The 185,083-nt window shown below is 66.1% G+C and carries 174 protein-coding genes, 3 tRNA genes and 2 pseudogenes; 78 read left to right on the forward strand and 101 right to left on the reverse strand.

What is annotated here, in order from left to right; translation table 11 throughout:
• Positions 1-194 precede the first annotated feature (194 nt).
• Positions 195-989: a subclass B3 metallo-beta-lactamase gene (bla, locus tag ACPYOD_RS00005; RefSeq protein ID WP_481299669.1), complete on the forward strand. Its 795-nt coding sequence runs from the start codon at positions 195-197 to the stop codon at positions 987-989.
• A 91-nt stretch (positions 990-1,080) separates the two neighbouring features.
• On the opposite strand, the gene ACPYOD_RS00010 is transcribed toward bla, so the two are convergent.
• Both ACPYOD_RS00010 and ligD read right to left on the reverse strand, forming a co-directional pair.
• Entirely contained in the window at positions 1,081-1,977 is an 897-nt protein-coding gene (locus ACPYOD_RS00010) for an acyltransferase (RefSeq protein ID WP_481299670.1), read from the reverse strand.
• Positions 1,978-2,048: 71 nt separating this feature from the next.
• Entirely contained in the window at positions 2,049-4,613 is a 2,565-nt protein-coding gene (gene ligD, locus ACPYOD_RS00015) for a DNA ligase D (protein WP_481299671.1), read from the reverse strand.
• Between the two features lie 137 nt (positions 4,614-4,750).
• Here ligD and ACPYOD_RS00020 point away from each other — a divergent pair, with 137 nt between their 5' ends.
• Together ACPYOD_RS00020 and ACPYOD_RS00025 are read left to right on the forward strand one after the other, a co-directional pair.
• Positions 4,751-5,710, forward strand: a complete 960-nt coding sequence (locus tag ACPYOD_RS00020) for a fimbrial protein (RefSeq protein ID WP_481299672.1) — start codon at positions 4,751-4,753, stop codon at positions 5,708-5,710.
• 172 nt (positions 5,711-5,882) lie between these two features.
• Positions 5,883-7,811 (forward strand): S8 family serine peptidase, encoded by a 1,929-nt coding sequence (locus ACPYOD_RS00025; protein WP_481299673.1) that lies wholly within the window; start codon positions 5,883-5,885, stop codon positions 7,809-7,811.
• 139 nt (positions 7,812-7,950) lie between these two features.
• On the opposite strand, the gene ACPYOD_RS00030 is transcribed toward ACPYOD_RS00025, so the two are convergent.
• Complete coding sequence (locus ACPYOD_RS00030; RefSeq protein WP_481299674.1) at positions 7,951-9,495, reverse strand: DHA2 family efflux MFS transporter permease subunit; 1,545 nt, start codon at positions 9,493-9,495, stop codon at positions 7,951-7,953.
• 138 nt (positions 9,496-9,633) lie between these two features.
• Here ACPYOD_RS00030 and ACPYOD_RS00035 point away from each other — a divergent pair, with 138 nt between their 5' ends.
• On the forward strand, positions 9,634-11,094 hold the full coding sequence (locus ACPYOD_RS00035) for an alpha-L-fucosidase (protein WP_481299675.1): 1,461 nt from the start codon (positions 9,634-9,636) through the stop codon (positions 11,092-11,094).
• 85 nt (positions 11,095-11,179) lie between these two features.
• A complete protein-coding gene (locus ACPYOD_RS00040; protein WP_481299676.1) occupies positions 11,180-11,446 on the forward strand; it encodes a DksA/TraR family C4-type zinc finger protein in 267 nt (88 codons plus the stop codon).
• Between the two features lie 5 nt (positions 11,447-11,451).
• Here the strand turns inward: ACPYOD_RS00040 and ACPYOD_RS00045 are convergent, their stop codons facing one another.
• Both ACPYOD_RS00045 and ACPYOD_RS00050 read right to left on the reverse strand, forming a co-directional pair.
• The gene (locus ACPYOD_RS00045; RefSeq protein ID WP_481299677.1) at positions 11,452-12,162 is read right to left on the reverse strand and encodes a DUF899 family protein; all 711 of its coding nucleotides are present in this window, start codon (positions 12,160-12,162) and stop codon (positions 11,452-11,454) included.
• Between the two features lie 16 nt (positions 12,163-12,178).
• The gene (locus ACPYOD_RS00050; protein WP_481299678.1) at positions 12,179-12,838 is read right to left on the reverse strand and encodes a glutathione S-transferase family protein; all 660 of its coding nucleotides are present in this window, start codon (positions 12,836-12,838) and stop codon (positions 12,179-12,181) included.
• A gap of 145 nt (positions 12,839-12,983) precedes the next feature.
• Between ACPYOD_RS00050 and ACPYOD_RS00055 the strand changes: the two genes are divergently transcribed.
• Positions 12,984-14,015: a L,D-transpeptidase gene (locus ACPYOD_RS00055; RefSeq protein ID WP_481299679.1), complete on the forward strand. Its 1,032-nt coding sequence runs from the start codon at positions 12,984-12,986 to the stop codon at positions 14,013-14,015.
• Positions 14,016-14,048: 33 nt separating this feature from the next.
• Here ACPYOD_RS00055 and ACPYOD_RS00060 read toward each other — a convergent pair whose 3' ends face one another.
• The 3 genes from ACPYOD_RS00060 to ACPYOD_RS00070 are packed head-to-tail and all read right to left on the reverse strand — an operon-like array spanning position 14,049 to position 16,646.
• Positions 14,049-14,813, reverse strand: a complete 765-nt coding sequence (locus ACPYOD_RS00060; protein ID WP_481299680.1) for an SDR family oxidoreductase — start codon at positions 14,811-14,813, stop codon at positions 14,049-14,051.
• Positions 14,814-14,829: 16 nt separating this feature from the next.
• On the reverse strand, positions 14,830-15,699 hold the full coding sequence (locus ACPYOD_RS00065) for a hypothetical protein (RefSeq protein ID WP_481299681.1): 870 nt from the start codon (positions 15,697-15,699) through the stop codon (positions 14,830-14,832).
• Positions 15,700-15,749: 50 nt separating this feature from the next.
• A complete protein-coding gene (locus tag ACPYOD_RS00070; RefSeq protein ID WP_481299682.1) occupies positions 15,750-16,646 on the reverse strand; it encodes a sensor histidine kinase in 897 nt (298 codons plus the stop codon).
• A gap of 188 nt (positions 16,647-16,834) precedes the next feature.
• On the opposite strand from ACPYOD_RS00070, the gene ACPYOD_RS00075 reads away from it, so the two are divergent.
• Positions 16,835-17,347, forward strand: a complete 513-nt coding sequence (locus ACPYOD_RS00075; RefSeq protein WP_481299683.1) for an OsmC family protein — start codon at positions 16,835-16,837, stop codon at positions 17,345-17,347.
• A 16-nt stretch (positions 17,348-17,363) separates the two neighbouring features.
• On the opposite strand, the gene ACPYOD_RS00080 is transcribed toward ACPYOD_RS00075, so the two are convergent.
• From ACPYOD_RS00080 to ACPYOD_RS00125, 10 genes are all read right to left on the reverse strand, one after another.
• Positions 17,364-17,762 (reverse strand): tautomerase family protein, encoded by a 399-nt coding sequence (locus tag ACPYOD_RS00080; RefSeq protein WP_481299684.1) that lies wholly within the window; start codon positions 17,760-17,762, stop codon positions 17,364-17,366.
• Positions 17,763-17,859: 97 nt separating this feature from the next.
• A complete protein-coding gene (locus ACPYOD_RS00085; protein WP_481299685.1) occupies positions 17,860-18,825 on the reverse strand; it encodes a GlxA family transcriptional regulator in 966 nt (321 codons plus the stop codon).
• Between the two features lie 13 nt (positions 18,826-18,838).
• The gene (locus ACPYOD_RS00090) at positions 18,839-19,243 is read right to left on the reverse strand and encodes an MAPEG family protein (protein WP_481299686.1); all 405 of its coding nucleotides are present in this window, start codon (positions 19,241-19,243) and stop codon (positions 18,839-18,841) included.
• 174 nt (positions 19,244-19,417) lie between these two features.
• Complete coding sequence (locus ACPYOD_RS00095) at positions 19,418-19,831, reverse strand: hypothetical protein (RefSeq protein ID WP_481299687.1); 414 nt, start codon at positions 19,829-19,831, stop codon at positions 19,418-19,420.
• Between the two features lie 3 nt (positions 19,832-19,834).
• Complete coding sequence (locus tag ACPYOD_RS00100; protein ID WP_481299688.1) at positions 19,835-20,002, reverse strand: lipoprotein; 168 nt, start codon at positions 20,000-20,002, stop codon at positions 19,835-19,837.
• A 201-nt stretch (positions 20,003-20,203) separates the two neighbouring features.
• Positions 20,204-20,815: a thiol:disulfide interchange protein DsbG gene (dsbG, locus tag ACPYOD_RS00105; protein ID WP_481299689.1), complete on the reverse strand. Its 612-nt coding sequence runs from the start codon at positions 20,813-20,815 to the stop codon at positions 20,204-20,206.
• Positions 20,816-20,938: 123 nt separating this feature from the next.
• Entirely contained in the window at positions 20,939-21,679 is a 741-nt protein-coding gene (locus ACPYOD_RS00110) for an alpha/beta fold hydrolase (protein WP_481299690.1), read from the reverse strand.
• A 416-nt stretch (positions 21,680-22,095) separates the two neighbouring features.
• A complete protein-coding gene (locus ACPYOD_RS00115; RefSeq protein ID WP_481299691.1) occupies positions 22,096-23,418 on the reverse strand; it encodes an ATP-binding protein in 1,323 nt (440 codons plus the stop codon).
• A complete protein-coding gene (locus ACPYOD_RS00120; RefSeq protein ID WP_481299692.1) occupies positions 23,415-24,155 on the reverse strand; it encodes a response regulator in 741 nt (246 codons plus the stop codon). The genes ACPYOD_RS00115 and ACPYOD_RS00120 overlap by 4 nt, the downstream gene beginning before the upstream one ends.
• Before the next feature lie 5 nt (positions 24,156-24,160).
• On the reverse strand, positions 24,161-24,703 hold the full coding sequence (locus ACPYOD_RS00125; RefSeq protein WP_481299693.1) for a redoxin family protein: 543 nt from the start codon (positions 24,701-24,703) through the stop codon (positions 24,161-24,163).
• 247 nt (positions 24,704-24,950) lie between these two features.
• Between ACPYOD_RS00125 and ACPYOD_RS00130 the strand changes: the two genes are divergently transcribed.
• From ACPYOD_RS00130 to ACPYOD_RS00180, 11 genes are all read left to right on the forward strand, one after another.
• Positions 24,951-25,367, forward strand: coding sequence for an organic hydroperoxide resistance protein (locus ACPYOD_RS00130; RefSeq protein ID WP_481299694.1), 417 nt, complete (start codon positions 24,951-24,953; stop codon positions 25,365-25,367).
• Positions 25,368-25,408: 41 nt separating this feature from the next.
• Entirely contained in the window at positions 25,409-25,684 is a 276-nt protein-coding gene (locus ACPYOD_RS00135) for a BufA1 family periplasmic bufferin-type metallophore (protein WP_413624547.1), read from the forward strand.
• Positions 25,684-26,115 (forward strand): DoxX family protein, encoded by a 432-nt coding sequence (locus tag ACPYOD_RS00140; protein ID WP_481299695.1) that lies wholly within the window; start codon positions 25,684-25,686, stop codon positions 26,113-26,115. The genes ACPYOD_RS00135 and ACPYOD_RS00140 overlap by 1 nt, the downstream gene beginning before the upstream one ends.
• A gap of 39 nt (positions 26,116-26,154) precedes the next feature.
• Positions 26,155-26,916 (forward strand): alpha/beta fold hydrolase, encoded by a 762-nt coding sequence (locus tag ACPYOD_RS00145; RefSeq protein WP_481299696.1) that lies wholly within the window; start codon positions 26,155-26,157, stop codon positions 26,914-26,916.
• A 62-nt stretch (positions 26,917-26,978) separates the two neighbouring features.
• The gene (gene bufA2 / locus ACPYOD_RS00150) at positions 26,979-27,263 is read left to right on the forward strand and encodes a BufA2 family periplasmic bufferin-type metallophore (protein WP_481299697.1); all 285 of its coding nucleotides are present in this window, start codon (positions 26,979-26,981) and stop codon (positions 27,261-27,263) included.
• 151 nt (positions 27,264-27,414) lie between these two features.
• Positions 27,415-28,251 (forward strand): MNIO family bufferin maturase, encoded by an 837-nt coding sequence (gene bufB / locus ACPYOD_RS00155; protein WP_481299698.1) that lies wholly within the window; start codon positions 27,415-27,417, stop codon positions 28,249-28,251.
• Positions 28,248-29,000: an HvfC/BufC family peptide modification chaperone gene (locus ACPYOD_RS00160; RefSeq protein ID WP_481299699.1), complete on the forward strand. Its 753-nt coding sequence runs from the start codon at positions 28,248-28,250 to the stop codon at positions 28,998-29,000. Before bufB ends, ACPYOD_RS00160 begins: the two co-directional genes overlap by 4 nt.
• Positions 29,001-29,112: 112 nt before the next feature.
• On the forward strand, positions 29,113-30,198 hold the full coding sequence (locus ACPYOD_RS00165) for a sensor histidine kinase (RefSeq protein WP_481299700.1): 1,086 nt from the start codon (positions 29,113-29,115) through the stop codon (positions 30,196-30,198).
• Positions 30,195-30,953, forward strand: coding sequence for a LytR/AlgR family response regulator transcription factor (locus ACPYOD_RS00170; RefSeq protein ID WP_481299701.1), 759 nt, complete (start codon positions 30,195-30,197; stop codon positions 30,951-30,953). Before ACPYOD_RS00165 ends, ACPYOD_RS00170 begins: the two co-directional genes overlap by 4 nt.
• Before the next feature lie 97 nt (positions 30,954-31,050).
• Positions 31,051-32,172, forward strand: coding sequence for a TolB family protein (locus ACPYOD_RS00175; protein ID WP_481299702.1), 1,122 nt, complete (start codon positions 31,051-31,053; stop codon positions 32,170-32,172).
• Positions 32,173-32,566: 394 nt separating this feature from the next.
• Positions 32,567-33,208, forward strand: coding sequence for a response regulator (locus tag ACPYOD_RS00180; RefSeq protein WP_481299703.1), 642 nt, complete (start codon positions 32,567-32,569; stop codon positions 33,206-33,208).
• A gap of 14 nt (positions 33,209-33,222) precedes the next feature.
• Here the strand turns inward: ACPYOD_RS00180 and ACPYOD_RS00185 are convergent, their stop codons facing one another.
• The gene (locus ACPYOD_RS00185) at positions 33,223-36,222 is read right to left on the reverse strand and encodes a sensor histidine kinase (RefSeq protein ID WP_481299704.1); all 3,000 of its coding nucleotides are present in this window, start codon (positions 36,220-36,222) and stop codon (positions 33,223-33,225) included.
• A 174-nt stretch (positions 36,223-36,396) separates the two neighbouring features.
• Here ACPYOD_RS00185 and ACPYOD_RS00190 point away from each other — a divergent pair, with 174 nt between their 5' ends.
• Positions 36,397-37,941, forward strand: coding sequence for an SGNH/GDSL hydrolase family protein (locus ACPYOD_RS00190; RefSeq protein WP_481299705.1), 1,545 nt, complete (start codon positions 36,397-36,399; stop codon positions 37,939-37,941).
• 100 nt (positions 37,942-38,041) lie between these two features.
• Here ACPYOD_RS00190 and ACPYOD_RS00195 read toward each other — a convergent pair whose 3' ends face one another.
• The 6 genes from ACPYOD_RS00195 to ACPYOD_RS00220 form a co-directional block, all read right to left on the reverse strand.
• A complete protein-coding gene (locus ACPYOD_RS00195) occupies positions 38,042-38,413 on the reverse strand; it encodes a hypothetical protein (protein WP_481299706.1) in 372 nt (123 codons plus the stop codon).
• A 235-nt stretch (positions 38,414-38,648) separates the two neighbouring features.
• Positions 38,649-39,221: a hypothetical protein gene (locus ACPYOD_RS00200; protein WP_481299707.1), complete on the reverse strand. Its 573-nt coding sequence runs from the start codon at positions 39,219-39,221 to the stop codon at positions 38,649-38,651.
• A gap of 4 nt (positions 39,222-39,225) precedes the next feature.
• The gene (locus ACPYOD_RS00205; protein ID WP_481299708.1) at positions 39,226-43,302 is read right to left on the reverse strand and encodes an RHS repeat-associated core domain-containing protein; all 4,077 of its coding nucleotides are present in this window, start codon (positions 43,300-43,302) and stop codon (positions 39,226-39,228) included.
• Between the two features lie 872 nt (positions 43,303-44,174).
• A tRNA-Arg gene (locus ACPYOD_RS00210) sits at positions 44,175-44,251 on the reverse strand.
• Between the two features lie 56 nt (positions 44,252-44,307).
• Positions 44,308-45,213 (reverse strand): LytTR family DNA-binding domain-containing protein, encoded by a 906-nt coding sequence (locus ACPYOD_RS00215; protein ID WP_481299709.1) that lies wholly within the window; start codon positions 45,211-45,213, stop codon positions 44,308-44,310.
• A gap of 139 nt (positions 45,214-45,352) precedes the next feature.
• Positions 45,353-47,257: a M61 family metallopeptidase gene (locus ACPYOD_RS00220; RefSeq protein WP_481299710.1), complete on the reverse strand. Its 1,905-nt coding sequence runs from the start codon at positions 47,255-47,257 to the stop codon at positions 45,353-45,355.
• 316 nt (positions 47,258-47,573) lie between these two features.
• Between ACPYOD_RS00220 and ACPYOD_RS00225 the strand changes: the two genes are divergently transcribed.
• Complete coding sequence (locus ACPYOD_RS00225; protein WP_481299711.1) at positions 47,574-48,239, forward strand: outer membrane protein; 666 nt, start codon at positions 47,574-47,576, stop codon at positions 48,237-48,239.
• A gap of 48 nt (positions 48,240-48,287) precedes the next feature.
• On the opposite strand, the gene ACPYOD_RS00230 is transcribed toward ACPYOD_RS00225, so the two are convergent.
• Both ACPYOD_RS00230 and ACPYOD_RS00235 read right to left on the reverse strand, forming a co-directional pair.
• Positions 48,288-48,992 (reverse strand): glutathione S-transferase N-terminal domain-containing protein, encoded by a 705-nt coding sequence (locus tag ACPYOD_RS00230; protein ID WP_481299712.1) that lies wholly within the window; start codon positions 48,990-48,992, stop codon positions 48,288-48,290.
• A 122-nt stretch (positions 48,993-49,114) separates the two neighbouring features.
• Entirely contained in the window at positions 49,115-49,591 is a 477-nt protein-coding gene (locus tag ACPYOD_RS00235; RefSeq protein ID WP_481299713.1) for a hypothetical protein, read from the reverse strand.
• A gap of 231 nt (positions 49,592-49,822) precedes the next feature.
• Between ACPYOD_RS00235 and ACPYOD_RS00240 the strand changes: the two genes are divergently transcribed.
• Positions 49,823-50,461: an outer membrane protein gene (locus ACPYOD_RS00240; protein WP_481299714.1), complete on the forward strand. Its 639-nt coding sequence runs from the start codon at positions 49,823-49,825 to the stop codon at positions 50,459-50,461.
• A gap of 36 nt (positions 50,462-50,497) precedes the next feature.
• Here ACPYOD_RS00240 and ACPYOD_RS00245 read toward each other — a convergent pair whose 3' ends face one another.
• Positions 50,498-52,012, reverse strand: coding sequence for an amino acid permease (locus tag ACPYOD_RS00245; RefSeq protein WP_481299715.1), 1,515 nt, complete (start codon positions 52,010-52,012; stop codon positions 50,498-50,500).
• A 93-nt stretch (positions 52,013-52,105) separates the two neighbouring features.
• Entirely contained in the window at positions 52,106-53,146 is a 1,041-nt protein-coding gene (locus tag ACPYOD_RS00250) for a glycerophosphodiester phosphodiesterase (RefSeq protein ID WP_481299716.1), read from the reverse strand.
• 175 nt (positions 53,147-53,321) lie between these two features.
• Between ACPYOD_RS00250 and ACPYOD_RS00255 the strand changes: the two genes are divergently transcribed.
• The 7 genes from ACPYOD_RS00255 (at position 53,322) to thrC (ending at position 60,440) form a co-directional block, all read left to right on the forward strand.
• A complete protein-coding gene (locus ACPYOD_RS00255) occupies positions 53,322-53,684 on the forward strand; it encodes a hypothetical protein (RefSeq protein WP_481299717.1) in 363 nt (120 codons plus the stop codon).
• 65 nt (positions 53,685-53,749) lie between these two features.
• A complete protein-coding gene (locus ACPYOD_RS00260; protein WP_481299718.1) occupies positions 53,750-54,184 on the forward strand; it encodes a hypothetical protein in 435 nt (144 codons plus the stop codon).
• Entirely contained in the window at positions 54,184-54,627 is a 444-nt protein-coding gene (locus ACPYOD_RS00265) for an RES family NAD+ phosphorylase (protein ID WP_481299719.1), read from the forward strand. Before ACPYOD_RS00260 ends, ACPYOD_RS00265 begins: the two co-directional genes overlap by 1 nt.
• 113 nt (positions 54,628-54,740) lie before the next feature.
• The gene (locus tag ACPYOD_RS00270; protein ID WP_481299720.1) at positions 54,741-56,732 is read left to right on the forward strand and encodes a bifunctional 2',3'-cyclic-nucleotide 2'-phosphodiesterase/3'-nucleotidase; all 1,992 of its coding nucleotides are present in this window, start codon (positions 54,741-54,743) and stop codon (positions 56,730-56,732) included.
• A gap of 332 nt (positions 56,733-57,064) precedes the next feature.
• A complete protein-coding gene (locus ACPYOD_RS00275; RefSeq protein WP_481299721.1) occupies positions 57,065-58,213 on the forward strand; it encodes a homoserine dehydrogenase family protein in 1,149 nt (382 codons plus the stop codon).
• The gene (locus ACPYOD_RS00280) at positions 58,207-59,157 is read left to right on the forward strand and encodes a homoserine kinase (protein WP_481299836.1); all 951 of its coding nucleotides are present in this window, start codon (positions 58,207-58,209) and stop codon (positions 59,155-59,157) included. The genes ACPYOD_RS00275 and ACPYOD_RS00280 overlap by 7 nt, the downstream gene beginning before the upstream one ends.
• Positions 59,158-59,159: 2 nt before the next feature.
• Positions 59,160-60,440: a threonine synthase gene (gene thrC / locus ACPYOD_RS00285; protein WP_481299722.1), complete on the forward strand. Its 1,281-nt coding sequence runs from the start codon at positions 59,160-59,162 to the stop codon at positions 60,438-60,440.
• 163 nt (positions 60,441-60,603) lie between these two features.
• Here thrC and ACPYOD_RS00290 read toward each other — a convergent pair whose 3' ends face one another.
• From ACPYOD_RS00290 to queD, 11 genes are all read right to left on the reverse strand, one after another.
• The gene (locus ACPYOD_RS00290; protein WP_413624584.1) at positions 60,604-61,029 is read right to left on the reverse strand and encodes a F0F1 ATP synthase subunit epsilon; all 426 of its coding nucleotides are present in this window, start codon (positions 61,027-61,029) and stop codon (positions 60,604-60,606) included.
• 40 nt (positions 61,030-61,069) lie between these two features.
• A complete protein-coding gene (gene atpD, locus ACPYOD_RS00295) occupies positions 61,070-62,482 on the reverse strand; it encodes a F0F1 ATP synthase subunit beta (protein WP_481299723.1) in 1,413 nt (470 codons plus the stop codon).
• 68 nt (positions 62,483-62,550) lie between these two features.
• Complete coding sequence (gene atpG, locus ACPYOD_RS00300) at positions 62,551-63,459, reverse strand: F0F1 ATP synthase subunit gamma (RefSeq protein ID WP_481299724.1); 909 nt, start codon at positions 63,457-63,459, stop codon at positions 62,551-62,553.
• Positions 63,460-63,534: 75 nt separating this feature from the next.
• On the reverse strand, positions 63,535-65,085 hold the full coding sequence (gene atpA, locus ACPYOD_RS00305) for a F0F1 ATP synthase subunit alpha (RefSeq protein ID WP_481299725.1): 1,551 nt from the start codon (positions 65,083-65,085) through the stop codon (positions 63,535-63,537).
• Positions 65,086-65,104: 19 nt separating this feature from the next.
• Complete coding sequence (locus tag ACPYOD_RS00310) at positions 65,105-65,638, reverse strand: F0F1 ATP synthase subunit delta (RefSeq protein WP_481299726.1); 534 nt, start codon at positions 65,636-65,638, stop codon at positions 65,105-65,107.
• A 2-nt stretch (positions 65,639-65,640) separates the two neighbouring features.
• Positions 65,641-66,111, reverse strand: coding sequence for a F0F1 ATP synthase subunit B (locus ACPYOD_RS00315; protein ID WP_481299727.1), 471 nt, complete (start codon positions 66,109-66,111; stop codon positions 65,641-65,643).
• Between the two features lie 82 nt (positions 66,112-66,193).
• Positions 66,194-66,481 carry a F0F1 ATP synthase subunit C gene (gene atpE, locus ACPYOD_RS00320; RefSeq protein ID WP_481290860.1) on the reverse strand — a complete coding sequence of 96 codons (288 nt, stop codon included), beginning with the start codon at positions 66,479-66,481 and terminating at the stop codon, positions 66,194-66,196.
• An 81-nt stretch (positions 66,482-66,562) separates the two neighbouring features.
• The gene (gene atpB / locus ACPYOD_RS00325; RefSeq protein WP_481299728.1) at positions 66,563-67,402 is read right to left on the reverse strand and encodes a F0F1 ATP synthase subunit A; all 840 of its coding nucleotides are present in this window, start codon (positions 67,400-67,402) and stop codon (positions 66,563-66,565) included.
• Between the two features lie 3 nt (positions 67,403-67,405).
• Complete coding sequence (locus tag ACPYOD_RS00330) at positions 67,406-67,771, reverse strand: ATP synthase subunit I (RefSeq protein ID WP_481299729.1); 366 nt, start codon at positions 67,769-67,771, stop codon at positions 67,406-67,408.
• Between the two features lie 169 nt (positions 67,772-67,940).
• The gene (locus ACPYOD_RS00335) at positions 67,941-68,267 is read right to left on the reverse strand and encodes a phasin family protein (protein ID WP_481299730.1); all 327 of its coding nucleotides are present in this window, start codon (positions 68,265-68,267) and stop codon (positions 67,941-67,943) included.
• Positions 68,268-68,459: 192 nt separating this feature from the next.
• Entirely contained in the window at positions 68,460-68,816 is a 357-nt protein-coding gene (gene queD / locus ACPYOD_RS00340; protein WP_481299731.1) for a 6-carboxytetrahydropterin synthase QueD, read from the reverse strand.
• A gap of 178 nt (positions 68,817-68,994) precedes the next feature.
• On the opposite strand from queD, the gene ACPYOD_RS00345 reads away from it, so the two are divergent.
• Positions 68,995-69,594: a LuxR C-terminal-related transcriptional regulator gene (locus tag ACPYOD_RS00345; protein WP_481299732.1), complete on the forward strand. Its 600-nt coding sequence runs from the start codon at positions 68,995-68,997 to the stop codon at positions 69,592-69,594.
• Positions 69,595-69,635: 41 nt separating this feature from the next.
• Here the strand turns inward: ACPYOD_RS00345 and ACPYOD_RS00350 are convergent.
• Positions 69,636-69,712, reverse strand: a tRNA-Met gene (locus ACPYOD_RS00350).
• A 163-nt stretch (positions 69,713-69,875) separates the two neighbouring features.
• Here ACPYOD_RS00350 and ACPYOD_RS00355 point away from each other — a divergent pair.
• From ACPYOD_RS00355 to ACPYOD_RS00390, 8 genes are all read left to right on the forward strand, one after another.
• Positions 69,876-70,412, forward strand: coding sequence for an RNA pyrophosphohydrolase (locus ACPYOD_RS00355; protein WP_481299733.1), 537 nt, complete (start codon positions 69,876-69,878; stop codon positions 70,410-70,412).
• 70 nt (positions 70,413-70,482) lie between these two features.
• On the forward strand, positions 70,483-70,674 hold the full coding sequence (locus ACPYOD_RS00360; protein ID WP_481299734.1) for a (2Fe-2S)-binding protein: 192 nt from the start codon (positions 70,483-70,485) through the stop codon (positions 70,672-70,674).
• A 104-nt stretch (positions 70,675-70,778) separates the two neighbouring features.
• On the forward strand, positions 70,779-71,258 hold the full coding sequence (bfr, locus tag ACPYOD_RS00365; protein ID WP_481299735.1) for a bacterioferritin: 480 nt from the start codon (positions 70,779-70,781) through the stop codon (positions 71,256-71,258).
• A 162-nt stretch (positions 71,259-71,420) separates the two neighbouring features.
• The gene (locus ACPYOD_RS00370; protein WP_481299736.1) at positions 71,421-72,164 is read left to right on the forward strand and encodes a DUF6776 family protein; all 744 of its coding nucleotides are present in this window, start codon (positions 71,421-71,423) and stop codon (positions 72,162-72,164) included.
• A complete protein-coding gene (locus ACPYOD_RS00375) occupies positions 72,151-72,585 on the forward strand; it encodes a bactofilin family protein (protein WP_481299737.1) in 435 nt (144 codons plus the stop codon). Before ACPYOD_RS00370 ends, ACPYOD_RS00375 begins: the two co-directional genes overlap by 14 nt.
• A 48-nt stretch (positions 72,586-72,633) precedes the next feature.
• Positions 72,634-72,999: an iron-sulfur cluster insertion protein ErpA gene (gene erpA, locus ACPYOD_RS00380; protein WP_481299738.1), complete on the forward strand. Its 366-nt coding sequence runs from the start codon at positions 72,634-72,636 to the stop codon at positions 72,997-72,999.
• A 13-nt stretch (positions 73,000-73,012) separates the two neighbouring features.
• A complete protein-coding gene (gene nudC / locus ACPYOD_RS00385) occupies positions 73,013-74,002 on the forward strand; it encodes an NAD(+) diphosphatase (RefSeq protein WP_481299739.1) in 990 nt (329 codons plus the stop codon).
• 88 nt (positions 74,003-74,090) lie between these two features.
• The gene (locus ACPYOD_RS00390) at positions 74,091-74,957 is read left to right on the forward strand and encodes a beta-lactamase induction protein (protein WP_481299740.1); all 867 of its coding nucleotides are present in this window, start codon (positions 74,091-74,093) and stop codon (positions 74,955-74,957) included.
• 102 nt (positions 74,958-75,059) lie between these two features.
• Here the strand turns inward: ACPYOD_RS00390 and ACPYOD_RS00395 are convergent, their stop codons facing one another.
• Complete coding sequence (locus ACPYOD_RS00395) at positions 75,060-76,934, reverse strand: MFS transporter (RefSeq protein WP_481299741.1); 1,875 nt, start codon at positions 76,932-76,934, stop codon at positions 75,060-75,062.
• Between the two features lie 197 nt (positions 76,935-77,131).
• Here ACPYOD_RS00395 and ACPYOD_RS00400 point away from each other — a divergent pair, with 197 nt between their 5' ends.
• Entirely contained in the window at positions 77,132-79,057 is a 1,926-nt protein-coding gene (locus tag ACPYOD_RS00400; RefSeq protein ID WP_481299742.1) for a ricin-type beta-trefoil lectin domain protein, read from the forward strand.
• A gap of 42 nt (positions 79,058-79,099) precedes the next feature.
• Here the strand turns inward: ACPYOD_RS00400 and purD are convergent, their stop codons facing one another.
• From purD to ACPYOD_RS00435, 7 genes are all read right to left on the reverse strand, one after another.
• The gene (gene purD / locus ACPYOD_RS00405; RefSeq protein WP_481299743.1) at positions 79,100-80,383 is read right to left on the reverse strand and encodes a phosphoribosylamine--glycine ligase; all 1,284 of its coding nucleotides are present in this window, start codon (positions 80,381-80,383) and stop codon (positions 79,100-79,102) included.
• 165 nt (positions 80,384-80,548) lie between these two features.
• Positions 80,549-81,880, reverse strand: a complete 1,332-nt coding sequence (locus ACPYOD_RS00410; protein ID WP_481299837.1) for an AMP-binding protein — start codon at positions 81,878-81,880, stop codon at positions 80,549-80,551.
• A gap of 51 nt (positions 81,881-81,931) precedes the next feature.
• Entirely contained in the window at positions 81,932-82,501 is a 570-nt protein-coding gene (gene tsaC, locus ACPYOD_RS00415; RefSeq protein ID WP_481299744.1) for an L-threonylcarbamoyladenylate synthase type 1 TsaC, read from the reverse strand.
• A 1-nt stretch (position 82,502) separates the two neighbouring features.
• A complete protein-coding gene (locus ACPYOD_RS00420; RefSeq protein WP_481299745.1) occupies positions 82,503-85,037 on the reverse strand; it encodes a DNA topoisomerase I in 2,535 nt (844 codons plus the stop codon).
• Between the two features lie 96 nt (positions 85,038-85,133).
• Entirely contained in the window at positions 85,134-86,279 is a 1,146-nt protein-coding gene (dprA, locus tag ACPYOD_RS00425) for a DNA-processing protein DprA (protein ID WP_481299746.1), read from the reverse strand.
• Between the two features lie 97 nt (positions 86,280-86,376).
• Positions 86,377-86,724 (reverse strand): zinc ribbon domain-containing protein YjdM, encoded by a 348-nt coding sequence (locus ACPYOD_RS00430; RefSeq protein ID WP_481299747.1) that lies wholly within the window; start codon positions 86,722-86,724, stop codon positions 86,377-86,379.
• A gap of 47 nt (positions 86,725-86,771) precedes the next feature.
• Positions 86,772-87,926: a LysM peptidoglycan-binding domain-containing protein gene (locus tag ACPYOD_RS00435; protein ID WP_481299748.1), complete on the reverse strand. Its 1,155-nt coding sequence runs from the start codon at positions 87,924-87,926 to the stop codon at positions 86,772-86,774.
• Positions 87,927-88,110: 184 nt separating this feature from the next.
• Here ACPYOD_RS00435 and def point away from each other — a divergent pair, with 184 nt between their 5' ends.
• From def to rsmB, 3 genes are read left to right on the forward strand one after another with little or no spacing between them, the layout of a single operon-like run.
• A complete protein-coding gene (def, locus tag ACPYOD_RS00440) occupies positions 88,111-88,614 on the forward strand; it encodes a peptide deformylase (protein WP_481299749.1) in 504 nt (167 codons plus the stop codon).
• A gap of 3 nt (positions 88,615-88,617) precedes the next feature.
• Positions 88,618-89,562, forward strand: a complete 945-nt coding sequence (gene fmt, locus ACPYOD_RS00445) for a methionyl-tRNA formyltransferase (protein ID WP_481299750.1) — start codon at positions 88,618-88,620, stop codon at positions 89,560-89,562.
• Positions 89,559-90,878: a 16S rRNA (cytosine(967)-C(5))-methyltransferase RsmB gene (rsmB, locus tag ACPYOD_RS00450; protein ID WP_481299751.1), complete on the forward strand. Its 1,320-nt coding sequence runs from the start codon at positions 89,559-89,561 to the stop codon at positions 90,876-90,878. The genes fmt and rsmB overlap by 4 nt, the downstream gene beginning before the upstream one ends.
• Here rsmB and ACPYOD_RS00455 read toward each other — a convergent pair.
• A complete protein-coding gene (locus tag ACPYOD_RS00455) occupies positions 90,839-91,975 on the reverse strand; it encodes a glycosyltransferase (protein ID WP_481299752.1) in 1,137 nt (378 codons plus the stop codon). The genes rsmB and ACPYOD_RS00455 overlap by 40 nt on opposite strands.
• Positions 91,976-92,128: 153 nt before the next feature.
• On the opposite strand from ACPYOD_RS00455, the gene ACPYOD_RS00460 reads away from it, so the two are divergent.
• The 4 genes from ACPYOD_RS00460 to ACPYOD_RS00475 all read left to right on the forward strand — a co-directional run bounded on the left by ACPYOD_RS00460 (position 92,129) and on the right by ACPYOD_RS00475 (position 96,682).
• Complete coding sequence (locus ACPYOD_RS00460) at positions 92,129-93,379, forward strand: O-antigen ligase family protein (RefSeq protein WP_481299753.1); 1,251 nt, start codon at positions 92,129-92,131, stop codon at positions 93,377-93,379.
• A gap of 1 nt (position 93,380) precedes the next feature.
• The gene (locus ACPYOD_RS00465; protein WP_481299754.1) at positions 93,381-94,376 is read left to right on the forward strand and encodes a glycosyltransferase; all 996 of its coding nucleotides are present in this window, start codon (positions 93,381-93,383) and stop codon (positions 94,374-94,376) included.
• 117 nt (positions 94,377-94,493) lie between these two features.
• Positions 94,494-96,362, forward strand: coding sequence for an ArnT family glycosyltransferase (locus ACPYOD_RS00470; RefSeq protein ID WP_481299755.1), 1,869 nt, complete (start codon positions 94,494-94,496; stop codon positions 96,360-96,362).
• Positions 96,359-96,682 (forward strand): tetratricopeptide repeat protein, encoded by a 324-nt coding sequence (locus ACPYOD_RS00475; RefSeq protein ID WP_481299756.1) that lies wholly within the window; start codon positions 96,359-96,361, stop codon positions 96,680-96,682. The genes ACPYOD_RS00470 and ACPYOD_RS00475 overlap by 4 nt, the downstream gene beginning before the upstream one ends.
• Here the strand turns inward: ACPYOD_RS00475 and ACPYOD_RS00480 are convergent.
• Complete coding sequence (locus ACPYOD_RS00480; RefSeq protein ID WP_481299757.1) at positions 96,657-97,562, reverse strand: LpxL/LpxP family acyltransferase; 906 nt, start codon at positions 97,560-97,562, stop codon at positions 96,657-96,659. The two genes, ACPYOD_RS00475 and ACPYOD_RS00480, sit on opposite strands and share 26 nt — an antisense overlap.
• Before the next feature lie 55 nt (positions 97,563-97,617).
• Between ACPYOD_RS00480 and dtd the strand changes: the two genes are divergently transcribed.
• The 4 genes from dtd to ACPYOD_RS00500 all read left to right on the forward strand — a co-directional run bounded on the left by dtd (position 97,618) and on the right by ACPYOD_RS00500 (position 100,758).
• Positions 97,618-98,058 carry a D-aminoacyl-tRNA deacylase gene (dtd, locus tag ACPYOD_RS00485; protein ID WP_481299758.1) on the forward strand — a complete coding sequence of 147 codons (441 nt, stop codon included), beginning with the start codon at positions 97,618-97,620 and terminating at the stop codon, positions 98,056-98,058.
• A 23-nt stretch (positions 98,059-98,081) separates the two neighbouring features.
• Positions 98,082-98,204: a hypothetical protein gene (locus ACPYOD_RS00490; RefSeq protein ID WP_481299759.1), complete on the forward strand. Its 123-nt coding sequence runs from the start codon at positions 98,082-98,084 to the stop codon at positions 98,202-98,204.
• Between the two features lie 37 nt (positions 98,205-98,241).
• Positions 98,242-100,101: an RNA polymerase sigma factor RpoD gene (gene rpoD / locus ACPYOD_RS00495; protein ID WP_481299760.1), complete on the forward strand. Its 1,860-nt coding sequence runs from the start codon at positions 98,242-98,244 to the stop codon at positions 100,099-100,101.
• Positions 100,102-100,682: 581 nt separating this feature from the next.
• Positions 100,683-100,758, forward strand: a tRNA-Ile gene (locus tag ACPYOD_RS00500).
• 313 nt (positions 100,759-101,071) lie between these two features.
• Here ACPYOD_RS00500 and tcmP read toward each other — a convergent pair.
• From tcmP to ACPYOD_RS00520, 4 genes are all read right to left on the reverse strand, one after another.
• Positions 101,072-102,253 (reverse strand): three-Cys-motif partner protein TcmP, encoded by a 1,182-nt coding sequence (gene tcmP / locus ACPYOD_RS00505; RefSeq protein ID WP_481299761.1) that lies wholly within the window; start codon positions 102,251-102,253, stop codon positions 101,072-101,074.
• A gap of 47 nt (positions 102,254-102,300) precedes the next feature.
• Positions 102,301-103,053 carry a DUF5131 family protein gene (locus ACPYOD_RS00510; RefSeq protein WP_481299762.1) on the reverse strand — a complete coding sequence of 251 codons (753 nt, stop codon included), beginning with the start codon at positions 103,051-103,053 and terminating at the stop codon, positions 102,301-102,303.
• Positions 103,054-103,429: 376 nt separating this feature from the next.
• Positions 103,430-104,875, reverse strand: a complete 1,446-nt coding sequence (locus ACPYOD_RS00515) for an XVIPCD domain-containing protein (RefSeq protein WP_481299763.1) — start codon at positions 104,873-104,875, stop codon at positions 103,430-103,432.
• An 11-nt stretch (positions 104,876-104,886) separates the two neighbouring features.
• A complete protein-coding gene (locus ACPYOD_RS00520; RefSeq protein WP_481299764.1) occupies positions 104,887-105,363 on the reverse strand; it encodes a hypothetical protein in 477 nt (158 codons plus the stop codon).
• A gap of 443 nt (positions 105,364-105,806) precedes the next feature.
• Between ACPYOD_RS00520 and ACPYOD_RS00525 the strand changes: the two genes are divergently transcribed.
• The 3 genes and pseudogenes from ACPYOD_RS00525 to ACPYOD_RS00535 all read left to right on the forward strand — a co-directional run.
• Positions 105,807-106,709, forward strand: coding sequence for a LysR substrate-binding domain-containing protein (locus ACPYOD_RS00525; protein WP_481299765.1), 903 nt, complete (start codon positions 105,807-105,809; stop codon positions 106,707-106,709).
• Between the two features lie 143 nt (positions 106,710-106,852).
• Positions 106,853-107,086: pseudogene (locus tag ACPYOD_RS00530) on the forward strand (propionyl-CoA--succinate CoA transferase); the annotation flags it as partial.
• Positions 107,080-107,247, forward strand: a pseudogene (locus ACPYOD_RS00535) (propionyl-CoA--succinate CoA transferase); the annotation flags it as partial. The pseudogenes ACPYOD_RS00530 and ACPYOD_RS00535, both read left to right, overlap by 7 nt.
• 71 nt (positions 107,248-107,318) lie before the next feature.
• Here the strand turns inward: ACPYOD_RS00535 and ACPYOD_RS00540 are convergent.
• From ACPYOD_RS00540 to ACPYOD_RS00550, 3 genes are all read right to left on the reverse strand, one after another.
• On the reverse strand, positions 107,319-108,431 hold the full coding sequence (locus ACPYOD_RS00540) for a serine hydrolase domain-containing protein (protein ID WP_481299766.1): 1,113 nt from the start codon (positions 108,429-108,431) through the stop codon (positions 107,319-107,321).
• A gap of 316 nt (positions 108,432-108,747) precedes the next feature.
• Positions 108,748-110,466, reverse strand: coding sequence for a hypothetical protein (locus ACPYOD_RS00545; RefSeq protein WP_481299767.1), 1,719 nt, complete (start codon positions 110,464-110,466; stop codon positions 108,748-108,750).
• A gap of 81 nt (positions 110,467-110,547) precedes the next feature.
• The gene (locus ACPYOD_RS00550; protein WP_481299768.1) at positions 110,548-111,297 is read right to left on the reverse strand and encodes a COG4705 family protein; all 750 of its coding nucleotides are present in this window, start codon (positions 111,295-111,297) and stop codon (positions 110,548-110,550) included.
• A gap of 142 nt (positions 111,298-111,439) precedes the next feature.
• Between ACPYOD_RS00550 and ACPYOD_RS00555 the strand changes: the two genes are divergently transcribed.
• Genes ACPYOD_RS00555 through ACPYOD_RS00580 form a run of 6 tightly spaced genes read left to right on the forward strand, consistent with a single transcriptional unit; the run spans position 111,440 to position 117,043 of the window.
• Positions 111,440-112,147, forward strand: a complete 708-nt coding sequence (locus ACPYOD_RS00555; RefSeq protein WP_481299769.1) for an MtnX-like HAD-IB family phosphatase — start codon at positions 111,440-111,442, stop codon at positions 112,145-112,147.
• 13 nt (positions 112,148-112,160) lie between these two features.
• Positions 112,161-113,564, forward strand: coding sequence for an aspartate aminotransferase family protein (locus tag ACPYOD_RS00560; protein ID WP_481299770.1), 1,404 nt, complete (start codon positions 112,161-112,163; stop codon positions 113,562-113,564).
• 29 nt (positions 113,565-113,593) lie between these two features.
• Complete coding sequence (locus tag ACPYOD_RS00565; RefSeq protein WP_481299771.1) at positions 113,594-113,878, forward strand: acyl carrier protein; 285 nt, start codon at positions 113,594-113,596, stop codon at positions 113,876-113,878.
• Positions 113,875-115,101: a beta-ketoacyl-[acyl-carrier-protein] synthase family protein gene (locus ACPYOD_RS00570; protein WP_481299772.1), complete on the forward strand. Its 1,227-nt coding sequence runs from the start codon at positions 113,875-113,877 to the stop codon at positions 115,099-115,101. The genes ACPYOD_RS00565 and ACPYOD_RS00570 overlap by 4 nt, the downstream gene beginning before the upstream one ends.
• Positions 115,102-115,112: 11 nt before the next feature.
• Positions 115,113-116,180, forward strand: a complete 1,068-nt coding sequence (locus ACPYOD_RS00575) for a GNAT family N-acetyltransferase (protein ID WP_481299773.1) — start codon at positions 115,113-115,115, stop codon at positions 116,178-116,180.
• Complete coding sequence (locus tag ACPYOD_RS00580; RefSeq protein WP_481299774.1) at positions 116,177-117,043, forward strand: arginase family protein; 867 nt, start codon at positions 116,177-116,179, stop codon at positions 117,041-117,043. The genes ACPYOD_RS00575 and ACPYOD_RS00580 overlap by 4 nt, the downstream gene beginning before the upstream one ends.
• Here the strand turns inward: ACPYOD_RS00580 and ACPYOD_RS00585 are convergent.
• From ACPYOD_RS00585 to ACPYOD_RS00635, 11 genes are read right to left on the reverse strand one after another with little or no spacing between them, the layout of a single operon-like run.
• On the reverse strand, positions 117,018-118,265 hold the full coding sequence (locus tag ACPYOD_RS00585; RefSeq protein ID WP_481299775.1) for a DegT/DnrJ/EryC1/StrS family aminotransferase: 1,248 nt from the start codon (positions 118,263-118,265) through the stop codon (positions 117,018-117,020). The genes ACPYOD_RS00580 and ACPYOD_RS00585 overlap by 26 nt on opposite strands.
• 5 nt (positions 118,266-118,270) lie before the next feature.
• The gene (locus tag ACPYOD_RS00590; protein WP_481299776.1) at positions 118,271-118,669 is read right to left on the reverse strand and encodes a DMT family transporter; all 399 of its coding nucleotides are present in this window, start codon (positions 118,667-118,669) and stop codon (positions 118,271-118,273) included.
• Positions 118,666-119,025, reverse strand: coding sequence for an EamA family transporter (locus ACPYOD_RS00595; protein ID WP_481299777.1), 360 nt, complete (start codon positions 119,023-119,025; stop codon positions 118,666-118,668). Before ACPYOD_RS00595 ends, ACPYOD_RS00590 begins: the two co-directional genes overlap by 4 nt.
• 5 nt (positions 119,026-119,030) lie before the next feature.
• A complete protein-coding gene (locus tag ACPYOD_RS00600; RefSeq protein ID WP_481299778.1) occupies positions 119,031-119,867 on the reverse strand; it encodes an alpha/beta hydrolase in 837 nt (278 codons plus the stop codon).
• Between the two features lie 46 nt (positions 119,868-119,913).
• Positions 119,914-120,843 carry an efflux RND transporter periplasmic adaptor subunit gene (locus tag ACPYOD_RS00605; protein ID WP_481299779.1) on the reverse strand — a complete coding sequence of 310 codons (930 nt, stop codon included), beginning with the start codon at positions 120,841-120,843 and terminating at the stop codon, positions 119,914-119,916.
• Positions 120,840-121,583 carry an ABC transporter ATP-binding protein gene (locus ACPYOD_RS00610; RefSeq protein ID WP_481299780.1) on the reverse strand — a complete coding sequence of 248 codons (744 nt, stop codon included), beginning with the start codon at positions 121,581-121,583 and terminating at the stop codon, positions 120,840-120,842. The genes ACPYOD_RS00605 and ACPYOD_RS00610 overlap by 4 nt, the downstream gene beginning before the upstream one ends.
• The gene (locus tag ACPYOD_RS00615; RefSeq protein WP_481299781.1) at positions 121,580-122,713 is read right to left on the reverse strand and encodes an FtsX-like permease family protein; all 1,134 of its coding nucleotides are present in this window, start codon (positions 122,711-122,713) and stop codon (positions 121,580-121,582) included. The genes ACPYOD_RS00610 and ACPYOD_RS00615 overlap by 4 nt, the downstream gene beginning before the upstream one ends.
• Positions 122,713-124,134, reverse strand: a complete 1,422-nt coding sequence (locus ACPYOD_RS00620) for an efflux transporter outer membrane subunit (RefSeq protein WP_481299782.1) — start codon at positions 124,132-124,134, stop codon at positions 122,713-122,715. Before ACPYOD_RS00620 ends, ACPYOD_RS00615 begins: the two co-directional genes overlap by 1 nt.
• Positions 124,135-124,163: 29 nt before the next feature.
• Complete coding sequence (locus ACPYOD_RS00625; protein ID WP_481299783.1) at positions 124,164-125,450, reverse strand: amino acid permease; 1,287 nt, start codon at positions 125,448-125,450, stop codon at positions 124,164-124,166.
• The gene (locus ACPYOD_RS00630; RefSeq protein ID WP_481299784.1) at positions 125,447-126,571 is read right to left on the reverse strand and encodes an aromatic ring-hydroxylating oxygenase subunit alpha; all 1,125 of its coding nucleotides are present in this window, start codon (positions 126,569-126,571) and stop codon (positions 125,447-125,449) included. The genes ACPYOD_RS00625 and ACPYOD_RS00630 overlap by 4 nt, the downstream gene beginning before the upstream one ends.
• Before the next feature lie 37 nt (positions 126,572-126,608).
• Entirely contained in the window at positions 126,609-127,109 is a 501-nt protein-coding gene (locus ACPYOD_RS00635; RefSeq protein ID WP_481299785.1) for a hypothetical protein, read from the reverse strand.
• A 61-nt stretch (positions 127,110-127,170) separates the two neighbouring features.
• On the opposite strand from ACPYOD_RS00635, the gene ACPYOD_RS00640 reads away from it, so the two are divergent.
• A complete protein-coding gene (locus ACPYOD_RS00640) occupies positions 127,171-127,383 on the forward strand; it encodes a DUF3820 family protein (RefSeq protein WP_481299786.1) in 213 nt (70 codons plus the stop codon).
• Positions 127,384-127,565: 182 nt separating this feature from the next.
• Positions 127,566-127,991, forward strand: a complete 426-nt coding sequence (locus ACPYOD_RS00645; RefSeq protein ID WP_481299787.1) for a hypothetical protein — start codon at positions 127,566-127,568, stop codon at positions 127,989-127,991.
• Here the strand turns inward: ACPYOD_RS00645 and ACPYOD_RS00650 are convergent.
• From ACPYOD_RS00650 to ACPYOD_RS00675, 6 genes are all read right to left on the reverse strand, one after another.
• Positions 127,977-129,563: a glycoside hydrolase family 30 protein gene (locus tag ACPYOD_RS00650; protein WP_481299788.1), complete on the reverse strand. Its 1,587-nt coding sequence runs from the start codon at positions 129,561-129,563 to the stop codon at positions 127,977-127,979. The two genes, ACPYOD_RS00645 and ACPYOD_RS00650, sit on opposite strands and share 15 nt — an antisense overlap.
• Positions 129,564-129,660: 97 nt before the next feature.
• On the reverse strand, positions 129,661-130,797 hold the full coding sequence (locus ACPYOD_RS00655; protein WP_481299789.1) for a hybrid sensor histidine kinase/response regulator: 1,137 nt from the start codon (positions 130,795-130,797) through the stop codon (positions 129,661-129,663).
• Positions 130,794-131,369: a chemotaxis protein CheB gene (locus ACPYOD_RS00660; protein ID WP_481299838.1), complete on the reverse strand. Its 576-nt coding sequence runs from the start codon at positions 131,367-131,369 to the stop codon at positions 130,794-130,796. The genes ACPYOD_RS00655 and ACPYOD_RS00660 overlap by 4 nt, the downstream gene beginning before the upstream one ends.
• A gap of 8 nt (positions 131,370-131,377) precedes the next feature.
• Complete coding sequence (locus ACPYOD_RS00665; RefSeq protein WP_481299790.1) at positions 131,378-132,235, reverse strand: CheR family methyltransferase; 858 nt, start codon at positions 132,233-132,235, stop codon at positions 131,378-131,380.
• On the reverse strand, positions 132,208-135,306 hold the full coding sequence (locus ACPYOD_RS00670; RefSeq protein ID WP_481299791.1) for a response regulator: 3,099 nt from the start codon (positions 135,304-135,306) through the stop codon (positions 132,208-132,210). Before ACPYOD_RS00670 ends, ACPYOD_RS00665 begins: the two co-directional genes overlap by 28 nt.
• 98 nt (positions 135,307-135,404) lie before the next feature.
• Positions 135,405-136,265 carry an aldo/keto reductase family oxidoreductase gene (locus ACPYOD_RS00675; protein WP_481299792.1) on the reverse strand — a complete coding sequence of 287 codons (861 nt, stop codon included), beginning with the start codon at positions 136,263-136,265 and terminating at the stop codon, positions 135,405-135,407.
• 99 nt (positions 136,266-136,364) lie between these two features.
• On the opposite strand from ACPYOD_RS00675, the gene ACPYOD_RS00680 reads away from it, so the two are divergent.
• Positions 136,365-137,270: a LysR family transcriptional regulator gene (locus ACPYOD_RS00680; RefSeq protein WP_481299793.1), complete on the forward strand. Its 906-nt coding sequence runs from the start codon at positions 136,365-136,367 to the stop codon at positions 137,268-137,270.
• 10 nt (positions 137,271-137,280) lie between these two features.
• Here ACPYOD_RS00680 and ACPYOD_RS00685 read toward each other — a convergent pair whose 3' ends face one another.
• The 4 genes from ACPYOD_RS00685 to ACPYOD_RS00700 are packed head-to-tail and all read right to left on the reverse strand — an operon-like array spanning position 137,281 to position 140,911.
• A complete protein-coding gene (locus ACPYOD_RS00685) occupies positions 137,281-137,697 on the reverse strand; it encodes a DUF2894 domain-containing protein (RefSeq protein WP_481299794.1) in 417 nt (138 codons plus the stop codon).
• Complete coding sequence (locus ACPYOD_RS00690; protein WP_481299795.1) at positions 137,687-138,337, reverse strand: OmpA family protein; 651 nt, start codon at positions 138,335-138,337, stop codon at positions 137,687-137,689. The genes ACPYOD_RS00685 and ACPYOD_RS00690 overlap by 11 nt, the downstream gene beginning before the upstream one ends.
• On the reverse strand, positions 138,334-140,211 hold the full coding sequence (locus tag ACPYOD_RS00695; RefSeq protein WP_481299796.1) for a coiled-coil domain-containing protein: 1,878 nt from the start codon (positions 140,209-140,211) through the stop codon (positions 138,334-138,336). The genes ACPYOD_RS00690 and ACPYOD_RS00695 overlap by 4 nt, the downstream gene beginning before the upstream one ends.
• Before the next feature lie 10 nt (positions 140,212-140,221).
• Positions 140,222-140,911 carry a DUF3348 domain-containing protein gene (locus ACPYOD_RS00700; RefSeq protein ID WP_481299797.1) on the reverse strand — a complete coding sequence of 230 codons (690 nt, stop codon included), beginning with the start codon at positions 140,909-140,911 and terminating at the stop codon, positions 140,222-140,224.
• A 105-nt stretch (positions 140,912-141,016) separates the two neighbouring features.
• On the opposite strand from ACPYOD_RS00700, the gene ACPYOD_RS00705 reads away from it, so the two are divergent.
• On the forward strand, positions 141,017-141,502 hold the full coding sequence (locus ACPYOD_RS00705) for a nuclear transport factor 2 family protein (protein ID WP_481299798.1): 486 nt from the start codon (positions 141,017-141,019) through the stop codon (positions 141,500-141,502).
• On the opposite strand, the gene ACPYOD_RS00710 is transcribed toward ACPYOD_RS00705, so the two are convergent.
• Genes ACPYOD_RS00710 through ACPYOD_RS00720 form a run of 3 tightly spaced genes read right to left on the reverse strand, consistent with a single transcriptional unit; the run spans position 141,486 to position 143,079 of the window.
• Positions 141,486-141,896, reverse strand: coding sequence for a VOC family protein (locus tag ACPYOD_RS00710; RefSeq protein ID WP_481299799.1), 411 nt, complete (start codon positions 141,894-141,896; stop codon positions 141,486-141,488). The genes ACPYOD_RS00705 and ACPYOD_RS00710 overlap by 17 nt on opposite strands.
• A 36-nt stretch (positions 141,897-141,932) precedes the next feature.
• Positions 141,933-142,382: a helix-turn-helix transcriptional regulator gene (locus tag ACPYOD_RS00715; RefSeq protein WP_481299800.1), complete on the reverse strand. Its 450-nt coding sequence runs from the start codon at positions 142,380-142,382 to the stop codon at positions 141,933-141,935.
• A gap of 31 nt (positions 142,383-142,413) precedes the next feature.
• On the reverse strand, positions 142,414-143,079 hold the full coding sequence (locus tag ACPYOD_RS00720) for an O-methyltransferase (protein WP_481299801.1): 666 nt from the start codon (positions 143,077-143,079) through the stop codon (positions 142,414-142,416).
• Positions 143,080-143,172: 93 nt separating this feature from the next.
• On the opposite strand from ACPYOD_RS00720, the gene ACPYOD_RS00725 reads away from it, so the two are divergent.
• The 3 genes from ACPYOD_RS00725 to ACPYOD_RS00735 all read left to right on the forward strand — a co-directional run bounded on the left by ACPYOD_RS00725 (position 143,173) and on the right by ACPYOD_RS00735 (position 145,882).
• The gene (locus tag ACPYOD_RS00725) at positions 143,173-143,811 is read left to right on the forward strand and encodes a TetR/AcrR family transcriptional regulator (RefSeq protein WP_481299802.1); all 639 of its coding nucleotides are present in this window, start codon (positions 143,173-143,175) and stop codon (positions 143,809-143,811) included.
• 49 nt (positions 143,812-143,860) lie between these two features.
• Positions 143,861-144,712, forward strand: coding sequence for a helix-turn-helix transcriptional regulator (locus tag ACPYOD_RS00730; protein WP_481299803.1), 852 nt, complete (start codon positions 143,861-143,863; stop codon positions 144,710-144,712).
• Between the two features lie 177 nt (positions 144,713-144,889).
• Positions 144,890-145,882, forward strand: a complete 993-nt coding sequence (locus ACPYOD_RS00735; protein ID WP_481299804.1) for an alpha/beta fold hydrolase — start codon at positions 144,890-144,892, stop codon at positions 145,880-145,882.
• On the opposite strand, the gene ACPYOD_RS00740 is transcribed toward ACPYOD_RS00735, so the two are convergent.
• The 4 genes from ACPYOD_RS00740 to mgrA all read right to left on the reverse strand — a co-directional run bounded on the left by ACPYOD_RS00740 (position 145,877) and on the right by mgrA (position 149,869).
• Positions 145,877-146,686, reverse strand: coding sequence for a DUF4198 domain-containing protein (locus tag ACPYOD_RS00740; RefSeq protein ID WP_481299805.1), 810 nt, complete (start codon positions 146,684-146,686; stop codon positions 145,877-145,879). The two genes, ACPYOD_RS00735 and ACPYOD_RS00740, sit on opposite strands and share 6 nt — an antisense overlap.
• Positions 146,687-146,690: 4 nt before the next feature.
• A complete protein-coding gene (locus tag ACPYOD_RS00745; protein ID WP_481299806.1) occupies positions 146,691-147,512 on the reverse strand; it encodes a HupE/UreJ family protein in 822 nt (273 codons plus the stop codon).
• Position 147,513: 1 nt separating this feature from the next.
• The gene (locus ACPYOD_RS00750) at positions 147,514-148,764 is read right to left on the reverse strand and encodes a hypothetical protein (protein ID WP_481299807.1); all 1,251 of its coding nucleotides are present in this window, start codon (positions 148,762-148,764) and stop codon (positions 147,514-147,516) included.
• Between the two features lie 73 nt (positions 148,765-148,837).
• Positions 148,838-149,869: an L-glyceraldehyde 3-phosphate reductase gene (gene mgrA, locus ACPYOD_RS00755; RefSeq protein ID WP_481299808.1), complete on the reverse strand. Its 1,032-nt coding sequence runs from the start codon at positions 149,867-149,869 to the stop codon at positions 148,838-148,840.
• Between the two features lie 65 nt (positions 149,870-149,934).
• Between mgrA and ACPYOD_RS00760 the strand changes: the two genes are divergently transcribed.
• The 5 genes from ACPYOD_RS00760 to ACPYOD_RS00780 all read left to right on the forward strand — a co-directional run bounded on the left by ACPYOD_RS00760 (position 149,935) and on the right by ACPYOD_RS00780 (position 156,219).
• A complete protein-coding gene (locus ACPYOD_RS00760; protein WP_481299809.1) occupies positions 149,935-150,996 on the forward strand; it encodes a FecCD family ABC transporter permease in 1,062 nt (353 codons plus the stop codon).
• Positions 150,993-151,781 carry an ABC transporter ATP-binding protein gene (locus ACPYOD_RS00765; protein ID WP_481299810.1) on the forward strand — a complete coding sequence of 263 codons (789 nt, stop codon included), beginning with the start codon at positions 150,993-150,995 and terminating at the stop codon, positions 151,779-151,781. Before ACPYOD_RS00760 ends, ACPYOD_RS00765 begins: the two co-directional genes overlap by 4 nt.
• Positions 151,778-152,647, forward strand: a complete 870-nt coding sequence (locus ACPYOD_RS00770; protein ID WP_481299811.1) for a cobalamin-binding protein — start codon at positions 151,778-151,780, stop codon at positions 152,645-152,647. Before ACPYOD_RS00765 ends, ACPYOD_RS00770 begins: the two co-directional genes overlap by 4 nt.
• Positions 152,648-152,731: 84 nt before the next feature.
• Positions 152,732-154,471 carry a response regulator gene (locus ACPYOD_RS00775; protein WP_481299812.1) on the forward strand — a complete coding sequence of 580 codons (1,740 nt, stop codon included), beginning with the start codon at positions 152,732-152,734 and terminating at the stop codon, positions 154,469-154,471.
• A gap of 134 nt (positions 154,472-154,605) precedes the next feature.
• Positions 154,606-156,219, forward strand: a complete 1,614-nt coding sequence (locus ACPYOD_RS00780) for an ABC-F family ATP-binding cassette domain-containing protein (protein WP_481299813.1) — start codon at positions 154,606-154,608, stop codon at positions 156,217-156,219.
• On the opposite strand, the gene ACPYOD_RS00785 is transcribed toward ACPYOD_RS00780, so the two are convergent.
• Genes ACPYOD_RS00785 through ACPYOD_RS00800 form a run of 4 tightly spaced genes read right to left on the reverse strand, consistent with a single transcriptional unit; the run spans position 156,167 to position 161,459 of the window.
• Positions 156,167-158,242, reverse strand: coding sequence for a S9 family peptidase (locus ACPYOD_RS00785; RefSeq protein ID WP_481299814.1), 2,076 nt, complete (start codon positions 158,240-158,242; stop codon positions 156,167-156,169). The genes ACPYOD_RS00780 and ACPYOD_RS00785 overlap by 53 nt on opposite strands.
• A 21-nt stretch (positions 158,243-158,263) precedes the next feature.
• Positions 158,264-160,108 (reverse strand): hypothetical protein, encoded by a 1,845-nt coding sequence (locus ACPYOD_RS00790; protein ID WP_481299815.1) that lies wholly within the window; start codon positions 160,106-160,108, stop codon positions 158,264-158,266.
• A gap of 26 nt (positions 160,109-160,134) precedes the next feature.
• Positions 160,135-161,055, reverse strand: coding sequence for an ABC transporter ATP-binding protein (locus ACPYOD_RS00795; RefSeq protein WP_481299816.1), 921 nt, complete (start codon positions 161,053-161,055; stop codon positions 160,135-160,137).
• A complete protein-coding gene (locus ACPYOD_RS00800) occupies positions 161,052-161,459 on the reverse strand; it encodes a GntR family transcriptional regulator (RefSeq protein WP_481299817.1) in 408 nt (135 codons plus the stop codon). The genes ACPYOD_RS00795 and ACPYOD_RS00800 overlap by 4 nt, the downstream gene beginning before the upstream one ends.
• A gap of 253 nt (positions 161,460-161,712) precedes the next feature.
• On the opposite strand from ACPYOD_RS00800, the gene ACPYOD_RS00805 reads away from it, so the two are divergent.
• Positions 161,713-162,114 (forward strand): hypothetical protein, encoded by a 402-nt coding sequence (locus ACPYOD_RS00805; RefSeq protein ID WP_481299818.1) that lies wholly within the window; start codon positions 161,713-161,715, stop codon positions 162,112-162,114.
• Positions 162,115-162,130: 16 nt separating this feature from the next.
• Here ACPYOD_RS00805 and ACPYOD_RS00810 read toward each other — a convergent pair whose 3' ends face one another.
• Entirely contained in the window at positions 162,131-164,044 is a 1,914-nt protein-coding gene (locus ACPYOD_RS00810; RefSeq protein WP_481299819.1) for an LTA synthase family protein, read from the reverse strand.
• A gap of 128 nt (positions 164,045-164,172) precedes the next feature.
• On the opposite strand from ACPYOD_RS00810, the gene ACPYOD_RS00815 reads away from it, so the two are divergent.
• Entirely contained in the window at positions 164,173-164,796 is a 624-nt protein-coding gene (locus tag ACPYOD_RS00815; protein WP_481299820.1) for a YrbL family protein, read from the forward strand.
• Between the two features lie 111 nt (positions 164,797-164,907).
• Here the strand turns inward: ACPYOD_RS00815 and ACPYOD_RS00820 are convergent, their stop codons facing one another.
• A complete protein-coding gene (locus ACPYOD_RS00820) occupies positions 164,908-166,599 on the reverse strand; it encodes an ArnT family glycosyltransferase (protein ID WP_481299821.1) in 1,692 nt (563 codons plus the stop codon).
• A 213-nt stretch (positions 166,600-166,812) separates the two neighbouring features.
• Between ACPYOD_RS00820 and ACPYOD_RS00825 the strand changes: the two genes are divergently transcribed.
• Genes ACPYOD_RS00825 through ACPYOD_RS00835 form a run of 3 tightly spaced genes read left to right on the forward strand, consistent with a single transcriptional unit; the run spans position 166,813 to position 170,884 of the window.
• Positions 166,813-167,376, forward strand: coding sequence for an RNA polymerase sigma factor (locus ACPYOD_RS00825; protein WP_481299822.1), 564 nt, complete (start codon positions 166,813-166,815; stop codon positions 167,374-167,376).
• The gene (locus ACPYOD_RS00830; RefSeq protein WP_481299823.1) at positions 167,373-168,392 is read left to right on the forward strand and encodes a FecR family protein; all 1,020 of its coding nucleotides are present in this window, start codon (positions 167,373-167,375) and stop codon (positions 168,390-168,392) included. Before ACPYOD_RS00825 ends, ACPYOD_RS00830 begins: the two co-directional genes overlap by 4 nt.
• Positions 168,393-168,430: 38 nt before the next feature.
• Complete coding sequence (locus tag ACPYOD_RS00835) at positions 168,431-170,884, forward strand: TonB-dependent siderophore receptor (RefSeq protein ID WP_481299824.1); 2,454 nt, start codon at positions 168,431-168,433, stop codon at positions 170,882-170,884.
• Positions 170,885-170,895: 11 nt separating this feature from the next.
• Here the strand turns inward: ACPYOD_RS00835 and ACPYOD_RS00840 are convergent, their stop codons facing one another.
• From ACPYOD_RS00840 to cyoA, 6 genes are all read right to left on the reverse strand, one after another.
• Positions 170,896-171,819: a DUF535 family protein gene (locus ACPYOD_RS00840; RefSeq protein ID WP_481299825.1), complete on the reverse strand. Its 924-nt coding sequence runs from the start codon at positions 171,817-171,819 to the stop codon at positions 170,896-170,898.
• Positions 171,820-171,977: 158 nt separating this feature from the next.
• A complete protein-coding gene (locus tag ACPYOD_RS00845; RefSeq protein WP_481299826.1) occupies positions 171,978-172,751 on the reverse strand; it encodes an SURF1 family protein in 774 nt (257 codons plus the stop codon).
• Positions 172,752-172,759: 8 nt separating this feature from the next.
• Positions 172,760-173,173, reverse strand: a complete 414-nt coding sequence (cyoD, locus tag ACPYOD_RS00850) for a cytochrome o ubiquinol oxidase subunit IV (RefSeq protein ID WP_481299827.1) — start codon at positions 173,171-173,173, stop codon at positions 172,760-172,762.
• Complete coding sequence (cyoC, locus tag ACPYOD_RS00855; RefSeq protein WP_481299839.1) at positions 173,170-173,745, reverse strand: cytochrome o ubiquinol oxidase subunit III; 576 nt, start codon at positions 173,743-173,745, stop codon at positions 173,170-173,172. The genes cyoD and cyoC overlap by 4 nt, the downstream gene beginning before the upstream one ends.
• Before the next feature lie 52 nt (positions 173,746-173,797).
• A complete protein-coding gene (gene cyoB / locus ACPYOD_RS00860) occupies positions 173,798-175,792 on the reverse strand; it encodes a cytochrome o ubiquinol oxidase subunit I (protein ID WP_481299828.1) in 1,995 nt (664 codons plus the stop codon).
• Positions 175,793-175,841: 49 nt separating this feature from the next.
• Positions 175,842-176,903, reverse strand: coding sequence for a ubiquinol oxidase subunit II (cyoA, locus tag ACPYOD_RS00865; RefSeq protein ID WP_481299829.1), 1,062 nt, complete (start codon positions 176,901-176,903; stop codon positions 175,842-175,844).
• 156 nt (positions 176,904-177,059) lie between these two features.
• Here cyoA and ACPYOD_RS00870 point away from each other — a divergent pair, with 156 nt between their 5' ends.
• Both ACPYOD_RS00870 and ACPYOD_RS00875 read left to right on the forward strand, forming a co-directional pair.
• Positions 177,060-178,403, forward strand: a complete 1,344-nt coding sequence (locus ACPYOD_RS00870) for an MFS transporter (RefSeq protein WP_481299830.1) — start codon at positions 177,060-177,062, stop codon at positions 178,401-178,403.
• 185 nt (positions 178,404-178,588) lie between these two features.
• Positions 178,589-179,641, forward strand: coding sequence for a bifunctional transcriptional activator/DNA repair enzyme AdaA (locus ACPYOD_RS00875; RefSeq protein ID WP_481299831.1), 1,053 nt, complete (start codon positions 178,589-178,591; stop codon positions 179,639-179,641).
• 101 nt (positions 179,642-179,742) lie between these two features.
• Here ACPYOD_RS00875 and ACPYOD_RS00880 read toward each other — a convergent pair whose 3' ends face one another.
• Both ACPYOD_RS00880 and ACPYOD_RS00885 read right to left on the reverse strand, forming a co-directional pair.
• Entirely contained in the window at positions 179,743-180,726 is a 984-nt protein-coding gene (locus tag ACPYOD_RS00880; protein WP_481299832.1) for an NAD-dependent epimerase/dehydratase family protein, read from the reverse strand.
• 6 nt (positions 180,727-180,732) lie between these two features.
• A complete protein-coding gene (locus tag ACPYOD_RS00885; protein WP_481299833.1) occupies positions 180,733-181,278 on the reverse strand; it encodes a DUF2058 domain-containing protein in 546 nt (181 codons plus the stop codon).
• Positions 181,279-181,380: 102 nt separating this feature from the next.
• Here ACPYOD_RS00885 and ACPYOD_RS00890 point away from each other — a divergent pair, with 102 nt between their 5' ends.
• On the forward strand, positions 181,381-184,479 hold the full coding sequence (locus ACPYOD_RS00890) for a discoidin domain-containing protein (protein ID WP_481299834.1): 3,099 nt from the start codon (positions 181,381-181,383) through the stop codon (positions 184,477-184,479).
• Here the strand turns inward: ACPYOD_RS00890 and ACPYOD_RS00895 are convergent.
• The coding region (locus ACPYOD_RS00895; protein ID WP_481299835.1) for a hypothetical protein at positions 184,476-185,083 on the reverse strand (608 nt) is incomplete at its 5' end. The genes ACPYOD_RS00890 and ACPYOD_RS00895 overlap by 4 nt on opposite strands.

Consider the following 185,083-nt stretch of genomic DNA (forward strand, 5'->3'; position numbering starts at 1 on the left):
AGATGTGTATAAGAGACAGGAAGCGCGCTGGCGCGCGAAGGGTGCTTGCGGCAAGTCCCTTCGCGCGCCAGCGCGCTTCCCACACAGGTCAGGTGCAGTGCTCCGCGCGCTTGCCATGGAATGGCCATAAGCGAGACCTTGGGTCGGCCCGGAGTGCTGGTTATTCTCCGGCGGGACATCAAAGGAGAAACTCCATGCGCCGCACCTTGCTAGCGCTCGCCGCTTGCACCGCCCTGCCCGCCTTCGCCGTCGATACCGCCAGTTGGACGCAGGCGGTGGAACCACACCTCATCTACGGCAACACGTATTACGTGGGCACGAAGGGCGTTTCATCCGTGCTCGTGACGTCGCCGCAGGGCCACGTGCTGATCGATGTGCCGCTGGAGGAAAACGTGGCGCAGATCGAGGCCAACGTGCGCAAACTCGGCTTCAGGGTCGAGGACATCAAGGTCATTCTCAATTCCCACACCCATTTCGATCATGCCGGCGGCATCGCGGGCCTCGCGAAAGACAGTGGCGCCACGGTGCGCGCGACGGCCGCCGGTGCCAAGGCGTTGCGCATGGGTGGCGACGACCCCAGCGATCCGCAGTACGGCGACGTTCACCTGTTCCCGAAAGTCGCCGCCGTGGGCGATATTGCCGACGGAACCGTCGTGCGCGTGGGGCCGCTGGCGCTCACGGCGCACATCACGCCCGGGCATACGGTGGGTGGTACGGCGTGGACATGGACCGCGTGCGAAGGCAACGCGTGCAAGTCGATCGCTTACGTGGACAGCCTTAGCGCGCTTTCCGCCAAGGGCTACCGCTACCGCGACCACCCCGAATTCGTCGCGGCCTTCCGCAAGACTTTCGACCGCGTGGCGGCACTGCCCTGCGACATCCTGATCGCGCCGCATCCGGAGCAGGCCGAGGGCAAGACCTGCAAGACCTATGCGGAAGCGGGCCGGCAGCGCCTGGCCAAGGAACTGGCGGAAGAGGCCCGCAAGTAACGGGCTCTGCCGCGCCCCCTGTGGGAGCCGCCACGGCGGCGAGGCAACCTCGCCATGACGTCGCAATCTTGTCTCGCCGCCATGGCGGCTCCTACGGGTTACTTCCGAGCATCGCGTCGATCCGCGCGTCCTTCTCGGCCCAGAGTTCGTTTACCCAGGCCTGAAACCGTTCGCGGAAGACCGCATCGTTTTCATAATCGCCGCGCAACGACGGCGGGATGGGAAGCCGGCGCGCATGCAGGCGCACCTCGCGGATGCGGCCCGCCAGCATGTCCATGGCCGTGCCCGGGCCGTCCGGATACACGATGGTCACGTCCAGGATGTCGCGGATCGCGTCGCCCATGGCATCGAGCACGAAGGCCATGCCGCCGGCCTTGGGCCGCAGCAGGTGCCGGTAGGGCGATTTCTGCATGTCGTGCTTGGCCTGGGTGAAACGCGTGCCCTCGGTGAAGTTCATGATCGACACCGGAAGGTGGCGGAACTTCTCGCAAGCCCGTCGCGTGGCCTCGCGATCCTTGCCACGCAACTCCGGGCGCGCTTCCAGTTCCTGGCGCGAATGCCGCTTCATGAAAGGGAAGTCCAGCGCCCACCATGCCGGCCCCAGCAGGGGCACCCAGATCAGTTCGCTTTTCAGGAAGAAGCGCATGAAGGGAATGCGCCGGTTGAACACTTTCTGCAAGGCGGGAATGTCGACCCAGCTCTGGTGATTGCAGACGACAAGAAAATTCTCATGCAGCGCCAGGCCGTCCACGCCGTCGACCACCCAGCGGGTGCGGGTAAAGACACCGAAGAGCCAGCCGTTGATCCCCAGCCAGCTTTCCGCGATCCGGACCAGCACCGCGCCGATCGCGCGCTGCAAGGGAGCGAAGGGGAGCAGCAGCCGCAGCAGCGTCAATGCGAACAAGGGCAGCACGTGCAGCAGGGTGCTGACGAACAGCAGGACACAGACGAGGGGAACGCGCAGGAAGGTGGGAAGGGAGGCGAGCATGGGGGTCGGGCCGGTCGGCGAAGCGTGCAGTGTACAGGCGATGCCGTCGCATCTTCGGCAGCGGTTCGTGCCTAGGCGCCCAGCTTCTCGTTCACGGATGCCAGGTCCTGCTTCACCGTATCGATGCCTTCCCACGGGTCCTTCTTCAACCGGGCAAGGCGTTTCGGCACGCTGCGCAGGTCGAAGGCATTGCCGGATTTCACCTTGCCCAGCTCCTCCCAGCGCAAGGGGACGGCCACTGGCGCGCCCGGCCGCGAGCGCAGCGAGTACGAGGCCACCGCCGTGGCGCCGCGCCCGTTGCGCAGGTAATCCACGTAGATCTTGCCGCGGCGGAAGCGCTTCGTGGCGGTAGCGACGAACTCCAGCGGATGCAGTGCCGCCATCGCTTCGGCAAAGCCACGGGCGAAGGTCTTCACGGTGTCCCAGTCGGCGCCAGGATTGAGTGGCACGACCACGTGCAGCCCCTTGCCGCCGGTGGTGCGCACGAAGGAAACGAGGCCCAGTTCGTCCAGGAAGCCACGGACCATGCGCGCGGCCGCCACCACGCGCGGCCACGCCACGTCTTCGCCTGGATCGAGGTCGAACACCACACGATCGGCGATGTCCGGCGCATCCACGTGCGAGCCCCAGGGATGGAATTCCACCGCGCCGAACTGCACGAGTTCGATCAGGCCGGCTTCGTCGCGGGGGTAAAGATAGACGGCCTGGGCGCCGGTCTCTTCCTTCAGCTTGGCCGTGCCCACATGCTCGAGGCCGGCCATGACGTGCTTCTGGAAGAAGCACTGCGCGCCGATACCGCCGGGGCAACGGATGGTGGACGTGGGGCGGTCGGCGATGGGCGGGAGCATCCACGGCATCACGGCGCGGTAGTAATCCACGACCTCCTGCTTGGTGATGCCGTCGTCCGGGAAGACGACGCGATCCGGATGGGTGATGACGATCGAGTCGACGGCCGCACTTTTCGACGAACCTTTCCTGGCGCTCTTCCCCTGGCGTCGCGCGTCCTTCGCGGCGGGCACCGGCGGCGAGCGGTCGGAATCGCGCAGGTCGGCGGGAGACTTGTCGACGCGCAGGGTCTTCAGGCTGGGCTGGCGCAGCAGGTCCTTGTTGCCGATGCCGCGGTAATACACCTCGGCCACGACGGTCGGCGGCACCCACAATGCGCCGCGCAGCATGGGATCCACCGCATCGATGCGCACCGTCGGTTTCTTCGTGCCGCCCTTGGCGAGCGATTTTCCGAGGCTACGCAGCATCTCGTCAGTGAAACCGGTGCCCACGCGGCCGACGTATTTCCATCCGCCATCCGTGTCGGGTTTCGCAAGCAGGAGCGAGCCGAACGAAAGGCGCGAGCCCTTCGCCGGGGTATAGCCGACCACCGCGAACTCGTCGCTCTCCAGCCGCTTGATCTTCTGCCAGTCGTCGCCGCGGCCGCTGTGGTAAGCGCCGTTTGCGCGTTTGGAGATGATGCCTTCGAGCTTCTGTTCCATCGCCATGGCGAACACGTCGTCACCGTGGCCTACGTTGTGCGAGCTGTAGGAGAGGTGCGGCGGAGCGTGCGCGAGCAGGCGTTCAAGAAGCGCCTTCCGTTCCACCAGCGTCGTTCGCGAAAGGTCGTAACCCTGGAGGTAGGGAATGTCGAACAACATGTAGACGAGCGGCGCCTGCGCCTCGCCCGACAGTGTGCGTTGCAGGGCGTTGAAATCGCTGCGGCCCTCCGCGTCGAGGGCGATCAGTTCGCCGTCGAGGCGGGCGCTGTCCAGGCCAAGCGCCTCCACGGCCTGCGCGATCTCGGGTGCCCGTTCGTTCCACGGCAAGGCATTGCGCGACCACAGCAACACCTCGCCGCCGGCGACCCCGGTGAGAATCCGGTAGCCGTCCCACTTCACCTCGTGCACCCAGTCGTCGCCTTGCGGAGGTGTTTCGCGCAGGCGCGCGAGTTGCGGGGGAAAGAAGCCGTTGTCCGGTTTGGCCTTGCGCGCACCTTCGAGCGTGGCGGCGGCCTTGGTCAGCGTGGGCAGTGACACTCGCCGTGTTTTCGGCGGTGCCTTCTTGCGCGAGGTGGACTTCTTCGCGGCGGCACGGAGGTTCGGCGTGTTGGCGGCACGGCGTGTGCTTTCGCGCATCTTCGCGTCCAGGAGGTCGTCGGCCTCGACGTCGCCGGCGTAGGCATCTTCCGCCTTGATCAGAAACCACGTGGGCTGGCGCTCCTTCCGCGCGCCGCGGACCAGGTGCCAGCGGCCCTTGAGGCGCTTTCCGAACAGCTCGAACTCCAGGTGGCCCTTGCGGATCTGCGCTTCGGGGTCGCCCTTCGTGGCCCAGACCCCTCGATCGAAGAGGTCCACGTGGCCCTTGCCATAACCCTCTTCGATGTCGCCTTCGAAATCGGCGTACGACACGGGGTGGTCTTCCACTTCGACCGCCAGCCGCTTCACCTTGGGGTCGTAGCTGGGACCCTTGGGGACCGCCCAGCTTCGCAGCACGTCGCCCACCTGCAGCCGGAAGTCGAAGTGACGCCGCGACGCGTGGTGCAGCTGCACGACGAAGATGGCCCGGCTGCCCTCGCGCAGGGAATCGTCAGGCGCCGGTTCGCGCGTCTTGGCGAAATTCCTCTTGCGGCGGTAGTCCTGGAGGCTCATGCGGCGATGGTTGGCGACGGGGGGTGAACGCGCCGTGGAATGTTGGCGTCGGCTGTCATCGCACTTTCAGACGGGTCGTATGGGAGTGGCGCGGTCCACGCGGCAGACTGGAGTCCCGCGCGCAGGATGCGCCCACCATGTTCCCATACGCCCGTCCGCTGGCCTTGCTCCTTCTGCTCCTGGCCGTGCCCAAGCCATCCTCCGCCCTCGCGTCCTGCAAGCTTCCGCCCGCGCAGGGCGTGCCGCAGCACATAGCGTTCGGCGTCGTCCAGATCCCCGCCGATGCGCCGGTGGGCCAGGTGCTGGCCATGCGCCGAAGCGATCCCTGGTCGTCTTCGCAATACCACTTCTGCGCGAAGTACACACGCACCTTCACCCTGGGGGCTCTCGTCGGCCCCGCATTGGGCGATGGCGTGCATGCCAGCAACGTGCCGGGTATCGGCCTGCGCGTCCGTTTCCATTATCGCCTCGGCGAGTACGTGCTTCCCTTCACAGACACCTATGAGGCACCACCCCTTGGGGCCAAGCCCGACATCGCCATGGTCAATGCCGCGTTCTCGGTAGAGCTCGTCAAGATCGGGCCCATCGGCAACGGTGGAACACTGACGCCCGGTCGGCTCGCAAGTGCAGGCTACGACCATCGCGCCCTGGTTACGCTGGATCTCGGCGACACTCGCATCGAACCCCAACGGCCCACGTGCTCGTTCCAGACCCGCAACCTGCTGTTCGACCTGGGCCAGGTCGACGGCGGCACACTCGCGGCGGTAGGGCGCAGCCGTTGGGCCGCGCAGGAACTCGTCGTCACCGGGTGTACCAACGCCACGCACCTGCTCATGACATTCGCCGGAGCGCCCGACGAGGCCGACCCTGGCCTGTTCAAGCTCGACGGCACCGGCGCCGCGCACGGCGTGGCCGTCGAACTTCGTGCGGACTACCTCGACACGCACCTCGTACCCAACGACCCGCGGCCGTTGGAATTGCGCGTGTGGCCTTACTGCGACGTGTGCGGGTTCCGCGCGCGGTACCGCACTACGGGTCGCCCGCTGGCGCCGGGCTCCGCCAACGCGCACATCACGGTGAACGTCGCCTACCGCTGATGCGCACTATGCCGACGGCAGTGCCCGCGCCGTGTCGAAGGATCGGCGCGACGTGTTCCGTCGCGCATTCCGGCAGAGGCCGATGCTGCACCCGGCCGCGCATCGGCACAGTGGGTGTCCCACACCCCACACGGACACGATGATGCGATCCGCCCGCGCAAGACGTTCCACATTGGCTCTCCCCTTCCTTCTGTTGACCGGCCAGGCCTATGGCACCGGATGCCTGTCCCACCCGTACCAGGGCGCACCGCAGAAGGTGTCGTTCGGGCTGGTCACCGTGCCGCCCGATGCCAAGCCCGGCACGGTGCTCGCAGAGCGCACCGCGACGCCCCGCCAGTCGCACGACATCAAATGCCTCTACCCCACCCGCACTTCGACACTGAATCTGTTCAAGACGCCCAGCGTCGTCGGCAACGGCGTCTATGAGACCAATGTGCCAGGGATAGGCGTCCGCGTCTCATTCGACTACGGCGACTCGTACTACACCGCGCCCGAGTCGGCCTACATCAGGTGGATCTTCCAGTCGCGGCTGGGGAGCGCCAAGGTGGAACTCGTCGTCACCGGGCCGGTCACCACGGGCGGCAACCTGCGCACCGGCACGCTCGCCGGTGCGGGTTATGACGGCCGCGTCCAGGCGGTGGTCGATCTGGTAGACGCCCGTATCAAGCCGCAGGAAATGATGTGTCCGTTCTTTGCATCGGAAGTATCCAATGCACCACGCGTTGCGGCGCATGCGGGCGGCCCCCGGATCACCGCCGTGGCGGGTGGTTCCTATAGGGCAGTTGTATTCAAGGTCCGTGAAAGCGCGGCGGGGCGGCACGGGCGACAGCTACGCCTCGAAGACATGTCCGATCCCATGCTGCAACAGCTGGACGCCGCCCCGCTCTTCAGCGATGCCCTCGCCGACAACCGGCACGATCCGCATGGCCTCCGGCGCTATTTCCGCATTGCCATCCCCGAGGATCGGCAGGACGACTGGACGTATGTGAATCGTGTGGTGGCAAGCTTCGCGCAGCGGGACGATGTCGAACTCGCCTATCCCGAACTCGCGCCGGTAGTGCCTGGCGCACCGGATTCCGCCGTCGGCCGAAGGGGCAGGTCGCTCGAGCCCCTTCCCGCGGGAGCATGGCATGACTATTCGTTCCGGCAGTTCTATCTCTACCCGGCCGACGCCCGCAATGGTGTGTACATGCTCGGCGGCGTCGACGCCCACTATGCCGCACGCCAGCCAGGAGGCAAGGGCGAAGGCGTCAACATCGTCACCATGGAGCCCGGCGCGTGGGATCCGGCCCATTCCGACCTTCCGCAATCCGTTCGCAACTTCGGCGATTACCGCATCGACCACAACAACACGGCGACCGCCGGGATTCTCGCGGCGGTCGACAACGGCTTCGGCATCAAAGGCATCGCTAACAGGGCCACGCTCGCCCACGCATCGTCCGACGTGAGCCACTTCGCCGAGTTGAGGAATTACCTGAAACCCGGCGACGTGCTGGTGACGGCGTTCGCCGCCGCGTCGGGTCCGATCGCCGGCTGTGCCGTGAACTGCATGCTCCCTGTGGAATACATGCCTGCTTGGTTCGACGCGATCAGCGATCTCACCGATCGCGGCATCGTCGTCGTCGAAAGCGCGGGGGACAGCGGTATCGACCTCGATCATCCCGACCTGGGCGGCCGCTTCGACAGGGCGCACCGGGACTCCGGTGCCGTCCTGGTTGCAGGGCTCTGTGCGATGAATGCGAGACGCTCGCCGTCCAGCAACTTCGGTGCGCGCATCGACAGCGCAAGCTGGAGCTGCGGCGATGTATTCACGACGGCGGGCAAGTCGCGTTACGCCCCCAGGGAATTCGACATGGAAGGCTATACCGACGCCCACACCGGCACGACTGCGGCGGGCGCCATCGTCGCAGGAGCCGCGGCCAGTGTGCTGGGTTATGCGCGCAGCAAGGACCTGGCTCTCTCCTCCACGGGCGTACGTGCCTTGCTCACCGCCAGCGGCACACCGCTGGCCGGCGGCGACTCGAGCACCACGGGCACCCAGCCGGATCTCAAGAAGGCCTTCGTGGAAGTCGACGACTGCGCGGGAAGCCTCGGCCGCTGAGCACAAGGAGGCGGGTGGGGCGCCACCCGCCTTTGCGAAGCCTTGCATTCCCCTCGCCGCTATAGCGGCTCCTACAGTTATTGCCAGCCCGCGCTGCGGCATCTACGCCCGTGTCTCGACGCGCATCTGGCCCTGAACCTTACCGCTTGGCGTCGTTGCCGCCACCACGCAAGGCAAAGGCGGTAACGATCGCCGAAAGCGCGGCAAGCCCCGCCGACACCAGCATGACGGCGCGGAAACCGGCGACGAACGCATCGTCGATAGCCCTCCGCGCCGTGGCGTCGCCGACCTGGATACCGGCCATCTTGGCCTTCTGCGCCACGATCTGTGCCGTCACGTCATGCGGCAGGCCGAGCGTGGCGAGACGGGCGTCGAGGGTGCCGTTGAATACATGCGCGAGGATCGCACCGAAGACGGCGATCGCCAGCAAGCCCGCGGTGCGGGCGACGGCGTTGTTCACGCCGGAGGCCGTACCGGCCAGCGAGGGCGACAACGCGTTCATGACCGTGGTGGTGAGGGGCGCCACCACGATGCTCATGCCGAAACCGAGAACGCAACTCGCGGGGAAGAACGTCGTCCAGTAGCTGTCGCCGACGCCGGGGATCGCATAAAGGACGAAGCCGGCCGCGGCGATCGACGGTCCCACCACCAGCGGCAACCTGGCGCCCACGCGATCGACGAGCTGGCCCGTCCAGCGCGACAGCGAAAACATGATCACGATGAACGGCAACAGCGAGGCACCCGCGCCCGTCGCTCCATAACCCTGCACCTGGATGAAGTTGAGCGGGATGAAGAAGAGGCTGCCGCCGAGCGCGGCATAGAGCAGCAACGTAAGGGCGTTCGCTGCCGCGAAGTCGCGGTTGCGGAACAGCGACAGGGGAAGCATCGGCGCGGCCGCGCGGCGTTCCACGCGCAGGAACGCAACCAGCGAAGCGACACCGATAGCGGCAGCGGCCAGCACCGACCCGGATGTCCACCCCTTCGTCGGCGCCTCGATCAATGCGAACACGACGCCCGCAAGGCCTGCCGTCGCCAGCAGCGCGCCGCCGATATCAAGCTTTCCGGCATGCGCTCCGTGACTCTCAGGCACGCGCCAGAGGCATAGCGCGACCAATCCGACGCCGAGGGGCAGGTTGATGAGGAATGCCCAATGCCATGAGACGTATTCGACGAGGTAACCGCCGATCACGGGGCCGGCCGCCGCCGTGATACCGCTGAAGGCGGACCATGTGCCGATCGCGGCACCACGCCGTTCCTTCGGATAGGCGCTGCTGATCAGTGCAAGGCTGCCGGGCACGAGCAGCGCGGCGCCGAAACCCTGGATCGCCCGCGCGCCGATGAGCGCGCCGATGGCGGGCGATACGGCGCAGGCCAGCGACGCCAGCGTGAAGACCACCGTGCCGACGACGAACACGCGGCGACGGCCGAAGCGGTCGCCGAGAACACCTCCCACCAGGATCAAGGCCGACAGCAGCAACGCATAGGCTTCCATCACCCACTGCGCGTCGGCCGTCGTGGCGTCCAGCGCCTGTTGGATGGCGGGCAACGCCACGTTGACGATGGTGCCGTCGACGAATGCCATGCCCGATCCCACGATCGCAGCGATCAATGTCCAGCGACGCGCGGTCTCGCTGCACGTGATGGACTCGTCGTCGTCGGTTGCGTCGGGGGAAGGGGAGGTCATCGATGCCATATGACACGAGCCTACCGCGTTGCGACCCGGCGTGCCTTGCATGTCTGAACGGCGAATCCGGTCCCGCGCATTGACAGCGCGCGCCGTGGCGGGGACAGTCGAAGGTCGACGACATGGGAGGGTGGGGCATTGAATCGACGTGACTTCGCGAAGACGCTGGCCGTGGCGGGAACGTTCGCCGGCGGCATGGGCAGCGCCCTGCGCGCCGTGGCCGCGGCACCTTCGGCGCCGGCGGCAAAGCGGCATGTGCCCGTGGACCCGGCCAGGCTGCAAGCCCTGCAACAGGCGTTCCTCGATCTTCGCTTCGGCATGTTCATCCACTTGAACATGGCCACGTTCGAAGAACGCGAATGGGGCGATCCCACGTTGTCGCCGAAGCTCTTCGACCCGAAGCACCTCGACACGGACCAGTGGGCCAGGGCGGCGAAGTCCGCGAACATGGGCTATGCGTGCCTCACGACGAAGCACCACGACGGCTTCTGCCTGTGGCCCACGAAGACCGGCAGTGCGAATGTCATGCAGTCCTCGTTTCCGCACGACGTCGTGCGGCGCTACGTGGATTCATTCCGCAAGGCGGGGCTGAAGGTCTGCCTCTACTTTTCCATCCTCGACCTGCGCCAGGACATCCGCGCGCGCACGGTCACCCCGGAAAAGATTGCGCTCATCAAGGCGCAGATCACCGAGCTGCTCACCAACTACGGGCCGCTCACGGCGCTGATCCTGGACGGCTGGAATGCGTCGTGGTCGCGCATCTCCTACGCGGAGCTGCCGTATCGCGAGATCTACGACCTGGTGAAATCGTTGCAGCCGGACTGCCTGCTCACCGACCATAACGCAGGCAGCTATCCAGGCACGGCGCTCTACTACACCGACATCAAGCAATACGAGCAACACGCGGGCCAGAAGATTCCGCCGGACAGCCCTGTACCGTCGCAATCCGGCACCACGCTGCAAAGCGACTGGTTCTGGAAGAAGGCTTACCCCACTTCGGAACTGGCATCGGCGAAGACCATCGTCGAGGAGTGGTTGAAGCCGTTCAACGACAACCACTGCAACCTCATCCTCAACGTGGCGCCGAATCGGGATGGCCGCTTCGACGACAACGCGGTGGCGAGACTCGCCGAGATCGGCAGCCTGTGGAAGAACACCGGCCCGGCGCCCAGGATCGGCCGCTCCGTCACGATCACCACGCCCGACCTCGCCGCCGGCAAACCCGCATGGGCAAGCGCGAGCGACGAGGCCGTGGGTCCGGACCAGGCTTTCGACGACAACTTCCGCAGCTACTGGCTTGCCGACCGCGGCAAGGAGGAAGCGTGGATCGAAGTGCGTTTCGATGCGCCGGTTGCCTTCAACACGCTCTCGATCGTGGAGCCGCTGCACGCGGAGGGCTACGGCGATGCGAGCCGCATCGCGTCGTACAAGGTGGAAGTGGAGCGCGACGGCGCGTGGACCGAACTCGCCGCCGGCACGACGCCGGCGCCCTACCAGTTCCACGAGATTCCGCATACCACGGCCAGACGCGTCCGCCTCAGTGTGCAAGGCAAACAGCCGGGCATCACGGAATTCGGCATCTACGACGAGCCGCGCTAGGCTGAACCACGCGGTCGTCACGCCTTTAAAACCAAAGGCTTGCCACCATCTTTCCGTGTCAGACCCGAGCGCCGGAGGTAAAACCATGGCAACCGGATGGGCGGGCGATACCGCCGTACAGGACCAGATCGACGCCACCGTGGAAGACGCGGTGAAGCGTGCGCGCAGCCGCATGGCGAAAGGCCCCAGCCTGGAGCGCTGCGAGGAGTGCGACAAGCCGATCCCGGAGGCGCGGCGCAAGGCCGTTCCGGGCGTGCGCCTCTGCGTCGCCTGCCAGGAAGCGGCGGACAAGGAAGAAGCTGCCTTCAGCGGCTACAACCGCCGAGGCAGCAAGGACAGCCAGTTGCGCTGAGGCGTTCAGCCGGCGGGATAGTCCAGGCTCGGATACCACGAGGGCTTGCGTCCCTGCGGCAGGCAGTCGATCACCGTCCACAGAGGCATCAGGTCGGGCGCGCCGCGCGGGTCCTGCCCGGGGTCCATGGTGTTGCCGTCCATTTCGCCCGACCAGAAATGACGGACGGTTCCATCGCGCCGGGTGAATACGTTGAAGGCGGGCTCGTCGCCGCCGTTCTCACCGATGGCGAAGTAGTCGCGGCTGAAGTTGCCGTTCGCATCCGAATAAAGCTTCAGGTGCCGCCAGCCGCGCTCCCTGGCGAAGGCCACCATGCGTTCGATGGGCGAGCGGGAGATGACGGCCAGCGCCGTGTTCTGCTCGATGTCCCGCGCCTCGCCGTCCCATGCGCTGAGCAGGGAGGTGCACATGGGGCACGGACGTTCGCGCTGCGGCCCGAACATCCAGCTGTACGTGACGAGGCTTTCCTTGTCGCCGAACAGACCGGCGAAATCCACGGGGCCGTCCACGCCCACGAAGCGATAGTCGCCGCGCACTTCGCCGCCCGGGGGCAGGGTGCGGCGCAGTTCCGCCACGCGCTCGATGTGGCGGCGGAGTTCGATTTCCTCCGCCAGGAGGGCCGTGCGGGCCTTGCGATACTCGGCGCTCTCGTTCGGGATGCGGAACGTGCTGCGGGCCGCCAGTTCGGCGGCCGGTACGAGCGGTTGGCTGGTCATGTCGTATCTCCTGCGGTCAGTCGCGATCGGGGGCGCCGAGGGGGAAGAACGAACGGTATGGGCGGGCCTCGTCCACGGCGCGTGCGAACGAGGGCCGGGCAAGCAGTCGCCGGCGGTAAGCGTGCAGGTTCTGGAAGCGCGCATCGATCGGGTGGGTCCAGTCGGCGTAGAACAGGAACGGCGCCGCACCGCAGTCGGCCAGCGTGAAGCGCTCCAGCGCCGCCCATTCCCGGCCCGCCATGTGCCGGTCGAGCCAGGCATAGGCCAGCTCCAGCATTTCACGGGCCTCGCTTACGCCGTGCGCATCGCGCTGTCCTTCCGGACGCAACGCGTTGAAAACGATCTTCTGCTGCGGCGTGGAAATGTAGTTGTCGAAGAAGCGGTCCATGCCGCGGACCTCCAGGGCCTCCTTCGGATCCTTCGGAAGCATGGGCGCCGGACCCGGACGGTAGAGGTCAAGGTATTCGATGATGCAGGTCGCCTCCGTGACGGTCCGTTTGCCGTCCATGAGTACGGGGAAACGCTTCAATGGCCAAAGTTCGGCGAACTCCGCATAAATCTCCGGGTGCTCCGGCGAAAGCATCTTCCACTCGAACGGCGTGCCGTTCTCGTAGAGGGCGATCAGGGCCTTCTGGCAGTAGGACGAGAACGGGTGGGCATAGAGTTTCAGGGACATCGGTATCACCGGTTTGTGGGGGCTCTGACCATGCGTCGAACGGATGGCCCCGAAATCGACAGAACGGCCAAACCAGGGCCATCGCCTCCTGGCGAGGATGGATATCCAGCCGCTAACCTCCCCGCATCCGCGAATAGGAGCGCTCATGAAACGCCTGCTCATCGGCATCGCACTGTCCCTGGCGCTGGCCACCTCGGCCGCCGCGAGCGTGCCTGTCTGGGGTGCCAAGACCTCCAGCCCGGCGGACACGCCACCCGCGGAGCTGAAGCCCGGTGAGTGGATATGGGGCGGGCGTCCGGTCGGTGCCGGCCCGATGGCGGTGATCGTAAGCCTGACCGAGCAGCGTGCCTATGCGTACCGCAACGGCGTCCTTATCGGCGTCACCACGGTGAGCACAGGTAAGAAAGGGCACGAAACACCCACGGGCGTCTTCACGATCCTGCAGAAAGACAGGGACCACCACTCGAAGAAATACGACAACGCGCCGATGCCCTATCAGCAGCGGCTGACCTGGGACGGCGTCGCTCTGCACGCCGGCGGACTGCCCGGCTACCCGGAATCGCACGGTTGCGTGCACCTGCCCACCGAGTTCGCCCGCCTGTTGTTCGATGCCACCAACATGGGCATGACGGTGGTGGTGGCGGAGCAGGGCACCGCGCCCGTCACCGTGGTGCATCCTAGCGCGGTGATTCCCATCGACCCGCGCAACGGCGCGGATCTCGACCTGGCGCCGCTGCCCTCGGGCGAGCTTTATCGCTGGACGCCCGAGGCGTCCCCGGCCGGCCCCATTTCCATGGTGATGAGCGTGGCCGACGGCACGGTGTTCGTCTTCCGCAATGGCATCGAGATCGGCCGCAGCAAGGTGGAAGTGACCGATCCCCTCACCGGCACGCACGCCTTCATCGTCGCGGCGGGCTATATGCCCGATGCGCCGAATCGCGCGGGCCTGCGCATGCCGAACTGGATCACCATCGGCATCCCGGGACATGGCGACGAAGCCGGCAAGGTCGTGGACGAGGCGCTGGTGGACCGCGTGGCCGTGCCGAGGGAATTCATGGAAAAGGTATTGCCGTTGCTGTCGCCGGGCTCGGTGCTGCTGGCCACGGATGAAAGCATCCAGCCGTCGTCCACGGGCGGGAAGGTGAAAGTCATCGATTCGAACCCGCCCGGGGTGTAGTCGCGGTTCCACAAGAGGCGGTATAGCGCAGGCTCACCAGCCGACGCGCGAGAACTCCGATCTTTCCAGCCACTGCTGGAAGCCGATATCGCCTTGCAGCGAGCCATCTCCGGGCACGAGGCTGTGTTCGTCGAGCACGGCGCCGAAGTAGGGTGCGTGGATATCCGACTGCACGTCGCACGGAGACTCCAGGTCGAGCACGAAGCGCTGGATCAGTTCGGACATGCGTTCGCGCTCCGGCCCGGCGATCTCGATGGATCCGTTCAACGGCTCGCCGACCGCCAGCGCGGCCATCAACGCGGCAACGTCGTCGGATGCCACGGGTTGGATGAAGGCGGGCGACAGGCGTATCGTCTGTTCGCGCATGGCGTTGGTGATGATGGCGACGAGGAACTCGTAGAACTGCGTCGCGTGCACGATGGTGAAGGGGATGCCGGAGGCCCTGATCAGGCGATCCTGCAAGGCCTTGCCACGAAGATAATGGCTGTCTTCCAGCCGCTCGGTGCCTACGATCGACAGCGTGACGTGGTGCCGCACGCCCGCCCTGAGTTCGGCTTCCAGCAAGTTGACGATGGCCGTGCGGAAGAAGAGGAAGGCTGCCTCGTCGTCGAAGGTCGGTGAGTTGGTCACGTCGACCACGACCTCCGCGCCCACCATGCACTCGGCCAGGCCTTGGCCCGTGATCACGTCGACGCCCGTGGCGCGGGATACCGCGGACACGTCATGGCCCGCGGCGCGAAGCCGCTCGACGATGTTCCTCCCGACCAGCCCCCTGCCTCCGACGACGACGATCTTCATGGCCCGTACCTCATGGTTATGCCCGGCCGGCCAGCCAGTGGGCGACGTTCTGTACGTAGCGCTTCGTGGAGCGAAGTGCCTCGGGAAATTGCCGCAACCCATCGCCCGGCGCTTCCGAGACGAACGAAGGGCAGCCCATCGCCGGGTCCCAGTTGTAATCGGCGAAGTGGTGGAAGGTGGATTGCGCGATGGCGCGGCCACCCTGCCCGGACTGCTCGAACGCCACGGCGATGTTGAAGTCGCGCTGCGTGCTTTGGCTGCGACCCTTGAGGATGACGCGGCTCGTCGGGTCGTCGGGCGGCGCGCCCACGGCACCCTCGTGCGGATGCGCGGGGAGGAAGGCGACCACGCCGCCGGCCGCGTCCGGATCGTGCAGGACCGGGTGCACCTCGCCGACCGGTTCCACCCTCTGGTAATCGCCGTTGGCGCCCGAGTGATAGTTAGGCCAGGAGATGTCGGTGGTGACGTTATCGTCGATGCGGTGGCGGCTGGTGTCCGGATCCAGGTTGCGCGAATGGAAATGGTGCGCGGCGCCGACGCCGGCGAGACTGCAGATGGAGCTGCCCAGGTCCATGTGGTCGCGCGTGACGAGCATGCCGCCACCGTTGCGACGAAAACGGCTGATGCCCGCGCAGTCTTCACTGGTCAGACCGTCGCCCACGTCGACGGCGAACAGCCATAGCTGTTCGTAATCGGATTCGTCGAGTCGCGACAGCACCGAGTCGTCGCGTCCGACCGGATCGCGGTTGCGTGCGGTGACGCGGAACGCCCGCTCTCCGCGCTCGTCGCGAATCTCCTCGAGGAATGCCTTCAGGAGACTGAAACGGCCGATGTGCCAGTCGTCGCTGTCGCCTTCGATCGTGGTCTGCAAGAGGATGTTCTGCATCGGTGTGGCCCCTCGGCTGTCTGATCCCGCCATGTAAGCAGATCGCGGGCTCATATGCTTGTACGTACGGGCGGGGTGCCGCGCCGCGTCTTTCGGCGGCGCCCCTTCGGGGCGGCCGCGCGAACGGACGGCGTGGCCGCGAGGCCCTGCGTTCCCGGGGTTGTCGCGGCAACCGCCGTGTCGGCGAGGGGCAGCCACACGCTGAATTCCGCGCCGCGGTTCGCGCCGGCTGAATGTGCACGCACACGGCCGCCATGCGCGTTCACCAACTCGTTCACCACCGCCAGGCCGATACCCATGCCCGCGTCGTTTCCAACGGTGCCGCCCTCGTGCCGGGCGAACAGTTCGAAGAGTCCCTCCATGCTTGCGCCCGCGATGCCGCGGCCGGTGTCGGTCACGACGATCCGCGCATGCCCTTTTTCGACGGTCACCCGCACATGCACGGTGCCTCGTGTACCGGCGAACTTCAGTGCATTCTCGACGAGGTTGCTGACGATCTGTTCGACCCGGATCGGGTCCGCATGGCAGCGGAGGGTGCCGTCGGCGGGAATGTCCAGCCGCACGCACACCGACGGCATCGTGGCGGCCATGGCGGCGCTCACTCGCGATACGAGGGGCCCAAGGTCCACGCATGCCATCTCGAGGCGCAGCTTTCCCATGCGTATGCGATACACGTCGAGAAGGTCTTCGATGAGCCGGGCCTGCCGGCGCAGCGACAAGCGCATGTCCTCGCCAAGCTCCTGGAGCGGCGCATCGCCGCGCTGGAGGCCGAGCCGCCGCACCACGTCCGCTTGCATCATGAGTGCGGCCAGCGGTTGCCGCAGTTCGTGCGCGGCGATCGCGTTGAAGCGATCCCTGGCCGCGCAGGCGTCGAGCGCGGCCTCGCGTGCGGCGCGGAGTCTTCGAATGGTGCTGTCCTGCCCGGGACCCACAGGTTCGTTCCTCATCGTACATGCAGAGGGAAGGAAGGTTAGGCACGAGGGGCCTTCGCCGGAAGCCACCGCCGCGGCTCGCGATGTTGCCTCGTGGGCAACAATCGCGGACGGCAAGCCGCCCGCACGCGATGACCTCAGGCAGTCCTGTGTCCCGGCGTCCGGACGCGTTAACCTGCGTACCTATTTCCAGGAGCAGCGCCATGACGTCGAATCCGGTGATTGTCGAAGAAACGGGCGAGGGCCTGTTCCAGGTCAGGGCGCACGGGCAGGGCCCGTCGTTGCTGATCGACGAACCGCTGGACCTGGGCGGCATGGCGTCGGGACCTACGCCTTACGATCTGCTCAGTTCGGCACTCGGTGCATGCACGGTCATGACGATCCGCATGTACGCGCGCCGCAAGGGCCTGCCGCTCGATCGCGTACAGGCATCGGTGACCCACCGCCGCGACGAAGCCACGTCGCGCGATATTTTCGAGCGCAACGTCTTCATCGAGGGCGACCTCACGCAGGCGCAGCGCGAACGCCTGCTGGCGATCGCGGAAGCGTGCCCGGTCAGCAAGACATTGCACGCCGGTGCGGACATCGTCACCCGCATGGCGCCGCAGCCGGTACCGGTGGTCGACGGACGCCCTTGCGACCGGACCCATCCGAAAGCCATGGACGAGTCCTGCCGCCAGGTGGACCCGACCGCGGTGGCGCAACCGGCCCTATAAAGCGGCCGTGGCGCGGTCAGTCGTCGGGGGGTACGGGCGCCGCCCCCGACACGCCCGACGCGAACGACCAGTCCTCGAACTCGGAATTCGCGATGATCACCATGACATCTTCCGGGCGAATGCCGGGCGACTTGGCCAACCGTTCGACCAGGCCCTGGAAGAAGCGCTCCTTCGTCGCCGGCGTGCGCTGTTTACCGGTGGTGACGTGGAAGAGGACGAAGTCGTCGGAACGCGGCCCGCCACGATAGGTGCGGTCGAAAACGAATTCCCCTGGCTGGAGCTGATCGAACGCCATGAAGCGATCGGCTTCGGGTACGCCGAAGCACTCGACCAGAGCGCGGTCGAGGCTGTCCGAAATGGCGGCGAGGTAGGACGGCGGCTTTCCCGCCAGCAGCGATACGCGAGTGAATGGCATGGCGACGTCCGGGTGCGATGGATGCACGTACTATCGCGCGCGTCCAGCAGCGGGACAATTGAATTATTTTCGACACGGCTCCAGCGAACCGGCAGCCTCATCGCAGGTCCGAACGAAGCTCACGCACTCCCCGGCCGAGCCGCTTCCGCAATAGCGTCCGCAGCGTGGCGCCGTCTTCGTATCCAACTTCCGCCGCGATGGCATCCACGTCCATGCCGCCCCCGTGGATCAACGATCGCGCGCGTTCCACCCGCAGGTCCTGGAAATAGGCCAGTGGTGATTTGCCCAGTACCGCCTCGCACCTGCGTTGCAGCGTGCGCGAACTGGTTGCAAGGGCGGTGGCCGCCTCGCGCAGCGAGAAACCGTGCTTGAGGTTCCCTCGGGCCCACTGCTCGAAGCGCAGGATCAGCGGGTCGGCCATCGCCAGGTGGTTGGGAATGATGTAGGGCGCCTGGCGGGAGCGCATGTCGGCCAGCAGGTAACGCGACACCAGCGCAGCCAGTTCCGGACTCGCGCCCCGGATGAGCCACAGCGCGAGGTCCAGGTGACCCATGGCCGCGCCGGCGGTGACGCCGATGTCCGTCGGCACCAGCATGCGCGACTCGTCCAGCGTCACGCTGGGGTAGCGCTGGCGAAACAGCGGTGCCAGCGACCACGTGGTGGTGGCTTCCCGATGATCGAGAAGCCCCGCTTCCGCGAGCAGGAACGTGCCGATGCACGAAGCGGCTATCGGTACGCCGTTCGCATGCCAGCGCAATAGTTGGGACTGCGCCTCGACGACATCCGCCCTGGCAAGTGTGGGAATCAGTTGCTCGGGTGTCGTGGCATTCGGAGCGGGAACCACGACCCAATCCGGTGTCAGGTTGGGGTCGATAGCCTCGACGGGAACGATGAAGCCCTGACCAGAACGGACCTTTTTTCGCACGCCCACGATCGACACGTCGAAACGTACGGCGCCTCCGAGCGCGCGCGAGGCGATGTGATTCGCCGCGTCCAGGGCGTCCAGCGTAACGGAGAGCCCGGTGTCGAACAGGCCATCGAGTGCGAGTACCAGGATGCGCATGGCGTGTGGACCCTCAAAAACCCAGTATGGCCCCCGCAATCGCCAGGGTCGCGGCGAATCCGACGCAGAAGGCCAGGGTACGAACGACGGGAATGCCGGCCGCATAGACGATGTAGTGCGCGATGCGCGCCCACAAATAGACTTTGGCGGCGAGCACCGTCGCGGGCGTGCTCACACCGATCAGCGCCGCGACGATCACCAGTGGCGCGAACACCGCCAGGTTCTCCACGGCGTTGGCGTGCGCGCGGCGTGCCCTCTCCGCCCAGGCCGGATCCGGCTTGAACGAGGGATCGGGGTTGGCTAGGGTCTTCATCGGCCCGCGCGTGACGATGCGCGCGGTGATGTAAGGAATCCACATCAGCACCGTCACCACGCAGACGATGGCGAGGACATGGAGTTCCGGAGTGGGTGTCAGCATGTGGCGGCCTCGTCGGCATGAGGGGAAACGATGAGCCGGAGTCTGCCGCGAGCCCGCGCTGGCCGGTATGGCGACAAATGCCAACTTTGTGGTCATTTACGCCACGGACGCCCCACCAAACCCCGGATGCCACTGATTCCCTGACACCGTCCCGGCGTAGGACGCCAGATCCCATCAGGGCTTCGGCGAAGCCGCCTTGTAAGGTACGAAGGGCCCGAGGATCGCGAAGCCGCGCAACCCGCCGCCGTACCGGTCCACCATTTTTACCGTATCCATTTCGCACAACTGCGAACCGAACGAATGCGTCACGACGATATCGTCCTGGTTCAGCGCGCTGGCTCCGGATCTGATCTGGTTGACGTAGTAGGTGTTGCCGATGCGGTAGACGATGGTGGTCTTGTCGATCACCTGGGTGTCGTATAGCGAGGAAAGGTTGATGCAGCGTTGCGGCTTGCCCGCGACGCGTCCCTCCGTGAGCTTGGCCAGTTCGTTCGCGGGGCTCTCATGCCGGGCCCATGCGGGCCCGGCGAATCCCCCGACCACGATCATTGCGAACAGGTAGCGTGCCGCCGAGGTCATCACGAACACCGGTCAGCGCCAGCGGCCACAATCGTGGTAGCGGCTGTCGCAGCGGTCGCGATCGTAGTCGTGGTAGCGATCGTGACGATAGCCGTCGTACGGGCGATGCGGCGCGATGATGCAGCCGGTGAGCGACGACACCGTCATCAGCATGGTCAGCACGAGCATGATGCGTTTCATGAGGCGTTTCTCCGGGCGTGCGTCATCGCACCCACATGCCCAGCGTGGACCGGGGGATTGCCGCCGGTCAATCGCTGGAACGGGCTACCTCGTGTGAAGAAGCGGCGTCGGTTCAGCGAGCCGTCGACTCGTGGTCAGGTGTCTGAATCGCGAGCGAACGACGCCTGCGCATACGATGGCGGAACGCCCTATGTCACGCGCTTACCGTGGCCCGAAAAGTGTCTCCAGCTTTCCATCCCGCGGCAGTCCATTCGCCTTCACCGGCTTGCCATCCGCTCCTGCGACCACGATGCCTGGCGTACCTCGGAACCCGAGCGACAGCATCAGTGCCTGGTTCTCCTCGAGCTGCTGCCGGATGTCCGGGGAGATCGTAGCCACAGGATGGATACCTCCTCGGGCAAAGGCGGTCTCGTGCTTCGTCAGCGCCTTCGAAGGATCGGTGGCGCCCAGGATGGCCGCGGCTTTGTTCGGGCTGTCCTCGCTGATCACTCCGACCAGCAGGGCGCGGATCTGGACCTTGCCGGATGCCACCCACGGGCGAGCCGCTTCCCAGAAGTCGTGGCAGTAGGGGCAATTGGGATCCGTGAATACATAGATGATGCGCGGCGCGTCGGCCTTCCCGTCGAGCACCCACTTCGTTTGGGACAGGCTCTTCAACACGGTGTCCGTCGTGGCATCCGTAGCCCTGCCGCCACTGGAACCTCGCATGGCCTGGGCAGCGCTGGGTTGGCCCTGTCCGGCGGCGAAACTTCCGGTTGCCATGGTCAAGGCGCCCGCCACAACGAGGGCCTGCGCGAGATGCCGGTGGATCATGTTCGTTCCTTTTCGGGATGGGTCCCGGCAGAAGACCGGTAATCCCCACAATGGCTTTCACCCGACGTGGCCTGGAACGTGGAAACAGACGGAGCTGTGCGTCCGCCTCGCGCTATGGCTCGCTTACGCCGCGTCGGTTGCGGCCACGGCCGCGGCAGCCTGTTCGATAAGTGCGGCCACCTCCCGCGGGTGCGACCGGTGCACATAATGACTCGCGCCCGGAACCTCCACGACGGTACTGCGTGCACGTCGGCCGTACATGCGTTCGAGGTCGGGATTCAGGAGCTTGTCCGCGCCCGCCACCATGTACCAACTGGGCTTGTCCTTCCACGCAGGATGCGTGGCCGGTATTTCGAACGCGCTCAGCGCCGTCGGCACGTGGGCATGGGCTTCGAAAAGCGCGGCCGCGGGGTCCAGGTCGGCGGCATAGTCCTCGACGAACGCCGAGGGTTCGAAATACAGGAAGCCATCGGGCGTCATCTGCACGTCCTTGCCCGCATGGCTCGTGGGATCAACGAACGTCTTGTCGTTGGCGAGTGGCGTCTCGCCTTCGTCGAGGGCATGCGCCGCGATGTAGACGAGCGCTTTTACCTTCGGGTCGTTGCCCACGTGCGTGATGACCGCGCCGCCGTAACAATGGCCGACCAGCACCACGGGTGCCGTCTGCATGGCCAGGACGCGCATCACCGCCGCGACATCGGCTTCGAATGAAGTGAGCGGCAGCTGTGCTACCACTACGCGGTATCCCTCGCTCGCGAGGAAGTCGTGGACAGGTCGCCAGCCGCTGCCATTCACCCAGGCGCCATGCACGAGGACGATGGTGGGACGGCGTGCGGGTGAGGAGTTCGCAGGGAGGTCGGTCATGCCGCTGGCCATGTACGGTCGTCGAGGACGATCTTTGGCTGCACACGATCCGACAGATGTCCGCGGCGGACTAGCCGTCTGGCGGGAATCGGAAAAGTGAGTTCGATACACCAATCGTGGGGGGGGGGGGGGGGGGGGGGGCCCCCCCCCCCCCGCTTCCTACAAAAAAGCTTCGGGAGCATGTCGCGACGTTGTCTCGCCGCTATAGCGGTTCCTACACACGTGCGCAGGCGTACGAATCCAAACACACCGCGATTCACCTACCGTCGTGCCTGCGCAGGCAGGCACCCAGCGACTGAAGCGTGAACGATCACCGCAGGCTCCTCCTACGAAGAGAAACACCACAAGGTTTCGCAACGACGACAAGGCGCCGTCCCTGGAAATCCGTGAAGAACCTTTTTTCTTTGCGCAACCGGTCAGGACAACACCACCGTCGCCACCAGACCGCCGGCTTCGCGATTCGCAAGGCGCAGGTCGCCGCCGGTGGAACGCATCAGCTGCGTGGCGATGGCGAGGCCGAGGCCCGCGCCGCCGGTGTCCCTGTTGCGCGACGCTTCCAGCCGGTAGAAGGGCTGAAGTACCTGTTCCAGTTCATGCTCGGGTACACCGGGGCCACGGTCGGACACCTGGATGCACAGGCGTCCCTGTTCGTCGCGGCACACACCCACCTCGGCCGCCGTGCCGTACTTGATGGCGTTGTCGATCAGGTTGCCGAGCACGCGCCGAAGCGCACGGGGCCGAACGGTGGCCGTGCCTTCCATGCGGCCGGTCAGCGTCACGGGCTGGCCTACATCCTGGTAATCGAAGACGAGGCTTTCGAGGAAGGCCGTGGTGTCGATGCGTACTGGCGTCTCATCGCCGCCATGAGCGCTGCGCGCATAGGCCACACCCTCACGCACCAGATGTTCCATCTCGCTGAGGTCGTCCAGGATCCTGTCCCGCTCGATGCCGTCGTCGAGCGATTCCGCGCGCAGGCGCATCCGCGTGATCGGCGTCTGCAGGTCATGCGAGATGGACGCAAGGATGTGCAGCCGCTCCTTGAGGTAGCTGCCGATGCGGTCCTGCATGGCATTGAATGCCATCGCCGCATGGACCACTTCGGCCGGTCCGTGCTCGGCCAGGCGCGTGCCGTCGACCGCGGGTGTCATGGCCTCGGCGGCCTTCGCGAGGCGAGCCAGGGGCTGCGACGCCTGGCGCACGGCGAACCATCCGCAGGCGAGGAGCAGCGCCACCTGCAACACGAGTACGAATGGAAGCCACTCGGCCAGCGGCATGACGCCGCGGGGCGTCACCACGAGAGTGAGGAGGGAGCCGTCGTGCAACGTGAGATGCACCTGGTAGCGCTCGGCCGCCGTGGAGATCGTGTCGCCATGCACCCGGTACTCCGCACCCACCTCCTTCGCGATCATCGCCGTGACGTCGCGCGAGCGCTGGGACACCAGAGGCATGCCCGGCTGCCCGGGACCGATGACGAAACGGTAATTGTCCCGTTGCAGTCGCGGCAGCCATTGCGGACGCTCGCCCGCGGGAAGCCTGTCCAGGATGGCGACCGACGTGCCGACCTCGTTCTCCAGCGTATTGAGCATGACGCTGGTGGCCGACTGGTAGCGTTCGTAGAACATGAGCCCGAAGGACAGACCATGCGCGAGAAGCAGGCCCGCGAAGAGGATGAGGTACATGCGCGAGGTCATGCGCCGCGGCCATGGCCGCCAGCTGCGCACGCGCGCCGCCGTGCTCACGACGCGTCCCCGTGCACCGTCACCGGCATGGAGAACACATAGCCTTCGCTGCGCACGGTCTTGATGTACGCCGGCTCCTTCGCGTCGTCGCGCAAACGCTGGCGCAGGCGACTGATCATCAGGTCGATGGAGCGGTCGAAGAGGTCCGCGTCGCGCCCCTGGGTGAGGTTGAGGAGCTGGTCGCGCGACAACACGCGCTGCGGGTGGTCCAGCAGCACGCGCAGCAGGCGGAATTCGGCGCCGCTCAGCGATACCACGGTGCCCTCCTCGTCGAGCAGATGGCGCGCCGTGGTATCCAGGCGCCATTGCCCGAACGAAATGATGTCGCTGGTTTCGGTGATGCGCAGGTTGGGCGGCAGCATTCGCGTGCGGCGGATCACCGCCTTGATGCGTGCCAACAGTTCGCGGGGCGAAAAAGGCTTCACCACGTAATCGTCCGCGCCCATCTCCAGGCCGACGATGCGGTCGGTTTCATCGTCGCGCGCGGTCAGCAGCAGCACCGGCAGCGCGCGATGCTTCCCGCTGCGCAGGTTGCGGCACAGCACCAGTCCATCGTCGCCGGGCATCATGATGTCGAGCACGACCAGGTCGAAGGACGAGGCTTCCAGCGCCGCCATCATCTCCCGACCATCCGCCGCACCGGTGGCGCGCAACCCGTTCTTGCGCAGGTAGTCGACGACCCCGGTGCGGATGCCGTGGTCGTCGTCGACCACGAGGATATTGTCGGTATGTTCCATGGGGTTCATGCCTTGGCCAGGAGCTGGCGGATGCGCTGCTCGGTTTCCTCGTAGTTTCCCTCACCGAAGTGGCGATAGACCACCCGTCCGTCGCGATCGATCAGGTAGAGCGCGGGCCAGAACTGGTTGCCCCACGCGTTCCAGGTTTGCAGTTCGTTGTCGGTGGCGACGGGCCAGGTGATGCCATAGCGACGGATGGCGGCCTCGACCCGCACCGGATCCCGCTCCTCGTCGAATTCGGGCGTGTGCACGCCGACGACGACCAACCCCTGCTTGACGTACGTGTCGTAGAGCGCCTTCGTATGCGGAAGCACATGCAGGCAATTGATGCATTCGTGCGTCCAGAACTCCACGAGCACCACCTTCCCGCGCAGGCCGGCCATGGTCAACGGCGGCGAGTTGAACCAGCGGTCGATACCGGCGAACTCGGGTGCCTTCGGGGTGGCGGAGGAATCGCCGGCGCGGGCCGCGCCCCAGCCGGACGGCCAGGCGGCGACTAGCGCCAGGCCTACGGCGAAGGTGGCGGCGACAAGACGGATGGCTTTCATGGGACGACCTCGGTACTGGCGCGGGACAGGTACCCGCATGTGTCCATTGGAAGTTCCGCCCTTGTCCGCGTCATGTCCGATCCAGGGGCTTTTTGTATCCGTTTGTACAAACCCGGCCTCTTTGTATCCGACTGTATCCGGCCGGCCGCCCTACACGTTTCGATGCGTTTCCGTCCGGTTCGCGACACAGGCCGGATACGCCGCCGCGGTTTCCTTTGCACACCTTCCCACCGCAACGGAAACCGCCATGTCCCGCATCCAGAACGTGCTCTACACCGGCAAGACCCACACCACCGGCGGCCGCAACGGCCAGGCCCGCAGTTCCGACGACCGCCTGGACGTGAAGCTGTCCTCCCCGGGCGGCCCGGGCGCCGGCACCAATCCCGAACAGCTCTTTGCCGCGGGCTGGTCCGCCTGCTTCATCGGTGCGCTCGGCCACGCCGCCGCGGAGCGAAAGATCGTCCTGCCGAAGGACACCGCCATCGATGCCGAAGTGGATCTCGGCACCGGCGACGGCGGCTATTTCCTCCAGGCACGGCTGACCGTGAGCCTGCCCGGCATCGAGGCCGGCCTCGCCCACGAACTCATCGAAGCCGCACACGCCACCTGCCCGTACTCCAAGGCGACGCGCGGAAACATCGACGTGTCGTTCCAGCTCTCCTGATCCGCCGCACCCCTTCCGCCCTACTACCAAGGAGTTCCCCGATGATCCGCAAGCACGCTTCGCTCGCCGCCACCCTCGCCCTCGGCCTCGTCTCCCTTGCCTCGGTCGCACACGCCGACGACGCCAAGAAGCCCATGGAGAAGTGTTACGGCGTGGCCAAGGCCGGCCAGAACGACTGCGCCGCCGGTCCCGGCACCAGTTGCGCCGCCACGTCGAAGAAGGACTACCAGGGCAACGCCTGGGTGCTGGTCGAAAAAGGCACCTGCACCACCATCAAGACGCCGAAGGGTCACGGCACCCTGGAACCGCAGGCGTGATGCCGTCGCGGCATGACAACGTGCTGGCGAGCGCCCTGCAACGGGCGCTTCCGGAGAACCTGTTGCTCCTCGTGGCACGGCTCGGCATCGCGTCGGTGTTCTTCCTGTCCGGCCGCACGAAGGTCGACGGGTTCCTGAGCATCAAGCCGTCGACATACGACCTGTTCGCCTCCGAGTACGCGTTGCCACTGGTTTCACCGAATGTCGCGGCCCACCTGGCCACGTATGCGGAGCACCTTTTCCCGGTGCTTCTCGTGCTCGGCCTGTTCACCCGCCTGTCCGCGCTCGGCCTGTTGACGATGACCACGGTGATCGAGGTGTTCGTCTATCCCGACGCCTGGCCGACGCATCTCACCTGGGCAGGCCTGCTGCTGCCCTTGCTGGCCCGAGGCGGCGGCGACTGGTCGATCGACCGCCTGCTCCGCCGCTGATCCTTCATCCACTCCACTTCGCAATCCGCAGGGAATTCCATGCGCAAACTCCTGAGCATCGCCATCGCCACGCTCGCACTCGGAGCCGGTGCCGTTTCCGCCGCCGACGCACCGACGCCGCCCGGCGTGAAGAACATCGTCATCGTCCCGGGTGCCTTCGTCGACGGGTCCGGCTGGCGTGTCGTCCACGACATCCTCATCCACAAGGGCTACACGGTCAGTGTCGTGCAGCCGCGCATCGAAACGCTGGCGAACGACATCGAGCAGACCCGCGAGCAGATCCGCAAGCAGGACGGTCCTGTCGTCCTCGTCGGCCATAGCTATGGCGGTTCGGTAATCACGCAGGCCGGCAACCGGGACAAGGTAAAGGCGCTGGTCTACGTGGCGGCCGTCGTGCCGGACGTCGGTGAGAGCCTTTCCCAGCTCGTCGGTTCCATGCCCGCGCCGAGCAACGACATCGTTCCCACACGCGACGGCCACCTGTTCTTCGATCCCACGAAGTTCGGTACCGACTTTGCCGGCGACCTCACGAAGAACCGCACCGATTTCATGGCGGTTTCGCAGGTACCGGGAACCACCGCCGCGTTCGGCGCCACGATGCAGGTGGCTGCGTGGCACGACAAGCCTGTGTGGGGAATCGTCGCCACCGACGACCACGCGTTGAGTCCCGACCTGGAGCGCTGGATGTACAAGCGCGCCAACGCGAAGGTGACCGAAATCAAGGCCAGCCACGTCGTCTACATCTCGCAGCCCGAAGCGGTCGCGAAGGTGATCGAAGACGCCGCCCGCAGCGTGCACTGAGCGCCATCGTCGTATCGCCACCCTTTCGGTCCGTTCCGGACCCCATCGCAGGAGAGAAACCCATGAACACCGTCACCACGAAGTCCCGCACCGGATTCGCCGCAGCCGCCGCACTCGTCGCCCTCGCCGTCGCGTCCATCGGCTCGCCCGTTCGCGCGGCGGACAACGCCGCACCGAAGGAAGAGCCGGGCCGTTGCTACGGCGTCAACACATGCAAGGGCACCAGCCTCTGCGCCACGGCCAGGAACGACTGCAAGGGCCTCAACTCGTGCAAGGGCCAGGGTGTCGTGGTGAAGACCCCGACCGAATGCAAGGCCGCCGGCGGCACGCTGACCGAGCCTAAGTAATTCCCAGCGCCATCTCCGGCTTCACGTCATCCCTGCGCAGGCAGGGATCCAGCGCCTCCTGCTCGCCGCCAAGAGGCACTGGATTCCCGCCTTCGCGGGAACGACGGGCAACGTTTCGCGGAACGACGAGCTATCGAAAAGGAACCCTGCCATGTTCACGCCTCCCCCAACGTTCTCCGGTTACGGCCTCGGCCTGCGCAAGGAACACTACCGCGATTTCCTCGACGGCGACGTGCCGGTCGATTTCGTGGAGGTGATTTCGGAAAACTTCTTGGTCGATGGGGGGCAGCCGCGGGACATCCTACGCCGCGTCCGGGAAAAACATCCCGTCGCGCTGCACGGCGTATCCATGTCGATCGGTTCGGCCGACGGCCTGGACATCGCGTATCTGCGCAAGCTCAAAGCCCTGGCGGACGACGTGGACCCGCTGTTCGTCTCTGACCACCTCAGTTGGTCACGCATCGCCGGTTTCAGCTCGCACGACCTGCTTCCGGTGCCCTATACGGAAGAAGCGCTGGCAATGGTGTGCCGCAATATCGACACGGCGCAGGATGTGCTCGGACGCTCCATGCTGTTCGAGAACCCGTCCAGCTACGTCGCCTTCGATGGCGCGACGATGAGCGAGTGGGAGTTCCTCGCCGAGATGTCGAAACGCACGGGCTGCGGCCTGCTGCTCGACGTCAACAATGTTTTCGTCAGCGCCGGCAACCACGGATTCGACGCCCATGCCTTCCTGCGCGGCATACCGGCGGAGCGCGTGCGCCAGGTTCACCTGGCTGGCCACACGCAAGGCCCCGGCTTGCTGATCGACACGCACGACCAGCCGGTGTGCGACGACGTCTGGGCGCTTTATCGCACCGCCATGACACTGCTGGGACCGGTCGCGACCATGATCGAACGGGACGACTCGATTCCCCCGCTGGCGGAGTTGCTCGACGAGCTCGCCATAGCCCGCGGCACCGGCGCGATGGCGCGGGAGGCCGCATGAACCTGGCCCAGTGGCAGGAAGGTTTCCGCGACTGGCTGACCACGGCCTCCGGCGCCAGCGCCGACGCCTTCGGGGAACGCGCGTGGCAAGGACTGGCCGTTTACCAAAACAACTATCGCGCGCAGCTCGTCACGTGTCTCGAGGTCAGCTATCCGCAGCTGCTACGTCGTATCGGTGAGGGGAATTTTCGCGAAGCCGCCATCGCCCATATCGATGCGCACCCGTCGCGAGGCTGGACCCTCGACACCTACGGCGAAGATTTCGGGGACACGCTCCTGGCAGCGTTTCCGCGCAACCCCGACCTGCACGAACTCGCCTGGATCGAATGGGCACTCTCCGAGGCCTTCGTCGCCGCCGATTCGACCCCCCTGGCCAGGGAGGCGCTGTGGTCCATGAACTGGGATGAGGCACGGCTTCGCCTCGCACCCAGCCTGCGCCATCGCGTGGCGACCACGAACGCCGACGACGTCTGGTCCTCGCTCCAGGAGGATGCGGCCAGCGTGCCCGACGGCGAGATGCTCGCGGTGCCGGGTGGCCTGGTGGTATGGCGTCGGGGCTTCCATTCGCGCCTGCGCCGCCTGGACGCCGACGATTACGCGGCGCTGTGCGTTGCGCTCGCGGACGGCCGGTTCGAGACCCTGTGCGAAACGCTGGTGGCGCGTCTCGGCGAAGAGGCCGGCGTGGCTCGTGCAGGTGCCCTGCTGGCCGACTGGCTCGATGCCGGCATCGTCGTGAATGTGGATGACTGAGCGGCGGACCGCGCCGTTCGTCCCTGCCAGTACGCCGCTCGTCCTCACCGCACTTTCCCCGGCCGCCGGGTGGCTGCACACTGCGCCCTGGCTTGCGTGGGAGGCATCCGCAGTGAACACGACCCGTGGCGCCCGGTTGGCACGGCTTGCGCTGGTGTTCGGCTTCTGGACGCTACTCGCGCTTTCGTACCTCATCAGCGGCGGACTCTCCTCCATCAGCGAAGGCCGCACTCCCGAGTGGTCGCGCGGGCTGGTGTGGAATCTCTCGAACTTCTGGTTGTGGATGCTGCTGGTGCCCCTGATCGGCTGGCTGGGACGGCAAGCGGCGGGAGCGGGCTGGCAACGCTTCTGCGCCGTGCACGTACCGGCCAGCCTGCTGGTGGCCCTGGCCCAGATGCTGGCGCAACTCTCCATCTTCTGGACGTTGTGTGGCCCAGGCCACATGCCCGCGCATTCGCTCGCCGGGTTTGTGGGCATGCAATTCGCCTACAACTTCCACCTCGCGTTGCTCACCTACTGGCTCATCCTGGTGGTGCTGCGCGGCCTCGACTCGAGACGGCGGCTGCGCGACGAGCGCCTGCGCAGCGCCCAGTTGGAAACACAGCTGGCGCAGTCGCAGTTGCAGGCGCTGCGCATGCAGCTGCAGCCGCATTTCCTGTTCAACACGCTCAATGCCATTTCGGCGCTTGCCCTCGCCGAACCGTTGCGGGCGCGCCTCATGATCGCGCGGCTCAGCGATTTCCTCCGCATGACGTTGGAACAGCGGCATGCGCAGCAGGTGCCGCTCTCGCGCGAGATGGAGTTCCTGCGCTGCTATCTCGATATCCAGCAGGTGCGCTTCCAGGACCGTCTCTCGACCCGGCTGGACGTGGCGGACGATACGTTGCATGCCGCCGTACCCAGCATGATCCTGCAGCCACTGGTAGAGAATGCCTTGCGCCACGGCCTGCTGGCGAAAGCGGAACCCGGCAGCCTGCGCGTGGCAAGCCATCGGGAAGGCAACCTGCTTCATCTTCGCGTCGACGACGATGGCCTGGGCCTGCCACCCGGCGGAGTGAACGAAGGCGTAGGGCTGGGCAATACGCGCGCGCGGCTCGACGTGCTGTTCGGCACCGCCGCCACCATGGAGCTCAGCCGCAATGCCGAAGGCGGCACGCGCGTCGAACTGCGCTTCCCCTTTCGCGAGCACGCCGCATGAAGACGATGCGCACGCTGCTGGTGGATGATGAAGTGCTGGCACGGCTGGCGTTGCGACAGGCGCTCTGCGCGCATCCGGACGTGGAAATCGTGGGCGAATGCGGCAACGCGGCCGAAGCCTTGCAGGCGTATGCTGCGCTCGCCCCGGACCTCCTGTTCCTGGACATCCGCATGCCGGGACTGGACGGCTTCGAGCTGTTGGGCGAGCTGAAGCCGGATACCTTGCCGATGGTCGTGTTCGCCACCGCTTACGGCCAGCACGCGCTGCACGCCTTCGACGCCAACGCGCTTGACTACGTGTTGAAGCCGATCGACCAGGCGCGCTTCGACCAGGCCATGGCCCGGGTGCGGAAGCACTGGCACGGCCTGCACGCACAGGCACCGATGGCATCCGGACCGCCACCTGCCCAGACGGCGGCCGAGCCATTGCAGCGGATCAGCGTGCGCGTGGGCGAGCACATCCGTGTCATCGCCACCGAGGCGATCGACTGGATCGAGGCGGACGGGAACTACGTGCAGATCCACGTGGGCAAGCAGGCGTACCTGCACCGGGAGACGCTGCGCGGCCTGCTCGCCACGCTCGATCCGCAGCGGTTCCTGCGCATCCATCGCGGCACGCTGGTCAACGTCCACCGCATCCGCGAAGTGCATCCCCTATTCCAAGGCAATGCCGACGTGGTGCTGCAGGACGGCACCCGCCTCAATCTGAGCAGGCGCTTTCGCGCGCACGCGAGACGGGCGCTCGGCATCGCCTGAGGCCGCTTGGCCCCGGGCGGCTACCGTTTGTCACAAAGCTGCGGCGGCGTCGGCAAAGGCGTATCAGGCTGTCGACTCCCGCCGAAGGAAGAGACACATGAGATCGCACCGCCTTGCCTGGGTCCTGGTCGTGGCCCTCACCTGCTCCACCGCCGACGCTGGCGAACTCCTGGGACCCGGCGTCATCTCCACCGGCCAGCAGGAAACGACCGCCGCCCTTTCGCCCGATGGCGCGACGCTCGTTTTCATGCGCTCGGACCTTGCCGAGCAGGACGACACGATCCTGGTATCGCGCCGGCAGGGCGCGAACTGGTCGACGCCGGAAGTGGCGCCCTTCTCCGGGCAGTGGCACGATTCCGAGCCGACGTTCACGCCGGACGGCAGGCGCCTGTACTTCGTATCCAACAGGCCGGCGCATGCAGGAGATGCACCGCTCATCGCGGAGATGAACGGCCATCACTTTCCCGGCACCAACCTCTGGTACGTAGGGCGCGACGCCAAGGGCCGCTGGGGCGATCCCGTTCACGTGGACGGCGCGCTCAACGAAGGCTCGATGATCTACAACCCCTCGGTCGCCGCCAACGGCGACGTCTACTTCTCCGCCCATCGGCCGGACTCGGGCAAGGCCTATCAAATCTATGTCGCCCGCCACACGGCGGAAGGCCTCGCGGCGCCGGAACAGGTGAACCTCGGCGACGTCGCGCACAACCGGATGGATCCGGCGATCGACCCGCAACAGCGTTTCATCCTTTTCGCCGGCGACGAAGGCGACTCGCTGGGAAGGGCGGACATCTACATCGCGTTCCGCCAGCCCGACGGGCGATGGGCCAAGCCCGAACGCCTGCCCGGCGACGTGAACAGCACCGACCTGGAGAACGCGCCTTCGCTCGGCCCGCACTTCGGCGAACTGTATGTCGCGAGCAACCGCCAGCCGGAAACACACTTCCCGAAGACGCGCGACGACGCGAGCTCTCTGCAACGCCGCCTTTCCGGGCCCCTCAACGGATCGCGCAACCTGTGGCGGTTCGATATCTCGGATGTGTTGCGCCAGCACGGGCTGGACGGCGGCGAAACCGCTGAACTACCCGAACGGGTCACGTACGGAGAAATCGAGACCGCCCGCGACACGCTGCTGACCCGGCTCGGTGACGAGATTCGCCACGGTGCCCTCCTCCTCGACTGGCTAGGATCGTGGCTGATCGTCCGTGCCGGGGCGTGACCGGTCCACGACCTGCGCCGCCGAGGTGCGTTTGAAGGCATGAACGGCCATCCTCACCTGCGCGGACACAACGTCATCGGCCGGTCTCGGCGGCGCGAGGGCACGCCGCAGCATGGAGGCGAGAACATTCTTGATCTCCACCAGTCTTGGATTCATGGCCGGCCCTTCCTGTCGTTGCGTCCGGCGCCCCCCGTAGCCCGCCGACGGCCACAGATTAGGGCGCGGATTCGGCAACAAGCCATCCCCATTCGAGCGGGCGCGGGCACTCCATGGCCGGCCCGCTTTTCACACTTTCGTGTATCTGGCGAGGCCGTCAGATAGCAGGTTCACCCGTTCGGGTCTTGAAAGCCGCTGCCATTCTTCACAAGATGGCGTGCGAACAGGAGATTCTCCGGTGGCCGAACCGACGGAACCGTCCGACAAGATCCGGGTGCTGGTCACCGACGATCATCCCGTCATGCGGCGTGGTCTGCAGGCAGCCATCGCGCAGGAGCCTGACATGGAATGGGCGGGTGAAGCCGCGGACGGCGCCGAGGCCATCGCGGCGTACCGTGCCGTGCAGCCGACGGTCGCCCTGGTGGACTTGCAGATGCCGCATATGGACGGCCTGCAGGCCATTGCCGCCATTCGCCAGGAGTTCCCCACCGCCACCATCATCGTGCTCACCAGTTACCCTGGCGATGCCCGCGTGATGCGTGCCCTGACCCTCGGGGCGACATCCTACCTCCTGAAATCCGCCACGGTGGAAGAGATCATCAAGACCATTCGGGCCGCGGTGACGGGCCGGCATGTGGTCGGGCCGGAAGTCGCGCACGACATGGCCCGCTATGCAGGCTCGGAAAACCTCACGGCGAGGGAGACCAGCGTGTTGCGCCTCGCGGCCGGCGGCAAGAGCAACAAGGCCATCGCGGAGGCGTTGTTCATTTCGGAAGATACCGTCAAGTCGCGCATGCGCAGCATCATGGCGAAGCTCGGTGCGCTGGACAGGACGCATGCGGTAATGATTGCCGTGCAGCGCGGTTTCCTCGACACGTAACGGTACGGCGCGCCTCAGCGGACGCCTGGCCACCAGCGATGACGGCGGCCACGGTATGCCGTGTGCGCCGGTACTTTGATGTGCACTTCGGTGCCTTGGCCCGGCTCGCTATCGACATTCAGCGTGCCCTTGAGGCGATGCACGCGCTCGCGCAGCCCGAGCAGCCCGACATGTCCGCTTTCACGGGCTTTTGCGGCCGTCGACGTGTCGAAGCCCGTACCGTCATCGGTGACGACCAGCCATAACGCGTCGGCCTCATAGGACAGGGTCAACGCGACGCAGGTGCCTCGCGAGTGGAGGAATGCGTTGCGCAAGGTCTCGAAGGCGATATCGCGCAACTCGCCCTGGCACTCGTCCGAGAGCGGTTGTGGCGTTCCATGGACGGCCAGTCTGAAGTCGATCCCGCTCAGTGCCTCCAGGCGGTGGCCTTCGGCGGCGATTCGATCGTATAGCGCCAGCCCGTGATCTTCGGTGCTACGCAGCAGCAGGATGCGCTCCCTTCCCTCGATCAACGCGTCGCGCGCCTCGTTGGAGGTCGCCAGCATTTCGGAACGGCGGGCGGCAGGTATGGATTCATCCATGGCCCAGGTCTGGAGCGTGAGCATGAGCCCCTGGAATCGCTGCAGAAGCGTGTCGTGTATATCCCGCGCGACAGCTTCACGCTCCTCGGCACGGATTCGGAGGCGGCGGGTCAGCGCACGGGTGCGCAGTGCATAGGCCAGCCAGAGGATGAGCACGAGGGGCACGAGGCCGAGGGCGCGAAACCACCACGTCTCGTAATAGGCAGGCTGCCGTTCGATGTCGACGCCCGTCGCGACCGCGCTCGTGATGCCCGACTCGCTGGTAGCGCTCACCTCGAATCGATAGGTGCCTGCGGGAACGTTCGTGAACACAGCTTCCCTGCGCGCGCCTGCGTCCTGCCATGCGTCGTTGTAACCCACCAGGCGATAGCGGAAGCGCACGCGCTCCGGACGACTGAGCACGGGCGAGGTATAGGCGATACGAAAGCTGCGCATCTCGGGGGGCAGGATCGCCTTGCCTTTCGCGATGGGGATCGTGGCATCGTTACTCGCCACTTCCTCGGCGTAGACCAACGGAACGACACGGTTCTCCGGGATCCGCAGCGGATCGATCCAGGCCAGGCCCGTGGTGGTCTGCGCCCAGAGCCTGCCGTCGACGCCCCGCCGCAGCGTCGGCAAGGTGTGATCGGGATCCGGGGCACCGGGGATGCCGTCGGCTGCGCCGAAGGCGCGATAAGGCACGCGCGTACCGGGCGCGGAAAGTGCCTTCGTGAGATCCGTGACAGCCACTTCGCGTATGCCGTCGAGCGTTTGTATCCAAAGATTTCCCTTCGCGTCCCGCGCCAGGCCCGTGACGGTCTGGAACGCTTCGTCATCGCGCGCCGAAACGGAGACGAAGCGGTTCCCGTCGAAATGCTGGACGCCCTCGTCTCCGCCGATCCACAAGCCGTCCGGCTCCGCGAGGAGCGCCCTGATCGTGCCTTCCTGCAAGCCTTCGGCGTTCCCGAAGGTCGTAGTGACGCCTTGCGCGATCCGCGCCAGCCGCGGTTCACCGGCGGCCCCCACCCAGAGGGCGTCGTTTGCATCCACGGCGATGACTTTCGGCCGAAGGCTTTCGGCGGTGACGTCACTCCATGAGCGCCCATCCCAAGAAAGCAGGTTGTGCAGCTTGCGGTTGGTGGCGATGTAGACGCGCCCACGTGAATCGCTCGCGACACCGAGCGTGGAGGCGAGCGGCGCGCCCTCACCGATACCTGCGACCCGCCTTGGCACGCCTTTCGTTATCGACCAGAGCGCGTCTACACCGGCCGCCCAGACGATATCGTTCGCAACGTCATGGAACGTCGCCATCGTGAAAACAGGGATGGGCGTTTCAGTCCAGGAAGAAGGCGGCTGGAGGCGCAATAAGGGGAAACGGTCACTACCCACCCAGACGATGCCTTCCGCGTCGACCGATGCGGATACCTCGTGGATGCCCTCGGGAAGTTTTACCGACGTAAAGGCCGACCGGCGGAAGCGGTCGATCCCGTTCTCCGTACCCGCCCATAGGTTGCCTTCCCGATCTGGAGTCACCGGCCACGCGAGGTTTCCGCTCAATCCGTCCGCGTGTCTCATGACTTCGAAGAACGGCTGTGTATGTCCCGCTTCGGCGCTGCGTAACGACGAGGACGAGACGAAGACGACCCCGTGCGTGGCGCTGGTGGCCCAGAACGTCCCCTCTGCGTCTTCCGTCATACCGTAGGCGGTCACCGGAATGGGCGCCGTGATTTCTGTCAGAGCCGATCCTTCCGCCCGATAGATGTGCACCGCCGTGGGGGTGGCGACGTAAAGCCGGCCCGACGGTCCTATGACGATGTCGCGAGGCTTGTCGGGCGCACCGGTCACGTCGACGAACATCGCGGCGCCACGTGGACGGATGCCGAGCCGGTCGCCACGTATCAGCCACAAGGCGGCGTGAGCGTCGAAAGCGCCGCGCCGTACGGGCTGCCCGGGTACCTCGGTCTCGATCACGTCCCACGCGTCATCCTTGAACCGGATCAAGCCCTGACCGCTGATCGCCCAGACGCCGCCTTGCGGATCCTTGAAAAAGGAGCGGACGGCGGCCATCGCGCCCTTCGCCTCGTCGAAGTGACGGAGGTGGCCGTCCCTCAGGAGCGTCGGCCCATGGTCCGATTCCGCGACCCAGAGCCCTCCACCTTCGGCAGGAAAGAGCACGTTCAACTGTGCCGACAGGAAGTGCTCGCCGGCAGGGGGCCTGAAGGCCTTGAAGGAAACCCCGTCGAAACGAGTCAAGCCCTTCGTGCCGGCTATCCAGAGGAAGCCGTCCGCGGACTGTGCGATGCTCGAGACATCGCCGGGCGCGCCGTCCTCTTTGGCGAACGCCGTGTGCTGGTAGCTACCGAGCGACAGCTGCGGCGCCCCGACGGCCGTGCAGGCCACTAAAAGTCCGGCCAGCCCGCCAAGCCAGCGCGACGGAAACACCGAAGCAATCATGGCCCCCTCCGCGATGCGGTGCCCTCGACGCAGATTGCCCTCTCCCGCGACCACGGCACAAGTAGCGCGGGTAACGTGACCTCGTCCACAAAACGATGCCATGCGCGGGAATCGTCCTAGGTTCCAAGAGCGAGCGACTGGGAGACTGCCTGCCCGTTGACCAAGGCCGTATGCATGACCAAGAGAGCCGCCCTCCTGCTCGCCAGCGCGCTCTGCGCCAGCGGCGCCGCGCACGCATCGTCCACGCTCGCTCCCTGGGTCGGCAGCTGGGGGGCTTCGGCGAAAGCCATCGGCGACTCTAATCCCACGGGCAAGACGCTCCGGCATATCGTCCACACGAGTATCGCGGGCACGTCAGCACGGATACGCCTGACCAATGCCTATGGTGACGCCCCGGTCACGATCTCGGACATCCACGTGGCATTGAGCGCAGGCGGGTCCTCGGTTCAAGCCGACACGGACCACCGGCTCCTCGTCGACGGACTGCCGTCGGTCACGATTCCCGCTGGGCAGGAACGGGAAAGCGATGCGATCGACATGGTCATCCCCGCCCTTTCCGACGTGGCCATCAGTTTCTACGTATCGCAGGCGCCTACGCAGCTAAGCGGCCACGATTTCAGTTCGCAGACGCGGTATGACGCCACGGGAGACGTGGCCGGCCAGGCAACCATCAACGCTTCGGCGCAGGGCAACTACGTCTTCCTCTCCAACCTCGACGTCCAGAACGGCGATCCGCAGGGTGCCGTCGTGACCCTCGGTGCATCCATCACCGATGGCTTCGCCTCCACCTTCAATGCCAATCGCCGCTGGCCGAACGATCTGGCCGTGCGATTGAACGCCGTCGGCAAGCATGTCGGCGTCATCAACCAAGGCATCTCCGGCAACCGTCTCCTGTCAGACGGTGCGGGACTGAGCGCGACGAATCGCTTCGAACACGACGTGCTCGACCAGGCTGGTGTGCGCTGGGTGATCTTCTCGGACGACCCGATCAACGATCTCGGCGGGCGGCCGGTGCCCAGCGCCGCGAGCCTCATCGATGCCGAGAAGCAACTCATCGCCCGGGCACACGATCGCGGTATCGCTTTTTTCTGTTCGACGCTTACGCCGTTCGAGGGTTCTCTGGGATGGTCCCCGGAAGGGGAATCGGTACGCGGCCAGATCAACACCTTCATCCGCAGCGCGGACAGCGGCTGCGACGGTGTGGTCGACCAGGACATCGCCACGCACGATCCGCAGCAACCGACGCGATTCCTCCCGGCCTACGATTCCGGCGACCACCTGCACCCGAACGACGATGGCCTCCAGGCCATCGCCAATGCCGTGAACCTCGCCGTCTTCACGCCACCGGTGCTGCCCGCCATTTCCGCACCGTCGACCTGCGGATCGCTCGGAGCCGGTGAAGGCATCAAGCCGGGACAGAGCGTCGTCTCATGCGACGGCGGCTACCACCTCGACCTGCAGAACGACAGCAACCTCGTGCTGTATCACGGCACGCAGTCGATCTGGCTGCCCGATCCGTGGACATTGAACACGGGCGCGGGGGAATTGCGCCTGGAGAACGACGGCAACCTCGTCATGTACAGCTCGCTCGGCACGAAGACCTGGCAATCACATTCCGGCGGACATCCGGGGGCGAGGCTGTTCGTGCAGGGCGACGGCAATATGGTGATCTATGACGATCAGGGGCCGATCTGGAATACCGGTACCGCGGGGCGATAGTCGAAATCATGCGTCCGGCTGCCCGGCGCGTCTTTCCGAAGGCGCTGTCGCATGCCTTCCGCAATACGGAACACTCGTTTCGGCTTGGTAGTTTTTAAGCTCAACGCTGGAACTGAAAGTTAATTACCGGCTCGCTGAGAAGTGCCTTCGGCACTGGGATCCCAAAAGAACCGATCTCGAGGAATTGAGGCACGCCAGACGCTATAAACAGGACGAAATCAATTCCTCCGGGCGCGTCGCTATGAGATGCCCATACGCCTTGATGCGTCGGTGGCGGGCTGATGGGTAATCCTTCGGCTGGCGAGAAGTAGACAAACTGGCCGACGCACTTTTCTCTATCAGTCACATCCTCGCTCCATTCTCGCCGATCCACATCCAGCCCGGCCACGATTGACTCTACGTTAGACGCCTGAATCCCAAGCGCAACCAGAATCTCCGAAAGCGCCTTTCGTTCGATGTTCGTCGTCTTCATGAAATAAACGCTGTTACAGGCGGACGCATGACATTGGGTGCGACGGATCGCGGTGGCAGGTCTCAGTCGGTGTCGTCTCGCGTGCCTCCGGTCAATGCACTACGGGGATCGGAATATCGGGAAGGAACTTCCTGGCTGGCGTCCGCGACCCTGCCATCAGTGCAAAGCCACCCCTATGGAAATTGGAACTATGGCAACGACAGGATAAACGTCTACTCGGCGTAACAGATTCGCGCTAGGTCAGCCCGAATGCCCTCAGATTCTGTTGACGAACCTCATCTAAGATTTTACGTCCAGCCCCCGCGCCTTGCCGAAGACTTTGCCGCAACCTTTCCCAGTACGGGACATCGATCGGGTGCAAAGAAGATCGTATCTCGTCAAGCACCTCCGCCGCGCCCGGCTCCCGATCGAGCAGCACTAGCGCAGCAGCATGAATAAGCTTTGCATGCGGATTCGTTAGCTTGGACTCAATATATTCCACAAATTCCGTCAATGTCATTGGAGCTTCGACAATGAGTGCGCTCCGTACTTCGGAAGCGCTCATAACGAAGTCGACGACAGCCTCCTCCGACATCTCCCCCTTCCCAATAAACGGTCTCTCCCGCAAGCGATGGCTATATAGGAGGTTCGGACCAGAGAAGTCAAAGAGCGGAAAACGAAAGTCCTCTATATAGAGGCCACGTGGCGTGTAGTCGAGAGCCACTCCGCGAAGAATATGCTCAAAGTCTCCACGAAAGAAATAGCTTCCCGAGTTTTTGAGACCATGAACTCGCTTATGCATCAGGCTCGATATCAAGCGTTTATTCATAGGCTCATCGACCTTCCGGATGGATTTCTGAGATTGGTGTCCCCGCGGGGAGATTTGCACCGTAGGCATTAGCTTGGCGAATAGTGATATATGCCCAACCCGTCTTCAAGTCATAAACAGCAACTGGATGATCTGCCGGCCCAAGGACGACGTCCGCCCTGGAGGAGCCAGCCGTTCCATAAGGGACACGGATGCCATCTCGATAACTCACTTCGGTCGCGTACTGCGTTTGGGGACATGTCGAGTCGACAAGGCGCTTGAACTCGCTATGGATTAAGGTGCCGCGAATCCAAGGAAGGAGGCATCGTGCACCGCAAGTCGCATCGACATTGTTTGCAGCCGTGGTCGCCAGAGCCGTAAGGCGGTCGTAGGCGGCTTTCATCTCCGGCGTTTCAACCACCGGTTCAGACCTGTACTGTTGCTCTGCCAAACCCAGCGGGTCAATCCTGTCCAGCGGGTTTCCGCCGACATACGCGAAGGTATTCATGCCCCCACTCAGGCCAAGCGGATCGCTCTGGAGATATCGTCCCGTAGCCGGGTCGAGGTAACGATAGCCGTTGTAGAAGCTATTTGATTCCACATCGTAATACTGCCCAGGGAACCGTAAGTTCAGGACATACCCATTTGCGGCCGTCGGCATGGTTTCGCCGAAGGGATTGCTCTTGTAGGCCCAGCTCCACAAGAGCGATCCTGCACCACTGGTCACGGCGCGCGGCGTGTTGAGCCCATCCGCGTGCACGAATGCGATGCCGGCGGCGTCGACGACCGCTACGGGTGTGTCGTCCATCCACACGTAATCACGGATGGCGGTGCCGTACTCACCCAGTAAACCGTTTGGGCCATAGGCAAATCGCGTGGCAGCTGTACTGGAGGACTTGGAGATGCGGTGGCTCGCGGCGTCGTAGCCGTATGTCGCCACCGTACTCCCACCTTGCTGGAGCACCGTCAGCTGCCCACGGCCGTTATACCCAAAGCCCCACGCATTGCCCGCACTGGCGCTTCCCGTCATCGAGCCATTGGCGTCGTATGTGCGAGAACCCGAGCCAATACTGGTCAACCAGTGTGTTCCAGCCTGGTAGCCATAGGCACCCGTTGCCAGGCCTGGTGCTGTCTTGTTGAGGCGATCCCCCGTGCGGCTATACGTATATGCCTGGATAACGTTGCCGCTTGCGTCCTTTACGGAAGTCAGTCGGTACAGCGGGTCGTAGGTGTAGGTCTCCGTGGCGGGCGATGCTCCCGGCACGTCGCCTAGGGCAACAATGTTGCCGACGGCGTCCCGGGCGAAGTGGAGATTCAAGGCCGGGCTAGTGACGTCGGTTACCTGATAGTTCGCATCGTAGCTTCGGGTAACCGTCTGCCCGTTGCCCAAGGTGTAGCTCAGCACGGGCCCGAAAGGTAGGTAGGTCGCCGCGGTGACGACCGGGGTGGCCACACCCGTGGCCGGAGTGACAGTCACGCGAGTGATCTGGCCCAGTGCATTGCGACCGTATTCGGTCACAAGGCCACTCGGACTGACTACGGCGGCGACCCGGCCCGCCTTGGTATAGACGTAGGCGGTAACATCGGTAGTGGCGCCCTGCGCCTGGCGTTGTTCCGACACGCGCCCCTGGTTGTCGTAGCAGTAGACCGTCGTGACGGCAGCTTCGACAACTCGCGTTAGCCGTCCAACCGGGAATGAGGCCGCACAGCCAGTAGCGTCGTTCTCCTCGTCGTAATGGTATGCAACGTTAAGCTGGGTATCCGCATAGGTCACAGAGGTTCGGCGACCCAGCGCATCGAAGGTCTGGGTCGCCACAGTGGCCTTGGCATCTGTACGTGTGAGCGCGTTTCCCGCCGCGTCGAACGTTGCGGACTGCGCGCCCGTATCCGGGCTGGTCTGACTGGCCGGATTGCTCAGCCCGTCCACGCCGTAGCTCGTGACGAGTCCATCTGCATCGGTAACAGACTTCAATTGATCGAGGGCGTCGAAGGCGAAAACGCTCGTCGTCGCCTTCGTGGCCGCATCGGAGCCATTGGCATTGGCCACGCTGGTTATGAGACGGTCCAGGGCATCGAACGTGTCCTTGCGCACGACTCCCAGTGCATCCTTGGCAGTCACAAGGTTGCCGTTGGTGTCATAGCTGCCAGCGGCCGTCGCGTCGAACACCACATGCCCACGCCCGTCGGTGACGCTTACGACCTGGCCCAGCGTGTTGTACTTGCGCGAAAGCGCACGACGCGAGGCGCCCGACGCGTCGAAGGTCTCTTCCTTGATTCGATTTCCAGAAGCGTCCAGCGTGTAATGAACGTGGTTACCTTGACCGTCGGCCATGTCGACCAGGCGATGAGCGTCGTCATAGGCAAAAGTGAGGGTCACGCCATCCGGGTCTGTCACGGTCTTGAGTGCGCCTGTGGCCTCGTAAGTAAGGGTGGTTGTCGCGTCCCCAGCTGAGGTGGTCCCATCGGCGTTTGCGCGTACAGTACGCGTAGCAAGCCAACCGCGCGGCGTATACGTCACGTCGGTGACGACGCCATTGGCATCCTTCCGGCGCACAGGCCGGCCATGGCGGTCATAGGCCACCATCACGGTGACGTGCCCCGCGGCATCAGTCACCTGAGCAACGTCCCCTGCCCTGTGGCAAACGCCGCCGACGGTGGCGCAACCACTCTCGTCGGTCGTCAGATAGTAGGAATAGCGGGTGAGATCTGTGAGATCGGTCCGAGGCCCGTCGACAGTCAGCAGTAAACCGACCTTGGGACACTGAGTCGCGTCCACCGCATCGCAATACACGTATCGTGTCTGGCGGATACCTTGAGGTGCATGGGCTTGGCTGCCACAGACGTAGGTAATCGTCACTGACGGGTCGATGGCGCATTCGGCGGTCACCTGGCCGCGCCCGTTATAGGCCCAGCTGTTCTTCGCTGCAACAATACCCTTGGCATTCGAAGTGGCACGCGTCAACGGCTGACGATGCAACGAATCCCACGTCGTGCTGGTCATGCGCTGCGCATCTGTGCCCGACGCATCCACCTGTTTAGTCAGCAAGCCATTGGCATCGTAAGTGGTGATCGTAATCGCGCCGCGAAAGTCCGTATAACTGGCGGGATAGCCGTTCGGGTCATACACGATCGACTTCCACCGCTGGTTGCATTGGTTGCCACATTGCGTATTCGCGCCGCTCGGTTTCAACATCTGAGCGCCATCGTCGGCAAAACCGAGCGTAACGACCAAGCCCAACGGAGTGGTCATTGAGGCTGGGATGCCACCGTTCTGGTAATAGTTGGCATACGAGAGCGAGATCTTGTCAGCACCTCCAGCGAATTGCGAAGTCAGTGCACGATTTGTACTGCTGTACGTCGTAGTCTCAAATCTGACGCCTTTCTCATCGATAACGCCCGTCAATTCGGATGGATAGGTCGTGGGAGACGCCGAATATGCAGCCTCCGCATAGAGGTACTGACGCACCGAGTTGTCGGCGTAAGTCACTTTGACCAGATTTCCCGCATCGCCGTAGGTGTAGCTAGCGGATTGACTTGCCGGATCCGTGACTTTTGCCAAGCGCCCTTGCGAGTCGTATCGGAGGCTCAGAATACGGCCTTGAGGATCGGTAACAGCGATAAGGAGTCCCGAAGAGGGGGCGACGGCCGGATCAGTCGACGCATCACTGTACGCCAGCGTTGTGGCCCATCCATTATCATCCGTGATGGATAAGAGACGGCCACTGAGATCGTATGTCTCCGTTTCGCGCGTGGCCGCCACGCGGAGAACGTAGCCGGTAGATATGCCGGTGTTCTGATCTTTGGTGACGGTGAGCGTCTCTGCCGCATCCGTGTCAGCAATCCAGGCGCCCCCTGTACTCCGGAAGCGGACGAGTGAGCCATCCGGACGACGGGCATACAGAAGTCCTGCATCCGGACCGCTATTTGGCATGAGGTTGATGGTGCGATCGAACGAATGTCGCCATTTCGGTCCCAAGGTGCTGGCGACCACGTAGCTGGACGAGTTGTAGAATCGGCGGAAGGTCAGCCAAGGCGACGTGTGGAGATCGGTATCCTGGTGGTACGCGTTACCATTGGCGGCGTTGATGGGGTCTCCCTCCATGGAGGTCCCGACATCGGTCGACGTAGTCTTTGTACCACCCTCCTGGCTGCTCCCACGCGGGCCGAGCGAGTCGACGGGCGAGCCGTTTCCGCCCGTGCACATAGTGCGACATCCACCCGCATTCTTGGGTTGAAAACCAGAACCGGTGACATCGGTTGCCCAAATGTAGGCGAATAGATCGCTACTCGAAGATCCGTCCGGGTTAATCCAACTGATAGTAATTGTAGCTGCGGTACCGGTCGTCCCATACACTGCCGAGAAGGAATGGGGCGCGCAGGATAGCGAGGTCGTGCAAGCGGCCTCATAGTGGGATATCAGGGAATTGACAGCCGCATCTACCGAGAGAAATCCTCCCTCGGAGCCGTATATCGTGTTGTAACTATAGGGCGGGCCATACACCCAATCGGCGTGGGCGCCGAAGGAGGCCAAGGCAAGGATGATGCAAAGAAGAACGCGCTTGCTCGCCGCCAGCATCGAACGCACATGGAACATATCCCTATCCCCCACGAGTAAGTGCTAGGGAGATTACGAGATTGGCGCTGTCAGTTTCAGCTGAAAATTTTGTAGGAATTTTCTGACACGACTGCGGCACAGGACTAATGTGAGTTGCGTCGCATAGTAGTCGCCGCTTGTCATAAATAAAGCCGCGTAGGATTGATTCGTAACAATCCAAGGCATCGAGCGAGGAATGGGCATCACACCCGTCATGGGCGTCCTCATCGTCGAGTCATTGCGACGGGAAGAACGGAACTCGTACGCCATGCGCAGTTCGGCGCCGCGATGTCCGACATCCTGGGTACTCGGCTGCCCGGCCGGTATCTGAGCGATCAGACGCTATTTCTGGGTGTACCGGAGGTCACGCTGCGAAAGGATGGCGCGCCCGGAGGGATTCGAACCCCCGACCAATGGCTTCGGAAGCCACTACTCTATCCGGCTGAGCTACGGGCGCGTAAACAGCGGACCGGCATTGTAGCGGGAATGCCCACGCCGGCCTAGCCTCGGCTGTCAGGTCCGGGACGGGGACGGTTCGGCGCCCGCCGCCGCGGCGCGCAGGCTTTCCCTGTAGCGGCGGCTGCACGGCAACACCGTCCCGTCGGCCATGTGCAGGCGGGCCTCCCCCGCATCGAGCGGCTCGATGGCGCTCACCTGTGCCAGTTGCACCAGGTAGCTGCGATGGGCGCGCACGAACACCGCCGGATCGAGCCGTGACTCCAGCGCGGCCAGCGTGCTGCGCAGCGGATAGTCCCGGCCGCGCACGCGCAGGTTTACGTAGTTGCCGGATGCCTGTGCCCATTCGATGTCCGCCGTGGCCACCAGGAAATCGCGGCCGAGCTTGCGGACGAGGAAGCGCTCAGGCCGGTCCACGGGTTCGACCGGTGGACCTTCGTCGGGTGCGTCGAGCAGTCGGGCCTCGCCTTTCACGTGGCGGCCGAACCATTCGACCATGTGCCAGAAGGCGACCACGATGAAGAAGGTGCGCGCGTCCTTCAGGTACTCGTAGACCGCTTGCAGCCACAACGATCCCGGGTCGAAGCGGGCGCCCATGAGGGTGTAGATGGCAAGGCGCGAAAGATCCATGCCTAGGATATGCAGCGCGCACCAGACGACGCTGCCGAGCACGTAGAACGGCAGGCGGCGTCGCCATGTGTCGGCATGCAACGGCCAGCGGTCGCAGGCGCGCAGCAGGAACGGCAGCATCAGCAGCGACACCGCCATGCTGGTGCATTCGTTGGTGACGATCTGCCAGGTGTCGGCGTGGATGCCGTATCGATCCGCGTCGATGCGGAGCGTGAGGATGTTGCTGACGGCCGCGCTCCCGAACGCCAGCAGCCAGAACACGATCATGAACTGGCGCCGGCGGCGATGGGCGCGGTCGAGTTCGAGGCCGGGAGGGATGGGTTGCCGGGTCATGGGGAGATAGTAGCTGTTGTGGGAGCCGCTTCAGCGGCGATCCCCGCGGTAGTGGGCCACTACGGGGCGAGCGCCCTATCGCCGCTGAAGCGGCTCCCACATAAAGAGAGGGCGCCTTGCGGCGCCCTCTTCGTGTTGCTTACTTCGCCTTGTACAGCTCGCCCAGCCAGTCGGGCTTGCTCTTGTCGCGCTCGAGGTGCGGGTACTTCAGGCCTTCGTGGTAGTCGATCTTGATCGTCTTGTAGGTGTCGAAGTTCTTCACCAGCAGTTCGATCGGTGCCTTGTCGGTCTTCGCGGCCGTGACGGCGTCCTTCAGCGTGTCGCCGTCGAACTCCTTGTTGTTCACCGCGACCACGGTCATGCCGGGCGACAGGCCGGCGTTGAATGCGGGACCGTCCCAGCGAACGTCGGAGATGGTGCCCTTGGACGAGACGGCGAAACCTGCCGAGTAGGTGAGATCGGTGTAGTGGCGACGGCCTTCCGCGGCCTTGACGGCGTCGGACGGCTTGTCGTTGTACACCAGCTTCCAACCGCCACGCTCGATGCCTTCCAGGTCGCCCTTGTGGCCGTCGATGCGCTCGCGCAGGTAGGTGGCCCAGTCATACGGCGCGATGCCGTTGAGCGTGGACGCCACTTCCTCGAACGTATACGGATTCACCTTCCAGTCGCCATCCTTCATGCCGAAGAAGGCCTTGGCGAAGTCGTCGAGCGAGCGCTTGTTCTTGGTGAGCTCGCGCAGCTTGGTGTCGACGTCGAGCCACACCATCTGGCCGCCCGAATAGTAGTCCTCGCTCATCTGGTAGTTGCGATAGGACAGCGGACGACGCTCGGCGATAGTCGGATCGTTCGTGGTGTCCTGGATGTTGCGCCAGGAGAGGCCGGGGCGACCCTTGTCGTATGTCGCGGCGACGAAGGCGAGCAGGTCGCGCGCCTGGTCCTGCGAGACGAGACCGGAACGCGCGGCGACGACGTTGCCCCAGAACTGCGTCTGGCCTTCATACACCCACAGCAGGCTGTCGCCCATCGGCACGTTGAAGTTCGGCGTGGCCAGGTCGGCGCCGCGACGGTACTTGCCGTCCCAGGAGTGATTGTATTCGTGGGCCAGCAGGTCGCGGCCCAGCCAGCTCTTGTCCCATTCGGTGAAGTAGTTGGGCGAAGCGCTGTTCTCGGACGAACGATGGTGCTCGAGGCCGATGCCGCCGAGCTTTTCGGTCAGCGCCAGGAGGAAGTCGTAGTGGTTGTAATGGCGCGCGCCGTAAAGCTTGTCCATCTGCTTGACGAGGTTGCGATGGATCTCGAGCGCTTCAGGCTTGATCTCCAGCGCCTTCGCGCTGTCCGCCACGATGTTCAGGTGCACCGGCGAACGACCGTTCGGATCGAGGTCCACGCGCTTGAAATAGCGGCCCGCGAACACCGGCGAGTCGACGAGGTTGTCGTAATCGATGGTCTTGAAGGTGACCGTGTCGCCATCCTTGCTGGCCTGCTCGAGCGCGCTGCCGTACTGGAACCCAGCGGGAAACTTCACCGAGGCATCCACCGGGATGCGGTCGGCGTTGTAGCCGGCTGGATACAGCGACACCTGGTTCCACTGCACGTTGACGATGTCGGGCGTCATCACGACCCGGCCCTGGCGCGTATCCTGCGGCGTCAGCGTCTGGAATTCCACGTCGACCGAGGTCGCACCGGCCGGCACGTCGACGCTGAAGGCGTAGACGTTGTATTTGTCGCGCGTCCACTCCAGGCGCTTGCCGCCCGCGTGCACCACCAGGCCCGCGAACTGGTCGATCGGACCGGTGGGCGAGTGGTGGCCGGGGATCCACTCGGGGAAGAGCAGGATCAACTGGCCGGGCTGCGCCGGGATCGTTTCCTTGACGCGGAAGATGCGGTGATCGGTGTCGGTCGCATCGACGGTGAGCTTCAGGGTGCCGTTGAAGGCAACATCCTTCGGCGGGGGGACGATGGAAGCTTCGTCGGCATGGGCGGCCGAAACGCCGGCACCGGCCAGGGCGGCCAGCAACGCGGAAGCGAGAAGGGTGGATTTCACTGGTAGGGTCTCCGAGAAGCGGGTAAGTCGCCCTGCCATCCCTGCGAGCGGATCGGCACGGTCCCCTGTGGTCCGCGCAAGCACTCGATGCTAATCGCCGCCGTCCGGGGCGCCCTATGCCAGAGGTCACGGGTGGGAACTCGCGCCGGAACGGTGGGGCGCAAGAATTTGCGGGCCGTCGGCCTTCATAAAGTGCGATGCCGTACGTCTTTAACCTGGATGGGGGCGAGGAACCGGAACGTATAATCGCCGCCGGCCGCGCGTCACCGTCATGCGCCGTGCGCCATTCCAGGAACCAGGGATACAAGGACACTTCATGAAAAGATTGGCACTCACAGCAGCCGCAGCCGCTGCACTGTTGTCTTCGTTCGCGGCTCTGGCCGACTCGGCCTCCGTGACCCAGACCGGAGCCTTCGTTTCGATCACCGGCGGTAAATCGCATTTCAACGTGGATCGATACGCCTCGAGCTACTCGAGCGAAGACGGCAATAGCACGGGCTTTGGCGTGCTGGGCGGCTACCGCTGGGTTGTTGCCCGCCCCTTCGCCCTCGGCGTGGAAGCCGGCTACGTTCACCTCGGCAGCACGACATGGAAAGGCCACGACGGTGGCTTGTCCCTGCAATACAACTATCGCGACAAGACCAAGGCGTCGGCGTTCCTCATGGGCGTCAATGGTAAATGGGACCTTCCCTACGATCTCACTGTCACGGCTCACGCCGGCGTGGCGCACGTCCGTGCCAAGGGTGAGTTCACACAGACGGGAGGGTTGATCTATCTGCCCTGGTCGACGACACGCGACCGCCACTCCTGGAGCGGCAATCGCATCTATGGTGGCGTCGGCTTCGGCTACGATTTCAATGAGAACGTCGGTTTGACGCTGAGCTACGATCGCTACAGCTTCAAGGCCGACGGCCCTCGCGATCCGGGCCACACCGCCCACGTGGGTCTTTTGGGCCTTACCGCGGAATATCGTTTTTATTGATTGATACGGGGAGCCGCGGCAGCGGCTCCCCGTATCCTTCATGCGAACTCAGGAACGCGACGGAATCTTCAATCCGCGCTCCACGCCGGGCCGCGACATGCCGCGTTCCAACCAGCCGATGACGTTCGGGAAGTCGTCGAATCCCACCAGTTCGCGCGCGCCGTAGAACGTGACGAGGTTGTTGACCCAGCCGAGCGTGGCGATGTCCGCAATGGTGTATTCGTCGCCGACGATCCAGGTACGACCGTCGAGCTGGCGGTCCAGCACACCAAGCAGGCGTTTGGACTCGGCGACATAGCGTTCCAGCGGGCGCTTGTCTTCCCATTCGCGGCCGGCGAACTTATGGAAGAAGCCGACTTGGCCGAACATGGGGCCGATACCGGCCATCTGGAAGAACAGCCACTGGATCGCTTCCCAACGCTTCGCGGCGTCCTTCGGGAGGAACTTGCCGGTTTTCTCGGCTAGATAAAGCAGGATGGCGCCGGATTCAAACAGGCCCAGCGGTTTTCCATCGGGTCCGTTGGGATCGATCATCGCAGGGATCTTGCCGTTCGGATTCAGCGATTCGAATTCGGGCAGTTTGCTTTCGTTCTTGTTGATGTCGATGAGGTGCACTTCATAGGGAAGGCCAAGCTCCTCGAGCATGATCGATGCTTTCACGCCGTTCGGCGTCGGCAACGAATAGAGCTGAATGCGATCCGGATGGGCCGCGGGCCAGCGCCGGGTGATCGGAAAAGCGGAGAGATCGGACATGGCACACCTTCCTCGGATCGGAAAGGTTCGAAAGTAAGGCGCGCCGGGCGAGGATTCAATGTGCCGCCCGGCGTTCGACCGTGAGCCCTGAGGGCTCACGGTCGAACGGGACTAGCGACGTGTCACTCGAGGTCGCCCAGCTTCGCGTCCATCTTCGGCGCGGCCAGCCACTGGCCGATGTCCTCGCCGATGGCCTTCGCGGTACGCACGAGCACGGCGCAGTTGCCCTTGAAGCCGCCGAAGGCGCCGCCCATGGACGTGCGACGGTCCCTGAAACTGGCGATCACGGCGCCGTTCTCATAGAGCTTGCCCTTGACGGTCATCGCCTTGTGATGGCCCATGAAGGCGTTGCCGTCGGCCACGACGTCGCTGATCTCCAGTTGCAACGTCTTGCCCGTCTCGCTTCCGGTCACCTTGTCGGCGAAGGTGACCGCGATGCCCGATGCCTTCGCCGTCTCGGCCACCGCATCCGGCAACTCATTCTCAAGCTTGCACTCGTTGAGCACGGCTTTCGGGATATCCGCATCTTCGTTGAAGGCCGCCGGCTTCTGTACGACCACGTTGTCTGCCGCGAATGCCGCCGGAGCGACGGCCAGCATGATTGCTCCGATATAGATCCACTTCCCCACTGCTGTCTCCTTGACCTGTTCCTGCCGACCCTGTGTCGGCGAGGCATTATCGCCCAAGACGGCGCCTCGCCCAGGCGCATGCCTCCAAAGGCTGTAGGACATGGCCGTTCGCTTCCGCCCATGCCCATCGGGTGCTCCGCTGTGCCCGTAGACTCGCCTGCCGCGCAATGCTGCGGGCATCACTCGACACAAGGACATGTCATGCGACACCTATTCATCGCGACCGCGGTCGCCATCTCCGCCTCGTTCACCTCGTTCGCGGCAGTCGCCGCCGACGCTTCCCCGGCCGGCGGCTTCGCGCATTTCGGTGCCGGCCAGGTCATCCATGACACGAGCCTGAGCACCTATTTCGATGGAAAGCGCATGCTCGGTTACGATCTGTTCGGCGGCTATCGCTGGTCCATGGGCAACAGCACGGCCCTGGGCTTCGAAGCCGGTGCCGCGCATCTTGGCGCCAGCGAGCAGTTCAAGCGCGGCGCGGCGAACAGGCCGACCGTCAAGAAAGGCCTCGGCGCCAACGCGTGGCTCACGGGTGCGAATGTGAAATGGGCGACGGGCAGCGGCGTCTCGCTTACCGGACGCCTCGGGCTGGCTTACGTCAACGTGCGCGCCACATCGGAAGTCATCACAAGCCAACGTCGTTCGCTGAGTTGGACACACTTACATGGTGTCACCCGGTACGTCGGCCTCGGTGCCGGCTATGCGCTGAGCGAGCAGTTCGACCTCACGCTTCAGGCCACCCACTACACATCGATTTCCGCCGATGCATCCGATGCACGCCTGAAGCTCGGCAAATGGAGTGCCACGACCGTGAACGTCGGGGCCGAATACCGCTTCTGACACGTGGAGACGGAGGTGCCACGCACCTCCGTTTTCTCAGTCCCGGCGATCGCCGTTGAGCTTGCTGTGCCGCACGCCGTAGGCGAAGTAGACGATCAGGCCGATCGCCATCCAGATCGCGAAGCGTTCGAACGTGATCCACGGCAGGCCCCAAATCAGCGCCAGCGAGAACAGGATGCCCAGCGGCGCCACGAACCACACGGCCGGCGTGCGGAACTTGCGTTCCAGGCCGGGTTTGCGCACGCGCAACACCAGCACCGAAGCGCAGATGAGGATGAACGCGCTCAGCGTGCCGATGTTCACCAGTTCGGCCACTTCGCCGATCGGCAGCAGCCCCGCTACGAGAGCCGTGAAGATGCCGAGGATCATCGTCGGGCGCGCCGGTGTGCCGTAGCGCGGGTGCACGCGGGCGAACCAGGCCGGCAGGAGGCCGTCGCGCGACAGCGCGAACCAGATGCGTGCCGCGCCGAGCATGAAGGCGAAAAGCACGCTGATCACGCCGATCACCGCCGCGACGGCAATCACGTTGCTGATCCAGGGCAGGCCGATCGCGTTGAAGGCGTCGGACACCGACGCTTCGCCGCCTAGGCTGGCATAGGGGACGATGCCGGTAAGCACCAGCGACACGGCGATGTAGAGCACCATCGCCACCGCAAGCGACAACAGCACCGCGCGCGGCAGGTCGCGTTGCGGATCGCGCGCCTCCTCGGCGGCGGTGGTCAGCGTGTCGTAGCCGAATACGGCGAAGAACACCACGCTCGCTCCGGTCAGCACGCCGTGCCAACCGAAATGGCCTACGCCCTTGTCGTCGAAGATGCGCTCGGGAATGAAGGGATGCCAGTTGGCCGTATTGATGAAGAAGGCTCCGACACCGATCACGAGCGCCACGCCGAGCACCTTGATGCCGACGATCACCGTGTTGAGGCGTGCACCCCATTCGGTCTTCACCGAAAGCAGGATGGCCACGAGAAGGGACACGCCGGCGGCGATGACATTGAAGCGGTGGCCGTCCGTGGGCGCCGCGACCGGATGCGCGGCATGCATGCCGAGGGAGCCCAGGCCCTGCTGCCAGTAATACTTCATGGTGTCGGCGCTCATGCTCTTCTGCGCCCACTCCGGCAGGTGCACGCCGGCGGTCGCGAGCAGCACCTGCACGTAACCCGACCAGCCGATCGCCACCACCGCCACCACCAGCGCGTATTCGAGCAGGAGGTCCCAGCCGATGATCCATGCCGCGCCCTCGCCCAGCACGGCATAGCCGTAGGTGTAGGCGCTGCCGGTGACGGGGATAAGGCCCGCGAATTCGGCGTAACACAGGGCGGCACAGGCACTGCCGAAACCCGCGATGATGAAGCTGAGCGCCACCGCGGGACCGGCGTTGAGCGCCGCCTGCTGGCCGGCCAATACGAAGATGCCCACGCCGATGATGCCGCCGATGCCGATCGCGGTGAGCTGCCACAGGCCCAGCACCCGCCGGAAGTCCTTGCGCTGGCCCACCTCCGCCTGCAACTGCTCGACGGACTTGTGGCGGAGGAATTTCGCTAACGACATCGGGTGACCCCTGGGGCTGGCTGACGGGGGATCATAGCGGGGCAGCCTCGGGGTGTCGTCAGGGAACCGTCCGAAATGGCCGGGGCCGGGGCCTCAGGGTGTGTCCACCGCCTTGCGCCCCAGTGCCGGGTCGTCGGTGAAGAAGGCATCGATGCCGGTCGCCAGGTAGCGCCGGATCTCGGCCAGCGAGCCGCGCTCGTTGCGCGCGTCCTCCCCCGCGTCGTTGCGGAAATCCTGAGCGAGGAAGCGATTTTCGGGGCGGAAGGTATACGGATGCACTTCGAGACCGGCCGCGTGCGCGTCGCGCACCAGCGACGCGGGCGTTGCCAGCCGGCCGTTCGCGCCCAGCGGAATGATGCTGCGCACGGACGGCCCGATCGCGTCCGCATATCGGGCAACCTCCGCGAGACCACTGGGCGTCATCATCTGTCCGTACGTGGTGCCCGGCGTGTCCGCTGGCCGTTCGCCAGCCTCTTCCATGAGTTGCAGAAGGCGCACGTTAGAGGGGTGCTTCCCGAGCTTCGCGCGCAGGTATTTCAGGTTGCCGACCTCGAACGACTGGATCTCCACCGGCGCGGTGCGCGTATAGGCATGCGCGGCGAGCGCCGCCAGCACCTTGTCTTCCATCGGCAGGCCGATCGACCGGAAATACGTGGAATGCTTGATCTCCGGAATGATGCCGACGACGCGACCGCGCGCGGAAGCCTCGGCCGCCACGAACTCGATCATCTCCTCGAAGGTGGGCACCGCGAACTGGCCGTCGTAATGCGCGCTGGCCTTGCGCACATCGCCGAGCCGCTCGCGCGCGCGCAGCGTCTTGAGTTCCGCCAGGGTGAAGTCCTCGGTGAACCAGCCATTGACGGTGACACCGTCGATGGTCTTCGTCGTGCGCCGCGCGGCGAATTCCGGATGCGCGGCGACATCGGTCGTGCCGCCGATCTCGTTCTCGTGGCGCACCACGAGCACCCCGTCCTTCGTCGACACGAGGTCGGGCTCGACGAAGTCCGCGCCGTCCTGTATCGCCACGGCATAGGAAGCCAGCGTGTGCTCCGGGCGCAAAGCACTGGCCCCGCGATGGCCGATGACGAGGACCTTTGCAGCGATGGGCCCGGCGGGGGCGGCGAGCGGGGACATCGGAAGCGCTCCAAGGGCTAGAACAGCAATCAACGAACCGAGGTGAAGGCGCGACAGAATCATTTCCTCAATGCCATGAGCGAACAGGAGGAAAGCACGCCTACCTCAAATCATCCAACCTTGTCATGAGATTTGGAGACATGCCACATGCCGTGGCGCGATGGTAACCAATTGCGTGAGTCAGATTGCGCATTCCGTTACCGACCCTTCTTTTCAGATTGCTTCTATAGGACGCACATACGGCTCCGACTATCATTCGCACCCTTTTCATCACCGGATCGCAACGGTCCGCGGGCACCCCTTCGAATGGGTCGTCGCGATCTCGGCCATCTATCTCATTTCCTACGGCACGGCATTCGCCTTCGAGCACCACGGCTACCAATACCTGATGACCCACATAACCGTTTTTGCTGTCGGTGTGGTGCTGGCCCTCGCCCGGATTCGTTCCGATGGCATGGCACTACCCATCGGCCTGCACGCCTACGCCATCGGCTTTGCGTTGCCATGCGACCAGTGGGTCGCCTACGGGCAGGGCTAGCCCCGCCCGTGGACAAAAGTCATCATTTGAGAGTAAAATACCCTCAAATGAAAACGGAGGGTCTTATGAGCGCGATGTTGGAGACGGGTGACACCCTGTACGCCCGCATGGGGCGGCTCATGGGCCTGCCGATCACGAACGAGGCAGACGCCCTCCGGGCCGTGAACGATGGTATTCCGGCGGCCACGTATCGGCGCGTGGCGAAGCTTCTGAAATTCCCTATCGATCTGGTGGGGGCCGAGAGCACCGTGCACCGCCGCCTGGCGCGGAACACTAAGTTCAACGAGGCAGAGTCCGAGCGGATCTTCCGCGTGATCCGCGTGTTCCTGGAGGCCGAGCAGCTGTACCAGGACGAGGCGCAGGCGCTCCAGTGGTTCACGACGCCGGCGGTGTTCGTGGAGAACGAACCGCCCATATCGCCTATGGAGTTGGCTGTGAAGGACGTTGGCGCGAGGATCCTCGAAAGCCGGATTCGGAAGACAGCCAACGGAATCTATTGATGCGCTTATGGCGGATTTCAGCACACCCTGGGCTTACGGGAATCGGGGGGCGATACGACGACGGACGCTGGCATTCGAAAGGGAACGCGATCATCTACACGGCCGAGCACCCAGCCCTGGCCATGGTTGAGACCATGGTCCACATGAAGCTGGCCCTGGACACGATTCCCGTCGTGCTCAAGCTCATAGCCATCGACGTAGATCCGGCAGCGGCTATCGCGCCTCGGGTCGACGTGCCAGCAGGATGGCAAGCGAACGATGTGACCACGCGCAGGATCGGAGACCGGTGGTTGAGGGATCAGGCCAGCCTGGTTCTCCCCGTCCCATCGGCAGTCATCAACCACTCGACGAACTACCTCATCAATCCATCGCACCCGCATGCCTCGCGTTACCTCGCGGAGACGAGCGTTGAGAGCTTTTGGTTCGACAAGCGCTTTTTCTGACGGTTGGGTCGCACATGACGAGAGGTGGGACCTGACCGTTCATACGCGGTAGGTAACGTCATGGCGTTTCTGCTAGTTTTCCGCTCCGACCCCTGTTTCCTCCGGACGCCACGATGTTCAAGCCCTTCGCCCTGGCCACGCTTTCGGCCGCCCTGCTCGCCGGCTGTGCCGGCGCTTCCGCCGAAAAGCCCGCCCCGTCCGCTGCTGTGCGGGACGGCGCCACGCTCGATCTTGCCATCCTGGAAACCACCGACGTTCATTCGAACATCCTGTCGTACGACTATTACAAGCAGAAAGACGACCCCACGCTCGGCTATGAACGCGTGGCCACGCTGATCCGCCAGGCCCGCAGCGAGTTTCCGAATACCGTGCTGTTCGACAGCGGCGACACCATACAGGGTACCGTGCTCGCGGATTACCAGGCCTTGGTGAAGCCGCTCGGCTGCGATTCGGAGCTGGCGATCTACAAGGCGATGGATGCGGTCGGTTATGACGGCGGCACCGCGGGCAACCACGAGTTCAACTATGGCCTGCCGTTCCTCGCCCAGGTCACGAATACCGCGATGAACGTCGACGGTGTCAGCCCACGTGAGTGCGCGGGACCGAAGTTTCCGCTCGTCCTGTCGAACGTATACAGCGCGCGCGACGGCAAGCCCATCTTCAAGCCGTGGACGATCGTGACGAAGAAGGTCACCGCCATGGGCAGCGACGGGAAGCCGGTGTCCACCACGCTGAAGATCGGCATCATCGGCTTCACGCCGCCGCCCATCCTCGACTGGGACAAGCGCAACCTCGCCGGCAAGGTCACCGTCGACGGCGTGGTTGAAGCAGCCAACCGTTACATGCCGGAGGTGCTCGCGCAGAAGCCTGACATCGTCGTCGCCATCCTCCACGGTGGTCTCAACACCGCGCCGTATACGCCGCAGATGGAAAACGGCGGCTGGTACCTCGCGGGTGTGCCGGGCGTCGACGCACTGCTGCTGGGCCACTCGCACACCGAATTCCCGGGGCCGCGCTATGCGGGCATGAAGGACGTGGATGCGAAGCGCGGCATCGTGCGCGGTGTACCCGCGGTGATGGGCGGTTTCTTCGGCAAGGATCTTGGCGTCATCCAGATGACACTGCATCGCGAAGATGGGCGCTGGGTGGTGCAGAAGGACAAGAGCCACAGTCAGGTGCGCCCGATCTGTCCCAAGAAGAACGAGTGCGTTGCGTCGGATCCGTCCATCGCGCCGATCGTGAAGGATGCGCACGAAGCAGCGATGGCGTACGTGAACACGCCCATCGGCGCCACCGATCATGCCCTCACCAGCTATTTCGCCGACGAGGGCAACATGTCCGCACTAGCCGTGGTGAATGCCGCGCAGATCGACTACGCACGCGAAGAACTGGCGCGCTCGCGCCCGGACCTCAAGGACGTGCCCATCCTGTCGTCCGCTTCCGCCTTTCGCGCCGGCTTCGGCGGGCCCGAGGACTTCACCGACGTGCCTGTCGGCCCCATGACGATCCGCAATGCCGCGGATCTCTATTTCTATCCCAACACCCTCGCGGCGGTGAAGACCGATGGTGCGGGAGTGAAGGCATGGCTCGAAAAAGCCGCCACCCGCTTCAATCGCATCGATCCGGCGAAGGACGGCGAGCAGGAACTCATCGGCAAGTTGCCGGGTTACAACTTCGACCAGATGCAGGGCGGCGTCACCTACACCATCGACGTGTCGAAGCCGGAAGGCGAGCGCATCGGCAACCTGCGCTACGAGGGCAAGGCGGTGAAGCCCTCGCAGCCGTTCGTCGTGGTGACCAACAACTACCGCGCCAGCGGCGGCGGCGAATTCCCCGGCATGAGCGGCGACAACATCGTGCTCAGCGCCCCGGACGGCAATCGCGAGGTGGTGATCCGCTGGGTCGAGGCCAAGAAGACGATCACGGGCAAGGACGTGGAGAAGCGCTCCTGGCGCTTCGCTCCCGTGCGCACGAGGGGTCCGGTCACGTTCACCTCGGCGGCCGGCAAGGCGGACACCGCGACTTCGCTAGGGCTGCCCATCCGGCAACTGCGCGACAATGGCGACGGCACGGCGGTCTACGCCATCGACCTGTCGAAGCACTGATCCATGCGGGCGAATGGGAGTGGTTCGGCCGTCTGGCCTATGGGCCTGCCGTTGACACCGCCCCTCGCCGGGGCATAACGTCAGCCCATGCATTCCCATTCGCCAGCGCTGCGTTCCATCCCGGCCTTCCCGGCCGGCGCGCTCGCGTCCGTGTCCACCACCGCGACTACGACTACCACGACCACTACCCTGGTCGGAGGATCGGAGTTCGCGCGCGCTTAGTCCCTTTGTCGCTGCCGGCCCCGACCTCCCGCAGGACGGGACCGGTGCCGAAGCTTCATCCGCTCCCCCCTGACGCGACGTGACGGGCCTCCCACCAGGAGGTTTCCACCGTGTCCATCGCCATCGCACCACTCCACGCTTCGCGGCCTGCCGCCCCTGCCCGCATGCCGTCGGCACCGCTCGTCGTCCACGTCGGCGTCCTCGGGCCTGGCAAGGTCGGCAGCGCGCTGCTCGCCCAGCTCCGGCTCGCCGCGCCGCGCCTGTTGCTGGACTGTCGGCTCGACCTTCGGCTGCGCGCGGTCAGCGACACCCGCCACATGTGGTTCGACTGCGACGACGAAGCGCTCAACGGCCGCACCCATGGCGCGCAGACCTGGCGGCCAGCGGAACTGGACCAGTTCGCCGCGTATGTGGCGGGTGACGGCTGCGAGCCCGCCGTGTTGGCCGATTGCAGCGCCAGCGACCTGGTGGCGGATCGTTACGCGGGCTGGCTCGCCGCGGGCATCCATGTCGTCACGCCCAACAAGCGGGCGGTGAGCGGACCGCTCGAGCGCTGGCGCCGGATTGGCGCAGCCGCGGGTGCGAGTGGCGCGCGCTTGCATTACGAGGGCACCGTCGGCGCCGGCCTGCCTGTGATGAATACGCTGCGCGACCTGCTCGACACGGGCGACGAACTCACGGGTGTCGAGGGCATGCTGTCCGGCACGCTGGCCTGGCTGTTCAACCGCTTCGACGGTTCCCTGCCCTTCTCGGCGCTGGTCCGGCAAGCGCATGCACTCGGCTATACAGAACCCGACCCGCGAGACGACTTGTCGGGCGTGGACGTGGCGCGAAAGCTGGTGATCCTGGCGCGCGAAGCAGGTGTGCCGTTATCGCTCGAAGATGTGGCGGTGCGTGGACTCGTTCCGGCGGAACTGGATGCCTGCGACAGGGACACCTTCATGGAGAACCTCGAGGCACTCGACGCACCGGTGTCCGGCCTGCTCGACGAGGCGCGCCGCGCCGGCGGCGTCCTTCGCCATGTCGCCCGGCTCGACGGACGGCATGCGTCGGTGGGCGTGGAGGTGGTCGATCCCGGCCATGCCTTCGCCCATGCCCGCCTCACCGACAACGTGGTCCGTTTCGCCACCCGCCGATACTGCGACAATGCGCTGGTCGTCCAGGGCCCGGGAGCAGGCCCCGAAGTCACGGCGGCAGCGGTCTTCGCGGACCTGCTGCGCGTGGCGGGCGCGATGGGAGTAAAACGGTGCGCATGCTGAAAGAACAATCCTCGCCTCTGGCCCGTGCGGATGTCGCCGTCGCCGAGGCCTACGCCAGTGTCGGCAATGTCGGCATCGGTTTCGACATCCTTGGCCATACTGTGGCCGGCGCGGGCGATCGCGCGGAAGTGCGGCGCATTCCCGAGCGTGACGTTCGCATCGCCGCCATCCACGGCGTCGTGACCGACCTGCCGCACGATGCACCGGACAATACCGCGGGCGCGGCCCTGCTCTCGATGCTGCATGGGCTCGACCTGCCCTTCGGATTCGAACTCACACTGCACAAGGGCATCGCGCTCGGCTCGGGCATGGGCGGTTCCGCGGCATCCGTCGTGGCCGCGGTCGTCGCAGCGAATGCGCTGCTGGACGAACCGCTGTCGCGCGAGGCGTTGTACCCGTTCGCGCTGGACGGCGAAGTCGTCGCCAGCGGCAGCCGTCATGGCGACAACATCGGGCCGATGTTGCTGGGTGGCCTGGTGCTCGCCACGCATTCGCGCCTCGTCCGCATTCCCGTTCCGCCCGATTGGCACTGCGCGCTGGTGCATCCACACGTGGTGCTGGAAACGCGCCGGGCCCGTGCCGCGCTGGCGGGCCATTACGCGCTGGACGAATTCGTGGCACAGAGCACGAACCTCGCCCTCGTGCTGGCCGGTTGCTACACCGGTAACGCGGCGCTGGTACGCGAGGGCCTGTCCGACGTATTGGTAGAACCGCGGAGGGCGCCGCTGATTCCCGGCTTCGCCACCGTGAAACAGGCGGCCCTCGACCACGGCGCGTTCGGTGCAAGCATCTCCGGTGCGGGCCCCAGCGTATTCGGCTGGTTCGAGGACCGCGCTTCCGCCGACGCGGCGGCGCACGACATGCGCCAGGCGTTCGCGGCCGCCGGTTACGACAGCGATGCGTTGGTGGCGCCCATCGACGGCCCGGCGGCGCGGGTCCTGTGAGCATGCGCTACGTCAGTACGCGCGGCGGTGCCGCGCCCGTCGGCCTTTCCGATGCGATCGCCGCCGGCCTCGCGCCGGATGGTGGCCTGTATGTTCCGGAACACATGCCGCGCGTGGAGAAGCCGCCGCTCGCCGGCTACCTCGCAGGCACCGCGGTGCGCATGCTCGAGCCGTTCTTCGCAGGCGATCCGCTGGCCGAGGAACTGCCGGCCATCTGCGCGGAAGCGTTCGCGTTTCCCGCCCCTCGCCGCGAACTGCGCATCGATGGCGCGCACTTGCTTGAGCTATTCCACGGACCGACGGCCGCGTTCAAGGATTTCGGCGCACGCTTCCTCGCGGCATGCCTTCGCAGGCTTCGCAAGGATACCGACCGACCGCTGACGATCCTCGTCGCCACCTCGGGCGATACCGGCGCTTCCGTGGGTGCGGCCTTCGACGGTGTGCCAGGCATGCGCGTGGCCATCCTCTATCCCGACCAGCGCGTGTCGCCGCGACAGGCCCACCAACTCGGCAGCTTCGGCGAGAACGTGCGCGCACTGCGCGTGGCGGGCAGCTTCGACGATTGCCAGCGACTGGTGAAAGGCGCGTTGGGCGATGCAGCGTTGCAGGCGGACGTACCCATGTCATCGGCGAACAGCATCAGCCTCGGTCGCCTGCTGCCACAGATGGCCTACTTCGGCCATGCATCGCTGCATGCCGCGGAGCGCATGCACACGATCGTTCCCACCGGCAACCTTGGCAATGCCGTCGCCTGCGTGTGGGCGCGCGAGATCGGCCTGCCCATCGGCGATGTGGTGTTCGCGTGCAACGCCAACGACACCTTGCCGGAATTCTTCGCTGGCATGCCTTACCGCCCGCGCGACGCCGTGCCTACCATCGCGAACGCCATGGACGTTGGCGCCCCTAGCAACTTCGAACGCCTGCGCCACCTCTTCGGCGACGACGACGCCACGCGCCGGCACGGCCATGCCGAGAGCGTAGACGATGCCGAGATCCGCGCCACCATCCACCGCCATGCCGCGAGCGACGGCGAGGTGTTCTGCCCACACACCGCCACCGGCATTCGCGTATTCGAACGGCTGCGCCTCGCCGGCGACCCGCGCGCATGGACCATCGCCGCCACGGCGCATCCCGCCAAGTTCGAAACCATCGTGGAACCGTTGATCGGCCACCGGGTGGACATACCGGAAACGCTGGCGGCGATGTTGGAACGCGAATCCCACGCGGAGCCCATGACGGCCGACGAGCGTGCTCTCGCGCAGTGGTTGCGCGACTGGCAATAGGCTGGCGACGTAGTTCTTCTGTGGGAGCCGCTTCAGCGGCGATAGGTGCTCGCGAGAGTGCCCGCTGACGCGGGATCGCCGGCATAGCCGGCTCCCACAGGGAACAAAAAAAGGCCGGCGTCGTTCCGTTACTGGAACAACGCCGGCCCTTCGTTTGCTGCTATCAGTGCTTGAGCGTCTTGCGCATGCGCTCCAGCGCCTGGAGCTGGGCGAGGGCTTCGGCCAGCTTCGCCTGGGCTTCCGATACGTCCATCTGGGGGCCGCGGTTGGCCAGGGCGGCCTCCGCTTCTTCCTTCGCCTTCAGGGCGGCCGCTTCGTCGAGGTCGGACGCGCGCGCCGCCGTGTCGGCGAGGATCGTGACCACCTGCGGCTGCACCTCGAGGATGCCGCCGGAAACGTAGAACTGCTGGCGGTCGCCGTTGGCCGCGACCACGTCGACGTGGCCGGGCTTCAGGCGGGTGATCAGCGGGGCGTGACGCGGCGCGATGCCCAGCTCGCCAAGCTCACCGGTGGCGACCACGAGCGTGGCTTCGCCGGAATAGATCTCGGCTTCGGCGCTGACGATGTCGACGCGGATGGTATGGGTCATGGGCTGGTCTTCCGTTGGTCAGGGAGTGGGGAAAGAAGGCTTAAGCGGCCTTCTTCGCACCCATCTCCTCGCCCTTCTTGATGGCTTCGTCGATGCCGCCGACCATGTAGAAGGCCTGCTCCGGCAGGTAGTCCACGTCGCCGTCCACGATCATCTTGAAGCCGCGGATCGTTTCCTTCAGCGGCACGTACTTGCCCGGCGAACCGGTGAACACTTCGGCCACGTGGAACGGCTGCGAGAAGAAGCGCTCGATCTTGCGGGCGCGCGACACAGCTTCCTTGTCTTCCTGCGACAGCTCGTCCATGCCGAGGATGGCGATGATGTCCTTCAGTTCCTTGTAGCGCTGCAGCGTGCCCTGCACGCGGCGGGCCACGTCGTAGTGCTCCTGGCCGATCACGCCCGGGTCGAGCTGGCGGCTGGTGGAGTCCAGCGGATCGACGGCCGGGTAGATACCCAGCGAGGCGATGCTGCGGCTCAGGGTCACCGTGGCGTCGAGATGGGCGAAGGTGGTCGCCGGCGACGGGTCGGTAAGGTCGTCCGCGGGCACGTACACGGCCTGGATGGACGTGATCGAACCGGTCTTGGTCGAGGTGATGCGTTCCTGCAGCACGCCCATTTCCTCGGCGAGCGTGGGCTGGTAGCCCACGGCCGACGGCATGCGGCCCAGCAGTGCCGACACTTCGGTACCGGCCAGCGTGTAGCGGTAGATGTTGTCGACGAAGAGCAGCACGTCCTTGCCGCGACCGGACTCGTCCTTCTCGTCGCGGAAGTACTCGGCCATGGTGAGGCCGGTGAGCGCCACGCGCAGACGGTTGCCCGGCGGCTCGTTCATCTGGCCGTAGACCATCGCGACCTTGTCGAGAACGTTGGAGTCCTTCATCTCGTGGTAGAAGTCGTTGCCCTCGCGGGTACGCTCGCCCACGCCGGCGAACACGGACAGACCCGAGTGCGCCTTCGCGATGTTGTTGATGAGCTCCATCATGTTCACGGTCTTGCCCACGCCGGCGCCGCCGAACAGGCCGACCTTGCCGCCCTTCGCGAACGGGCACATCAGGTCGATGACCTTGATGCCGGTTTCCAGCAGTTCGCTCGCGGCGGCCTGGTCGTCGTACGACGGGGCTTCGCGGTGGATGACCCACTTTTCCTGCTCGCCGATCGGACCGGCTTCGTCGATCGGATTGCCGAGGACGTCCATGATGCGGCCGAGCGTGGCCTTGCCGACCGGCACCTTGATGCCTTCGCCGGTGTTGCGGGCGATCAGGTTGCGACGCAGGCCGTCGGTGGAACCGAGGGCGATGGCGCGGACGATGCCGTCGCCGAGCTGCTGCTGCACTTCGAGGGTGATCTCGGTGCCGTCGATCTTCAGTGCGTCGTAGACCTGCGGTACCTGGTCGCGCGGGAATTCGACGTCGACGACCGCGCCGATGATCTGAACAACTTTACCCTGGCTCATGGAATGCTCCGGATGAATCTTCTTTAGGTTCTGTAGCGGCGCCGCTTACGCGTCGCCATCGCTTTTCGTTAGACCGCCGCGGCGCCGGCGACGATTTCCGAGATTTCCTGCGTGATCGCCGCCTGGCGCGCCTTGTTGTAGACGAGCGTCAGTTCGTCGATGACCTTGCTGGCGTTGTCCGACGCGGCCTTCATGGCGACCATGCGCGCCGCGTGTTCGCTGGCGAGGTTCTCGAGTGCCGCCTGGTACACCACGGACTCGATGTAGCGCGTCATCAGGTGCTCGAGCACCGTGCGCGCGTCGGGTTCGTAGATGTAGTCCCAGTCGTGGGCCTGTTCGACCTTCACGCCCTCGGATGCCGCGCCTTCCGCGTTTTCCAGTTCCGTGGCGACCACCGAGAGCGGCAGCAGCGCTTCGACGCGCGGCTTCTGCACGATGGTGTTCACGAAGTCGTTGTAGACCAGGAGGACGCGGTCGAGACGGTTTTCCGAGTAGGCGTCCAGCACGACCTTGATGACGCCGATGAGGTCTTCGAGCTTCGGCTTCTCGCCGAGGTGCGTGGCCGAACCGATGAGGTTCACGCCCTTGATGCGGCGGAAGAACTGCACGGCCTTCTGGCCCACGGCGACGACGTCGATCTCGGCGCCCTTGCCCTGCCACTCGCGGATGGACGTGAGCGTGCGGCGGAACAGGTTGGAGTTGAGGCCACCCGCCAGGCCGCGGTCGGTCGACACCACGACGAAGCCGACCCGCGCGACGTTGCCACGCTCGGTGAGGAACGGGTGGGTGAAGTCGGTGCTGGCCTGGGCGACGTGCGCGATGACCTTGCGCATCAGGCGCGCGTAGGGGCGCGAGGCCTTCATCAGGTCCTGCGCCTTGCGGATCTTCGACGCCGAGACCATTTCGAGCGCGCGCGTCACCTTGCGCATGTTCTGCGTGCTCTTGATCTTGGTTTTGATTTCGCGGCCGCTTGCCATGGCTTACTCGTCTTGAAAGGGTGTCGCCAGCTCGCGGGGCGGGCGTTGCCGCCAGCGCCCCGCGCGTTTCGCTTGTTACCAGCTGCCGGTCTTCTTGAACTCGTCGGCGGCGGCCTTGAAGGTCGCCTCGATGTCCTTGTCCCAGTCGCCGGTTTCGTCGATCTTCGCCATCAGTTCGCCGTGGTTCTGGCGCATGAAGGCATGCAGGCCCTTCTCGAACGGCAGCACCTTGTTGACCGGCAGGTCGTCGAGGTAGCCCTTCTCGGCCGCGTAGATCGACACGCCGAGCTCGGCGATGGACAGCGGCGAGTACTGCGCCTGCTTCATCAGCTCGGTGACGCGCTGGCCGCGGTCGAGCTGCGCGCGCGTGGCGGCGTCGAGGTCGGAAGCGAACTGCGCGAACGCGGCCAGCTCGCGGTACTGCGCGAGGGCCAGCTTCACGCCGCCGGAGAGCTTCTTCACGATCTTCGTCTGGGCGGCACCACCGACGCGCGACACCGAGATACCGGCGTTCACGGGCGGACGGATGCCGGCGTTGAACAGATCGGTCTCGAGGAAGATCTGGCCGTCGGTGATCGAGATGACGTTGGTCGGCACGAACGCTGACACGTCGCCGGCCTGCGTTTCGATGATCGGCAGCGCGGTGAGCGAACCGGTCTTGCCCTTCACTTCGCCGTTGGTCATCTTCTCGACGTACTCGGCGCTGACGCGCGAGGCGCGCTCGAGCAGGCGCGAGTGCAGGTAGAAGACGTCGCCCGGATAGGCTTCGCGGCCCGGAGGACGCTTGAGCAGCAGCGAGATCTGGCGGTAGGCCACGGCCTGCTTCGACAGGTCGTCATAGACGATGAGCGCGTCTTCGCCACGGTCGCGGAAGTACTCGCCCATGGCGCAACCGGAGTACGGCGCCACGTACTGCAGCGCGGCCGCTTCGGACGCCGAGGCCACGACGACGATGGTGTTGGCCAGCGCGCCGTTCTCTTCGAGCTTGCGCACGACGTTGGCGATCGAGCTGCGCTTCTGGCCGATGGCCACGTAGATGCAGCGGATGCCGGAGTTCTTCTGGTTGATGATGGCGTCGATCGCCACCGCGGTCTTGCCGGTCTGGCGGTCGCCGATGATCAGCTCGCGCTGGCCGCGGCCGATCGGGATCATCGAGTCGATGGACTTGTAGCCCGTCTGCATCGGCTGGTCGACCGACTGGCGCCAGATGACGCCCGGGGCGACTTTCTCGACCGGGCTGGTGCCGGCGGCGTCGATGGGACCCTTGCCGTCGATGGGATTACCCAGCGCGTCGACGACGCGGCCGAGCAGGCCCGGGCCGACCGGCACTTCGAGGATGCGGCCGGTGGTCTTGGCGGCATCGCCTTCGCGCAGGTGCTGGTACTCGCCCAGCACCACGGCGCCGACCGAGTCGCGCTCGAGGTTCAGCGCGAGGGCGAACGTGTTGTTCGGCAGCTCGATCATTTCGCCCTGCATCACGTCGGCTAGGCCGTGGATGCGCACGATGCCGTCGGACACGCTGATGATCGTGCCTTCGTTACGTGCCTCGGCGCCGAGCTTGAACTGCTCGATGCGGGTCTTGATCAGTTCGCTGATCTCGGACGGGTTCAGAGTGGTGCTGGACATGGTCGGTTCCTATATGAAATCAGTGCGTCAGCGCGCTGGCCAGCCGCTGCAGGCGGCCGCGCGCGGAACCGTCGATGACCTGCTCGCCCGTGTCGATGACGACACCGCCGAGCAACGCCGGATCGACGTGCGTATCCAGTTCGATCTCGCGCTTGAAGCGGCGCTTCAGCGAGGCGCGCAGCTGTTCGGTCTGCGCCGCGTCGAGATCCAGCGCGCTCGTGACCTTGACCTTCAGGGTCGACTCCGACTCCAGCTTGTACTGGTCGTAGAGCGCGGCGATTTCCGGCAGCAGGTGCATGCGGCCGTTCTCGGCCAGTTCCTCGAGGAAACGGGCGAACGGCGCATCGGCGGCCATGCCTTGCGGAAGATGGAGGGCGACGAGCTGCGCCGGCAGCACGCGCGGGTCGTTGCCGAGCCCCGCAACCTGGGGATCGGCCGCGACCGCGGCGGCGAAGCCGAGGGCCGCCGACCAGTCGGCGAGCGCGCCCGACGCATGCGCCACTTCGAAGGCGGCGCGTGCGTAAGGACGGGCGAGTGTGAGCGCCTGGGCCATGGTCAGATCTCGGCAGCGAGCTGGTCGAGCAGCGCCTTGTGGGCCGCCGGATCGATTTCACGCTGGACGATCTTTTCCGCACCCTTCACAGCCAGTGCGCCGACCTGCTCGCGCAACTGTTCGCGGGCCCGCTGGGCCATCGACGCGATCTCGTCCTGGGCCTGCGCCTTCAGACGGTTGATCTCGCTGGTGGCTTCGACGCGGGCCTTGTCGAGCAGCTGGTTGGCCTGCTGCTGTGCCTTGTCGATGATCTCGGTCGCCTGCAGGCGGGCCTGCTTGATCTCGGTGGCGACCTTGGCGTCGGCATCCTTGAGTTCGGCGCGCGCACGCTCTGCGGCAGCCAGACCCTCGGCCACCTTCTTCTGGCGCTCTTCGATGGCACCATTGAGCTGGGGCCAGATGAACTTGGTGGTGAACCAGACCAGGATCGCAAAAGAGATCATCTGGCCCAGGAAGGTCATGTTGATTTCCATGATCTCTCCGAAAGACTCCGAACGCTGGGGTACTGACGATCGCCGTGACCGAAGAGGTCACGGCGACAGGACGAACGGCTGCTTAGCCGGCGACGGCGGCGCGGACGACGCCCACCAGCGGGTTCGAGAACGCGAACAGCAGGGCCACGGCGAGGCCGATGATGAACGCCGCGTCGATCAGGCCGGCGAGCAGGAACATGCGGCCCTGGAGCAGCGGGACCAGCTCAGGCTGACGGGCGGCCGACTCGAGGAACTTCGAGCCCATGACGGCGATACCGAGACAGGCGCCGAGCGCGCCGAGGCCGATGATCACGCCGATGGCGATGGCGGTCATGCCCTGGACGTGGGCGAGGAGCGAGGCGAGTTCCATGGTGTTCTCCTGGGATAACGAATAGCGAAAGGTTGGAAACGAAAAGGATGGAGCCGAAGGTTCTAACGTCGGTGCGGTGAGTTAGTGGTGTTCCCGCGCGGTGGCGATGTAGACGATCGTGAGCATCATGAAGATGAACGCCTGGAGGGCGATGATCAGGATGTGGAAGATCGCCCACGCCGTGTTGAACACGACGCCAGGCACGAAGCTGATCCAGCTCACCATCAGACCGGCAATCAGCATGAACACCAGTTCGCCGCCGTACATGTTGCCGAAGAGTCGCATGGCGAGCGACACGGGCTTCGACAGGGTTTCGACGACGTTGAGAAGGAAGTTCGGGATCACCAGGACCAGCTTGGCGATCGGGTTGCTTGCATGGAACGGTGCCGTGAGCAGTTCCTTGCCGAAGCCGAAACCGCCCTTGGCCTTGATGCCATGGCCGATGACGATGAACAGCACGGCGACCGAGAGGCCTACGGTGGTGTTGATGTCGGCGGTGGGCACCATGCGAAAGTACGTGTGATGGGCGACTTCGTCACCCGCGAAGGTGTGCACGAGCCAGCCGGCCAGGTCGACCGGCAGCAGGTCCATCGCGTTCATGAGGAACACCCACATGAAGATGGACAGCGCCAGCGGCGTGACTGTGCGGCGATCGCCGTGGAAGGTGTCCTTCACCTGCGTGTCGACGAACTCGATGGCCAGCTCCACGAGAGCCTGGCCCTTGGAGGGCACGCCCGACGTGGCCTTGCGCGCGAACAGCCAGAACCACAGGCAGAACGCCGCGCCCAGGCCGAACGACACGAGGATCGAGTCCGCACGGAGGTTCCAGAACCAGAAATGGTCGGCGCTGAAATTCACCGTCATGTGGTTCAGGTGGTGCTGGATGTATTCGGTCAGACCGCCCTGCGGTTCGCTCGCCATGCCTCAACCCTTGAATCTGAATGCAAATACGTTGACCGCGTAGCCGGCCACCAGTCCCACCAACGCGGGCAAGGGTGGCAGCTTCCACTGAACCAGGATGAGAGCCAGTCCACCGATGAGGACGATCCAGCGAAGGATCATGCCCACGAGGAACCGCATGAACGTTGCTCCCGCCCCACCCAGCGCGCCGAACGCTCGCGCGGCAAGCAGCGCGGTGGCGATGGCGACGATCAGGGCGCCCCCGAAGGCGGCCAGCGCGGCTGGACGACCCTGCAGGGAAAAAGCGAGTCCCGCGACGACGGCCACCACCAGCTGCGCGAAGACGATGCGCATGGCGAGGTGACGACCGGCGGCAAGACTGTTGAGCAACGCGAGGCTCCCGTGGTTTCGCTCGAAGGCGGCACCAGATGGTTCAACGGGCCACGGTTTAATCTGGAAAAGTATACCAGCGCCGTAAACGACGGGACAAGCTGCGAAAGGCCATAACCACCCGCCGGCGCGACCCGGTGTCGCGTCGTTGGCGAGGCGGCGCTGGCGATCAGGCCCGGTCGGGCTGACCTGCCAGTGCGCCGAGCGACGTGGCTGTCTGCACTGCTACGTCGAGGATGCCGCCCACGGCGGAAGCGGCGCGCTGCACGCCTTCGCGCTGGAGTTCTCCACCCCGGCGCACGAGTGCTTGCATGGCATCTGCGTCGCTCGCCGTCAGGACGTCGGCGATCAACCCGCTGGCCGCGCGTGCGTGTCCTTCCATGGCCTCCAGCTGGAGGTCGGCGACACGCTCCATGCCGCGCCAGGCGAGGGCCTGTGCGGCGGCAGCCTGCTCGACGAACCGGGCAAAGTCGGTGTAACCGTTTACTTCGGGCATCGGACAGGACCGTTGGGGAACGGGGAGGCCGGAGTGTAGTCCCGCGCGCCGCAGCGCAGCAACCGCGAATTGTTGCGGCGACAGCTAACAGCCCTTCGGAACATGGCGGACCTGTAGGAGCCGCCATGGCGGCGAGGGAAGTGCCGATCATGGCTTCAGTGCTTCGTTGGCTTCTCGCCGCTATAGCGGCTCCTACACAGCGGCGTATTCGGCGCCGGAGGTGCAGGTCTCGTGGACGACCACCTTCGCCAGGCCGGGCACGTCCGGGCGAAGACGCTCGAAGATCCACCGGCAGAGGTTCTCGCTCGTCGGGTTTTCCAGGCCTTCGATATCGTTGAGGTAGTGGTGGTCGAGCCGGTCGTAGAGGGGCTGGAACCGCGCCTTGAGGTCGCCGAAGTCCATGACCCAGCCGAACACCGGGTCGACCGGTCCTTCCACATGCAGTTCGACGCGGAACGAGTGGCCGTGGAGGCGGGAGCACTTGTGCCCTTCGGGCACATTCGGCAAGCGGTGGGCCGCTTCGATGTTGAAGGTCTTGAAGATATGCATGGCCGGCATTGTAGCGGAGGCGGCAGGAGCGGCCGGCCTTTCACGACGGCGTTCGCACTTCGGCACATCCGTCGGTTTCGTTCATGGACTTTTCACCGGCAAACGGTTGCAGTGGCAACTACCGGCGTGCTGCGAAGGGGCGCCCGCCGGCTTCCATGCGCACACCAGGAGGGCATCGATGTGCCTTGCTTGTGATTCACTGGACGACTCGCATACCTGCGGGCTCGCCGAGGAAGTATTCGCCGCCCTGCCATGGCCCTGCGTGGTCTGGCGCAACGATGGCGGCCGGGCCGTGATGGTCAATGCCGCGTTTCGACGCGAATTCGGCACGGCGCGCGGTCGCGCAGGCCCTGCCTGGCTCCGGGAACACCTTCAGCCGACCGGCACCACCGATGAGTTCGTGCTGCGCGATGCCCACGCACCGCCGCGCCGCTACCGCATGACGCGCCAGATGCTCGACGTGCCGCCGGAAGCATTCCAGGCCGTCTTCCTGATGCCCGTACCGGAAGACGACCATGCCGACGAGCCGGCGGCAAGCAGCTTTGCCGCACTGCGGCCGGACGTCTCGCTCACGCGGCGCGAATCGCAGGTGCTCGAAGGGATCATGTGCGGCAAGCTCAACAAGGTCATCGCGAGCGAACTGTGCATCAGCCCCAAGACCGTTGAATTGCACCGCGCGAACCTTATGGCGAAGCTGCGCGTGAACAACGTGGTGGAGCTGGCGCGGGCGGTGCTGGATCTGGCGCCGCGCCAGGAAGACGATCCCATCGTGTTGTAGAAGAAAAAAGCCGCGCCCTTGCGGACGCGGCTTTTTTTGTTTGGTGGCTAGAGGCGGGCTCGAACCGCCGACCTCAGCATTATGAGTGCCGCGCTCTGACCAGCTGAGCTACCTAGCCATGGAACCTGGTCGTCCGCGGGGCAGGCCCGCGAAGGCCGGGCAGTTTAATCGTCGCTGGCTTTCCGTTCAAGTAGCGCCTTGCCCGCGCTTCTTGCGCTGTGGTTGAATCGATCGCAACGAGCGTACCGGCCTGCCGCCGGCAGCCTGCTCGCGGAGGACGGATGATCGACGCTGATGGCTATCGACCGAACGTGGGGATCGTGCTCCTGAACGGAGACGGCCGCCTGTTCTGGGCGCGCCGCGTCAATCGCGATGGCTGGCAGTTCCCCCAGGGCGGCATGCGCAGCGACGAAACACCGCTGGAAGCCATGTATCGCGAGCTGGAGGAAGAAACCGGCCTGCTCGCCCAGCACGTGGAAGTGCTGGCCGAGACCCGGGGCTGGCTCCGCTACCGCCTGCCGAGCCGGTTCGTCCGTCACCATCAGCGCCCCACCTGCATCGGCCAGAAGCAGGTCTGGTTCCTGCTCCGCCTCAAATGCGGTGAGGATGCCTTCCGTCTCGACGCCTGTGAGAAACCCGAGTTCGACCTCTGGCGCTGGGTGGACTTCTGGTATCCGGCCCATCACGTCGTGAACTTCAAGCGCCAGGTCTACGAGCGCGCCCTGCGCCAATTCGCGCCCACGGTGGAAACGGTCTGCCGGGTCGAGGTGGGCCGCTGCCCCCAGCAGGCGGAGGCCAACCGGGAAACCGGGTCGTAAGGCCTATTCAGGAAGCAGTAGTTGACAATCGTTCGCATTCGCGTTCGAATTACCTTCCATGTACATCTGCATGTGCAACGCCGTCACCGACCATGCCATCCGCCGCGCCGCGGCCGAGGGCGTTCAGTCTTTTGCCGAACTCCAGGCCCGCACGGGCTGTTCGGACTGCTGCGGCGCCTGCGAGACGGAAGCCCGCCAGTGCCTGCGCGAGGCCGTGGAGGCCACGCGCTCCGTGCTCACGTTCATTCCCTCCCCGGCCTGACCCGCCGGCGTCCCGGTGAGGACGCGAACCGCCTTCATTCTCGTTACGCCATGGTCCGCCTGCGGCACGTATAGTCGTGCCCTGCACACTCAGGGAGACCCCTCATGAAGGGCGACGCGAAGGTCATCGAATACCTCAACAAGGTCCTCTACAACGAGCTGGCCGCCATCAACCAGTACTTCCTCCATTACCGGATGTTCAAGGACTGGGGCTACAACGAGTTGGCCAAGCACGAGTACGAGGAATCCATCGAGGAGATGAAGCACGCGGACAAGCTCATCGAGCGAATCCTCTTCCTCGACGGCCTGCCGAACCTCCAGCACCTGGGCAAGCTCCGGATCGGCGAAAACGTCGTGGAGGCCCTGCAGGGCGACCTCGATCTCGAACTCCTGGCTACCAAGGATCTGCGCGAGGCCATCGCCTATAGCGAGGGTGTCCACGATTTCGTGAGCCGCGACCTCTTCAAGTTCATCCTCGGCCAGGAGGAAGAGCACATCGACTGGCTCGAGACGCAGTTCAGCCTGATCTCGGACATCGGGCCCGAGCGGTACATGCTCAGCAAGGTGGGGTCATTGCACGACTGAGGTTTTCCGTGGGCCGGTCGCGCGCGAGCGCGCTTCCCACAAGGGATCCGAAGAGGGGCCGCCGCGAGGCGGCCTTTCTTTTTGCGGAAGCCGTTCCTTGACCATTGAACGAAGCGGGGGCTATACCATGCCCGGTCTTCACGTCTCCTCCACGGAATTGCCATGGCTCCACGCCAACCGCCACGGTTCGTCGTGCGCACGCTCGACGACGCGGCCAGCCTGCGCCGGAAGCGCCTTATCGTGGCGGGCGGGTGGGCGCTCAGCCTGGTGCTGGTGGGCATGGGTGCGTGGTTCGCGGCGGCGCGCGTTCCGGCTGTCGTCGCCGATCGAAGCGCGGTCAGGCAGCTGAAGGCAGACAACGAAGACCTCCGCCAGCAGGTGGCGAACCTGCAACGTGCCGGCCAGGTCGCCGAGGTGGCTGCAAAGGAACTCAAGCGGAACCTCGCGGAGCGCGACGAGGAAATCAGCGGCCTGCGGACCGACCTCGCGTTCTATTCGCGGCTGGTGGGCGGCGGGGGCCAGCGCGACGGCCTCAAGATCCAGGGCGCACGCAGCGCGCCCGTGAAAGGCGCCGCCAACGCCTGGAATCTCGTTGTCACGCTCACGCAGAACGCCCGGCGTGGCGAGGTGGTCGAGGGTTCCCTGACGCTCGCCGTCGAGGGCATCCAGGGGAACAAGGTGGCCACGCTCGAGGGCCCCGCGCTCGGGCAGGGCAGCCAGTCAACCAATCTTTCTTTTTCCTTCAAATACTTCCAGCAGATCCAGGGAAGTTTCACCCTGCCGGCCGGCTTCAAGCCGACCCGCCTGCGACTGGTCGCCGATGTGAAAGGCGCCCAGCCGGTCACCGGAACGGTGGCGTGGAACGATGCCCTGCGCAACGACGAGGCCAACGATGTTCGGCAATAACCGGAAGAACCAGGGCCCGGCCGTGAGCGCGGCCGCCACCAGCCTCATTGCCCGCGGCGTCACGCTGCGTGGCGACGTCCTGTTCAGCGGGGCGCTGCACCTGGACGGCACCATCGAAGGATCCATCCACGCCGATACCGGCAGTGACGGCGTTCTCACCATCAGCGAGACGGGCCGGGTCGCCGGGCGGATCGAAGTGCCGCATGCCGTGATCAACGGCGGGGTCACCGGCGACATCCACGTGGCGGAACGCCTGGAACTGGCGCCCCTCGCCCGAATCGACGGCGACGTGCATTACCAGGTGCTGGAAATGGCCGCCGGAGCCCAGGTGAATGGAAAGATGGTCCACCGTGCCCCGCAGACCGTCCGCCAGCTGACCCAGGCAGCGATCCAGGTGACCCAGGTCCTGGACGAGGCTTGACCTGCAACGGAACGGCGCCATTATGTCGGCATGAACAACCCATTCCCCATGGCTCCGACTGGCGCGCCCGATTACCGCTCGGGCACGGCTCCGCTCGTCTTCACCGAGGCCGCCGCCCGCAAGGTGCACGACCTGATCGAAGAGGAAGGCAACCCCGGCCTGAAGCTGCGCGTCTACATCAGCGGGGGCGGCTGCTCGGGCTTCCAGTACGGGTTCACTTTCGACGAGGAACAGGCAGAAGACGACCTGGCCGTGGCCCGCGAGGGCGTCACGCTGCTAGTCGATCCGCTGTCGCTGCAATACCTCACGGGTGCGGAAATCGATTACGCCGAGTCGTTCAGCGGCTCGCAGTTCGTCATTCGCAACCCGAACGCCAAGACCACCTGCGGCTGCGGGTCTTCCTTCAGCGCATGACCGGCTCCCGGGCGTGAGCGTAGAGCAGGAGCGCGACAAGGCAGCTGCCACGCGCGCGCGCGAAAACGTCTTCGCCGGCATCGACATCGATCGCATGTCCGAGCGGCGTGATGACCGCCTCTGGGTCGAGGAGATGGAAGCGGCGCCCGACACCCGCTTCCTCGTGCTCGACGCCGAAGGCCAGGCCTTCGTTCGATCCGACGCTGAATCCCCACAATGGATGTCGCCCGCGATGCGGGCAGAGCGTTTTGGCGACATACCCTCCACCCTCCTCGGCCTCGCCGCGGACCGCGCGTGGTTCGCGCTCGTCGTCGACGAAGCGCAAGCGGAGCTCTTCGTTTCCCTCACCGGCGCCCGGCGAATGTCGCTGCGCGAGGCCGGGCTCGTGCTCGATGCCTTCGACGCCGGGCTGTTCGCCTATGCGAAGGGCATCGCGCACTGGCAGCGGCAGACCCGCTTCTGCAGCCAGTGCGGCGCACCGACCCTCGTGGTGGCATCGGGGCACCGCGTGCAATGCACGAATCCCGACGGCGCCCACCTGCACTTTCCACGCACCGACGCCGCGATCATCGTCATCGTCGAAGACGGCGACGCGTGCCTGCTCGGACGCCAGCGCGGCTGGCCGCCTGGCCGGTATTCCACGCTCGCGGGTTTCATCGAGCCCGGCGAGTCGCTGGAAGATGCCGTGCGGCGCGAAGTTCGCGAGGAATCCGGCGTGGAAGTGCTGCATGCCACCTACCATTCCTCGCAACCGTGGCCCCTGCCCGCCTCGCTGATGGTCGGCTTCACCGCCACGGCGAAAACGCGCGAGATCCACCTGCGCGACGATGAGCTCGAGGACGCCCGCTGGTTCACGGTGGACGACATCGTGCAGGGCATGACATCGGGCACGCTCGGCGTACCGCCGCCGCTGTCGGTGTCATATCGCCTGATCGAGCACTGGCTCGGCATGCGCGGCGTGGACCTGGATCGGTTGGTAGCTGCGGGAAGCGCGCGCGAATAGGGCCCGCCGCGAGCACCCATTCGCGCGCCAGCGCGCTTCCCACCGCCTTCGCCTACAATCAGGCATCGACCCGCGGATCGTGTCTGCCATGGCCTTACGTCTTCTCGCCGTACTCGTCGCCCTCGTCATCGTCTGGAGCGTGCCGCAACTGGCCCGCTGGCGCGACCAACGCTGGTTCCGTCTGTGGATCGACCGTCTTACCGACCTCTCCGGGCCCGGCAAGGTCGCCGTGGTGCTGCTGGTCCCGGTCATCGCCTGCGCCATCGTGGCCGGCATCCTCCGTTCCCTTCCCTTCTTCGAACTCGGCTGGCTCGTCTTCGCCATCGCCGTGCTGGTTTATGCATTGGGCCCACGCGAGATCGAGAGCGACATCGACGCGGTCCTGCACGCGAAAGACACCCTGCGCAGGGACGAAGCGGTGGCCGCGCTGCGCCACGACGACGCGCCGCTGGGCTGGTTCGCGCCCGTCATCGTGGAGGCCGCCTTCTACGGGGCACTGCGCCGCCGCTTCGGCGTGCTGCTGTGGTTCTTCCTGCTCGGGCCCACGGGCGCGCTCGGCTATCGGCTTGCCCAGGTCCTCGCCCGCGACGCGGCACTAGCGTTGGACACGGCCACGCGTGCCAGCGCGCGCCGCGTGGCCGATGCGCTCGACTGGATTCCCGCGCACCTGATGGTGTTCGCCATGGCGCTGGTGTCCGACTTCGACGCCGTCATGGGTGCGTGGAAACAATGGCACCGCACATCGGGCAGCCCCCGCTCGCGCCTGGAGCCGGATTTCCTGGGAGCGGTGGCACGTGCGGGTGTCGACGCCGACGTGGAAGCCGGCGACGGCTACGTACAGGACGTGAGCGATCCCATCGCCGAACTGGAAGATGCCCGCCGCGTCATCCGGCGCGTACTCATCGTGTGGCTGGCGGTAGTGGCGGTGATCGTGCTGGCCGCCTGGTTCGCCTGACACCTTTCCGGTCAGGCCTCGGTGTAGGAGCCGCTTCAGCGGCGAGGGATGCTCGCGACACGCCCGCCGCCGCGCGATCGCCGGCATAGCCGGCTCCCACACTCAGGCCTTGTCGCCACGCAGCTCCGACACGCGCGCCTGCAACACCGCCGCATCGGCCTGGCCAGCCGGCACAGGCGCACCGCCGACCAATTCGATCTTCGACCAGAAGCGCCTCGGGAGACGCGCGCGACGCAGCGCGCTGTCCCTGCGACTGAAGATGCTGCCCCACATGCCGCGCAATGCCAGCGGCACGACGGGAACCGGCCGGCGCGCCAGGATACGGTCGACGCCGGGACGGAAGGCCTGGATGCTGCCGTCGCGGGTGATGCCTCCCTCCGGAAAGATGCAGACCACCTCGCCATTGGCCAGCGCCTCGTCCACGAGTTCGAACGCGCGCTCCATCAGGGCCGGATCTTCCTGGCGCCCCGCGATCGGAATCGCTTTCGCCGTACGGAAGACGAAACGCAGCACGGGAATGTCGTGGATCTTGTAGTACATGACGAAACGCATCGGCCGGCGCACGCTGGCCATGAGGATCAGCGGATCCATGAAACTCACGTGGTTGCAGACCACCAGCGCGGCACCCTCGTCCGGCACGTTCTTCAACCCGTCGACGCGTACCCGATAAAGCGTGTTCACCAGTATCCAGGTGATGAAACGCATCATGAATTCGGGAACGAGCGTGAAGATGTACACGGCCACCGCGATATTGACGAGGCCGGTAACGAGGAAGATCGTCGGCACGTCCAGGCCCAGTGCCGTCAGGCCGATGCCGAAGGCCGCGGCAGCGCAGATCAGCAGTGCGTTCACGATGTTGTTGCCCGCGATCACGCGCGAAAGGCGCTCGCGAGGCGCTCGGCTCTGCACGAAGGCGAACAGCGGCACCACATAGAAACCCGCGAAGGCACCGATCATGGTGAGGTCGAGCATGGCGCGCCATGCGCCGGGCACGCCGATGAAAGCCATCCAGTTCAGTGCGATGCCCGGCGTCACGCCGGGGCGCGCGAAGTAGAGATCCACCGCGAACACGGTGAGTCCGAACGCGCCCATCGGCACGAGACCGATCTCGACCCGCTTGCGTGACAGGCGTTCGCACATGAGCGAGCCGATGCCCGTACCCAGCGAGAACAGCGTGAGCACCAGCGTGTTCACCGAGCCGTCGCCGCCGAGCACGTGGCGCGTATACGTCGGCAACTGCGCAATCATCACCGTGCCGAAGAACCAGAACCAGGAAATGCCGAGCACGGCATTGAAGACGGCCCGGTCTTCGTGCGTGATTTTCAGTACGCGCCAGGTCTCGCTGAAGGGGTTCCAGTTGAACCGCAGGTCCGGCGCCGTCGCCGGGGCGGCGGGAATCGCGCGGCTGGCGAGGTATCCCGCGCAGGCGATGCCGATGGTCGTGAGCGAGGCGGCCAGCGTGCCGTAGCCGGCGATAAGCATCAGCGAGTTGCCGACGATCATGCCGATCAGCATGGCGAGCTGGGTACCCGTTTCCACCAGGGCATTGCCGCCCACCAGCTCGCTGCGCTCCAGCGCCTGCGGAAGGATGGAGTACTTGATGGGGCCGAAGACCGTCGAGTGCACGCCCATGAGGAACAGCACCACGAGCAGCAGGGACACGTGGTGCGTGAAGAACCCCACGGCCGCGAGCGCCATCGCGGCGATCTCGAACAGCTTCACGTAGCGGATGATCCGCGTCTTCTCGAACTTCTCCGCCAGCTGACCGGCGGTGGCCGAGAACAGGAAGTAGGGAAGGATGAAAAGTGCGGGTGCCAGGTTCGTGTAGAGCGATACCTGTGCATCCGGCAACGCCATCTGGAAGGCCACCAGCATGACCATCGCGTTGCGGAATGCATTGTCGTTGAAGGCACCGAGCGCCTGCGTCCAGAAGAACGGTGCGAACCGTCGCTTGGCAAGAAGGGAGAACTGCGACATCCGGTGCGATCCGATCCTGTGGGTACGCGTGAGTGTAGCCGGTCGCGCTAACGCACAACCAACGCAGAAACTGTGCGGGACGTCTTACGAGGGAGCGGATCAGACGCAGCCGCGCCTGATTTCAGCGATGCCCTACAGCGATGCGCAGGCTCGCCCGCCAATCTCGTGCCACCCACACAGCCAAGGACATGGCCACCATGAAACTCCGATATCTCGCACTCGCACTGGCGGCTGCATTCGCCTCCCCGGTCGTCGCGGACACATGGCATGCATCCCACGACGCCGCTCCGGCGGCGCCCTTCGTCATGGAGCGGCACGATCTCGCTGCGGTCCTGGCCGCGGCGTACAACGGCATGGCGCCGCTGCCGAAATCCTGGACGGACGCCGCCACGGACACGGCCTGGGTTCGTCGTAGCGACCTGGCGGAAGCAGCCGTGCGCAACAGGGTATTCGAGGCCCTCGATCGCGGCACCACCATGCTTGTGGTCGGACCGCCCAGCGACGACGGCGCCGACGTCGAAGCCGAAACATTCGGGTTCGGGGCTTCGGACGCCATATCGGCCTATCGGCGGTCTCCCGAGGGCGCACTGGAGGTCAAGACCATCGATGCCGCCCTGCACGTCGACGAAGCCGCCGTGGCCCTCGACGCCTGGATGACCCATCGGCAGCAGCCACCGGTCCTGCACCCGCTGGCCCGGTCGATAGGGGCGGCGGACAACGCGTCTGGCGAGGGAGCGCACGTACCGCGGGTGGAAATCCATCAGGACAAGTCGTTTCCCGGCGGCCGGTCCGTGCGGCACCACATCGTCGTGCTGCGCGACATCGAAGCCAGCCGCGACCAAAAGGTGGTACTGGTGAACACCGAGGTCGACATGGCTCCGTCCATAAACGGCGCGGCTTGGAATGGCCGCTACCAACCTGACGGCAAGGGCTACGCCTTGGCCATCCCCGACCGCTATGTCGTCACGACCCAGCTCGCCGGCGTCGGCGTTCCGGTGCCTCTTACCATCGCCCAGTACGAGCCCCAATCCGACGGCGCGACCGAGCGCGCGATCAACGAAAGCTTGACGGTGAAAACGAGCTATGGCGCGAGCGCTTCCTTCGACATACTGGAGGGGCTCGAGAAGAACAGCGCGCCACACCTCGACAAGATGGTGCTCGGCTTCAACTACGGCAAGGAACGCACCGAACAATCGTCCGTCACGATGAATCTCAAGGACTACTTCATCGAGACATCGACGCGGGACGGCCAAGGCGGCACCCGCGCGATCGACTGGGTTTTTCCGCTCGCCCGCGACATCGCCAGGGACACGTCGTATTTCAGGGACGGCGACGGACTGGACGGTCCTCTCAATTCCACACGACGCATGACGCCGATGATGCGGCGGGCGACCTTGCAGACGGCTTCCGTGTGGCGGTTACCGGGAAAATACGAAGGCCATCTCGACATCGTCACCCGTGCCACGGCCAATGTGCGCATCTACGATTCCCTCGAAGGCACCTCCGAAGCGGGCCCCGATCGCGATGCCGATGTGGCCTTCGTAACACGTATCAACCTCGGCTCGGCGTACCTCACCCGTCAGCCCACGGTTCGGCTGCAGTCGCTGCACGGGCTGGGTGAGTGCTTGGCGCAGCCCGATGCAGATGCACCGCACCTGCGGTTGCAGGCATGCGGCAAGGGCCCGGGCGGAAAGAGCCAGCAGTGGTTCCTCGAAGCGGACATGACCTACCGCAATCGCGGCAGCGGGCAGTGCCTCACCGCCGACCCGGGTACCGGGGACGTGTACGCCGCGGCCTGCACGGCGACACCGTTGAACCAGCAATGGCGCTGGTCAGCCGATCGCATCCAGTCGATGTACGAGGGCGGCAACCGGTGGCGGCTGCAGGTGCGTGACGGCAAGCTGAGTGCACGCTTCGACCCGCGGGTGCACCAGGAACTCATTTCGAACCAATACCACGCGTTGCTGCGCCCGTGGTCGTCCTACCCGAACAAGCCGAGCAAGGGTGATGTGATTCCCAACCTCGCCGGTGCCTCGCCCTTGATCCCCGAAAGCTATCTGCAATACAGCGCGGTGGGCACCGAGGAACGCTGGCAGCCCTTGCCGGTGCGCACCGGTTTGTAATGGCAAGGGCGAGCGCGGTTAATCCGTCGCTCGCCCCTTCGCTTACCGACGCGACAGCGCGCGATGCGCGATATCGCTGCGATGGAACGCACCGCTGAAGTGGATGCCATCCACCGCCGCATAGGCCCGCGCACGCGCTTGGACGAGGTCGTCGCCGAGCGCGCATACGGCGAGCACGCGTCCTCCCGCCGTGACGGGCCGTCCATCCGCACCGTCCGCGGTACCCGCGTGGAACACTTTCACATCCGGGCCGAAATCGGTGTCCGCGCCCGTAATGGGATCGCCTGACCGCACCTTGCCCGGATAACCGCCGGCGGCGATCACCACGCCGAGCGATGGGCGCGGATCCCACTCCGCCCGTGCATCGCCGATGCGTCCGTCCAGAGCTGCTTCGACAAGGTCCACGAGGTCGGAGCGCAGCCGCAGCATGATCGGCTGCGTTTCCGGATCGCCGAAGCGCACGTTGAATTCGATGACCTTGGGCGCACCGGCCTTGTCGATCATGAGACCGGCGTAGAGGAAACCCGTGAACGGCATGCCATCGGCGGCCATGCCCGCGAGGGTGGGTTCGATGACTTCGCGCATGACACGCGCGGAGACTTCGTCCGTCACCACGGGTGCCGGAGAGTACGCGCCCATGCCGCCGGTATTCGGGCCCTTGTCGCCGTCGTCGCGACGCTTGTGGTCCTGGCTGGTGGCCATCGGAAGCGCATGCGTGCCGTCGGCGATTACGATGAAGCTGGCTTCCTCGCCGTCGAGAAATTCTTCGACGACCACGCGCGACGAGGCATCGCCGAAGGCCTGCTGACCAAGCATGTCCTCCAGCGCCGCTTCGGCTTCGCCGAGCGTCATTGCCACCACCACGCCCTTGCCGGCGGCAAGGCCATCGGCCTTGATGACGATGGGCGCGCCTTTCTCGCGAACGTGCGCCAGCGCGGGAGCGAGTTCGGTGAACACGGCGTAGTGCGCGGTGGGAATGGCGTGGCGGGCGAGGAAGTCCTTCGCGAACGCCTTGCTGCCTTCGAGTTGTGCGGCGGCGGCGGTCGGGCCGAAGCAGCGCAAGCCTTCGCGTGTGAAGCGATCGACCACGCCGGCCACGAGCGGCACTTCGGGACCCACCACGGTAAGCCCGACATCCTCGCGACGTGCCAGGGCCACCAGGCCGTCGATATCGGTCACGGCTACGGCTTCGTTCCGCATGCCCGGCTCGCGCGCCGTTCCGGCATTGCCGGGCGCCACGATCACCTCGTCCACGCGCGGCGACTGACCGAGCTTCCAGGCCAGCGCATGTTCGCGCCCGCCGCCGCCGATGACGAGGACTTTCATGGGATTCTCCGGATGTCGAGCCAGGCATTCTAACGTGGGCTCGAACACAGGCGAAGAAACCTCCATGCTCGGGGAGGCCTTCTGTGGGAACCGGCTATGCCGGCGATCCCGCGGCAGCGGGCAACCTTGCCGCGAGCACCCATCGCCGCTGAAGCGGCTCCCACACTAGAGCGCGGGCCGGATCAAAGCCAGCAAGTCGCCGCGCGGGAGCTTGCCGGTCTCGTTGCGCGGCAGGGTCTCCACCATGCGTAGCGGGCGCGGGAGGAAGACGGGATCCATGGCCTGACGGAGCGCGGCGAGTACCGCTTGTTCCGTCATGTTCGGAGCGACCACCAGGCCCGCGATGCGGCGTATGCCGGAGGCGTCGGGTTCGTCGAGCTGGAACAGCACACCGTCGCGCACGCCCTCGATGGCCAGCAGGCGGCGGTTGAGGTCGCCGAGCGATGCGCGCTTGCCGGCGATCTCGAGCAGGTCGGTGTTGCGTCCGCGCAGGCGGAAGCGGCGGCCCTCGTCGTGCAGGGTGACGATGTCGGCGAGCGCGATGGGCTCTGCCAGCTGCGGGGCGTAGACCAGCGTGCCGTCGGGCTGCGGATGCAAGGTCACGCCGTCGTAGAGCGTCCAGTCTTCATCCATCGACGTCCGCCGGCTGGCGAAGACACAGGTTTCCGTCGAACCGAACACTTCGCACACCGGGGCCCCGAAGCGCCTCTCCGCTTCGGCCGCCAGTTCCACCGGCATCGGTGCGGTGGCCGATACGAAGGCGGCGAGCGTGGGCAACTGGATGCCGGATTCCACGATGGCGCGAAGGTGCACGGGCGTGATGACCAGCACGCGCGGCTCGGGCATGGTGCCCAGCGCCGCCGCCACGTCCGCCGGGAAGAAAGGACGCCCGGCATGCACGCTGACCTCGGAGAGCAGCGGCATCAGCACGGACATCTCCATGCCGTACATGTGTTGCGGCGGCACCGTGGCCACGAGGTCGAACGACCCACCTATGGCCTTGTCGAGCATCCGGGCGTTGCCCGCGTTGCTCGCGACGAAACCGCCCCAGGTCTTGATGTTGGGCTTGGGCCGGCCCGTCGAACCGGAGGTGTAGCCGATGGCGACCACCGCTCCCGCTGGGATCGACGGAACGTCGTGGCTCGGTGTCACGTCGTCGCTCAACGGCGGCATGCACAGGTAACCCGCGGGTGCCGGCGACAACGGAAGTTCGCCGATGGCATAGGCACCCGGATGGCCGGCCATCACCTCGTCGACCGCGTGCGGTGCGCGCGATGGCGGCAACAGGTTGGCCTGGCCTCGTACGACCAGGGCGGCAAACGCCACGAGGAAGGCGTAACGGTCCTCGCACAGGTTGACCGCACTGTCGGCCTCGGGAAGCAGGGCCGCTACCTGGCGTACATGGCCCAGGAAGGTGGCGGCGCTGACCGGGCGGCCTTCGCGCCACGCGATGGGCCGGGACAGCGCGCCGACCAGCAACGGCGAAGGAGCGCCCACCAGGCGCCCGGTGATCTCATGAACGTTCGACGACAACGGCTTTCCCCCGGCTCAGGCGCGGATCATAGCGCCGCTCAGGGCGTCGCGGATGACCGTGGGCCGATCGAGGCCGCCCAGCGGTGCATCGAGGGCGCCGTCCAGCCTGTCGCCGAAATAGCGCTCGAGCGTGGCGAGGTCCCGGGCCGGCGATTCGCCGTGCGGGTTGGCGCTGGTGGACACCAGCGGCCGGCCGAAGGCCCGGCACAAGGCCGCGGCGGGCTCGTGCGCGGTCACGCGCAGCGCAATGCCGGCGTGTGCGCCGGCGACCCAATCGGGTACCTCGGCACTGCGTGGGAACACCCACGTGTTCGGGCCGGGCCACGAGCCGCGCACCTGCGCCATCACGTCGGAGGGCACCTGGGCGAGGTCGATGTACGGTTCGATCTGCGCGAACTCCGCGGCGATCAACAACACGCCCTGCGTTGCCGGGCGCTCTTTCAACGCGAACACGCGTTCGAAGGCGGCACGGTCGTGAGGGTCGCAGCCGAGGCCGAAGACGGCCTCCGTGGGATACGCAAGGACGCCGCCACCGCGCAGGATCGCGACCGCCGCGTCGAGACCGGAGGGATGGAAGCGCTGCATGTCAGTCGGCCGCGCGCGACACCGTCTTCGCGGCCTTGCCGGCCGACGCGGTTTTCGCGGCGGTTTTCTTGGTGGCCGTCTTCTTCGCCGCGGATTTCTTTGCCGTGGCTTTTTTCGCAGCCGTCTTCTTCGTCGCCTTTTTGGCGGCCGTCTTCTTCACGGCCGTCTTCTTGGCGCTGGCGTCCTTCGTGACGGCCTTCTTCGCCGCGGTTTTCTTCGTGGCCGTCTTCTTGGCAGCACGGCCGCCGCGCGGCTTCTTCACCGGAGCGGCCGCCAGCAGTTCGGCGCATTCGGCTTCGGTGAGCGTCTTCGGCTCGCGGTCCTTCGGAATGCGCGCGTTCTTCTCGCCGTCGGTGATGTACGGACCGTAGCGGCCGTTGAGCACCTGCACGCCGTTGCCGAAGTCGAGGATGGTGCGGTTCGCGATCGCCTCGAGTTTTTCCTGCACGAGCTGCAGCGCGCGCGGCAGTTCGATGGTGTACGGATCGTCCTCGGGCTTGAGCGACGCGTACGTGCTGCCCTGCTTCACGAACGGCCCGAAGCGGCCGATGCCCACGGTGACGTCTTCGCCTGCCTCCGACTGGCCGAGCGTGCGCGGCAGCTTGAACAGTTCCATCGCCTCGTCGAGCGTGATGGTGTGCATGCTCTGGCCGGGGCGCAGGCTGGCGTACGTGGGCTTGTCCTCGTCGTCCTTGCTGCCGATCTGCGCGTATGCGCCGTAGCGGCCGAGACGCACCGACACCGGCTTGCCGGTCTTGGGATCGGTGCCGAGTTCGCGCGCGCCGGTGGCTTCGCTGCGGTCGACGGATTCGGTCTTGTCGTCCACCAGCGTCTTGAACGGCTGCCAGAAGCGTTCCAGCAACGGCACCCAGGCCTCTTCGCCGCGGCTGACCGCATCGAGTTCGTCTTCCAGGCGCGCGGTGAAGTCGTAATCCACGTACTGCGCGAAATGGCCGGACAGGAACTGGCTGACCGCGCGGCCGACGTCGGTCGGCTTGAAGCGGCGGTTCTCGAGCAGGACGTACTCGCGGCTGAGCAGCACCTGGATGATGCTGGCATAGGTGGACGGGCGGCCGATGCCGTATTCCTCCAGCGTCTTCACCAGGCTGGCTTCGGAATAGCGCGGCGGCGGCTCGGTGAAGTGCTGGTCGGCGTCGATCTTCGACACCGGCACCACGTCGCCCTGTACCAGGCGCGGCAGGCGGCGCTGGTCGTCTTCGTCATCGCTCTTCTGGTCGCGGCCCTCTTCGTACACGGCCAGGAAGCCGGGATCGATCACCGTGGTGCCGCTGGCGCGGAACGCGGAATCGGCCACCGGGAACTCTACCGACACGGTGTTCAGGGTGGCATGCACCATCTGGCAGGCGACCGTGCGCTTCCAGATCAGTTCGTAGAGCTTGCGCTGGTCGTCGTTGAGGAACGACGCAACACTGCGGGGCGTGCGCATGGCCGACGTGGGACGGACGGCCTCATGCGCTTCCTGCGCGTTCTTGGACTTGGACTTGTAGACCTGGACGGCTTCGGGGAGAGCGGTTTTGCCGTATTCGCGCCCGATCAGGTCGCGGAGCTCGGCCAGCGCGTCGTCGGAAAGCGCCACCGAGTCGGTACGCATGTAGGTGATGAGGCCGACGTTGCCCTCGCTGCCGAGTGCCACGCCCTCATAGAGGCCCTGGGCCACGCGCATGGTGCGGCTGGTGGAGAAGCCGAGCTTGCGCGCGGCCTCCTGCTGCAGCGTGGAGGTAGTGAAGGGCGGCGCCGGGCGGCGCTTGCGCTCGCGGCTGGTGACTTCGCCGACGGTGAAGCGGCCTGCCGCGGCCTTCTCCAGCGCGGCACGCGCCGCCATGGCGTCGGCTTCGTTGGTGAGGTCGAACTGTTCGAACTTCTTGCCGTCCAGCTTGACCAGGCGGGCTTCGAAGGCGCCGTCGGGGTGGGTCAGGCTGGCCTGGATGGTCCAGTACTCGCGGGCCTTGAAGGCTTCGATCTCGAGCTCGCGCTCGACGATCATGCGCAGCGCCGGCGACTGCACGCGACCGGCCGACAGGCCGCGCTGCACCTTGCGCCACAACACCGGGGAGAGGTTGAAGCCCACCAGGTAGTCGAGGGCGCGGCGGGCCTGCTGGGCGTCGACGAGGTCGTGCGACAGCTTGCGCGGGTTGGCCACGGCCTCCTTGATCGCCTTGGGCGTGATCTCGCTGAACACCACGCGCTGGACGTCCTTGCCCTCGAGCAGGCCGCGCTCGCGGAGGATCTCGCTGATGTGCCAGGAGATGGCCTCACCCTCGCGATCCAAGTCGGTCGCGAGGTAGATGCTGCTGGCCGCCTTGGCCGCCTTGGCGATGGCGTCGACGTGCTTCTCGTTCCGGTCGATCACCTCGTAGGCCATGCGGAAGCCGTCCTCGGGGTCGACGGCGCCCTCCTTCGGCCGCAGGTCGCGGACGTGGCCATACGACGCCAGCACCTGGAAGTCGGCTCCCAGGTACTTGTTGATCGTCTTGGCCTTGGCCGGCGATTCGACGATGAGGAGGTTCTTTGCCATGCGTTACCCGATTCGAGGAGTGCGGGGGCGAGTGAACCCCAGCACATGTATATATTTAGTTGGAAACATATCGCCGTGATGGCTGTCAAGCCGCGGCTACCGGACCACGCGCTGGTAGCGGTTGCCGGGCAGGGTCGCGATCTCGCCTTCGAGTTCCAGTATCAGCAGCATCGACGACAGCGCCCCGGGGGAGAGGCCCGTCGTGCCCACAAGGGCGTCGAGGGAGGCGGGATCGTACCCCATGACGTCGAGCAGGCGGCGATATTCCTCATCCTGGCGCCAGTCGAAGGGGCCGGTCTTGCGTCTGCCGGCCTTGCCGGCCGGCCCGCCGGCCTCCAGGCGGGCGCGCAGTTCGGCGCCGAGCTCCATGGCGGCCGGGGCCAGGGCGGCGAGGACCTCCTCGGGCCGCTGGACCAGCCGGGCGCCCTCGCCGATCAGGGAATGGCAGCCCTCGGCCAGGGGGTTGTGGATGGACCCCGGCAGGGCGAATACCTCGCGCCCCTGCTCGCCGGCGCAGCGGGCGGTGATGAGCGATCCGGAGCGCAGGCCGGCCTCGACCACGATCACCCCGAGGCTCAGGCCGGCGATGATCCGGTTCCGCTGCGGGAACTGGTGCGCCAGGGCCGGCACGCCGGGCGGGTATTCGCTGACGATGGCGCCCTGTGCCGCGATGCGGCGGGCCAGGGCGTGGTGCTTGCGAGGGTAGACGCGGTCCGGACCCGTGGCGATCACGGCCACGGTGGGCTCACCGGCGTCCAGCGCCGCCGCGTGGGCGGCCCCGTCGATGCCGTCGGCCATGCCGCTGGTGACCAGGAGGCCGGCGGTGGCCAGTTCGGAGGCGAAGCGGCGGGCATTGGCCAGCCCGGGCTCCTGTGCCCGCCGGGCCCCCACGATCGCCACCTGCGGCCGCAGGAGGAGCGACGCGTCGCCCTTCACGAACAGCGCGGCCGGCGGGTCGGGAATGGCTTCCAACTGCGGCGGGAAGTCTTCCTCGGTGCAGCGGAGCATGCGCTGGTCGTCGCCGGCCAGCCAGGCGAGGTCGTTCGCCAGCGTGGCTTCGTCGGGGCGCTCGATCCAGGCCTGCGCATCGGCGCCGAGGGCGTCAGGGTGGCGTTCCAGCCAACGCAGCAGGGCGGGCGCGCTGCCGCGGGCGACGAGGCCCTCACGCAGGCGCCGCGCGCTGAAGTCGGGAATGCGGAGAAGGATCAGCCAGTCGCGCAGGTCGTGGTCGGGATCGGTCATCCGCGCAGTTTAGAGCGCGCACGACGGCTTCCTGTCGGAACAAGCCGCCCGATGGGGTAGCGTTTACCCGCCTGTCGGAGCGCGCGGCGTGGCGAAACTACGCCTTCCTCAGGAAACAGGTCTTGAGGACCAGTCCCTTGATCTTCTCGGCGTTGCCTTCGATGTGTTCGGGGTCGCCATCCACGAGGCGGATATTGCGGATGACCGTGCCTTGCTTCAGCGGGATGGACGAGCCTTTGACCTTGAGGTCCTTGATCACCACCACCGAATCGCCGCCCTGGAGCACATTGCCGTTGACGTCACGGACGACTGCCTCGCCTTCCTCGGCTTGCGCGGCAACCTGCGGCCATTCGTGCGCGCAATCCGGACAGACGAATTGATCGCCGTCCGGGTAGGTGTTTTCCATGCCGCAGGTGGGGCAGGCGGGGAGGTGGGAAAAGGGCATCGGCGGGTTCCTGGATTTCGCCAAGTATACCGCCCCGTTCCGCCTCCCTATTCCGGCATCACCAGCTTGTCGCCCTTCTTCAGCGGGCGCAGGGCGTCCATCACCAGCGCGTAGCTCACATGGTCGAAGGTGCGGAACACCATGAGGTGGCCGCCGTACTCGTCCGGCAGCTTCACCTTGCGCGACGTGTCGCGGCGGTTGTAGTTGCCGCTGACCTCGTCGGCGATGGTCTCGCCCTGGCTCATCACCGTGAAGGTGGTGCCGTTGTCGACGCCGTCGGCCGAACCGGCCGAAATGGACACGACCTGACGGCTGCCCACCCCGCTCATCGCATCGGTGAAACCGATGACGCGCGCGTCGGCAGGCACGGATTTCGGTGCGTGCGGATAGAAATAGGGATCGTAGGGCTTGTCGTCGACCTGCATCAGACGGTCGCCCTTGCGCACCTCGAGGGTCGAATCGACCAGCACGAGGCTGGCGACGTCGCCATTGGTGGCGATGACCTCGGCCGTGCCGATCACCGAGACTTCCACGCCACGGTCGTCGCCCTTGCCGGTGTGGGTGTCGTGGCGGGAATCCTCGCGCCAGGGGCTGGGCGCCATCGACACGTCGCTGTCCAGTTCGTCGGCCACGAACGAACCGTGCGACGGGTTGTGCAGCATGTCGAAGCCACCCTCGTCGCCGCCGTGGTCGCGGAAACGGTTGGTGGGGCGCACGATGGCCCAGCGCTGCCCGGGCTGCGCCGAGTCGAGGTCACGGGCGTAGATCTTGTTGCCCGGCGTGGCGCGCAGGTGGGCCTCTTCGAAGCCCACCAGGTAGGGCGCCTGCTCCACTTCGTCGGCGTTCACCACCCGCAGTTCCTTCAGGAACATGCGCAGCTCGCTAAGCGGGATGGCCGTGATCGGCTCGCCTTCGCTGCGCACCCGCGGCTGCAGGCCGATGCGCGGACCGCCGCCCAGCATGGACAGGTTGAGCACGTCGCCCGGGTAGATCAGGTGCGGATTCCGAACCTGGGGGTTGGCCTGCCAGATTTCCGGCCAGAGCCAGGGTTTACGCAGGAACCTCGCCGAGATATCCCACAAGGTGTCGCCCTTGCGCACCGTGTAGGTGTCCGGATGGTCGGGACGGAGCTCGGACACTGCCGCATAAGCGGCCACGGTGAACAGCATGCCGCCAAGCAGCATGGCGAACTTCTTGATCATGGCGGGTTTTCCCCCTTCCCCGGTGCTGTCGCGAGTGTAACTGAATCGTTAATGGGCACAATACGTGCCCCGCGCTAGAATACGCGGGCATCCTACCTTCGCCGCTGCTTGGATTTCGCCGATTTGCCCGCAAATCCGCGGACGAGGCGCCACATTCGGCCCGTGAACGTTTCAAGGTGACACCGTGTCCACCCTCGACATCCTCGAATTCCCCGATCCGCGCCTGCGCACCGTCGCCGCGCCGGTCACCGTCTTCGACGCCGAACTGAAGCAGTTCGTGGCCGACATGTACGAAACCATGTATGCCGCCAACGGCGTCGGTCTGGCCGCCACCCAGGTGAACGTGCACAAGCGCGTGCTGGTCGCCGACATGAGCGACGACCGCAACCAGCCGCTTGCGCTGATCAACCCGGAAATCCTCGAGAAGGACGGTCAGCAGGTCTACCAGGAAGGCTGCCTGTCGTTCCCGGGCATCTACGCCGACGTAACCCGCGCGCTGCACGTAAAGGTTCGCGCGCAGGACGTCGACGGCAAGGAAATCGTGATGGAGGCCGAAGGCCCCCTCGCCGTCTGCATCCAGCACGAGATGGACCACCTCGCCGGCAAGGTCTTCGTCGACTACCTGTCCCCGTTGAAGCGCGGCATGCTGCTCAAGCGGATGGAAAAGCAGCGCAAGGCCAGCGCCTGACCGATGGCGAACCCTTCCCTGCGGGTGGTGTTCGCCGGAACGCCTGATTTCGCCGTTCCCTGTCTCGAAGCCTGCCGTTCCTCCGGCGCGGAGGTCGTGGCCGTTTACACCCAGCCTGACCGCCCCGCCGGCCGCGGGCGCAAGCTCGCCGCCAGTCCCGTGAAGGAAGCCGCGCTCGCCGCGGGCATTCCGGTCGAGCAGCCCGAGTCGTTCAAGAACGAAGCCGACCGTCTTCGGCTGGGGTCCTACGCGCCGGACCTGATGGTCGTCGTGGCCTACGGCCTCATCCTGCCGCGCAAGGTGCTGGCGATCCCGCGCCTCGGTTGCTGGAACGTGCATGCCTCGCTGCTGCCGCGCTGGCGCGGCGCCGCGCCCATCCAGCGGGCCATCCTCGCCGGCGACACGGAAAGCGGTGTCGACCTCATGCAGATGGAAGCCGGCCTCGACACCGGCCCCGTGCTGGTCGAACGGCGCACGCCCATCGCCGCCGACGAAACGGGCGGCAGCCTGCACGACCGCCTCTCTGTCCTTGGCGCGGATGCGCTGGCCGAAGGGCTCCGCCGCACGATGGCCGGCGAGACGCTGGCGCCGCGTACGCAGGCCGTGGACGGCGTGGAATACGCGCACAAGCTCGACAAGGCCGAGGCGCGCCTCGATTTTTCGCAGGCGGCGATCGCATTGGAACGCAAGGTACGCGCCTTCGATCCATGGCCCGTGGCCGAAGCGGACGTGGCCGGCGAACGGCTGCGCATCTGGTCCGCTCGTGCGGTGCAAGGCGTGTCCGGCGCCGAGCCGGGACGCGTCGTGGCCGCCACCCGTGATGGCATCGACATCGCCTGCGGCGAGGGCGCGCTGCGTCTTCTTGCCGTGCAGCGGGCCGGCGGCCGCCGGATCGGCGTGGCGGATTACCTCAATGCCCGCCCGGAGCTGAAGCAGGCCGCGTCGTGAGCCGCGCGCCTTCCGTGCGCGCGCTGGCGGCCGAAGCGCTTGCCGACATCGCCCTGTCGGGACACTCGCTGCGCGATGTGGCCGACCGCGCCCTGCCCCGCTTGCCCGATGCGCGCGACCGCGCCCTGCTCACCGCGCTGCTCAACGACGGTGCGCGCTGGTGGCCGCGTTTCGATGCCGCACTCGATCTGCTGCTCGACAAACCGATCCGGCGCAACGAACCGGTGATCCATGCCTTGCTGGTCACCGGGCTCGTACAGCTCGAGGTACTCGAATTGCCGGGGTATGCTGCGGTGGCCGCCACGGTCGAAGCCGCACGCGAACTTCGCCGCCCGCGCCTCGCGGGACTGGTGAACGCCGTGCTGCGGCGTTGGCAACGCGAGCGCGCCGCCTTGTCGGCCAAGCTCGACGCCAAGCCCGCCACGCGCCACGCCCATCCCACCTGGCTGGCCGAGGCCATCGCAAGCGACTGGCCGGACCAGGTCGACGACATACTGGCCGCCGCGAACACGGAGCCGCCGCTGGTGCTGCGCGCCAACCGGCGGCGAACCACCCGCGAGGCACTGGCGGAACGGCTGCGCGAAGCCGGCCAGGAGCCGACGCTCCACCCCTGGTTGCCGGACGGACTGGTCCTGCCGCACAGCACCGACGTGACGCGTCTGCCGGGATTCGCGGAAGGCCTTTTCGCCGTGCAGGATGGGGCCGCGCAGGTGCCTGCCGATCTTCTCGATCTTGCCGATGGGCAGCGCGTACTCGATGCCTGCGCCGCGCCGGGCGGTAAAGCCTGCCACGTGCTCGAGCGGGCGGACCTCAGCCTGCTCGCGGTGGAATTCGAGGCGAAGCGGGTACCACGCATCCGCCAGAACCTCGAGCGCCTGGGCCTTACCGCCGAGGTGGTCACAGGCGATGCGGGCGATCCGTCCGCGTGGTGGGACGGCCGTCCGTTCGATCGCGTGATGATCGATGCGCCATGCTCGGCCACGGGCGTGATCCGCCGCCGGCCGGACGTGCGCTTGCATCGACGCGCGACGGACATCGATGCGCTGGTGGCGCAACAGGAGCGCATCCTCGCCGCGTGCTGGGAAACGCTGGCGCCAGGCGGACGCCTGCTCTACGTCACCTGTTCGCTGTTGCGCCGTGAGAACGAAGGCGTGGTGGGTGCATTCCTTGCCACGCACCCCGATGCCTCGGCGTTGCCCCTGACGCTTCCGGCGGGCCGGCCGGCCAAGGTCGGCTGGCAAGTGTTGCCGGGCGACGGCGACCTGGACGGCATGTATTACGCCTTGCTGGAAAAGTCGCCCACGAGCGCCGCGTAAACGGCTTCGGTGCCACTCACGAAGCGCTCCATTCCGAATTCGGCCTCGGCATGCGCCCGCGCGGCACGACCCATCGCCGGCAGGGCCGCACGATCGTCGAGCATGCGCGACAGCGCCGCGGCGATGGCTTCGCGATTTCGCGCAGGCACGATCCAGCCGTCCTCGCCGACACGGATGTTTTCCGGCAGGCCCGCGTAGTCGCTGACGAGCACCGGCTTCCCCGTCGCCATCATTTCGCGGCACGCGAAGGAAATCGTTTCCACGTCCCAGGACAGCACGAAACCCGCGTCCAGCGCGGCAACCATCGGCCGCACATCGGCAAGCCGTCCTGTGAAATGCACCTGCGCAGCCACGCCCAACGCCTCGATATGCGCCGTATCCTCCGCCTTGGGCAAGCCGCCTGCGAGCACCACACGCAACCGCGACCTCTGCTCCGGCGCCAGCAGCGCCAGTGCCTCGACGAGGTCCATCCATCCTTTGTAGCGCGCGGTACCGGCATTGCTGCCGATGAGCAGCGGTTCCGTGGAAGCAGCGGGTGCAAGCCAACCAGCCCGCAGCGCCGGATCGGCCGGCGTCGGTGAGAAGCGGCCGATGTCCACGCCATTGAAGACGGTGGCGATACGGCAGCGCCCGTACGGCGACGCCTGCACCTGGCGACGCACGAATTCGCACACGGCGATGACCTGGTCGGTGCCGAAGCGTGCACGCCAGATGTGGCCGATGCCGGTCATCGGCTTGGAGTTGTGCTTGGTAAGCACGACGGCCGGCCGCGGCCGCACGCCGCGCAACGCGGACATGACCAGGCGGTGATCGGCGGAACCATTGACGTGCACGATGTCGAAGCGCTCGCGGCGCAGGTAGCCGGCAAGCTGGCGCCGGGCGCGAAAACGCGCCGGCAGGCGCCCCAGCCCATTCGGGAACGGCTGGTCCAGGACCTCTACGCCAACAATATCCCGCGCTTCGCGGTTCAGCCGGCCGCCAGGGGGCGCCGCGACATGCACCCGGTGCCGTGGCGCCAGTCCGCGCGCGAGCCCGAGGATGTATGTGGTGTGACCGCCGCCGTCGCCATCGTGAAAATTCGTGAAGAGGAGCTTCATCGGGGGCGCTATCAGTTCCGGCTGGCCATGGGAAAGCTGAATTCCGGCCGCTACGCCAGTGCATTCCGAGCGGCATCGGCCATCAGTTAAAGTACCATGCCCTCGCCGTGAGGCGTGGCCGCCGTGCCGTCCCGATCCTTCGCAAGGTGCCGAGTGCTCGAAAAATCCAACCCATGGCGCATGTGGATCGTCTCGGTGCTCATCGCCGTCATGCCGCTCACCTTTGCGTTGCCGCTCAAGGCGAAGTCGGTACCCGCCGCCATACTGTTCCTGGCCGGCATCTGGGCGCTGCTGCGTGACCCGGAAACACGCGGCGCCTATCGTCGCGCCGCCTGGGTGGTCGGCCCCGCCGCGCTCGCGTTCGTGTTCTGGCTGGCCAACGTGGCCGGGCACGGCGTGGACATGCGGGAGTTCGACGTCACCTCGCACATCCTCGCCTTCCTGTTCATCGCGGCGAACTTCGCCTCGCCGCTGCGCACCGTGGTGCTGCGCCTCGGCTTCAGCCTTACGGCCGCGGTGCTGGGATGCATCTGCCTGGAACAGCATTACATCGAGGGCATCGACCGGGTCTACGGCATCAACAACGGTCTGTGGGGTGCCATCGAATTCGGCATGTTCATGCTCGTGCTGTCGCTCATCGCCGTGGCGCAGACCTTGCGCAGGGAGTTGGGGCACGGCGAGCGCCTGCTGCACGCTTTCTGCGCCGTGCTGGGCCTCTACGGCGCCTTGCTGACGCAAAGCCGCGGACCGCTGCTGGCCTTCCTGCCCGCCTTCGCCATCGTCGTGCTCATCCAGTCGCGCCGCAGCGGCCGCTGGCGCGAGGGCGTGCTCTTCATCGCGCTTGGCATCGGCGCCGCGGCGGTGGCGGCGACCACGTTGCACGGCGAAGTGTTCTCGCGCTTCGCCGCGGTGTCGGAGGAGATGTCCACCTATAGCGAGCAGGACGCCACCGGTGCCGTGCGCGAACGCCTGGAAATGTGGCGCACGGCGCGCATGGCGGTCGCGGACCATCCGCTGGCCGGCCTTGGCCTCAACCAGTTCGGCGACTACGCGCGGGCGCGCATCGCCGAGGGCAAGGTGAACGCTACGGTGGAGCGCTACGACCACCCGCACAGCGAATACCTCGAGTGGGCGGTCACGGGCGGTATCCCGGGGCTTGTGGTTCTCATCCTCCTGTTCGGCGGCGCGCTGGTGTTTTTCGGCCGAAACGCGCTGCATCCGGACAACACGATCGCCATGCCCGCCACCGCGGGGCTCAGCACGGCCTGCATGTACACGCTGTGCGGCCTTACCGACAACGTGTTCTACCGCGCCATGCCGCATTCGCTTTATTTCTTCCTGACCCTGGGCCTTGCCGTCTACATCGGGCGCCAGCTTTCGCTGTCGGGCCAGGCGGCGCGCTGACGTGGCGTCCATCCACCTGATCGCCTGGGACAACGGGCGGGGCCTGAGCCACGACATCCGCCTGCTCGAGGGTGCGCTGCGCGAACTCGGCCACGCGGTATCGATCACCGCCGTGCCCCGGCGCAGTCGCGGGTTGCCCTGGCGCGCATGGTGGCAGGTGCTGCGCATGCACCTGCGCTGGTTGACTGGGCAAGGGCCGCGCCGCCACGACCTCGGCATCACCCTCGAACACGTGCACACGGCCTACCTCGCGCTCGCCCGGCGCAACGCGCTGGTGCCGAACCCCGAATGGCTTTCGCGCCGCGACCAGCGCCAACTCCATCGCTTCGACGCCATCTTCTGCAAGACCGAAGTGGCACGGGACACGTTCGCGGCGCTGGGCCTGCCGGTGCACGTCATCGGGTTCCAGAGCATCGACTGCCGCCGCGACGGCATCCCGCGCGACCGGGCGTTCCTGCACCTTGCCGGTGCCAGCCGCATGAAGGGCACGGAGCGCCTGCTCGACGTATGGCGGCGGCATCCCGAATGGCCGACCCTGCACGTGCTGCAGTCGCCATCGACAGCCAGGCCCGATCGCCCCCCGGCGGCCGCCAACCTCGACCATCGCGTGACTTACGTCGACGACATCGAAGCCATTCGCCGCTTGCAGAACGCGCATGCGTTCCATGTTTGTCTTTCCGAGGCCGAAGGCTGGGGGCATTACATCGTGGAGGCCATGAGTTGCGGTGCGGTCGTACTGGCGACGGACGCCCCGCCCATGAACGAACTGGTTACCGCCGACCGCGGCTTGCTGGTCGGCGCCACGAAGAGCGGCACGCTCAACGCCTCCGACCTGTGGCAGTTCGACGAGGTGGCGCTCGAAGCCTGCGTGGCGAAAGCGGCAACCATGCCCGATGCCGAGGTGAGCCGGCTCGGGGGCAACGCCCGCGCCTGGTACGAAGCGAACCAGGCCGGTTTCACGGAACGACTGCGCGCGGCGCTTTACGTACTGCTCTGATATCGTTCGTTTAGAATTCATTATCCCCTTGCGGTGACGACGCCCTTGTCCAACAGCGCCTATACCCGGTCGGAACACATTCGCGCCTTGTGGCCGTGGCTGCCACTATGGACCGCGATGGCCCTGCTTGCCATTTTCGCGCACGGTCCCATGCCGATGTTCTCGACGCGGACGCTCGCCGTCGCGTGGGAAATGTGGGCGCACGGACACTGGCTGGTGCCGCACATCAACGGCGACCCGTACAGCGAGAAGGTGCCGCTGCTGTTCTGGTTGATCCACGCGGGCTGGGCCGTGTTCGGCGTCAGCGACGTATGGCCGCGCATCCTCGAAGTGATCTTCGGTGGCGCGCAGCTGGTGCTGGCCTCGGTGCTCGCCGGGCGCCTGTTCCCGTCGCACCCTTGGGTGTCGAAGGCCACGCCGTGGCTACTGATGGCGCTGGCCTATTCGTTCCTGTTCGGCCTGCAGATCATGTACGAGGTACTGCTCGTGGTCTGGGTCCTGGCCGCCCTGCTCTGCCTCGTGCCCACCGCCTCGCGTGCTTCGCCCCGCTGGTGGCTGTTCGGACTGATGGTGGGCGCCGGCCTGCTCACCAAGGGCCCGGTGATGGTCGTGCACGTGCTGTTCCCGTTCCTCCTGGGGCCGCTCTGGAACGACTGGGCACGGCAGAACAAGGCACGCTGGTACGGCTTCGGCGTGCTCGGGTTGCTGCTGGGTTTCGCCATCCTCCTCGCCTGGGCCATTCCCGCCGGCGAAGCGGGCGGCGAGGTCTACCGCCAGCGCCTGTTCTTCACCCAGACCGCCGGCCGCGTGGTCGACACGAAGGCGGAAGACCTGCAGAACCATGCGCGTCCCGCCTGGTATTACCTCGTATTCCTACCCGTGATCCTGTTCCCGCTCAGCGGCTGGCTGCGCGGCATCGTGGCCGTGCCGATGACGCTGTTCCGGAAGCCCTGGCGTCCGGGCACCGGCGCCACGCTGATCGTCGCCGGCATCGCGCTGGTGCTGCTGCTGGCATCCGCATTGACCCATGTTCCCGGCTGGGTCGGAAGCGTGCTGATCGTGCTGGTGGTGGCGCCGCTTTTCGTCGCGCTCCTCCGCCAGCCCCTGGACCCGGGGCTTCGCTTCCTCGTGGCCTGGCTGCTGCCGACCCTGCTCACGTTCTCCCTCATCACGGGCAAGCAGCTCTATTACGTGCTGCCCGAACTGGCAGGCGCCGTGATGCTCGTGTCCGCGGCGGTAGCGGACCTGCGCGAGCGTCATCCGGGGCCCGCTTCGCACTACGCGCTGGGTACGTGGCCGCTTTCGCTGGGCGCGTTCCTGCTCGCCATCGCGCTGTTCGCCATGCCTTCGGTGGTGCCCACGCGGTTCCCCGACAACATCTGGCTCGTGGGCATGGCGCCCTACGCGCGGTTCTTCGGTGTGATCTTCATCGTGCTCGGTGCGCTGCTGCTCCTGCGCGGCCGCGGCGAGATGCGGCGGCTGGCCTTTGCCGGCCTCATCGGCACCGTGGCGCTCAATGCGCTGTTCACGCTGGGGCTCTGGTACCGCTACGACCTGACACCCGCCGCACTCTTCCTTTCCCAGGCCGACGCGGCCGGCCGGCCCATCGGCAACCTCGGCGTCTCGTACAACGGGCAGTACCATTTCGCCGGCCGCCTCATGCATCCCATCGCACGGATCAAGTCCGGCCCCGGCATGCCCGCCCAAGTGGACGACGATGACGACAACGTGGTGCACGACGGCGACAGCCTCGCCGACTTCGCCACGCACCATCCCGACGGTGTCATCGTCTCCTACGCGAAGCATCCGCCGGCGGACGCGTTCCGCTACGCCCGCCTGATCCAGCCCTCGCGCACCGGATGGCTGATGATCTGGGACGCGCCGACGCTCAATGCCCTGCAGGAAGGGCGCCTGCCCCCGGAACCCCGCCAGCCCACCCTGCTCTATCCGCAGGATTACTGGCGCACACGGACTGCCGCGCGATGACCGATCCCCTCGTCGAACGCCTGCGCGCCCAACTCGGCGGCCCCCGCGACGGGGCCTTGCTGCGTTTCTCGCTGGGTAATGCCTATCTGGGCGACGGCGCGTACGCGGACGCGGCCCAGGCCTTCCGCGACGCGATCGATTTCGATCCGCACTACTCGGCCGCCTGGAAGCTGCTGGGCAAGGCGTTGCTCGCCGTCGACGACACCGAAGGTGCCGCGGCCGCATGGCGTTCGGGCATCGAGACGGCCACACGTCGCGGCGACATCCAGGCCGCGAAGGAAATGTCGGTCTTCCTCAACCGCCTGTTGCGTTCGCACTGACCTTGTACGGGTCCGGCCTGTCGTGGGCCGTGTACCGCTTGTAGTGCCACTGGTACTGCGGGAAGGCGCGCTCGACGCATTGCTCCACACCCCGGTTCAGGGCCGTGCAGGCCACCTTGAGATCCGAGCTGTCGATGCCCTCGGGCGCCGGCAGCACGTGGATGCGGAATCCCGCCCCGTCCGGCAGGCGCTCCGCGAAGCTGAAAAGCACGATGGCGCCCGTGCGCGCGGCCAGCCGCGGCAGCAGCACCATGGTGAGCGCATCCACGCCGAAGAACGGGGCGAACTCGCCCTCGCCCTCGCGCGGTTTCTGGTCGGGCAGGATGCCCACGGTGCCGCCGGCGCCCAGGCGCTTGAACAGCGTGCGCACACCGGCCCCTTCCGCCCGCACCTGCTCCGGGGCCAGCTTGCCGCGCACCTTGCGCAGCAGGGCCTCGATGGCCTGGATGCGCGGGGGCCGGTAGAGGATGGCCATGGGCGTCTTGCTGCACAGCCAGTAATTCAGCAACTCCCAGCAACCTAGGTGCGGCGCCGCAACGATCACCCCCTTGCCGGATGCCAGGGCCTCGGCGAAGAGTTCGCCGCCCACCACTTCGCGCACCAGCCCCATGGATTTCTCGGCCCCACCGCCCCAGATGGCGGCCACTTCGGTCACCGACTTGCCCGACTCTTCCATGGTCCGGCGCAACAGGTCCGCGCGATCGGCCTCCCCGAGTTCCGGCCGGGTGAGGCGCAGGTTCACGGCGGTGAACCGCGCGCTGCGCGAGTTCGAACGCAGGGAGCGGCGACCGATCCAGGCGCCCATGGCGTGGACGGTGCGCAGGGGGAACAGGCTGAACAGCCTGAGCAGCAGATAAAGGAGGTAAATGTCGGGGCGCATCCTGCGAAGTGTAGTTCGCGATTAAGCTTGGCGCCCACCGGCCGCTAACGCACTCATGATCGCACTCATCCAGCGGGTCGAATCCGCCCATGTCGAAGTGGAAGGCGAAACCGTGGGGGCCATCGGTGCCGGGCTGCTCGCCCTGGTCGCCGTGGAGCCCGGCGACGGCGAGGCCCAGTGCGTGCGCATGCTGGAGCGCCTGCGCGGCTACCGGGTCTTCTCCGACGCGGAGGGAAAGATGAATCTCGCCCTGGCCGATACCGGTGGCGGCCTGCTCCTGGTCAGCCAGTTCACCCTGGCGGCGGACACCCGCAAGGGCATGCGGCCGAGCTTCACCACGGCCGCGCCGCCCGAGGAAGGCCGGCGCTGGTTCGACCGGCTGGTGGCCCTGGCGCGGGAAGCGCAGCCGGGGGTGGAAACCGGGCGGTTCGGTGCCCATATGAAGGTTCATCTGATAAACGACGGCCCGGTCACCTTCCGCTTGGAGGTGCGCTGAGGCAGCACTGCGCGGAACTTTCGATGTCCCGCATCCATCTCATCGCCATCGGGATCCGCACGGCCGAACCGGCCATCTGGCGCGATTCTTGCGTGCCCTCGATGAGTCCGATCCACTTGAAAACTGGTCAAAAAATCATCAAATGACTATACTGATCGGTTCCTGTAACCCGCGGCGGTCGGCATGACTAATAAAGCTCACGAGCAACAGTCTGAAATCAAACAGCTCATCTCCAAGGGTTTGGAGCAGGGCTACCTGACTTACGCCGAAATCAACGACCACCTGCCCGACGACATCGTCGATCCGGAGCAGATCGAAGACATCATGGCGGTGCTCAAGGGCGTCGGCATCGAGGTGCACGATTCCGCACCCGACACCGACACCATCTCCGACGGCGCCGCGCCGGGCACCAGCACCGACGACGAGTCCGCGGCCGAAGAAGCCGTGGCGCTGCTTTCGGCCGTCGACGCGGAGGTGGGCCGCACCACCGACCCCGTCCGCATGTACATGCGCGAGATGGGCACGGTCGAGCTGCTCACCCGCGAGGGCGAAATCGCCATCGCCAAGCGCATCGAGGAAGGCCTGAGCCAGGTGCAGACCGCGCTGGCCAGCTTCCCGCTCACCATCCAGCTGCTGCTCGAGGAATACGACCAGCACGTGGAAGGCAAGCGCCGCCTCAGCGAGATCCTGGCCGGCTTCGCCGACCTGGAAGAAGCCGCCGATGCCGCCCAGGCCGAAGCCGACGCCAATGTCGACGTCGACGGCGACGCCGCTGACGAAGAAGAAGAAGTCGAGGCCGCCACCGAAGACGAAGACACTGGCCCCACCGGTCCGGATCCGGAAGAAGTGAAGCGCCGCATGGAGGAACTGCGCTCGCTGCACGCCAAGTTCCAGAAGGCGGCGCCGAAGGCGGAGATCAACGACAAGAAGGTCGCGAAGATCCGCGAGCAGATGTCGGAAGCCTTCCTCAACCTCAAGCTTCCGTCGGCCCTGATCGACAGCTTCGTGCGCAAGCTGCGCGAAGTGGTGAACGACATCCGTCACCACGAGCGCGTGCTCATGGACATCTTCGTCAAGCAGGTGAAGATGCCCCGCGCCGAGTTCCTGAAGAGCTTCCCGTCCAACGAGGGCAACCTCGAGTGGGCCGCCGAGCTGTCGCGCAAGCGCCAGAAGTGGTCGCCGAACATCAAGAACTTCCGCGAGGCCATCGACGCGGAGCAGGAAAAACTCGCCCAGATCGAGCGCACCCTGTACCTGCCGCTGACCGACATCAAGGAAATCAACCGCGCCATGTCGGTGGGCGAGGCGAAGGCCCGCCGTGCGAAGAAGGAAATGGTGGAAGCCAACCTTCGCCTGGTGATCTCCATCGCCAAGAAGTACACCAACCGCGGCCTGCAATTCCTCGACCTCATCCAGGAAGGCAACATCGGCCTCATGAAGGCCGTGGACAAGTTCGAATACCGCCGCGGCTACAAGTTCTCCACGTACGCCACGTGGTGGATCCGCCAGGCCATCACCCGTTCGATCGCCGATCAGGCCCGCACCATCCGTATTCCGGTGCACATGATCGAAACGATCAACAAGTTGAACCGCATCTCCCGCCAGATGCTCCAGCAGTTCGGCCGCGAGCCGACGCCGGAAGAACTGGCGAAGGAAATGGAGATGCCGGAAGACAAGATCCGCAAGGTCCTGAAGATCGCGAAGGAACCGATCTCCATGGAAACCCCGATCGGCGACGACGAAGATTCGCATCTGGGCGACTTCATCGAAGACACCAACGCCAGTTCGCCCATCGAGTCGGCGACCGAAACGGGTCTCATGGAAACCGTACGCGACGTGCTCGCCGGCCTCACCCCGCGCGAAGCGAAGGTGCTGCGCATGCGCTTCGGCATCGACATGAACACGGATCACACGCTGGAAGAAGTCGGCAAGCAGTTCGACGTGACCCGCGAGCGCATCCGCCAGATCGAAGCCAAGGCCCTGCGCAAGCTGCGCCACCCGAGCCGTTCGGAGACGCTGCGGTCGTTCCTTGATATCGATTGATCGATAGGCAAATCCGGCAAGACGAAACGCCCGCGCAAGCGGGCGTTTTCTTTTCCGGCACCGCGCGACTGGCGCGGCACCGGAAGCTCGCGGTTTAATGCGCCGACGCCGGACCATGTGCTGCTTTCGCCATGGCGTCCGGCACTGCGCGGCCCGGGCCGCTGCCACCATCGGACTTTGGGAATCCGTGCCACATGGAGAACGTAGCGTCCTATCTGCTTGTCGCAGTGTTCGTCGCGTTCTCCCTCGCGAGGTTCTTTCGACGCCCGCGACGTCCGCAGAGCATCCACTACAACTGCGCGAAGTGCCGCAAAACCTTTCCGCACGACTATCGCACCATTGGCGCGTGGCGAATGGGCAAGGAGCGTTTCTTCTGCGGTCCCTGCCATAGGGCGTGGCTGGCGACGCAGCCTCGGCGGCCGGCCGAGGTTCGCGGGATGCCAGGGCAATCGCGCGGGTGTCTGGGTGTGGTGCTTTGGCTGCTGCTTCCCGTTGGCCTCATCCTCGCCTGGTCGATGCGATAAGGGGATCTCGCCTACGCCACACCCGCCCCGCTTCGGCTAAACTTTCCGCTCAGCGCAGGGCCTATAGCTCAATGGTTAGAGCAGAGGACTCATAATCCTTTGGTTCCAGGTTCGAGTCCTGGTGGGCCCACCACTCAGAAGTCGGGTTCTACTCTCGTGCGCGATCTCACATAGCTTGACCACAACGGACAAACTATGCAGACGTCCCATAAGTTTACCGCGCGTGAGTCGCACCTGATCATTTGAGAATAAGCTGTCCGGTGCGGACATCTGGCCACTGCCTAACCGGGTATAAGTCAGGCACCTAACTCTTGGCACTGCTTCCAGTATGAATCAGAGAATGTCGTGCGCAGAGCGTGGTCGACGATGGGAAGGGTTCGCGTTATAGGGTCGTTCAATGCCATGGCCGACGCGGATTAAAGGGTAAGTACGTCGCGGGTTCTGCGCTACTTCAATCGCCGCAACAACTCGCCCCTCTTCTTAAAGTTGACTGGGAATCGGGTTCGATGGCCTCTGGCCTGCGTGTTTTGGATGACACCCATCTCCATCAGTTCACCGATTCCTAGCAAGTACTCGGAAAGCAGGAAGTCGCTGTGTTCGATCAGATCCGCCATTACGGCGGCATCCACCTGCAACTCGCTGCCAACGGTCGGGAAGTGGGCCATCCATTGCTGCTTAACCTCTTCCAGAGACACTTGGCGTTCGGGTTCATGGGTATCGGCCGAGAAGATATCTGGCTGTCCCTTCTTCTTGGCTAGCATATCGAGCCGGTACTGCAGCTTCAGCCGAGCCTGCGTTCGGGTTACTTCCTCCGCTTCCTGATGAAAGATCGTCAGGCCAGTGGGATTGGACGTGGTGTACACCAGATAGAAGACCACCTTGTCCTTATCGACATACTCGACTGGCAGCATGGCCGTGCGTAGACGCTGACGATGGGCGCCCGAACAGGCCTGGACGAGTTGATCACGGTACCGGCGCATGAGGGCGCGCTTCCTGTCACCGGCACCGACCAGAGCGGCTTCCCAATCATGTCCGAACACTGCCGCTAGGTTGGCCCGTTGTTCGGCATGGCCGGTAGCGAGGTTGATGAAGTTCCACATGACGTTGATCAGGAGCTCCGTCTTCGAGCGGCGAAGGAGCGGTGCCAGGATGCTAGCCTCAATGATCCCTTTCCATCCGAACGGGTCGACGAAAACGAAGGCAAATTCGTCAGGCTCCAGCCACTTCAATATGTCAGCGATGCTGCTCTCGAAAGGCTTACGCCATACCTCGGGCCGGGTAAGGTTCACCGGGGCCGTCTGCACGTATCCCTCAAGGAAGTCGGCACGCTCGCTGTCTGTCTCCATGAAGATCGACCGAAACCGCACGGGCTTGTCCAGTCGCTTCTGCAGGTTGTCCTGGCAGTTGGCCATCGTGCGGATGGCGATCCCAGGCGAGGTATCCGAGAGATCGGCTGTTGTCGACTTCCACGGTCCGGCAAAGCCGTCGATATAAGCAATCTTAGGAGCCCATTGGCCCACGATCATCAGGAGCCGCTCGAGGTAGGCTTCGAGGATGATGTGCTTGACCAGTGAATGTTCGCGCTCGGGGTACTGCTGGAGCGCTTCCTGGGCCGGACGTGGCTTCATGCTGCATCCTTGTCAAAATGGGGCGGGCCTTGCCCCGCTTTTGTGCGTTACGACGCGGCGGCCGCCATCGCGTCGGGCATACCATTCCATTGCCGGCCATCGAGTTCCCGCCCGTTGGCCTTTTTTGAGCGGCGCTTGCCATCGGCACCCCAGCCGCCCCACTGCTTGAAAAAGAAGGTCGCTCCCTGCGATTCGCACTGCCGGCAAATCGCGCGCGCCCACTCGGCGCTCATCGGCCGCGCCTTCGGACCGGACTCACCGCCGACGATGACCCAATGAATCCCGGTAAGATCCAGGCTACCCAGATCTTCTAGGAGCGGCTCGCAGGAGAGAAAGCGAATCTTGGCGGGGATATTTCGCAACGCGTCGATGCGCGGCACGCCGTGTCGGCGGTTCTCCACTGAGACGCCTAGCCATACGTTGGAAGGAACAGATCGGGTAGCAAAGTACTTTACCAGGCGCTCGTGCCGCTTGGTCAGTATCTGGTAGCGATGCTGCGGCGTACTGGCGATGACGGCCATGACCTGGTCGAGGAAGCTGTCCGGGATACGCTCGTGGAACAGGTCACTCATCGAGTTGACGAAATAGATGGTCGCTTTTTTACGCCGAGTCGGTTCGTCGAGCCGCTCGGGCAGTACGTTGAGCCGGAAACCGTTGCGATACGCATCCAGACCCATCGCCTGCAGGCGACGAGCCAACGTTTCGGCGTAGCAGTGCTTACAGCCCGGAGAGACCTTCGTGCATCCGATCGTCGGATTCCAAGTCTGCTCGGTCCATTCGATCCGTGAGCTCGTGGTCATGTCAGCACCTCCGTCCCGCCTATCATAGCGACCCCAGCGGGTCAGCGCTCAATCAGTCCACTAGCCATCGACCAACGGGGCCCGACGGGGCCACCGGCTCGGTTCGACATTCACGTGGTAGGCAAGAGCGCTAGCGCCACCAGAGTGTCATCGCGACCACAAGCAGAACCACGTGGATCGTGTGCCCAATCACAAGGTCAAAAGGCTGCGCTCGTCAGCGTCGCCGCAGCGATGCTGAGCAGACTGGCCAAAACTCCTTTCACGAGAGTTCTAGGCGCCGACGCCGCTGTCGGCGCCGAGCGCGGTGCACGTGAGCACGTGGCGTGGGCGCGTGGCCACCATGGCCACTGACGCGAGGCGCAGAGACTCGGGTCGGTCAGGAACCGGGCATGGAGTGCGACATGACCGGCGCCTGAGGCTGCGCCGGAGTCTGCTGCGCGGCGTGTTGCGGCGATACGGCCTGCTGTTGCGCGGCCTGCTGATGGCCGGCCGGTTGCGCGCGCTCCACTATCGCCTGCCACGCAACGCTGCTTTGCTCAATCGGCGTATGGACAGCTTCCTGCGTGGACACCTCCGCGATGCGCTTGTGCGGCGAATCCAGCTGACCTTCCACGGCGTACGCTTTCGACGCATCCGCGTTAAGCACCACATGGTCGACTGAATTCAGGCCCTGCTCGCGTGCAGCTACGGTCAGTGCGCCGGCGAGGTTTTCGCTGTGCCGATCAGGCACCCTGCCATGCTGCGCATCGAGCCGGTGCACGGCGCCCTGCGTTTGCTTGAACAGCGCGTGGTCGGGGTGATCCACGTGATCCAGTGTGACGGGCGTCAGACCTGGCACTACCGGCTGATAAACATGCGAGGTAGCCGAGTCGCGGAAGTTTCGAGGCGTCGGCGGGTGCGAGCTGGTGTCCAGATAAGGCATGGCGTTGTGGTTCGCGCCGAGGGAGATGCCGTTCTGCGCCATGATGTTCGGATCAAGGTGCAGCGACTTGAGGTCGAGCGCCATGGGTGCCTGCCCGGTCCCGTAATGGCGCTCGTACTGCACGGCCACGCCAACCGCCCAAGCGCCGTAATAATTCGCGTACGACGAGTTACCGTTATGCCCAAGGGTCGATGACCGGTCGAAGTAGTTCTTTCCCATGCCTTCGATATTGGCTGGCGTGGCGGGCATGGTCAGGTCGGCGTTCACGGTGAGGTTGGAACGCATGCTGTACGCCGCGGGAAGCTGGCTGCGATCCACGTGGATGAAATCATCCATGCGTCCGGGATTGCGCTTGTAGATGTCTTCGAGCGTAGGTGCGGGTGCGCGGTTCTTCTGCGCCTCGAGATGCGCGGCGCTGACCGTTGCGTTCCATCCGGAGATCTCCGCACCTGCCTCGTCACGGCGGCTCGCGGCGATCACATCGCCTACGGGCTTGGTATAGTCATGGGTTGTCGTCTTTGATTGCGCCACGGCCTGCAGGTCATGGGTGAATTGCGTATTGGCCTTCGCAATGTCAGCCGCGTTGAACCCGTGTTGCAATTCGTGACCAAGAACAAACGTTGCTTCCGACGCGTCGTACTTGCCGCCCGCCGGTGTCGAAAGACTGGTTAGCGGCAGGCGCATTTCGTGTGCACCGGCGTTGTACTCGCCACCAGCGTGCGGATTGTTCAAAGCAACGATGCGCTGCAGGTGGCCCGCATCGACGGCACGGTTGACCTCATCGACCAGCGCCGGCGAGGCATTGATCGTATCGGTCAGGTTCTTCAATTGGTCCGGGGTGACACCGGGTTCTTTCCCGAATGCCTGGAGAACCGCCTCGGCTTTCGCATTCAGTGGCATGACCGCCCCCCTTAGCGCATAAGCACCATATGCACGCAGGCCGCCGCGGCATCCGCGCCCTCGGCGACCAGGGGGTAGACCTCTACATGCTGGCCGGGGCGGTCGAAGGCATCGTAGGTCCAGCGGCCGTGCTCACCGTGTGCGCTCTGGCGTTTGAAGCCCATGCGCTCCAGTTCCTGCGTGAAGTGACCGAAGTCGGGTGTGCAGATCGGCGTCGCGGCCGGACGGTCTTCACCGACCGGGGAAAATATCAGGTCGACACGCGGCCCCACGGTACCCACCTGCTGCCGCTCGACGCTGAAGGCCCAGCCCCCGCTCAGCGGCTGCGCGTAGCCGAAGTGATCCGTGCTGAGGCGCTTGATCGGCAGGCCCAGGCGCTCGCCCATGGCTTCCGGTGTGAGTTCCGCCACCGATGGTGTCGTGCGGATCAGTTCCAGCATGCCGTGCATGGCCTGCTCGGCGGTGACGTGGGCGGCGGGCGCGTTCATGCGGGGTGTCTCCTTCGCTTCGGTAGCGTGCGTTAGCGGGGCCGAGGTGGCCAGTAAGGTGGCGAGGGCCAACCGCGCGGGGCGGCGGAGCAAACCGGGGTGACGCAGGCGTTGCCGGGGCATCGCGACTCCTTCCATGGCCGCCGGAGCGCGGCCCGCCCTAAAGTAGCAAAAGGCCCACCGCGATTCCGGCACGATGTCTCGGTTCGTTCAGCCCGGGCCACGCCCTGCGGCACGTTGCCAGCGCCCCTGTCACCGCCAAGCTCGGCGACGCATCGGCGGCCGCTCCCCGTAGGTTGACCAGCGTCCGCTGCCATGGGCCATGTACGCGGCTAAAAATAACATCAGCATCGGATATTCGATGCCGCGATCAATCCACGGTCACCTTTACATTTTCATAAAGACATCCTAATGCTCTAAGTACTTTTGACTTGGCGCCAACAATGAAGACCACGCTGAATGAGCTTCAGGCCTTTGCCGTTGTCGTGGATACGGGTTCGATCACGGCTGCGGCCGAGCATCTGGAACAAACGATATCCGGGATCAGCCGCACGCTGGGACGACTGGAAGCCAAGCTGGAAACGACGTTGCTGCGTCGGACTACCCGCCGGCTTGAACTGACTGAGGAGGGCGCGACTTTTCTGGCCAGGGCCCGCGCCATTCTGGATTCGGTCGAGGAGGCTGAGGAGCAGATGGCCGTACGGCGGCAGCAGCCGGTGGGGCGTCTGCGGGTGGATGCAGCCACGCCCTTCATGTTGCACGTCATCGTGCCGCGCGTCGCTGGATTCCGGAAACGGTTTCCGAAGGTGGAACTGGAACTTGTCAGCAACGAAGGCATCACCGACCTGCTGGAGAAGCGCACCGACGTAGCGTTCCGTATTGGACAGCTGAAGGACTCGACGCTGCACGCGCGCCCGGTCGGTACCAGCCGCCTGCGCTTGCTGGCCAGCCCGGCCTACCTGGAGCGCGCCGGGACGCCCGAGCAGGTCACGGATCTGGCCGGCCACTCACTGCTCGGGTTCACGCAGCCGGAGTCCCTGAACCAGTGGCCGGTGCGCGACCCGGGCGGCGATCTGCTGCATATCCGCCCCGACGTCGCCTCGTCCAGTGGCGAAACGCTGCGCCAGTTGGCGTTGGCTGGCGAAGGCATCGTCTGCCTTTCCGACTTCATGACGTCGGTCGATCGCGAACGCGGGCATCTGCTGCAGTTGATGCCAAAGTCGACACTCGACGTCCGACAGTCGATCAGCGCCGTCTACTACCGAAATACAACACTCGCCTCGCGCATCACCTGCTTCATCGACTATATGGTCGATGCTCTCGCTCCCGGAACATTCGAAAATTAGGGAATCGGGGCAGTGCCTGCTCAGCACTCGCTGGACTAGGCGGCCACGCGCTGCGGCACGTTGCCATACCACCATGGTCGGCTAGGCTCTACCGCGAAGTCCGTGGGAAAATGGCCGACTCCTGCGCAGCAACCACTCCAGCCATGTCCTCCGACCGCATCCGCTCCTCCCTCCTGCGCGACCGCGTGGTCAGCGCGGTGGCCGCCGCCGCCTTCATCCAGCCTGGCGAGGCTGTGGCCATGAGTGGATTCACGGGTTCCGGTTACCTGAAGGCCGTGCCCCTGGCGCTGGCCCGCCGCATCGAGGATGCGCATGTGGCCGGCCAGGAGTTCCGTATTCGCCTCATGACCGGCGCATCGACCGCGCCTGAGCCCGACAGATCCTGAATCGCTGCGTGGACCCATCGTATCGGGCGCAGCTCGAGGATTATTTCGAGCGGGCTTCGCGGGCGAGCTTCGGCAAGCACACACCGCACCTGCTGTTGGAGGCGCTGTCGTGGCACCAGCGGTGGCTGGATACGGGGTCGATGCGCGCCTGACGGCACGCAGGCTGGCCTCGAATAGGCAAGCTTGAGCACGGATCGCCCCGCGCCATCACCGCAACGATGATTCAACGATAACTGGCATCCATCAGCGCCGTACCCAACTCACCGATCTTCATGTGATCGAAGCTGGTGTTGTTCATCAAAATGACGGTATGCCCGTCGTCGAGCGTGCGCCATACGAGCACCCGGAACGCACCGGCGGAGCCGTACTCCCATGCGACGGGATGATCCTTGCCGCCAAAGGACAGCGTCTTCGTACGTCCGCCCAAGGCGTAATGCTGGGCAGGGCGTTCGACGGTCATCAGGACGCGGATGGACTCGGGCGACAGCACCCTGCCCGAGAAAAGGCCGTTGGACAGGGCGAAGAGATCGTTGGCGCTGGCGTAGAACCCGCCGGCAAGCATCATGAAGTTTGGCGACGACTTGTCGAGCGGCTCCGCCTTCGGCATCAGTTTGCCGTAACCATGAGCCATGTCCGGCACCGCCAGCGAACTCCCGCTGAAGCTTCCGCTATGGCGTAGCGCGAGCGGTTGGACGACGTATCCGTCGACCAGCGAGGCGTAGCTTCGTCCCGTGGCGCGCTCGACGACCGCCTTCACCAGCAGCCAGTTGGAGTGCGAGTAGTCCCAATCCGTTCCGGGCTCGAAGCGCAGGTTACCGCTCGCGAAGCGGCGTACGGCTTCCCCCTGGTCCATCGACAAGTTGCGCGTGGCCGGATCGCGCTTGATGGCGTCGTCGATGTCGTTGGGGAGCCCGCTGGCATGGGTCATCAGGTTACGCAGGGTCAGCTTCGCGCCATTGTCATGGCGATAGTCCGGGAGATAGGTCGAAACCGGCTCGTCCAACGCAAGCTGTCCCTGCTGGACCAGCCGCATGACCACGATAGCGGCGACCCACTTCGAGATCGAACCAGCCTCGAAAGGTGTATCGGCGGTAAGGGCGCGGCCCGTGGCCGCATCCGCCAGGCCGAAGCTGGCGGAGTAGTCGAGATGGGAATCCCGGCCTACCAGTACCACGCCGTTGAAGCCTTCCTTGGCGACGAAACGCTGGACGATCGCGTCGCAGTCGCCACACTCGGCGCTTACCGCGAAGCTGACCGGCAAGGCCATCAGCAGGAGTGCGGCCCGCCACAAGGCACGTCGGTGCGCTCGTTTCCGCGCGTTTGGAAAACCGTTCATCGAACCTCCCGACCCTGGCGACCATCGCTTGGATGCGGTCCCCATCGGAAGGGTTTAAGCGTATTTCCCGGCGTGAGGCGGACATCACACCGGAAAACACCGTGATCGATAGGTTACTTCAGGTTCCGCTTCTTCTCGTCCTTGGCAGCCTTCTTTTCCTTCATGGTCTTGGCCGGCTTTTTCTTGTCGCTCTTCTTCGAATCCATACCCTTGCTCATATCGCCTCCTCGGTTGACATAGCGGTCGCACGGCATGCGCCTTAGGGAAGACTACGCCAATCCGCACGCCGTGGCTCATTCCCCCTGACACATAAAACTCAGTTCTGGCGCACGCAAGACGAACTCCAGGCAAGACCCGGCTGCGAGCCGGCACGGGGATCGAACGATATCGTCAACAGCTTGCCGTCGCGTTGAACCTTGAGCACGATGGGTTTGTCGAGGCTGCTCGCCACGGGGTTGATGTCGACGCCCTCGACCAGGACGTCGCCATTACGCAGGCCGGCACGTGCGGCCTCGGAATCCGCCGCGAGGCCGCCGATGGCCGTGCCGGCCAGCAGCCGGACGGGCGACGAAAAGCCGAGATCGAAAATCCGCACGTCCACTTTTCGCGAACGCATGCACTCACCGAATGCCCCGGCCACGGGAAAGATGATCTCGCCCTGCATCATGCGGTTCCAATCGTCGACCGCCCAGTTTCCCGCGCGCTTCGAAAGCACATCCAGCCACGTGTGCCTATCGCTGGGTGCACCTGCGTCGATCCGCGTGTTCATCTCGTTCGCAAGGTCCAGAACGCTGACTTTCGAACCATGCACCTTGAGCTTCGCATCGAGGTCGGCGAGGTACATCGTGCCCCGGTTGTATGGGAGCAGCCATGCGTTCCTGCCGGTCCAGACAACGGCCGGCAGCGCGTCGTTCGGCAGTGCGCGCTTCGCGTTCGCGTAATAACCCGCGCTCTCGTTTCGTACGAGTGCCAGGTATTCGGCCGGTGTGTACAAGCCGGCGGCATTCGGCACGGTAAGCGCCACGTAGTTGGCCAGGCCCTCCGTGTACCAGTCGCCTGCGACGTCTTCCTTTTCCAGGTATCGCCCGAGGCTATGCACCATCTCGTGAGCCACCGTGTAGTGCAGTTCGGTGGTGTCGGGGTTCATGCCGGGCGGCAGGTAGAGCATGAAGGAGTGTTCGGCCGCACGGCCGCTTTGATTCGTCCCCCCGGCGAAAGAACGGATCATGTATCGGTACGGGCGGTTACCGTCGAGCTTGAATGCCTTGAGTTCGGCGGCATAGGCGGCGGCCGCCCATTGTCCCGCCGCCTGCAAGCGCTCCGCTGGAATGCCCAGGCCATAGACCTCCAGCCCAGCACCCTTGGCCTGTCCCGCCGGTCGATACGTCGTTACCGGACCGGCCAGGAACAACGTGCCCGTCAGCTGGTCGGCTGTGAATGTTCCCTCGTAATCGCCTTCGCCATACGACGTTACCGCTAGGCCGCCGGATGGCAACGTCCAGTGCACCCGTGTCTTGAAGCTTGCCGACGTGTCCGGCAGCACCAGGAAGCCGACATAGCCTCCGGACACTCCACCCCCCGCGGCCTGCAGGTCCACCTGGGGACCGCGCTTCGCGACAGCGCCGGGTGCGACATGCATACGGTACGACACATGCACCGGTCCGGACGGGGGCCGTGTCGTCGTCCACGCCTCGAATGTGCGGGGCCCGGTCGGGCGTCGCACGGGCGATCCGACCGGAAGCGCGCCATGGTCGTCGGTCAAGGTGAGGGCTGTGACTTTGTCCGTGCTGCGCTCTAGCCCGGGCTCCAAGGTATCGAGCACAAGGGTGAGTGGTGCAGCGGCGGATTCCGCCGGCGTGTAGATGTAGTCGACGGCCAAGCCGTCCGCGAGGCCATCCGCCCCTTTCGTCATCGCAAGGTCGATCCGAAGCACCGCGATCGGTGTCTCGGCGTGGGCTGGGGCGCAGGCATTACACGCGGCAAGTCCGAGGAACAGTGCGGGATACAACCAGGAAGCATGTGGCGCGAAACGCATGAGGACATGTCCAGCAAATCGCCATCCTACTAGTAGGTCTACACACTGGACAGAGTGACTGATGGCATGGCCTGGGGACCCCTAACCCCGTTGTGCAGGCCGCTGCGGCAAAACGAGAACGCCTACGACGATCGCACCCAACAGCACAGCCGAGGCTGCAAAGCGTCCGAGTGCCAGCCCACCGTCATCGACCGGCTTGTCGAGGAAATCGCCGAGTACCGCGCCAAGAGGGCGCGTGAGAATGAAGGCCATCCAGAACAACAGCGTGCGGGAGACGCGTGTCCAGGCATACGCGGCGGCGACGAGTGCGAGAAGCACGCCAAAGATTGCCGTGCCACCGAGGTATCCAAGGCCGGCGCTGTCTGCCGTCCAATCGCCGAGCGCGGTGCCCAGCGTCTGCGAGAACATGATTGTTACCCAGTAAAAGGCTTCGCTGGCAGGCGAAGCGACCGAGTGCACCGCCACCGTTCCCAGTACGCGATGCCATGTCCACAGCGACGCGCACAACAGCGCGAACAGTATTGCCGTACCGCCGGCGTAGCCGATACCCAACGAGCGATCGGCGAAGTCGGCCAACGTGGTGCCGACCGTCGTGGTGGCGATGATGGTCGCCCAGTACAACAGTGGGTGGAACGCCTTCGCCCGTATCTGTACGGCCACGGCTATCGCGAAAGCGAGCGCGAAGATGCCGGTACTCAAGAGGTAACCGAGGTGTAACGACATCGAAACAGCGTCGCCGCCGGTTTCGCCGAGCGTGGTCGCGGCGATCTTGATGATCCAGAAGGAAAAGGTCACCTCCGGTACCTTGCTGACGACGTCGTTGCGGTGCATGTGCTTCGCCTTGTGGACGTGCCGACGCTAAGACGGTCGGCTTAGCTTCGCCTTAGCGGGAAACCGCGCAAACATGCGGAAAGGGGCAAGAAAGATCGCGGGACTAGCGTCCACAGCCACTTGAACCGACTTCGACTTCTCGATGAGCCTGCGCGACTGGACCATCCTCTGCGACTTCGACGGCACGATTTCCGTGGAAGACGTGATCGACTCCCTGCTGGACCGATACGGCCGCCCGGGCTGGGAAGCGCTCGAGCGTGACTGGCGTGCGGGACTTATCGGCTCCCGCGCCTGCATGGGCGGGCAGGTGGCACTGCTCGACATGAGCGCGGAGGAGCTCGACGCGGAACTCGCCGACGTGCGAATCGACCATGCGTTCCCCGCTTTCGTAGCCAAGGCGCGCGAGCTTGCCATGCCTGTGCACATCGTGAGCGACGGCCTGGACTATGCGATCCATCGCATCCTGGGGCGGCACGGCCTGGACGACCTGCCCGTGTCGGCGAACCATCTGGCACCCGGCCATCCGCCACAGCGCTGGAGCTTCAGCTCGCCCTTCCAGGTCGAGGGTTGCGGCAGCGGAACCTGCAAGTGCGCCTGCGTCGAGCGCAGCCGCGCCGCCGACGGCCGCAAGACGCTGCTCATCGGCGACGGTGCATCCGACTTCTGCGCGGCCGACCGCGTCGACTTCGTCTTCGCGAAGCATCGGCTGATCGAACACTGCCGCGCCGCGGGCATTCCTTATGTGCCCATCACCGGCTTCGAGGATGCACTGGCCCTCCTGCCCGCATTGCTCGACGGAACGCTGGAAGAACACCAGACGCTACCTGCCACCCAAGACAGCCTTGCCTGATCCCGGAACCCTCATGAACGTATTCGACAAACGCGCCTCCGCGGCGATCGACGACGCACAGCTGCTCATGGACGAAGCCCAGTACAGCTCGTTCGGCGATACCGTGCACTACGTGGACCCGCCGAAGATCTTCCGCCGCTGCGAAGGCAGCTGGATGTACGACACCGCGGACGTGCCCTTCCTCGACCTGCAGATGTGGTACTCGGCGGTCAACTTCGGTTACGGCAACCAGCGGCTGAACGATACGCTCAAGCGCCAGATCGACGTGCTGCCGCAGGTGGCCAGCCAGTACCTCCACGAGGGGCGCATCCAGCTCGCGAAGACCATCGCGCAGGATGTGGAGCAGAAGTTCGGGCGCAAGGGCCGCGTGCACTTCAACGTGGGCGGTGCGCAGGCGATCGAGGATTCACTGAAGATCGTGCGCAATGCGTGCAACGGCAAGAGCCTGATGTTCGCCTTCGAAGGCGGCTACCACGGCCGGACGCTGGGTGCCTCGTCCATCACCTCCAGCTATCGCTACCGTCGCCGCTTCGGCCATTTCGGCGAACGCGCGATGTTCATTCCCTTCCCTTACCCGTTTCGCCGACCGAAGGGCATGACCGCCGAAGAGTATTCGGACGATTGCGTGCGCCAGTTCGCGCGCCTGTTCGAAACCGAATACAACGGCGTGTGGGATCCAAAAGTGAGCCAGGCGGAATACGCCGCGTTCTACGTCGAGCCCATCCAGGGCACCGGCGGCTACGTGATTCCGCCGATGAATTTCTTCCGCGACCTGAAGAAGGTGCTCGACCAGTACGGCATCCTCATGGTGGTCGATGAGATCCAGATGGGTTTCTGGCGCACCGGCAAGCTGTGGTCGATCGAACATTTCGACGTCACGCCCGACGTGCTGGTGTTCGGCAAGGCGCTGACCAACGGCCTCAATCCGCTGTCCGGCCTGTGGGCCCGCGAAGAGCTGATCAATCCCGTCGTGTTCCCGCCGGGCTCCACGCATTCCACGTTCAACTCGAACCCGCTCGGCACGGCCGTGGGCCTCGAGGTCATCCGCATGGGCTACGAGCTGGACTACGAGACCAGCGTTCCGGCGAAGGGCGCGCACTTCCTCGACGGCCTGCGCGACCTGCAGAAGCGCCACAAGGAAATCGGCGACGTCGACGGTCTCGGTCTGGCCCTCCGGGCCGAAATCTGCACCGACGACGGTTTCACGCCAAACAAGGCGCTGCTCGATCGCATGGTAGACATCGGCCTGGCAGGCGACCTGGAGCACAACGGCAAGAAGATCGGCCTCGTGCTCGACGTGGGCGGTTGGTACAAGAACGTGATCACGCTGGCACCGTCGCTCGACATCACGCACGAAGAGATCGACCTGGCGATCGCCCTGCTCGACCAGTTGCTGACGCGCGCGAAACGCGGCTGAACCTGAAGGGGTCCACCGGAGGATGCACCATGAACGTCCTGCCTCATACCGACGATGTCGGTGAACAGATCGTTGCCATTGTCGCCCAACAGACCAAGGTGGACCCCGCGTCGCTCGTTCCGGAAGCCACGCTCAAGGATCTCGGCGTCACGTCCCTCGACGCCATCGAACTGATCTTCGAGCTCGAGGAACGCTTCGACATCCAGTTTCCCGACGAACGCGCGAACTTCGAGTCCGATACCGTCGGGCACCTCATCGAGGCCGTGCGCACCGCCCTCGCCGCCAAGCCGGACGGCAGGGACGCCGCTGCGTGAACGCGTCCGGCCGCGGCGTCTTGATCACCGGCATGGGTGCGGTCAGCCCGTTCGGTGAAGGCGCCAACGTCCTTTGGCGGAACCTGCGCGAAGGCCTCAGCGCCATCCGGCCGCTCCGGCACGAGTACGCCAGCCAGCTGAGGGTACGGATCGCGGCGCAGGTGCCGGAGGACTTCAATCCCGCCGCGCACTTCGACGAGCGCAAGATGCCCCTGCTGGACCGCACCTCGCAATTCGCCCTGGTCGCAGCGCGCGAGGCCGTTGCCCAGGCAGGCATCGCATTCGACACGAACGGACTCGCGGCGCGGACGGCTGTCGTCATCGGCACCGGCGCCGGCGGCGAGACGTCGCACAACGAGCAGGCCAGACGGCTGTACGCGGAGAATGCGACAAGGCTGCACCCGCTCACCATCGTGCGCCTGATGGCCAACGCGCCCGCCAGCCATATCAGTATCGAGCACGGTTTGCGCGGCCCCGCGTTCGGCGTAGCCAGTGCCTGCGCTTCGTCGAACCACGCGATCGCGCAGGCGGCGTTGCTCATCCGCGCGGGGCTCGCCGACGTGGCGATCGCCGGGGGCACCGAAGCCTGCTTCACCTACGCAGCCCTGCGCGCATGGGAGGCCATGCGTGTGCTCGCCGACGATACATGCCGCCCGTTCAGCGCCAATCGGCGCGGACTGGTGCTCGGTGAAGGCGCGGGCGTCTTCGTGCTCGAATCCGCGGGACACGCGAGGGCCAGGGGTGCCGTGCCGCTGGCGGAACTTGCCGGGATGGGCATGAGCGCCGATGCGGGCGACATCGTCGCACCGACCTCTTCCGGGGCGGCCGCGGCCATCGTCCAGGCGCTGGCGGATGCGCAACTGGCACCCGGGGACATCGACTACATCAATGCCCACGGCACCGGCACGCTGGCGAATGACATCAGCGAAACGCAGGCCATCCACCATGTGTTCGGGCCTCATGCGGGCCGCCTCGCCGTATCGTCCACCAAGTCCATGCACGGCCACGCGCTGGGCGCATCCGGGGCGCTGGAGCTGGTGGCCGTGCTCGGCGCCATGGCCGAGAACGTCGTGCCTCCCACTGCCAACCTCGATCGGCCCGATCCTGCGTGCGACCTCGATTACGTACCCCACACGGCCAGGGAAATGCCGGTGCGGGCCGCCCTCAGCCACTCGTTCGCATTCGGCGGACTGAATGCCGTACTCGCACTGAAACGCGCCTGAGCCACACTGCCATGCCCTTCTGCACCGCGCTCGAACCCGTTTCCCTCGTCGAGCATTTCCTGGCTCATCCGCCCGAGGGTTTCACCGCCGCACGCTCCCCGTCCGGCGTACCTACCTTCCACACGCGCTTCGACGTACTGACCACCGCCGACGAGGCATTGCGCCGACGGGTGACGTCGCTGCCGCTGTATCGCTGGTGGGGCCGGCTGCTTCGCTGGCGCGCGCGCTTCGTCGGCTGCACCGTCACCGAATATGCGCCGGTGCCCGTGCATCCGGCGCCGGACAGGCTGGTCGCCGAACTACTGGAAGCACACGGACAAGAGTGCCCGCTGCTCATCGTCAAGGACCTGGCGATCGAATCGCCCCTGCTGACCGCCTCGGCGAATGCGAAGTCCGGCGCGTTTGCCGAGGCTCTGGCTGCGCGAGGCTTCGTCGTCCTGGAAGGCATGCCATTGGCCTGGGTGCCGATCGACTTCGCCTCCGTCGACGACTACATCGCGCGCCTGTCGTCGAGCCGGCGCAAGGACCTGCGGCGCAAGTTGCGTGCACGCGAGCGCGTGCAGGTCGATGCCGTGCCGACGGGCGCGGCGTATTTCGGCGACGACAGCGTGATCGATGCGTGTTACGCGCTCTACCGCAACGTGTATGCGCAGAGCGAGACCCATTTCGACCTCCTGAGCAAGGCCTTCTTCACCGCCCTGCTCAGGGACAAGGACAGCGGCGGCATCGTCTTCATGTACCGCGGCGCCGACGAATTGATCGGCTGGAACCTCTGCTACGAATACGCCGGCATGCTGATCGACAAGTACATCGGCTTCGCCTACCCGCAGGCACGCGAATACAATCTGTACGCCGTCAGCTGGGTGCACAACCTGGAATACGCACGTCAGCGCGGTCTCACCCACTACGTGGCCGGCTGGACCGACCCGGAAGTGAAGGTGCGCCTGGGTGCGCGTCTCAGTTACACACGGCACGCCGTGTACCTGCGCAATCCCTTGCTGCGGATGCTCCTGCGCCGGTTCGCCAGGCACTTTGAGGGCGAGCCTGTCGCCAGCGGACGCGTAGGTGTCTGCGCATGATGCGTCCTACCGTTCTCGACATCGACCGGTCGGTCATTCCTCCCGCGGAAAGCCTCGTGGTGCCGTTGGACCACTGGCAGGAGGCCCTGCGCTTCGGCTGCACGCTGCGGACACTCGCGCGCTTCGACGATGTGCTGGCGAACCTTCCACTGCGCGGCCCCGTCCTTCTCGGCAGCGGCGACTTCCACCACCTCAGCTGGCCCTTGATCGCCCGTGTGCCGGGCGACGAGAGATTCCAGGTGGTCGTGCTCGACAATCATCCGGACAACATGCGTTATCCGTTCGGCGTGCACTGCGGCTCATGGGTGCGGCGGGTCGCCATGTTGCCAAGGGTGAGCCATGTGCACGTGGTGGGCATCGGGTCCGGTGACATCGGCGCGAGCCATGCCTGGGAAAACTATCGCGCGCCGCTGCGCGAAGGGCGGCTGAGTTACTGGAGCGTCGGCGTCGACGTCTCATGGGCGGCCCGTGCGGGCCTTGCCCATGCGTTCCATGGATTCGGCGACGTGGCGGCTTTGGTCGAGGCGTTCTGTGCCTACCAGAGGGATGAGTCGCTGCCGGCCTACCTGTCCATCGACAAGGATGTGTTCGCGGAAGACGTGGCCCGAACCAACTGGGACCAGGGCATGTTCCGGCTCGACGATGCCCTGGCCATCATCGGCAGCCTGCGTGGCGGGCTCGTGGGCAGCGATATCACCGGCGAGGTGTCCCACTATCGCTATCGCAGCTGGTGGAAACGCTGGCTTTCCGCGAGGGACGCGCAGCCGGCAGTAGACGAGCGGGACTTGGCCGGATGGCAGGCGCAGCAACACGTGCTCAACGGGCGCTTGCTGGCGGCTATCGCGGAGCGGGCTGCAAACTGAACACCTCGCCCGCCTTCTGGATCCTCTCTATCGCCTGGACCACGCGCTCGAAGGTCGCATCGTCCAGCCACGGGCTGTTGCTCAGCGTGAGCGCGCTTTGTGCGAAGTCGCGCGCATGGGGTGTCGGAACGTTAGGCACGCGGTCGGCGAGATAGGTGTAGTCGGTCAAGGCATGCACGAACAACTGGCTGACCCCGACGCCGGCACACCAGAGATCGTCCAGCACCGCATCGCGGCATGCCGCGTCGGCAAAGCGCAGCAGCAGGAACGGCCAGCTTCCTTCGCTGTCCTCGCGCGGCACGATCACCTCAAGGCCGGCAACCTGCCGCAGACGATCGACGCGCCGCGCGGCCCGCGCGCGGCGATCGGCGAGGAAGGCGGGCCAGCGAACCGCCGCACGCGCACCCACGCCCTGCCGCCACCGGCCCACCCGATGCATGGGGATGCGTGCGGGAAAGTCGTCGCCCACGGCGGCAACGGGGTCGCCTTGCCGCAGTCGGCGGCGCAATGGCAGGCCGTACGCAACGGTCAAGCCAACCGGCCGGTAAAGCGCTGCGAGACCGAGCAATTCGAGGCTGCGCCGCCGTTCCCATCCGCCATCGTGCGGCACCATCGCGTCGTGCGTGCGCCGCAGGGCGTCGCGCAGTGCCGCGTCGCGCGATACCAGCAATCCGCCTTCGTAGATCGACAGGCCCTTGCCCGCCGCGAGACTGAAGAAGCCGATATCGCCACGCAGTCCAACGCTACGGCCCTGGTCCAGCGCGCCCAGCGCCTGCGCGGCATCCTCGATCACCCATGCACCCACCTCTCGTGCGATACGGTTCGCCGTGTCCACATCGGCTACCAAGCCGGCGACGTGGGTTGGCACCACGGCGAGTGTGTCGTCGCCGCACAAGCTCGACAGCGCCGTTTCGTCCATGTCGAAGTGGCCCTCGCGCGTGTCGCACACCCGCAAGCGCAACCCGAGCGCATGCACGGCAATCGCCACGAGCGGACAGGTGTAGGCCGGCACCACCACCTCCTGGCGCTGTGGGGCGCGCTCGGAAAGCGTGCGCAATGCCACCATGAACGCGACGGTGCCGGAGCATGTAAGTAGCACGGGCGGCGTATCGAGTTGCGAGGCCAGCGTCTCGGCCAGCGCGGCGCGGCCTGGCAATAAGTCCGCGATACGCAGCGGCAAACCGGCCGTGGGCGGAATCTCGCGGAAGACGTGGCGGCGCACGGTGCTTACCCGGCCGGGCCGGGCGCGACCGCGAGCGTTTCGCGTTCGGCGGCGCCGAGGCAGAGGATGCCGGCCACGATCGTGACCGCCCCGAGCACGCGCGGCAAGGTCAGCGGCTCGTGCAGCAACCACGCGGAAAGTAGCGTCACGCTCACCACTTCCAGATGCGAAGCAGCGAAGGCCGGGCCGATGGGTGCGTGCCTCAGCAACGTCATCCACGTGAAGAATGCGCCGACGTAGCCTGCCACGGCTCCGTAGACCCACGGCTGCGCGAATACGCGCGCCACCCAGGCGGCGTCCGCGGTCACGGGCAATGCGTGGCTGCCGGCCAGCTTGAACGACAGCTGCGCCAGCGTGTCGAAGGCCATCAGGAGAAGGAAGCCGACGATATAGAAGCGTTTCATCCGCCGGCTCCCACGATCGCCACGCCGAGACTCACCAGCCCGATACCCAGCACGCGCAGCCCGGTGAGCTTCTCGCCGAACAACCAGCGGCCGGCGAGCATGATCGCCACGATGTTGATGGAACCCAGCAGCACGCCATCGGAAAGCGGGACCAACGACAGGAATGCGATCCACACGAGGAATTCGATGCCGTAGCAGCCGATGCCCAGCCATAGCCATGGACGCATGGCCATGCCGCGCCAGTGCGCGAAGCCGTCGGCTTCCTCCGGTCCACTCGCCGCGGCCTTGAAGGCGAGCTGCCCCACCGTGTCGAACACCACGTTGGCGATCCACAACCCGAGCGTCAGCGGCGCCATCGTCGTCAGCCCGCCAGCGCGGAGAGCGTCTGCCCGGGAGCTATCGTGTCGAAGAAGCGTGCGGAGCGATCGATCAGGGTGCGGCGCTGCTTGTCGATGGTAATCATGTGGTAGCTGTCATCGAGCAACAAGAGTTCGACCGGTGCCTTTACCTCGCGCATCACCAGTTCGGCGTTGCGCACACTGGCTATGTCGTCGTTGCTGGCGTGCGCCACCAGGCAGGGCGAGGTCACGTCCCGCAATTGGCGGCGCACCTGTGCCGACAACAGGTAGAGGTCGGCCAACGAGTGCCAGGGATTGCCGAGCAACCCGGCCATGGTGCTGTCGCCGCTGCGCATCGCCGCACTCACCTGCTCGCGAAGGCGCTCGTCGCGAAGGCCGTAAGGCGGTTGTTCGAGGAACGCCCGGTCGCGTCCGATGCCCAGGCGCTTGAAGAGCGGCAGCAGGAACGAGAGGTGTGCCGTCCAGGGTATGCTCCATCCGTCGTAGCGGAAGGTGGCGCCATAGACGCCCACGCCGGCGATCCGCTCCGGGCGGTCGGCGGCGAGCTTCAGCGCGAGCAACGCGCCCATCGAAAGACCGCCGACGAAGAGCGTGTCGACCTTCGTCAGCATCGCATCGGCCGCCCGCTCCACGCTGGCATACCAGTCGCGCCAGCCGGTGGCGAGCAGGTCGTCGACATCGCCACAGTGGCCTGCCAGCTGCATGCCATGCACGGTGAAACCGGCCTTGTTCAGGCCCTTGCCGAGCATCCGCATTTCCGTCGGCGTGCCGGTCAAGCCATGGATCAGCAGGACACCCCTGCTGTCGCCTTCGAGGAAGAATTCGGCTTGGCGGATCACGCGACTACCCCGGATTGGAGGAAAACAAGCCTCGCATGCAGCCGTTTCATTCGGCTTTCGCAGGAATACGCGAATCGCCCGCGCCAAACCGGACCATGACGCGCTCGCCCACGCGCGCGGCTTGGCCACCATCCAGCGCCAGCACGCACTCGACCGAGCGGCTGTTGGCACGCGCCTGGGGGTCGTCTTCGAGGGAAGAAGGCCCCACCACCGTGCCGACGCGAAGCACGCGGGCCGCCCATGGCTTTGCATCGGGCGAGGCGTCCGAGGTCACGAGTGCTGTCATCCCGGGGTGCACCGCGTCGGCATAGCCTTCGCTCAGCTCGGCGCGCACGATCCGGGGAGTTCGTGGCAACAGCACGAACAGCGCGCCGCCCTGCGGCGAAACGCTGGCACCCGGCTGGGCGGCCACGTGCAGCACGTCTGCGTCGATCGGTGCCCGCAGCGTACGGCGCGCCAGTTCGAAGTGTGCGCCGGCGAGCTTCTGCTCGGCGCCTGCCACCTCCGCCCGCATGGCCACCTGTTGCGCGGCAAGTTCGGTCGACAGGTCACGCGCCTCGTCGGCGCTGTGACCGTCGCCGGCCCCGGCGCGTTCCGCCACGGCAAGGCGTTTCGCGCGCTCCTTGGCGGTGGCGAGCTTGTCGCCGAGCAGCGCCAGCTGTGCCTTTGCCTGGTCCAGCTCTGCGTGTGCCGCCGCGACGGCGAGCGTGCCCGGCTCGGGATCGAGCGACGCAAGCGCCTGGCCTTTCCGCACGTGATCGCCTTCGTGCACGTTCACCTCGGCGAGCGTGCCCTCACGCGGCATCCCGAGGTTAAGCAAGCCGCCTTCGACGTCGACGCGACCGCGAGCGACCGCCGCATACGACGGCGCAGGCGCGGGCGCTGCCATCGCCGCGTCATCATGCCGGCTGCACCCGCCAAGCAGCACTGCCGTGAGTGCGAGCAGGATCGCGTGTCGAACGATGGAAGGCATCATGGAACGTTCCCGTATTGGGGGGCGAACGGAGGGAGATCGCGCCGGTCGCTGAGGATCCGGCCGTCCTCCATCGACAACACGCGGTCGGCGTGGCCGATCAGGCGCGGGTCGTGGCTGACGCAGAGCACGGTGGTGCCGTGCACTCGCGCGATACGATGCAGCATGTCGATGACGACCTGCCCGCTGGCGGCGTCGAGCGCACTCGTCGGTTCGTCGGCGAACAGCAGTTGCGGTTCCTTCGACAGGGCGCGTGCGATCGCCACGCGCTGCTTCTCGCCCCCGGAAAGCTCCGCGGGCTTCAGCGTCATGCGATGCGCAAGCCCCACCTCTTCGAGCGACCGCGCCGCGCGCTCGCGCGCAACGCGCTTGGGAATGCCGAGATAGTGCAACGGCAACTCCACCTGTTCGCGGGCCGTCAGCGCGGGAAAGAGGTTGAAGCCCTGGAAGACGAAGCCCGTATGCAGCAGCCTGAAGCGCTCCAGGGCCCGCGGATCCATATCGTCCAGCCGGTGGTCCAGCGCGAACACGCATCCTGTGTCCACCTTCTGCAACCCGCTGAGGGTGGCGAGCAAGGTGCTCTTGCCGCAACCGGAAGGGCCGGAGATCAGTGTCAGCTCGCTTGCGCGGATCGACAACGACAGCCCGTGCAGGATCGTCGTGCGCACCTTGCCCGACGTGAACGCCTTGCCGACGTCCTCGGCGCGCAACGTAACGCGGGCGGTGGCGGTGCCTGCGCTCATCGCAGCAGGCTCGCGGGGTCGGCGTGGCGCAGGCTGCGAATCGCCGCGAGCCCGGAAACGGTGGTCAGGCCCATCGTCAGGGCCGCGCACGCGAGCGCCACCGGAACATCCAGCACCACCGGCACGTCCTGTCCGCGCGCGAGGGCGAGCAAGGCAGCGCCGAGCACGCCGGCGCCCAGCAACCCCAGCACGCCCACCCACGATGCCTGCTCCAGCACCACCCAACGCAGTGAGCGCATGCCCACGCCCAATGCGTTGAGCGTCGCGTACACCCGCACCGAGCCGGCCACGGCCGCCACGAGCGTTTGGCTGGTGATGACCGCACCCACCATGAACACCACGCCGGCGAGGAACAGCACACCGGCACCCGCGCCGGTGTCCAGCATCCAGTAGAGCACCGATCGTCGCGCGAACGCGGCAGCCGTCCATACCTCGTAGCGGTCGAACGCGCGGTCGCCACCGAGGCGCCGCGCCACCGCGTCGGCCTGGGCAGGATCGCGCAGTCCGGCAACGAGGTACGTCGGCCGGCCGCCATCGGCGGGATCGGTGTCGAGCACGCGCGCGGTCTCGAGCGAGGCGACGACATTGACGCCACCGAGCGCGCGCAAGCCGCTGCTCACGCCGACCACGCGCACCCGGTGCCCGTTGATGGAGGCGATGTCTCCCACGGCGACGCCGAGTTTGTCGATATCGGCCTTGTCCACGATCACCGCGTCGGGTTCCTCCAGCCGCATCCGCAAGGAGGACGGCAACGCATGCGCGAACATGAGCCCCGTGGGGCGCGGATCGATGCCCGAAACGAAGACGGACTCGCCGCCCGTCCCGGTACGGCCCCGCCAGTCGGCGTCGAGCCAGATGAAGGGTTCGACGCGCACAACCGCGGGATCCATGAGCAGACGGCCTTCCAGGTTCGGATCGATGGAGCGGCCGAGGCTCACGCTCTGCGTGCCGGGATAGCCGAGCCAGAGATCTGCCGCCGAGCCCGTGATGTACACGCTCGCGCTACTGAAGATGCCCAGCACCAGCGCCGCCTGCAGCAACTGCAGCAGCCCTGCGAAACCCACCGCCAGGATGGCCGGCAGGAAACGGCGCCATTCGTGCACGAGCGTCTTGCGGGCAAGGGCGACCATCAGTCCTGGTCTCCCGCCGGCGCCGCGTCGCTTGCCGGGGGGAGCGGCGCGCCGCCAAGGGCCTTGAACAGCGACACGAACGCGAGATCGCGCCGCGCTCGGGCCTGCACGAGCGCCAATGCCGCCTCGTCGTGCGCGACGGTGCTTTCGATCCGATCCTCGGGCCCCGCGAGCCGCAGCGCGACGCGTCGAGCCACCATCGAATCGGCGCGCTCGAGCGACGCCGCCGCGGCTCCGCACTGCTGCTCGTACTCGCCTTGCCGCTGCAGGCGCCCGAGTGCCGTTTCCACATCGGCCACGCCTTCCAGCACCGATTGCCGGTACGCCAGCACGCTCGCCCGCAGCTCATGCCGCTTCGCATCCTCCTGCGCCGCGCGCATGCCCCAGTCGAACAAGGGAATGTCGATCAGCGGACCGATCGATGCGACGGGATTGTCCCCGGCGTTGCGGTGCGATTGGAGACTGGCCGACCAGGTCAGCGAACCCCCGATGGCGAGGCTGGGGAAACGATCGGCGTGCGCGATGCCAGCGGCACCGGCGGCGCGCAGCACGTCGGCCTCGGCATGCCGGATTTCCGGCCGCGAACGAAGCAGGTCGGCGGGCGTGGCAGGCAGGCTCCAGGCCCCTAGTGTGGGGAGCGGAGCCGTATCCGTAGCCGTCCAGGCAGGATCCGGCTCGGGGGATCCAAGCAGCACGGCCAGCCGCTGCGCACTCGCATCCACCGTATCGCGCGGCTCGACCGTGGCGGCTTCCGCCTGCGCCAGCGCCGCATCGGCCCGCTGCACGCTCTCCGCACCCGCAAGGCGCAGGCGCTCACGCACCTTCAATAGATCGGCTTGCCGTTGCCGTGCATCGCGCACCTGTTGCAGCCACTGCAGTTGTTGTTGCGCGGCGCGCAGCTCGACCCAGTTGCGCACCACCTCGGCTACCAGGGTGACTTTCGCATTCTGGAGATCGGCGGCTGCCGCATCGAGGTCGCCCTGCGCCGCGCGGCGAACGGCCGTACCTCGGCCGAACACGTCCAGTTCCCAGGTGGCGTCGAAGCCGGCGACGAAGTACGACGCACCGGCGTCGGGGGCATCCACGTCCTCGGTCTTCGCATGCAGTTGCGGCAGGAACGTGGAACCGGCCTGGCCGTGCAGCGCACGGGCCGCGCGCACGCGCTCCGCCGCCTGCGCGACGTCGAGGTTATGCGCCAGCGCCCGGTCCACCAGGGCGTCCAGCGATGGATCGCCGAAAGTGCGCCACCAGCCTCGCAGGTCGGTCGGGGCGACCGCCGCTGCATCGGCAACGGCGTGCCGCCACTCGCCGGGGACGGGCGCGTGCAGATCGGGCAATGGCTGGCTGGCGCAACCGGCCAAGCCGGTTCCGGCCAGCAGGGCGAAGACCAGGTATCTGCCCATCGGGTTGAGTGCCGCCATCGAACGTGGGTCGATCGATTGTGGCGGCCCTACCTTTCAGGATGGTTCCGGCGCTGCCACAGGTAGATGGGCAACCCCGCCAGCAGCAACACCGCTCCCCAGAGCAGCGTCTCGACACCCGTGCCGATGAGCGCCCACAGGCTGAAGGCGAGCGCGCCGGCCGCGACCCATCGGCGCCATGGTCGCGCGGTGGTATCGATCCGCCACCATGCGAGTACCGTCACGAGGTAAGGAACCAAGGTCGCGGCCGTCGACAGGAGGATGGTGAACGTGAACAGCGCCACCAGCGTGCGGCTGTAGTTGGAAGCGATCAACGCGCTGGCGAGCACGCTGCTGATCGCCAGGCCGACCCATGGGGTGCCGCGCTTGTCCAATCGAGCGAACACGGCTGGGAAGAGGCCGTCCTGCGCGGCGGCAAGCGTGGTCTGCGCTTGCAGCAATACCCACCCGTTTAGCGCGCCGAAACACGAAACGGTCGCGACGACGCCGATCGCCACCCCGGCAGCAGGGCCCCACACGCGACTGGCCGCGTCGGCCATGGGTGCGGCCGACGAGCGCAGCACGTCGGCGGGAAGCATCCCGATAACCACGGTGCATGCGAGCATCGTGGCGAGCCCCGCGATCGTCACGCCCACCAGGGTGGCGCGCGGCACGGTGCGCTGCGGATCCTTCACCACGCCGGTGGGTACCGTCGCCGTCTCGAGACCCAGGAACGCCCAAAGCGTCAACGCGGCAACAGACGACGCCACGCTCATCAGCGGCAGCTCGCTCGGATTGAACGGCCGGAAGGCACTCGCGTGCACCCAACCCAGGCCCAGCAGGCCGAACACCACGAGTGGGACCAGTTTCAACAGCGTAAGCACGATGGCGGTGCGGCCGGCTTCGCGTACGCCGGTCAGGTTGATGGCGGTGCAGATCCACAACGCGCCCAGGGCGCACACGGCACTACGGAACGGTGTGAGCGTGGCCTCCGGCCATACGGAACCCAGGCCGCCCGCGAACGCCACGGCGATGGCCGCGTTGGCGGACCACACGCAGACCCAGTAGCTCCACGCCACGACGAAGCCGATGCGGTCGCCGAATGCCGCGTGCGCATAGGCATAGGCGCCGCCGTGGTTGGGAATCAGTTCGGCCAGCCGCGCATACACCAGTGCGAGCATCAGGGCACCGCCCAGGCTGATACCCCATCCGATCAGGCTCGCCGCGCCGTAAGGTGCCAAGGCTGCCGGCAGGACGAACACGCCCGAACCGATGATGTTGCCGATCACCAATGCGATCAGCATCCACAGGCCGAGCGACCGTTGGGTGTCGCTCATGCGCTCGCGGCAGCGTCGCGATAGGCACGGCGCACCATCTCATGGAAATGGTGCACGGCATTCTCACGCAATGGATTCAGGCGGCCCGCCTCGTACGAACCGGAGGCGAGCCCTCGCTGCACGTCTTCGCAGATGGTGACGTCCTCGTCCTGTACCTCGTCGCTGAACGCGACATCGCGCTCCCGGCGCGATTCCGCTTCCGCGCTGTCGTCCGGGGCGTAGTAGAAGTCGAACACTACGCGGCAGCGATCCACGCCCATGGGCAGCGCACGGTTGGTCTGCAAGCGCCCGGGCAGGATATTCAGCATCGCGTTCGGGTACAGGAAGTAGTACAGCGCCTCGCCGCTGCCGTACAGTTCGTCGCCGCTCTCCAGCGGACTGAACTGGAACGAATACCACTCGGCGGTCTCCGTCACGTAGCTGCGATAGTCGAGGAGACTGTTGAGCCCCGGATGGATGTGCGGCACGTGGTAACCCTCCAGGTAGTTGTCCACGTAGACCTTCCAGTTGCAGGCGACGTCGTAGGTGACGCGATGATGGAAGCGGTAACCGTCCAGCGCACGCGCCTCGCCGAGTCGTGCATCGATGCCCGCCACGAACGACTCGAACGGCGGCGCCTCGCCGATGGCGACGAAGACGAGCCCTTGCCACACGTGCACACGCACCTCGGGAAGGCGGATGTCCGCGGGGTGGAAGTCGGGTGCACGGCCCATCTCGGGCGCACCGCGCAGCACACCGTCCAAGCCGTAGGTCCAGCCGTGGTAACGGCAGCGAAGCTGCGTGGCACCCTGGCCGTCACAGCTGGCGATGGGCCCGGCACGATGCCTGCACACGTTGTGGAAAGCGCGAATGCTGGATGCGTCGCTGCGAACGATCAGCAGGGGCAGCCCCGAAATCTCGGTGACCACGTGGTCGCCGACACCCGTCAACTGCGAGTGGTGACACACCAGCTGCCAACTCCGCGCGAAGATGGCCGGGCCATCGATGCCGGGCATGCGCGCATCGGTGTAGAAGCGCGCGGGCAAGGTCAGCGCATGATCGAGTGCCTGCGGGGCAAGCGCATCCGGGGAAAGCAACTCGGTCATCATGACGGCCGGCAGCGGCGATGGCCGAGTATTCATCGAACCGCACCGCAACATCAACGGAAAGTTCGGGTGTCTAGCGAGAGCGCTCGAAGTAGTTCGTGCGCATCACGATGTCCCCCTTTTCGCCGGGATGGACGTTGGTTTCGACGAGCCCATGGTTGTCCGGCGTGACGGTGTAGATGCGCGTGGAAACCAGCACACCCTGTTTTTGCAGCGCCATGACCAGGACACCGGGAGTGGGACGCCGCAGCGTCACGTGGTCGGCTTCGGGGCTGTTTTCTACGACGGCAGCCGAACCGTCGACCGACGCCAGCGACGTGGAATGGACCTCCGAGCCCGGCGAGTAGACGATGTCCACGTGTATCGACAAGTTTCCGCCGCCGGCATCGGCGAACGCGAACCGTACGCTCTTGGGACGCTGGTCCGGCGGCAGGGGCATGCGCGAAGTGTCGAGCGACCAGGTGCCGAGCAAGGACGGCTCTGGAGCCTTCGCCGACTCGGTACGGCTTGCCGCCGAGCCGGCTACCAGCGCAACAGCGAAGACCAGCCACGTTGCCTTGGACATACGCTTCATAATCCCCCCTTTCCCACGGTGGCGGTCGCGCCGGCCAGGTTTACGCCGCCCAGAGTAGCAAATGAAACCCGAAGACCTGCAAAGCCTCGTTACCACTCCTATGCCCTACGGAAAGTACAAGGGGCGTCTCATCGCCGACCTGCCGGGCGCCTACCTCGCCTGGTATGCACGCAAGGGCTTTCCGCCCGGCCGTCTCGGCAACCTGCTCGCGCTGGCGCTGGAACTCGACCATAACGGGCTGAAACGGCTGCTCGATCCGTTGCGCCAGAAGTAGCAAGCGCACGCCGCCTCCATCACTGGTTCGGCATGGATTGCCCTGGAAATCAGCATTCGACCGATACGCCCGGCACGGCCGGGCAGCGACGCTGACGGCGGGCGGATGGCGTCGCGGCGGCCAGCCATCGTCCGGACGATCCCGTCCTGAATGGCCACGCGAATGACATCGAGGAAGTCCTCATGAAGAGCACCATCAACGTCCTTCTCGCGTGCCTGCTCGCCTTGTCCGGCACCGCCTTTGCAAAGAATGGCGACCCGGTCCCGGGAACCTATCTCATGGCGCGCAGTGGCGAAGCCAATACCGACAAGAATTACAAGGACGAAGACCAGGACATCAACGGCAAGCTGGAGAACGTCTCGGCACTGTGCAAGGAGCTGAAGGCGAAGAACCTGGACGCCGACAGCGTGAAGAAGTTCGTCAAGAGCGACAAGACGCGGAAGTGGGGAGACGGCCCGACATGGTGGATCGCGCGTGTTTCGACGGCCACCGGCCTTGGCGGAAAGGTGATCGAAGATGCCCAGCCGAGCAATCCGAACCATTGTCTCATCAGCGGCCTGACCGTGTCGCAGCTCAAGGGCATCTGGTACGAATCACCTGAGCCCTGATAGCTGATCCGTCCGAACCGGCGCGCCCGGCCTGCCAAGCCAGCGAAGGGCCCGGCGCACCCATACGCCCGCGAGGTTCGGGTTCCACGTGAGCGTAGCCACGCTTTCCGCCGGGATGGTGTACCGGAATCGCGTCTGGCCTTGCGCGACGGTGACGGTGCGCGCCTTCTTCCTGATATTCACCATGACCAGGACGATCGAATCGTCCGTCGCGTTCTGGAACGCGACGTTGGCGATGCCCATGTCGGCGTCGGTATCGGTGGACCGCACCCTGACCGCGCCCGGCAACACGAACCTGCTGAAGTGGGCCAGCGCGTAGTACTCGTCGGTGCGGGTCACGTCGCCCGTCACCGAATCGATGGTGATCACCCCGTTGCACAGTGTGCATCCGCCGAAATGCGGACCGTGGTTCTCGTCGAGGGCGAGGTTCCAGTAGATCACTCCGCGTGCCCACTGCCGGATGCCGGTCACCAGCAGGTTGCGCGCGGACCAGAGCAGTTCGCCGTTCATGTTCAACGACCAGTCGCCACCCGAGCATTCGGTGATGTAGGCGTCCTTGTCGGGATGTTCGCGGTGCACGCGGCCCTGCGCGTGCTGGCTGCCTTCGTAGCAGTGCCACGCCACGCCGTCGACGTAGCGCGCCGCGGCAGGATCGCCTAGCACGGCCAACGGCTGCTCAGGATGGCTCCAGTTGTGGTCCCAGTCGAGGATGCGCGTGCGCGGTGTACGGTTGGCGAGCCTGGGGCCAAGGTAGTTCGCGATGATGCGCGCCCGCGTTTTCGCACCCATCAGCATGCCGGGATAGCTGATCGGCGAATACGCCGGCTCGTTCTGCAACGTCAGCGCGAAGATGGGAATGCCGTGGCTTCGATAAGTGTCCAGGTACTTGATCAGGTAGTCGGCGAACGCGCTCTCGTGTTCCTCCAGCAATTCGCCGCCGATCAGGTTCTGGCTGTCCTTCATCCAGGCCGGCGCGCTCCACGGCGAGGCGACGATGAGGAGGCCTGGATTCACGGCAAGCGCGTCGCGCACCGTCGGGATCAGGTCGTGCAGGTTGGCCGCCACGTTGAAGTAGTGCAGCTCCGTGTCCGATTCGCCGAACGGTATGTCGTCCAGGGTGTAGAGGTTCAACGAGAAGTCCGACGCCCCGATGGTCAGGCGCATCATGTTGAAATTGAGGTTGGGCGGCGGCCCGTACAGTTCCCGCAGAAGGGCCTGGCGCCGCGGCTCGTCGAGCCTGTTCCGGATCAGCCATGCCGAGGCATCGGTCATCGCCGCGCCGAAACCGGTCATGGACTGGTACCTGGCGTCGATGTCGATGGCGATGTCGGCGGGTGCGTCGCCGCGCGCGGCCATCGCCAGCGGCGGCTGCGGCGCCAGCTTCAGCTTGTGGTCCGCGGTGCTGAGCCAGACCTCGACGATCGGCATGATGGGCCTGGCCTCGGGCGCTTTCGTGTCGGCCAGCTTCGCCTGCTCGTACCGCGGCGCACTGAGTACCGCCACGGTCAGCAGTGAGATCAGGGCAACGAAAACGGCGGCGACCCGGCCGGACCCCGGCCCTCGCTCATCCATGGCGCGGCCGGTTCCTGTCGCATACGTTGTGGTTCGACGAGGTCACGAAGCGTCGGAATGTCCGTGGCTGCGCCGGATGGCGCCGGCGCCAGCATAGCTAACCTTGTGTCGGCACCCCAACACGCGGAAGCCTGAGCCGGAAACGGACCTCCGAGGACAGGTTCTCCACGCCCAGGGTTCCGCCGTGCGCACGGACGAACTGATCGGCGATGTAAAGGCCCAGGCCCAGACCTTTGCTGGGATGGAAGCTGCCCTTGAACGGCTCGAAGAGACGGTCGAGCAGATGCGCCGGAATCTGGCCCGCATTCGTTACGGAAACTTCCAGCCGGTCCTTTTCCGTGCCGTCGACGTGCACGTTGATGTCGCCCGCTTCGCCGTGCTGGATGGCGTTGCCGATGAGGTTGGACACGGCCTGGGCGATCCGTACCCCGTCGAAGACCCCGTGCAGGTCTCCGTTGGCGGACAATCCGATGGGTAGGCCGTCGTGCGCATGCCGCATCTCGGCGGCCACGTCCTCGCACAGCTGGCCCAGGTCGCCCTTCTGGAAATCCAGCTTGAGGATGGATGAGCGAATGCGCGAGAAGTCGAGCAACTGCTCGATCATGCGTGTCATGCGCCCGGCGCTGGTCATCACGTGGGACGCGGTGCGTGCGAGCGGCGTGCCGTCCGCCTCGTCCACGAGCCGTTCGGCGCAGAGGCTGATGGCCGACAGCGGCGTCCGCAGATCGTGGGTGAGTACCGCGATCATCGTTTCGTTGAGCTGGAGCGAGCGCTCGAGCCGCTCGTTCCGCTCCTTGAGTTCGAGCCGCTGTCGATACAGCTGGATGAACACGTTGACCTTGCCCAGGAGCACGCGAGGGTCCAGCGGCTTGTGCAGGAAGTCGACGGCGCCCGCGTCGTAACCCTTGAACGACCGCGCCGGATCGCTGGGAGACGCGGTGAGGAAGATGATGGGCACGTGGCGCGTGCGCGACGAGCCGCGCATGAATTCTGCCAGCGCGAAACCGTCCATCTCCGGCATCTGCACGTCGAGCAGCGCCAAGGCCACGTCGAAGCGGAGGAGGAGTTCCAGCGCTTCCGCGCCCGAGCTTGCCTTCAGGATGGCGAGGCCGTCCTGCGCCAGCAGCGCCTCGAGCGCGACAAGGTTCTGCGGCACGTCGTCGACCAGCAGGATATGTGTCATCGCCGGTGCTTGCGCGGTCGACACGGAGACGATGTCAGGAGCGAGACTCATGCGATGCTTCCCTTTAGGCGTTCACACATCTCGCCGAGACGAAGGACCGCATCGGCCCCGGCGTGGGCCAGCGCGGCGGTGGGCATGGTCGGGGACGCGGCTTCGGTCGGGCACTGTATCCATGCCTTTCCGCCGGCGGCGCGCACGGCGGCGACGCCTTCGCTGCCGTCCGAGCTGGCCCCCGTGAGGAGGATGGCGAGCAGGCCCTTGTCGTAGACGGCGGCCGCCGATTCGAAGAGCACGTCGATCGACGGGCGCGAGAACAGCACCGGATCGTCCATCGACAGCGCCATGGCATCCCTGCTTTCCACGAGCAGGTGGTAATCGGGCGGGGCGAAGAACACGTGGCCCGGCTGAACCGGCTGCTTGTCCTCGGCCTCCATGACGGGCAGCGCGCAGTAACCGCCCATCAGTTCGGGAATGCCGCTGGGCCGGTCCTTCGGCACGTGCAGCACCACGAACACCGGCGGCCGGAAGGATTTGGGCAGGCTGCCCAGTATGTCCTGGAGCGCGCTCACCCCGCCCGCCGACGCGCCAATGACCAGCGCCTCCAACGGGTCGGGCGTGTCCATGGCCGCGCTCACGCCGTCACCTTCCGATAGATGCGCTGGTTCGGTACGAATGGCTCGAAATCGTCGGCATGGGCGCCGAACTGGAGCGATTCCTTGCTGCCCAGGCCGAGGAAGCCCTTGCGCACCAGCGCGTCGTGGAACAGCCCCACGGCCCGGTCCTGGAGTTCGCGATTGAAATAGATCAGCACGTTGCGGCACGACACGAAGTGCACTTCGGAGAACACCGAATCGGTCGCCAGGCTATGGTCCGCGAAAACCATCTGCTTCTTCAGGCGCCGGTCGAACATGGCATTGCCGTAGGCGGACGTGTAGTAGTCGGACAGCGACCCACGCCCGCCGGCGGCGAGGTAGTTGCGGCTGAAGAGCGGCAACCGGTCGGCCGCGAAGGTGCCGTGTTCCGCCCTCGCCAGCGCCTCGGGATTGATGTCGGTGGCATAGATCACCGAGCGGTCGAGCAGGTCTTCCTCCGCAAGGAGGATGGCGAGCGACCATACCTCCTCGCCGCTGCTGCACCCGGCCACCCACACCTTGATCGACGGATAGGTCTTCAACACGGGCAGCACGTGCTCGCGCAGGGCGAGGAAATACGAAGGGTCGCGGAACATTTCCGAGACCTGCACGGTGAAGTACTGCATGGCGTCGGCGAAGAAGGCCGGCTCGTGCAGGATGCGATGCTGCAGGTCGCTCATGCGCTCGCATTCGAACCGCCCCATGGCATGGCGCATGCGCCTGCGCAGCGAGCTCATGGCGTACCCGCGGAAGTCGTAGTGGTAGCGCAGGTAGACGGCATCGAGCAGCAGCTTCAGCTCGATATCGAACAGTTCGGTGTTCGCGTCGGTCATCGGCGCGAGCACCATACGCGGCACAGCGACACGAGCTTGTCGATGTCGATCGGCTTGGCCATGTAATCGTTCGCACCCGCCTGCAGGCAGGACTCACGGTCGTTGGCCATCGCCTTCGCGGTCAGCGCGATGATGGGAAGGCTCTTCCAGCGCGGGTCCGCACGTATGTGCCGCATCGCCGTCAGGCCGTCCATCTCCGGCATCATCACGTCCATCAGCACGAGGTCGGGCTCGTTGGCGGCCAGCCTCTCCAGGGCCTCCACGCCGTTGCGCGCGATGTCCAGCTTCACGCCCAGCGGTTCCAGCACACTGGTGAGGGCGAAGACGTTGCGCACGTCGTCTTCGGCAAGGAGCACCGTGCGTCCATCGAGCATGGCGTCGCGCTGGCGCGCCTCCTTGAGCAGACGCTGCTGGTCGGACGGCAGCGATGCCTCCACGCTGTGCAGGAACAGGGTCACCTCGTCGAGCAGGCGCTCCGGCGAGCGGGCACCCTTGATGATGATGCTCTTCGAGTGGCGGCGCAGCTTCTGTTCCTCGTCGCGCGTCAGCGAGCGTCCCGTGTAGACGATGACCGGCGGGAACGCGAAAGCCTCGCTGCCCGCCATGCGCTCGAGCAGGTCGTAACCTGTGCCGTCGGGCAGCGCGAGGTCGGTCACCATGCAGTCGAACGTGGACGTCGTGAGTTCGCGCAGGGCGGCCTCGATGGTGCCCACCGCCACGATGTCGAGCTGGTTGCTCGCCAGCAGCAGTTTCAGGTTGGCGCGGAGCTGCTCGTCGTCTTCCACGATGAGCAACCGGCGCATCACGCGCTGGTGTTGTTCCTCGAGCTGGCGGATCGCATCGGCAAGCTTGTCGCGGCTCGCGGGCTTGAGCAGGTAGCCGACGGCGCCGAGTTCGAGGGACACCTGCGAGCGCTCCATCGCGGATACCACGTGCACGGGTACGTGGCGCGTGGCGGGGTCGCGCTTCAGGCGCTCGAGTACGCTCAAGCCCGAGACATCCGGCAGACCGATGTCGAGGAGGATGCCGCTCGGCCCCATCTCCGCGGCAAGACGGAGCGCTTCATCCGCCGTGCCGGCCACCACGCAGTCGAAGTCGAGTTCGTGCGCCAGACCCACCAGCGCCTCGGCGAAGACGGGATCGTCTTCCACGGCCAGGATCAATCGTCCCGGACGGGTACGGCCGGCGCGATCGTCGGGCACGAGAGGCGTGGTGTCGGCTGCCGGCGACGATGCGGAAACGCGGATATCGCTCGCACCCGTGGAAGGGAGCTGTGTCACGGCGACCGGGGTCGGCGCGCGCGACGCCGTTGTTTCCCCGCTGGGTGGCTCGACCGGAACGTCCAGCGTGAAGCAACTGCCCCGCCCCGGTTCGCTCGCCACCGTGATGTCGCCGCCCATGCGGCGTGCCAAGTCGCGCGAAATGGAAAGGCCGAGGCCGGTACCGCCGAAACGCCGGCTGGTGCTGCCGTCGGCCTGGCGGAACGCTTCGAAGATCACTTCGGTCTGGTCGGCGGGAATGCCGATGCCGGTATCGCAAACGACGAAGCGCATGCGGCTGCCCGCGCCCTCGATGCGAAGTGACAGCTGCCCCTTCTCGGTGAACTTCAGGCCATTGGCGAGAAGGTTCTTCAGGATCTGCAGGAGACGCTGCATGTCGCCCACGAGTTCGCCGGGGGCTCCCACCGCCTGCTCGATCACGAGGCCCAGGCCCTTTTCCTTGCAGAGCGGCTCGAAGGTTTCGCGCAGGCGCTGCATCACGGCCGGGACGGCCACGGGCTCGGCGGCGAACTCCACGTGGCCCGCCTCGATCTTGGAAAGGTCGAGGATGTCGTTGATGAGCGCCAGCAGGTCGTTGTTGGACGCATGGATGGCCTGGGCGTACTTCACCTGTTCCTCGGTCAGCGTGCCGGCCTTGTTGTCGGCCAGCAGCTTGGCGAGGATCAGCGAGCTGTTCAGCGGCGTGCGCAGTTCGTGCGACATGTTCGCGAGGAACTCGGACTTGTACCGGCTGGTGGCTTCGAGCGAACGCGCGTTGCGGGTGAGTTCCGCCTGCGCCCGGATGAGGGCCTGGCGCTGCGCCTCGAGCTCGTGCGTGCGCTCCTCGAGCTGCACGTTGGTCTGTTCCAGTTCCGCCTGCTGGGCTTCCAACGAAGCCTGCGACTGCTGCAGGCCGCGGCTCTGCTCCTCCAGTTCCTCGTTCGCGACGCGAAGCTCTTCCTGCTGCGTCTGGAGTTCTTCGCTCTGGCGCTGCGTCTCCTCGAGCAGTTCCGCCTGGCGCTGGCGGAACAGCGCGGTGCGCATGGCGATGCCCACCACTTCCCCGCTCCGTTCCAGCAGCGCTTCGCGGGCGCCATAGGGATCGTCGGCATCCAGCAGGCCGAGTTCGATCGCACCCATCGGCGCGCCGTCGGCCGTCACAGGCATGAGCAGCACCTCCGCGGGCTTGCCCTGACCCAGGGTGGACGCGAGCGTCAGGTACTCCCCAGGCAGGTTGCCGAGGCGGCGCACGGCGTTCTGCGCGAGGGCTTCGCCCAGCAGCCCTTCCCGCAGGGGCAGCGATTTGGGCTGGCTTCCGTCCAACGCCATGCCGCCGGCGAGCACCAGTCTGTCGCCCTCGATGCGGTACAAGGCACCCACGACCGCGCCGACGCGCACCGAGAGGGCGCGAACGGCATTCAACGCCACGGTCTGCGGCGTCTGCTCGCCACGCAGGGCCGTGGCCAGGGCGGTCTGCCCTTCCTGCAACCACAACAGGCGCGCTGCCCCTACCCGCGCTCGCAATGCCTGCCACACCACCGCAGCCATCGCCCAGGCCGACACGACGCCGATGAACCGGTTGACGAAGGCATAGCCGGACGTTGCGCCACCGGGCGACAGTTTCGCGCCGAGGAAGACGAATGCGGTAGCGACGACCGCGGTAACGAAGGGCAAGGCGAGGCTGCGCTGGAACAGCGTCAGTCCGACCGCCACGAAGTAGAGGCACCAGACCGCATAACCCAACGGGGTCACGGCATCCGCCACCAGGGTCGACAGTAAAAGAAAGGCAACCGCGGCAAGAACGACGTTGTCACGCGTCCGGAGGTGGGAATCCATGGGCTTCGCTGGCTGGAGGCAACCGCGGATTTAACTCCAGCGCCGCGTGAAGGCTTCGTGGATGCCAGCGGCGGCCGTGCACGGCCGCCGCGAACAGGTCAGATCCTTGCCAGTTCCGCGAGCACGTCGTCGGACAACGTGAGTTCCGCCGCCGCGAGGTTCTCGCGCAGATGCCCGACCGACGACGTACCCGGAATCAGCAGGATGTTCGGCGAACGGTGCAAGAGCCATGCGAGCGCCACTTGCATGGGCGTCGCGCCCAGCCGGGCCGCCACGGCGTTCAGCGCTTCCGACTGCAACGGCGAGAAACCGCCGAGGGGGAAGAACGGTACGTAGGCAATGCCCAGGGCATTCAATGCGTCGACCAGCGCATCGTCACCGCGCTGCACCAGGTTGTACTGGTTCTGCACGCAGACGACCGGCGCGATCGTCTGGGCTTCCTTGACCTGCGCCAGCGTGGCATTGCTGAGGCCGAGGTGACGGATCAGCCCCTTCTCGCGAAGCTCGGCGAGCGGGGCGAACTGCGCTTCGATCGAACCTTCCGTCGGCGCGTGGATGTCGCCCATCAGGCGCAGGTTCACCACGTCGAGCACGTCGACGCCGAGGTTGCGCAGGTTGTCGTGCACGGCCTGCACCAGCTGCCGGGGCTCGAGCGCGGGAAGCCAGGAGGCATCGTCACCGCGTACCGCGCCCACCTTCGTCACGATGGTCAGCTCCTCCGGATAAGGGCCGAGCGCCTCGCGAATGATCCGGTTGGTAACGTGGGGGCCATAGAAGTCGCTGGTGTCGATGTGGTTCACACCCGAGGCCACGGCCTCACGGAGGACGGCCACCGCGGCTGCGTGGTCCTTCGGCGGCCCGAAGACGCCGGGGCCGGCCAGTTGCATCGCGCCGTAGCCCATGCGGTTCACGGTACGGTCGCCGAGGGTGTAGGTACCCGCCTTGCTCAAGCTGCTCATGTGCGTCTCCAGGAGTGGGGTGGACAAAAGAAGGATAAGGATTGACCTGCCGGTCGATAATCCGGTGGAATCGGCACGGGCTGTACGGAATCCCGAACAATGAACGCCGAACCGCAAGATCTCCTCGCCTTCCTGTCCGTGGTCCGTGCTGGTGGCTTCCGCGAGGCCGCGCGCGCAGGGGACCTTTCAGCCTCGAGCTTGAGCGAGGCCGTTCGCCGCCTGGAAACCCGCCTCGGCGTGCGCCTGCTCAATCGCACCACGCGCAGCGTGCGGCCTACCGAGGTAGGGGCGCGGCTGGCGGAACGCCTCGTGCCGGCGCTGGGCGAAGTGGAGGCCGCGCTCGATGTCGTGAATCTCTACCGCGACCGTCCTGCCGGCACGCTGCGCATCAACGTGCCGGCCAACATAGCGCGCACCGTGCTCGCGCCCATCGCCGTGCCTTTCCTGCGCCGCTATCCCGACGTACGCCTGGAAGTGGTGGTGGAAGACAGCTTCGTCGACCTTATCGCCGCCGGTTGCGATGCGGGCATCCGCTACGACGAACGCCTGGAGCAGGACATGATCGCCCTGCCCATCGGACCTCGGGCACAACGCCTGATCACGGCGGCGGCACCGTCCTATCTGGCGGCGCGCGGCGTGCCCCGGCATCCGCGCGACCTGCTCGAGCACGCGTGCCTGCGCGGCCAGTTCTCGGGTGGCGCGACGCCACCGTGGGAATACGAACGCGACGGCGAAGTGATCCGGGTCGATCCCTCCGGCCCATTGCTGGTGCGGACCGGCGCGGCCTTCGACCTCGCCGTGCAAGCCGCCGTCGCGGGGCTGGGCATCATCCACCTCTTCGACGACTGGTTGCAGCCGGAGGTTGCCAGCGGCGCGCTCGTGCCCGTGCTGGAGGATTGGTGCCAGACGTTCGAAGGGCCCTTCCTCTACTACCCAGGCCGCAAGCACCTTCCCTCGCCCTTGCGTGCCTTCGTGGAGTTCGTGCGCTCCGGTTCGCTCGAGTAACGAGCGACGCTCAGGCTGACGGCTTAGTGCGTGCCTTCCGGGTCCTGGGACTCTTTCCCCGTTTCCCGATACTGGCCGCCGTCTGCCCCCCGACGGCGGGAGCCGGCCTGCCTTCGCCCAGGTGTTCCAGCCACGACAGATCGTCGATGTAGGAGAGGAAGTGGCGGAGGTAGCCCGGCGAGGTTTCGCGCATCAGGGTCATCGAACGATGGACCAGCGCGCTGGAATTGAGCGGGCCGGCGTTCTCGGGCGTGTCCTGCAACGACTGCCGCAGTTGGCTCTCGGTGCGCACGCGAGACCAGATCTTCTGGAACTCACCCAGCGCAGGCAGTTCCGGATACGTGGACGCCTGCCCCGTGCCGGCCAGTTCGTCCACGAGCCGGCCGAGCGGGCCGCGCGGTGGTCGGTCGCCTCGCTCAGGGACCATGGGGCGATGCGGCGGTGGCTGACGGCTTCGAAATGGGCGCGATCTCGACGCGGCGGTTCTTCGCGCGGCCTTCCTCGCTCTGGTTCGAATCGACGGGCTGTTGCGAACCGAAGGCCGCCGCGAACACGGACGATGCGGGCACACCTTCGGCGACAAGGGCGCGGGTAACGGTGAGCGCGCGCTCGGCGGACAGCTCCCAGTTGTCCGCGAAGTGGCGGTTGCCGTCGTGTACCTGCTGGTCGTCGGTGAATCCACTGACCATGAGGATCTCGTCGCGCGACTTGAGGTAACTGGACAACGGACCGGCAAGGCTCTTCAGCACCTCGCGGCCCTCGGGCTGGAGCTGGTCGGAGTTCAGCGCGAAGAGCACGTTGCCGCGAATGCCGATGCGGCCGTCGACCAGCGTGACGCGGCCGGCAGCGAGCGGCGCGGCCAGTGCCTGTTCCAACGAAGTACGACGCTGCTGTTCGGCCTGGCGCTGCTTCACTTCCTCGTCCAGGCGGTGCGACAGCTGCAACTGCACGCCGATCACACCGACGAGGATGAGCACGAACGTACCCAGCAGCACGGACATGAGATCGCCGAAGGCCGCCCAGATAGGTACGCCGGCCTCGCCTTCCATTTCCAGTTCGTCGCTCATGCCGCTTCCGTTCCCGTGGCGGCATGGCGGCCACCGAGGCGTTGCATGTCTTCGATGATCTGCTTCTGCGAGAGCACGCTGAGGTCGACCACCTCGCGCGCCTGCGCCACGTAGTACGCCAGCTGTTCGTCGCTGCGCGCGAGCGAGGCATCGAGTGCGCCGGCGATGCGGTCCAGGCGCTCCATGAGCGATTCGTTCGATTTGCCGAAGGCTTCGACAGCCGCGCCGAAGCTTTCGCCGAGGTTCGCGACATCGTGGGCGCTGCCCGTGATACCGGCGGCGATGCCGGCAAGCTTGCCGGTCTCGGTTTCCACCTGTTCCGCGAAACGCGACCCGACGCGATCGAGCAGGTCGGCGGACGTGGCCACCAGTGCGTCCACGGCGGTGCGCTGTTCCGTCGACGCGTGGTTCACGGCATCGAGCAGCGTTTCCAGCGTGGCGAGCAGGCGGCTCCGTTCCTCGAGCATCGCCGTGTCGCGCACCATGCTTTCGGAGAGCTTCTCGCGCAGTTCCGCGACCACCTGGGCCGCGATACGCGGTGCCTCCGTCGCGGCGTCCACCAGCCGCGAAACCTCCGCGATGGTATGGCTCGCATGCGCCTGCGTGCGCTCCGAAACGTCGACGGCGGTGCGGGCCAGCGTGTCGCAGATTTCCTTCTGCCGGCTCGCGGCTTCCTCGCCGGAGCGTTCCATGCGCGCATTCAATTCGGCGGCCGTCGCCGAGAGGGCGTCCGTCCATGCGGCCAGCCGTTCGGCGTCGCGCGTGGCAAGGGTGGTCTCGAGATGCGCCTGCGATTGCTGCACGGCCTGGAGCATCGACGCGCCGCCTTCGTGGAACACCACGGTGGCTTCGGCGAGCGCATCCTTCCATGCACCGGTGACCGATCTGGACGAGGCATCGACATGCTCGGACAGGCCGTCGAGCTGGCGCTGCACCGCCTGCGTCACGGTGTCGTGCAAGCTGGCGGTTTCACGGGCGAGCGCGGCCATCGTCGATTCCACGACGGGCTGGAATGCCGCACCGGCGGCGCGGGCGCTTTCGGTGACGCTGTCGCGGAGCGATTGCTCCACCGACGACGCGAGCCGCGTGTAGACCGTTTCCGTGCGTGCGTGGAAGGCTTCCTGGTTCTGCAGTTGGCGCTCGCTCGCCGCGAGGTTCTGCCGTTCCACCGACGCCATCATCGCTTCCAGCCGCTCGACCAGCGCAGGCAGCGTTGCTGTCTGCTGCTGCAACAGCCTGAACGCCTCGTCACGCTGGTGCGCCTGCGAATAAGGACGCAGCGTGGTGGCGATGCGCGCATCAAGGCGCTGAACGACCCGCAGCCGTTCGCGGCGGCAAAGGGCCGAAAGCAAGCCGAGCATGGCGGAGCTGGCGACACCGGCGATCGACGTGCCGAAGGCGAAGCCCAGGCCCTTCACCGGCGCTGCGAGGGAGCCGCGAATGGCCTGGAGATCGGTGGCGCTTTCCAGCGCGATGCCGGTGCCGCGCAACGTGGCCATCATGCCGAGGAGCGTTCCCAACATGCCCAGCAGCACGAGAAGGCCGACGAGGTAAGGCGTCATCGCCGGCATCGGCAGCGCCATGCGCGCACCTTCGATGCGCAGGCGCACCGGACTGCGCAGGCTCGGATGCAGGCGTTCCAGCCACGGCCCGAGCGCCGGCGGCGTGTCGGCCAGATCGGCCAGCGCATCGCGCAGCGTGTGCGTGGCCCGGCGGTAGCGCTGCAGTTCCAGGGCACCCGCGAGGTAGCAGGCACCGATGAGGACCGCGACGAGCGCGCCGAGCGGGTTCGAGCCGGCATAACCCACCCCGATCCAGCACACGGCAATGAAGCCCACGAGGAAAACGGCGATGTAGAGAAGATTCCTGACCATGACTACCCGATTAGCGGGTGCGAAGCGCTGCGAGCAGCGCCTCCACCGGTTGAAAACGTACCTCCAGCTCGGCGAGCAGCACGCTGCGCATGTCGCCGCGGAACCTGCCGAGCCAGTTGTCCTGCGAAGCGGCCGCGCCCTCGTCCGCGTCCGCTGCCGCGCGGCGCAGCCGGTCGAAGTGGTCGCCGAGCACCGCCGGCACGGCGGCCAGGAGCTTCTGCTCCCGGGGGCTCGACGCCATCTCCATGACCGCGTCCACCTCCGCCAGACGGGCCGTCGCCGGCGACACCTGCGCCAGCATGTCGCGAAGGCGGCCGCGCAGCTGCCCGGTGGATGCCTGCATCGTCCGCTGGAGCGTGAGGTAGCGCTGGCGGAACGGCGCAAAGTCCGCGGGGGCGTCGAGCCGTCCGGTGGCCCGGGGCGCCAGCTCGCGCGCCCCTTCGATCGCCTTCACCAGCGCGGCCCGCACCCGGGCGCACTCGTCCTCCTCCCGGCTGTCGAAGGCGGGAACGTCCTCGGGCGCCGGCGGCGTGCGTCCGTCGAGGGCCGTGGACAGCGCGATGGCGTGGGTCCAGTCCAGCCACCGGCTGAGCCGGTCAGGCAGGGACGGACCCGACGCCTCGGCCTCGACGGCCGTGAGGCGGGCGAGCAGGCGGATGAAGGTCGGGCCGCGGACGGGGGTCCGCTGGTGAGCTTGCACGGTTATTCTTGAGAAAAACCGCGATTTTACACGGTAAGCGCGACTTCACCCCGCACGGGCCGTTCATGTAGCACCATGGCGCACCCCTCCAGGAAGGCGATGCCGATGCAAACCGACCTCCCCTGCCGTCCGCGCCAACTCCTGCCTCTCCTCCTGGCCGCCGCCGCGCTGGCCATGAGCCAGGGTGCCCCGGCGAAGGACGTGGCGCCGTCGCAGGCGCAAGACGTCAAGCAGATCCTCCAGGCCGAACGCGAGATCTGCGGCGCATACGAGCGCGAGGACGCCGACTGGCTGGAACAGCACCTGGACCCGACCTTCACGCTGACCAGTTCCACGGGGAAGGTGACGACGCGCGCGGACGAAGTGGCCGACCTGCGCGGCGGCACGAAGTACGACGTGTTCCGCAATCGCGACTCCAAGGTGCGCGTGTACGGCGATGCCGCCGTGGTCACCGGCATCACGCGAGTGAAAGGCAAGAGCGACGGCATGCCCTACGCGCTGGACTTCCAGTTCACCGATACCTACGTGCGCAAGGGCGATGGCTGGGTGATCGTCGCGAGCCACGCCTCGCGCCTCAACTCACCTCATTGATGCGCACGTGGTTGCCCGCCGGGTCGCGGAAGGCGCAGTCGCGGATGCCGTAGGGCTGCATGGTCGGTTCCTGCACCACTTCGGCGCCGGTGGCCTGGATGCGCTCGAAGGTGGCGTCCAGGTCGCGCGAGGCGAGGATGATCATGGCGTACGTACCCTTGGCCATCATCTCCGAGATAGTGCGGCGTTCATCGTCCGTGAGCCCGGGTGTGGCGCCCGGCGGATGCAGGACGATGGACGTATCCGGCTGGCCCTTAGGCCCGACGGTGATCCAGCGCATGCCGCCATAGGCCACGTCCTTGCGCACCTCGAAACCGAGCGTGTCGCGGTAGAAGGCCAGCGACGCGTCCGGGTCCACCTGCGGAAGGAAGCTTGAGTAGATGCTGATATCCATGACGATCGTTCCCATACGTGGCGAAGTCCACGGCGATCAGTCTACGGTCGGTTCTTCCACGGGCGCTTCTCGATTCCTGACGGGTCGGCTCACCTGCTTCGCCACGCAGGGCGGCAGGCCGTCCGTGGCTTGCGCTTCCTTCGTCCGGTAGACACTGGGCGGCATGCCCACCAGTTCGGCGAAACGGGTGCTGAAGGTACCCAGCGACGCGCAGCCGACGGCAAAGCAAACCTCGGTGACGCTCAGCTCGCCCTGGCGTAACAGCGCCATGGCGCGCTCGATACGTCGCGTCATCAGGTACGAATACGGGGACTCGCCATACGCCAGGCGGAACTGCCGGCTCAAGTGGCCCGCCGACATGCCCGCCGCACGTCCCAGCGCTTCCACGTCGAGCGGCTGCGCGTAGTCACGGTCGATCCGGTCGCGAACGCGACGAAGGCGGGCAAGGTCGCGCAAGTGCTGCGCGGTGAGGGACCGGCTGGACATGCACGGATCGTGTCACGCCAGCCGGGCCGGCTCAACCGAGACGCATGGACAGTTCCACGTCCTCGTCGAACGGCAGCGACAGGTAACCGCCACCGGCCGAGCGCACGCGCGCGAGGTAGTCGGGGCTGTAGTCCGCGTTGTCGGCGATGACGAACGCGCCAGGACGGAGACGGCTTTCCACGAGGTCCAGTATTTCGGGGTAGAGCGCCTTCGCACCGTCGAGCAGCATGAGGTCGATCGTGTCCGGGAGATTCGTCGCCAGTGTCTGCAAGGCGTCGCCTTCGCGGATTTCCACGAGGTCCATGAGACCGGCGGCCTCGAGATTGGCGCGCGCCCGCACGACCTTCGACGGCTCGAATTCGCTGGTGATCAACCGGCCGCCGCCGTTTTCGCGCAGTGCGGCGGCGAGGTGGATGGTGGAAATGCCGAACGACGTACCGAACTCCACGACGTTGCGCGCACCGCAGCCGCGGGCGAGCATGTAGAGGAGGCGACCCGTCGCGCGCGACACGGCCAGCGGGAAATCCTTCAGCCGTCCGTAGAATTCAGCGTAGTCGGTCTTGCTGCGCATCAGGCGCTCGTGTTCGTCGCGCGGCACGGCGGCGATGGAAGGTACCGACATCGGCGAGGTGGCGTCGGCCTCCTCGAACAGGCGGTCGAGCAGGGAAGCCAGGGGGGCGGAAGCCAGGGTGGTCATGCGGAAGTGCTCCAGTAGGAATGCAGAGGTTTGCCGGCCGGACTAGAATGCGACTGATTCGTCAGGTTTCCTATTCGCATTGCCAGGACCGTCATGAGCGACCGCCCGAACCCCCTTATTTCCTCGCGAAAACAGCCGAAACAGGCCCGCTCGAACGATCTGGTTACCGCGGTGCTAGAAGCGGCTGCTCAGGTTTTGGCGAAGGAAGGCGCGCAGCGTTTCACCACCGCCCGCGTGGCCGAGAAGGCCGGCGTGAGCGTCGGCTCGCTTTACCAGTACTTCCCGAACAAGGCCGCCATCCTTTTCCGTTTGCAGAGCGACGAGTGGCGGCAGACCAGCGACATGCTACGGGGCATCCTGCAGGACACGTCGCGACCGCCGCTGGAGCGGTTGCGCGCACTGGTACATGCCTTCCTCCGCTCGGAGTGCGAAGAGGCCGATATGCGCGTGGCGCTCAACGATGCCGCGCCGCTCTACCGCGATGCGCCGGAGGCACACGAGGTGCGGGCCGCCGGGAAGCGGATCGTCGCGGACTTCATGGCGGAAGCGCTGCCCGATGCTTCGCCAGCGGTGCGTGCCCTCGCCGGAGATCTCATCAAGACCACCCTGAGCGTTGTCGGCAAGGAATTTTCGGAGCGGCCGCGCAGCGACGACGAGATCGGCACATACGCCGATGCGATGGCGGACATGCTGTGCGCGTACCTTGCCGATTTGGGGGCGCGCGGCGCCTGAGGAACGGGCAAGGGGTACGCGTGCTAGGCTCGCGACGGAGGCCCAACCGATGCCCCAGTCCACCGCCACGAACGAGCTCGACGTTACCGCCTCGCTGGATACCGCGAGCGTCTCCGTGCGCAACATGGTCTGCCACGGCGGTTGCGCACATAGCGGGCCCGAGGAATGTGCCGCTTCCACGTATCTGGTCTTTCCTTACCGCGGTGTCTATGTGCGTCATGTCGGCCGCGACCAGGCCGTGGCCGATGCCAACCACGTGGTGTTCTTCAATGCCGACGAAGGCTATCGGATCGCGCATCCGGTAGAGGGCAGCGACGCCAGCCTGTCGCTGCAACTTCCGCCCGCGCTGCTGGATGAACTGGCTCCCTCGGCGCTGCTCGACCGGCGGGCGAATCCCGGGTTCCGCGTGCAGCATCGGCGCATCGATACCGATGCCCAGGCCCTGGTGGCTTCGCTTCGTCATGGTCTGGACCGCGGCACCATGGAGCCGATGGAAGCCGAAGCGCTGCTGCTCGACCTCGTCAGCCGCAGTCTCGGGCCCCGCGGCACGCAGGCCACGCATGCCACCGAAGGCCAGCATCGCCTGGCAAACCGCGTGAAGCTGCTGCTGGCGAGCGACCTCTCGCGGCGCTGGTCGCTGGCCGAGGTGGGCGCGGAGATCGGCGCCTCGCCCGTCTACCTCACCCAGGTTTTCCAGAAGGTGGAAGGCATTCCGCTGTATCGCTACCAGCTGCGCCTGCGGCTCGCCCGTGCGCTGGACCTGATGGCGCGCCCCGACCTCGATCTCTCCGCGCTCGCGGCCGACCTGGGTTTCTCCAGCCACAGCCATTTCACGGCGGCATTCCGCCAGGCCTATGGGCGCACGCCGGCCGATTTCCGGCGAGACGTCCATCGCCGCTGAAGCGGCTCCCACAGAGAGCGATTCCCAATCGTCCCACTGTCGTTACCTGCGAAGGCAGGCACCAACGACTGAAACGCGGACCATCAACGCAACACATAAATTTTTCGACAGCCGCGACCCGGGCGGCCATGGTCTCCTGACGTTCGCCGCACTGGGCGGCACCAACGGAGATCGATCGTGAGCAGTGGAACCACCGACTTCGGCCGCCGTGCCTTCGTGCGCCTGGCCGCGGGCAGTCTGGCCGCCGGTACCCTCGCCGCCTGCGCCCCGGGCGTGGCAAGGCTGGCGTCGCCATCGCCGCCAAAGGCACTGGATGCACGCGCGTTCTCGGCCGCGCGGCGATATGCGCGTACGCGGTTCGGCAACATCGCCTATGTCGAACAAGGCAGTGGCGATGCCGCGCTCTTCCTCCACGGCTTTCCGTTGAACGGCTTCCAGTGGCGGGGCGTGCTTCCGCTGTTGTCGGACACACGACGCTGTGTCGCCCCCGATTTCCTCGGCCTCGGATACACGGAACCGGCAACGGGCCAGAGCGTGGCGCCCGCGGAACAGGCCGACATGTTGATTTCCTTCATGGACACCTTGGGCATAGGCCGGGCCGACATCGTGGCGAACGACAGCGGCGGCGCCGTGGCGCAATTGCTGGCGACACGGCATCCCGGCCGCGTGCGCACCCTGCTCCTCACCAACTGCGACACGGAACACGAGTGCCCGCCGGCGGCCATGGCACCGGTGATCGCCATGTCGCATCAAGGCACCTATGTGGACACATGGCTACGCCCATGGCTCCAGGACAAGGCACTGGCACGCTCGCCGCAGGGCCTCGGCGGCATGACCTTCTGCAAGCCCGGCCAGCCGACCGACGAAGCGCTCGACGTGTACCTTTCGCCGCTGGTTGCCCATCCCAAACGCACGCATGCCTATGCGCTGGCGCTGGAGGACAACTCGCTGGCCGGCATAGGACCGAAGCTCGCCGCCTGCGAAGCGCCTATGCGCGTGGTCTGGGGTATGTCGGACACGATCTTCTCGCCCGCGGGTGCCGAGTATCTGGACCGCACGTTCGCCCGGTCGAAAGGCGTGCGCCGTATCGCCGAGGCGAAGCTCTTCTTCCCCGAGGAATTCCCCGACGTCATCGCCGCCGAAGCGAGGAGCCTCTGGGCCGCCTCATGAAAAGCCGAAGCTGAGGCTGGAGAAGTCGGTTTCGTAATCGGCTTCTCCATCGGCGGGCAGCGCACGCGTCCAGATCACATTGAGCAGCCAGTGGCCATGGGCCGGCAGTGCGAACGTCGCACGGCCGGCCTCGTCCGTGACATGGACTTCCACGGGCCGTTCGTCGTGGTCGAGGTCGGTGAGTTTCACGGTGGCACCAGCCAGCGCTTTTCCCAGGTACACGACGCGCACCGGCAAAGCCGGTGGACGCGGCAACGCATACGGGTTCACTTCGGGCACGATTTCCAGCACCATGCCCACGGGCTCGGTGACCGCGGCCTGCTTGGTGGCAATGAACGCGCCGGATTGCATGAGCACTTTCGCGCGCCGGCTGTAGACCTCGGTTTCGTCGTAGTCCATGCGATGTTCGCGCTTGCGCCGTTCGAGCGCGGGTGTGAGTCCTTCCGCCACGAGGTAATCGTTGAAGCGCAACGACGGCAGATGGCTTTCGGCACGATCGTCGGTTTCCAGAACCAGCATGTACGTACCTTGGGCCGGCAAGGCGAGCGCGCCGTCTTCTGCCGGCCCGCCCGGATGCAACGCCTTGCGCACGTCCTCTCTCATGGAGGGGCCGAAACGTTCGAACCTGATGATTCGCGGAGCGGCGATGGGCGAGCGTTGCCGGTAGGGCCCATGCCCCACTTGCAGGGTGAATGCCGTCGTCGCTTCGGGCTGCACGCGGAACGCCTGCGGCTGCACCCAGAAATCGTGTGCGGTGGCCTGACCACCGACGGCGAGGACCATCCAGAAGATTGCGCGGCGCATGGGCTTACTCGAGGTGATCGGGCGCATAGCCCGGGGTGATGGGAAGACACGCAAGGGTTGCAGTGAGCAAGGCCACGGCAACCAGCCAGCTCAACAGCACACGCCAGGCCATGGCGGGCGCACTTGGCGCCGCCGACGAGCGTCGCGCCATGACGGCACACGACACCGCGATGACCGCGATAGCCAGGATCAGCATGAGCCACGGCGTCGGCACGACCGCGTGCCCGGCATCCTCATTCCGTGCGGCGCCGATGACGAACGCGACGCCTGTCGCCGCGATGGCCGCGCCGGCACATCGAAGCAGGCGCACACCCCAACGCCAGCGGTTGACGACACCGAGGCCGATGCCCAACACATGCAGCGAACCGGTCGCCAGCACGAAGCCGGCAGCGTACCCGACGGGATCGGCTGCCGACGGCAGCTCCTTGCCATGCGCGTAACCGTGAAAGAGTCCGAACACAGCCACGATGGCCATGGCAAGCCCGACCGGCGGCCGCCATGCGCAAGCGATGCAGAGCCCCAGCGCGAACACGGAGAAAGCGATGCCCCATTCCACCGGTGGGAGCATCACGCCGCACATGCCCAGGATCGCGCCCACGACCATCAGGCCCGGAAAAACGACAGGCAGCCGATAGACCAACGGTTCGCCAAGGAAGGCTCCCCATAGTCCCACGGACACCATGGCCAGCAGATGATCCATGCCCCCGAACGGATGTGCGAATCCCGCACCGAATCCACCGGCGAGTCCGGTACCCGCATGCGCCGTGGCGCTGCCCGCCCATGCCACGGAAACCGCTGCGGCCACGGCGATGGCGTGAGTCGACACCCTACTCACGGTAGTCACTGCGTGCACTGCCCGCGGGCGCCGGCGAAGTCGCGGGCAGGATGCCTTCCGCCGCGGCAAGGAACGGGAAGCGGGTGGTGGAGTGCACACGATCGTCCTGGTGTACGCCGTCGTCGATGCTGCGGGTGTCTCCGGCTGCAAGAAGCGAGCGATAGACGTTCGACGCATCGTAGTTCGGGGTACGTCCGCCGCAGTCGTGCGAAAGATCCGCGCGGCCCGAAAGCGCCGCGAGCTCTATCGCGAACAGCTGCGTGCACTTTTCGTTGGCGCTGTTTACCCATAGCCTGTCATCGGCCAGCAGGATTGCGAGGCGCTTGTAGCGTTCCCCCGCCGGCGCCTGCATGTCGGCGAGCCATTGGTTCCCGCGAATGCCGTCGTAACCGTCATAGAGGCCGAGACTGCGCTGAATGTCGGAAACGAATTGTCGGGATGTCGCAGGCTCCGCGCGGTTGTAGCGCTCCTTGAGCCGGTCGCTCACGGCATCGGGTGCGAGCGGCGCCAGCAACGCGTTACCGGTGAGCGGCCGGCCTGCGCGATCGACGCGGCCACGGTCCGTCGCTGTTTCGCCCCACACCGCCAGCAACGGGCCGCCTGCGTTCACCACGCCAAGATCGACGGAGACCACGATGCAGGTCGGGCTCCAGCCGGCCAGGAAGTTCTTGCCGGGGCCGCCGTCGGTCTGTCGCCAGTGCTCGCGGATCGAAGCGACGGTCGCTACATCGAATGCGGGGAAGCCGTCGGCGTCCATCGTCACGCCAGCCTTCAGCGCCGCCGCGGCGACCTCGAAGGCACTGCGCGACCCTTTCACGTTGTTGAAGAAGGGATCGTCGCGCCGGCCGGCGAACACTCTCAGCCGTCCGCTTGCTGACGCAAAGCCGTCGGGCGTATCGACCAGCCCGTTCGCCCGCTCGTTCCCCACCGCGCATTGCGCGGCATACGAGGCGCTGAAGCGGCAGGTGAGCGTCGCGCTCGCGGTCGTGTCGCCGAAGCGTTGCCCGCTGTCGATATGGAACGTATAGGCGATACGGTCGGAAAAACTGTGCCCGACGATCGTCATCGCAAGGTTCAGCCGTCGGCCGTCCGGCGAGGTCCAGGCGTACACGTCGCCGATGTCGGCGCGCGGGTCTGCGGCCACGGTGGGGGTGTCGAGGTGATCGGATGCCCTGGCGTCGGTGATGCCGAGGACGCCCAGGACCGGAGCCAGCGCGAGCAGGAGGACGAGACGGTTTCGCATGGGAGACATACCCGAATGAGGTACGTCCAGTACATGCGAAAGCGCCGCGCCGGGCTGTCGAAATCTTTAGGCCTCAGAGGATGGCCGATTCCTTCCAGAGATCCGTCCCGCCATCGCTTGCGTAACGGTCGATCTCGGCCAGTTCTTCCGCCGAGAAGGCCAACCCGCGAAGGGCACCCAGCGAGTCATCGAGCTGGGCGACGGTACGGGCGCCGATGAGTGCCGAGGTGACTCGCGGATCGCGCAGCACCCATGCGATGGCCATCTGCGCAAGCGTCTGGCCGCGGCGTTCGGCGATGGCGTTCAGCGCGCGGATGCGCTCGAGGTTCGTCTCGTTCAACTGTGTCTTGGCGAGCGAGCCGTCCCGCGTGACGCGCGCATCGGCGGGAATGCCGCCGAGGTACTTCGAGGTGAGCAGACCTTGCGCGAGCGGCGAGAAAGCGATGCATCCGGTGCCGAGGCTTTCCAGCGTGTCGAGCAGTCCGTCCTCGATCCAGCGGTTGAACATGGAGTAGTTCGGCTGGTGGATGAACAACGGCACGCGCTCTTCGGCAAGGATGGCGGCCGCCTTGCGCGTTAGCTCCGGCGAATAGCTGGAGATGCCCACGTACAACGCCTTGCCCTGCCTGTGCAGGTGCGCCAGCGCGCCCATCGTTTCCTCGAGCGGCGTCGTGGGGTCCACGCGATGCGAGTAGAAGATGTCGACATAGTCGAGGCCCATGCGCTTCAGCGACTGGTCGAGGCTGGCGATGAGGTACTTCCGACTGCCGCCGATGCCGCCATAGGGACCCGGCCACATGTCCCAGCCGGCCTTCGTCGAGATGATCAGCTCGTCGCGGTAGGGTGCGAAGTCGCTCGCCATTACCCGGCCGAAATTCTCTTCGGCCGATCCGTACGGCGGGCCGTAATTGTTCGCGAGGTCGAAGTGCGTCACCCCGCGGTCGAAGGCGCGGCGCAGGATCGCGCGGCCGGTCTCGAAAACATCGGCACCGCCGAAGTTCTGCCACAGGCCGAGCGAGATGGCGGGAAGGTCGATGCCGCTGCGCCCGCAACGGCGGTAGGGCATGAGGTTGTCGTAACGATCCGAGGCTGCCTGGTAGGTCATCGGGGAACTCCGGTGGGGTAGTGGGGGACGGCCGGATGAAGCCCCTCATGTTACGCTTCCGGAGCATGCATCGACGACATCACCTGGACCTGGCAGCCGCCCGTCGCGAGCCGGCGCTACCCCGCATGACCACCTTCGCTTCGGCCCTCCGGCTGTGGGTCGGCATGCTGGTGTGCGGCCTGGCGGTGGTGCTCGGTTCCGTGCTGCTCGGCGGTGCCGATTCCACGGTGGCGGCGTCCTGGCAGGCGCTGGTATCGCCGGCGGACACCGCCATGCACGCCATCGTCTGGGACCTGCGCGTGCCGCGCGCCGTCGCGGCCTATGGCGTGGGTGGCCTGCTGGCGGTTTCCGGTTGCCTCATGCAGATCCTCGTGCGCAATCCCCTCGCCGATCCCTACACGTTGGGCCTGTCCGGCGGCGCGGCCGTGGGCGCCCTGGGCGCGATGCTGGCCGGTGCCGGTGCGGCGATCACCGCGATGGGCGCGGCCGCCGGTGCGCTACTCGCCTGCGTGGGAGTGTTCGTGCTTGCGCATCGCGACCTGCTCGCCCGCGCCCGTGCGGCACAGCGCGAAGATTCCACCGACCTCATTCTCATCGGCGTGATGCTGGCCTCCGGCTTCGGCGCCATCGTCAGCATGATGCTGGTGCTCGCTCCCGACAGGAACCTGCGCGGCATGCTTTTCTGGATGATGGGCGACCTCAGCGGCGTGGCCAACTGGCTGCTTCCCGTGTTCGTGCTGCTGGCCTGCGTGCTCTTCATCGCGCCGCTCGGCCGCCAGTTAAACCTGCTGATGCGCGGCGAAGAGTCGGCCAGCGCGCTCGGCGTGCGCCCCCCCGTGGTGAAGTCGGCCATCTTCGTCATCGCATCGGTCGCCACCGCCGTGGCCGTCACCACGGCGGGAACGGTCGGCTTCGTGGGTCTCGTGGTTCCCCATGCGTTACGTCGCCTCGTCGGAAACGACCAGCGCGTCCTGCTTCCCGCCTGCGCCATCGGTGGCGGCATCGTCGTCACCATCGCCGATACCGTCTCGCGCGTCGTGGCCGATCCCATCCAGCTGCCGGTCGGCGCGGTGATGGCCGTGATCGGCGTGCCCACCTTCATGTTCCTTCTGGTGCGGCGGCGATGAGCCTCGATCTCGTCGCCGAATCGCTCGCGCTGTCGATGCGCGGCCGTATCCTTGTCGAAGCGCTGGACATGCGCGTAGCGCCGGGGCAGGTGTGGTGCGTGCTCGGTCCGAACGGCGCGGGCAAGTCCACGCTGTTGCGCACGCTGGCGGGTTTGCGCGCCGCGGACGGTGGTCGCGTGCTGCTCGGTGGCCGCGATATCGGCGGCTATCGTCCCATCGAGCTCGCGCGCCGGCGCGGGTTCCTGCCGCAGACGATCGTGGACGCCTTCAGCCTCACCGTGATGGAGGCGGTGATGTCGGCACGCCATCCGAGCCTGCCGTTCTGGGCGTGGGGCGAGAGCGATACCGGCCCCGCGGAGCATGCCCTGCACACGTTCGAGCTCGAGGCGCTGGCCGACCGCGACGTGACCACGCTGTCGGGTGGCGAACGCCAGCGCGTGAACATCGCCACGCTGTTCACGCAGGACGTGGACGTGCTGCTCCTGGACGAACCGCTGTCGTCGCTGGACCTGCACCATCAGATGAAGACGCTGCACGAATTGATGCGCGCCGCGGCCGTGCATGGCAAGTCGGTGGTCTATACCGTGCACGACATCAACCTGGCCTTCCAGCATGCAACCCACGCGGTGCTGCTCGACGGCAAGGGCGGTGCCCTGGCGGGACTGAAGGACGAAGTCGTGACCAGCGAGCATCTCACCGCCGCGTTCCACCATCCCATCCACGGCGTGCTGCTCGGCGACGAGCCGTTCTTCCGCGCCGGACGCCTGCACGGAACGCCGCCATGAAAGGTTTCGTCGCCACCCTCGCCCTGCTCGTCGCCGGCACCTCGGCCGCCACCACCGTCACCGTGGTCGACGACGCGGGCCGGACGGTGTCGCTCCCCGCGCCGGCGCACCGCATCGTGAGCCTGGCCCCCAACGTCACCGACACCCTGTTCGCCGCGGGCGCGGGTGCCTACGTGCTCGGCACCTCGCGGTTCACGGAATATCCGGCGGAAGCGAAAAAAGTGCCGGTGGTGGGCGACGCCACGATGATCGACCTCGAGCGGATCGTCGGCCTGAAGCCGGACATCGTCATCGTGTGGAAGAGCGGCAATACCGTCGCACAGGTGGACAAGCTCGTCCGCCTCGGTTTACCGGTGTACTACGCGGAAACGGCGCGTCTGGCCGACGTGCCTTCGGCACTACGGCGATTCGGCGTCCTGGCGGGCACAGAAGCCACGGCGGAAGTACGTGCCCGCACCTTCGAAGCATCCTTGGAAAAGCTGCGGGCCACCTATGCCGGTAAACGGCGATTGAAGGTCTTCTACCAGGTCTGGGACCGGCCCCTGATGACGGTCGGGCGTGCGCAGATCATCGACGACGCGCTTGACCTTTGCGGCGGCGACAACGTCTTCGCCGACCTCACGCAGGCCGCGCCTGCGGTCAGCCGCGAGGCGGTGCTCGCCCGTCGGCCCGACGTCATCCTCGGTGGCGGCGACGGCGGCGGCCTGGACGACTGGAAGCGCACCGGCTTCCTCCCCGCCGCGAAGAACGGCAACGTGCTTTCCGTCGACGCGCCCACCCTCGCCCAGCCCTCCCCGTCGATCCTGTCCGGGGTCACCACCCTCTGCCGCGTGCTCGACGAGGCCCGGAATCGCGCCTTCCATTAACGGCGACGGCAGGCGTTGCGGTCGCCATCACATTTGCCTTCGCTACACTCCGGCGAGCCATCCACCCTCGGGATCCACCCCTCGATGACGACCGCCAGCAGCACCCCGCCCGGTGACCGCCACCTCGCATGGCTCGATGGTGGCGGTGAAGCGGGCGCGTTGATCCGCGCCTTCGACTGGACCGCCACGGGCCTCGGGCCGATCGAGTCCTGGCCGCAGAGCCTGCGCACGGTAACGGGCATGCTGCTGCTTTCGCCCGTGCCGATCGTGCTGCTGTGGGGCGAGAAGGGCATCATGATCTACAACGATGCCTATTCGGTCTTCGCCGGCAGCCGGCACCCGGCGTTGCTCGGCTCGGAAGTGCGCAAGGGCTGGGCCGAGGTGGCCGACTTCAACGACAACGTGATGCGTGTGGGCCTCGCCGGCGGAACGCTCGCATACAAGGACCAGCAGTTGACCCTGGTCCGGCACGGCAAGCCGGAGCCGGTATGGATGAACCTCGATTACTCGCCGGTGCTGGACGAAAGCGGCAGGCCGGCCGGCGTCATCGCCATCGTGGTGGAAACCACCGAGCGTGTGCTCGCCGAGGCCGAGGTGCGGGAAAGCGAGCGGCGCTTCCGCGAGGAACTGGAGGCGAAAGTGGCCGAACGCACTGCGGCCCTGCAACGCAGCGAGGAGAACATCCGCAAGGCCGAGCAGGCCCTGATGCAGGTGCAGAAGATGGAAGCGCTGGGCAATCTTACCGGCGGCATCGCGCACGACTTCAACAATCTGCTGATGGCGGTGCATGGCAGCCTCGAACTGCTGCGTGAACGCATGCCGCAGGAGCCATTGCTCCTGCGCCTGCTGGACAATGCGATGGCCGGTGCACAACGTGGCAGCACGCTGACGCGACGCATGCTCGCCTATGCACGCCGCCAGGAACTGAAGACCGAGCGCGTCGACCTGCGCACGCTCGTGGAAGGCATGAAGGAATTGATGCAGCGGTCGCTGGGCGGCACCATTGTGGTCGAGACCCGGTTCGCGGCCGGCGTTCCTCCCGTGGAGGCCGATGCCAACCAGCTCGAATCGGCGTTGCTAAATCTGGCGGTGAATGCCCGTGACGCCATGGACGGAGCCGGCACCATCGTCATCTCCACCGCGGAGAAGTGGGTGCGCCATTCCGACGGACCGGTGCGGCCCGGACACTACGTCCGCCTGTCGCTGTCCGACTCGGGATCGGGCATGGACGAAGCCACCCTGAAACGCGCGATCGAACCGTTCTTCACGACCAAGGGCGTGGGCAAGGGCACCGGCCTGGGGTTGTCGATGGTGCACGGCCTGGCCGAGCAGCTGGGCGGCGCGCTGGTCATGCGCAGCAGGAAGGACGAAGGCACCACGGCGGAAATCTGGCTCCCTGCGGCACCGGCCCTCCAGGACGCGGTACCAGTGGCGCCGCTAGCTACGCCTACCTTCTGTCGCATTCCGTCCACCCGCACCTTGCGCATCCTTACCGTGGACGACGACGAACTGGTTCGCGCCACCACGGTGGAAATGCTGGAAGACCTGGGCTACGCCGTCGTGGCCGCGCGCTCCGGCGCCGAAGCCTTGAACCTGATCGAGGAAGCGGCTGTCGATCTCGTGATCACCGACCACGCCATGCCGCAGATGACCGGCACGCAACTCGCGGTCCGGTTGCGCGAACGCTATCCCGCGCTGCCCATCGTGCTCGCCACGGGGTATGCCGACCTTCCCGCCGGCCCACAGATCGATCTGCCGCGGCTCGCCAAGCCGTATTCGCAGGCAGCGCTGGCGAGTATGGTGGAGCAGGTGATGCCGTCCTGATCCGTAGTATGATTTTCGCGAATCGCTTCATGAGGTAGTCGTCCCATGCGCCAGTAATGCCCCACGCCCGAACTTCGGGCCGACATCGATCTTCCCTTCTTTGGGAAGTGCGTGTGGCATGACTGGAAAGACGCATGACGAAACCATTCCTGACGCTCGAAGGCGTCACGTATGTCCTGCCGGATGGCAGGACGCTTTTCACCGATCTCCACGAATCCTTCGACGAACGCCCCACGGGGCTCGTCGGACGCAACGGCGTGGGCAAGAGCGTGCTGGCACGCATGCTGGCCGGACGGGAGACGCCAACAGGCGGACGTGTCGCACGTGCCGGAACGGTGTACTACCTCGCGCAACGCGTCGCCGACGACATCACGGCTTCGGCAGCGGAACTCGCCGGCGTGGGCGACACGATGGCCGCGCTTGAGCGGATCGAGGCGGGGAGCAGCGATCAACGGGACTTCGATGCGGTGGGCGACCGCTGGGACATTCGCGAGCGCCTGCGCGACGCGCTGCACGCGGAAGGCTTGGGCCACGTCGATCCCTGCCGGCGCACGAACACCTTGAGCGGCGGGGAGGCCATGCGCATCGGCCTGCTCGGCGCGCGCCTGTGCCAGGCCGATTACCTGATCCTCGACGAGCCCAGCAACCACCTCGACCGCGATGCGCGGCGCGAGTTGCGCCGGTGGCTTCGCGCATGGAAGGGCGGCGTGCTCGTCGTGAGCCACGATCGCGAGCTGCTCGGCGACATGGCGCGTATCGTCGAACTATCACCGCAAGGGTTGCGCAGCTACGGCGGCAACTATGCCTTCTACATGGAAGCGCACGGCGAGGAGCAGGCGGCCGCGCGGCGTTCGCTGGACGCGAGCCGTCTCGAACGGAAACGCGCCGAACAGGCGATGCGCGAACAGGAGGAACGGCAGACGCGAAGACAGGCGCGCGGACGGCGCGATGCCGGCGACGCGAACCTGCCGCGCATCATGCTCGGCGGACGAAAGAGCCGCAGCGAAGCCACGGCAGGCAAGCTCGACAGGCAACGGGATGCCATGCGCGAGACGCTGGCTGGGAAGGTGGCCGATGCGGCGCGGCTTGTGGCGGACGACCAGACGCCCGCCGTGCTCACGCCAGAGACTGCCCGGATCGGCGGCCGGCGTGTCGCGGTGCTCGAAGACGTAGTGCTTCCACACATGCGCGAGGGAGCGCAACCGATCGACCTGATCATCAGGGGGAGCCAGCGCGTAGGCGTCTCCGGCCCGAATGGCAGCGGCAAGTCGACACTCCTGCACCTGCTTGCCGGCCGCATCGAGCCCATGGCCGGAAGGGTCAACGTGCCCGTTCGCGTGGCGTGGCTCGATCAGCGGCTCGCTACGCTTGATCCGGCCCGTGCGCTGATCGAGCAAATGCGCGACGCCGCGCCGTCGGCACCCGAAGACGCGTTGCGCCTGCGCCTTGCCTTGATCGGCCTGGACGCGGACACCGTCGGCGTGCCGACGGGGAACCTGAGCGGCGGCGAGCGCCTGAAGGCGGCACTCGCCCATGCGTTGGTCGCGGAGCCGCCACCGGAGTTGTTCCTGCTCGACGAACCCGGCAACCACCTCGACATCGCCTCGCTCGAGGCCCTCGAGGCGATGCTCCTGCAGTACGAGGGCGCGCTCGTCGTGGTGTCGCACGATGAGGCGTTCCTCGCCCGTCTCAACCTCACGGACCGGCTTTCACCGGCGCCGGAGGGCTGGCGGATGCAGCCGTGGTGAGGTCCGGGCCGCCCAGCCGAAGGTTACGCACGAGGTAGTCGCGCAGCGCTGGGTCCGGCGGCGTCTCGGCAGCGCCTCCCAGATAGCGGTGGAACATGTCGCCAAGGAGGTACATCACCGCCTCGCGCGCCACCGCGCTCTCATTGGCGTGGCCCGCGACGGGGTCGACGATCAGTGTCAGGTCGTTCCCCTGCAGCTTCATCGCCGCGGCGTAGCCGAGCACGCCGCGCAGGGCCACGCGCTGGTCTTCTCCTCCCGCGACGATCGTCAACGGACGTGTCATGCGCATCGTATTCGCAAGGGGCGACTGCGCGTGAAGACGCTCCATGCGTGCCTTGTCGGCAAGGTCGATATCCATGAGCGACATCCACCGCTCGAACGGAAGCTTGCGCGAAAGCGCTTCAGCCTCGCGGCTTCGCGCGATCCACGCGAGGTCCCATGCGAAGTCGGGAGGCGGCACCAGTGCCACACCCGCACGGAACAGATCGGGTTGCCAGGTCAGGCCAAGCAGCGTCGCGTAGCCGCCGAAGGAAGCACCGACGATGCCGACTCGCTCCGGGTTGCCCACGCCATCGCCCAGCAACGCGCGCACGCCTTCGACGATATCCGCGTGCACCCGCCCATTTCCGAAGTCGCCGGCCGCGGCGAGCATGTAGTCGCGACCAAAGCCGGTGGATCCGCGGAAGTTGGGCTCGAAGACCGCGTAACCGCGATTCACCAGGAACTGCGCGTAGCCGGAACCGAACTCTTCGGCGGCGACGTTCGCCCACGGGCCGCCGTGGATCACGGCGACGAGTGGCACCCGCGCCGGGTCCACGCCCGGCGGTATGCGCACGAATCCGTGCAGTCGCATGCCGTCGGAAGCCGTCCAGGAGAACGGAAGCTGCCGTGCCATCGCGCGCTCGGGAAGCCAGTGCGCGGGTCCGTCGCCGCGAGCGTAGCGGGGCGGGTCGGCGAGCACATCGTCGACATGTCCGCTGGCCGGATCGTAGAGGTGGTACCGGGGGCCTTGCAGGGACCCGCCGCGCTCCGTCACAAGCCAGCGCAAGGCGCCAGGCTGGATTAGCAGCGCGCGCGACGGAAAGCGCCGTTCGATGGCGTCGACATGCCGTTGCGCCGAGGCATCCGTGCCCCGGTAGTGCACCGTCGTGCCGGCGAACCGCGCTAGCAGCGGACTTGCCGATGCCGGATCTGCGGCAACCTCGTCGAGTTCGCCGTCGGGCCGGTCGTCGTCGAGCAAGTTCACTACGCGGCCACCCGTTTCCAGGCGTTGCAATGTTCTCCGGCTTCGGCCGATGTCCCCGAGCACCACTGCCCTGCCTTCGTCATCCGTCAGCGGCCACAAGGTACAACGGTGCATCGAAGCGCATCGCAGCACCTCACGCAGCGCGCCGCGAGGCGGCACTTGCCAGATGACGAGCGCATCGTCCTGCATGGCCTGCAGGAAGCGCAGGCGGCCCAGGCGATCGAACGCGTAGCCGTCGATCCGTTGCGGAACCTCGGCAACTACGGTCTGCCTGCCATCGATATCGATGCGCAGCAAGCGCCCTTCGCGCTCGTGCACGACGACCGATGCCGGCCGCGAAGGGTCGACGCCCATGAAGGTGCGCTCGTCGATGCCGCCGAGTTGCGTCAACAGTCGAGATGTCCGGCCGCCGGCCATCGCGACCGCGAAGAGGCGGCGCGGGGAGACGACCAACAGCCACTGGCCATCGTGCGTCCAGGAAAGATCGGTCGCATCGCTGGAGGCCAGAAGTTGCCTTTCGCTTCCGTCCGGCTCCCTCAACCAGAGTCCGCGCCGCTCGTCCGTACCACGCAGGAAGGCCAACCGGGTGCCGTCCGGCGAAAGCGCGACGTGGGTAATGGACGGCCGCACTAGGAAGTCGGCACGCTCGAAACGCGGCGCCTTTGCGCGCGCCTGCTCGTCGCGCACCGCCTGCCGGAAGGCGGCGTCGGTCGCGAAAGCAGGCATTGTAAGGGCGAGCGCCAGGAGCGCCCCGAGCCAGTCCCGGAACGGTTTCATGGATTCACTCCTGGCGATGGATCAGGTGGTGGAAAGGACGTTCGCGCCTTCGGCCGCGAATACCTCGCGACGTGGAACCAGCAGCATGAGGCTAACCAGCGCCGGGATTCCGATGACACCGCACGCCAGTGTCCAGGCGATGCGCCCGGGCAACCGCGGCGCGCGACGCCACGCCAGCCATCCGCCAATGCAGAGCGCTGCGAGGGCGATCGCGGCGGCCAGCGCACGCATGTCTTCGGGGATGGGAGGCGTGGCGTTCGTTTCCAGGGGATCCCGCGCGGAGAACAGTTGCGTGGCCCACGCGCACAGCGAATACATCGCGGGAGAAGCCCACCACTTCCGATACCTGTAGAACGTGGGAAAGTCCTGGTGTAGCGCTCGCGTCGCCACGGGGCTCACCTTGCCCGCGTCGTTCACCCACATCACGGTCTGGTAGGGCGCCGCACCCCGCATGTCGTATGCGCGCCAGCTGAAGGTGAAAGACAAGAGGTACCCATCGACGAGTTCAACCATGTCGGCGCTGGCGAGGTCGCCCATCGCGCCCGGTAAAGGAATGCGGTAGCGCGGAAGCACGGGGGCGTCCCCGTCGCCGATGTGGCGTCCGTCGAACACATATACGGCGCGGTCGCCGAGCAACGCCATACTGCCGCCCACCGGCGTGCCGCCAAGCACCCATTCGCCCCGCGGCAGAATGATGCGCGGAACGATGCGGCCCGCTGCGGCGCGGTACTGGTACAGCGCGTTCCCCGCGACGAGCGCCACATCGTCCTTGCCCATGCCCGGCAGCGAGCCGACCGGTGTCGCGACGGCGGAGAAGGCATCGTCGTTCGCACCGATGCCCCGTTCTCCCCGTCGGCCGCCATCGACGATGCTGGCACCCTCGAAGCGCATGCGATCGTGGCTGAAGGTCCAGCGCACGCGCTGCTCGCGGTCGTCGAATTCGGCCGGCGTGGCGTTGCCCAGGTCGCCGCGCTCGGGTATGCCCCGTACTTGCCGATCGAGCGAATGCACCTCCGAGAGCGCCACCTGTTCGCGCCAAAGGGGAACATCCGGGCCGGTGGCGTACGACAGGCCGGCAAGCATGCGATCGCGCGCCGACAGGCGTTCCGTCTCGACCTGGCCACCCTTCGGCGGATTGCTCATGTTGGCCGGATGCGTGCCCTGCACGATCCAACCCAGTTCCCCGGCGAAGCCCAGCAGCACGAGCACCAGATAGGCACCCGTCTGCACCGTCAGCGCGTTGACTGCCATGGCGAGCGCCGAGCGCGGAGGCTCCCCCAGGTCGACGCGGAATGCGATCAGCACCATGGCGAACAGCCACGCGCAGACGATGCCCTGGACGGCGACCGCGGCGGCTCCCGATGCCTGCGCGGCGGCTATCCATGCGATAAGCACGAGTCCCGCGGCGGCATACCGGCAATTTGCCAGCATGGCGTAGGCACCGGCCAGGTAACCGCAGACGGCGACCAGCAAGGCCGCCATGGCGAGCAGGACATGACGCGTCTCGGCGAGGCGCGCGGTACCCCACGCCTGCCAGGCGAGCACGGCCAGCAACGGAAGCAGCACGGCGAACAGCAATGCCAGTCCGCCGGCGGCGAGCAGGCCCATCGCAATGCGTCGCGGCGCAACGGGGCGGTGCAGCAGATTGATCCACTGGTTGGGACGGCGCCATGTCCCCATCTGGTGCAGACCGAGCAGCACGCCGATGGCGATATAGACGCCCGCGAAGATGCGATAGACGTTGAGCGGCTGCTGTCCGAGGTCGACCAGGCGGTTGAAGAACGCAAGCAGGAGCAGGTGCGCCACGGCGAACACCAGCACCGAGAGTCGGTAACGCAGCCATTCGGCCCTGAAGATGTCGCGCATGGAAGTGTCCCCTTGGCAGGTGTGGCTCAGGCGGCCACAGGCGCCGCGTGCTGCTTGGAAAGGAAACCGTTGACGGCACGGTCGAGGCTCACCGGTAGCCGATGAACGTCCCGCGCCCCGCAGGCGCGAAGGAAGTCGGCGAATGCTTCGCCCTGGTCCAGCACGAGGTAGTGGCACACGCCGTCGATGCGCTGCTCGTCGAGCAGCCCGGGCACGATGCGCGGGTCCGGACCGCGGAACGGAATATCGGCAACCCAGTGCGATACGCGGGAGCGGAAATCGTCGGGCGACGACATGTTCCGCAGCGCGCCGCGTTCCAGGATGATGAGGTTGTCTGCGACCCGCTCCACTTCCTCCATCTGGTGCGAGCAGTAGATCACCGTGCAGCCTTCCGCCGCGTTCGAGTGCAGCAGCGTTTCGAGGAACGCGCGCTTCGCCACCACGTCGAGGCCGAGCGTGGGCTCGTCCAGCACGAGCAATTCGGGTCGTTGCGCGAGGCTCAGCGCCAGGTTGAAACCTGCGCGCTCCCCGCGCGACAACTGGCTGACCTTCTGCGCCGGCTCGACGTTGTAGTGACCGATCACTTCGTCGAACGCTGCCTGGCTCCAGCGCGCGTACTGGTGCCGTTGCATGGCTGTCACGGCGGCCACGGTCATCCAGCCCGGCAACGTGTGTTCTTCGTTGACGAAACCGATGCGTTCGCGATCGGCCGGCGTGAGGTGGCGGCTGTCGCGTCCAAGGATGCGCGCCTCCCCCGACGTGGCGGGAAGGAAGCCGAGCAGGATGCGAAACAGCGTGGACTTGCCGGCGCCATTGGCACCCACGAAGGCATGGATGCTGCCTGCCGGAATGGCGATGTCCAGCCGATCGATAGCCGTCTTGCGGCCGTACCGCTTGGTCAGGCCGCGCGTCTCGATCACGAACTCGCCCTGCGCCGGCCCGTTCATGCGGACTTCCTCCCGAGTACGGCCAACGCCTTGTCGAGCCGGGCGATGGCACGGTCGGGGGGATAGTCGAGCGCCACTACTTCGTGCATGAAGGCCTGGATCGCCTCATCCATGCGCCGGTCGCGCTCGCCGGCACTCAGCCGCTGCCGGGGCGCCGCCACGTACAGCCCCAGTCCCTGCCGTGCTTCGAGCCAGCCTTCCGCCGTCAGCTCGGCGTATGCCTTCGCCACGGTGTTCGGGTTGATCGTGAGCTGCTGCGCGAGGCCACGCACGCTGGGCAGCTGCGCACCGGGTTCGAGTTCGCCGGTAGCGATACGCATGCGCACCGCGTCGACGATCTGCTTGCCGATCGGGCGCGGGTCGCCGGTGACGATCTGGATCGGAAGGGCTTGGGTACGGGCCATCGCAGTGCACCGTCTGTACTAGTGCACACAGTACAGCAATTGCGAGGAACCGTGTCAATAGGTCGGTCGGCAGCCGGTAACGCTGCTTCCCGGAGGCCCAGCTCGGCCACAGCGCATGCGCCGGCGCCGCACCGCGCCTACAACGCTCGACCTATAGGCTGTTTCGAAACGGCGCGTTACTTTGCCCATGCGCAGAAGTGCGCATATGGAAACAGTGGCGATACCGTTTCGCAGCCCGGATAGGAGATCCAACATGCGATATTTCAAGAGAGACGTGACACAGGAGCCATATCCCGCCCTCACGTGCCTGCAGTCGGAGGGGGGCACGCTTTACATCGAGGGCCTTATGGAAGAAGGCGCCATCCTTCGAGTCCCGAGTCTTGGTTTGTCTTCATTCGTGCACTCGGTAACAGTCTTCGCGCAAAAATTCGGCGACCCCCTCTTCTACCCGCCGATGTTCGTATCGAGATCCGTGATCGTCGGCGGGTACCCCCTGTATTCGCTGGCTGATAGATCATTCATCATGAATTGTCTGGGATATAACGCAAGGTTCTATTTCCAGGTCGCTGGAGGCGACGGTGGACAGGACGGCGAGTCTCCGCATCTGGAGTTGAAAGTGAGGTCGCGAGCAGCACCGAGCGACGAAGAAGCCTAGCTTTCGCGCGGCGCCATCAGTTCTTCGGCGCCTTGTCGGCGGCCTGCGGAAGCCGGTAACGCTGCTTTCCGTAGGCCCAGCTCGGCCACAGCGCATGCGCCAGCACCACCTTTTCCAGCTGTGGGTCGACCGCCTCGGGTGCGAGCTTCTCCCCGTCCACCGTGTAGTGGTACTGCGTGGCCGGCTGGTTCGGGCGCAACACCAGCAGCGTGTCGTTGCGCAGGTAACCGTAGTTGTCGCCGTACTGCATGATGGCGCGGTCGGGATAGCGCTGGGTTAGGTCGGCGCCGAGCATCGGATGTTCGCTGCTGATACCGATCAGCGAAAGCAACGTGGGCGCCAGGTCCACCTGGCTCACGATGTGGTCGTCCTTCTTCACCGGCACACCGGCGCCGATGATCAGCGCGGGAATGTGGAAGTGGCGCACGGGCACGAGGCTGGCGCCGAACACGCGCGCGTCGTGGTCGGCCACCACGAGGAACACCGTGTGGTTCCAGTACGGCGACTGCTTCGCCTTCGCGAAGAACTGTCCGATGGACCAATCGGCATAGCGCACCGCATTCGCATTGCTCGCCGGATCGCCTTCGGCCTGGATGCGGCCCGCCGGATATTCCCACGGCGTGTGGTTGGACACGGAGAAGGCCACGGTTAGGGTCGGCTTGTCGCCATCGTCGAGCAGGCGCTGGTGCAGCTCGTTGAACATGTCCTCGTCGGACGCGCCCCAGGAACCGACGAAGGCCGGCTTCGTCTTGAACGTGGCACGATCCACGACCTCGTTGAAGCCGTTGCCGAAGAAGAACGAGCGCATGTTGTCGAAGTGCGCCTCGCCGCCGTAGAGGAAGCGCGTGTGGTAACCGAAGGTGTCGAGCAGCGCACCGAGGGTGAAGAAATCGCGCTGGCTGCGCGGCAGCTTCAGCACGGCTTCGGCCGGCGTGGGCAGGAAACCGGTGGTCACCGCTTCCAGCCCGCGGGCGCTGCGCGTGCCGGTGGCATACGTGCGGGTGAGCCACCAGCCTTCGTTCGACAGCTTGTCGAGTTCCGGTGTGTAACCGGCGCCACCGAGGCTGCCGACGAACTGCGCGCCAAGGCTTTCCTCGAGGATGATGACCAGGTTGAGCGGCTTTTCACCCTGACGGGTGGCCTGCTGGCGATGCAGGCTCGGGTATTGCGGATCGAGCGGTGCGCCTTCGAAACCCGCGGTGCTGCGCACGATCGACTGCATCTCCGCTTCGGGCATCTTGCCATACACGGCGGACGCCGAACGTTCGTTGCCCAAGGCGATGGCAGCGTTGAGCACGTTGTACAACGAGTTGAGCGGCAGCGTGTTCACCATCGCGTCGTTGGTGAACGCCACCTGAGAGGCATTCAACGGGCGGTGTTGCAACGTGCCGCGTCCGGCGAGGAAGAGCACGACGAAGGCGAGCACGGTGGCCACCGGACGCAGCCAGCCGCGCATCGGCCGCGCATCGGGCCGGCGCGTCGGCAGCAGCCGGAAGCCCAGCCAGCCGACCAGCGCGAATACAACCAGGCCGGCCGCCACCGACAGTTTGTAGCCATGCCAGAGCATGGCCGCCACTTCGTTCGGGCTGGTCAGGTATTCGAAATAGAGGCGGTTGGGGCGCGTGTCGTATTCCACGATGAATTGAGGCGTGGACACTTCCAGCAGCACGAACGCCAGCCACCAGAAACGCAGCCACCACGCGGCGATACGCGTGGGCCACGCGCGATGGCCGAGCCAGGGCGACAGCAGCGCGGGCCAGGCTACGATCATCGCCACCAGCGAGAGGTCGATGCGCCAGCCGCCCAGGAGGATCGGCCACAGGCCGCCGGCATCGTGGACGCGTGTCCATTGCCACAGGGAAAGGCCCACGCGTGACAGGGTCAGGAACACGAGGGCGGCGACGATGAAACGCCAGGTAAGCTTGCGCACGTTGTGTGATCCGGGTGGGCGCGGCGGCCGCCACGCGTGGAAGACGCATGTTACAGGCCCAAGACTTTACACTGACGGCCTTTTCGACAACTTACGGGGGCCTTTCGGCCGCCGTGCGAGGACCGACGATGTTCAGACTGGCCGAGGCCACGCCGATCGCCACCGGGCACGTCCGCGAGGTGTACCAGCACCCGGACGATGCCGACCTGCTGATCAAGGTGATCGCCAGCGCCTCCATCGAGGAGCGCTGGAACAAGGCCCCGTGGTACCGCCGCATGGCCCGCAGCGGCCCGTACAAGGACTTCGTGCGCGAATTCCGCGAATACGTCACCGGCATCTATGTGGGTGGTTATGGCACCTCGCCCATCGCCCGCGTGGTCGGCCTGGAGATGACCGATATCGGCCTGGGCCAGATCGTGGAGAAGGTGCGCACGCCCGACGGCCGCCTTGCGCCCACCCTGCACGACTGGGTGAAGGCCGAGGGGTTCACGGCGAAGACGCAGGCCGAGCTGGAGACCTTCTACGCCCGGCTGCTTTCGCACAACACCATCGCCGCCGACCTGCATGCGTGGAACGTGGTGTACGGCGAAGATTCGCGCGGCGGCCCGCGTCTCGTCATGATCGACGGCTTCGGCGAGAAGAACATCATCCCGCACTGCTCGATGAGCCGCGCGCACAACGCGTCGCGCACGAAGAAGAAGTACGAGCGGATGCTGCGGAGGACGAAGGCGGAGGCGCCCAAGGTGTCGTGACGGCGCTCGATGCGCATCTGTGGGAGCCGCTTCAGCGGCGATGGGTGCTCGCGGCAGGGTTGCCCACTGCCGCGGGATCGCCGGCATAGCCGGCTCCCACAGGGCGCGCTCCTACGGTTGGGCAGTGCCGGGCATGCAACCGGGCTTGGACGCCTCGGCCGGGAGCAACGCGAACCGTATGCGATTCGCCACTCCCAGCGACACCACGTTCGCCGGAATCACGCAGGCATCGAGGGCTTCCTCGTTCACGAGCAGCCAACGATGCGCCGGGTCCGCGGCCTGCCAGGCCCGGCCGTCGCGGAGCTGGTCCGAGGCGTCCCGCGCGAACCCGAATTCCGCGACCGGGCGACGTGCCTGGTACATGAGTTCCTCGCGCCAGAGGACGAGGCCGAGCTGGCCGTCGGGCCCGACATGCTGGTCCGCCTCTTCCATCAGCTGACGCGCCGACTGGTTGGCGTCCAGCAGCGGATACGTTCCCACGGGCCAGATGATCCAGGCGAGCCCCATGCCGGCGAGCAGCGCGGCCACGCCGCGGCGCGGGCGGAACACCGCGGCCGCGACCGCAAAGCCCAGGCCCACGGCGATCACGCACCACCACAACGGCTGGCCGTGCCCGCCCATTTCGTACCCCTCGGCGATGCGCTGCGCGGTCTTCGGCGCCTTGAGCAGGGCCCAGGTTCCGGCGCCGGCAAAGACGACGGCGCAACCGGCGGCAATCCAGAACGCAACCCGTGGAAGCCAGCGGGTCTTCAGCAAGGCCGCCACTTCCGGCGCCATCGCCAGCGCCAGCATGGGCAGCGCGGGCAGGATGTAGATCGCACGCTTGCCGCTGGGTATGGAGAAGAACACCAGTACGAGCAAGACCCACACGAGCGGCATCCACACGCGCGGGTCGCGTAGCCGCAGGGAGGCCCGCCATCCCGGCACGACGAACGGAAGCAGCAGCCAGGTGGGAATCCACAGGCGGAGGATCACCAGGAGGAAGAACCAGGGCGCCTCTTCGTGCTGCCAGGAACTGGCGTAACGCTCCGCCGTCTGCCGGAACAGGATGTCCTGCACATAGGCCAGGTATTCCGGCGTGCGCAGCCCGTAGGCGGTCGCCAGCATGGGAACGAGCCATAACGCGATGGCGAGCAGGAAAGCCACTGCGCCGCCCGCCCAGCGCCAGCCGTCGCCTTGCGTGCGAGTCACGCCGGGCCAATGCCGCACCCGCATGACCACATAGGGAAGCAGCATCAGCAGGGCGATGACACCCACGCCCTTGGTGATGACACCAAGGCCGGCGGCGAAGCAGCCCAGCCAGTACATGCGCCAATTGGGGCCGCGCAGGCAGTGCAGCAGGATGCCGGTGTTGCCCAGGGTGATCCAGAAGAGGTTCAGCGGATCGATCTGAGCGTGCTTGACCACATCGACGAACTGCATGGTCGCCAGCACGAGGGTGGCGGCGACGAGGCCCACGCGAGGGTTCCAGAGCCGGCGCCCCAGGTGCCAGACCAGGGCCAGCGTGCCCAGCCCGGAAAGCAGCGACGTGAGCAGGAAGGCGCCGCGCCACCCACCGGTGAGCCACATCCAGAAGGCTTCCGTCCACATCAGCATCGGCGGCTTGTCGGAGTACAGCTCGACGCCCCGGTGCGGGAACAGCCACTGGCCGGATTCGAGCATCTGCCGGGCCACGAGGGCAAAGCGCGGCTCGTCGGGTGGCCACGGGTCGCGCAGGCCGATGCCGGCCGCCAGCACGACCAGGGCGATCAGCATGAACCAGCCGAACTCGCGGCGGGAGGAGCGTTCGTCGATATGGGACATGGAGGGGTCTGGGCAGGTGTTCCGCGCATCCTAACGGACCGCCACGTCACCTGCCCTACCGTTTCCTTAGCGGCGAGTGCGCGCTTTCGGCGGCCGGTCATTTCAATTTCCCGGAGCTGGGACGTCTAGGGTGTTCGCCGGTGCGGAAATCGGCGTTCGTCCCTGCCCGTACGGGCGCCGATTTCCCACCGTGCGACCATTAGTTACCGCCCCATGAACGCAGTCAGGCAGACCATGGATCCATCCGAGACGGGTGCTCCCCCTCCCGGTACGCGGGCGGCCCAGGTGGTCGTCCTTTTCCGTGAGCACAACGCGGCCCTGGTCGCCTTTCTTCGCGCGCGCCTCAATTCCCTGGCCGACGCGCAGGAGGTGGCGCAGGAGGTTTATCTCAAGCTGCTCTCGCTCGACGAGGGCACGAAGATCGACTCTCCCCGTGCCTTCCTGTTCCGCGCGGCGGCCAACCTGGCCGTCGATCGGCTGCGCATGCGCAACGTCCGGGCCGCGGCGCCGCCCGATCCGGACAACGACGACTGGCACGTCACGCCGGTTCCGGAGCGGCACGCGTCGGCCCACGAACAGTGGCGCGACCTGCGCCAGGCACTGGACGAACTGCCACCGAAGACGAGTCGGGCCTTCGTCATGCACGTGATCGAGGGCCGTGACTTCGCCGCCATCGCCCGTGAGATGAACCTCAGTGAGCGCATGGTGCGCTACCACGTCGGCAACGCCCTGGCGCACTGCCGCCAACACCGCGATCACGCGGAGAACCCCCAATGACCACCACCTTTTATTCTTTCGACCGGCACGTCGAGCACACCGCCGCCGACTGGTGGGCTCGCCTGCGCGATCCATCCCTGCCCGAGCCGGCCCTGCTGCAATGGAGCGAGTGGCTGGAAGCCGACCCGCGTCACGCCGATGCCTTCGACAGGGCCTGCGCGCTGGCCGAGGCCACGGCCGCGATGGACGCGGCGAGCCGCAACGCCTTCGTGAGCCGCTTCGCCGCTCCCGTCCGCGCCGCGCGCCGCGCGCCGCCCCGGTTCGTGCTTGGACTCGCGGCCGCCGTTGCGCTGGTCGTGCTCGCCGCGGGCCTCTTTCTTGCGCTGCGTCCTGACGTGGCCGGAGCGCCCCGCCAATACGCCAGCGAGCGCGCGGGCCATCGCGACATCGACCTCCCGGACGGCTCCAGCATCGAACTGGGCGGTGCCACCTCGGTCACGGCGCGCTACGGGCGCGAGGAGCGTGCCATCGACCTGGAAGCCGGCGAAGCCTTCTTCCGCGTGGCCCACGCGGAACGCCCCTTCGTAGTGAACGCGGGCCCGCTGCGCATCCGCGACCTGGGCACGGCATTCAACGTTCGCCGTACGGGCGACCGCGTGACCGTCGCGGTCACGGAAGGCCGGGTGCGCGTGTCGCCCCTGGCGGCCCAGGACGACGCCGCCACCGTCGAACTCGGCGCCGGCCGCGAAGTGTCGTTCGATCCGGAAACCCAGGCCATGCGCATCCTGGACGTCGACCCGGCGACTGCGACGGCCTGGCGCGGTCACCGGCTGGAGTTCGTCAACGAGCCGCTGTCCTCGGTGGTGGAAAACGTGAACCGCTACAGCGCCCGGCCTATCCGCCTTGCCGATCCCGCCCTGGGCCGCATGACGTTTACCGGTACCGTCCAGGTCGATACCATCGACAGCTGGGTAGCGGCGCTCCCGCGGGTGTTCCCGGTCCGCGTCGACGCCTATCCCGACCGACTGGAGCTCGCACGCCAGACGACCGCCGCACGGGGTGCCCGACCGCGCTGAACACCTAAAACAAATTGGGGCCGCAGGTCTTGCAGTACATGCTTCGCGGGCGCCGGCGCGTACTCACCGGCGCGCTCGCGCTGGCGCTCGTTGCCGGGCCCGCCGGCGCCGCCGACGCGCCGGGCGAAGGCGGCCCTCCCGCCATGGCCTTCGCCATCGCACCCCAGCCACTCGCCACCGCGCTGCTCGCATGGGGCAAGCAGGCGAACGTGCAGGTGCTCACGGCCTCCGGTGCCATTGCGAACTGGCGCTCCGGCGGCGCCCATGGCGTGCTCACGCCCGACGCTGCCCTCGACGAACTGCTCGAAGGCACGGACCTCGAGCGCGAGCGCTACGACCCCCGCACCGTGGTCGTGCGGCAACGGCAGAAGCCGAACGACGCCACGCCCGCTCCCGTCGATCCGGTCGAGCCGTTCGATCCCACCACCGTCGTGCCGCTGGCCACCGTCGACGTGCAGGGCCTGGTCTCCGGCACCGGCTTCAAGGCCGATACCACGCGTACCGTCACGCGCCAGGAAACGCCGCTGTCCGACGTGCCGCAGTCAGTGACGGTCGTAACGCGCGACGTGATCGAATCGCAGCAGGCCGTCGATATCGGCGATGTCGCCCGCTATGTCGCCGGTGTGCAGTACGTGGACGGCTACGGCGGTTCGCCGTTGTTCCTGATCCGCGGCTTCGACGCCGGGCACGGCCTGACCGACGGCATGCCCAACGGCATCGCGCGCACGGAAGACCTTCCGCCGCTCATCGGCATCGAGCGTGTGGAGGTTCTGCGCGGTCCGGAAGCCATCCTCGGCGACGCGTCGCAGAACAACAATTTCGGCGGCTCGATCAACGTCGTGATGAAGCGCCCGCAGGCGACCCCGGTGCGAACCCTCACGTACTCGCTGGGCGAGTACGACGGCGGCCGGCTCGGGGTCGACATGGCCGGCGCGGCGTCACGTGACGGCACACTGAGTTACCGTCTCGTCGCCGCGGGGCAACGTGGCGAGAAAACGCCGCAGGGTTACGGCGGCGGCCGCGGCGCCTATCTCGCACCCTCGCTCGCCTGGGAGGGGTCGCACACCCGCGTGATGGGTGGTTTCGAATACGTGGACAACCGCGTGCCAGGGCCGGACCATTCGGTGCTCTTCGGGCCGACCGTTTCCACGGCGACGCTGACGAAGCGGTCGAGCGACGATCCCACCGACATCTCCCGCTTCCGCACGACTCGCGCCGTATTCGAGCTGGAACACGAGTTCGCCGGCGACTGGACCCTGCACAGCCAGGGACAGTACGTGCGCCAGCGCAGCGACGGCCGCAGTCTTTCGTATCTCTCCACCGGCTTCGTCGGCGCGCTCGACGCGGTGGCTCGTAGCTTCCGTTATTCCGGTACGTACTGGACCTGGCAGAACGATCTGAGCGCCAGTTTCCGCCATGGCAACGTCACCCACAACCTGCTCGTGGGACTCGACCTTGCGCGTACGCATGCGGGCGACAACGGCAGCGGAAGCATCGAGGAAGGCGCGCTCGCCGACCATGGAGACCGCGACGCGGTGATCGTCACGCGGCCCGTCGCCTATCTGCGTGCCACCAACGGTTTCTCGGAACGGTTCAACGCCTTCATCGCGCCCGTGGCCACCACCGTGCAGCACCTGGGCGGTTCGTGGCAGACGAATGCCGGGTTGTATCTACAGGACCAGATAGCGATCGGCGACCGCTGGAACGTACTCGCCGCCCTGCGCCGCACCAGCTACCGCCTGGACACGCGCTGGGACGACGGGTCGCCGCGCCGCGTGCACGAATCGCGCTGGATCCCGAAGCTGGGCGTGGTCTACAAGGTCTCGCCCGACGTGTCCCTCTATGCCGACACGTCCACGGGGTTCCAGCCCGACCCGCTGCTCGGCAAGGACGGCCAGCCGCTGCCCGTCGCCACGTCGCGGCAGGTGGAAGTCGGCGGCAAGTTCGACCTGTTCGACCAGCGCGCGCGGCTGACGGCTGCGCTGTACCGCATCCACGTGGACCACAGCGTCGACCTGGTATCGCCCGAGCCGCCCTTCTTCGCCACGCCGGGACCCGGACAGACCAACCGCGGACTCGAAGTGGAATTCGCCGGCAGGATCGCGCCCGGACTGGATGTGCTGGCGAGCCTTACCGAGGCACGCATCCGCAACAACGACGACACGCAACCCACCGGCGCACCGAAGCACCAGGCCGCCGTGTGGGCGAGCTACCGCTTCGGCGCGGGCGAAGTGAAACCGTGGGGCGTGGCGGCCGGCGTGCTGGCGCGCAGCCGCAGCCTTGGCCGCACGAGCGCCGACGGCCAGTATTTCGGCATTCCAGGCCAGGCAAGCGTGGAGGCGAACGTCTCGCGCTACGGACCGAACTGGCGGGTAACGCTGGGCGTGAAGAATCTCTTCGCGCGAACGCTCTATGCGGTGAATTTCGACGAGACCTTCGTGCCGATCCGGCAAGGCCGCGTGGTACTGCTAACTGGTATGTACGACTTCTGATTTCGGTGGGATCACGGCCGTCCAAACGTCTTCAGCGCCACCGCGCAGGCTTCGTTGCGGAACGCGTCGCTTTCGGCGCGCCCGCTGGTGGTGCCGGCGAGCGGAATGTCGTAGCAGCCATCGGCGCCTGCCACGCCGCCGTGGCGCCGCCAGAAGCGGTCGTACGCTGCCACGGTGACTCCCGCGCGACGATCCAGCGGGTGCGCTTCACAGCCCACGCCGCGCAGCCGTTCAACGCCATAGTGCGTGGCGAGCGCGCGCACCACCGACAAGAGCAGGTCGCGCGGCCGAACGCCGCCGGTGGCGCGCGTGAACCGTGCGATGGCGCCGCGTCCGAGGTAGGCCCAGGATCCGCGCACGGCGCCGATGAGCAGCCCGTCCGCTCCACCGAACGTGATCGTGCAGGAGGAAATCACTTCCTTGTCGCTGTTGAGCAGGTACAGGCCCAGCTCGCCCGCGCATTCGTGTTCGGGCGAACGCGCGTGCAGGTAGGCCACCTCCCCGCCGCCGAGCGGCAGGGTGGCAAGACGCACGTCATGGCCCTTGAGCAGGCGGCTGCTCAGGCGCTCGGGGAATTCGCGCGCCACGAAGCGGTAGTGCGCCTCGATGAGCCGCGCCCGGGTCGCCATGTCGAACGACCGCGAGATGTAGTGCGACTGCCAGCGCTCGTACACCCGCGGATTGGACTCGGCCGCGGCGCGCATGGTGCGCGAGGCGCCCACCAGGCGAAGCCACTGGGCCTGGCGGCGGAAGGACGCGAGGGTGCGGAGCAGATAGGCCAGCCGGCGCTCGCGCATCGGCAGCGACCGACGCAATGCGGCGCGCCGCCGGGCATGGTCGAGCACCAGGGCCAGCGGCCCCCGGTCGGGCCGTTCCCGAGCCCAGTCCAGGGCAAGGTCGTCGTAGGGCGCGCTTTGCTGATAACGGGACTGCATGCCTAACAAGACGTGCGAGCGGCCGAAAATTGAAATTCATCGCGAGTTGCCCGCTGCCGCGGGATCGCCGGCAGATAGCCGACCCCCACAGGTTGCCAGGCAGGTCCTGCAAGCTGCCGGCGTTGTGTGGGAGCCGCTTCAGCGGCGATGGGGCTGCCTCAGGTTCCGCGCTTGCGCCGCTCGTCCCGCCAGACGATCCAGGCACACAGCAAGGTCAGCAACGCCAACGCATACCAGGTGATGGCGTAAATCAGGTGGTTGTCGGGGAAGGCGATGACGGTGAGGCCGCCCACCGGGCCGTCGTTACCCTCCCCACGGCCGGGGGAGGACGCCGCGTCGGCGTCGACGAAATAGGGAGCGACGTGCGCCAAGCCCTTCGCGGCCGCGATGGCGGCCACGTCGCGGGAATACCAGCGATCGTTCGCCGGTTCGTTCTCCTGGAGGAACGCACCTCGCGGCTCGCTGATGCGGAGCAGACCCGAGATCGTGGTTTCGCCCGACGGGCCCGGGGTGCACGTGGCCTTGCCGCCGCACCAGCCGGGAGACACGAAACCGCGATTCACCAGCACGACATCGTCGGTGCGCAACCGCAGCGGGGTCAGTAGCCACGAACCCATGCCCAGTTCCGTGCTGGCGCGCACGCGCACACTCTTGTCCTGGAGGAACGTACCCGTGAGCTTCACCCGCCGGTATTCGTCGTTCGCCGCGCTCACCACCGGCCACTGGCCCGGACCGGGCGCGTCCACAGGTTGCGCGTGGACGCGCGCATCCACGCGCGCGACGAGGTCGTGCTTCCATGCCCGCCGCTGCACCTGCCACGTGCCGAGCGCCATGAACCCGGCGAACAGCACCGCGCCGAGCAGCGCCAGCGCCCCCAGAACGAAGACGCCGCGCGGTCGGCGCGGCGTCTGCTTGTCGTTGCCTGTATCCATGCTCGCGCTCAGGGCAGGTTCTTGGCCTGCTGCTCGGTCATCTCGTGCGACATGCCCGGCATCATGTTCGAGTTCATGTGGTACATGACCCAGATGGAACCCGACAGCGTGATCACCACCATGACCAGCGTGAAGATCAGCGCCAGCATGCTCCAGCCGCCTTCGGCCTTCGTGTTCATGTGCAGAAAGTAGACCATGTGCACCACGATCTGGATCGCGGCGAAGGTGAGGATCACCACCGCCAGCGTCTGCGAGTTCGGGATGACCTTGCCCATCACCAGCCAGAACGGGATCGCCGTGAGCACCACGGCGAGGAAGAAGCCCATCATGTAGCCCTTGAGGGTGCTGGGGCTATGGCCGTCGTCGTGCTCGTGGTGATCGTGCGCGTCGTGGTGTTCGTGCGATTCGATGTGCGCGCTCACGGCAGCACTCCCATCAGGTAAACGAAGGTGAAGACGCCCACCCAGACCACGTCCAGGAAGTGCCAGAACATGGACAGGCACATGATGCGGCGCTTGTTGGCGGGGGTAAGGCCGAAGCGGCCCACCTGGAAGAGCAAGGTGATCAGCCAGACGATGCCGAAGGTCACGTGCAGGCCGTGCGTGCCGACCAGGGTGAAGAACGAGGACAGGAACGCGCTGCGCTGCGGACCCGCGCCCTCGTGGATCAGGTGGGCGAACTCGAACAGCTCGATGCCGAGGAAGGCGGCGCCGAACAGGCCGGTGACGATGAGCCAGGCCATCATCGTGCCGCGGCGGTTCTTCTGCATCTCCAGCACGGCGAAGCCGTAGGTGATGGAAGACAGCAGCAGCATGGTGGTGTTGACCGCCACCAGCGGCAGGTCGAACAGGTCGGCACCCGAGGGACCGCCCGCATAGCTCCGCCCCAGCACGCCATAGGTGGCGAACAGGCAGGCGAAGATGAGGCAGTCGCTCATCAGGTAGATCCAGAACCCGAGCAACGTGCCGTTGGCCGGGTGATGGTCCTTGGACATCCAGAATTCGACGTCCTGTTCCGCGACGGCGGCGGAAGGCGTGGCATGCATATCAGACATGGGCGGCAAGCTCTTCCGTGCGGGCGGCCTCGGTCCGGGCCACGACGTCGGCGGGGATGTGGTAGTCGCGCTTGTAGTTGAAGGTGTGGCCGATGGCGGTGACGAGCAGCGCCACGAAGGCCAGCCCAGCCACGAGGAACATGTGCCAGATCATGGCGAAGCCAAGCACGAAGGCCAGGCCGGCGAGGATGATGCCCGCGCTCGTGTTCTTCGGCATGTGGATGGGCAGGTAGCCTTCCAGGCGGCGGCCGGCGTTGCGTTCCTTCATGTCCCACCATGCATCCGTGTCGTGGATGATCGGCGTGAACGCGAAGTTGTATTCCGGCGGCGGCGACGACGTGGACCATTCCAGCGTGCGGCCGTGCCACGGATCGCCGGTGACGTCGCGCAACTCGTCGCGGCGCTTGTAGCTGACCCACAGCTGCACCAGGAAGGCGCCGATGCCGAGGGCGATGAGGAACGCGCCGAAAGCGGCGATCTGGAACCAGATCTGCAGCGACGGATCCTCGAAGTGGTTCATGCGGCGCGTGACGCCCATGAAGCCCAGCACGTACAGCGGCATGAAAGCGACCCAGAAGCCCACCAGCCAGAACCAGAACGAGAGCTTGCCCCAGAACGGATCCAGCCGGTAACCGAAGGCTTTCGGGAACCAGTAGTTGATGCCGGCGAACAATCCGAAGATGACGCCGCCGATGATCACGTTATGGAAGTGCGCGATCAGGAACAGGCTGTTGTGCAGCAGGAAGTCGGCCGGCGGCACGGCGAGCATGACGCCGGTCATGCCACCGATGACGAACGTGACCATGAAGCCGACGGTCCACAGCATGGGCACGTCGAACTTGATGCGCCCGCGGTACATGGTGAACAGCCAGTTGAAGATCTTCGCGCCCGTGGGGATCGAGATGATCATCGTGGTGATGCCGAAGAACGAGTTGACGCTCGCGCCCGACCCCATGGTGAAGAAGTGGTGCAGCCACACGAGGTAGGACAGCACGGTGATGACCACCGTGGCGTACACCATCGACGCGTAGCCGAAGAGGCGCTTGCGGCTGAAGGTGGACGTGACCTCGGAGAACACGCCGAACACCGGCAGCACCAGGATGTAGACCTCGGGATGGCCCCAGATCCAGATCAGGTTCACGTACATCATGGCGTTGCCGCCGAAGTCGTTCGTGAAGAAGTTGGTGCCCGCGTAGCGGTCGAGCGAGAGCAGCACCAGCACGGCCGTCAGCACCGGGAACGCGGCGACGATCAGCACGTTGGTGCACAGCGAGGTCCAGGTGAAGATGGGCATCTTCATCATGGTCATGCCCGGCGCGCGCATCTTCACGATGGTGGCGATCAGGTTGATGCCGGACAGCGTGGTTCCGACACCGGCCACCTGTAGCGACCATATGTAGTAGTCGACACCGACATCCGGACTCTGCGCCAGGCCCGACAGCGGCGGATACGCCAGCCAGCCGGTGCGCGCGAACTCGCCCACGAACAGCGACGCCATGACGAGCATGGCGCCCGCCACGGTCATCCAGAAGCTGAAGTTGTTGAGGAACGGAAAGGCCACGTCGCGCGCGCCGATCTGCAGCGGCACCACGTAGTTCATGAGGCCCGTCACCAGTGGCATGGCCACGAAGAAGATCATGATCACGCCGTGGGCGGTGAAGATCTGGTCGTAGTGGTGCGGCGGCAGGAAGCCGGGATTGCCGTTGAAGGCGATGGCCTGCTGGGCGCGCATCATGATGGCGTCGGAGAAGCCGCGCAGCAGCATCACGATACCCAGCACCATGTACATGATGCCGATCTTCTTGTGGTCGATGCTGGTGAACCACTCGCTCCACAGGTAACCCCAGAGCTTGTGCTTCGTGATGAGCGCCAGCAGCGCGATGCCACCGATGGCCACCGCGGCGAAGGTGCCGATGAGGATCGGCTCGTGGTACGGAATCGCCTCGAGGGTGAGGCGTCCGAAGATCAGTTTGGCTAGATCGGGCATGTTCATTACCGGGCTCGGCAAGGCTTGAATTCGTGGGAAGCCGGGGCGCTCAAAGCGGCCGTCCGGCAGGCGTCATCGGCTGGCCGCCGGTACCGTTCGCAACGCACAGGGCGCCCACGTAACGCTTGTCGTCGGCCATGCCCACGCGCGAACGGGTGGCCGCGTCGAGCGACGTGACGTTGTAGGTGCCGACGATGCCCTGTCCGCCCTGGGCGTCGAGCGCCATCATGTCGCTCATGCACATGCGGTTGGACTCGACGCAACGGTTGAGGATGGCGTTGTACAGGCCCGGCGTTACCGAGGCGTAGTAATGCACCGGTTCCTTCTCGCTGGGCTGCTCGAGCTTCAGGTAGTCCTCGCGGCCGAGTGCCGTGCCGCCGGCCTTGGCCTTCGCCACCCACGCCTGGAAGTCGGCGTCGGACAGGCTATGGAAGCGGAAGCGCATGTCCGAGAAACCGGCGCCGCTGTAGTTGGCCGAAATGCCCTCGAAGTCGCCGGTCTTGTTCATGACCGCGTTGAGCTTGGTCTCCATGCCCGGCATGGCGTAGATCATGCCTGCCAGCGACGGGACGAAGAACGCATTCATGACGGTGGAGGCCGTGATGTGGAACTCGATGGGACGGTCGACGGGGGCCGCCATCTCGTTCACGGTGGCGATGCCCTGTTCGGGATAAAGGAACAGCCACTTCCAGTCGAGCGCGACCACCTCGACCACCAGCGGCTTGGTGCCCGGGGCCAGGGCGCGGGCATGCTCGATCTGGTCGACCGGGCGGTACGGGTCGAGCTTGTGGGTGCTGGTCCAGGTGACGGCGCCCAGGGCGATGATGATCAGCAGCGGCGCCGACCAGATCAGCAGTTCCAGCACCGTGGAGTGGTTCCAGTCCGGGTCGTATTCGGCATGCGCCGCCTTGTTCGACTCGCGGTACTTCCAGGCGAAGGCCAGGATCATGAAGATCACCGGGACGATGATGATCAGCATCAGGACCACGGAAATGATGATCAGGTCGCGCTGCTGCCGGGCGATATCGCCCGACGGTGAAAGCAGCACGGCGTCGCAGCCCGACAAGAGCAGGGCCAGGGCGGGGATGAGCAATCCGCGCAACATCTTCATGGACATTCGCATGATGGAGGCAACCGTGGGGACACGAAAAAATACGCCGAACGGCCCGCGGCCACCATAGGACACTTTGTCCCATGGCCCTGCAAGCCGAGTAGTGCGATCCTTGGCTATCCTGCCATCCACCTCCCCCCGAGCGGGCCGCATACGATGTCGATTTCACACGCCGATCACCATGCCACCGAGGGCGCCGAACGCGACGTCCGGCGCCAGCACCAGACCAGCCACGCGGCCGTCGCGCCCGGCGAGATCGCCGTGGGGGTGGTCATCGGCCGCGCCTCGGAATACTTCGACTTCTTCACGTACGGCATCGCGTCCGTCCTCGTGTTCCCGTCGGTGTTCTTTCCGTTCCTGAGCCAGCTGGACGGCATCCTGCTGGCCTTCACGATCTTCTCGTTCGCGTTCATCGCCCGGCCGATCGGCACGACCTTGTTCATGGCGATCCAGCGCAACTGGAGCCGCGGCACCAAGCTTACCGCCGCCCTTTTCCTCCTCGGCACCTCCACGGTCTGCATCGCGTTCCTGCCCGCGAACACCTCCAACGGCTACGCGGTGATTGTGGTTCTTGCCGTTTTGCGCTTCTTGCAGGGCATTGCGCTGGGCGGCTCCTGGGATGGCCTGCCCTCGCTGCTGTCGCTCAACGCCCCGAAGCACCGCCGCGGCTGGTACGCCATGCTCGGCCAGCTCGGCGCGCCCACGGGCTTCCTCATCGCCGCCTCGCTGTTCCTGTTCCTGAACACCCAGCTGTCCCGTGAAGACTTCCTCGGCTGGGGCTGGCGCTATCCGTTCTTCGTGGCCTTCGCCATCAACGTGGTGGCCTTGTTCGCCCGCCTGCGCCTGGTGGTCACCGAGGAATACACCCAGCTGCTCGAAGAGGGCCAACTGGAGCCCATCGGCATCATCGAGATGGTGCGGGCCCAGGGCTACAACCTGTTCATCGGTGCCTTCGCGGCCCTCGCCAGCTACGCCCTGTTCCATATCGTCACGATCTTCCCGCTGTCCTGGATCTCTCTCACCCGCTCGCAGGACATCAACAATGTCCTGATCGTGCAGATCGTGGGCGCCTTCGTGGCCATCCTGGCCACCGTGGCCTCGGGCGTCATCGCCGACAAGGTGGGCCGCCGCAACACCCTCGGCACCATGGCCGTGCTGATCGGGCTCTTCGCCATCGCCTCGCCCTGGCTGCTCGGCGGCGGCAAGGTTGCCCAGGACGCCTTCCTGGTCATCGGCTTCGCCCTGCTGGGCCTGTCGTACGGCCAGGCCGCCGGCACGGTCACGGCCAACTTCGCCAAGCGTTACCGCTACACCGGCGCGGCCCTCACCTCCGATTTCGCCTGGCTGGTGGGCGCGGCCTTCGCGCCGCTGGTGGCCCTGGGCCTGTCCCACCGCTTCGGCCTGGGCGCGGTCAGCGTCTACCTGCTGTCGGGCGTGGCCTGCACGCTGCTGGCCCTGCGCATCAACCGGGCGCTGGAAACGGACCGCAACAAGGCCTGAGGCGCCGAAGTCGCCGGGCCCCGGCAGTTGTAGGAGCCGCTATAGCGGCGAGGGCACGCTCGCGGCGCCCTCGCCAGGTCGTCTCGCCGCTATAGCGGCTCCTACAACGCAGGCAACTGAGGTCTCGGGAATCGCCGCCCGATTCCCGGCGGCATCGGGCAATCCAGGGAGCTACCCTAGCGCCCATGCTCTTCGACCTTCCCGACCACGACACCCTCTACCGGGCCCTCCTGGACCGCGATCCCGCCTACGACGGCCACGTGTACGTCGGCGTGACCAGCACCGGTGTGTTCTGCCGGCTGACCTGCCCCGCACGCAAGCCCAGGCTTGAGAACACACGCTTCTTCGATTCGGTCGCGGGTTGCTTCGAGGCGGGCTTCCGGCCTTGCCTGCGCTGCCGGCCCCTTGATCCTGTGGGCCAGCGCGAGCCGATGGTCTCGGCGCTGTTGCGCCATCTCGAAGACCAACCGGAAAGGATCTGGTCGGAGGACGACCTGGTGCGCCTCGGGTACGACCCGTCCACCGTGCGGCGCAGCTTCAAGCGCCACCTCGGGCTGACGTTCCTCGACATGGCCCGCCTGCGCCGTGCCGGCCGGGGCATGGACCGACTGGCCGCCGGCGCCAGCGTCATCGACGCGCAACAGGCGGCGGGATACGAGTCGGGCAGCGGCTTCCGGGAGGCGATCGTGAAGCTGCTGGGCGACTGTCCGGCCGAGTTGCGCGGCCGCGAATGGCTCAAGGCCGATTGGATCGAGACGCCGATCGGCAGCATGCTCGCCGTGGCCGACACGCAGTCGCTGCACCTGCTCGAATTCTTCGACCGCACTGCCTTGCCGAACGAGCTGAAGCGTCTTCGCGCGGCGACGCGATCCACGATCACCTTCGGCCGCACGCCCACGATCGAGCGCATCGAGGCGGAACTGCGCGAGTACTTCGCCGGCGAGCGGCGCACGTTCGAGACGCCGCTGGCGATGCACGGCTCACCCTTCACCCGCGCCGTGTGGGACGAACTGATGGCGATACCGCCGGGTACCACGCGCAGCTATTCGGCCATTGCCGCGTCGGCAGGGCGACACACCGCCGTGCGTGCGGTGGCGCGCGCGAATGGCGCGAACCAGATCGCGATCGTGATTCCCTGCCATCGAGTCATCGGTGCGGATGGCTCGCTGACGGGCTATGGCGGCGGGTTATGGCGAAAAGACTGGCTGCTGCGGCACGAACGGAAGTTCGTTGTGTAGAAGCGCACTGTGGGAGCCGCTTCAGCGGCGATAGGTGCTTGCGACAAGCTTGCCTGCTGCCGCAGGATCGCCGGCGAAGCCGGCTCCTACAAGGCGCGCGCCTACCCGACCGGATACGGACCGTCTTCGAAGACCGTCTCGTGATAACCCTTCACGCCCACCGCGCGCGCCATCTCGCTGCGGAAATCCTCGCCGCGGCGCAGGCACTCCAGCACGAACGCGAAATCGCGCTTCGGCCGCCATCCCAGGTCGCGCGTGGCGCGGCTGCTGTCGTACACGCGATCCAGCGACGGCAGCAGCTTCCAGCCCCGCGCGACATATAGCGCGTCGACCTCCGGGAACAGGCGCCTAACCACCGCAGCGGCGTCACGACGCAGCGCCGCAACATCGCCGCGCGAGAACGGCGTCGTCGCCGACACGATGTACCGGCCGAACTTCAACGCAGGCGCACGCTCGAGCGCCAGCAGGTGCGCCTCAACGATGTCGTCGATGTCCGCACGGCGATACAGCAACTCGTTGGCCTGCATGTTCGCCGTGTCGTACGCGGAACGCACGTGCGCATTGTCGTCGTCCTCCGGGAAGAACCGCGAGGTGCGCAATACCAGTACCGGCAGCCCCTCCTTCCGCGCCACGAGTTCGCACATACCTTCCGCGGCGATCTTCGTCGCGCCGTAGATGTTCTTCGGCACCGGCGCCACGTCCTCGTCGATCCACGCGGCCGGCTCGCCGGGTGCCGGAGACAATGCCGCGCCGAACGCACTGGTGGTGCTGGTGAACACGAAGGAGCGGACCCCGTGTGCCACCGCGGCTTCGAGCAGCGCCACGGTGCCGCCGACGTTGGTGTCGACGAACTCACGTTTCGAATGCGTCGCCACGTGCGGCTTATGCAGCGTGGCACTGTGGATGACCTGCGCGACACCGGACATCGCGTCGCGCACGAAGGCCTCGTCGTGGATCGAACCGACGGCGTGCGTATGCGCGGAGGGCTTGATGTCGAGCCCACGCACGTCGCGACCCTCGGCCTGCAGGCGCCGCACCAGCGCCTCGCCCAGGTGACCCGCGCTGCCGGTAACGAGGATGGTCATCGCGTCTTACCAGATCAGGTCGTCGGGTACGACGAACTGCTTGTAGTAGTCGTCCACTTCTTCCTCCGACTGCGCGGCCGCGCCTTCCTTCCGGCCGTGATCGAGGACGATGGTTTCGGGCGACCGGGCGTGGATCTTGTCCGCCGGGAGCCGCGGTATGAGTTCGTAACCGTCACCCAGGCGGGCGATGGCCAGCGCACCCGACGCGAGTTGGGCACGCAGGGATTCGTTGACGAAGATGCTGGCGATCTTCTCGCCGTCCGGGAAACGGTAGGCGACGTCGCCCTCGCGCTTCACGCGCGTGGTTTCGACGATCTGGCGGACCTGCGCGCGGATTTCCCGTGCGCGAGCCTCGGTGTTGCGCTCCGCGGCGAGGGCGCGGTCGCGCTCGGCACGCTCGGCCTGGAGCTTGCGTGCGTCCACCTGCTCTTCAGCGGGTGCCGCGGGCGCCTTGCCTTGGCGCTGCTTCGCCTGGTCGCGAACGATCTTGGCGGCCTTGTCCTTCTTGACCAGGCCGGCCTTGAGGAGCTGTTCCTGCAAGGGATTGCGCATGGATGGATACTTCTTGCCTGCGAGAGGCACGATTCTAACGCCGAAGGGTTGGTTACATCGCGTTACGTGCCTAGGCTTGGGGACCTCCCCGGAGGTAGAAACATGCACGCCCGATCCCACATGCGCCTTATCCTCGCGCTCGCCACACTCCTCGCCACGCCCGCCTTCGCCGCAGACGGCCTGCCGCCGCGCAGCGGCTGGAAAGCCAGCAGTTCCTCCGAGCAGGTGCCCGCCATGGCGCCGGCGCGCGCGATCGATCGTGACGAGACCACCCGCTGGGGCGGCGGCTTCAGCGCCGGCCACTGGTTCCAGCTGGACCTGGGCAAGGTCGCCAGGATCGGCGGCGTGCGCATCCATTGGGACAGCGGCTTCGCGGCAGCCTATGCGATTCAGGCGTCCGTGGACGGCAAGACCTTCCATCCCGTCTACACCGTGAGCGACTCTCCAGGCGGCGTCGAGTACATCGTCTTTCCCGCCACCGAGGCCCGCTACCTCCGCCTCGCCGCACCTGTCCGGACCGCGGACTGGGGCGTTTCGGTCTTCGAATTCGATCCGTTCGCCGCCACGGAGGCCGCGCGCATCGCCGGGCTGGACGGCAAGGACGATGGTTCCCTTTGGGCCGATGGCGGGACCCGGGGGATCGTCGGCAAGGGTCCGCACGGGGCGCGTCAACTGGACATCACCCTGCCCCGGCCGCTCGACATCGCGGGCATCGAGGTGACCTGGGCCGGTCCGCGTGACGGAGCCACGCTGGAAGCACGCGACGCGAAAGGCCAGTGGAGCAAGGTCGACAGCGATCCGGGCAGCCTCGGCGACACGTCGTATCTCGCGGCCCGCACCTCGGCCGAGGCGACAGCGCTGCGCCTCGTCGTCGGAACGAAGGACGGCGCCACGCCGAAGATAAAGCGCCTGCGCTTCCTCGGTCCGCCGCGTGTCATGACAGCGATGAAGCGATACCAGATCGCCGCCTCCCGCGCCCACGCCGAACTGTTCCCGTCCTCCCTGCACATGCAGCAGGTCTACTGGACGGCGGTTGGCGTGCCCGCGGGCCTGCAGAAATCCATCTTCGACGAGTACGGCAACATCGAGCCCTTCAAGGGCGGCCCGCAGGTGCAGGCTATCTGGCGCGACGCGTCCGGCCGTGCGGCGGTGTCCGACAACACGCAACGCACGCACGCGCTGCGCGACGGTTGGAAGCCGATACCTTCCGTGAGCTGGACCGTGCAACCAGGCCTCGTGATGTCGAGCGAGGCGGTTGCCACGCAGGGCAACGGCCAGCCCGTGGTGCTGCTGCGTCACCGGCTGCGCAATGAGGGAAGCACCGCGGTTGACGGCACGCTGTCGCTGGTCGTGCGCCCCATCCAGGTCAATCCGCCGTGGCAGAATGGCGGACCGTCGCCGATCCACGATATCGCCCTCGTCGGCGACGCGGCACGCACCGACGTCCGCGTCGAAGGCCGCACGCTGCTGTCCTCGCTCACCCCCGTAGACGCGGCGGGCGCCGCGCCCTTCGGCGCGCACGGCGAAACCGAGATCACCGGCAACGTGGCCGCGGGCACGGTGCCCTCCGCCCGCGACGCCCACGACGACGACGGGCTGGCGGCCGGCGTGCTGGACTACCGCGTGCACCTCGCACCGGGCGAGCAGCGCGACGTGGTCGTCGCCTTCCCGCTGGGCAACGCGCCGGCCGACGAAAAGGGACATCTGCCCGAGCCGCCGGCGATCGACCGCTCCGCCTTCACTGCCGACAGGTATGAGAACGTGGCCAGGCAGGTATCCGACGAGTGGCAGACCCGCCTTGGCGGCGTGGGCATTTCGCTGCCAGATGCATCGCTCGTGGACATCCTGCGCTCGCAGGCCGCCTACATGCTGGTGAACCAGACAGGCCACGCGATGCAGGCCGGCCCACGCAACTACAACCGCTCCTTCATTCGCGACGGTGCCGCCACGGCATCGATCCTGCTGCGCATGGGCGAAATGAAGACGGCGCGCGATTACCTCGACTGGTACGCCGCCCATGCCCTGCACGAGAACGGTCTCGTCTCGCCCATCCTCAACGCGGACGGCAGCGTGAACCGCGGTTTCGGTTCCGACATCGAGTACGACAGCCAAGGCGAGTTCATCAACCTCGTTGCGGATGTGGCGCGGTACGGCGGTGGTCCGGACAGCGTGAAGAGCTACCTGCCGAAAGTGCGCGCAGCCATGCACTTCATGCAGGAATTGCGCGAACGGACGATGGTGCCCGGCTACCTGGCCGACCGGCCGGCACCGGAGCGTTTCCACGGCATCATCGCGCCGTCGATCAGCCACGAGGGCTATTCCAGCCCCACGCACAGCTACTGGGATGACTTCTGGGCACTGAAGGGCTGGCACGACGGCGCTTGGTTGGCCGAAAAATGGGGCGATGCGCAGCTGGCGGCGTACGCGCGAGAACAATACGCGGCGTTGCGCACTTCGTTGCGGGCATCGATCGAAGCCACGATGGCTTGGAAAGGAACGGACACCATTCCCGCGGCCGCCGACCTCGGCGATGGCGACCCTACCAGCATATCGATCGGCATCGATCCTGCTGGCCAGATGGACGTGCTCCCGCACGACGCGCTGGTGACCACGTTCGACCGTTACCTCGCCGACGTGCGCAAGCGCGAGAAGCCGGGCGAGTTGTATGCATACACACCCTACGAACTGCGCAACGTACTCACCTACGTGCACCTGGACCGGCCAGGCGATGCCGCCGAACTCCTTGCCGACGTGGTACGCGACCGCCGCCCGCCGGCATGGAACATGTGGGCCGAGGTTGTGCACTCGCGCCTGCGCCACCCGGGCTATCTCGGCGACATGCCCCATACGTGGATCGGCTCGGAATACGCGCGCACGATCTTCGGCATGCTGATGCGCGAAACAGACGAAAGCCTGTACCTCCTTCCCGGCGCGCCGACGGCATGGGTCGCCGGCAAGGGTTTGTCAGTGACCCGCCTACCGGTGGAGTACGGTTCGCTCACCATGAGCGCTCGTCGCGACGGCAACCGTTTCACCGTGACGCTGGACAAGGGGCTGCATGACGGGACGCCGGTGCGCGTGTTCTGGCCCGACCGGAAGCGGCCGGCGAAGGTCACCGTGGACGGCAAGCCAGCACCGGCGTGGGATGCGGGCGGCGTGAAGCTCGATCGGCCCTTCCACACGCTGGTTGCCGAGTACTAGCGGATACCCAGGGATCGCAGCTTCGTCACCAGGGCCGAGGCCATGCGCCGCGCGGGATAGCCGCGGGCGTCCGCCGTGTAACGCAACAGTCCCACGGCCACCGGCGTCGCATCGCCGGTGGACTCAAGGCGCCACTGGAGCACGCCATGGGCGACACCCGTGGCGCGGTCCAACGTGAGGCGCGCCGGCACGATGACGAGGCGGTGCGTGGCGCCGGCCGCCACTTCCGCCGGCCGCTGGGCTTCCAGCAGCTCCCTCTCGGGAAGGACACTGCTCCGACGCAAACCTTCGCCGTCGGCGCGCACGTCGATGGCCAGCGCATGACGATGCATGGATTCGTCCACATCGGTTGCGGCCGCCTCCATGTTCTCCGCGGCGAGGCGTTCGGCCAGCGCGGCGTCCAGCCTGCGTGCGTCGCGGTGCAATCGCTCGGACCCCATGGAATGCAGCGGCACGAAGGAATAGACATAGCGCGTCGAATTCATCACGACGGTGGCCTGCGTTGCGCCGGAGGCTGCCAGCGCGGCGGCGACGACATACGCCCCGCGCCCCGCTTTGCGGATCGTTCCTTGCATGGTTCGGATACTGTCTCTTATACACATCT

The organism is Luteibacter sp. HAY1-4A (genome assembly GCF_056755355.1).

Coding starts and splice junctions, on each gene's coding strand:
- ACPYOD_RS00055 (WP_481299679.1), top strand. CDS start 12,984: ATGAAACGCCTGCTCATCGGCATCGCACTGTCCCTGGCGCTGGCCACC.
- atpG (WP_481299724.1), bottom strand. CDS start 63,459: ATGGCAAGCGGCCGCGAAATCAAAACCAAGATCAAGAGCACGCAGAAC.
- bufA2 (WP_481299697.1), top strand. CDS start 26,979: ATGAACACCGTCACCACGAAGTCCCGCACCGGATTCGCCGCAGCCGCC.
- ACPYOD_RS00235 (WP_481299713.1), bottom strand. CDS start 49,591: ATGCTGGCCGTCGCTCCGGCGGCATTCGCGGCAGACAACGTGGTCGTA.
- ACPYOD_RS00695 (WP_481299796.1), bottom strand. CDS start 140,211: ATGGTCAGGAATCTTCTCTACATCGCCGTTTTCCTCGTGGGCTTCATT.
- ACPYOD_RS00480 (WP_481299757.1), bottom strand. CDS start 97,562: ATGCGCCCCGACATTTACCTCCTTTATCTGCTGCTCAGGCTGTTCAGC.
- ACPYOD_RS00060 (WP_481299680.1), bottom strand. CDS start 14,813: ATGAAGATCGTCGTCGTCGGAGGCAGGGGGCTGGTCGGGAGGAACATC.
- mgrA (WP_481299808.1), bottom strand. CDS start 149,869: ATGACCTACCAGGCAGCCTCGGATCGTTACGACAACCTCATGCCCTAC.
- ACPYOD_RS00310 (WP_481299726.1), bottom strand. CDS start 65,638: ATGGCCCAGGCGCTCACACTCGCCCGTCCTTACGCACGCGCCGCCTTC.
- ACPYOD_RS00870 (WP_481299830.1), top strand. CDS start 177,060: ATGTCGATTTCACACGCCGATCACCATGCCACCGAGGGCGCCGAACGC.
- ACPYOD_RS00270 (WP_481299720.1), top strand. CDS start 54,741: ATGTTCAAGCCCTTCGCCCTGGCCACGCTTTCGGCCGCCCTGCTCGCC.
- ACPYOD_RS00195 (WP_481299706.1), bottom strand. CDS start 38,413: ATGAAGACGACGAACATCGAACGAAAGGCGCTTTCGGAGATTCTGGTT.
- queD (WP_481299731.1), bottom strand. CDS start 68,816: ATGCATATCTTCAAGACCTTCAACATCGAAGCGGCCCACCGCTTGCCG.
- ACPYOD_RS00835 (WP_481299824.1), top strand. CDS start 168,431: ATGCTTCGCGGGCGCCGGCGCGTACTCACCGGCGCGCTCGCGCTGGCG.
- ACPYOD_RS00395 (WP_481299741.1), bottom strand. CDS start 76,934: ATGTCGCAGTTCTCCCTTCTTGCCAAGCGACGGTTCGCACCGTTCTTC.
- ACPYOD_RS00560 (WP_481299770.1), top strand. CDS start 112,161: ATGAACGTATTCGACAAACGCGCCTCCGCGGCGATCGACGACGCACAG.
- atpB (WP_481299728.1), bottom strand. CDS start 67,402: ATGGCGAGCGAACCGCAGGGCGGTCTGACCGAATACATCCAGCACCAC.
- ACPYOD_RS00185 (WP_481299704.1), bottom strand. CDS start 36,222: ATGATTGCTTCGGTGTTTCCGTCGCGCTGGCTTGGCGGGCTGGCCGGA.
- ACPYOD_RS00120 (WP_481299692.1), bottom strand. CDS start 24,155: ATGGAACATACCGACAATATCCTCGTGGTCGACGACGACCACGGCATC.
- ACPYOD_RS00510 (WP_481299762.1), bottom strand. CDS start 103,053: ATGACCACGAGCTCACGGATCGAATGGACCGAGCAGACTTGGAATCCG.
- atpD (WP_481299723.1), bottom strand. CDS start 62,482: ATGAGCCAGGGTAAAGTTGTTCAGATCATCGGCGCGGTCGTCGACGTC.
- ACPYOD_RS00580 (WP_481299774.1), top strand. CDS start 116,177: ATGATGCGTCCTACCGTTCTCGACATCGACCGGTCGGTCATTCCTCCC.
- ACPYOD_RS00540 (WP_481299766.1), bottom strand. CDS start 108,431: ATGAACGGTTTTCCAAACGCGCGGAAACGAGCGCACCGACGTGCCTTG.
- ACPYOD_RS00610 (WP_481299780.1), bottom strand. CDS start 121,583: ATGAGCGCAGGCACCGCCACCGCCCGCGTTACGTTGCGCGCCGAGGAC.
- ACPYOD_RS00620 (WP_481299782.1), bottom strand. CDS start 124,134: ATGGCGGCACTCAACCCGATGGGCAGATACCTGGTCTTCGCCCTGCTG.
- ACPYOD_RS00490 (WP_481299759.1), top strand. CDS start 98,082: ATGTCCCGCATCCATCTCATCGCCATCGGGATCCGCACGGCCGAACCG.
- rpoD (WP_481299760.1), top strand. CDS start 98,242: ATGACTAATAAAGCTCACGAGCAACAGTCTGAAATCAAACAGCTCATC.
- ACPYOD_RS00335 (WP_481299730.1), bottom strand. CDS start 68,267: ATGCCCGAAGTAAACGGTTACACCGACTTTGCCCGGTTCGTCGAGCAG.
- ACPYOD_RS00660 (WP_481299838.1), bottom strand. CDS start 131,369: ATGGACACGCCCGACCCGTTGGAGGCGCTGGTCATTGGCGCGTCGGCG.
- ACPYOD_RS00645 (WP_481299787.1), top strand. CDS start 127,566: ATGAAGAGCACCATCAACGTCCTTCTCGCGTGCCTGCTCGCCTTGTCC.
- ACPYOD_RS00080 (WP_481299684.1), bottom strand. CDS start 17,762: ATGCCATTCACTCGCGTATCGCTGCTGGCGGGAAAGCCGCCGTCCTAC.
- ACPYOD_RS00030 (WP_481299674.1), bottom strand. CDS start 9,495: ATGACCTCCCCTTCCCCCGACGCAACCGACGACGACGAGTCCATCACG.
- ACPYOD_RS00590 (WP_481299776.1), bottom strand. CDS start 118,669: ATGAAACGCTTCTATATCGTCGGCTTCCTTCTCCTGATGGCCTTCGAC.
- ACPYOD_RS00710 (WP_481299799.1), bottom strand. CDS start 141,896: ATGGATATCAGCATCTACTCAAGCTTCCTTCCGCAGGTGGACCCGGAC.
- ACPYOD_RS00845 (WP_481299826.1), bottom strand. CDS start 172,751: ATGGATACAGGCAACGACAAGCAGACGCCGCGCCGACCGCGCGGCGTC.
- ACPYOD_RS00230 (WP_481299712.1), bottom strand. CDS start 48,992: ATGTCCGATCTCTCCGCTTTTCCGATCACCCGGCGCTGGCCCGCGGCC.
- ACPYOD_RS00750 (WP_481299807.1), bottom strand. CDS start 148,764: ATGCGAAACCGTCTCGTCCTCCTGCTCGCGCTGGCTCCGGTCCTGGGC.
- ACPYOD_RS00730 (WP_481299803.1), top strand. CDS start 143,861: ATGCCCCAGTCCACCGCCACGAACGAGCTCGACGTTACCGCCTCGCTG.
- ACPYOD_RS00725 (WP_481299802.1), top strand. CDS start 143,173: ATGAGCGACCGCCCGAACCCCCTTATTTCCTCGCGAAAACAGCCGAAA.
- ACPYOD_RS00575 (WP_481299773.1), top strand. CDS start 115,113: ATGCCCTTCTGCACCGCGCTCGAACCCGTTTCCCTCGTCGAGCATTTC.
- ACPYOD_RS00680 (WP_481299793.1), top strand. CDS start 136,365: ATGAACGCCGAACCGCAAGATCTCCTCGCCTTCCTGTCCGTGGTCCGT.
- ACPYOD_RS00840 (WP_481299825.1), bottom strand. CDS start 171,819: ATGCAGTCCCGTTATCAGCAAAGCGCGCCCTACGACGACCTTGCCCTG.
- ACPYOD_RS00805 (WP_481299818.1), top strand. CDS start 161,713: ATGCGATATTTCAAGAGAGACGTGACACAGGAGCCATATCCCGCCCTC.
- ACPYOD_RS00360 (WP_481299734.1), top strand. CDS start 70,483: ATGTGCAACGCCGTCACCGACCATGCCATCCGCCGCGCCGCGGCCGAG.
- ACPYOD_RS00370 (WP_481299736.1), top strand. CDS start 71,421: ATGGCTCCACGCCAACCGCCACGGTTCGTCGTGCGCACGCTCGACGAC.
- ACPYOD_RS00075 (WP_481299683.1), top strand. CDS start 16,835: ATGACGTCGAATCCGGTGATTGTCGAAGAAACGGGCGAGGGCCTGTTC.
- ACPYOD_RS00875 (WP_481299831.1), top strand. CDS start 178,589: ATGCTCTTCGACCTTCCCGACCACGACACCCTCTACCGGGCCCTCCTG.
- ACPYOD_RS00670 (WP_481299791.1), bottom strand. CDS start 135,306: ATGGATTCCCACCTCCGGACGCGTGACAACGTCGTTCTTGCCGCGGTT.
- ligD (WP_481299671.1), bottom strand. CDS start 4,613: ATGAGCCTCCAGGACTACCGCCGCAAGAGGAATTTCGCCAAGACGCGC.
- ACPYOD_RS00140 (WP_481299695.1), top strand. CDS start 25,684: ATGCCGTCGCGGCATGACAACGTGCTGGCGAGCGCCCTGCAACGGGCG.
- ACPYOD_RS00290 (WP_413624584.1), bottom strand. CDS start 61,029: ATGACCCATACCATCCGCGTCGACATCGTCAGCGCCGAAGCCGAGATC.
- ACPYOD_RS00430 (WP_481299747.1), bottom strand. CDS start 86,724: ATGCCCTTTTCCCACCTCCCCGCCTGCCCCACCTGCGGCATGGAAAAC.
- ACPYOD_RS00265 (WP_481299719.1), top strand. CDS start 54,184: ATGCGCTTATGGCGGATTTCAGCACACCCTGGGCTTACGGGAATCGGG.
- ACPYOD_RS00355 (WP_481299733.1), top strand. CDS start 69,876: ATGATCGACGCTGATGGCTATCGACCGAACGTGGGGATCGTGCTCCTG.
- ACPYOD_RS00830 (WP_481299823.1), top strand. CDS start 167,373: ATGACCACCACCTTTTATTCTTTCGACCGGCACGTCGAGCACACCGCC.
- ACPYOD_RS00690 (WP_481299795.1), bottom strand. CDS start 138,337: ATGAGCGACGAACTGGAAATGGAAGGCGAGGCCGGCGTACCTATCTGG.
- thrC (WP_481299722.1), top strand. CDS start 59,160: ATGCGCTACGTCAGTACGCGCGGCGGTGCCGCGCCCGTCGGCCTTTCC.
- ACPYOD_RS00130 (WP_481299694.1), top strand. CDS start 24,951: ATGTCCCGCATCCAGAACGTGCTCTACACCGGCAAGACCCACACCACC.
- ACPYOD_RS00250 (WP_481299716.1), bottom strand. CDS start 53,146: ATGTCCCCGCTCGCCGCCCCCGCCGGGCCCATCGCTGCAAAGGTCCTC.
- ACPYOD_RS00760 (WP_481299809.1), top strand. CDS start 149,935: ATGCATCGACGACATCACCTGGACCTGGCAGCCGCCCGTCGCGAGCCG.
- ACPYOD_RS00435 (WP_481299748.1), bottom strand. CDS start 87,926: ATGATCAAGAAGTTCGCCATGCTGCTTGGCGGCATGCTGTTCACCGTG.
- ACPYOD_RS00820 (WP_481299821.1), bottom strand. CDS start 166,599: ATGTCCCATATCGACGAACGCTCCTCCCGCCGCGAGTTCGGCTGGTTC.
- dtd (WP_481299758.1), top strand. CDS start 97,618: ATGATCGCACTCATCCAGCGGGTCGAATCCGCCCATGTCGAAGTGGAA.
- ACPYOD_RS00685 (WP_481299794.1), bottom strand. CDS start 137,697: ATGGTCCCTGAGCGAGGCGACCGACCACCGCGCGGCCCGCTCGGCCGG.
- ACPYOD_RS00550 (WP_481299768.1), bottom strand. CDS start 111,297: ATGCACCGCAACGACGTCGTCAGCAAGGTACCGGAGGTGACCTTTTCC.
- ACPYOD_RS00780 (WP_481299813.1), top strand. CDS start 154,606: ATGACGAAACCATTCCTGACGCTCGAAGGCGTCACGTATGTCCTGCCG.
- ACPYOD_RS00125 (WP_481299693.1), bottom strand. CDS start 24,703: ATGAAAGCCATCCGTCTTGTCGCCGCCACCTTCGCCGTAGGCCTGGCG.
- ACPYOD_RS00065 (WP_481299681.1), bottom strand. CDS start 15,699: ATGCAGAACATCCTCTTGCAGACCACGATCGAAGGCGACAGCGACGAC.
- bfr (WP_481299735.1), top strand. CDS start 70,779: ATGAAGGGCGACGCGAAGGTCATCGAATACCTCAACAAGGTCCTCTAC.
- ACPYOD_RS00775 (WP_481299812.1), top strand. CDS start 152,732: ATGACGACCGCCAGCAGCACCCCGCCCGGTGACCGCCACCTCGCATGG.
- ACPYOD_RS00110 (WP_481299690.1), bottom strand. CDS start 21,679: ATGACCGACCTCCCTGCGAACTCCTCACCCGCACGCCGTCCCACCATC.
- ACPYOD_RS00010 (WP_481299670.1), bottom strand. CDS start 1,977: ATGCTCGCCTCCCTTCCCACCTTCCTGCGCGTTCCCCTCGTCTGTGTC.
- dprA (WP_481299746.1), bottom strand. CDS start 86,279: ATGACCGATCCCGACCACGACCTGCGCGACTGGCTGATCCTTCTCCGC.
- cyoC (WP_481299839.1), bottom strand. CDS start 173,745: ATGTCCAAGGACCATCACCCGGCCAACGGCACGTTGCTCGGGTTCTGG.
- erpA (WP_481299738.1), top strand. CDS start 72,634: ATGGCTCCGACTGGCGCGCCCGATTACCGCTCGGGCACGGCTCCGCTC.
- ACPYOD_RS00515 (WP_481299763.1), bottom strand. CDS start 104,875: ATGCCACTGAATGCGAAAGCCGAGGCGGTTCTCCAGGCATTCGGGAAA.
- ACPYOD_RS00800 (WP_481299817.1), bottom strand. CDS start 161,459: ATGGCCCGTACCCAAGCCCTTCCGATCCAGATCGTCACCGGCGACCCG.
- ACPYOD_RS00565 (WP_481299771.1), top strand. CDS start 113,594: ATGAACGTCCTGCCTCATACCGACGATGTCGGTGAACAGATCGTTGCC.
- ACPYOD_RS00790 (WP_481299815.1), bottom strand. CDS start 160,108: ATGCGCGACATCTTCAGGGCCGAATGGCTGCGTTACCGACTCTCGGTG.
- fmt (WP_481299750.1), top strand. CDS start 88,618: ATGGCGAACCCTTCCCTGCGGGTGGTGTTCGCCGGAACGCCTGATTTC.
- ACPYOD_RS00400 (WP_481299742.1), top strand. CDS start 77,132: ATGAAACTCCGATATCTCGCACTCGCACTGGCGGCTGCATTCGCCTCC.
- ACPYOD_RS00545 (WP_481299767.1), bottom strand. CDS start 110,466: ATGCGTTTCGCGCCACATGCTTCCTGGTTGTATCCCGCACTGTTCCTC.
- ACPYOD_RS00765 (WP_481299810.1), top strand. CDS start 150,993: ATGAGCCTCGATCTCGTCGCCGAATCGCTCGCGCTGTCGATGCGCGGC.
- ACPYOD_RS00200 (WP_481299707.1), bottom strand. CDS start 39,221: ATGAATAAACGCTTGATATCGAGCCTGATGCATAAGCGAGTTCATGGT.
- ACPYOD_RS00520 (WP_481299764.1), bottom strand. CDS start 105,363: ATGAACGCGCCCGCCGCCCACGTCACCGCCGAGCAGGCCATGCACGGC.
- atpA (WP_481299725.1), bottom strand. CDS start 65,085: ATGTCCAGCACCACTCTGAACCCGTCCGAGATCAGCGAACTGATCAAG.
- atpE (WP_481290860.1), bottom strand. CDS start 66,481: ATGGAACTCGCCTCGCTCCTCGCCCACGTCCAGGGCATGACCGCCATC.
- ACPYOD_RS00135 (WP_413624547.1), top strand. CDS start 25,409: ATGATCCGCAAGCACGCTTCGCTCGCCGCCACCCTCGCCCTCGGCCTC.
- ACPYOD_RS00020 (WP_481299672.1), top strand. CDS start 4,751: ATGTTCCCATACGCCCGTCCGCTGGCCTTGCTCCTTCTGCTCCTGGCC.
- ACPYOD_RS00880 (WP_481299832.1), bottom strand. CDS start 180,726: ATGACCATCCTCGTTACCGGCAGCGCGGGTCACCTGGGCGAGGCGCTG.
- ACPYOD_RS00375 (WP_481299737.1), top strand. CDS start 72,151: ATGTTCGGCAATAACCGGAAGAACCAGGGCCCGGCCGTGAGCGCGGCC.
- ACPYOD_RS00215 (WP_481299709.1), bottom strand. CDS start 45,213: ATGACCCGGCAACCCATCCCTCCCGGCCTCGAACTCGACCGCGCCCAT.
- ACPYOD_RS00170 (WP_481299701.1), top strand. CDS start 30,195: ATGAAGACGATGCGCACGCTGCTGGTGGATGATGAAGTGCTGGCACGG.
- ACPYOD_RS00245 (WP_481299715.1), bottom strand. CDS start 52,012: ATGTCGTTAGCGAAATTCCTCCGCCACAAGTCCGTCGAGCAGTTGCAG.
- ACPYOD_RS00085 (WP_481299685.1), bottom strand. CDS start 18,825: ATGCGCATCCTGGTACTCGCACTCGATGGCCTGTTCGACACCGGGCTC.
- ACPYOD_RS00090 (WP_481299686.1), bottom strand. CDS start 19,243: ATGCTGACACCCACTCCGGAACTCCATGTCCTCGCCATCGTCTGCGTG.
- ACPYOD_RS00070 (WP_481299682.1), bottom strand. CDS start 16,646: ATGAGGAACGAACCTGTGGGTCCCGGGCAGGACAGCACCATTCGAAGA.
- ACPYOD_RS00825 (WP_481299822.1), top strand. CDS start 166,813: ATGAACGCAGTCAGGCAGACCATGGATCCATCCGAGACGGGTGCTCCC.
- ACPYOD_RS00655 (WP_481299789.1), bottom strand. CDS start 130,797: ATGAGTCTCGCTCCTGACATCGTCTCCGTGTCGACCGCGCAAGCACCG.
- bufB (WP_481299698.1), top strand. CDS start 27,415: ATGTTCACGCCTCCCCCAACGTTCTCCGGTTACGGCCTCGGCCTGCGC.
- ACPYOD_RS00205 (WP_481299708.1), bottom strand. CDS start 43,302: ATGGAGGGAGACCCCATCAACGCCGCCAATGGTAACGCGTACCACCAG.
- ACPYOD_RS00225 (WP_481299711.1), top strand. CDS start 47,574: ATGAAAAGATTGGCACTCACAGCAGCCGCAGCCGCTGCACTGTTGTCT.
- ACPYOD_RS00455 (WP_481299752.1), bottom strand. CDS start 91,975: ATGAAGCTCCTCTTCACGAATTTTCACGATGGCGACGGCGGCGGTCAC.
- ACPYOD_RS00885 (WP_481299833.1), bottom strand. CDS start 181,278: ATGCGCAATCCCTTGCAGGAACAGCTCCTCAAGGCCGGCCTGGTCAAG.
- ACPYOD_RS00345 (WP_481299732.1), top strand. CDS start 68,995: ATGTGCCTTGCTTGTGATTCACTGGACGACTCGCATACCTGCGGGCTC.
- ACPYOD_RS00630 (WP_481299784.1), bottom strand. CDS start 126,571: ATGAATACTCGGCCATCGCCGCTGCCGGCCGTCATGATGACCGAGTTG.
- ACPYOD_RS00390 (WP_481299740.1), top strand. CDS start 74,091: ATGGCCTTACGTCTTCTCGCCGTACTCGTCGCCCTCGTCATCGTCTGG.
- ACPYOD_RS00525 (WP_481299765.1), top strand. CDS start 105,807: ATGAAGACCACGCTGAATGAGCTTCAGGCCTTTGCCGTTGTCGTGGAT.
- ACPYOD_RS00475 (WP_481299756.1), top strand. CDS start 96,359: ATGACCGATCCCCTCGTCGAACGCCTGCGCGCCCAACTCGGCGGCCCC.
- cyoB (WP_481299828.1), bottom strand. CDS start 175,792: ATGCCCGATCTAGCCAAACTGATCTTCGGACGCCTCACCCTCGAGGCG.
- ACPYOD_RS00045 (WP_481299677.1), bottom strand. CDS start 12,162: ATGACCAGCCAACCGCTCGTACCGGCCGCCGAACTGGCGGCCCGCAGC.
- ACPYOD_RS00555 (WP_481299769.1), top strand. CDS start 111,440: ATGAGCCTGCGCGACTGGACCATCCTCTGCGACTTCGACGGCACGATT.
- ACPYOD_RS00705 (WP_481299798.1), top strand. CDS start 141,017: ATGCAAACCGACCTCCCCTGCCGTCCGCGCCAACTCCTGCCTCTCCTC.
- tcmP (WP_481299761.1), bottom strand. CDS start 102,253: ATGAAGCCACGTCCGGCCCAGGAAGCGCTCCAGCAGTACCCCGAGCGC.
- ACPYOD_RS00890 (WP_481299834.1), top strand. CDS start 181,381: ATGCACGCCCGATCCCACATGCGCCTTATCCTCGCGCTCGCCACACTC.
- ACPYOD_RS00260 (WP_481299718.1), top strand. CDS start 53,750: ATGAGCGCGATGTTGGAGACGGGTGACACCCTGTACGCCCGCATGGGG.
- ACPYOD_RS00145 (WP_481299696.1), top strand. CDS start 26,155: ATGCGCAAACTCCTGAGCATCGCCATCGCCACGCTCGCACTCGGAGCC.
- ACPYOD_RS00795 (WP_481299816.1), bottom strand. CDS start 161,055: ATGAACGGGCCGGCGCAGGGCGAGTTCGTGATCGAGACGCGCGGCCTG.
- ACPYOD_RS00675 (WP_481299792.1), bottom strand. CDS start 136,265: ATGAGCAGCTTGAGCAAGGCGGGTACCTACACCCTCGGCGACCGTACC.
- ACPYOD_RS00190 (WP_481299705.1), top strand. CDS start 36,397: ATGACCAAGAGAGCCGCCCTCCTGCTCGCCAGCGCGCTCTGCGCCAGC.
- ACPYOD_RS00615 (WP_481299781.1), bottom strand. CDS start 122,713: ATGGTCGCCCTTGCCCGCAAGACGCTCGTGCACGAATGGCGCCGTTTC.
- ACPYOD_RS00605 (WP_481299779.1), bottom strand. CDS start 120,843: ATGATGCCTTCCATCGTTCGACACGCGATCCTGCTCGCACTCACGGCA.
- ACPYOD_RS00625 (WP_481299783.1), bottom strand. CDS start 125,450: ATGAGCGACACCCAACGGTCGCTCGGCCTGTGGATGCTGATCGCATTG.
- ACPYOD_RS00770 (WP_481299811.1), top strand. CDS start 151,778: ATGAAAGGTTTCGTCGCCACCCTCGCCCTGCTCGTCGCCGGCACCTCG.
- cyoA (WP_481299829.1), bottom strand. CDS start 176,903: ATGAAGATGTTGCGCGGATTGCTCATCCCCGCCCTGGCCCTGCTCTTG.
- ACPYOD_RS00420 (WP_481299745.1), bottom strand. CDS start 85,037: ATGGCAAAGAACCTCCTCATCGTCGAATCGCCGGCCAAGGCCAAGACG.
- ACPYOD_RS00815 (WP_481299820.1), top strand. CDS start 164,173: ATGTTCAGACTGGCCGAGGCCACGCCGATCGCCACCGGGCACGTCCGC.
- ACPYOD_RS00280 (WP_481299836.1), top strand. CDS start 58,207: ATGCTGAAAGAACAATCCTCGCCTCTGGCCCGTGCGGATGTCGCCGTC.
- ACPYOD_RS00315 (WP_481299727.1), bottom strand. CDS start 66,111: ATGGAAATCAACATGACCTTCCTGGGCCAGATGATCTCTTTTGCGATC.
- ACPYOD_RS00715 (WP_481299800.1), bottom strand. CDS start 142,382: ATGTCCAGCCGGTCCCTCACCGCGCAGCACTTGCGCGACCTTGCCCGC.
- ACPYOD_RS00100 (WP_481299688.1), bottom strand. CDS start 20,002: ATGAAACGCATCATGCTCGTGCTGACCATGCTGATGACGGTGTCGTCG.
- purD (WP_481299743.1), bottom strand. CDS start 80,383: ATGAAAGTCCTCGTCATCGGCGGCGGCGGGCGCGAACATGCGCTGGCC.
- ACPYOD_RS00740 (WP_481299805.1), bottom strand. CDS start 146,686: ATGCGCCGCGCAATCTTCTGGATGGTCCTCGCCGTCGGTGGTCAGGCC.
- ACPYOD_RS00720 (WP_481299801.1), bottom strand. CDS start 143,079: ATGACCACCCTGGCTTCCGCCCCCCTGGCTTCCCTGCTCGACCGCCTG.
- ACPYOD_RS00635 (WP_481299785.1), bottom strand. CDS start 127,109: ATGAAGCGTATGTCCAAGGCAACGTGGCTGGTCTTCGCTGTTGCGCTG.
- ACPYOD_RS00050 (WP_481299678.1), bottom strand. CDS start 12,838: ATGTCCCTGAAACTCTATGCCCACCCGTTCTCGTCCTACTGCCAGAAG.
- ACPYOD_RS00160 (WP_481299699.1), top strand. CDS start 28,248: ATGAACCTGGCCCAGTGGCAGGAAGGTTTCCGCGACTGGCTGACCACG.
- ACPYOD_RS00240 (WP_481299714.1), top strand. CDS start 49,823: ATGCGACACCTATTCATCGCGACCGCGGTCGCCATCTCCGCCTCGTTC.
- ACPYOD_RS00785 (WP_481299814.1), bottom strand. CDS start 158,242: ATGAAACCGTTCCGGGACTGGCTCGGGGCGCTCCTGGCGCTCGCCCTT.
- ACPYOD_RS00595 (WP_481299777.1), bottom strand. CDS start 119,025: ATGGCGCCGCTGACGCTCGGGTTGTGGATCGCCAACGTGGTGTTCGAC.
- ACPYOD_RS00640 (WP_481299786.1), top strand. CDS start 127,171: ATGAAACCCGAAGACCTGCAAAGCCTCGTTACCACTCCTATGCCCTAC.
- ACPYOD_RS00650 (WP_481299788.1), bottom strand. CDS start 129,563: ATGGATGAGCGAGGGCCGGGGTCCGGCCGGGTCGCCGCCGTTTTCGTT.
- ACPYOD_RS00470 (WP_481299755.1), top strand. CDS start 94,494: ATGGCCCTGCTTGCCATTTTCGCGCACGGTCCCATGCCGATGTTCTCG.
- ACPYOD_RS00175 (WP_481299702.1), top strand. CDS start 31,051: ATGAGATCGCACCGCCTTGCCTGGGTCCTGGTCGTGGCCCTCACCTGC.
- bla (WP_481299669.1), top strand. CDS start 195: ATGCGCCGCACCTTGCTAGCGCTCGCCGCTTGCACCGCCCTGCCCGCC.
- dsbG (WP_481299689.1), bottom strand. CDS start 20,815: ATGATCCACCGGCATCTCGCGCAGGCCCTCGTTGTGGCGGGCGCCTTG.
- tsaC (WP_481299744.1), bottom strand. CDS start 82,501: ATGCAGCGCTTCCATCCCTCCGGTCTCGACGCGGCGGTCGCGATCCTG.
- ACPYOD_RS00040 (WP_481299676.1), top strand. CDS start 11,180: ATGGCAACCGGATGGGCGGGCGATACCGCCGTACAGGACCAGATCGAC.